Genomic DNA, 229,917 nt, shown 5'->3' with positions numbered 1-229,917 from the left:
CAGAACAGGAGCACCAGCGCCAGACCCACCGCACCGGCGATCAGCCCGGCCTCGAGCGAAGCCAGACCCAGAGTGGCGGAGACGGTCTCGGCTTCGGATGCCACGAACGACAGCGGCAACGACCCGTACTTGAGGGTGTTCGCCAGCTCTGCGGCCTGCGTATTCGTGAACTGGCCGGTGATCGAGGTGGCGCTGCCGGCGGGGGTGGCGCCCTGGATCACGGGCGCGCTGACGACCTTCGAGTCGAGCACGAAGGCGGCCTGCTGACCGATGTTCGCGGCGGTGAACTGCGCCCACGTATTGCTGCCCTCGCTGTCGAAGGTCAGGCTGACCTCGTAGCGCGACTGCTGCTGATTGAAACCGGAGGTCGCGTCCTCGATCTGCTGGCCGTCGATGATGCTCGGGCCCAGCAGGTAGATCGCGGTGCCGTCGGTCGAGCACGCGACGAGCGGAAGCGCCGGGTCGTCGTTGCCGGCGAGCGGGTCGGCCGCGGAGCAGTCGAGGGCGAGAGCCGCCGCCTGCTGCACGGCGGGGTCCTCGCTCTGACGGGTGGCCTTGGCCGTGGCGATGTCTGCAGCCGCCTGTTCCTGCGGCGTGAGCGAGCCGTCGTTCTCGGGAGCCTCGGGGGCTCCGGAGGGCTCGGCCGGAGCCTGGGGCGCCTCGACGGGGGCCTCGGGCGTCTCGGCCGGTGCCGGGGCATCGGTGGGCGCGGTGGGATCCTGCGCCGGGAACGGACGTCCCTGCGGTTCGGGTGCGTCGGCGGGCGGAGCCTGGTCGGCCGGCGCGGGTTCACCGGGTGCCGGTTCGGCAGGGGCCGGTTCTGCGGGCAGCCCTCCCTCGGGGGTACCGGCACCGGGCTGCTCGGCGAGATCCTCGGCGGTCATGTTCGCGTCGATCGGTCCCCCGATCACCGGCCTGATGTACAGCCGGGCGGTCTGGCCCAGCGTCCTGGCCTGGGCGCTGTCCTCACCCGGGACGGTGATCACGAGGTTGTCGCCCTCGACGATCACCTCCGAACCCGACACACCGAGCCCGTTGACGCGGGTCTCGATGATCTGCTGGGCCTGGCGGAGGCTGTCCGGACTCGGGCTGCTCCCGTCGGGGGTTCGCGCGGTGAGGGTGACGCGGGTGCCACCCTGCAGGTCGATGCCCAGCTTCGGGGTGGGCGACTTGTCCCCGGTGAAGAAGACCAGTGCATACAACGCGGCGAGAATCACCCCGAACAGGGCGAGAGCGCGCACGGGATGCACCGATCCGTTGGAAGGTGCCACGGTCTGTCAGTCTCCTCGATGCGAGTGAGTGGTGGTCGGGTGCAGTCGCGCGGCGCTCGGCACCGGCACCGGAGACTCCGGTGCCGAAACCGTGCGTCGCGAATCGGCTGTCAGTACTCGGTCGGACGTCCCTCCGGCGGGTTCGCATCGTCGTCCTTGCGGAGCAGATCCGGATCCTGCGGGGTCTCGGTCTCGACGCGCTCCCGGATGACCAGACGCGACCAGGTCGTGACGACACCCGGCGCGATCTCGAGATCGACGGTGTCGTCGGCGAGGGCGGCCACCGTGGCGTGCAGACCCGCGGTGGTCATCACGCGGTCGCCGATGCGCAGGGAGTCCTGCAGCGCCGTCACCTTCTGCATCTCCTTCTTCTGACGCCGCACGCCCAGGAAGGTCGGGACGAGCAGTGCCAGGATCAGGAGAGGGAAGAGCAGTTCCATCGTTGAAGTCAGTCCTCGGTCGTTGTCGGTGGGTGGTGACGCGAGCGACACCAGCGGGTCGTGGTGGCGCATGCGGCACCACGACGTCGGGATCGGCCTCCACGGACCGACGCAGTAGACCAGTGTGCCATTCCCCGGGCGAGGGCCCTACCTCCGTACGTCCGGATCGTCCGGGTCGGACGGATCGACACCGCCCTCGAGGGTCGTGTCCGGGTCGTCCTCGAACAGCTCGAGCTGTGGTTCGCGCGCACGCACCTCGATGCCCCCTGTGGCGGCCTCCGGCGGCGGGGTGAGGCCGAGCTGCAACCAAGCGGCCTGCGTGGCCACACGTCCGCGCGGAGTGCGCGCGACCATGCCGGCACGGACCAGGAACGGCTCGCACACCTCCTCGACGGTGGCGGGCTCCTCCCCCACGGCCACCGCGAGTGTCGACACGCCGACCGGGCCACCACCGAAACTGCGGACGAGTGCGCCGAGAACGGCGCGGTCGAGACGATCGAGACCGATCGGGTCGACGTCGTACACCTCGAGCGCGGCCTGGGCCACGGCCCGGGTCACGACACCGTCGGCGCGCACGTCGGCGTAGTCGCGGACGCGGCGCAGCAACCGGTTGGCGATACGCGGCGTGCCGCGGGAGCGACCGGCGATCTCCGCGGCGGCGTCGTCGCGGAGATCGATCCCGAGGATCGATGCGGAGCGGTCCAGGATGCGCTGCAGCTCGGGGGGCTCGTAGAAGTCCATGTGCGCAGTGAAACCGAACCGGTCGCGCAGCGGGCCGGTGAGGGCACCGGAACGGGTGGTCGCGCCGACGAGGGTGAAGGGTGCGACCTCGAGCGGGATGGACGTCGCGCCGGGCCCCTTGCCCACCACGACGTCGACGCGGAAGTCCTCCATCGCCAGATACAGCATCTCCTCCGCCGGTCGGGCGATGCGGTGGATCTCGTCGATGAACAGCACGTCGCCCTCCGCGAGGTTCGACAGCATCGCAGCGAGATCACCGGCGCGTTCGAGCGCGGGACCGGAGGTCAGTCTCAGTGACGTGCCGAGTTCGGCGGCGATGATCATCGCCATCGACGTCTTGCCGAGACCGGGCGGACCGGACAGGAGGATGTGATCGGGAGTGCCACCGCGCAGCTTCGCTCCTCGCAGAACGAGCTGCAGCTGTTCGCGGACCCGCGGTTGCCCGATGAAGTCGTCGAGACTGGTCGGGCGCAGACTGGTCTCGATGTCGCTGTCGGAGGGCAGATGCTCCGCCGTGACCGGCGACCGCTCGCGGTCGGCCGATGCAGCATCGAATTCGCGGGCCGCTCCTGCGGCCTCGAACTCACGGTACTCGTCGGTCACCGCGACCTACCCAGCAGCTTGAGCGCCGAGCGCAGTGCCGTCGAGACGTCGGCGCCCGGCTCCTCGGCAAGGACCTTGTCGGCGGCCGGTTCGGCCTGACGCGGCGTGAATCCGAGGCCGACCAGCGCCTCGACGATCTGGTCGCGCAGCGGCGAGGCACCGGCCGCGACAGGCGACGATCCCGTGGCGCCGAAGGCCGCGACCTTGTCGCGCAGTTCGACGATCATGCGTTCGGCGCCACGCTTGCCGATCCCGGGTACCCGCGTCAGCGCTGCGGTGTTGCCGTCGGCGAGAGCCGCACGCAGCGCATCGGGTTCGAGGACGGCGAGCGTGGCCATGGCGAGCCGGGGGCCGACGCCGCTGACCGTCTGCAGCAGGCCGAACAGTTCGCGCGCCTCGGCGTCCACGAAGCCGTACAGCGTCATGGAGTCCTCGCGCACGATCATCGCGGTGGCGAGTCTGGCCTGCTCGCCGCGCCGGAGACCGGCGAGGGTCGCAGGTGTGGTGTTGATCCGATAGCCGATCCCACCCGCCTCGATCACCACGTGGTCGAGGGCTATGTCGAGTACCTCGCCGTGTACCGAGGCGATCACCGGCTACCTGCCTTCCGTGCGGCCGACTGTTCGCGCAGCCGCTCCTCGTAGCGTTTCTTCTGCTGGGCGGCCGCAGCTTCGGCGGCCGCGAGTCTGGCGATCAGCGGGGCCCGCCAACAGTGTGCGACGGCCAGCGCGAGCGCGTCGGCGGCGTCGGCGGGCTTCGGCGCGGCGTCGAGCTTGAGGATGCGGGTGATCATCGTGGTCACCTGCTTCTTGTCGGCCGTGCCACTGCCGGTGACCGCGGCCTTCACCTCGCTCGGCGTGTGGAACATGACCGGGATCGAGCGACGCGCCGCAGCCAGGGCGACGACGCCGCCGGCCTGCGCGGTGCCCATCGCGGTGCGCACGTTGTGCTGGGAGAACACGCGCTCGATCGCGACGACGTCGGGCTTGTAGCGGTCCATCCACTCCTCGACCGAGTCGGAGACCTTGAGGAGCCGGTGCTCGAGGTCGAGTTCGGGCGAGGTGCGGATGACACCGACGGCGACGGGGATCACGTCGCGTCCGCGTCCCGTGTCGACCATCCCCAGACCACATCGGGTCAGACCGGGGTCGACACCCATCACGCGCACCCGACTCACCTCTCGACACCCGAATACGGCCGGGTTTCCGACGCCTTCGACGGACCCGACCTTGCTTCGCACGATTGCGAACGCCTGTTCGAGAGCATAGCGGCCGGGATCGGGTGCCGGGAGACCGACACGCGACCCCGGCCGCTGTGACAAGTACGACGAGCGTCGCTCGTGGACGACTACGACGAGAGCGTCGCTCAGGCGTCGAGTTCGGCGAGGACGTCGTCGGAGATGTCGACGTTCGTGTAGACGTTCTGCACGTCGTCGCAGTCTTCGAGCGCGTCGACCAGCTTCATGACCTTGCGTGCACCCTCGGCGTCGACCGGCACCTCGACGGACGCCCGGAAATCGGGGTCGGCCGAGTCGTAGTCGATGCCGGCGTCGACGAGAGCCGTACGCACGGCGATCAGGTCGGACGCCTCGGAGACGATCTCGAAGGAGTCGCCGAGATCGTTGATCTCCTCGGCACCCGCTTCGAGGACGACCTCGAGGATCTCGTCCTCGGAGCGGCCGTTCTTCTCGAGCACGACGACGCCCTTGCGGGTGAACAGGTAGGCGACCGAACCCGGATCGGCCATGTTGCCGCCGTTGCGGGTCATCGCCGTGCGGACCTCGCCCGCGGCGCGGTTGCGGTTGTCGGTCAGACACTCGATGAGCAGCGCGACACCGTTGGGGCCGTAGCCCTCGTAGGTGATGGTCTGCCAGTCGGCACCGCCGGCTTCCTCACCGCCGCCACGCTTGCGGGCACGCTCGATGTTGTCGTTCGGGACCGAGCTCTTCTTCGCCTTCTGGATGGCGTCGAACAGGGTCGGGTTACCCGCCGGGTCGCCACCACCGGTTCGAGCCGCCACCTCGATGTTCTTGATGAGCTTCGCGAACATCTTGCCGCGTTTGGCATCGATGACCGCCTTCTTGTGCTTGGTGGTGGCCCATTTGGAGTGGCCGCTCATTCGCTTCGAGCCCCTTCCGGAGAAGTGTGGTCGGCGTCAACCGACAGGTCGGAGAGTCGATTCTACTCGCTCCCGGTGTGGGCCACCGGCACGGTGGCCGTGTCGTCATGTCACCGAGGCCGTCGGGCGCACCCGAGGTCGGGTCGCCGAGCGCACGGTCTCCACGAACAGCCGATGCACGCGATGGTCACCGGTGATCTCGGGGTGGAAGGACGTCGCGATCACAGCGCCCTGCCGCACTGCGACCACCCGACCCGCCGCCGGCCCGTCCGGAACCGTGGCCAGGACCTCCACGTCGGGCCCGATCTCCTCCACCCACGGGGCTCGGATGAACACCGCGCGCACCGGCCCGTCGCCGAGACCCGTCATCGGCAGGTCGGTCTCGAACGAGTCGACCTGCCGGCCGAAGGCGTTGCGGCGCACCACGATGTCGAGGGCGTCGAGGTGTTCGGCGTCCTCGGTGGTGTCGAGCACCCGGGAGGCGAGCAGGATCATGCCGGCACACGAACCGTAGGCGGGCAGCCCGGCCTCCAACCGGGCCCGCAGCGGTTCGAGCAGGTCGAACACACGCAGCAGACGGCTGACCGTAGTGGATTCGCCTCCCGGAAGGACGATGCCGTCGACCTCGTCGAGTTCGCGTTCGCGACGCACCGCGATCGTCCGCGCGCCTGCCTCCTCGAGAGCGCTGCGATGTTCGCGGACGTCGCCCTGCAATGCCAGGACGCCGATCGTGGGAGAGGAAATGGTCACCGTTGCCTGCCTGTCCGTTCGGGGTCGCCGATGCGCAGGCACTTCGTAGGGACGTCTTCGTCGGGGACGCCCTCGTTCAGGACTCGCGCAGGTACCGCGTGAGTCCTTCCTGCACCACCGCCGCGACCATGTTGCCGTTGCGATCGAAGATCCGCCCCTGGGTCAGTGCGCGCCCCAGCCCGGCGGAGGGTGACGTCTGGTCGTAAAGCAGCCAGTCGTCGGCGCGGAACGGCCGCAGGAACCACATCGCGTGGTCCAGCGATGCACCCTGCGTCCGTTCGTCGTCGTGGCCGACACTCGCCGAGCCGAGCAACGTCATGTCGCTCATGTACGCGAGCGTGCACACGTGGAAGACCGGGTCGTCGGGGAGGATCTCGCGGGACTTGAACCACAGCTGCTGCTGTGCAGCCATCCTGCTCGACGAGTCCATCCGGTCGCGGGGAACGAACCGGAAGTCCCATTCGGCCCATTCCTTCTTCGCCCACAGCAGGGTCGCGTCGTCGACCACAGTCTCCGGATCGGGCAGTTCCTCCGGAGCCGGCACCCGCGGAATCGTGTCCTGGTGCTCGATCCCCTCGTCGCGTACGTGGAACGACGCCGACATCGTGAAGATCGCCTTGCCGTCCTGGACGGCCGTCACGCGCCGGGTGCAGAAGGAGCGGCCGTCGCGGATCCGGTCGACGAGGTAGACGATCTGCATCGTCGGGTTCCCCGGCCGGAGGAAGTAGCCGTGCAGCGAGTGGACCCCGAATGCGGGATCGACGGTGCGGACCGCCGACACGAGCGCCTGACCGGCCACCTGACCACCGAACGTCCGCGGCAGCAACGTCTCCGTCGTTATGCCCCGGAAGATGTCGTTCTCGATCTGTTCGAGCGCCAGGATCTGCTCGATCTTCGCCATGGGAACTCCTTCTGTGCACCGTACGCAAGAAGGCTAGCTGCACGGAGGTGTGCCGAACGCCGTGTCCCCGGAAGGTGGCGAGAGAACCGGGATCGCTATCGAGTAGCGAATATGACACCCTCGGTAGAACGGAGGGGGTGCAATGCGACAAGTCACCGATATGGTGCGCAGGAACAGCGTGACGATCACGGGCAACCGACAGGGCCCGGTGGTCGTCCTCGCGCACGGTTTCGGCTGCGACCAGCACCTGTGGCGCCTGATGATCCCGCTGCTCGAACCCGACTTCACCGTGGTGCGGTTCGACCACGTCGGCTCCGGGCGTTCCGATGCGACCGCCTGGGACTCCCAGCGCTACTCGCGGATGGAGACCTACGCCGAGGACGTCGTGGACCTGTGCCGGAGCCTGGATCTCGGGCAGGTGCTCTTCGTCGGCCACTCGGTGAGCGCATCGATCGGTGTCCTCGCGGCGGCCGCTGCCCCGGAGGTCTTCTCCGGTCTCGTGCTGCTCGCGCCGTCCCCGCGCTTCATCGACGATCCGGCCAGCGGATACCGAGGTGGGTTCAGCACCGACGACATCGACGAGCTGCTCGAATCCCTCGAGGCGAACTATCTGGGCTGGACCGAGTCGATGGCGCCGGTCATCATGGGCAATCCCGAGCGACCGGAGCTCGGCGACGAACTCGCCGAGATCTTCTGCCGCACGGATCCCGAGGTGGCGCGCGTCTTCGCCCGGGTGACCTTCCTGTCCGACAACCGCTCCGACCTGGCCGCGGTGTCGGTGCCCACGCTCGTCGCCCAGTGCGCCCACGATGCGATCGCTCCGCGCGAGGTCGGTGCCTTCGTTCACGAGCAGATCCCCGGGAGCGAACTCGTGACCCTGAACTCGACCGGCCACTGCCCGCAGCTCAGCGCACCCGAAGAGACAGCAGCCGCGATCGCGGCGTTCGCGCGCCGATCGGGGTGACGGCGACGACCGATCGAACCCTCGATCCCCGTATCCGACACGGCGATGCGCTGTACGACAACGCGCCGTGCGGATTCCTGACGACGCTCCTGGACGGCCGGATCACGGAGATCAACCGGACCTTGACGGACTGGCTCGGGTTCACGAGCGACGAACTGGTCGGCAAGCGGTACTTCTCGGACCTTCTCAGCGTGGGCGGCCGCATCTACCACGAGACCCACTACGCGCCGCTCCTCCTCATGCACGGACAGATCAACGGGATCGCCCTCGAACTCGTCCGTGCCGACCGGACCCGGCTGCCGGTCCTGGCCGCCTCGGTGGTCGAGCCGGACGCCGAGGGCAGGCCCACGCTGATCCGCACGATGCTGTTCGATGCCCGCGAGCGCCGCGCCTACGAGACGGAACTGCTCCGTGCCCGTCGCGAGGCCGAACTCGAGCGTGAGCGGCTCCGCACGATCAACGCCACACTCCAGGCGACCCTTCTTCCGCCGAGCCTGCCCGCGGTACCGGGACTCGAGGTCGACGCGTACTACCACATCGCGTCCCCCGACGAGGTCGGCGGCGACTTCTACGACCTGTTCCCCGCGCGCGCCGGCACGTGGGGGCTGTTCCTCGGCGATGTGTGTGGAAAGGGCGCTCGCGCAGCGGCGGTGACGTCGATCGTCCGCTACACGCTGCGCGCCGCGGCGGTCTACGAGACGGTCCCGTCCGCGGCGCTCAGGACGCTCAACACCACCCTGCTCGACGAACGCGACAGCGAAACGCGAGCTCCCTTCTGCACGCTCATCTTCGGCACGGTCGCGCCTGATCCGGACACCGGACGGGTCGACATCCGTCTCGCCTCGGGTGGGCATCCGCCGCCGCTCCTCGTGCGCGCGAACGGCAACGTCGACTATCTCCCCACGATCGGCGGACAGCTGATCGGAATGCTGCCCACGCCGCGGCTCGTCGAGCACACCTTCGCGCTGCGCCCCGGCGACACGCTGCTGCTGTACACCGACGGGGTGACCGAGGCTCTCGTCTCCGGTGAGACCCGTGAACGCTTCGGGGAGGACCGGCTCCTCGAGCACGTCCGCGCATCGAAACCGACGAGCGCGGCGGAAGCGGTCGGGGCCGTCCGCGAGGCGCTCGCGACGCTCGGGGCGGGCGTGCAGGACGACGTCGCCCTGCTCGCCCTGCACGCGCCCCGGTAGAACGATCACCAGCCGCGTTCGGCGAGCCGGTGGGGCTGCGGGATCTCGTCGACGTTGATACCGACCATCGCCTCGCCGAGGCCCCGCGAGACCTTCGCGAGCACGTCGGGATCGTCGTGGAAGGTGGTGGCCTTGACGATCGCGGCCGCACGCTGGGCGGGGTTGCCCGACTTGAAGATTCCGGATCCGACGAACACGCCCTCGGCCCCGAGCTGCATCATCATCGCGGCGTCGGCGGGGGTGGCGATGCCACCGGCGGTGAAGAGGGTGACGGGCAGCTTGCCGGCGCGGGCGACCTCGACGACGAGGTCGTAGGGGGCCTGCAATTCCTTGGCGGCGACGTAGAGCTCGTCCTCGGGAAGCGAGCTCAGGCGCCGGATCTCCTGGCGGATCCGGCGCATGTGGGTTGTGGCGTTCGAGACGTCGCCGGTGCCGGCCTCGCCCTTGGAGCGGATCATCGCCGCGCCCTCGTTGATACGGCGCAGTGCCTCACCGAGATTCGTTGCGCCGCACACGAACGGCACGGTGAACGCGAACTTGTCGATGTGGTTCTCGTAGTCGGCGGGGGTGAGCACCTCCGACTCGTCGATGTAGTCGACCCCGAGGGCCTGCAGGACCTGCGCTTCGACGAAGTGGCCGATGCGCGCCTTGGCCATGACGGGGATCGAGACGGCCTCGATGATGCCGTCGATCATGTCGGGATCGCTCATGCGCGACACGCCGCCCTGCGCGCGGATGTCGGCGGGCACGCGTTCGAGGGCCATGACCGCCACCGCGCCGGCGTCCTCGGCGATCTTCGCCTGTTCGGGGGTCACCACGTCCATGATCACCCCGCCCTTGAGCATCTCGGCCATGCCACGCTTGACGCGGGCGGTACCGGTGACGGGGGCGGTGTCGGGGCTGGTCACGATGGGAGTCCTCCTCGGTGGACGGATCGGCGAAAGCTGCCGGCGCACGGGCGACGGGCAGCGGAACCGAGCCTAGGGGCGCAGCCGAGCCGGTCCTATAGCCAGTTCGGAACAACTGGACTGCCGCACACCGGTCCACTCCTCGGACGGGCACTGAAGATCCTGCGCATTCCCGAAAGGAACCGTCCAGTTTCGCGAACTGGATCTCTACGTGAGAGGCTCTGCGGCCGGACCGAAAGGGTTCACAATTTCACCGGATCGCGCGGATCTCCGGCTCCAGCCGCCGCGTCGCGACCTGCCTCGCCTCATCGAGGAGCTCGGGCAGATCGTGCGGGTAGACCGGGTTCCCGGACCGCACCAGCGCCTGCAGTTCGTCGTCGTCGAACCAGCGATGGTCGAGGCGCATGCTCCGTTCGAGATCGGTGAAGCCGTCTGCAGCGGGTTCGAAGGACGGCACCCGCACCGAGAAGAACAGCTCCTCCGAGTGCAGGATCTCACCGTTGAACGGGAAGACGGCCACGCGCCGCCACATCGGCCCGCACAGGAGGTCGCGCTCGACCCGCAGACCGGTCTCCTCGGCGAGCTCCCGGAGCGCGGCCGTCGCCAGGTCCTCGCCGGGCTCGACGGCGCCACCGATCGTGAACCAGAAGTGCCGCTCGGGCACCGCGGGGTCGTGTCCGCGCAGCAGCAGGACCCGGCCGTCCTCGTCGAGCACGACGACGCGAGCCGACGTGCGTGCCCGATCCGGCACCGGGGTGGTCCGCGAAGCGGGAGCAGGGGCCGCTCCTGAGGAAGGGGACGTGCCGGGAACGGCCGGAGGCGCGGTGGCGACCGCCCCCGCCCGCTCGGCAATCTCGAAATAGGTGGGCAGCGGCGCGGTTCCCCCGAGGTGCAACCAGCGGACCGGCCGTCGGGTGCGCAACGCCAGGGTGTCGCGCACCGCGTCGTTGTGGAAACGACGGGCGATGAGCACCCGCGCCTCCGCGTCGGCGAGCTCGGCCACGAGTTGGGGGCGCAGCCGGCCGGTCTCGAGCCGTGCCAAGGAGGCCGACAACGCGTTCTCGGCCTCCTCGCGCCGGGCGCGGTCCGCACGTTCGGCAGTATCGGCGAGCAGGGCGAGTGTGCGTCCCTCCGGGACCGGGATCGACGCCACGATGCTCCGCACGACCGCCGCGCGACGCGCCAGGGCCGCATCGAGTGCCTGCCAGGACAGATCCGAGCGCACATGGAGGCGGTCGAGTCGGTTGGCGGTGGAATAGGCCCACACACCGATCGCCACGACCACGGCGGCGATCAGCGACAGGACGAGGATCGTCACCGCGCTGACGGTCACGACCGGACCTCCCGCACCGGGCCGGCACCGACGGTGACGGTCTCGTAGACCCGCAGGATCTGATCTGCGACCACCGGCCAGTCGTACGCTTCGACCACCGTGGATCCGAAGTCGACCAATGCCTGCCGGCGGTCGTCGTCGTCGAGGACCTCGAGGAGTCCACGCGCGAGCGCATCGGCATCGGCGACCGGGACGAGGACCCCGGCCTGCCCGTCGCGCAGTACCCGGCGGAAGGCGTCGAGCTGGGAGGCGACGACCGCCGTCCCCGCGGCCATGGCCTCGACGAGCACGATGCCGAAGCTCTCACCACCGAGGTTCGGCGCGCAGTACACGTCGGCGCTGCGCATCGCGGACGCCTTCTCGTCGTCGTCGACCTGCCCGAGCAGCCGCAAGTGCCGGAAGTAGCGTCCCGCTTCCTTCCGCAAGCGGTCCTCGTCACCGCGCCCGACCACGAGGATCTCGATGTCGGGATGTCGGGCGGCGAGCGCCGGCAACGCGCCGAGCAGGATCTCCATGCCCTTGCGGGGTTCGTCGTACCGGCCGAGGAAGAGCACCGTGCGGCCCGCTCGCGGGTAGCCCGGCAGCAGCGGGGCGTGCCGGAAGAACGGCACGTCCACACCGTTGGGGATCTCGACCGCATCGGCACCGAGAGAGGTGACCTGCCACCGCCGGGCCAGCTCGGACACCGCGATCCGGCCGCTGATCTTCTCGAGATAGGGCTGCAGGACACCCTGGAAGGTGCTGAGCACCAGCGATTTCGTCGTCGACGTGTGGAAGGTCGCGACGATCGGTCCTTCCGCCACCTTGAGCGCGAGCATCGACAGGCTCGGCGCGTTCGGTTCGTGGATGTGGAGGACGTCGAAATCGTTGTCGTTGATCCAGCGGCGGACCCGGGCATAGGAGACCGGACCGAAACTCAGGCGCGCGACGGACCCGTTGTACGGGATCGCGACGGCGCGACCGGCGGAGACGACGAAGTCGGGCAGGGGCGTCGTCTCCGACGCGGGTGCCAGCACACTCACCTCGTGCCCGCGGCCGATGAGGACCTCCGCGAGATCCACGACGTGTGCCTGTACTCCACCGGGAACGTCGAAGGAGTACGGGCAGACCATCCCGATCCTCACCTACGCCTCCATCCGGGCGCGGCGAGCCTCCGACAGGTCGTCGAGCCACAACGGCTGCAGCATGTGCCAGTCCTCGGGGTGGGCGGCGATGTTGGCGGCGAACCGGTCGGCGAGGGCCTGTGTGGCAGCGTCGATCCCGACACTCACGTCGAGCTCCGGATCCACGCGGAACCCCCAGCCGTCCTCGGTGAACCAGCAGTGCACCGGCAACAGTGCCGCACCGGTGTCGATGGCCAGTTTCGCCGGTCCGGCGGGCATGCGGGTGGGTTCGCCGAAGAAGGTGACCGGCACTCCCTTGCGGGCGAGGTCGCGTTCGCCGAGCAGGCACACGATCCGGTTGTCGCGCAACCGCGCGGCAAGCTCCCCGAACGGCGGCGTCTCCCCGCCGCTCGAGGGGAAGATCTCGAAACCGAGACCCTCGCGGTAGTCCACGAAACGGCGGTAGAGGGACTCCGGACGCAGGCGCTCGGCGACCGTGGTCAATCCGCCGAAGTAGCGGACGCACCACACGCCGGCGAGATCCCAGTTCCCACTGTGGGGCAGCGCCAGGATCGCGCCGTGACCGGCGGCGAGCGCCGCCTCGATGTGCTCACGGCCCTCGATGGACGAATCGATCGACTTCGCGGTCGCGTCGAGATCCATCGACGGCAGGCGGAACGCCTCGCGCCAGTAGCGCGCGTAGGACCGGACCGACCGGCGGATCAGATCGTCGGGCACCTCGTGCGGCTGCACCCCGAGCACCCGCGCGAGGTTGCGGCGCAGTTGCTGCGGTCCGCCGCCACGGCGCGCCGCATGGTCGGCGCCGGCGTCGAACAACCGTCGCGCGACGCCGTCGGGCAGTGCCCGGACCAGGCGCCAGCCACCCGCGTACGCGAGATCGGACGCCTTCTCGCCGACACTCACTGTGCTCCCCCGTCGTCCCGGGTCTCCGTCGTCCCCCCGGCCGGGGGCGTGATGGGAAGCAGTTCGCGCGCACCCGCGGAGTTGCGGACGGCGAGCACCCGCTGGAAGACGGTGATCACCGATCCGACGACGAGCAGCCACATGGCGATGTGGATCGCCCAGTCGAGTCCGAGGCCGGTGAGACCGGCGCCGACGAGCACGATCACGAGCCGGTCGGGTCGTTCGATCAGACCGCCGTCGGCGGACAGTCCACTCGCTTCGGCCCGCGCCTTCGCGTACGAGATGACCTGCGAGGTCACCAGACAGAGCAGGGTGGCGACGAACAGCGGACGGCTCTGCTCGTGGTAGACGGCCCACCACGCGAGACCGGCGAAGATCGCGCCGTCGGCGACCCGGTCGCAGGTCGCGTCGAGAACCGCGCCGAAGCGCGTTCCGCCACCGCGGGCCCGGGCCATGGCTCCGTCGAGCATGTCGAACATGACGAACAGCCAGATGACCATCGCACCCCAGAACAGGTGTCCCATGGGGAACAGGGTCACGGCGGCGGCGATCGTGGCGACGGTGCCGACGAGTGTGACGGCGTCCGGAGTCAGGCCGGTACGGATCAGCGCCTTGCCGAGCGGCGCGGTGACCGTCGACACCGACGCACGCCCGAAGAAGCTCAGCATCCCGCGACCCCTGTCTTCCTGTCCGACCGTTGTGTCCGGAATCCGATCCTGCCACGAGTAGGGCCGGAAATGCGCAGTCGGCCCGCAGCGGATCGACACGCGAACGGCACCACGGCCGTACGATGCGATCGCGACGACTCGGGGAGGGCTGTCACTCGTCCCATGCCGAGGCGAGCAGTGCACGGGTGTCGCGCAGCAACTGCACCATGACCTTCGACCCACCGAGGACGGTGATGAAGTTGGCGTCGCCGCCCCAGCGCGGCACGACGTGCAGGTGGAGATGCTCGGCCAGCGAGCCTCCCGCCGCGGCACCGAGGTTGAGGCCGACGTTGAAGCCGTGCGGACGCGAGACGCGCTTGATGACGCGGAGCGCCCGCTGCGCGAACTGCATGAGTTCGGCGCTCTCCTCGGGCGTCAGGTCCTCGAGGTTGGCCACCCGGCGATACGGTACGACCATCAGGTGCCCCGGGTTGTACGGGTACAGGTTGAGCACCGCGTACACCGTTTCGCCGCGAGCGACGACGAGACCTTCCTCGTCGGACATCTTCGGGATATCGGTAAAGGGTTCGTACGGCTCGTCGCGACCTCGCGGGGACTCGGTGATGTACGACATCCGGTGCGGCGACCACAGGCGCTGCAGGTGGTCGGACTCCCCCACACCGCGATCGACCATCGACGCGGGACTGTCGTCGGTCGCGGGGATGTCGGCCGGCCCCGGAGTGCGATCGCCCGTCACGACGGGCTGCCTTTCCCACCGGAACCGACGAGCTCGGCGGTGGGCGAGGCGTTCTCGCGGCGACGGACCCATTCGGTCACGATCCGCACGGCCTCGTCGACCGGCACGCCGTTGACCTGCGTGCCGTCGCGGAAACGGAAACTGACCGCGCCCGCCGCGACGTCGCGCTCACCGGCGAGCAGCATGAACGGCACCTTCTGCGTGGTGTGGGTGCGGATCTTCTTCTGCATACGGTCGTCGGAGACGTCGACCTCGGCCCGGATCCCCTGAGCCTTCAGCTTGCCCACGACGTCGAACAAGTGGTCCTCGAAGTCCGCGGCCACAGGAATGCCCACGACCTGGACGGGCGAGAGCCACGCCGGGAAGGCACCGGCGTAGTGCTCGGTGAGCACGCCGAAGAACCTCTCGATCGACCCGAAGAGCGCCCGGTGGATCATGACGGGCCGGTGTTTCGCCCCGTCGGTGCCGGTGTACTCGAGCTCGAATCGCTCCGGCAGATTGAAGTCGAGCTGGATCGTCGACATCTGCCAGCTGCGGCCCAGGGCGTCCTTGACCTGCACCGAGATTTTCGGACCGTAGAAGGCCGCACCGCCCGGATCCGGGACGAGGTGCAGACCCGAGGCCTCGGCGACCTCACGCAGGGTGTCGGTCGCGACGTCCCACAGCTCGTCGCTGCCGACGAACTTCTTGGGATTCTTCGTCGACAGTTCGAGGTAGTAGTCGTCGAGCCCGTAATCCTTCAGCAGGTCGAGGATGAACTTCAGGACGCTGGTGAGCTCGTCGCGCATCTGCTCCGGGGTGCAGAAGATGTGCGCGTCGTCCTGCGTCATGCCGCGCACACGGGTGAGCCCGTGGATCACACCGGACTTCTCGTAGCGGTAGACGGATCCGAACTCGAACATGCGAAGCGGCAGCTCGCGGTACGAGCGGCCTCGCGACCGGAAGATCAGGTCGTGCATCGGGCAGTTCATCGGCTTGAGGTAGTAGTCCTGACCCGGCTTGCGAACCGTGCCGTCCTCGTTGAGCTCCTCGTCGATGTGCATCGCCGGGAACATGCCGTCGCGGTACCAGTCGAGGTGACCGGAGACCTCGTAGAGGTGGCCCTTGGTGATGTGCGGCGAGTACACGAACTCGTAGCCGGCCTCGACGTGCCGCTGACGCGAGTAGTTCTCCATCTCCTGGCGGATGATGCCGCCCTTCGGATGGAAGACCGGCAGTCCCGAGCCGAGCTCGTCGGGAAACGAGAACAGGTCGAGTTCGGTGCCGAGCTTGCGGTGGTCGCGGCGCTCGGCCTCGGCGAGGAGTTCGAGGTGCGCGTCGAGCGCCTCGGTGGACTCCCAGGCCGTGCCGTAGATGCGCTGCAGGCCGGCGTTGTCCTGGTCGCCGCGCCAGTAGGCCGCGGAACTGCGCGTGAGCTTGAACGCCGGGATGAACTTGGTGGTGGGCACGTGCGGGCCGCGGCACAGATCCTTCCAGACGAGCTCACCCGTGCGGGGGTTGAGGTTGTCGTAGATGGTCAGTTCCTTGCCGCCGACCTCCATCACCTCGGGGTCCGGCTCGAAGTCACTGCTTCCTGCCTTGTCGTCGATGAGTTCGAGTTTGAACGGTTCGTCCTTCAATTCCTCGCGGGCGTCCTCGAGGCTGTCGACGACGCGACGCGAGAAGCGCTGGGCATCCTTGACGATCTTCTTCATCCGCTTCTCGAGCTTCGCGAGATCGTCGGGCGTGAAGGGACGCTCGACCTGGAAGTCGTAGTAGAAGCCGTCGCGGATGGGCGGGCCGATGCCGAGCTTCGCCTCCGGAAACTCCTGCTGCACGGCCTGTGCGAGCACGTGGGCGGCCGAGTGGCGGATGACGCTGCGACCGTCCTCGGTGTCGGCGCCGACGGCCTCGACCTCGACGTCCGATTCCGGCGTCCACGAAAGATCGTGCAGCGTGCCTTCCGAGTCGCGGACGACCACGATCGTCTCGGGCCCCTTGGTGGGCAGACCCGCGTCACGGACCGCCGCGCCCGCAGTGGTCCCCGCGGGCACCCGGACGATCGTGGCTGGTTTCGCGGATGCGGGCGTGGTCACTGTGACGGACTCCTCGGCTCGATGCCTGATACGTGGTCGTCGCCGGACGCGTGCTGCGGTCGACGATCGCGAGCACACGGCAACTTCATCATGCTATCGACATCCGCCCGGGCAGCGAACACAGGGAGCCGAGCGGAGAAACTCAGAGGTGGTTGAGACCCGTCAGCACCCGTTCGAGCAGTTCGACGTTCGGTCCCACCTTGTCGGCCGTGCGGTGCACGGTGATCTCGCCGGTCGCCGCGAGATCCCCGACGAGCACGCGCGCGACACCGAGCGGGATCTGCGCGAGGGCCGCGATCTCCATGATCGATCTCGGCTGGGCGCACAACGCCAGCACGAGGCGATGCTCGTCCATCGCCGGACCGGACTCACTGCCCATCGCGGAGGGGACGGCCGACACGAGCACTTCGAGAGGCAGCTCCACCTCGGCTCGGGTGCGTCCCCCGCTCCGCACGAACGGGCGCACGAACGACGACGTCTCTGGCTGGTTCATGTCCTCGATTCCCACACTGGTCCCGGTGCCCGCATTCCGGCCGGCCGGCTGCTCTGCACCGCCCGACAACGCTCTGTCGACCGGCTGCGCTGTGTCGACCGGCTGCGCTGTGTCGACCGGCTGCGCTGCGGGACGGTACATCTCGGCTGCCGTGACCTCGTCCACGACGGGGCCCGGCTCGCGGTGATTCCGTACCGGCACGGCGTGATCCGCCGGCCGCCGACGTCGACGGGACCGACCGGATCCGAATCTCGCTCCGGTCGCCCCCACGACCGGCCATTCGCTGTCCGCAACGCTCATCCGGACGTGCCCTCCTCGACGACCACGATCCTGCCATCACTACGCGCACTTCGGCCACAAGCACCACAGCTGTGCCCACACGACACGCGTGGTCGGGCCCGAGGGGGCCGTTGCGGTTCGAAGGAAACAAGCGCTCGCGGGCGACCACCCGACCGGGCGCCACGCACGCTCAACGATTTCATCAAGGTACGAAAAAAGGCACCCCTGCGGGGGTGCCTTTCGTCACTGCCGATCTCGGTGGTCCCGGCTGGGATCGAACCAGCGACCTCCCCGGTGTGAACGGGACGCTCTTCCACTGAGCCACGGGACCGGGCCGCTCCGCAGCGGCTCGAACGAGATGGAACACTAACACGCTCCCGCCATGAAGACGAATCGCCTGGTCCCAGCGTTTCGACGCGGATGTTCCGTGCAGCGCGTTCGGGTGGCGCCTCTCGCGCGCGTACGCGAGCGGGCAGGAAACCGTGCTCGTAGAGACGAGAAGGCGCACCCGGAGCCCCGGGACGTGGACGGCCCTCAACTCGGGAGGACCGGGGAACGCAAGTGTCGGCCGGAGCGACACGAGCGGGGGACGCGGGCTCGGCCTCCGAAGCCCTATTCGTCGCCTCCCGCAGGGGTCATCAGCCCGTCACCTTCGCGAAATCTGCCGGTTTTCTGCCGTTGACCTGCGGATTTGTGCGTTTCGTAGATGCTCGGCTACTGTTTTGAACCGCACCACGGAGAGCACGACGCCGAACGGTGCGAATGCGGATGTAGCGCAGCTGGTAGCGCATCACCTTGCCAAGGTGAGGGTCGCGGGTTCGAATCCCGTCATCCGCTCGAGAGGTTGGACTCGACCTTTTACGGTGGAGTGGCCGAGTGGTGAGGCAACGGCCTGCAAAGCCGTGCACACGGGTTCGATTCCCGTCTCCACCTCGCGCGATTAGCTCAGCGGGAGAGCGCTTCCCTGACACGGAAGAGGTCACTGGTTCAATCCCAGTATCGCGCACCAGGTTCGACCAGCACGTGGGCCGAGCCGGTTCACCGAAAGAACGTGCACATGCGGATGTAGCGCAGCTGGTAGCGCATCACCTTGCCAAGGTGAGGGTCGCGGGTTCGAATCCCGTCATCCGCTCCATTCCGGCGATCACCATGCCGGCGCGATTAGCTCAGCGGGAGAGCGCTTCCCTGACACGGAAGAGGTCACTGGTTCAATCCCAGTATCGCGCACAGAAGATGAAGGCTCCCTTCGAATTTCGAAGGGAGCCTTCATTCGTTCGTGGAGACGCATTCGTTCGTGGAGACCGCCGATCGTCCGGGCCACCCGGTGAGAATCCGGCAACGGGTGATCCGGTGCGGAGGTATTCCCCCGCACCGGACCGGCGCGTCACGCGCCGAGCGTGTTGATCCCCGCGATCATCGCCCGCAGCGACGACTCGTTGCCGGTCTCGCCCGTGCCCATCACCCAGGTCGTGCGCTCGCCGGAGCGGCACAGCAGGAAGGTCGCGGACATCTCACCGAGGTCGTGGCGGTGGAACGACAGGATCTCGATGTTCAGCCCGAGGTCGTACAGCATCGCGGTCATCGCGGCGATCGGTCCGCAGGTCGTGGCGGATGCCGTATGGATCGTGTCGCCGATCGCGATCGTCGCCTCGAAGGCGCTGCGTCCCGCACCCAGGGCCGTCGCGGTCCAGCCACCGAGGCGGACCGGGCCGTGCTGCGCACCGTAGGTGGATTCGAACTCCGTCCAACTCATGCCGGAGGCTTCCTCGCGCAATCCCCGAGGAAGGCCGCGTCCGTAGCGGGCGAAGAACGGATCGGCATCAGGGGTGCCAGAGGGGAACATCGGAGCGAAACCCGAGAAGGAGGTGAAGGCGTTCATCGTTCGTAGTGGTCTTCCACGAGAAGGAAGGACCGACGCGTAGCTCAACGACCCGCAGCGAGGGGTCGGTCCGAATCAGACCCCGCTACGGCGGTGAACTACGAGTACGCGCTTCATAGCCGCGACGGTACAACGCACCGACATTTCGTGCAAGTCGCATCCACGGGACCGTGTGACGCAACCGTGACCACGGTCGCTGGAACCTGAGGGATCCCTCATGTAGCGTGGATGTTGCCATCCCCCCGATGGTGTCGAACCCCAGCCATGACCCCCCATCCAAGGCTGGGGTTCAGCCATATCCGGACCCTTCTCCGTCTCGCGTCCGGGCTCGTGTCTCCGTCTCGCATCGACACGCGGGGCACCTGCCGTATCGTCCCGTCCGAGTGCTTCACTGGTGTGCATGTCCATGCCACCACTCGAAGAAGCAGTCTCCGTCGACGAGGCGGGCATCTGGGACGCCGAGGCAATCGCTCAGGTCGCCGCCGCGACCTTCCCGCTCGCCTGCCCTCAGGACGCCGCCGAGGACGACATCGCCGACTTCATCGAGCGCACCCTCAGCGCGGAGAAGTTCGCCGAGTACCTGTCCTCCCCCGAACGCATCGTTCTCGAGGCGCGCGCGGGTGAGGAGATCGTCGGTTATCTGATGGCAGTGGACGCCGCTCCCGAGGATCCGGCGATCGACGCGATGATCACGGCGCGGCCGGCGATCGAGATCAGCAAGCTGTACGTGATGCCGGGCCATCACGGTTCCGGAATCTCTGCGGCGCTCATGGATGCGATCGTCGCGCGGGCCCACACACTCGGGCGTGTGGGCCTGTGGCTCGGCGTCAACCAGGAGAACACCCGCGCCCGGCGCTTCTACGAGAAGCAGGGCTTCGAGGTGGTGGGCACGCGCACATTCGTCGTGGGGGCGCAGACGCACGACGATTTCGTCATGCAGCGCACCCTCCGAAGGGATGACGGCCGGTGAGCCGGTGATGGGGTGGAGGTCGACCCGGCGCGCATGAGCGCCGGGTATCCGATCAGCCCGCGGCAACCTCGAATCGGGACAGCGCCAGCAGACGGGACGTCGCGCGCAGGTACTTCTTGCGGTAGCCGCCCGCGAGCATCTCGGGCGTGAAGATCTCGTCGAGCTTGGCGCCGGAGACCGTCACGGGGATGCTCGCGTCGTACATGCGGTCGGCGAGGACCACCAGACGTAGGGCCACCGACTGGTCCTTCGCCGGGTGCACACCCTCGAGGAAGACGGCGGGGACACCCTCGACGAGCTTGCCGTAACGGGACGGGTGCAGCGTGCTCAGGTGCGCGCACAGCTCGTCGAAGTCGTCGAGCGTCGCACCCGGGATCGCGTCGGCGCGCTCGGTGAGCTCTGCCGAGTCGACCGGATCGGGTGCAGGCGGCAGGTCGCGGTGACGGTAGTCGGGGCCGTCGACGCGGATGGTCTCGAAGATCGACGCGAGCTTCTTGATCTCGCGCAGGAAGTCCTGTGCCGCGAACCGTCCCTCACCCAGCTGGCCGGGGAGCGTGTTGGAGGTCGCGACGATCGAGACGCCGCGGGCCGACAGTTCGGTCAGCAGGCGCGAGACGAGCATGGTGTCGCCCGGATCGTCGAGTTCGAACTCGTCGATGCACAGCACGCTGTGGTTCGACAGCTCCTCGACGGCCTTGTTGAACCCGAGGGCGCCGACGACGTGGGTGAGCTCGACGAACGTGCCGAAGGCCTTGGGCGCGGGTGCGCTGTGGAAGATCGAGGCGAGCAGGTGGGTCTTGCCCACGCCGAAGCCGCCGTCGAGGTAGAGGCCGGCCCCCTGCGGCTGGGAGCGGCGGCCGAACAGGCCGCGCTTGCCGCCGCGGATCTTCCCGATCTTGCCGACGAACTCCGCAGCGGTCGTCACCGCGGCCGCCTGGCTCGGCTCGTTCGGATCCGGAATGTACGACTCGAAGCTCACCTCGTCGAACATCGCGGGGGGCACCATCTGCGCCACCAACTGGTCTGCAGGCACCACCGGATTGCGGTCGACGAGACGTTCGTGCATCAGCCCAGGGTACGACCGCATCATGCTCGGATCCTCACTCGAATCCGGAATGCGACCTACTTCACACGGCGTTCACCTCGGCGTCATGCACCGGGAGGACACTTCGGATCGGCCGCTCGACCACCGGTTGCGCGCGGCCGCCGGTGAACCTGGCAGGCTGTGCGCATGCGCAGATCGGGAGTGATCGCCGCGATGTTGATCACGGTTGCCGCGGCGTCGACCGCGTGCGGAGCAGGACCGTCGATACGTCCCGACGTCGCCGTGGTGCGCGACGATCCCGGTGTTGCCGTCGACGGGACCCCGCAGGACGAGACCGAGGTACCCGAACTTCCGGTGCCGTCGGCCGAACCGGCGTGGCGGAACTGCACGGACGAGACGCTCTCCTCGTTCGACGCACCGCCGGGTGCCCAGGGCCTCGTTCTCGAGTGCGCGGAGGTCGTCGCCCCGATCGATGCGGCCGGCACCGTGACGGGCACCTTCCCGCTGGCAGTCATGCGCGCACGACTGCCCGACACCCCCACCGACGTGGCGCCGCTGGTTCTCACGACCGGCGCCGACGTCGCGTCGACGCGCGCACTGACCGCCATGGCGACCGGCGCGATGTCGGGTGCACTGGCGATGCGTCCGATCGTCGCGGTGGATCGGCGCGGGATCGGCAACTCGCTCGCGATCGACTGCATCTTTCCTGCTGATCGTCGCGGTCTCGGCGATCTCGGACAATTCGGCCGCACCGGCGATGCACCCGAACGCGTCGCCGATCTGGGTCGTCAGGCGACCGTCTCGTGCACCGACTACCTGCAGCCGCAGCAGCTGATGTTCGGCGCATCACACGCCGCCGACGACATCGAACGCCTCCGGCAGGCATGGGGCGTGGACCGGATCGGTCTTCTCGGGGTGGGGAACGGTGCGACGGTCGCGCTCGCCTACGCCGCCGCCTATCCGGGCGCGGTCGGCCGTCTCGTCCTCGACTCCCCCGCCGCGGCCACCGCCGACGCCGAACTCATGGCCGAGTCGCAGGCCCGCGGCGCGGAGGCCGCCGTCGATGCCTTCGCCCGGCAGTGCACCGCCCTCGACTGCGCCCTGGGCGACGATCCGCGCGCGGCGATCGAGGATCTGCACGAGCAGGCCACCGAGGGTGAACTCGCGCCGGTCTCGGCCAATTCCTTCCTCACGGCGCTGACGGGTGTCCTCGGCACGCCGCGCGCCGATCTGCAGGCCCGCGTCCGTGAGGTGGCGGACGTCCTCGCAGCCGCGCGGGACGGCGATGTCATGCCGCTCATCGAACTGGTCGGTGTGGCCGAGGAGAGGCTCTCGACGGACGGTCAGTTCGTCGCCCGGTGCAGCGACGGACAGCGCTGGCCGACCCCGACCCACGCGGGCGATCTCGCCCGGAGTTGGTCCACCCTCTATCCGCTGTACGGCGCGGATCTGGCGACGGGCCTGACGGCATGTGCGGCGTGGCCGAGCCTGCCTCCCCCGCCGCTGCCGGCGGCGCTCGACGTGCCCGTGCTCGTCTCCTCGGGGGCCGCGGACCCGGTCGTGGGCAATGCCGGCGTGGAGTCGGTGACCGGTGTGCTCACCGCAGGGGGTATCGCCTGGGCGTCACTGTCGTGGCAGGGTGCCGGTTACTCGGCGGTCCTGCACTCGGGATGCGTGCAGGCCCGGGTGGATGCCTATCTGTCCAGCGGGGAACTTCCACCCAACGGGAGCCTGTGCCCCGCGTGACGTTCCCCGGTCGGGGGCAGGGCGTGTGCACGGGTCCGCAGGCCCGCGGTGTACCGTGCCGTAGTGTTCCTCAGAAGTCTCGAACCCCGGACCGCACGCACGACCGCCGAGGTGGTCAAGGCTGTGGTGTGGCCCCTTGCCGTACTGACGGTTCTGCACCGGGTCGTGATCAAAGCGGTCAACGGGTTCCGGACGGACGACTTCACCCCGGTCTACAACGCCGCGCTGGCCTTCCTCAACCGCCGGCCGGTGTACACCGCCGAGTTCCAGTGGGTCGATCCCCACTACCTCTATCCGCCTTCCGGCACGTTGTTGATCGCCCCGATCGCGGTGATCGACCCCGAGCGGTCGCGGTGGTTGTTCATCCTCGCCAATGCGATCGCGATCCTCGTCGCGCTCTACCTGTTGCTGCGCATGTTCGGTCTGCGACTCGATTCGCCGATCGCGCCGGTGCTGGTCTTCGCCGCGTTCGCGTCCGAGACGGTGACGAACACGCTCGTCTTCACGAACATCAACGGTCTCGTCCTGCTCGGCGAGATCGCGTTCCTGACGCTGCTGCTCAAACGACGTGATCTGTGGGCGGGGGCTGCGCTCGGCCTGACCTTCGCCGTCAAACCGATCCTCGCTCCCCTGCTGTTGCTCCCGCTCGTGCGCAGACAGTGGAAGGTCTTCATCACCGCCGCGGGCGTCCCGATCGCGCTGACGATCATCGCGTGGCCCCTGTCGGTCGACGCGTGGCAGTTCGTCGAGCACACCGTGCCGTACCTGCTCGAGTCCCGCGACTACTTCAACAGCGCGATCGTCGGCAACGGCATGTACTACGGGCTCCCGGCCTGGCTGATCTTCGGTCTGCGGGCGGTGCTCGCGGTGATGGTCGCGGTGTCGGTGTGGTTGCTCTACCGCTACTGCCGCCACGACGAGGTGTTCTTCGTGTGCACCGCCGGCGGTGTGTTGCTCGCGGCTTCGTTCCTGCTCGGATCGCTCGGCCAGATGTACTACTCGATGATGCTGTTCCCTCTGCTGATGACGGTGCTGCTGCCGAACTCCGTGATGCGGAACTGGCCCGCCTGGCTCGCCGTCTACGGCTTCCTGAGCTACGACTCGTGGCTGTCGAACCGGTGGGTGGAGGCCGGGCGCGCGGCGGAGTACATGAAGACAACCTTCGGCTGGTCGCTGCTGCTCATCGTCGTCTTCGCCGTCCTGCTCGACCGTTACCTCGTCGCGAAGCGCGAAGGGCGCCTGGCAGACGGCATCGAGCCGTCGCACCTGCTCGAGGAGAAGCAGCCCGCACGGACGTGATCGTCCGTGCCGGTGCAGACGTGACGCGCGCGCCGAGCGCGGTTAGCGTGGAGATCATGACGTCTGCTCCTCGATCCGAACCCGCACCCAAGGTCGTCCACACCGACGAGGAATGGCGCGCGAAGCTCACTCCCGCCGAATTCGCCGTGTTGCGTCAGGCCGGCACCGAGCGTCCCTTCGTCGGCGAGTACACCGACACCGAGACCGAGGGCATCTACGAATGCCGCGCGTGCGGTGCCGAACTGTTCCGCAGCACCGAGAAGTTCCACTCCCACTGCGGGTGGCCGTCGTTCTTCGACCCCGCCGACTCCGACGCCGTGATCCTGCGCGAGGACAACTCGCTGGGCATGCGGCGCATCGAGGTGGTGTGCGCGACGTGCCACAGCCATCTCGGGCACGTCTTCGAGGGCGAGGGTTACCCGACGCCCACCGACAAGCGGTACTGCATCAACTCGATCTCCCTGCGCCTGGTTCGGTCGGAGTGATCCCGGCCGCGGCCAGCGCGGTCCACAGTGCGTCGTGCCGCTCGGTGGTCGGTGTCGGTTCGACGAGTTCGAACGCGCATCCGATCGACCGGGCGGCACCGTCCGCCTTCTCGCTGTCGCCGATCATCAGCGTCCGTCGCGGGTCGACACCGAGTCTGTCGACGGCGTGGCGGAAGATCTCCGGTTCGGGCTTGACGGCGCCCACCTCGAAGGACAGCGCGAACACCGACACGAGGTCGTCGATACCGAGCCGCGCGAAGGCCGGCCGCAGGTCGAAGGCGATGTTGCTCACCACGCCGACGGCGATCCCGTCTCCAGCGAGCGCCTCGATGACGGGGACGGTGTCGGGATAGACGGTCCAGCAGTCGGGGTCGGTCACCTTCTCGTAGAGCGCCTGTGCCTGTTCGGGATCGGCCACGCCCGATCTGCGCAGCACCGTCAGGTAGGCCTCGCGGTGCCAGCGCGGTTCGCGGTCACGGTTGGTCCACGCGTGGTGCTCGTCGGCGTCCATCTCGACGGGCTGCCCGACGGGTTGCGTCAGCCGCCGCATGAGTTCGGCCTGCCGGTGCACGTCGAAGGGTCTGCCCTCGTGGTCGGTGACGTCCGCGAGCCAGCTCTCGTCCTCCTCGAGCCGGAACAGGGTGCCGGAGAAGTCGAACAGGACGGCATCGAAGGGGGTCTCGGCCATGTCCCGAGGCTAACGGCTGAGCGACAGTGGCAGGTCGGCTCGGCTAGATCTCCTCGAGCAGTCGCATCGCCGCCATCGCGGCGGGCCGGCCGCTCGCAGGGAATGTCCCGATGCGGACCGAGTCATGTGCCGCGAGGCTACCGACCGAGGGGCCGGTTTGCCACAATGTCTCGCATGGCTGAGACGGGTACGAGAATCCGGCGACACACGAAGCTGTCCGTCGTCGGCGCCGGGAGCGTCGGTACCGCGGTGGCGTATGCATGTCTACTCAGGGGTTCGGCAGACGCGATCGCGCTGTTCGACACGAACTCCGCGAAGGTGCGCGCGGAGGTCCTGGACCTGAACCACGGCACGCAGTTCGCGCCGTCGTGCCGGATCGAGGGCAGTGACGACATCGCGGTCACCGCCGGTTCCGATCTGATCGTCGTGACCGCGGGGGCCAAGCAGCATCCCGGCCAGTCGCGTCTGGATCTCGCGGCGGCGAACGTCGCCCTGACACGGGACCTGACTCCCGGCCTGCTGTCCGTCTCCCCCGATGCAGTGATCGTCTTCGTCAGTAATCCGGTCGACATCGTCACCCGCGCCGCGATCGCGGCGACCGGCGTCTCGGACGGCCGGATCTTCGGGTCGGGCACGGTGCTCGATTCCGGCCGGCTGCGGTATCTGCTCGCCCACCGCGCCGACGTCGCGGTCGAGAACGTTCACGCGTTCGTCGTGGGGGAACACGGCGACTCGGAGGTCGCCCTGTGGTCGAGTGCGACGATCGGCGGCGTGCCGGTGGAGTCCTTCGCCGTCGACGGACGACCCGTCTTCGGACCGGACACCCGCGCCGAACTCTTCGAGGAGGTCGTGCGCAGCGCCTACGAGATCATCCGCGGCAAGGGCGCCACGAATCTCGCGATCGGACTGTCGAGTGCCCGCATCGTGGAGGCCGTGCTGCGGAACCAGCGCCGGGTGCTCGCGGTGTCGACGCTGCAAACCGGGCGGCACGGCCTGCAGGACGTCTGCCTCTCGCTTCCCACCGTCGTCGACGCGCGCGGCGCGCACACCGTGCTCGAGGTGCCGTTGTCGCCGGAGGAGGAAGCGGGTCTGGCCACCTCGGCGGCCACCCTGCGCGACGTCCAGTCGTCCCTCGGACTGTGACCGCTCAGCGCTGCCGGACGACCGGCGGATCGTAGGCCCGGATGGGCGGCAACTCGCCGTCGAACCGCTCGACATCGACGAGCACGTGCTGCCCCGTGCATCCGTGCGACAGCGACGACGTGCCGACGTCGGGGGTGAGCACGTTCGCGTTCCCGTGCACGCACATCGATCCGGGATCGGACGGATCCAGCGGGTCGTACCAGGCTCCCGTCGCGAGCTGGACGACGTTCGGCAGCAGACCGTCGTCGAGGACCACCCCGGCGAGGCACGAACCACGATCGTTGAAGACGCGGACGATGTCGCCGGCTTCCAGACCTCGCGCGGCAGCGTCGTCGGGACGCATCCGGATCGGTTCACGGCCACGGATCTTCGACGCCTGGCTCACCGAGCCGTGATCGAGCTGCCCGTGCAGGCGCGTGGCCGGCTGATTGGCGATCAGGTGCAGTGGGAACCGTTCGACCCGCGGGGAGCCGAGCCATTCGTCGGGTTCGTACCAGGTGGGGTGCCCGGCGCAGTCGTCGTAGCCGAACGAGTCGATATCGGCGGAGAAGATCTCGAGCAGCCCGCTGGGAGTCCGCAACGGGTTCGCCGCGGGATCGGACCGGAAGTCCTCGAAGAGGGTCAGATCGTCCTCGGTCCGCATCCGGACCGGTCCGCCGTACCAGAAGTCGTCGAAGGGCGGCGGGTCCTCGATGCGCCGGTCGTCGGCGAGGACGAAACCGCGCCACTGCTCGTAGAGGTGTTCGAGCCACTCCCGGGAGGTCCGGCCCTCGGTGAACTGCTCGCCGAAGCCGAGGCGGTGGGCGAGAGCAGTGCAGGTGTCGTAGTCGTCGCGGGCGTCGGCGAAGCGTGGGACGGCAGCCTGCATCGCGACGAGCAGCGGATCGTTGCGCGTGCACGTCAGGTCGTCGCGCTCGAGCGCCGTGGTCGACGGCACGACGATGTCGGCGTGCTTGGCCATCGGCGTCCAGTACGGGTCGTGGACGACGATCGTGTCGGGCCGTTGCAGGGCGCGGCGGAGCCGGCCGATGTCCTGGTGGTGGTGGAAGGGATTGCCACCCGCCCAGTACACGAGCCGGATGTCCGGGAAGGTCAGGCGACGGCCGTCGTAGTCGAACTGCTCCCCCGGGCGCAACAGCAGGTCGGAGATCGCGGCGACGGGGATGAAGTCCTCGACGTCGTTGTTGCCCTGGAACAGGGTGGGCAGCGGATACGGGACGGGCGCGAGACCGGGTTCGTTCATCGAACCGTAGCCGTGGCCGAAACCGCCCCCGGGAACGCCGAGTTGGCCGAGCATCGCGGCGAGGGTCACGCCCGCCCAGGGCGCCTGCTCGCCGTGCCGCACGCGTTGCAGCGACCATGTGACCGACACCAGGGTGCGGCCACGGGCCATGCGTCGCGCGAGGTCGACGAGGGTTCCGGCCGGGATGCCCGACAGTCCGGCGGCCCACTCGGGGGTCTTCGGGACGCCGTCGGTGCGGCCGAGCAGGTACTCCTCGAAGCGGTCGTAACCGGTGCAGTAGCGGTCGAGGAACTCACGGTCGGCCAGACCCTCGGTGGCCAGGACATGACCGAGGGCGAGCATGATCGCGACGTCGGTGCCCGGCCGGGGCGCGAGCCACTCGTGCTCACCGTGCACGTCGCTGCGGATCGGGCTGAACGAGACGATCCGTCCGCCGCGGGCCCGCATCCGGTCGAGGGCGTCGCGGGTGGGGTGATCGCTCGTGCCGCCGTCGTTGACGGCGGTGTTCTTGAGCGGGATCCCGCCGAAGCACACCATCAGATCGGTCTCGCGGGCGATGACCTCCCAGGAGGTCGAGCGCGCGAACAGTTTCCAGTGGGTGCCCACCACATGCGGCATGATCACGCCGGTCGCGCCGAGCGAGTAGGAGTGCACCGAGCGGGTGTAGCCGCCGAACATCTTCAGGAAGCGGTGCACCTGGCTCTGGGCGTGGTGGAACCGGCCGGGTGCGGACCAGCCGTAGGAGCCACCGAAGATCGCCCGGTTGCCGTGCCGGTCCTTTACGCGCTGCAGTTCGCCCGCGAGGATCTCGGTGAGTTCGTCCCACGAGACCGCGACGTACTCGTCGTCGCCGCGTCGTGTGCTCGGTCCCGGTCCGTTCTCGAGCCAGCCGCGACGGACGGCCGGACCGGCGATGCGAGCACGGTGCCGCACCGATCCGGGGATGTTCCCCAGGATCGGTGAGGGGTCGCGGTCCCCGGCGTAGGGCCGCACGGCGACGACCTCGCCGTCGCGTGCCTGCGCCGAGAACATCCCCCAGTGCGCCATCTGGGAGAACAGACGACCTTCTCCCTCGGGTGGCACCGCGCTCGTCGAGGTCACGTCAGGGCAGCGACGCGACGAGGGCTTCGACGTCGACCCGCGGACCGGTGAAGAAGGGGGTCTCCTCCCGGACGTGCAGGCGCGCGTCGGTGGCCCGCAGGTCGCGCATGAGATCGACGATGCGGTGCAGTTCCGGCGCCTCGAAGGCGAGGATCCACTCGTAGTCGCCGAGCGCGAAGGCCGGAACGGTGTTGGCGCGGACATCGGGGTAGCCGCGGGCCGCCATGCCGTGGTCGGCGAGCATCTTGCGACGCTGCTCGTCGGGCAGGAGGTACCACTCGTAGGACCGCACGAAGGGGTACACGCACACGTAGTTGCCCGGCTCCTCCCCCGCGATGAAGGCGGGCAGGTGGCTCTTGTTGAACTCCGCGGGTCGGTGCAGTGCGGTGTTCGACCAGACCGGGGTGCTCGCGCGGCCGAGGATCGTGGTGCGCCGGAAGTCGGCGTACAGCTTCTGCAGATCCTCGATGTGCTCGGCGTGCGTCCAGATCATGAAGTCGGCGTCGGCGCGGGTGCCGGCCACGTCGTAGATACCGCGCACGATCACGTCGGTGTCGTCGAAGCGGGCGAAGAACGCCTTCGCGTCCTCGATCGCCGCGGTGCGGTCGTCGCCGAGAACGCCGGGCCGGACCTGGAAGACCGACCACATCGCGTAACGGAGTGTGGAATTGAGCTTGTCGTAGTCGAGACGTGCCATGACGTTCATCCTTCCATTCGTGCAGCCAGGCGTGCGGCCGCGGCCGTGCCTGTTGCGACACATGCGGGTACGCCCACACCGTGCAGCATCGCGCCGGCGACCTCGAGTCCGTCGATCCCTGCGATCTCGGCCTCGAAGGCGGCGACGATCTCGCCGTGGTGTTCGCGGTACTGCGGCAGCCCGCCGTGCCACCGCTGCACGAAGGCGGCCACCGGTTCGGCGTCGACTCCGGTGACGGTCGCGAGATCCGCGCGGGCCAGCGCGATCAGATCGGCCTCGGACGCGTCGACGAGCGCGTCGTCGCCGAACCGTCCGAACGACGCGCGGGCGAGCGCGACGGGTCGTTCGGCGAGGTGGGGCCATTTGCGGCTCGACAGCGTGAAGGCCTTCGCCGACAGGTCCTCCCCCGTCGCGACGAGGATTCCGGAGTTCTGCGGCAGGCCGTCGTCGTGCGGCAACGCGAGCGCGACCACCACCGACGAGGCGAGCGGGATCTGCGCGGCGCACTGCGCGGCGGATCTCACGCTGTCGGCGAGCAGCCGGGCGGCGTCCGGGGCGGGCACGGCGAGCACCACACCGTCGACCTCACCGAGCGGGTCGACCGACCACCGGCCGGCGCTGCGCTTCAGTCCGGATGCCGCCGTGCCGTAGAGGAACTCGGCGTCGGCCTCGCGGACGAGGGCCTCGATCAGCACGCCGTAGCCCTCGCGCAGCGTCCCGAAGACCGGGGCGTCCGTTTTCGGGGGCAGGGCGCGGGCGACGGCCTCGCTCAGGCTCGTCGCGCCGGCGTCGAGCGCCGCCGCGAGCGTCGGGACGGTGGCGCGGACACCCGCGGTGTCGGACAGCCCCGAGTACACCCCGCCGAGCAGCGGGTCGACGCTGCGCCGCACCACCTGCTCACCGAAGCGTGATCGGACGAGATCCGCGACGGAGAGGTCGGAGTCCCGGTCCCAGTGGAACGGCACTGTGGGTTCGGCGGCAATGCGCGCCAGGGTCTCGTCGTCGACGAGACCCTCCACGGCCTGCGCGGAGGCGGGGATGCCCATGAGCGTGCCCGCCGGCAGCGGATGCAATCGCGCGTCGGCGTACAGGAGCGGACGGGCAGCCGAGGGGTGGACGATGTGGTCGCTCAGGCCGAGTTCCTCGACGAGCGCGAGCACCTCGGGCCGGCGTGCGATGAACGCCTCGGCGCCGACGTCGACCGGGTCGCCCGCGAGCGGGACCGTGCGGAGCTTGCCGCCGAGCCGCGACGATCGCTCGAGCACGACGATGCGGGCGGCGGCGCCGAGCGAACGACGCAGCCGGTACGCGGCGACGAGCCCGCTGATCCCACCGCCGACGACCGCGACCGTCGGCGGGGTCACAGCGAATGCACCAGCTCGACCACTCGGGTGATGACGTCGGGATCGGTGTCGGGCAGGACACCGTGACCGAGGTTGAAGATGTGTCCGACAGCGCCGGCCTCGAGAGCACGGTCGGCCTCGGCGACGATGCGGCGCACCTCGCGTTCGACGACCTCCCGGCCCGCGAACAGGATCGCGGGGTCGAGGTTGCCCTGCAGGGCCTTGCCCGGGCCGACGCGGGTCGCGGCGACGTCGAGCGGGATGCGCCAGTCGACGCCCACCACGTCGGCGCCCGCCTCACCCATGGCGCCGAGGAGCTCTCCGGTGCCGACACCGAAGTGGATGCGCGGCACCCCCGCACCGGCGATCTCGGCGAAGACACGCTCGGAGTGCGGCAGGACGTACTCGCGGTAGTCCGCGAGAGAGAGGGCACCGGCCCACGAGTCGAAGAGCTGGACGGCGTCGACACCGGCACCGATCTGCGCGCGCAGGAAGGCGATGGCAACGTCGGTGAGCTTGCCGAGTAGGGCGTGCCAGGTCTTCGGGTCGGCGTGCATGAGCGCCTTGGTGCGCTCGTGGTTGCGGCTCGGGCCGCCTTCGACGAGATAGGACGCCAACGTGAAGGGCGCACCCGCGAATCCGATGAGCGGGGTGTCGCCGAGTTCGCGGGTCAGCAGACCGACCGCGCGGGCGACGGCTCCGACCTCCTCGGCCTCGAGGGTCGGCAGCGCGGTGACGTCGGCGGCGGTGCGGACGGGGTTCGCGACGACCGGGCCCGTGCCGGCGACGATGTCGAGGTCGATCCCGGCGGCCTTGAGCGGCACGACGATGTCGGAGAACAGGATGGCGGCGTCGACCTTGTGGCGCCGCACCGGCTGCATCGTGATCTCGCAGACCAGTTCGGGGTCGAAGCACGATTCGAGCATGCCGATGCCGGCCCGGATCTCCCGGTACTCGGGCAGGGAGCGGCCGGCCTGGCGCATGAACCACACGGGCCGGTGGACGGGCCGCTCACCGCGCGCGGCCGCCAGCAGGGGCGCATGCGGCAGGATCCTTCGCGCGGGGTACTCCGCGGGCACCGCAGAGCCGACGTTCGTGTTCTCCAAGCCGGTCATCGATCCTCGTTCTTCGGGCACTGCGCGCCGTCGCGCAGGGCAGCGTCTGTCGGGTCCCGGACCGAGACGTGTGGCGCGGACCCGCTGCCCATGCTGCCACGACCGCGCCGCCCACCAGAATCGGCGCGCCTCCCGCGTGCGGTGCGTCACCGGCACTAACCTCCGCTCGGTGACCACCTCGCCCGCCGAGCCGGCCCGCTTCCGTTCCGCAGTCGATGCGATGAACGCGGCCACCGTGCGCCCGGAGATCGAGGTCGGGCCGATCCGGCCCCCGCAACGGCTCGCGCCCTACAGCTACGCGCTGGGCGCCGAGGTCCTGCACGACGAGACGGACCGGGTGCCCGAACAGTCCGAGGGCGACGCGTTCGGCCGCCTCATCCTTCTCTACGACCCCGACGGCGACGAGGCGTGGCACGGGACCACCCGGCTCGTCTCGTACATCCAGGCCGACGTCGACGAGAGCCTGGCAGCGGACTCGCTGCTGCCGGAGGTCGCGTGGAGTTGGCTCGTCGACGCCCTCGCCGCGCACGGTGAACCGCTCACGGCGCTGGGCGGCACGGTGACGGCGACGACCTCCGTGCGGTTCGGGGACATCGCGGGCCCGGGACGCGCCCACCAACTGGAACTGCGCGCGTCGTGGACTCCGCAGTCCGACATGCTGACCCTGCACGTGGAGGCGTTCTGTGACGTCCTCGCATATGCCGCGGGTCTGCCTCCGGCGGGGGTTGCGCGACTCCAGCGGTGAAAACCGCTGCAATCCGACCGGATTTCTAGAACCTGTTCTACTCTTGATTCCATGCAGCGTCTCAGCGGGCTCGATGCCGGTTTCCTCTACCTCGAGACCCCCAGTCAGCTCCTCCACATCTGCGGGCTGATCGTGCTGGATCCGTCCACCGTCCCGGGCGGCTACGACTACGTGAGACTGCGCAACGAACTCGAAGCGCGCCTCACCGCCGTACCCCAGTTCCGGATGAAGCTCGCCGACAGCAGGTTCAACCTCGACCATCCGGTCTGGGTCGACGACCACGACTTCGACCTCGACCGGCACGTCCACCACGTCGGCGTGCCCGCCCCGGGCGGCCGGACCGAGCTCGCGGAGCTGTGCGGACACATCGCCGCGCAACCCCTGGATCGCTCCCGGCCACTACGGGAGATGTGGTTCGTCGACGGTCTCGACGACGGCAGGATCGCGGTCATCGCGAAGATGCACCACGCCGGGGTGGACGGGGTCTCCGGCGCCGCACTCATCGCACAACTGTGCAGCCTCGATCCCGCCGATCCCCGGCCCGAACCGGTGCAGTGGGGCGCCGGCGACGCGAACGACCTCGCCATCGCGATTGCCGGAGCTCTCAACGTGGCCCGCCGGCCCCTGCATCTGCTGCGGATCCTGCCCGGCGCGGTCACATCGCTGGCCTCGTGGATCGCCCGCGCACGACGCGGCGACGCCATGCCCGCGCCGTTCACGGCGCCGCGCACCCCGTTCAACTCCACCATCACCGGACACCGCAACGTCGGCTTCGCCGAGTTGAACCTCGACGACGTGAAGCTGGTGAAGAACGTCTTCGGCGTCACCGTCAACGACGTGGTGATGGCGGTGTGCTCCGGCGCGCTGCGCCGATATCTGGAGCGGCGCGGCGAGCTGCCCGACTCGCCGCTCATCGGGATGATCCCGGTCTCGGTGCACGGAAGGTCGGATCGGCCGGGGCGCAATCAGGTCTCGGCGATGTTCGCCGACCTCCACACCCACATCGCCGACCCGGCCGAGCGGCTGCGGGCACTCTCGGAAGCGAACGCGGTGTCCAAGGAGCACAACGCCGACCTCGGCGCGAACCTGCTGCAGGACTGGTCGCAGTTCCTCGGCGCGGCGGTCTTCGCCCCCGCGATGCGCGCGTACGCCGGGCTCCGCCTCGCCGACCGGCATCCGGTGATCCACAACCTCGTGATCTCCAACGTGCCCGGGCCGCCCGTGCCGCTGTACTTCCTGGGTGCACGCATGACGGCGATGTACCCCTTCGGACCGATCTTCCACGGCGCGGCGCTCAACGTGACGGTGCTCTCCCTCGACGGCAGGCTCGACATCGGCCTGATCTCGTGTCCCGATCTCGTCCCCGACCTGTGGGAGCTCGTCGACGACTTCTCCCCCGCCCTCGAGGACCTCCTCCTCGCGGCCGGTGCGGACAGCGACGATGTCGTCTCGCAGGAGGGGTGACGCGGCGCCCCGGAGAGGTTCGCGTGGCATCGAGCGGGTCCGCGCGTGTCCACCGATCGGACGTTCCGGACAGGAACGGAATTGCGCACGGGGACGACACCGCTAGAGTCACGCCCATGCCGGCACAGAACGACGAGGACGAGCAGAAGAGCACGAGCGTGACCACGGCGCCGCTCCTCGAACCGCGCGACGGCGTCCCGGAGGTCGTCACCACGGCGCGCGGGGTCGCCGACGCGGCAGCGATGCTCGCGCGGGGACACGGCCCGCTCGCCGTCGACGCCGAACGCGCATCGGGTTACCGCTACTCGGCGCGCGCCTATCTCGTCCAGCTCCGCCGTGACGGCGCCGGCACGGTGCTGCTCGATCCCATTCCGACACGGGACGACCTCGCTCCCCTGGCCGAGGTGATCAACGACCTCGAATGGGTCCTGCATTCCGCCGACCAGGATCTCCCCGGTCTGGCCGAACTCGGGCTCCGCCCGGCGAAGTTGTACGACACCGAACTCGCCGGTCGCCTTGCCGGATTCCCCCGTGTCGGTCTCGCCGCGATCGTGGCCGAGACCCTCGGCCTCGAACTGCGCAAGGGCCACGGTGCGGCGGACTGGTCGACGCGACCGCTTCCCGACTCGTGGCTCAACTACGCCGCACTCGACGTCGAACCGCTCGTGGAACTCCGCGACGCGATGGCGAGCGAACTCGAGCGGCAGAACAAGACCGAGTGGGCCGCTCAGGAATTCGAGCACATCCGGCTCGCGGGGCCGCCCGCTCCGAAGCCCGATCGGTGGCGGCGCACGTCCAAGATCCACGCGATCAAGGACCGACGCCGCCTGGCGATCGTCCGGGAACTGTGGACCACCCGCGACGAGATCGCCGCCCGGCGTGACATCGCCCCGGGGCGCATCCTTCCCGACTCCGCGATCATCGCCGCCGCGGAGGCGAATCCCACGAGCGTCGAACAGTTGCAGGAGCTTCCGGTTTTCGGCGGTCCGCGGCAGCGGCGTTCCTCCCGTGCGTGGTTCAACGCGATCGAGCGGGCCCGTGCACTGCCGGAGGACCGGCTCCCACCTCTCACGCCGCCGCTGACCGGGCCTCCCCCGGCCGGTCGGTGGTCGCGTCACCACCCTGAGGAGGCCGCACGTCTCGCCCTCGCGCGAGGCGAACTCGCCGCTCTGAGCGAGGAAGTCGCCGTTCCCGTCGAGAACCTGGTGAGTCCCGAACTCGTTCGGCGCCTGTGCTGGGACTGGGACGTCTCCGACGGAGACGACGTCGAGGAGTACATCGACGGCCGCTTCGCCGAGGGCGGGGCACGGCCGTGGCAGCGCGCGCTGACCGTGCCGCGACTCGCGAAGGCCCTGACGGCGGAGAACTGATCTCCGCCGTCTGCTCTGCGTGCCATCTACTTCCGGCGGCTGCCGCGTCCTGGACATCACATCAAGGCCGAAGAACCGCTCGTACACGTCGCGGCCGCCGTGGAACATCACCGCGGCGATCCACAACTGGAGCCTCGGATCGAAGGCGTTGTATCCGTCGGAGCGGACCGGTGCGTGGGCGCGGTTGACGAAACGCACCGCCCTGCGGCGTTCCTCGTCGTCGCCGAACGCCACGAGGAAGAGGTACGCGCTCGTGTTCCGGAAACGTGTGACGGGATCGATGAGCGCCCTGCTGTGTTCCACCACACCGTGCTCTACCGGAGGCAGAGCGATCTCCATGGGAACCTCCAGGTCAAGTCAGCGGGAACGCCGCTTCACCCACCACACCCCGTACCGTCGCGTTCGGTCGTCGCCGAGTCATGGAACGGGACTGTATTTCCAGATCGCACGGTGTCAAGCGGAGGTCCTCACCGCTTGGGCAGGTCGCAGACAAAGCGACGGCGCGGAGAGAATATTTCTTAACTTCTTACCCACTCGGAGGCGTCGTCACACTCCATGCCGCGTTCGAAGTCCGCCTTGTGGGCGAGTTCTCGCCGGAAACGTCGAGTCGGCCGTTCACCCCGGCGTAATGTTCCCCTGAAGAAAACACACTGTGTCCAACCCTTTTCCCGCTCTCGCGGCCAGTCCGATCCAGGAGTTCCTCGGTGACCCAACCATCGACCGCACACGCCGCGAAAGTCATCGCCGTGACCGTCGCGGCGGCCGTGGGCGGTTTCCTGTTCGGCTTCGACAGCTCGGTCATCAACGGCGCCGTCGACTCCATCCAGGACAACTTCGCGCTCAGTTCGTTCGTGACCGGTTTCGCCGTCGCCATCGCCCTGCTCGGTTGTGCCGTCGGCGCGTGGTTCGCCGGACGCCTCGCCGACAGTTGGGGCCGCAAGCGGGTGATGCTCCTCGGCTCCGCCCTGTTCGTCATCTCGTCGATCGGGTCCGGTCTGGCCTTCAGCGTTCCCGATCTCATGCTGTGGCGTGTGCTCGGCGGCCTCGGCATCGGTATCGCGTCGGTCATCGCACCGACCTACATCTCCGAGATCGCACCCGCTCGCTACCGTGGCGCCCTCGCATCACTGCAGCAGCTCGCCATCACTCTCGGCATCTTCGCGGCCCTGCTGTCCGACGCGGTGCTGCAGAACGCCGCCGGTGGAGCGTCGAACGAGCTGTGGTGGAATCTCGAGGCCTGGCGGTGGATGTTCCTCGTCGGCGTCGCGCCTGCCGTCCTCTACGGTGTACTGGCGCTGACGATCCCGGAGTCCCCCCGTTATCTCGTCGGCAAGGACATGGACGAAGAGGCTGCGGCCGTCCTGGCCAACGTCACGGGCGAGCTCCGGCCCGACGAGCGTGTCCGCGAGATCCGGCTGACGCTGCGACGCGAGTCGAAGGCGTCCTTCGGCGACATCCGCGGCCCGGTCTTCGGTCTGCAGCCGCTGGTGTGGGTCGGCATCACGATGGCCGTCTTCCAGCAGTTCGTCGGTATCAACGCGATCTTCTACTACTCGACGACACTGTGGAAGTCGGTGGGCTTCACCGAGAACCAGTCGTTCACGACCTCGGTGATCACCGCCGTGATCAACGTGGTCATGACGTTCGTCGCGATCCTGTTCGTCGACAAGATCGGTCGCCGTCCGCTGTTGATGACCGGTTCGATCGGCATGTTCGTCAGCCTGCTGCTCGCCGCGATCGCCTTCTCGCAGGCGGTCGGCAGCGGTGAGGACGTCGAACTTCCGGCACCGTGGGGTGCGCTCGCCCTCGTCGGCGCGAACGCCTTCGTGATCTTCTTCGCCGCCACCTGGGGTCCGATCATGTGGGTGATGCTCGGCGAGATGTTCCCGAACCGCATGCGCGCGGTGGCCCTCGGTATCAGCACCGCCGCCAACTGGATCGCGAATTTCACGGTGACACTGGCGTTCCCACCACTCACCTCCGCGGTCGGTCTGTGGTTCCTGTACGGACTGTTCGCGTTCTTCGCCCTGCTGTCGTTCTTCTTCGTCAAGGCCAAGATCCCCGAGACCAAGGGCATGGAACTCGAGGAGATGCAGAGCTAGCCGATACAGACGCCAGGGGCGGTATCCGGATCACCGGATACCGCCCCTGGCGTTTGCTCACCTGCGTCGGTCGGACTCAGCCCGCTTCGCGGTCGGACTGCTCGACCGCCGACGGTCGCGATCGCTCCTCGGGTTCGCTGTCGAGGCCGGCGACCCAGCCGGTGACCTGACGCGCCACGTCCTGGGCAGTCAGACCGAGTTCGGCGTGGATCTCGTTGCGGGAGGCGTGATCGAGGAACTTCTGCGGCACCCCGAGATCGCGGGCGGGCACGTCGACGCCGTTGCGGCGCAACGCGGCGGAGACTGCCGAGCCGACACCACCGTGGAGGCCGCTGTCCTCGATTGTGACGACGATCCGGAAGCCGCGTGCGAGGTCGACCACCGCGTCGGGCACGGGGAACACCCATCGCGGGTCGACGACCGCGGCGTCGATGCCATGCCTGGAAAGACGATCGGCGACGTCGAGCGCGAGACCGGCGAAGGCGCCGACCGCGACGATCAGTGCGTCGCCGCACCGCGACGGCGGCATCCGCAGCACGTCGACCGTGCCGTCGAGACGCTCGATCGCCGGGATGTCTTCTCCCACCGAGCCTTTGGGGAACCGGAGGACGGTCGGGCCGTCGGAGACGTCGAGCGCCTCACCGAGCTCCTCTCGCAGCGTCGCCCCGTCGCGCGGAGCGGCGACCCGGATGCCGGGAACGATTCCCAGCAGGGACAGATCCCACATGCCGTTGTGACTGGCCCCGTCGGAACCCGTGACGCCCGCCCGGTCGAGCACCACGGTGACCGGCTGCCGAAGCAGTGCGACGTCCATGAGCAACTGGTCGAAGGCGCGGTTGAGGAAGGTCGAGTAGACGGCGACGACGGGATGCATTCCGCCGAGCGCGAGACCCGCCGCCGACGTCACCGCGTGCTGTTCGGCAATGCCGACGTCGAAGGTGCGCTCGGGGAACCGTTCGCCGAACTTGGCGAGGCCGGTCGGTCCGGGCATCGCGGCGGTGATCGCCACGACGTCCTCCCGCTTCTCCCCCAGCGCGATGAGTTCGTCGGAGAAGACCGACGTCCAGTCGGGAGCGGAGGCGGACTTCGCCCGGCCCGTGCGCGGATCCATCACGCCGGTGGCGTGCATCTGATCGGCGAGGTGGTTCTCGGCGGGCGCGTAGCCCGCTCCCTTGCGGGTGACGGCGTGGACGAGGACCGGACCGCCGTACGCCTTCGCGCGACGCAGCGCCGATTCCATCGCCTGCTCGTCGTGCCCGTCGACCGGGCCGAGATACTTGATGCCCAGATCGGTGAAGAGCACCTGCGGGCTGACCGCGTCCTTCACACCGGCCTTCATGCCGTGCAGCACCGAGTAGGCCGCCGAGCCGATCCAGGGGATCCGCTTGACGATGCGCCGACTGTTGTCGAGCACCTTCTCGTAGCCGGGCTTGAGGCGCAGCGCCGCGAGGTGCTCGGCGAGACCGCCGATCGTGGGCGCGTAGGAGCGGCCGTTGTCGTTGACGACGATCACCATCGAACGGTTCTGCCCGGCGGCGATGTTGTTGAGCGCCTCCCAGCACATACCGCCGGTCAGCGCGCCGTCGCCCACCACGGCCACCACGGTCCGATCGGACTGTCCGGACAGCGAATAGGCCTTGGCGAGTCCGTCGGCGTACGACAGGGCCGCCGAGGCGTGCGACGACTCGATCCAGTCGTGTTCGCTCTCCGCGCGGCACGGGTAGCCGGACAACCCGCCTTTCTGCCGGAGACCGTCGAACTCGTCGCGACGACCGGTGAGGATCTTGTGGACGTAGGCCTGGTGACCGGTGTCGAAGAGGATCGGATCGCGTGGCGAATCGAACACCCGGTGCAGAGCGATGGTCAGCTCGACGACGCCGAGATTGGGACCGAGATGACCGCCGGTCGCCGCGACCTTCTCGACCAGGAATTCCCGGATCTCCCCCGCGAGCTCGGTGAGCTCAACAGGAGAGAGTCGACGTAGATCGTCGGGCGACTGGATGCGGGACAGAACACCCAACTGGAACAGCTCCCTCCGGCTCGTGCCTCACGCTCGTCGCGCGAGTGATTTCCTCAGTCTACGGAGCGCGGGAACGGAGCGTCTCCCGCCACCGCCTCGCTTCCGCGTGATCTCCTGGTCACCGGCGGACGGATCGTCCGCCGGTGAGCGAGGTCACCCTCACGAGGAGATGTCGGCGCGATCGGCCGGCGACTTCTCCTCGACGAGGTCGATGGTGGTGCGCAACGCCTGGTTCGGGATCAGCACCACTGCCACCAGGGTAACGACCGCGAACGCCGCCGCCACGAGGAAGAGGGTCGCCGTCGCGTCGCCGTAGGCGGCACGGATGACTTCGGCCACCGGCTCGGGCAGCTGGGAGAAGTCGAGGCTTCCACCCGATCCGCCGCCGGAGGTGTCCACACCGAGCTTCGCGAGACCGTCGGCGGAGATCGTCGCGACACGGGACGCGAGGATCGAACCGAGCACCGACACACCGATCGCACCACCGAAGGTGCGGAAGAAGGCGACCGAGCTGCTTGCGGCGCCGATGTTGCGCACGCTCACGGTGTTCTGCACGGCGAGGACGAGGTTCTGCATCAGCATGCCGGTGCCCAGACCCACGATCGCGATGTACACGCTGATCAGCGTGAGCGAGGTGAGGTGGTCGACCGTGCCGAGCAGGCCGAAACCGACCATCTGCAGGATCGCGCCGCCGATCAGGAAGCCCTTCCACTTGCCGAAGCGCGTGATGAGCCCACCGGAGAGCATCGACGAGACGAGCGTGCCGGCGACCATCGGGATGGTGAGCAGACCGGCGACCGTCGGGCTGTAGGCCCGCGAGGTCTGGAAGTACTGGCCGAGGAAGGTGGTGGCGCCGAACAGACCGATACCGACAGCCACGGACGCGATGATCGCGAGACCGGTGGTGCGTTCGGTGACGATCTTCAGCGGGATGATCGGATCGGCGACCTTCGTCTCGACGATCAACGTCGCGACGAGCAGGACGATGCCGGCACCGACGTACAGGGCGGACTCGACCGAGATCCACTCGTAGTAGCCGGCCTTGCCGGCGAAGGACACCCAGACGAGCAGGACGCTCACCGCGGCGGTGATGAGCGTGGCGCCGAACCAGTCGATGCTCACGTTCTCCTTGCGGACGGTCGTGACATGCAGCGTGCGCTGCAGCAGGATCAGCGCGACAACGGCGATCGGAACGCAGACGTAGAAGCACCAGCGCCAGCCGAGGAGGTCGACGATGACACCACCGAGCACGGGTCCACCCGACATGGCGACGGCCATGACGGCGCCCATGTAGCCGGAGTACCGGCCACGCTGGCGGGGCGGGATGATGCTGCCGATGATCGCGACGACGAGAGCGGTCAGACCACCCATGCCGATGCCCTGGATCACGCGGGCGGCGAGCAGGACCGGCACGTTGTGCGCGATACCGGCCAGGACCGAGCCGATCACGAAGACCAGGATCCCGAGCTGGACGAGCAGCTTCTTGTTGAACAGGTCGGCGAACTTGCCCCAGATGGGCGTCGACGCGGCGTTCGCCAGCAGCGCCGTCGTGATGACCCAGGCGTACTGGGTCTGCGTGCCGTTCAGATCCGCGATGATCGTCGGCAGGGCGGTCGAGACGATGGTGCTGCTCAGCAGCGCCGTGAAGAGGGCGGCGAGGAGGCCCGACAGCACGACGAGGATCTCGCGGTGCGTCATCTGCTCCTCGGCTGCCGGAGCATCCGGCTGCGCTCCCTGTCCGGAGACTGTGGTCATGAATTGGTCCTTCGAGTATCGATGACGAGCGGAGCCAGGGAGGAGGTGAGACGTTCGAGCGTCGTGATGGCGCCTGCGATCTCGTCCTCGTGCCAGTCCGAGAGTTCTGCGGAGAGCCGTTCGGTCCGGCGCTTCTTCACGATGTCGAGGATCTCGATACCCGCGACCGAACAACTCACCCGATGAGCACGACGATCGTCGGGATCGGGATGTCGATCCACGAGGCCTCGCTCGACGAGTTCGGCGATCTGTCTGCTCAACGACGACTGGCTGACGCACATTTCGACGGCGAGCTCGCTGGGCCGGCACTCCCCCATCCGTGCGAGCACGAACAGCACCGCGACGAGCGCGGAAGGAAGCACATCGGTGTCGTGGTGCACGAGTGCACCGCGCAGCGTGCGACCGAACATGAAGATGGCGTCGGCGAGTTCGTGGGCCTGAGCCTTTTCCGGCACAGCGAACCTCCGTCGGAGTGAACTAATTGATTACGTCATGCAACTATACAGATTAGTTGCGTACTACAAGCAATCTCTTTTCACGTCACACCAACTATTGGATGCGGCCCTCGTCACACCTCGCCCCGAGCGGGTGCGACGGGAACCCGGTTCAACGGGTGAACAGTCCGATGCACTCCACGTGATGGGTGGAGGGGAACGCCGCGAAGGCCCGGACGTCCGCCAACTCGAATCCGTGGTCCCGGTACAGCCCCACGTCACGACCGAAGGACGCGGGATCGCAGCCCACGTGGACGATCCGGCGCGGTCCCGCTGCGGCCACGGCGACCACCACGTCCTTGCCCGCCCCCGCCCGCGGCGGGTCGAGGACGACCACCTCGGGAGCCGGCAGATCGGGAATCACCCGCTCCACGCGCCCGTGACGGAAGGACACCCGGCCGAGGTCGGCGAGCGCCTCGATCCCGTCGTCCACGGCGGTCTTCGACGACTCGACCGACACCACCCGACCGGACGGACCGACCTGCTCTGCGAGCACGGCCGCGAAGACCCCCACTCCGCCGTACAGATCCCATGCCGTCGCACCCTCCGAGGTCTGCGCCCAGTCGGCCACCGCAGCCGAATAGGTCGACGCGGCACCGCGGTGGGCCTGCCAGAAACCGGTCGGCGCCAACCGCCACTCGCGTCCGCCGACCCGCTCGACCACACGTCCCGAGCCTTCGATCACCTTCTCCGGACGGCGTGCGTTCACCGCCGCCCGCCGCGACGCCGCGCCGCGCCGGCCCTGCCGTCGCGCACCACCCGAGAGGACCGGAGGTGCGATCTCCACCACGTGCCGCCGGCCGTCCGCGTCGAGTACGACCTGCAGCTCCGCTCCCGGCTGCCACACACGATCGGTGAGGCCGACGTAGGCGTGCGGATCGATCTGCGGGCACGCCAGTTCCGGGACGACCTCGTTGCTGCGGTACCGGCGGTATCCCGGGTTCCCCACCACGTCCACCGCGAGCCGGACCCGGGTGCGCCACAGGGTGCCGTTGGACGCACCGCCCGGCACCTCCTCGACGGTCACCTCGCGGTCCACCCCACCGAGCCGGCGCAGCTGCTCGGCCACCACCGCGCCCGTGAAACGGCGTTGCGCCTCGACGGTCATGTGCGCGAGGTCGCAGCAACCCGCCCCTCCCGGACCGGAGATCGGGCAGACCCGATCGACGCGGTCCTCGGACGCCTCGAGCACGTCCTCCACGTCGGCGAAGCAGAACGACCCGCCCCGATCCTCGGTGACCCGAGCGAAGACACGCTCCCCCGGCAGTCCGTGCCGCACGAACACGACGCGCCCCTCGAACCGCGCGACACACGCACCACCGTGGGCGGGATTGCCGAGGATCACCTCGATCCTCCGGCCGGACCAATCCGTACGCGGGTGTGCCTGACGATTCACCGCGGTTCCTCCTCGTTGTCCAACTGTCGATCCTGCCCGTTGGGGGCGGCCCGCCCCACCGCACCGGCGTCCGCGGACGAGCGCAGTTGCCAGGGCACACTCGTCACCATCACCCCCGGCTGGAAGAGGAGCCGGCTCTTGAGCCGCAGGGCGCTCTGGTTGTGGAGCAGTTGCTCCCACCAGTGCCCCACCACGTACTCGGGGATGAAGACGGTCACGACGTCGCGGGGAGAATCGCGCCGCACCCGGCGGACGTAGTCGAGGACGGGCCGCGTGATCTCCCGGTAGGGCGACTCGACGACCTTCAACGGCACGGTGAGATCGCTCTTCTCCCATTCGAGTACGAGACGCCGGGTGCTCTCGTCGTCGACGTTCACGGTGATCGCCTCGAGGGTGTCGGGGCGGGTCGCCCGCGCGTAGGCGAGGGCGCGCATCGTGGGCAGGTGCAAGGTCGAGACGAGCACGATCGAATGGGTGCGGCTGGGCAGCACCCCGTCCCAGTCCGCCCTCTCGAGTTCGGCGGCGACCGTGTCGTAGTGGTGCCGGATCGCCTTCATGAGCCCGAACGCGACGACCATGGTCACCACTGCGATCCACGCCCCGGCGACGAACTTGCCCGTCAGCACGACCAGCAGCACCACCGACGTGGAGACGCACCCGACGCCGTTGATCAGCCGCGACCGCGCCATGCGGCCCAGCGCCGACGGATCCGTCTCGGTGCTCAGTTCCCGCGTCCAGTGCCGCACCATGCCGGCCTGCCCCAGGCTGAACGCGACGAACACACCCACGATGTACAGCTGGATGAGCCGGGTGACCTCGGCCTCGAAGACCCACACGAAGACGACGGCGATCCCGGCGAGGAAGAGGATGCCGTTGCTGAAGGCGAGCCGGTCGCCGCGGGTGTGGAACTGGCGCGGCAGGTAACGGTTCTGCGCGAGAACCGAACCGAGCACCGGGAATCCGTTGAAGGCCGTGTTGGCGGCGAGCACGAGGATCACGGCGGTGACGATCGTGATCAGGACGAACGCGGCCGGCACCCCCTCGAAGACGGTGTGCGCCAGCTGGGAGAGCAGCGTCTTCTGCTCGTAACCCTCGGGTGCACCGCGCAGCTGGGTGTCGGGATGCTCGGCCACCACCACACCGAGCCGCTCGGCGAGGAAGACCACCCCGAGGAACAGCGTGACGGCGATGCCACCGAGCACCAGCAGGGTCGTCGCGGCGTTGCGTGCCTTCGGCTTCTTGAAGGCCGGCACCCCCGTGCTGATCGCCTCGACACCCGTTAGCGCCGCGCAACCGGACGAGAAGGCGCGCGCGAGTAGGAGGACGAAGGCGAGCGCGGTCAGATCCGTCTGCTCGGCGACGAGTTCGAAGTCCGCCGACTCCGCACGCAGGTCGTCGCCGAGGACGAAGATCCGGAACATCCCGGCCCCGAGCATCACCAGCATGCAGCCCACGAAGGTGTAGGTGAGCACGGCGAACGCCCGGCCGGCGCGCCGGAGTCCGCGCAGATTCACCGCGGTGAGCAGCACGATCGCGACGACGACGAAGAGCACCTTGTGCCGGGCGACGAACGGGACGGCCGATCCGACCGTCGCCGCCGCGGACGACAGCGACACCGCGACCGTCAGGACGTAGTCGACGAGCAGCGCACTGCCGACGGTCAGCCCTGCCGTGGGCCCGAGATTCTTCGTGGCGACCTCGTAGTCGCCGCCGCCGGACGGGTAGGCGCGCACGGTCTGGCGGTAGCCGGCGACCACGATCACGAGCACGAAAGCGACAGCGAGTCCGATCCACGGCGAGAAGGCGTAGGCGGACAACCCCGCGACGGAGAGGACGAGGAAGATCTCCTCGGGTGCGTAGGCGACCGACGACAGCGCGTCGGAGGCGAAGACCGGCAGTGCGGTGCGCTTGGGCAGCAACTCGTGCCCGAGAGTGTCGCTGCGGAAGGGGCGACCCAGCACGAGCCGCTTCGCCGCGGTGGAAAGCTTGGACACGCGCAAAGCCTATGCGGTTCCGGCCCCGAAGTACCCCTCGGCCGGGTCACGACCTCTCGAAGATCGTCACGCGGTACCGTTCGGATCGGCGGTCCACAGCGGTCCGTCTCGGAAAGATCGACCGGAACGGAGTCCACTGGGGTGTACGTGGTGGTGATGGGGTGCGGTCGGGTCGGTTCGGCGGTGGCCACCGCACTCGTCCGGCTCGGCCACGAGGTCGCGGTCATCGACCGCGATGAGAGCGCGTTCGGACGACTCGGCCCGGACTTCCCCGGGCGCACCGTGCTCGGCATGGGCTTCGACCGCGACGTCCTGATCTCTGCCGGCATCGAACACGCCGACGCCTTCGCGGCGGTCTCGTCCGGCGACAACTCGAACATCATCTCGACGCGCGTGGCCCGCGAGACCTTCGGCGTCGAACGCGTCGTCGCGAGAATCTACGACGCCAAGCGGGCCGCCGCGTACGAGCGGCTCGGCATCCCCACCGTGGCGACCGTGCCGTGGACCACCGACCGTTTCCTGCATGCGCTCACGCACGACAGCGAGACCGCCCGCTGGCGCGATCCCACCGGATCCGTCGCCATCGCCGAGGTGAACGTGCACGAGGGGTGGGTCGGACGACGCGTCACCGACCTCGAGGATGCCACGGGTTCGCGCGTCGCGTTCCTGATCCGGTTCGGCACCGGGTTGCTGCCCGACCGCAGGACGGTGCTGCAGGCCGACGACTCCGTCTATATCGCGGCCGTGTCCGGTTCGGTCTCGGAGGCGATCACACACGCCGAGAACCCGCCGGTCGACGAGAACTGACCCGTCCACCCGAGAGGAAGCCCACATGAAGGTGGCGATCGCCGGCGCCGGAGCGGTGGGGCGCTCGATAGCGCGGGAACTGCTGCGCAACGCCCACGAGGTGATGCTCATCGAGCGCAAACTCGACCACGTAGAACCCGAGTCCGTGCCGGACGCGACGTGGGTACACGCCGATGCCTGCGAACTCAGCTCGCTCGAATCCACCGGACTCGAGCAGTACGACGTCGTGATCGCGGCGACGGGCGACGACAAGGCCAACCTGGTCCTCAGCCTGCTCGCGACCACCGAGTTCGGTGTTCCACGGGTCGTAGCCCGCGTCAACGATCCGCGCAACGAGTGGCTGTTCGACGAATCGTGGGGTGTGGACGTCGCGGTGTCCACACCGCGCATGCTCGCGGCGCTGGTCGAGGAAGCCGTCACCGTGGGCGATCTGGTGCGGCTGATGACGCTGCGCAAGGGCGCGAACCTGGTGGAGGTCACCCTGCGCGACACCACCGCCCTCGCCGGGAAACCGGTCCGGAAACTGGAACTGCCGCGCGATACGGCACTCGTGGCGATCCTGCGCGGCGGGCGGGTGATCGTCCCTCAGCCGGACGATCCGCTCGAGGGCGGGGACGAACTGCTGTTCGTCACGGCGGAGGACGTCGAGGACGATCTCCGGCAGGCGGTGAACCGCTGATATGAGTTGAGTCAGTCCTTCACAAACACCTCCGGAGGTGTCAGGAAGGGAATGTCGTAGTTCCCGTTCCGAAGGAGTCGAGCGTTCGGACGCTCCGCTCCTCGCTGACACACCCTCCGGAGGTGTTCGTCGTGCCTGTGCATGCCGCTCCAGTCACACCGTCCACGATCGTTGTTGCCGTCGACGTCGGCAAGACCACCGCATCGGTCTCGGCGACCGACACCGGCCGCCACCGCCTGTTCGGGCCGGTCGACATCGCCATGACCCGCTCCGACCTGAGGCTGCTCGTAGACCGACTCACCCAGAGTTTCCCACCGTCACCGCAGGTCAAGATCGGTATCGAAGCCGCCGGCCACTACCACCGACCGATGCTCGACTACCCTGGCTGGCCTGCGGGATGGGAGATCCTCGAACTCAATCCCGCCCGGGTCGGCGAACAACGCCGCATCCACGGCCGCCGTCGGATCAAGACCGATGCCATCGACCTCGACGCAATCACCGACCTGCTCCTGACCGGCCAAGGACAACCGGTCACCCACCCCGATCGGGTGCTCGGTGAGCTCACCGCTTGGGCGACCCACCGGATGCGGCGGGTCACCACCCGCACCGCGACGAAGAACCAGCTCCTCGGCCAACTCGACCGGGCCTTTCCCGGCCTGACCCGGGCACTGCCGGACGTACTGGGCACCAGAATCGGCCGTCTGGTCGCGGCCGAGTTCAGCGACCCGGCCCGCCTGGCCACCCTCGGATCGAGCCGGCTGATCCGCTTCGCCGCGCATCGGGGCCTGCGGGTGCAGCGCCCGCTGGCGGAGCGTCTGATCACCGCCGCCCGCGAGGCGTTGCCCACCAGCGACGCGGTGATCGCTCGCCGGATCCTGACCGCGGATCTGGCGTTGCTGACCGATCTCGACACCCAGATCACCGCGGCCGAGGCCGAACTGGCCGCCCTGCTACCACGGACTCCCTTCGCCACGTTGACCACCGCCCCCGGATGGGGTGTGGTCCGCGTCGCGAACTACGGTGCCGCACTCGGAGATCCACAGCGGTGGCCGGGGCCACGGCAGATCTACCGAGCGTCGGGATTGTCGCCGATGCAGTACGAATCTGCCGGTCATCGTCGCGACGGAGGGATCAGCCGCGAAGGCAGCGTCACGCTACGGCGGGCACTGATCGACCTCGGAGTGGGGTTGTGGCAGGCCGAACCCACCGCGAAGGCCTATGCCGCCGGCCTGAGGGCCCGGGGCAAGCACGGCGGGATCATCGCCTGCGCTCTGGCCCACCGCGCCAACCGCATCGCCTACGCAATGACACGTGACCACAACGACTACGACACCACCTGCTGGTCCTGACCATGAGACACCAGCCGACGTCGACCTGGAGAAAGGACCCGAGAGCGCTGCCCCTTCCCGAAGCCCGACCGGGGGTGTCACGCTGGAGGGGGTGAAGGGACCGGACTCGATGCCGATGCCGCTATGGCGGACCGCCCAGCGGTTACGCCGTGACTAGCTTGGCACCCGGCCCTTCGCCACTACAGCAGCCCGAACGACGCCAGATGACCCACCTCCGGCGAGGTCGCATACGTCAGCGTGGGCGCTTCGGCACCCCGATCCGGCGTCGATGCCTCCGGTCACACCGCGCTATCTCACCACGTCCGCCGCTCGGACGGCGCTACCGCACGTCACCACGAAGGATTGACAGGACCTATAGCCAGCTAGTCGCGGAGCCGGTGCCGACCGGGGAGCCGAGGCTGCCCGTCGTGCGTGCCGTGCTCGTCGCGGGGCTTGTTCGACAGCCCGTCGTCCGTCGCCGGATCGTCGGCCGGCGCGTCACCGACCGTCTCCGAGGGCGCGGGTTCGACGATGCGGTCGGCACGCCGGACCGCCCAGAGGGTCACGAGCAGGGCAAGAGCAGTAAGCGGCCAGCCCATGCCGATCCGGGCCACCGCGAGCCAGCCGGTGCGGTCCTCGTCGTAGAGGTGGTTCTGCACGAGATAGCGACCGAGGAAGACCAGGGTCCACGCGAGGGTCGCGACGTCGTAGGCGCGCACCGCGGTGGTATGCGAACGCCACCGCGATCCCTGGCCGTTGAGCATCCCCCAGATCACGCCCACGAGCGGTCTGCGGACGAGCACGGACAACAGGAATGCGCCCCCGTAGACCAGGCTCGCGTAGATCCCGAAGAGGAAGTATCCCTTCGCGTCGCCGGTGCGATGAGCGATGAAGGCACACAGGGCGACTCCGAAGAAGCCCGAGATCGCGGGCTGGATCGGGGTGCGCTGGATCAGGCGCCACACGAGCACCGCGAGGGCGACGCCCAGCGCGGACCAGATGGCGACGGTGAGGCCCCACAGGCTGTTGACGGGGACGAACACCAGCACCGGCAGCGTCGAATAGACCAACCCGCTGATCCCACCGAGTTGTTCGAGCATCGTCTGCTGGTTGGTGTCGCTCACTCCTACGAGCCTGCCACATCCGGCACAGGGGTACGACCCTGCGTGCACCAGGGGCACCACTTCGCGCGCACAGAGGTCAGGCGGGCTCGCGCAGCTCGTAGTAGGGGTTGTAGATCACCTTGCGTCCGTCGCGTTCGCCGACACGACCGCGGACCATCAACGTACGCCCGGGCTCGATCCCCGGAATGCGCCGACGACCGATCCACACGAGCTGGATCGAGTCGGTCCCGTCGAAGAACTCCGCCTCGACGACGGCGGCAGCGGCACGCGAACACGACTCGACACTGCGAAGACGTCCGTACATGGTCACTTCCTGACCGCGGGCGCATTCGACGACGGGTAGGGCGCCCGTGGAGTGCGAGGATTCGGCCATCTGCTCGGCATCGAGTTCTTCGATGTCCTCGGTGAGCCGCCGTGTGAGCCGACGCAGGTAGCCGGCCGGGGAAGCCATAACACGCTCCTGTACGGAAGGGGCACGGATCTCGCGCCACCGGACTCTTCTTCGCCCGCCACTGTAGACCCATTCTCGCCGGATACAAGTTGCACGGTGCACACGCGCGTGCAGCCGTCGGTCGTCCTGCTGTGCGGGCAGGTGAGCGCGGTCTCCGGAGTTCGATGGTGCAGGATCGTCCGCATGTCCCACAGCGAATCCCCGGTCCCCCCGACCGCCGGCACCGCGGTCGTGCTTCCCGGCACGGGTTCGGACGCATGCTTCGCCGAGAAGGCGTTCGGCGCCGAACTCCGACGGCGGAGCATCATCCCGATCGCCGTCGATCCGGATCCGCGCGGTGTGGTGGCGAGCTATCTCACCGCGCTCGACGAGGCGGCCGAGAACGGGCCGATCCTCGTCGGAGGGGTGTCGATCGGTGCAGCCGTCGCGTTGAGGTGGGCATACGACAATCCGGACCGGGTCGTCGGCGTCCTCGCTGCCCTACCTGCATGGACCGGCGATCCGCGGGAGGCGCCGGCCGCCGCGAGCGCGCGGTGGACGGCCTCCGAACTGCGCGCCCACGGGCTCGATACGGTCACCGCTGCGATGACGGCGTCGAGTCCGCCCTGGCTCGCCCGGGAATTGACGCGTTCGTGGAGCGCCCAGTGGCCCGATCTCCCGTCCGCGCTGGACGAGGCCGCACACTACCGGGCACTCGACGTCGACGAACTGCGTGCCGTGACCGTGCCGGTCGGTATCGCCGCCGCGGTGGACGACGCGGTTCATCCGCTCGCAGTGGGGCGGCAATGGTCGCGGGAGATCCCTCACGCGGAACTCGCGACGGTGACACTCGAACAGGTCGGGGACGACCCCTCCGTGCTCGGGAGGTTGTGCCTCGCCGCGCTCGACAGGATCGTCCCCGTCCCGAACCGATGATCGGTACCGGCCTCAGAAACCGAGTTGCTGCATCGCCGAACCGGATTCGCCGCGGCGCGGCGGCGTCTGCCGGGCGGGCGGGACCTGCTGCGTCTGCTGGGCGGGCTGTTCCGGCGGGGCCGTCCGCGGAGCGGGCTGCTGTTGCTGCTGCGCGGCGGCCTGCTGTTGCTGCTCCTGCGCCGCGACGAGCTGGCGGGTGAGTGCCTCGGGCAACACGATCGGCAGCGGTGTACGCACCGGATGGGGTTCGGATCCGCGACGGACGACGGTGCCGGAGATCACCGACCGTGCGATCCCGACGAGTTCGGAGTCGGCTCCGGTGTTCCCCGAGGGCGCCGCGACGACGCAGCGGATCATCCAGCGGAAGCCGTCGACACCGATGAACCGGAGATCCGCGTTCGCGGTCCTGCCGTGCAGTTCGCGACCCCACGGCCCCGATTCGATGCTGACCTCGGCCTTGTCGTTGCGCAGCGTCTCCGCGAGCTCGGCGGCGACCTCACGCCACTGTCCCGGCGACTTCGGTGCGGCGTACGCGGAGACCGTGATGCGCCCGAACTGGGTCACGAGATGGACGTTCTGCGGCGTCCCGTTCGGAGCCATCTCGACCTGGATCTGACCACCGGCCGGCAGCGGTACGAGCACGGATCCGAGGTCGAGACGGGAGGCGGTCACCGTCTCCTCGTCGACCTCGTCGATGTCGTACGGGCCGGAATCGGCCGCACTTCCGGTGGCGTACTCGTCGTACTCCTCGTCGGCGGGCTCGTCGTACGCGCCGAGGTCGCCGGCGGAAGCGGCGTCGGTCGCCTCGATGTTCGACCCGCGGTCCTTGCGGCGTCGTCCGAACATGTCAGGAACCCTCCTTCACGAGGCCGGCGTGCCCGCCGCTCGATCCGTATCCGCCGCTGCCCCGCGCCGTGTCGTCGAGCTCGTCCACTTCGACGAATTCGACGAGTTCGACACGCTGGACGAGCAGCTGCGCGATGCGGTCGCCTCGGCGGAGTTCGACGGCGCGCTCGGTGTCGTGGTTGATCAGACACACCTTGATCTCTCCACGGTAGCCCGCGTCGACCGTCCCGGGAGTGTTCACGACGGACAGACCGAACTTGGCGGCGAGGCCCGAACGCGGGTGGATCAGGCCGACCGTGCCCACGGGCAGCGCGACGGCGATGCCGGTGCCGACGAGCGCCCGCTCCCCCGGGCCGAGGGTCACGTCGACCGACGTGCACAGGTCCACACCGGCGTCACCGGGGTGGGCACGAGTGGGCACGGGGAGCTCCGGATCGAGCCGGCGCAGCGGTATGGGGGGAAGATCGGTCACGTCGTCCGAGACTACTCGCGTGCCGGGTCGCTCCGCCGAGGCGACTATCCTTACGGTGTGTCCCGTTCCTCGCGCACCTCACCGACTACACCTCCGACGGCCGACGCTCCGACCTTCTCGGAGCGGATGTGGGTGCCGTGGTGGTGGTGGCCGATCGGGCTCGGTGTGGCCGCCCTGCTCGCGGCCGAGCTGCACATGGGTGCCCCGGGGATGTACGCGTGGCTTCCCTACGTCCTTCTGCTCCCGGTCCCGATCTGGGTCCTGACCTGGCTCTCACGCAGCCGGGTCGAGGTGGTCGACGGCGAACTCGTCGTCGGTCGCGCACATCTGCCCGTCGACGTGATCTCGCGGGGTGTGGTGGTTCCGGCGTCGGCCAAGAGCGCCGCGATGGGCCGCCAGCTCGATCCGGCGGCGTTCGTCCAGCACCGTCCCTGGGTGCGGACCATGGCGCTCGTCGTGCTCGACGACCCGGAGGATCCGACACCCTACTGGCTGGTGAGCACGCGGCGGCCTGCCGAACTGCTCGCGGCGCTGGGTTGCGACGAGTCGGGCCGCAAGGACGATCCGACCCGCAAGTAGGGCTGTTCGAACGGGCACCGGGTCCCCGGATACGACACGGCCCCGGATGCCGGGAACAGCAGAGGCCGCCGCGGCGCCGGGGCACGCAGGAGGGAGACGCGGGTGACCACGGCGCATCGTCGTCACCCGGCCTCGTTTCGCACCTATGCCCTCACGCTGCCCTATGTCCTCACGCTGCGCAGTCCCGGCAGATCATGACACCGTTCTCCTCGCTCGCGAGTCTGCTCCGGTGATGCACCAGGAAACAGCTCGAGCAGGTGAATTCGTCGGCCTGCTTCGGGACGACACGCACCGACAGCTCTTCGCCGGACAGATCCGCCCCGGGCAGCTCGAAGGACTCGGCGGTGTCCGATTCGTCGACGTCCACCACAGCGGACTGGGCCTCGTTGCGCCGGGCCTTCAGTTCCTCGAGTGAATCCTCCGACACATCGTCGCTGTCGGTCCGCCGGGGTGCGTCGTAGTCAGTCGCCATTTCCTCTTACCTTCTAGTACTCGTACCGGTAGCCGGCCGGGACACGGACGGTGCTCCCGGCCAGGGCAACGCACGGCCGTCCGTTGGAGTTCCCGACGGGTGTGCCATTGCTGTGGCATACCCGAATTGACTCTGTTTTCGCGCCGCACCGCCCATTCTTGGACGGTTCGGCCGCCGAACAATAGCCGACCTCACGCACGAATATGCAATCGATGCGTGGAAACGCCGGGAATTGTCTGGCAATCGTCATCAACAACACAACGACTCGTGACATTTCCTCGGGTCGGCGGTTCCACCGACCACGTCCGCGACCTCTACAGTGAGTGCGACGAACACGGCATGACACGAGAGGCAGGGCCGCGTGGTTTCCCTGATCACCGAAGGAAGCGCAACCGATGACCGCGGCCGCCCGTTCCGTCGGCGCCGGGTGGTCCCGGCCGCCGTGGCGGGTGCCGTCCTCGCCGCAGGCACGATCGTCGTGTGGTCCTCCGTGTTCACCTCGTCCGAGCCCGTCACGACCACCGTGGCGTGCAACGCTCCCCCGACCGAGGCCACCGACCCCGAAGGCCCGCAACCGGCTCCGCTCGGCGAGGTCGTGGACCGGTCGACGCTGCTCGAGGTCGAACCCGCTCCCCTGACGGCCACCCGGGTGCGCGTCTACAACGCCAACGGCGAACGCGGCCAGGCCACGCACGTGGCCGCTCAGCTGAGCGATTACGGTTTCTCGAGCCCGCCCGACGTGCAGGCCGGCAACGATCCGGTCTACGTCGACCAGAACATGCAGTGCCAGGGGCAGATCCGCTTCGGCGAGGCCGGGCGCGCTGCTGCGTCCTCGGTGTGGTTGCTCGCCCCGTGCGCCGAGTTGGTGCAGGACACACGCGAGGACGACACCGTCGACCTCGCGCTGGGAACCTACTTCCGGGACATCTCCCCCGGGGCGGATGCCGAAGAGGTCCTGCGGGCACTACGCGAGGTCCCGGCGGGCGAGGAGACGGCTCCGCTCGACCTCGATCTACTCACGGCCGCACGCAATGCCCGGTGCTGAATCTCTTTTCACAGACCGTGCATCCTGTTTTTCGTCACTGTTGCGGTAAAAGGTGACGAACCACAATTCATGATGTGACGAAACGGTCAATTCGGAATTGCGTCGAGCGCTCCGATTTCGGCGAGCAGAGTTTCGAAATCGGCCGCGATCCCCGGCGCGGCCGCGACCGTGAGTTCCCCGTCGTCCCCGGTGCCGCTCGGGACACGCACCACCGCACCGGCTTCCGCAGCGACGAGCGCCCCCGCCGCCCAGTCCCAGGGACCGAGTCCGTGTTCGTAGTGGGCGTCGACCCTGCCGGCCGCGACCATGCACAGGTCCAGGGCGGCCGCTCCGACACGCCGGATGTCGCGCACCCTCGGTAGCAGCGCCGCCACCAGCTCACCCTGACGTGCGCGTCGTGCCGGCGAGTACGAGAAGCCGGTCGCCACGAGCGCCAGTCGCGGATCCGTCACGGGATTGCATCGCAACGGCACCCGCGTGCCGTCGACGTCCAGATGGGCACCGAGACCCTCTGCCGCCGAGAACGTCTCCCCCGAGGCGATGTCGACGACGGCACCGGCCACCGAGCGTCCGTCGACCCGCGCGGCCACCGAGACCGCCGAGGCGGGGAGTCCGTAGACGAAGTTGACGGTGCCGTCGATGGGATCGACCACCCAGACGACTCCGCTCGCGGCAGTCGCCGTCGCGCCGTCGGCCCCGGTCTCCTCGCCGAGGAAGGCGTCGCCCGGCCGCAGTTCCGTGAGCCGGCGCCGGATGAGTTCCTCACTCTCGGTGTCGGCGGCGGTGACGGGATCGGTCACCGTCGATTTCGTCCCCACACGGGCGGCCTCCCCCGAGCCCGGAGGACCGAACAGCTCGACCCGGCGTACACGGACGTAGGACGCGGCCTCACGGGCGACGGTCACCGCCATATCCCTCAGCGCGGACAACTCGGATTCGGGGAGTGTTCTCTGTGCGTGCACGAACCGATCCGAACACAGTGCCGACGGTTTCGCCACCGACCCCGCACCCGGTGACACCGGGCACTATCGTTTCCACGAGCGGAGCAGCCGGCCCCACCCAGCGAGAGGAAGTACGCAATGGCACAGGACGTCCCCACGGACCGAGCGACTCCCGTCAACCACGGATTCGGAGTCGACATCGGGGGAAGTGGCGTCAAGGGTGCCGTGGTGGATCTCGACACGGGGCGCTTGGTCGGCGACCGCATCAAGATCCTCACTCCGCAACCGTCCACTCCCGAGGCCGTGGCGAAGACGGTGGCGCAGATCGTCGAACAAGCCGGCTGGACGGGTCCCGTCGGCGTGACCCTGCCGAGCGTGGTCACCGGAGGTGTCGCCCGCACCGCCGCCAACATCGACAAGTCGTGGATCGGGACCGACGCCGGATCCCTCTTCTCGCGGGTGCTCGGCGGCCGGGACGTCTCGGTGCTCAACGACGCGGACGCCGCGGGAATCGCCGAGGACCGCTTCGGTGCCGCCAAGGACACCGACGGCGTGGTGATCCTCCTGACCTTCGGCACCGGGATCGGTTCGGCCGTGCTGCACAACGGTGTACTGCTGCCCAACACCGAGTTCGGGCACATGGAGGTCGACGGCAAGGAGGCCGAGCACCGCGCCGCCTCGTCGGTCAAGGAACGCAACGACCTGTCGTACAAGCAGTGGGCCAAGGAGGTCTCGCGCGTCCTCGCCCGCTTCGAGGATCTGCTCTGGCCCGACCTGTTCATCGCGGGCGGCGGCATCAGCCGCAAGCACGAGAAGTGGATCCCGCTCCTGACCAACCGCACCCCGGTGGTCCCCGCCGAACTGCGCAACGCGGCGGGAATCGTAGGGGCTGCTTATGCTGCGAAAACAGGTGTCACTCCCTGAGTCCGGCGCATCGGCCGCCCGGGGGATCGTTACAATGGTCCCCAGCAGGCCGGAACCGGCCCTCATCCCGACAGACCTCTCCGCCGGAATCACTCTGGCGCGACGCCGCACTACCTCGTCACGAAAGGGCGTACGTGGCAGCCACCGACATCCACACCGCTGATTCCGCCAACGAATCGGCACCCGTTGCGGACGCTTCGAGCGTCGCAGGCGCTGCGGACTCCGCGGAGGGCACCGCTCCCGGTGCCAAGCCGCCGGCGAAGAAGACCGCTGCGAAGAAGGCCCCCGCGAAGAAGGCGGCCGCCAGGAAGGCTCCTGCGAAGAAGGCAGCCGCCAAGAAGACCACCGCGAAGAAGGCAGCAAAGAAGGCCACGAAGGCTGCGGGTTCGGGCGACGAGGACTTCGACGCCACCGAGGAAGCGGACCTCGCAGACCTCGAGGTCTCGGAGGGTGATCTCGCCGGCGCCGAGGATGTGGTGGTCGAGGACGACGAGCCCAGCGAGAAGGACAAGGCCTCGGGCGACTTCGTCTGGGACGAGGAGGAGTCCGAGGCGCTGCGTCAGGCACGCAAGGACGCCGAGCTCACCGCCTCGGCCGACTCCGTGCGCGCCTACCTCAAGCAGATCGGCAAGGTCGCCCTCCTCAACGCCGAGGAGGAAGTCGAGCTCGCCAAGCGCATCGAGGCCGGTCTGTACGCGACCCACATGCTGCAGCAGCTGGCGGCGAAGGGCGAGAAGCTCCCCGTCGCGCAGCGCCGCGATCTGAACTGGATCTGCCGCGACGGCAACCGGGCCAAGAACCACCTGCTCGAGGCGAACCTCCGTCTCGTCGTCTCGCTCGCCAAGCGCTACACCGGCCGCGGCATGGCGTTCCTGGACCTGATCCAGGAAGGCAACCTCGGTCTGATCCGCGCGGTCGAGAAGTTCGACTACACCAAGGGTTACAAGTTCTCCACCTACGCGACCTGGTGGATCCGTCAGGCCATCACCCGTGCCATGGCCGACCAGGCCCGCACCATCCGTATCCCGGTGCACATGGTCGAGGTCATCAACAAGCTCGGTCGTATCCAGCGCGAGTTGCTCCAGGATCTGGGCCGCGAGCCCACGCCCGAGGAGCTCGCCAAGGAAATGGACATCACGCCGGAGAAGGTGCTGGAGATCCAGCAGTACGCGCGTGAGCCCATCTCCCTCGACCAGACGATCGGCGACGAGGGCGACAGCCAGCTCGGCGACTTCATCGAGGACTCCGAGGCCGTCGTGGCCGTCGACGCCGTCTCCTTCACCCTGCTGCAGGATCAGCTGCAGTCGGTGCTCGAGACCCTGTCCGAGCGTGAAGCGGGCGTCGTGCGTCTGCGCTTCGGCCTCACCGACGGCCAGCCGCGTACCCTCGACGAGATCGGTCAGGTCTACGGCGTGACACGCGAGCGCATCCGTCAGATCGAGTCGAAGACCATGTCGAAGCTGCGCCACCCGTCGCGGTCGCAGGTGCTGCGCGACTACCTCGACTGACATCCGTCACGAAGAACGAGGGCCATCCGATCGGGTGGCCCTCGTTCTTCGTTCCGGACCCCGAGGTCAGCAGAAGAAGGCCGCTGGAGAAGGGGCGGCTAGAGAAGCTCCGGTTCGTCTCCGGGAAGGCGCTGTCGCTCGTCACCTCCGGGGAGTCGTGTGGATGCGAACCGCATCACCGGTTCGACGACCCGCGCGGCCACCGGACCGAGCACGGCGGTGATCATCACGTATGCCGAAGCGATCGCCGCGAGGCGACTGTCGACGTGTCCGGAGGCGACGGCCAGCCCGGCGATCACGATGGAGAACTCTCCCCGGGCGATGAGTGCCGCCCCGGCGCGCGCCCGGCCCATCACGGCGATACCGTGACGGGCCGCCGCGATCCATCCGGTGACGAGCTTCGTCAGCGCGGTCAGCACGGCCAGCAGGATCGCCCAGCCGAGCACCGGCGGTATCGCCGTCGGATCGGTGTTCAGCCCGAAGAAGACGAAGAAGATGGCGGCGAACAGGTCGCGGAGCGGTTCGAGGACCCGGACCGCGTTGTGTGCCGTCGAACCGGAGATGGCGATGCCCAGCAGGAAGGCGCCCACGGCCGCGGACACCTGCAGGGCCGACGCGATCCCCGCCACCAGCAGCGCTGCGCCGAGCAGCTTGAGCAACAGCGTTTCCCGATCGGGGCTGTCGAGCACGACCGAGACGTAGCGCCCGTATCGCACCACCAGCACCAACACCACGGTGACGAGACCGAGTGAGATCGCGACGGCTTCGAGGCCGCCGAGCAGACTCACGCCCGCCAGGATCGCAGTGAGGATCGGGAGGTAGACGGCCATCGCGAGATCCTCGAAGACGAGGATCGACAGGACGACCGGTGTCTCGCGGTTGCCGAGGCGCCCCAGATCGGCGAGGACCTTCGCCACGATCCCGGACGACGAGATGTAGGTGACACCCGCAAGCACGAAGGCGCCGATGGGTCCGAGACCCAGGATCAGCGCGATGGCGGCTCCCGGCACCGCGTTCAGGGCGAGGTCGAGCAGGCCTGCCATCCGGGAGCGTCGCAGGCCGCTGATCAACTCGTTCGCGGTGTACTCGAGACCGAGCAGCAACAGCAGCAGGACCACGCCGATCTCGCTGGCGATGTGACTGAACGCCCCGATATCGCCGAGCTGGATGAAGCCACCATTGCCGAAGCACAGGCCGCCGATCAGATAGAACGGGATCGGCGACATGCCGATCCGCGCCGCGAGCCGTCCGAGGACGCCGAGTCCGAAGAACACCGCACCCAGTTCGATGAGTGCGAGTGTCGTCGTGTCCATTCTGCGGGATCAGCCGTTGCGCAGGATCCTGGCGGCCGCGTCGAGACCGTCGGCCGTTCCGACCGTCACCAGGATGTCCCCACCCGTGAGAACGAAGTCGGGTGTCGGGGACGGCATGACCTGACCGGCACGCATCACGGCCACGACGGACACACCGGTGCGGGTGCGCAACGCGGTGTCGCCCAGTACCGCTCCGTCGAACCGCGAATCCTCGTGGATGTGGAGCTGGCGGGTGAGGATTCCGGGCAGGTCGCGGTGGTCCTCACGCAACTGGGCGACGAGCTGTGGGGCACCGAGCAGATTGCTGAGCGTCGCCGCCTCCTCGACGGTGAGAGGCAGGGAGGCCGCACACGCGTCGGGGTCGCCCGCCTTCGAGATGATGAGGTCGCTGTGACCGTCCCGATGGGTGATCACCCCGATGCGGCGCCCGGAGGCCAGTTCGAAGTCCTTGCGTACACCGATCCCGGGAAGCGGCGTCACGTCGACGATCATGGTCGAAAGACTAGTCCTCCGGACCGACGGCGTCCGCTCGCTCCCGGTCGAGGGGCGGGAACCGACCGTCCGGTCCCGGCAGGTAGGGCCTCACCTCCACAACCGCGTCGACGGGCAGCGGCCCGTAGAGATGCGGAAAGCGCATCGACTCCGGGTCCTCCGGTACGCCGGGTTCGAAACGGAGCGGGTCGACGCGCAGCAGGAGGAGGTCCGTGCGGCCTGCGTACAACCGGTCGGCGGGCAGGTGCACCTGGTGCGGGGTCGACAGGTGGACGAAACCCTGGGTCCCGAGGGAGTCCGGCACGACCGCCCCGAGGGGTCGGAAGTGGTCCCAGTCGTCGCGGGAGATGATGTGCAGCAGGGTCTCGGTCATGGCGTCATTGTGCGTCGGACAGCCCGACCGGGGCGTTTCCGGCCCCCTCGGGCTCTGCGCTGTGAGCGAACACACCGTGCGGAAAACGGCCATGTCGAAGCATTTTCGCTGTTCGATGCGTGAAACACGCCACCATTGGGCATCCAGGGGAACAACACGTGAATACGAATCGTCTGTCAGAGTAGATCCACCGCGCCGGCCGGTGCGGCGGACCAGACCCCGGCACCCGATATGAGCGGTGGCCAGTTTGGAGGAGTCATGCCCGGTACGTTGACCAGCCCGAAATTGACCGCTGCAGATCGCTGCGATCGGTGCAATGCCGCCGCTCGTGTCCGCGCCGTCCTTCCGACCGGCGGAGAACTGTTGTTCTGCGGGCACCACGCGAACGAGCACACCGACCGCCTCCGTGAACTCGGAGCGACGATCGTGAGCGAGTCCGACGCCACCGTGTGATCCGCCGTCCGGAACCACGGTTCCGAGACCCGACCGAACGGGCGACCACCTCGAGGTGGTCGCCCGTTCTCGTCGTCACCAACTGCGCAGGATCGCGATCCGGTCGCGCAGTTGCTCGGCGGTCGCCATCGCCGTCGGCGGACCACCGCACTGGCGACGCAGTTCGCCGTGGATCACCCCGTGCGGCTTCCTGGTCCGGTGGTGCACGACCGCGACGAGCGAGTTGAGTTCGCGACGGAGCTGGGCGAGGGTGTCGGCGGTCTCGACACGCTCGGTCACCTGGGGCGGCGGCGTGGGTGCCGGTTCGGCCTTCGGCTTGTTCAGCTGCTGTTCCTGACGCTGACGCAGCAGCGCCCGCATCTGTTCCGCGTCGAGCAGACCCGGGAGCCCCAGATAATCGGCCTCCTCGTCGGAACCCGCGAATGTCGCGGTGCCGAACGAGGATCCGTCGTAGATGACCTGATCGAGCTCGGCGTCCGCCCCGAGCGAGTGGTAGGCCTTCTCGTCCTCGCCGGGCTCGTCCTTGCGCCGGTTCGCGTCGGCGAGCAGCTCGTCGTCGAAGCCCTCCTTGACCCGGTGCGGCTTGCCGAGGACGTGGTCGCGCTGGGCCTCGAGCTGGCTGGCGAGCTCGAGCAGCACCGGCACGGACGGCAGGAAGACACTGGCCGTCTCCCCCTTGCGGCGCGACCGCACGAAGCGGCCGATGGCCTGCGCGAAGAACAACGGGGTCGAGGCGCTGGTCGCGTACACACCCACCGCCAGTCGCGGGACGTCGACGCCCTCGGACACCATGCGCACGGCGACCATCCACCTCTGGTTGCCCTCGCTGAACTGCGAGATGCGGTCGGAGGCGGTGGGATCGTCCGAGAGCACCACGGTCGGCATCTCGCCGGTGATCGACTCGAGGATCTTCGCGTACGCACGCGCCGTGGTCTGGTCGGTGGCGATGACGAGCCCACCGGCGTCCGGCATGCCGCCGGCACGCAGCTGCTGCAGACGGGTGTTCGCCGCCCCCAGCACCGCAGGAATCCAGTCGCCTTGGGGATCGAGGGCCGTCCGCCACGCCCGGGCCGTCTGCTCGGCGCTGAGAGGCTCTCCCAGTCGCGCGGTGAACTCCTCCCCCGCACTCGTGCGCCAGCGCGCCTCGCCCGAGTACGCGAGGAATACGACGGGGCGCACGACGCCGTCGGCGAGTGCGTCGGCGTAGCCGTAGGCGTGGTCGGCCTTGGACTGCAGCAGACCGTCCTCGTTCGGTTCGTAGCTCACGAACGGGATCGCACTGTCGTCGCTGCGGAAGGGCGTACCGGTCAGCGCCAGACGGCGGGTCGCGTCCCCGAACGCCTCGAGAATGCCCTCACCCCAGCTCTTCGCGTCGCCACCGTGGTGGATCTCGTCGAGGATCACCAGGGTGCGACGCGCCTCCGTGCGCACACGGTGCTTGAACGGGTGCGAGGCGATCTGCGCGTAGGTGACCACGACGCCCTGGTAGTCGCTCGATGTCTGCCCGGTGGAGTTCGTGAAGTTCGAGTCGAGCGCGATGCCGATGCGGGCCGCGGCACCCGCCCACTGGTGCTTGAGGTGCTCCGTGGGGGCGACCACCGTGATCTGGTCGACCGTCCGGTCGCGCAGCAGCTCCGACGCCACCCGGAGGGCGAAGGTCGTCTTACCGGCGCCGGGGGTCGCGACGGCGAGGAAGTCGCGCGGCTTCGTCGCGAGGTACTTGGTGAGGGCGCGGCGCTGCCAGGCACGTAGCTGGGCCACAGGGGCGGAGGTCGTAGCTTGTCCGACGGTTTCGGTGCTCACCGGTTTCTCGTGCTCCTTGTCCGCTTCGCTCGGGTCGGTGCCACCGCACTCGTCCGGGCGCCGACCGTCATGCAGCCTATCGTCTCGGAGCCCGCGAACCCGCCGAAGCCGCGGCGTCGGCGGGTTCTCCGAGGACTGCGTGGCAGAATTCGAGAGGCCCTCACCTGCCTGTGCGCGCACGCGAGCGTGTCTTCAGGAATTCTGGAAGTAGATGAACGACACACCACGATCCCCCGCACAGGCACCCTCCGGCCGCGTTCGCCGCGCGGTCGGAAAGGGCTGGAAGGTCGTGACGCACACCCTGTCGTCGGCCTGGGACCACTCGATCTTCAGCAAGGCGGCGACCGCGGCCTTCTGGCAGACCCTCTCACTGCCGCCCCTGTTGCTCGGTCTGCTCGGCAGTCTCGGTTACGTCGGTGGCTGGTTCGGTCCCGACACGGTGGAGATCATCACGTCGAAGACCGTCACCTTCCTCCGCTCGGTCTTCAGCGACAGCGTGGTCGACCAGATCATCGAGCCCACGGTCGAGGACGTCCTCCGTCGGGGTCGCGCCGACGTGATGTCGTTGGGCTTCGTGTTGTCGCTGTGGGCAGGATCGTCGGCGATCTCGACGTTCGTGGATTCGATCGTCGAAGCGCACCACCAGCAGGACCATCGCCACCCGGTGTGGCAGCGGATCTTCGGGCTGCTCCTCTACGTGATCTTCCTGATCCTGGCGGTGTTCACGATGCCGCTCGTCGCGCTCGGACCCACTCTGATCGGCCGGTTGCTGCCCGACGCCTGGTTCGATGTCGGCTCACGGATCATCGACACCTTCTACTTCCCCGCGGTGGGTCTGCTCCTGCTGATCGGTCTGACGACCCTGTACAAGGTGGCGCTGCCGAAGTCACTGCCGTGGCACCGACTGCTCGGTGGCGCGGTGCTGGCCGGGGTGTTCTTCCTCGCGTCGAGCGTGATCCTGCGGTGGTACCTGACGTGGGTCGCGGCCACGGGCTACACCTACGGTGCGCTCGCCGCCCCGATCGCGTTCCTGTTGTTCACGTTCTTCCTGGGGTTCGCCGTGGTCCTCGGAGCGGAGTTCAACGCCACGGTGCAACAGTTCTGGCCGGCGCGCGCCACGCGTCTGGAGCAGTGGCGGATCTGGCTCGCGGAGCAGTCGGCCCGTGATCCGTCGCCCGACAGCGGACCGGTGACGAACCTCACCCGCCGGTTGACGAGCTCCACGACCATCCGGCTGTCGGACCTGATCCGGCCCGGGGATCGCCAACCCGAGTCGTGGCCGATCGACGGGAAACCCGTCGAGTCGGATGCGGCGCCGGACGATCGGCCTGCCCTCCACGACCACACTGCTCCCCACGACGACACTGCCTCGCACGACGACAAGGCCGGGGGATCCGAAGTTCCCCCGGCCCAGACCGAACTGTTGACGGTGGAGGCAGTATCACCGTCTTCGCCGGCAGCAAGACCGTCGCCGGAATCACCCGACGCCGCGACGGACGACGAGGTATTCCACCAGGTGTCTCAGTCGCCCTTGCGCAAACCGTCGTAGACTTTCTTGCATTCGGGGCACACCGGCGAGCCGGGCTTCGGCGACCGGGTCACCGGAAAGACCTCACCGCACAGCGCGACCACATGGGTACCCATGACCGCACTCTCGGCGATCTTGTTCTTCTTCACGTAGTGGAAGAACTTCGGGGTGTCGTCGTCGGTCGTTTCGTCGGTGGTGGTATCCGGCCGTTCCTTGATATCCGTGCTCACGTGTCCATGATGCCGCACGGAAGGGCCGGATGTGTATGTGCGTGCGACGGCCCGGCGTGGGAAGGTGGAAGACATGGCGAGAACTCACGGTTTCGGCGGATCCCCCGAGAACGGATCGCCCGACAACCCGGTTCTGATCACCGCGGCGGAGGCGTCGCTCGAGGATCAGCACCGAGCACGGGTTCGCAAGTACCTCACCATCATGTCGGTCCGCATCCCCGCCCTGCTGCTGGCGGCGATCGCGTACGGCGTATGGGCCAATCCCTGGATCTCGATGGCGATCATCGGGGTGTCGATCCCGCTGCCGTGGATCGCCGTCCTCATCGCCAACGACCGGCCGCCGCGCCGCAAGGACGAACCGAGCCGCTGGGACGGCCGCTTCGACGATGCCCCGGCGATCGAGTCGTCCCGCCACCATGTGATCGACGGCTGACAGGGACCCCGGACGGGACGCTTGCGAGAATGTCGTGGTGGACCGCGACCTTCTCCTGTCTCTCTGCCCGGCTCTGCGCACCGCACTGATCCGGTGCCGCTACGACCTCGACACCGTCCGGGAAATGCTCGGCCCCGAGGCGCACGCCGCCCTCGGGCGTAGCGAACCCGTCCCTGCCCGGCGCATCGCGCGCGGTGCGGGCGATCTCGGCGTGCTCGTGCGGCTGTTCCTCCTCCAGGACACCTGCCCCGAGGACGAGGTCGCGCAGGCTCTCGCTCCGGTGACGACGGAGCAGGCCGTGCAGGCGGGACTCGTCGAACGCGACGGCGACGGCGTGCGGGCCGCTCTCGACCTGCGGCCCCTCGACGCCGGGACCGGCAGCCGCTGGGTGCTGTCCGATCTCGACGGCTCGATCCGGCCCGTCCCGACCCGCCCCGATCACGTCCTCGGCGTCGGTCAGGCCTCCCTGTCGCTGCTGCAGGCCACCCCGACCGATCGGGTCGGTTCGGTGCTCGATCTCGGCACCGGTTGCGGGGTGCAGGCGATCCGCGCCGCGGACCACGCGGACGAGGTCACCGCGACCGACATCAACCCCCGCTGCCTGACCCTGGCCGCCGCGAGCGCCGCGCTGAACGAGATCGACATCGATCTTCTCGAGGGGTCGTGGTTCGAGCCGGTCGCCGGCCGGACCTTCGACCGCATCGTCGCGAACCCACCGTTCGTGGTGAGCGCCGGACGTGTCGAGCACAGCTACCGCGATTCCGGTCTCGACCTCGACGGCGCCAGCCGGCTCATGATCTCGCAGGCCGCCGAACACCTGAATCCCGGCGGCACCGCCGCGATGCTCGCGTCCTGGGTGCACGTCGAGGGCGAGGACTGGCGGACCCGCGTCGCATCGTGGCTGCCGTCACACGGCGTCGACGCCTGGATCGTGCAGCGCGATATCGCCGATCCGGCCCTCTACGTCGGGACGTGGCTGCGAGACGGTGACGCCGATCAACGCGAGCCGGAGGTCGCGGTGCGCGCCGAGCAGTGGCTCGACCACTTCGAGGAGCAGGGCGTCGAGGGCGTCGGGTTCGGGTTCGTCTACCTGCGCCGCACCGACCTGCCGTCCGATGTGATGGCCGAGGATCTGCGGCACGCGTTCACCGACGCGCTGGGCGACGAGGCGGTCGACTACTTCCGGCGCCTCGACTGGCTGCGTACGCACGAGGTGCTCGACGCCCGTTTCGCGGTGCGGCCCGACACGGCCCTCGAGCGGGTGCACCTGCCCGGCGAGGACGGGTGGGACCAGGTGGTCGTGCGGGTGCATCGCGGTGGCGGTCCGGCCTGGCAGCACGAGGTGGACGACCTCGCGGCCGCCCTGCTCGGCGGCATGCGCGCCGACGGTCTTCCGCTCGGGGATCTCGTGTCGCTGCTCGCGGCCGCGCACGGCGAGGACGAGGACGACCTCCTCACGCAATCGATCGGCCTCGTGCACGGCTTGGTTCGGCACGGGTTGATCGAGCCCGTCTGACCCCCTCCGGGGCGTTCCTGAGGTTCCACGATTCGGTTCTCTCAGCAACTTCTCAGGAGCTCATCGGGTTAGTGCAGGTCAGCGCGGTGGTACTCCGAGACCGACGGGAACTCCACCGCTTCGCCGGTCGTTGAACCCTGTGAGACACCACCGATGAGGAGGCACGTCATGGCACGCCCCGAAACCACCGCTCGCTTCGATTCCGACCTGGACGGTCAGAGCCCCGCAGCCGATCTCGTTCGCGTCTACCTGAACGGCATCGGACGGACCGCTCTGCTCACCGCAGCCGACGAGGTGGAATTGGCCAAGCGGATCGAGGCCGGCCTGTATGCCAAGCACCTGCTCGAGACGAAGAAGCGTCTGTCGGCGGCGAAGAAGCGCGACCTCGCGATCATCGTCCGCGAAGGACAGGCCGCTCGCAGCCACCTGCTCGAGGCGAATCTGCGCCTCGTCGTCTCGCTGGCGAAGCGTTACACCGGACGCGGTATGCCCCTGCTGGACCTCATCCAGGAGGGCAACCTCGGCCTGATCCGCGCGATGGAGAAGTTCGACTACGCGAAGGGCTTCAAGTTCTCGACCTACGCGACATGGTGGATCCGTCAGGCCATCACCCGCGGAATGGCCGACCAGAGCCGCACGATCCGGCTCCCCGTCCACCTCGTCGAACAGGTCAACAAGCTAGCCCGCATCAAGCGTGAGCTGCACCAGCAGCTCGGCCGCGAGGCGACCGACGAGGAACTCGCCAACGAGTCGGGTATCCCCGTCGAGAAGATCGCCGACCTGCTCGACCACAGCCGCGACCCGGTGAGCCTCGACATGCCCGTCGGCAACGACGAGGAGGCCCCGCTGGGCGACTTCATCGAGGACGCCGAGGCGACGTCCGCCGAGACCGCCGTCATCGCCGGACTCCTGCACAGCGACGTCCGCAGCGTCCTCGCGACGCTCGACGAGCGCGAACAGCAGGTCATCCGGCTGCGCTACGGCCTCGACGACGGCCAGCCCCGCACCCTCGATCAGATCGGCAAGCTCTTCGGGCTGTCCCGTGAGCGTGTCCGGCAGATCGAACGCGAAGTGATGGCCAAGCTCCGCGAAGGAGACCGCGCCGAGCGCCTTCGCGCCTACGCCAGCTGACCGGGCGCGTCAGCGGTATCCGATCCCCGAGAACCGGGCTGGGTTCTCGGGGATCGTTGCCGTCGGGGGGCCTTCTCCGGCAGGTGTTCGGCCGCCGGACTGCCGTCAGCGCAGACGGCGCGGTCCGAGGTCGAGCGGGTGCGGTTCGGGCCCGATCCGCACGTGCGCGTCGGTGAGTTCGGCTCCCACCACCGAGGCCAGGACCGGTTCGCACACCAGTTCGCGCACCTCGGGCAGGTCGTCGGCGAGCGCCGAGATCCTCTGGACGAAGTCGACGAGTGCCGGCTTGTTCACCGGTGCGGCATTGCGATAGCCCGAGAGCAACGGCGCCGCCTTCGGCGCGTCGATCAACTCGACCGCCTCGTCCTCCGTGAGCGGAAGAACCCGGTAGGCGCGGTCGCCGAGCAGGTCGGAGATCACACCGGCGAGACCGAACGAGATGAGCGAACCGAACGACGGGTCGTCCTGCACACGGATCGCGCAACCGATGCCCTTGTGGGCCATCCGCTGCACGTGCATCAACGGCTCCCCCGACACCGCGGCCAGGTCGCAATAGGCGATCCGTACCGAATCGGCGTCGACGAGATCGAGCCGGACCCCGGTCAGATCGGGCCGGTGCCGCCACTGCGCACCGGTGGCCTTGACCGCCACGGGGAAGCCGATCTCGTCCGCCGCCGCGACCGCCTCCTCCTCGGTGGTGACGGCGCGGAAGTCCGCGACCTCGACTCCGTAGCAGGACAGCAGCAGGGCCGCCTCGGTATCCGACAGGTAGCGACCCTCGGGAGTCGTCTCGAGCCAGCCGTCCACGAGCGCACGGGCGCGCTCGGGATCGATGCCCGCCGGTCGCACGACCTGCGAGGGCGGACGACTGCGCCATTTCGCGTACCGCCACGCCCGCCCCAGGGCGAGCGCCGCTCGTTCCGGACCGGGATAGGACGGCACGGATCCGCGGGTCGGGTTGCCGTCCGGTCCGCGCACGGCCAGGACGTCGGGGATACCCTCGGTCGCCAGGAAGGTCGTGACCACCGGCTTCTCCGACCCGGCGACGGCGTCGCGCAGGGCCTGCGCGTAGGGCTGGACGTCGACGGCGACCGGCGGGACGAAGACCGCGATCACCGAGTCGACATCGGGTGAGTCGAGCGCCCGGGCGACGGCTTCGGCGAATTCCTCGGGCGACGCCTGCGCGCCGAGATCTACCGCGTCCGGTGCCTGCAGACCCTGGCCGCGGGCGGCGTCGACGGCGAGCAGACCCAGGGCGGTGGAGTTGCCGACCACGGCGACGCGGGGACCCGCGGGCAGCGGCTGGTAACCGAACAGCAGGGCCGAGTCGAAGAGTTGGCCGATGGACTCGACCTGGACGACACCGGCCTGCTCGAACAGGTACCGCACGATGGTGTCGTCCATCTCCCCCGTCCGGGCGGCGAGCGCCGGCGGCACCGCGTGGCGGCCGCTCTTGACGGCGACGATCGGTTTGCTGCGCGCCACCCGCCGCGCGATGCGCGAGAACTTGCGCGGGTTGCCGAAACTCTCCAGATACAGCAGCACCACTTCGGTGGCAGGATCGGTGTCCCAGTACTGCAGCAGGTCGTTGCCGGACAGGTCGGCGCGGTTGCCGGCCGAGACGAAGGACGACAGTCCGACACCCGTCTTGGCGGCCTCGTCGAGGATCGCGATGCCGAGGGCGCCGGACTGGCAGAAGAAACCGACGTTGCCGGACGCCGGGAGCACGGGCGCGAGGGTCGCGTTGAGTCGGATGGCGGGATCGTTGTTGGCGACACCGAGAGCATTCGGCCCGATGAGTCGCATACCGTGCGACCGCGCGGCCAGCGTGAGCCGCCGCTCGGCGTCGCGACCCTCCGGTCCGGTCTCGCCGAAACCGGACGAGACGACGAGCAGGGCCTTGACACCCTTCGCGAGACAGTCGTCGAGCACCGAGTCGATCGATTCGGCGGGGACGGCGGCGACCGCGAGATCGATCTCATCGGGGATGTCGCGGACGGTCGGGTAGGCGCGGACACCTCGGACGGACCGGTGTTCGGCGTTGACCGGGTAGACCGGCCCGGTGAACCCGCTGCGCAGCATGTTCACCAGCACGGCGTTGCCCACCTTGCGGCTGTCGGTGGAGGCACCGATGACGGCGACACTGCCGGGACCGAGGATGTTGCGCACGCTGCGCGCCTCGGCGGCGCGTTCGCGGGCGTTGCGGACCGAGACGAGGGCTTCGGTGGGGTCGATCGCGAACTCGAGCCGGACGACTCCCCCTTCGAAGCTGCGGCTGACCTGGTAGCCGGCTTCCCGGAAGACCGTGATCATGTGCCGGTTCTCGGCGAGGACCTCGGCGACGAAGGTGTGCAGTCCGTTCTCGGCGGCCGCGCCGGCGAGATGTTCGAGCAAGATCGGACCGAGACCGCGTCCCTGGTGAGCGTCGGCGACGGTGAAGGCCACCTCGGCGGAGAGACCGTCGCCCTCGTGCGAGAGTCCCTCGTACCGCCCGACGGCGATGATCTCGTCGCCGAGCACCGCGACGAACGCCACCCGGGACTTGTGGTCGACGACCGTGGAGTTGAACAGGTCCTTCTTCGAGATCGTCGGGTACGGACCGAAGTACCGCAGATAGCGGGTGCGTTCGGACAGTTTGCTGTGAAAGGCGACGATCGCGTCAGCGTCCTCGGGGACGATCGGCCGCAGGTGTACGACACCGCCGTCCGAGGCCAGCACGTCGGCGACCCAGTGCCGCGGATAGTCGCGGGCGCGCGCCAGCGCCGCCTCGCGCGCGGGGTCGGTCTCCCCTGTCGTCCCGGCACCCTGCGCGGGGGCCGCGCCCGTCGCAGACGCGGAGTCCGGTGCCGCCGAGGGATTCTGCCGGTCAGTCACGGGGGTCCTCCGGGTCCAGGCCGAGCAGCGGGAAGGCCGCCCGCCTCGTGGCGATGATCGCCGAATCGATGCGGGTCAGTGCGCGGTCCAGGGACGCGATCCCCGTTTCCGGTGTGCCACCGGGACCGTCCCACGGCAGGTACGAGACGTCGGAGCCCTCCCCCATGACCGTGGGCAGTTCGACGCTCGGAGCGAGAGCGCCGACGCGCTCGCTCCAGTCCGCCGGAACCGGGGTGCTCAGGTCGATCTCGCGGTCCAGCGCCGCGGCGATCAGGTGGGTCCACGCGCGCGGCACCACCCGCACGAGGCCGTAACCGCCGCCGCCCACGGCGAGCCAGCGACCCTCGCAGTAGCGGTCGGCGAGATCGCGCATCGCGAGATACGACGCGCGCTGGCCGTCGACGGTCAGGGAGAGATCGGCCAGAGGGTCCTCGCGGTGGCTGTCGGCACCGCACTGACTGATGAGTATCTGGGGGCGGAACGCCGCGACCGCGCCCGGCACGACGGCATGGAAGGCGCGCAACCACAACGCGTCCACGGTGCCCGGCAGTACCGGCAGATTGATCGCGGTGCCCTCGGCCGGACCCGAACCGACCTCGCTGGACCACCCGGTGTTGGGCCACAGTGTCGCGGGATGCTGGTGCAGGGAGATGGTCAGGACGCGGGGATCGCCGAGGAATGCGTGCTGCACACCGTCGCCGTGGTGGGCGTCGACGTCGATGTAGGCGATGCGGTCGTAGCCGTGGTCGAGCAGCCACGAGATCGCGATGGCGGCGTCGTTGTAGACGCAGAACCCGGCGGCCCAGTCGGCCATCGCGTGGTGCATGCCGCCCCCGATGCTCACCGCACGGCGGGCCCGGCCGCTCGCGATCTCGCGTGCGGCCGCGAGGGTTCCCCCGGCGAGCGTCGCGCTGGCCTCGTGCATACGGGGGAAGATCGGGTTGTCCTCGGTGCCGAGACCGTGGGGTGCGTCGGCCGGGGGTGCCGCTCCCTCCGGAGCGGAGCCCGCGCGCTTGACCGCGTCGACGTAGGACGAGGTGTGGATGCGCAGCAGATCGGTGTCGTCCGCAGGGGACGGGCGGACCGTCTCGACGCCTTCGAGGAGACCGAGACTGCGGGACAGCGCCATCGTGAGATCGAGACGCGTGGGGTTCATCGGATGTGTCGGACCCCATCGGTAGTCGAGGTAGTCGGGGCTCCACACCACTATCCGATCGCCGCTCAGCTGTGTCGTACCGCCCGCCGCGGTGGAGCTCGTGGTCATGGACACAGACGCTACTGGTCCACCCACGGACATGCGAGCCTCGGAGGGCGCCCCCACCGTCCTGTTCGCACGGTTAGAATCGGCCCAGACGAAGGGGTGTGAGAGTGAAGGACCTGGTCGATACAACGGAGATGTATCTCCGGACCATCTACGACTTGGAAGAGGAAGGCGTGGTGCCGCTGCGCGCGCGTATTGCCGAGCGCCTCGAACAGAGCGGACCGACGGTCAGCCAGACCGTGGCCCGCATGGAACGCGACGGCCTGCTCCGGGTCGCCGGCGACCGCCACCTGCAGCTCACCGAGAAGGGCCGCGATCTCGCGGTCTCGGTCATGCGCAAGCACCGGCTCGCGGAACGGCTTCTCGTGGACGTGATCGGTCTCGACTGGGAGAACGTGCACGCCGAGGCATGCCGCTGGGAACACGTGATGAGCGAGGAGGTCGAGCGCCGTCTCGTGGAGGTGCTCAACAACCCGACCACCTCCCCCTACGGCAACCCCATTCCAGGACTGGCCCAGCTCGGCCTCGACCGCACGGCGGTCCTCGACGAGAAGCTGGTGCGGTTGACGGACATCCCGCACGGCAAGCCGACCGCGGTCGTGGTACGCCGGCTCGCGGAGTACGTCCAGTCCGACCCCGAGGTCATCGCGCGACTGCGTGAGGCCGGTGTGGTCCCGGACGCGCGGGTTACAGTCGAGACGCGACCGGGCTCGGTGTCCATCACCGTGGCCGGTCACGACAGCTTCGAGCTTTCCGACGAGATGGCCCACGCCGTGCAGGTGAAGCAGGTCTGACCCAGGCCCCTTTTCGCATGTCCGGTACGGGCGTGCGAAAAGGGGATGTCCAGCGTGAGACTTCTGGTGACCGGCGGCGCCGGCTATGTGGGCAGCGTGTGCACGACCGTGTTGCTCGAGCAGGGCCACGACGTCGTGGTCGTCGACGACCTGTCCACCGGGAACGCCGAAGCGGTGCCCACCGGTGCCGAGTTCGTCGAGGGCGACATCGCGGCCGTCGCCGACGAACTGCTCTCCGGATCCCGTTTCGACGGCGTCCTCCACTTCGGTGCACAGTCCCTCGTCGGCGAGTCGGTGGAGTTCCCCGAGAAGTACTGGCAAGGCAACGTGGTGACCACCCTGGCCCTGCTCGAGGCCGTCCGCCGCTCGGGTACCCCACGGTTGGTGTTCTCCTCCACCGCCGCGACCTACGGCGAACCCGACAGCGTGCCGATCACCGAGGACGCGCCCACCCGGCCGACCAACCCGTACGGTGCGTCGAAGCTCGCCATCGATCATGCGATCTCCTCGTACGCGCACGCTCACGGTCTCGCGGCGACGAGTCTGCGGTACTTCAACGTCGCCGGCGCCTACGGCGGTGCCGGGGAGAACCGGGTCGTCGAGACGCATCTGATCCCACTCGTGCTGCAGGTCGCTCTCGGTGTGCGCGATCACATCTCGGTCTTCGGCACCGACTGGCCGACCAAGGACGGCACCGCGGTGCGCGACTACATCCACGTCAAGGATCTCGCCGACGCCCACGTACTGGCACTGACGAAGTCCGAACCCGGCCGCCACGGCATCTACAACCTCGGCAGCGGAGAGGGCTTCACCGTCCGCGAGGTCATCTCGGCGTGCGAGCGAGTCACGGGCCTGCCGATCGCAGCGGTCGACGCGCCGCGCCGTGCCGGTGATCCGGCCGTGCTCATCGCCTCGAGCAGCCGCGCGATCTCCGAGCTCGGGTGGAACCCCCAGCACACCGATCTCGACGAGATCGTCTCCGATGCGTGGGAGTTCACCCGGTCTCTCGGCGACCGGCTGCACGCTGCTCGACGCTGATCGAGGACACGGCTCCGGTTCAGGACGGTTCGTCGCCGCGCGGCAGTTCGAGTCCCAGCCGCGCCGCGATCTCGTGTCCGGTCTCCGCGAGGCCACGGATCGACTCGGGACGCAGTCCCGCCTGCAGGGCCTGGTCGAGCAGATCCGAAAGCCGGTGGCGGGGATCGGATTCGAGGGCCGCTGCGAGCGCGACCCCGGCGAGCGGACCGTCGCCGCGCACGTAAGCGCCGAAGCCGACAAGCGCGGCGGCATCGGCCCGCTCGGGATCGGGCAGGGCCCGGGCGAGCTCGGTCCACAGACGCTCCGCCGGCCGTGCGAGCGGTCCGGTCGCAAGTCCCATGGCGGCGTCGCGCACCGTGCGGTTGGCGAGCAGGACGGCCAGCTCGGCGATGTCGGACGCGCTGGGATCCGTTCCGCCGGCGTACGTCTCGATGTGTGCGAGCACGGTTTCGAGTTCGAGACGGTCGGCGCGTTCGCCGCCGCCCTCGCGGGCACAGCGTTCGTACTCGCGGTCGCGGGTCTCGACGACCTCGTCGATACACCGCGCGACCTCCTGCCTCACCGCCGGCGGATACGGCGCGAGCAGTGCGGCGAGCTCGGTGCGGGAGCCGCGGATCGGGCTGCCCTCGAACACCCGGGCCACCGCGACCACCGAGGACCCGGGATCGGCCACGCTGCCGGTGATGTTCTGGCCGGGCACGAACCAGGTCGCTCCACCGGTGATCTCCGGTAGCGCGTACACCCCCGCCAGGTCGATGCCGACGGCGTCGAGATGGTCGGCGAAGTCGTCGACGAGCCTGCACACGTCGGCGATCACCGGATCGTGCCGGTCGATGAGATCGTCGTCCACGAGAACGGCCACCACAGATTCCGCGCCCTCGCGGGCACAGACGGCGCAGAAGCGCCGGAACGCCGCGCGCATGGGTTCCGGGACCGACTCTCCGGGCCGGGGCAGGACGAGGTCGTGCCGCATCACGGCGCCGATACTCGCCACCTTCCCGTTCGGGCGGGTCGGAGCGTCACCCGTCGGGGTCAGGCACATCACGACGATCGAACGCATCGGCGGGAAGCCCATGAGGGCGGGCAGGGCGGCGATCACGTCACCGACATCGGTGAGACGGAGGGGATGCGACGACGAAGGCGTGGAAGTTGTCATGCTCGAACCGTGGCCCATCGGCCCGAGCGGAAAGCGACTCCCGGGGTCGTTCCGCGGCCTTCTGGGGATGAACCGGCCGGCTGTGGACAACTCCGCGACCGGCATCGTCGACCCGTGCCGAACGGACGATCCCGTCGGTGAACGCTGTTAGGGTGCGCGCCCGGCCCCGTCAGGGGCGGGCGGCGAAGTCGACGGCCTCCCGGAACACGAGGTCGAGATTGTCGGCGTCGGGCGGCGCCGCGTCGAAGGACAGGTACGTGACCGTCACACGCACGTCCCCGATCTGCGCGATCCGCGCGGCCATCGACTGCGTCATGCCACCCGATCCCCTGCCGGAGTCGACCGTGCGGGTCAGGGCCAGCGTCTCGGCCCCGTCGACGGCTATGGCGGGATCGTCGCCGAGGACGGTCGAGACGGTCGAGGTGATCCCCCGCACGGTGGCGTCCACCTGCGAGCACTCGGTGAGATAGGTGCGGTACTCGCCGACGTCCGGAGCGGAACGGGTGACCTCGACACTGATCGTCGCGCGACTGGCGTTGTCGGTACCGACCACCATGGCGGTGCTCTCGGGGCCGTAATTCTGCGCGGGCGGCAGACATCCGCCCGGATCGACCTTCGAGCCGGGCTGGATCCCGGTCAGGTCGGGCGCTGCCTGCGCCACGGCCTCCGGTGGGAGGACCACCGCGACGTACGGTTCGGGAAAACGTTCGGGAGGAAGCACCAGCTCGCCCGGTGCCCGGACAATCGCGGGTGCAGGTGCAGGCGCGGTTCCCGTCAGGGCTGCCGGTTCGGGCCGGGGGTCGCCGGAGACGGTCTGGGAGCAGGCGGATGCGAGCATCAGGCACGCTGTCGCCACCGCGCTTCGGGCGGCCGATGCGCGGCGCCTCGGACGAGTGTCGCGTCGGGTCACCCGAACCTCCCTCGGTCGTCGACGTCGGGCAGGATGTGCGCCCCGGAATCGGTCGTCGTAGCGTCGATTAGACTCGAACACCACCATGCCACGTCGGGTGACCCCGGCGGAGATGCCGAGACGAAGTGTGATCGGAGTGGTTCGCAGATGGACGAACAGTCCCGCATGTACGAGCTGGAATTCCCGGCTCCGCAGCTCACCTCCCCGGAAGGTGAGGGGCCGGTCCTCGTGCACGGTCTCGAAGGTTTCGCCGACGCGGGACACGCGGTGCGCCTGGCGACCACGCACCTGCGCGAGAGTCTGGAGACCGAGCTCGTCGCGTCGTTCGCCGTCGACGAACTGATCGACTACCGGTCGCGTCGGCCGCTCATGACGTTCGAGGCCGACCACTTCTCGGACTACGCCGAGCCCGAACTGAACCTGTACGCGCTCATCGATGAGGCCGGCACCCCGTTCCTACTGCTCGCGGGTGCCGAGCCGGATCTGAAGTGGGAGCGTTTCATCACCGCGGTGCGGTTGCTCGCCGAGCAGTTCGGGGTGCGGCGGACCATCGGACTCAACGCGATCCCCATGGCGATCCCGCACACCCGGCCGTTGGCGGTCACCGCGCACTCGACGAACAAGGACCTCATCGCGGGGCACCACCGTTGGTCGGGCGAGCTCCAGGTGCCCGCGGGAGTGTCGTCGCTGCTCGAATACCGCATGGGCCAGCACGGGCACGAGTCCGTAGGCTTCTCCGTGCACGTGCCGCACTATCTCGCCCAGACCGACTATCCGGCGGCCGCCGAGACGCTGCTGACGAACGTCGCAGAGGTCGGCGGCCTCGAGCTGTCTCTGCAGGCGCTCGGTGAGGCCGCGGCGCGGGTGCGGGAGCAGATCGACGAGCACATCGAGGACAATGCCGAGGTCCTCGGCGTGGTGCACGCGCTCGAGCGGCAATACGACAGCTACGTCGCCGCCCAGGAACAGCAGACCTCTCCCCTGCCGACCGACGAGAGTCTGCCGACGGGTGAGGAGATCGGGGCGGAGTTCGAGCGGTTCCTCGCCGAATACGACCGGCGCGGCGCCGGTCCCGGCGGCGATCTCCCCGGTCCGGACGACGGAGGAACCGGCGACGGCGGATTCGGCGAGTTCGACCCGGACGACGGGGACGATTCCGCTCCGCGTTGACACCACGGCGGGTTCGCCGGATGTTTCATGATCGTCACAATCGTCGTTGTCGACGTCACATACAGACATGTACGCTTCGGCGACATGCCACAGTGGTAGGTGTGTCCGGTTCTCGGCCACGGGTCGGGCAGCCTGACTACCACCACGCGATCACCGACGTCGCAGGAGACGCTCATGGTTCCACCGCGCGCCCGGACGCTCCGCCCGGTTCCGGACAACGAACCCCGCATCGTGTTCCGCACGATCCACGGTTACCGACGCGCGTTCCGCCTGGCCGGAAGCGGTCCCGCACTGCTGCTCGTACACGGAATCGGTGACGACTCGTCGACCTGGCAGGACGTGATCCCGCACCTGGCGGAGAAGTACACCGTGATCGCCCCCGACCTGCTCGGGCACGGTCGATCCGACAAGCCGCGGGCCGACTACTCGGTGGCCGCCTACGCGAACGGTATGCGCGACCTGCTGTCGGTCCTCGGGATCGAATCGGTCACGGTGATCGGCCATTCGCTCGGCGGCGGGGTGGCGATGCAGTTCGCCTACCAGTTCCCGCACATGGTCGAGCGTCTGGTGCTCGTCGCGTCCGGCGGGGTCACCAAGGACGTCCATTTTGCCCTGCGGCTGATCTCGGTGCCGATCGTCAGCGAAGCGCTGCGGGTCCTGCGACTGCCCGGGGCGATGCCCGTCCTGCGCGCTGCCGGCGCGATGCTGAACCGGGTCAACGGATCGCCACTGAGGCCCGGTGCCCTGCTGCACGACACCTCGGATCTGGTGCGCGTACTGGGGAACCTCCCCGACCCCACGGCCTACGAAGCGTATTTGCGCACGCTGCGCGCGGTGGTCGACTGGCGCGGTCAGGTGGTGACCATGCTCGACCGCTGTTATCTGACGGAAAACCTTCCCGTCCAGCTCATCTGGGGCGATCACGACAGCGTCATCCCCATCGCCCACGCCTATCTCGCGCATTCGGCCATGCCCGGTTCACGTCTCGAGATCTTCCGGGGCTCCGGCCACTTCCCGTTCCGCGACGACCCGCTGCGCTTCCTGCGGGTGGTCGAGAACTTCCTGCAGACCACCGCTCCCCTGGAGTTCGACCTCGACCGCTGGCGCCGGCTCCTCGTGTCGGGTGTGAGCGAGTCGCAGATCAGCGGTGGCCCGGAGACCCGCATGGCGGTGCTCGGCGCGATGGGTTCGGACGAGCGCAGCGCCACCTGACCTGCACTACACGCCGGGCCACGCGACCCGCGGCGGTGGGTCGGGTCCTTCCGACTAGCCTGGAGAAGTGCTGCTTCCCGATCTGATACCCGACCCCGTCGACGACGACGCGCTGTTCGACGCGTTCACCACCTGGACGACGGATCGTAGCATCTCGCTGTATCCGGCGCAGGAGGAAGCACTCATGGAGCTCGTCGCCGGCTCCAACGTCATCCTCGCCACGCCCACCGGCTCGGGAAAGTCGATGGTAGCGCTCGGCGCGCACTTCTTCGCGCTCGCTGCCGGGAAGCGAACCTTCTACACCGCCCCTATCAAGGCGCTCGTGAGCGAGAAGTTCTTCGCCCTGTGTGACGTCTTCGGTGCCGACAAGGTCGGCATGATGACCGGCGACGCATCGGTCAACGCCGGAGCGCCGATCATCTGCGCGACCGCCGAGATCGTCGCGAATCTCGCGTTGCGCGAAGGACCGGACTCCGACATCGGCCAGGTCGTGATGGACGAGTTCCACTTCTACTCCGAACCCGACCGCGGGTGGGCGTGGCAGGTTCCGCTCATCGAGTTGCCGCACGCGCAGTTCCTGCTCATGTCCGCGACGCTCGGCGACGTGACCTTCCTACAGAAGGATCTGACCCGCCGCACCGGACGGCCGACGGTGGAGGTCTCGGGCTCCGAACGACCCGTCCCGTTGACCTTCTCGTACTCGCAGGCACCCATCGGTGAAGCGATCGAAGAACTCGTCACCACGCATCAGGCACCCGTCTACGTCGTGCACTTCACCCAGGCCGCGGCCCTCGAGCGCGCCCAGGCCCTGACCAGCGTGAACATGTGCACGAAGGCCGAGAAGGAGGCGATCGCCACCGCGCTGGGCGACTTCCGGTTCTCCACCGGCTTCGGCAAGACCCTCTCGCGTCTCGTCCGGCACGGTATCGGTGTGCACCATGCGGGCATGCTGCCGAAGTACCGGCGCCTGATCGAGAAGCTCGCGCAGGACGGGCTCCTGAAGGTCATCTGCGGAACCGACACGCTCGGCGTCGGCATCAACGTGCCGATCCGCACCGTGTTGCTCACGGGCCTGACGAAGTTCGACGGCACCCGCACCCGGCAGCTCAAGGCGCGCGAGTTCCACCAGATCGCCGGTCGCGCAGGCCGCGCGGGATACGACACGATGGGCACCGTCGTCGTACAGGCCCCCGAGCACGAGATCGAGAACGTCCGGGCCCTCGCCAAGGCCGGGGACGACCCGAAGAAGCGCCGGAAGGTGCAGCGTAAGAAGGCACCCGAAGGGTTCGTCTCGTGGGGTGAGGGCACCTTCGACAAGCTGATCGCGGCGTCGCCCGAACCGCTGCAGTCGCGGTTCTCGGTGAGCAACTCGATGCTGCTCAACGTCATTGCGCGACCGGGCAACTGCTTCGACGCGATGCGGCATCTGCTCGAGGACAACCACGAACCCCGTCCGGCGCAGCGCAAGCACATCCTCAAGGCGATCTCGCTGTACCGGGGCCTGCTCCAAGCGGGTGTGGTGCAGCAACTCGACGAGCCCGACGAGTTCGGGCGCCGGGCCCGCCTCACCGTCGACCTGCAACGCGACTTCGCGCTCAACCAGCCGCTGTCGCCGTTCGCCCTCGCAGCGATCGAACTGCTCGACGTCGACTCCCCCACCTACGCGCTCGATGTGGTGTCGGTCATCGAATCGACCCTCGACGATCCCCGTCAGGTGCTCATGGCGCAGCAGCATGCCGCACGCGGTGAGGCCGTCGCACAGATGAAGGCCGACGGCATCGAGTACGACGAGCGGATGGAACTGCTCGAGGAGATCACCTGGCCCAAGCCGCTGGTGGAGCTGCTCGAGCCGGCCTTCGAGACGTACCGGGGTGGGCATCCCTGGGTGTCGGAGTTCCCCCTGTCCCCGAAGTCGGTGGTGCGCGACATGATCGAGCGCAGCATGACCTTCTCCGAGATGGTCTCGCACTACGGCCTGGCCCGCTCCGAGGGGCTGGTCCTGCGCTATCTCGCCGACGCCTACCGTGCGCTGCGGCAGACGGTGCCGGACGCCGCGCGCACGGAGGAACTCGAGGACATCATCGAGTGGCTCGGCGAGCTGATCCGGCAGGTCGACTCATCGTTGCTCGACGAGTGGGAGTCCCTCACCCATCCCGGGGTGGAATCCGACGACCAGCAGATCGCGTTCGGCGTCGACTCCCCTCGCCCGTTGTCCGCGAACGTCCGCGCGTTCAAGGTCATGGTCCGCAACGCGATGTTCAAGCGGGTCGAACTGGCCTCGCGTCGACGCTGGGACGAACTCGCGGCCCTCGGCGACGGTCTCGACGCCGAGGACTGGGAGGACCTGCTCGAGCTGTACTTCGACGAGTACGACGAGATCGGTACCGGCCCCGACGCGCGTGGACCGCTGCTGTTCACCGTCGAGATGGGTCCCGAGTTGTGGCGGGTGCGTCAGACCCTGCACGATCCGCAGGGCGATCACGGCTGGGCGTTGATCGGCGAGGTGAACCTCCGCGAGTCCGATGCGGCCGGTGAAGTGGTGTTCGACGAGTTCGAGATCGTCGAGGGCTGATCGTCGCAGGCGGCGGACCTCGGGAGCGGTAGCCTGACTCGGTGAGCGAACCGACCGTGCAACCCTTCCGCTTGGCCTACGTCCCGGGTGTCACCCCCGCGAAGTGGGTGCGGGTGTGGAACGAGCGGATGCCGGACGTCCCGATCGAACTGGTCCCCGTCGAACCCACGGCCGGTGCGGATCCGTTACGCGAGGACGTCGCCGACATCGCGCTGCTGCGCCTGCCGCTGCAGCGGGACGGCCTGTCGGTCATCCCGCTCTACACCGAGGTCTCCGTCGTAGTGGTGCCCAAGGAGCACGTGTTCGCGGCGGTCAACGAGGTGTCGGTGTCCGACCTCGCCGACGAGACGGTGCTGCATCCGCTCGACGACGTGCTCGACTGGGTCGCCCTACCCGGTGAGGAGGCGTTCGAGCGGCCCGCGACCACCGAGGACGCGATCTCGCACGTCGCCTCGGAGGTGGGTGTGCTCGTCACGCCGCAGTCGCTCGCCCGCCTGCACCACCGCCGCGACCTGACCTACCGTCCCGTCGTCGACGCGCCCGCGTCCCAGGTGGGTCTCGTGTGGGTCACCGACCGGACGACCGATCACGTCGACGAGTTCGTGGGCATCGTCCGGGGACGGACGGCCAACAGTTCCCGTGGCCGCAGCGATTCCGAGCCGGACGCCGAGTCGGGCGGCACCTCGCGTCGCGGCGAACGCAAGGGCTCGACCCCGAAGCGCCGCGCGCCCGAGCCCAAGACGTCCCGCCGGGCGGGGACGTCCGCGCGGAAGCGCCCCGGGAAGCCCCGGCGTGGTCGGCGCTGAGGGGGTCTTCGTCAGGAGACGGGGCGGCAGGTCGGCGGGACGCAGCCGCGGATGGTCTCGGCGAGGATGCGGTAGTCGCCTCCGCGTGGGGACGACGAGCGGAACACCAGCCCGATCCGGCGGCCGGGTGCCGGGTCCGCGAAGTGCGCGACCTCGAGGTCTCCCCGGGCAGTTTCGACGGCGACCGCGGAGGCCGGGACGAGGGTGATGCCCAATCGTCCTGCGACGCAGCGCACCACGGTGGACAGGGAGGTCGCGCGGGTGTCGCCGAGTGCCGGTCGCGCGTCGATGGACCGGCACAGGTCGAGTGTCTGGTCGCGCAGGCAGTGGCCTTCGTCGAGCAGCAGCAGTTGTGCGTCGTCGAGCGCGGAGACCGAGAGGTCGGTGCGCCCGGCGAGTTCGTGTCCGGTCGGCAGGACGAGGACGAAATCCTCGTCGTACAGCGGCACTTCGATGACACCCGAGACGTCTGCGGGCAGGGCGAGGACGGCGACGTCGAGGGTTCCGGCGCGCAGGGCGTCGAGGAGACGCGCGGTCTGGTCCTCGACGACCTGCAGCGACAGCGCCGGCATCGCCCGGTCGAGTGCGGGCAGGATCTCGGGCAGGACGTAGGGCGCGACGGTGGGGATCAGGCCCACCCGCAGCGGGCCCGAGAGTCCGTCGGACACTCCTGCAGCCGCGTCGACGAAGCCGTCGGCGGCGTCGAGCACCACCTCCGCGTAGGGAAGCAGGCGCGCTCCCACCGGTGTCACGAGCACGCGGCGGGTGCTCCGCTCGATGAGCTGGACGCCGAGGCCGTTCTCGAGAGCCGCCAGCCCCTGGGACAGGGTGGGCTGGCTGACCTCGAGTCGCGCTGCTGCCGTGCCGAAGTGGCGGTAGGTGGCCACCGCGACGAAGGCACGCAGCTGCGAGAGGGTGGGCTGGTAGCTCTGATCGGTCACGCCTATCAGTGTAGTGCGACCTATCGCTTCTACCTTTCGCAGCTATCGGACGGTCGTGCGTCGACCACGAGACGGGCGCTCGCTGCGCCGACGGCCAGGTCCTACGACGCCGAGCCCGCCGCTCTTCCGGCAGCGAGGTCGTCCTCGTCGAGCACGACCTCGATCTCGCCACCGAACTCCACACCGGGAGCGAGCGGCAGCCGGTCGCCGCTCCAGAACCGGCCGGGGTCGTACCAGTTGCTCCCCCGGTGCCGTTGCCGCAGCAACCCCATCTCCTCCAGCGTCAGCCCCACCACTTCGGCGCAGTACGCGCTCTCGAGCCCACCGGACGGTACGGCCGCCCGGCGACGACGTGGGAGCCGGCCCGCGAACCATCGCCCCGTGAGTTTCGTCGTCGACGGGAACGGTGTGCCGTCGAGCCTCGCGATCGTACGCAGCAGCTGATCCTCCTGGTCCGGGGTGACCGCCACCGAGATCTGCCGCAACCAACCGCGCTGCCCGTAACGCGCGGCCCACACCTGCACCGCACTGCGCAGGTCGTGCAACTGCACGCCGCGCTGGTGCCGCCCGGTCCACATGTCCGGGAGACTGCGTCCGAGCTCGGCGTGCCACATCAGCGGCGGCAGGTCCTCGAGCGCGACCGTCATCCCCACGTGGTTCACCGGTGCGTTGGTCAGCGTCTGGATTGCTCGGTCGGCCGGGGTGGCGCCGCGGAAGATCCACAGGTCCCCCGTGCGGGTCGTCGCCACGGCCTCGTCGAGGGTGAGACGCGAACGCGCACCGGCGGACCGCTCTGCCGACGAAGTGTCCATGCCGTCAGCCTGCCATGCCCGACGGCCGCTGGGGTCGTCCCCATGACCCCGACGGACCGCTAGGGTCGTCCGCATGGCACTGCGCGGTGGCAAGTGGTGGAAACTCGTCGGACTCGCCGGGATCGTGGGAGTCGCGGCGACCGGTGCCGTCGCCGCCCGCAACGAGCGGCAACGACGGAACTACAGCCCAGACGAGGTGCGGTCGGTGCTGCACGAACGCTATGCCCGTTCGCTCGCCGCACGCGACGGCAGCGCCGAACTCCCCCTCGCCGAGGTACCGATCGGGCCGAAGGAAAAGATCAGCCGAGTGCTGCGGCGATTCCGTCGGCGAGATCGGTGATCTGCTCGTCGGTCATCACGAACGACGGGGAGATCTGCATCGCGCCCTGACCGGCCGCGCGTCCCGAGATCCCATGCTGCCGCAGGGTCTTGACGAAACCGAGCGCCTCGGACGGATCGGCGAGCTGCACGGCCGCCACCGCACCGAGGCCGCTGCGCACCTCCGCCACCCGCGGGTGGTCCGCCAGCGGAGCGAGCTTCTCGTGCAGCGTCCGCTCGATCCGCGCCGCCTCGGCGAGCAGATTCTCACGCTCGATGATGTCGAGGTTGGCGAGGGCGGCCGCTGCGGCTGCAGCATGCCCGCCGTAGGTGTATCCGTGGCGCCACCACACGCCTCCGGCGAAGAACGGTTCGGCGACCCGCGGAGCGACGAACAGGGCGCCCATCGGCAGGTAGCCGGAGGTGAGTCCCTTGGCAGTGGTGACCATGTCGGGCTCCAGGTCGAATCGCGACGACGCGAACCACGAACCACCGATACGACCGAAGCCGGTGACCACCTCGTCGACGACGAACAGGATGTCGTGGTCGCGGCAGATGTCGCGGATCTCGGCGAGATAGCCGTCCGGCGGCAGGTACACCCCGCCCGCACCGATGACGGGTTCGCAGAAGAAGGCCGCGATGGAGTCGGCACCGACCGAATCGATGAGTTCGAGCAGCGCCTTGGCGTCGTCCCACGCAACCCGCGCGGTGTCCTCCCACAGGCGACCGTAGCCCTCACCGTTGACGGGGATACCGGCGAGCGAGGTGCCGCCGACATGCATGCCGTGGTACGCCTTCTCGCGCGAGACCAGCAGCCGCTTGCCGGGCTTCCCGACCTCCTGCCAGTACCGTCGCGCGAGCTTGGCCGCCGAGTCGACGGAGTCGGATCCGCCCGAGGTGAAGAAGATCTTGCTGCCCGGAACCGGGGCGACCCCCGCGAGACGCTCGGCGAGTTCGACGGCGGGCTCGGAGGTCAGGTCGCCGAAGTTCGAGTAGTGGGCGAGTTTGGCGACCTGCGCTGCGATCGCCTCGCCGATCTCGGTGCGGCCGTGACCGACATTGGTGAACCACAGTCCGGCGGTGGCGTCGAGGTAGCGTTTGCCGGCGTCGTCCCAGATGTATGCGCCTTCCCCGCGCGACACGACGAATGCGCCGTCCCGTTCGATCGCGCCCATATCGGCGAATCCGTGCCACAACGCACCCACGACCAACTCCCGTCCACGACGATCACGACACCCGTCATCGTATGCGGAGGAAACGACTCTGGCGCCGGAGACCCGTACCCGCCACCCGGGTGCCATGACCGAGTTCCGCTTCTCCGTCAACATCTTCGAGGTCGGGTCTCCCGATGCGTTCGTTCGCTGGTGCCGCGCCGTCGAGGACGCGGGTTTCGACGCGGTGTACGCGGCCGACCATCTCGGTGTCCCCACGTCGTTCCCCGTCCTGGTCGCCGCCGCCGGTGCCACCGAGCGTCTGCGGGTCGGCACGATGGTGCTCGATGCCGGTTCCTGGAATCGGGCACTGCTCGCTCGCGAGATCGCGACCACCGATGTGCTCACCGGCGGCCGGCTCGAGATCGGCCTCGGAGCAGGGGACACATGAGATGGGAGTTCGAGGCGGCCGGGATCGAGTGGGAACGCTTCGACGAGCGCGCCGAGCGTCTCGAATCCACCGTGCAGGAACTGCAGCGATCGTTCACCGGGCCCGGTTTCGACGAGCAGGCGGCGTTGCGCGAAGCATTCGACCTGCCCGTGCTCCGTCCGGTGCAGCGGCGCGGATTCGGCGGCTACGGCCCGCCCCTGATCGTCGGAGGCACCGCGACCGGATCTTTTCCGTCGTCGCCGCCCACGCCGACATCGTGAGTGTCGCGGGTGCCGTCCTGCTGCCGGGGAGGCCACCGGGGACGTTCCGCATCGCCACCGCGGCCGAGGCCGACGACCTGCTCGACTCGCCGTTCGTGCTGATCGGGACGGTCGACGAGATGGCCGGGCAGATCCTGCACAGCCGGGAGCGCTACGGGTTCACCCACTTCACGGTCCACGCCCGTACCGGGAGATCTTCGGTGAAGTGATCGGCCGGGTGCGTGCTCTGGCGGGCTGACCACCTGGCCTGCCTGCCCTCCCCGACCGGCCCAGACCGGGTCGTTTCGCTAGGCTGTGTGATCAGCATGTCCATCTCCCCCGCCCCGAATCGTCGCGAACTGCGCGCTGCCCTGTCCGAGGTCTCCCTCCGCGACGAGAAGCGCCTCCGTCGCAGGCTCGACCGGGCGCGGGGCGGCGAGGCGCTGACCGAGGTCGCCGCCGAGATCGAGACCGCCCGCGCCCGGCTCGCGTCCCGTGCGTCGTCGGTCCCGGAGATCCGTTATCCCGAGGACCTACCGGTCTCGCAGCGCAAGGACGACATCGCCGCCGCGATCCGCGACCACCAGGTCGTGGTGGTCGCCGGTGAGACCGGTTCGGGCAAGACGACGCAGATCCCGAAGATCTGCCTCGAACTCGGGCGCGGGGTTCGCGGCCTGATCGGCCACACGCAGCCGCGCCGTATCGCCGCGCGCGCCGTCGCCGAGCGACTCGCGGAGGAACTGGACACCGAGCTCGGCGACGCCGTCGGATACACGGTGCGCTTCAACGATCAGGTCACCGAGTCGACACTCGTCAAGCTGATGACCGACGGCATCCTCCTCGCCGAGATCCAGCGCGACCGCCTGCTGCGGCGGTACGACACGCTCATCATCGACGAGGCGCACGAGCGCAGCCTCAACATCGACTTCCTGCTCGGCTACCTCGCGCAGCTGCTTCCGCGTCGCCCCGACCTGAAGGTGATCATCACCTCGGCGACGATCGACCCCGAACGTTTCGCGCGCCACTTCGCCGACGCGAACGGCACGCCTGCCCCCATCGTGGAGGTCTCCGGCCGCACCTATCCCGTCGAGGTGCGTTACCGGCCGCTGACCGTCGAGGTGGGCGACACGCTGGTCGACCGCGACCCCGTCGACGCGGTGTGCGAGGCCGTCGAGGAACTCCAGTGTGAGGGCGACGGCGACATCCTGGTCTTCCTCTCCGGCGAGCGCGAGATCCGCGATACCGCCGACGCCCTGCGCGACCGCAAGCTCCGCAACACCGAGATCCTCCCGCTCTACGGACGCCTGTCGGCGGCCGAACAGCACCGGGTCTTCGCACCGCACACGGGCCGGCGGGTCGTGTTGTCCACCAACGTCGCCGAGACGTCCCTGACGGTTCCCGGCATCCGCTACGTCGTCGACCCCGGCACCGCACGTATCTCGCGGTACTCGGTGCGGACGAAGGTGCAGCGACTGCCGATCGAGCCGATCTCGCAGGCCTCGGCGCGGCAGCGCGCCGGACGGTGCGGTCGTGTCGCCGACGGCATCTGCATCCGTCTGTACTCGGAGGACGACTTCGACGGCCGGCCGGAGTTCACCGAGCCCGAGATCCTGCGCACCAACCTCGCGTCGGTAGTGTTGCAGATGACGGCGCTCGGGCTCGGCGACATCGAGGCGTTCCCGTTCGTGGAGGCCCCGGATCCCCGCGCGATCCGCGACGGCATCGCTCTGCTCGAGGAGCTCGGCGCGCTCGAACCCGCCAAGAAGGGCGAGACGCCGCGCCTGACCGCGACGGGCCGCGAGATCGCCCGCCTGCCCGTCGATCCGCGCATGGCCCGCATGATCGTCGAGGGCCACCGGAACGGATGTCTGCGCGAGGTGCTCATCATCGTCGCGGCCCTGTCGATCCAGGACGTGCGCGAACGCCCGACCGAGTTCCAGCAGGCCGCCGACGAGAAGCACGCCCGGTTCGCGGTCGAGGGCTCGGACTTCCTGGCCTTCCTGCGATTGTGGGACTACCTGAAGGAGCAACGGCGGGAACTGTCGTCGAGCAGGTTCCGCAGGTTGTGCCGCGACGAGTTCCTGCACTGGTTGCGGATCCGTGAGTGGCAGGACCTGCAGGGGCAGCTCCGTCAGATCACTGTCGACATGGGCTGGCAGACGCACCACCGCGACGTGAATCCCGACGACGTCCACAAGTCCCTGCTTGCAGGTCTGCTGTCGCACATCGGTCTTCGCGAGGGCGACAAGCGCGACTTCCTCGGTGCCCGCGGCGCACGGTTCGCCGTCTTCCCGGGATCGTCGTTGTTCAAGAAGCCTCCGCGCTGGGTCATGGCCGCCGAACTCGTGGAGACCTCACGACTGTGGGCGCGGACGGCCGCGCGCATCGAACCCGAATGGGTCGAGAAGCTCGCTCCGCACCTGGTCAAGCGCACCTACTCGGAGCCGCACTGGTCGACGCGCCGCGAGTCGGCGATGGCCTACGAACGCGTCACGCTCTACGGCATCCCCCTGGTCGCCCAGCGTCCCGTGCCGTACGGACGGATCGATCCGGAGGTCTCGCGCGAACTGTTCATCCGCCACGCCCTCGTGCAAGGCGAATGGCGCACGCAGCACAAGTTCTTCCACGACAACCGGGCGCTGCTCGAGGACGTCGAGGAACTCGAACACCGTGCGCGCCGGCGCGACATCGTCGTCGACGACGAGACCCTGTTCGACTTCTACGACCAGCGGGTCGGCCCGGAGGCGATCTCGGCCCGGCACTTCGACACGTGGTGGAAGAAGACCCGCAGGCAGCAACCCGACCTGCTGACGTTCACGCCGGACACCGTGGTGAACCAGGACGCCGCCTCGGTGCTCGAGGGCGACTATCCGGACGCGTGGCGCCAGGGCGAGATCCAGTTCCCCCTCACCTACCAGTTCGAGCCGGGCACGGAGGAGGACGGTGTCACCGCCCGCGTCCCCGTCGCGCTGCTCGCGAACCTCAAGTCCGTCGGTTTCGACTGGCTGGTACCCGGGATGCGGACCGAGCTGGTCACGGCCCTCATCAAGACCCTGCCGAAACACCTCCGGAGGCAGGTCGTACCGGCTCCCGATTTCGCAGCGGCCGCCCTCGCCTCGGTGACGCCGCGCTCCGAACCGCTCGTCAATGCGATGGCCCGCGAGCTGTCCCGGCTCGGCCGGTGCACGATCGAGCCCTCGGACTTCGATACCGGTGCGTTGCCCGACCATCTGCGGATGACCTTCGCCGCGGTCGACGAGCGCGGCACCGTGCTCGGCCGCAGCAAGAGCCTGGCGGCCCTGCGGAAGAAGTTGGCTCCGCGGGTCGAAGCGGAGGTCTCGCGCGCCGCTGCGGGCACCGAACGTCCCGCGGCGGTGGTGTGGACGGCCGAGACCCTCGGGAACCTGCCGGAGACCGTCACCCGCGAGGTCGGCGGCCGGAAGGTCACCGGTTACCCTGCCCTGGTCGCGGAGAAGGACGGCGTCGCGGTGCGCGTGCTCAGCACACCGCAGGCCCAGCAGAACGCGACGCGTCAGGGGTTGCGTGCCCTGCTTCTGTCGTCGGCACCGACGAAGGCGAGGGCCGTGACCTCGGGGCTGACCAACATGGAGCGGCTCGCGCTCGGGCGGAACCCCGACGGATCGTTCGAAGCGCTGATCGAGGACTGCCGTGCCTGCGCGGTGGACGAACTCATCGCCGCGCACGGAACTCGCGTGCGCACACCCGAGGAGTTCGAGGCGCTCGCGGCCACGGTGCGGTCACACCTGCCGGGGCGCGTGGCCCGCCTGTTGAAAGCGGTTGTGCCCGTGCTGTCCCGCGCCCACGAGGTGGGTGTGCTCCTCGATCGGTCGAACGGCGAGGCTGCCGACGACGTACGCGAACAGCTGCAGTCGTTGCTGTTCCCCGGCTTCGTCACCGATCTGGGGTCGCGGCGGATCGCCGACCTGCCGCGCTATCTCACCGCGGCCGCGCAACGCCTGGAGGCGTTGCCGGCGAGTGCGCATCGCGATGCCGCGGGAATGGATGTGCTCGATCGCGTCTACGGCGCCTACGACAAGCTACTCGCACGACTGCCGGAGGAACGGCGCGCCGCGCCCGAGGTGGTCGAGATCTACTGGATGATCGAGGAACTGCGCGTGAGCCTGTTCGCGCAGGGTCTCGGAACGCGGATCCCGGTGTCGGAGAAGCGCGTCCTGAAGGCGATCGACGGGATCCGGTAGCGACCGGACCGGCCGGCGTGCGGTCGGCTTCGACCGGGCCGCTCAGTCGGCCTCGACCGAGCAGGACTTCTTGTGCTCGCGCAGTTCCTGGATCTCGCGTTCGAAATCCTCTGCGGAGCTGAAGGAACGGTAGACCGAGGCGAATCGAAGATAGGCAACCTCGTCGAGATCGCGTAGGGGTCCGAGGATCGCCAGTCCGACCTCGTGGCTCGGGACCTCGGGTGAGCCCTTCGCCCGCACCGCGTCCTCGACCTGCTGCGCGAGCTTGTTGAGTGCGTCGTTGTCGACATCGCGCCCCTGGCAGGCGCGGGCCACGCCGCGCACGACCTTCTCGCGGCTGAACGGCTCGGTCACGCCGCTGCGCTTGACGACGGACAGCACGGCCGTCTCGACTGTGGTGAAGCGGCGTCCGCATTCGGGACACGCTCGCCGACGACGGATCGCGGCACCCTCGTCTGCCTCGCGCGAATCGACCACCCGGGAATCGGGATGGCGGCAATACGGGCAGTACATGTCGGTTCCTTCGTCGTGCCCGTGCGGGTCGCGACGTCGGCGCCGAAGCGATGTCTCCCGACCGGAACCGTCTCCACCCGCGAGTGGGCCGACACCGCCGCAACCACACGGAGTGGTGTGACTGACAGTGTTAGACAATACCCGCCTGTCCGGCTCGGGAGCGGATCGCGGGTCGGGCGGGGCCACGACGCCCTCATTCCCGGCTGGAATCCGGCAAGAGGAGGCGGCTTCCGGCCTGCACGGCCGTACCGTCGAGCGAGTTGAGGTCGGCGATCCTCGCGACCGTGACGTCGACCGGGACGTCGGGCCACATGCGAGCGGCCAAGGCCTCCAGGCCCTCCCCCTCTCGCACGACCGTGGTGCCGGCGCTCTGCGAGATCACCTCATCGGTGCGCACGTGGGCGAGCACGAGGAGCATCGTGGTCGCGAGCGCGGTGAGGAGCACCGTCGTGGCCATCTGCCGCCAACTCGTCCCCTTCGCAGGCCGGCGACTGCGCGGTGCGATCTCCGAACGGCGGTGCAGGGGTTCCCGCGAGGGCGCGGCGACGCGCGGTCTCGTCCGCGCCGGGACACGGGTGCGATGGTGCAGCGTCGACGTCGCGATCGGCCGGATGCGATATGCCGCCGCCCCGGGCGCACCTGCTCCCGGCGGGCCCACGACGGTCCGCTCTGCCGTGCTCGTCCGGACTGAGGCACCGGTTCGGACCACCGCGCCCTGTCGCGCCGTACCCACCGGAACCGCCGTGTCGATCCGAACCGCTCTGCTCATCGGAAATCCTCCGTGTCGCTGTGCGTGGTCTTCCGACCCCGTCCGTGTCGCTGTGCGTGGCCTTCCGACCCCGTCCGACCACTCGATCATGTGTTCGAACGAAAGTCTGTTCGAATGTTCTATCACGAGTCACAGCCTGACGGCAGCTCCTCGGAGGGTGAATCTCGAACATCTGTTTGATATACGCGCGGGATCTCGATAGATTCGAAAGGCAACTTGCAACCCATCCGACACTCGCCGCACGGAGGTCACGATGAAGGCGGACGGAACATCCACAGCCCGCCGGGGCGGACCCGCGACGGACGATCCCACCGCGAGCCTCACCGAGCGTCAGCGTCGTGTGCTCGAGGTCATCCGCGATTCCGTCAGCGAACGGGGATACCCGCCGAGCATCCGTGAGATCGGCGACGCCGTCGGCCTCAACTCCACATCCTCCGTCGCACACCAGCTGCGCACGCTCGAACGGAAGGGCTTCCTGCGCCGGGATCCGAACCGTCCGCGTGCCGTGGACGTCCGCGGTCTCGAGCCCACCCCCGCACCCGAGTCCTCGCCCGAGGTGGTCGCCGGCTCGTCGACCGACGACATCCCTTCGGCGGCAATGGTTCCCGTCGTCGGCCGGATCGCTGCCGGTGGTCCGATCCTGGCCGAGGAATCGGTCGAGGATGTCTTCCCGCTGCCGCGCGAACTCGTCGGTCAGGGCTCGCTGTTCCTGCTCAAGGTCGTCGGCCAGTCGATGATCGACGCAGCCATCTGCGACGGCGACTGGGTGGTCGTCCGGCAGCAGAACGTCGCCGACAACGGCGATATCGTCGCCGCGATGCTCGACGGCGAGGCCACCGTCAAGACGTTCAAGCGGGTCGACGGCGACGTCTGGCTCATGCCGCACAACCCGATGTTCGAACCCATCCCGGGCAACGACGCAGTCGTCCTCGGCAAGGTCGTCACGGTCGTCCGCAAGATCTGATCCCCGGGCCACCGGAGACGAACGAGACCGGGGTGGCTCCGCACAGCGGAGCCACCCCGACCTTCTCGTACGTGCCTCAGACGTTGAGGCCGCGCCCGATGACTTCCTTCATGATCTCGTTCGTGCCGCCGTAGATCTTCTGCACGCGGGCATCGAGGTACGCCTTGGCGACCGGGTACTCGCGCATGTAGCCGTAGCCACCGTGCAGCTGCAGGCAGCGGTCGATCAGCTCGACCTGCTTGTCGGTGGTCCAGTACTTGGCCATCGCGGCCTCCTGGACGGTGAGCTTCTTCTCGTTCAGCAGCTCGATGCACCGGTCCACGAACACCCGGGCCAGCTGGGTCTCGGTGGCGAGCTCGGCGAGCTCGAAGCGGGTGTTCTGGAACTTGCCGATCGGCTTGCCGAACGCCTTGCGGTCGCGGCAGTACTGGATCGTGTCGTCGAGCACGCGCTCCATCGCAGCAGCGGCGACGACGGCGATCGCGAGACGTTCCTGCGGCAGGTTCTGCATCAGGTAGATGAAGCCCATGCCCTCCTGGCCGAGGAGGTTGGCCGCCGGGACGCGAACGTCGTTGAAGCTGAGCTCCGCTGTGTCCTGCGCGTCGAGGCCGATCTTGTCGAGGTTGCGTCCCCGCTCGAAGCCCGGCATGCCGCGCTCGACGACGAGCAGCGAGAAGCCCTGGGCGCCCTTCTCCGGGTCGGTGCATGCGACGACGATCACCAGATCGGAGTGGATGCCGTTGGTGATGAACGTCTTGGCGCCGTTGAGGACCCAGTCGTCACCGTCGCGCACCGCGCGGGTCTTGATGCCCTGCAGGTCGCTGCCGGTGCCCGGCTCGGTCATCGCGATGGCCGTGATCAGCTCACCCGAACAGAAGCCCGGGAGCCAACGCTTCTTCTGCTCCTCGTTGGCGAGCTCGAGCAGGTAGGGAGCGACGACATCGTTGTGCAGCATGAAGCCCAGACCGCTGAAGCCCAGCTTGGTGGTCTCCTCGGCCATGATGGCGTTGTAGCGGAAGTCGTCCATGCCACCGCCGCCGTACTCCTCCGGCACCGCCATGCCGAGGAAGCCCTGCGCGCCGGCCTTCTTCCACACCTCACGGTCGACGATCTTGTCCTTCTCCCACTGCTCGTGGAAGGGGGCCACCTCCTGTTCGAGGAACTTCCGGTACGACTCCCGGAAGAGGTCGTGCTCGGGCTCGAAAAGGGTGCGTTGCATCTGCGCTCCTGTGTGAGACGTCGTTCGACATACTCACGGTATGCAGACGAGGGCGCGGTGACGCTGACACAACCGAGCGCATTTTGTGACCCGGACGACCCCGGCGGGTACGCGTCGGTATCGAACGACCCGCGGGCACGGGTCGGTGTCGGCCGATGCGCCGGGTTCCGGTCAGCGGCGCAGATCCGCGAGTCTGCGCAGCAGCGGGTACGCGACGAGGATGCCGATCGAACCCCAGGCGATACCGCCGAGTTCGACCGAGCCGATCGACAAGGTCAGGTCGCCGATGCCGGCGACGAGCGCCGCGGCCGCGACCGTGAGGTTGACCGGATCCGTGAAGTCGACCTTCGCCTCCGTCCAGATGCGGACACCGAGGATGCCGATCAGGCCGTAGAGCACGAGGGTCGCGCCGCCGAGGACGCCCTCGGGCACGGTGAACACCAGCGCACCGAACTTCGGCGAGAAGGCCAGCACGACGGCGGTGACCGCCGCAACGGCGTATGCAGCGGTCGAGTACACGCGCGTGGCCGCCATGACGCCGATGTTCTCGGCATAGGTGGTCGTGCCCGAGCCGCCGCCCGCACCCGCGAGGGTGGTCGCAAGGCCGTCGGCGATGAGCGCATTGCCGGCCATGTCGTCGAGGTTTCGACCGGTCATCGCGGCGACCGCCTTGACATGGCCTACGTTCTCCGCGACCAGCACGACGACGACGGGCAGCGCCAACAGCACGACCGACAGTTCGAAAGTGGGGCCGTGCAGATCGGGCAGACCGAACCACGCCGCGTCGCGCATGGCGTCGATGCGCTCGGACGCGATCGCCCCGGTGAACGCCGCGAAGATCCATCCGACGATCACACCGACGAGGATGCCGAGGCGGCCGAGCATGCCCGGGCCGACCACCGTCACGAGCAGTGTGACCACGAGCGTGATCGTGGCGACGAGCGGTTGGGCTTCGAACGATCCGGTGGCCGTCGGCGCGAGGTTGAGGCCGATGAGGGCGACGATCGCCCCGGTGACCACCGGCGGCATGACCGCGTCGATGATGCGCGAACCCGCCGCCTTGACCACGAGGCCGACAAGCACCAGCACGATGCCGACGGCGACGATCCCGCCGAGCTGCGCTGCCGGACCGGAACCGGCCGAGGCGCTGAGCGGCGCGATGAACGCGAAAGACGAACCGAGATAGCTGGGCACCCGGCCGCGCGTGATGATCAGGAACAGCGCGGTGCCGATACCGGAGAACAGCAGCGTGGTCGTGACGGGGAAGCCCGTGATCGTCGGCACGAGCAGGGTGGCGCCGAACATCGCGATGACGTGCTGCATCCCGATGCCGATGGTGCGCGGCCACGACAGTCGCTCGTGCGGTGCGACCACCGCACCGGGGTTGATGCGACGTCCGTCGCCGTGCAGGGTCCAGCCGCGGCGTGTGGTCGTGCGTCCGGTCGTGTTCGCTCGTTCGGTCACGACAGGTCATCGTAGAACCGGCAGCCTCATCGGCGTAGAACAGGCCGTCCCGGCCGCGTAGAACAGGCCGTCCCGGCCGCGTAGAACAGGTCGTCCCGGCCGCGCCGCTCAGTCCAGCAGTTTCGCTGCCGCGGCACGTGCCGCGACGGGGTCGTCGCTCGCGAGGACCGCCTCGGCCGCCTCACGGCAACGGTCCATCGGGACCGAGGAGAGCCGGGCGCCGACACCCGTCACCGCCGACGCGGCGCACGACAGGGACGTCACGCCCATTCCGGTCAGGACGCAGGCGAGGAGCGGGTCGGCCGCCGCCTCGCCGCACACCCCCACCGGCTTGCTCGCGGCCGCCCCGGCCTGCGCCGCGCGGGCCACGAGTGCGAGCACCGCGGGCTGCCACGGGTCGGTGAGTGCGGCCAGCTGCGGCGACATCCGATCGGCCGCCATCGTGTACTGGGCGAGGTCGTTGGTGCCGATCGACAGGAAGTCCAGGTGTTCGAGCAACCGATCGGCGAGCAGCGCCGCGGACGGAACCTCGATCATGACGCCGGGTGACAGCCCGCGCTCGCGCACCCGCGCGGCGAAATCGGCCGCCTCCGAGACGGTCGCCACCATCGGTGCCATGACCCACGGCGTGGCGCCGGTGCGCGAGGCCGCGGCGGCCACCGCGTCGAGCTGACGGTCGAGGACTTCCGGCGCCGTGGTCGTGATGCGGATACCGCGGACGCCGAGGGCGGGATTGTGTTCGTCGGGGTGGTTGGCGAACCGGAGGGGCTTGTCGGAGCCGGCGTCGAGGGTCCGCAGGACGACCTTCCGTCCCTCGAACGCCTCGAAGACCTCCGCATAGATGTCGGCCTGCTCGTCCACCGTCGGTTCGGTGTCGCGGTCGAGGAAACACAACTCGGTGCGGAACAGTCCGACGCCCTGCGCCGGCGTCCGGCGCGCCGCGCGGGCACCCGATCCGTCCTGCACGTTGGCGAGGATCTCGACCGGGTGACCGTCGGCGGTGGCGCCGGGACCGGACCAGCCCGCCACCCGCTCGCGCTCGACGCGGTCGCGTTCGACCTCGGCTGCGGCCTCGGCGCTGTCCGGGGAGATCACGATCCGGCCCGTCGCGCCGTCGACCAGCACCTCGGTGCCGGCAGGGACGTCGTCGAGACCTGCCACTGCGACGACACACGGGATGCCGAGCTGGCGCGCGATGATCGCGGTGTGGCTCGTGGGTCCTCCGAGGGAGGTGGCCAGCGCGACGACGACGGACGGGTCGAGTCCGGCGGTGTCGGCGGGTGCGAGATCGGCCGCGAGGAGCACGGACGGCGAATCGGGCATCTCGAGACCGGGTTCGGGGGCGCCCTGCAGTTCGGCGATCACGCGGTCGCGGATGTCGAGCAGGTCGGTGACCCGCTCGGACTGCAGCCCGCCCATCTTCTCGAACAGGGCCGCGAACTGGTCGGTGGCGGCGACGGTGGCACCGACCGCGTCGGATCCGGACCGGATCTTCGTCGCGGTCGCCCCGCGCCAGGCGCGGTCCTCGACCAGCACAGCGGTGGCTTGGAGCACTTCTGCCGCGGCACCCGATGCACGCGAGGCGCGGGCGCGCAGCCGCTCGGCCACGACCTTCGCGGCGTCCTCGAACCGGCCCACCTCGGCCTCGCGCGCCGTGTCGGGGATCGAGGCGCCCTGCGCCGGGACCACAGGACGCGCGACGGGACGGATGACCGGCCCGTATCCGATACCGGGGACGACGGGGGTGCCGTACAGGACGGACGCCGACTGCTCCATGGAGATCTCCTCACCGCAGTAGTTCGTTGTGACTCAGATTACTCGGAAGCCTTGACATGTCAACACAGACGGGCGTAAAACAACATAAACCAACATTGTTTTCCCCACAGATCGGGTACCCCCAGGAGTGTCGGTGTACGCAGAGGAACGGCAGCAGGCGATCGCAGCACTGGTGGCGGCACGTGGCCGCGTGTCGGTCGCAGTGCTCGCCGACCGGTACGGCGTCACCACCGAGACCGTGCGCCGCGACCTCGCACACCTCGAACGCCTGGGCCTCGTGCGGCGGGTTCACGGCGGCGCGATCCCGGCCGCCTCGCTCTCGGTGGCCGAGCCTGCCCTCTCCGAGCGCGAACACACCCGCGCCGAACACAAGGACCGCATCGCCGCCGCCGCGACGTCCTTCCTCCCGCCGTCCGGCGGAAGCGTGCTCTTCGACGCCGGCACCACGACCGGCAGGATCGTCGGAGCGCTGCCGCCCGAGGTCGACCTCACCGTCGTCACCAACTCGGTGCCGATCGCCGCGCGCCTCGCCGCAATGAGCACCGTGCAGCTGCACCTGCTCGGCGGTCGCGTCCGCGGTGTCACGCAGGCCGCGGTGGGTGCCGAGGCCCTCGCCACCTTGTCGACGGTGCACGTCGACGTGGCCTTCATCGGCACCAACGCGCTGAGCATCGACCACGGCCTGTCCACCCCCGACGCCGACGAGGCCGCGGTCAAGCGCGCGATGGTGCGCACCGCCGACCGGGTCGTCGTGGTCGCCGATTCGTCGAAGGTCGGTCGGCGCAATCTGCTGAGCTTCGCGTCGCTCGAACCGATCGACGTTCTGGTCACCGACACCGATCTCGACGACACCGACCGTCGGCAACTCATCGAACACGGAATCGAGGTGGTGACGACATGATCGTCACGCTCACGGCCAACCCCAGTCTCGATCGCACGGTCGGGCTGACGGGCCCGCTCGAGCGCGGGAAGGTGCATCGCACCGAGCGATCCACCGTCGATCCGGGCGGCAAGGGGATCAACGTCGCGCGTGTGCTGCACGCCGCGACGACCGAGGTCGTCGCCGTTCTCCCGGCCAACGCCGGCGATCCTCTGCTCGCCGCGCTGGACGAGCAGGGCATCGCCCATCGGGCCGTGCCCACCTCCGGGCCGACGCGCAACAACATCACCGTCGCCGAACCCGACGGCACCACGACCAAACTCAACGAACCCGGAACCCCCTGCACCGGACGCACACTCGGCGAGTTGCACGCAGTCCTGCTGGAATGCGCGCAGGGAGCCGCGTGGACCGTCCTGTCCGGTTCTCTTCCTCCCGGTGTGCCCGAGTCGTGGTATGCCGATCTCGTGGGTGCCCTGCGCGGTCTCGGATGCCGCATCGCGGTCGACACCTCCGAGCGGCCACTGCTCGCCCTCGCCGAGCGGTTCCCCGCGGCGGCCCCGGACGTGATCAAGCCGAACGCCGACGAACTGGCCCAGCTCACCGGCGCGGACGCCCACGAACTCGAATCCGGCGCCGCCGCAGGAGACGTCGGCGCCGTGGTCGACGCGGGACGGGTGCTGGTGGAACGCGGGGTCGGCGCGGTACTCGCGACCCTCGGCGGTGCGGGCGCGGTGCTGGTCACCGCCACCGGCGCGTGGCGGGCCACCGCCGACGACGTCACGGTCCGCAGCACGGTCGGCGCGGGCGACTCGTCGCTCGCCGGATATCTGCTCGCCGAGCAGGCCGGTCACACCCCCGACGAGTGCCTGCGCCTCGCCGTGGCGTACGGAACCGCAGCCGTCACGCTCCCCGGAACAGCCCTGCCCACACCCGATTCCGTCGATCCATCCCGAGTGCACGTCACCGACGTCCACCGCCGACCCCGACCGCTCCCCTCCCACTCCTAAGGAACGTCATGTCCGACACCACCTCCGGCTCCGCAGGCGGTTCCTCGATCATCGGCACGGAACTCGTCTCGCTCGATGTAGACCTGGGATCCGACAAGAACTCCGTCATCGCCGCGCTCGCCGAGCGTCTCGCAGCGAACGGTCGCGCATCCGACGCCGACGCACTCACCGCGGCCGTTCTCGAACGGGAGGCCAAGTCCGCCACCGGCCTTCCCGGCGGGATCGCGATCCCGCACGCACGCAGCGAAGCGGTGACCACGCCGTCGCTCGGTTTCGCCCGGCTGTCCCCGAAGGCCGACTTCGGTGCGCCCGACGGACCCGCCGACCTCGTCTTCCTCATTGCCGCGCCCGAAGGTGCGGGCGGCGACCACATGAAGCTGCTCACCGCTCTCGCTCGTGCACTCGTGCGCCCGGACTTCGTCGCGTCGCTGCGCGCGGCCGCGTCCGCGGACGAGGTCATCGCGCTGGTCGAGGACGTCCTCCCGCCCCGACCGGAGTCGTCGGGCAGCGCTCCTGCCGGCTCGACCGCAGCGCCGGAACAGCCGTCACCGACAGCCGCTGCGAAGCCGGCGGTCGCGCCTCCGCAGAGCGCGGAACAGCCCGGAGGCCGCACGATCGTCGCGGTCACCGCGTGCCCGACCGGTATCGCGCACACCTACATGGCCGCCGATGCGCTGGCCGCCGCCGGTGAACGCGCGGGCGTGACGGTCCGGGTGGAGACGCAGGGATCGAGCGGCAGCACTCCCCTGCCCCCCGACGTGATCGCCGGCGCCGACGCCGTCATCTTCGCCACCGACGTGGGGGTCAAGGGCCGCGAACGGTTCGCCGGGAAGCCCGTGATCGCATCGGGCGTCAAGCGCGCGATCAACGAACCGGACACCATGGTCGACGAGGCCCTGCGGGCCGCCACCGATCCGTCCGCACGCACCGTCGAGGGCACCGCGGGCGCCCCGGCGGGTGAGTCGGAGAGCGGCAGCGACCTCGGTTGGGGTACCCGGCTGCGGCAGATCCTGCTCACCGGTGTGAGTTACATGATCCCGTTCGTCGCGGCCGGTGGTCTGCTCATCGCTCTGGGCTTCCTGCTCGCCGGTCCCGACATCACCGACTCGGCCGCCGACATCGTCCTCGACAACACGCTCACCAACCTTCCCGAGGGTGGGCTCGGCACTTATCTCGGTGCGGTGCTGTACCAGATCGGCTCGTTGGCGTTCTCGTTCCTCGTCCCGGCACTGGCCGGGTACATCGCCTTCGCGATCGCGGACCGTCCGGGTCTGGCTCCGGGCTTCACCGCCGGTGCGGTGGCCGTCTTCGTCGGCGCCGGTTTCATCGGCGGTCTGGTCGGCGGCATCATCGCCGGCTTCGCGGCCCTGTGGGTCGGCCGTATCCCGCTGCCCACTTGGGCTCGTGGCCTGATGCCTGTGGTGATCATCCCGCTGCTCGCGAGCCTGATCGTCGGTGGGCTCATGTTCCTGCTGCTCGGTCGCCCGCTCGCCGCGATCACGACCGGTCTCACCGACTGGCTCAACGGTCTGTCCGGTGGTTCCGCGGTGCTGCTCGGTGCGATCCTCGGCCTGATGATGTGCTTCGACCTCGGCGGACCGGTCAACAAGGCCGCCTACGCCTTCGCGGTCGCGGGTCTCGACGTCGCCAACACCGGTTCGCTCGAGATCATGGCGGCGGTCATGGCCGCCGGTATGGTTCCGCCGCTCGCCATGGCACTGTCGTCGCTGGTGCGTCCGCGTCTCTACAGCACGGCCGAACGCGAGAACGGCAAGGCCGCCTGGCTGCTCGGTGCATCGTTCATCTCGGAGGGCGCCATCCCGTTCGCGGCGGCCGACCCGTTCCGGGTCATCCCGTCGATGATGCTCGGCGGCGCCGTGACCGGCGGCATCGTCATGGCGACGGGTGTCACGCTCACCGCTCCCCACGGCGGATTGTTCGTGCTGTTCGCGATGGACCGCGTCGTGTGGTTCCTGATCGCACTGGCAGCCGGTACGGTGGTCGCCGCACTCGCGGTCAGTATCGCCAAGTCGATCACGCGTCCCGCCCGGGTTGCCGCCGACGAGGCGAACCCCCAGCCCGTAGCGGCACGCTCCTGATCACAGCGGCACGCTCCTGATCACAGCGGCACGCTCCTGATCACAGCGGCACGCGCCTGATCTACCCGACTTCCTGCACTTCCCCACCACGAAGGAGATTCCCATGCCCAGCACCACCGTTGCCGTCGGTTCGTCCATCGGCCTGCACGCCCGTCCTGCAGGGATCATCGCCGAGGCCGTGGTCGCGGCCGGTGTCCCCGTGACCCTCGCGGTCGACGGCGGCGAGCCCGTCGACGCCGGTTCGGCCCTGATGATCATGACCCTCGGCGCGGAAAAAGGCACGCAGGTCACGATCTCGTGCGACGACGACGCGGTCCTCGCGCAGGTCGCGGAGCTGGTCGCCGCAGACCTCGACGCCTGACCTCGGCCGAGGGGTGTAGCGCTCGATCCCGACCGCGGGGCGCGGCGCTCGATCTCAGCGGCGGCTGCGACGCCGGACGACGAGTCCGAGGACCCCGAGGGCGATGACCCCGGCGGCCACGCCCGCACCGACGACCGGCAGTGCCGCGGACGACATCTCGTCCGCGGCATCGTCGTCCGCGGGTGCGAAGAGTTCCGTCGCACCGCGACGGATCCGGATCGGTGGATTCTCCGTGCCTGCCGCGCCGCGCTCGGACGCGGTGAGCAGGTCCCCGTCGGCGGTGAAGGCGACGGCTTCGCCCTGTGGTTCGTCCGGCACCGGGATGCGGAAGCGCGGACCGGCGACCAGGGCGGCCGCGAGATCGCCGTCGGGGACGTGGAACAGGTAGACGTCGGTGTAGGTGCGGACCGCCGCGACCGTCCCGTCGGCGTTGACCGCACCGCCGGTGATCATCGAGGAGGACGCCCCGGGGATGGGACCGCCGGGGGTGTCCGACGGTCCGAGTGCCAGCGACCCGACCTTCTCGAGGGCGGCCGGTCCCGGGACGGGCAGGCCGTCGATCGTGAGTCCGCGTGCGGGCCGGTAGACATTGCTCGACCCGAACAGCGCCTTCGTCACGATCACCGGTTCGCCTGTCGCGGAGACGAGCACGGTCTCGGCGTCGCGGGGACCGTCGGGATAGGTCAGCCGATGCAGATCTCCCTGCCCGGTGTCGGGGTCGAGGGAGATGAGCGCGATCGTCTCGCGGACGCGGGTGTTGTCGCCGAGATCCCCGAGCCACAACCGGCCGTCGGGCCCCGCGGCGAGATCCTCGACGTCGTAGGGATCGACGGGCGACGGAACGCGTTGCAGCACCGAGCAATCGTCGTCGAGTTCGACGATGCGTTCGTCCTCCCCGGCATCGGGCGTCGCGAACAGCCGGTCGCCGATCGTCGCCAGGCCGGACAGTTCGGCGAGCACGGGATCGTCGGGGATGCACAGCATCTCGGTCGGCAGATCCGCGACCGGAATCCCGGCGTCCTGCGCGTCGGCGTGCGAGACCGGCACGAACGCCGCGACGGCAGCGAGCAGCGCCGCCCGGCGCACGACCCGCATCAGGCCGCGAAGTCGACCAATGCCGACGCCAGCGCTGCCGGCACCTTCGCGTGCACCCGCGTGCCGTCCACCTCGTGCTCGGACGACAGGATCTGACCGTCCGAATGGATGCGCGCGAGCAGATCACCGCGGGTGTACGGCAGGAGCAGCTTCACCTCGACGTCGGGATCCTCGAGCAGACCCGCGAGCTGGGTCTGCAACTCCTCGACGCCCACGCCGGTGTGCGCGGAGACGAACACCGCGCCGGGGATCGCGCTGCGCAACTGCGTCAGGGTGACCGGGTCGGCGGCATCGATCTTGTTGACGACGATCAGTTCCGGCGGCGGCGGTGCGTCCGATTCGCGGAGCACCTCGGTGACGACTTCGCGCACCGCCTTGATCTGCTCGGTGGGCATGGGGTCGGAGCCGTCGACGACGTGGAGCAGCACATCGGCGTCGGCGACCTCCTCGAGAGTCGACCGGAACGCCTCGACCAGCTGGGTCGGGAGGTGCCGGACGAAACCGACGGTGTCGGTGAGCACGTACTCGCGGCCGTCGGGCAGCGCCGACCGGCGGGTCGTCGGGTCGAGGGTCGCGAACAGTGCGTTCTGCACCAGGACACCGGAGCCGGTGAGCTTGTTGAGCAGGCTCGACTTACCGGCGTTGGTGTATCCCACGATCGCGACGGACGGGATCTTGTTGCGCAGACGCCGGGTGCGCTTGGTGTCGCGCGCAGCCTTCATCGCCTTGATCTCGCGACGGAGCTTGGCCATCCGCTCACGGATCCGGCGACGGTCGGTCTCGATCTTCGTCTCACCGGGACCGCGCAGGCCCACACCGCCGTTGCTGCCGGCACGGCCACCGGCCTGCCGCGACATCGATTCGCCCCAGCCACGCAGACGCGGGAGCATGTACTCCATCTGTGCGAGGGAGACCTGTGCCTTGCCCTCTCGCGAGGTGGCGTGCTGGGCGAAGATGTCGAGGATCAGCGCGGTCCGGTCGATGACCTTGACCTTGACGACCTTCTCCAGCGCGGTGAGCTGGGCGGGGGTGAGTTCGCCGTCGCAGATCACGGTGTCTGCGCCGGTGGACAGGACGATCTCCCGGAGTTCGTCGGCTTTGCCGGAGCCGATGTAGGTGGAGGCATCGGGCCGGTCACGACGTTGGACCAGGCCTTCGAGGACCTCGGAGCCCGCAGTCTCGGCGAGCGCGGCCAGCTCGGCCAGGCTCGCTTCCGCCTGGGCGGCCGTTCCGCCCGTCCAGACACCGACGAGCACGACACGCTCGAGTCGGAGCTGGCGGTATTCGACCTCGGTGATGTCCTCGAGTTCGGTGGACAGACCGGCCACACGCCGCAACGCGCTACGGTCTTCGAGTTGCATCTCGCCGACGGACGGATCCTCGGCGGTCCAGCCTCCGGATGCGTCGTACGCGGTCGGAGTGCTGTCATCTGTGGTTGCGCGATGCATGCGCTGTGTGTTCGTCATACACCTCCATGGTGTCACGAAGCCCGAATCGGTGCATTCGAGTTTTTCTGCCGCATCCGCGCGGGGGGTACCCAAGTGCGCGCCGGCCGGGCCGAGCGGCGCCGATCAGATCGGCGCCGACCACCAGGTGTCGTCGAGGTCACCCGTCGCGACCAGCACAGACGGCCCGCGCAACCAGGCGCGACCGTTCTCGATGCGCACCTCGACCGAGCCACCGGGGATCCGCACCTGCACCGCGCCGTCGGATGCGCCGTCGAAGCGCAGGGCTGCAGCAGCCGCGGCCACCGTGCCGGTTCCGCACGAGCGGGTCTCCCCCACGCCGCGTTCGTGGACGCGCATGTGGACCGTCCCGGCCGCGATCGGGGTCAGGAACTCGATGTTGACCCCGTGCGGGAAGAAGCTCGGGTCGAAGCCGGGCGAGGTGAGGTCGAGACCGGCAAGGCTCGTGTCGTTCAGGTGCGGGTCCACGCACGCGAGGTGCGGGTTGCCGACGTCGATGCCGATGCCCGGATAGACCCGCCCGTCGATGGTCGCCGCCGACTCGCCGAGGGTGCGCACCGTCCCCATGTCCACGGTCACCTCGCCGAGGACCGGTCCTGTCTCGTGCACGGTGACGGGCTTGCCTCCCGCCCGGCTGCCGACGACGAACTCGCGGCGGTCCTCGAACCCGTGCGCGGTCAGATAGTGCGCGAACACCCGCACACCGTTGCCGCACATCTCGGCGATGGATCCGTCGCCGTTGCGGTAGTCCATGAACCAGTCGTCGGCGTCGGTGCCCTCGGGCAGTTCTCCGAGCGCGCCGGCCGACACCAGTGCCCCGGCCCGGGCCACGCGGAGCACACCGTCGGCGCCGAGCCCGCGACGCCGGTCGCACAGGGCCGCGATCCGGCCTGCGTCGAGGTCCAGGCGGGCGTCGGGATCCGGAAGGATCACGAAGTCGTTCTCGGTTCCGTGCCCTTTGCTGAACTCCATGCGCGCTACCTTATCGGGCTGGTGAGGCCGGTGATGTGCGTGCGTCCCGGACGGCCCGCAACGCGACGTCGAGCAGGTGGGGGTCGGCGCCGTCGAGCCAGTGGATGCGCGGGTCGCGTCGGAACCACGAGCGTTGCCGTCGCACGTAGCGCCGGGTCCCGATGAACGTCCGCTCGCGTGCGTGGTCGAGGTCGTACTCCCCGGCGATGTACGCGAGCACCTGTGCGTAGCCGATCGCGCGACGTGCGGTGACGCCCTCGCGCAGCCCGACTTCGAGGAGTCCGTGCACCTCGTCGACGAGGCCGCGTTCGAACATCAGGTCGGTGCGCCGCGCGATGCGGTCGTCGAGTTCGGCGGTGTCGCGGTCGACGCCCAGGATCACGGTGCCCCAGCGGGGCTCACCGATCGTCGGCTGCGACGCCGCGAACGGTTGCCCGGTCAGCTCGACGACCTCGAGCGCGCGGACCATGCGGCGGCCGTCGGTGGGCAGGATCGTCGCCGCGGCGGCGGGATCGGCGCTCTGCAGCGCCCGGTGGACCGCGGCGGGCCCCTCGGTCTCGAGCACCGCCTCCCACTTGGCACGGACCTGCGGATCCGTCGCCGGGAACTGCCATTCGTCGAGCAGTGCCTGCACGTACATCATCGATCCGCCGACGACGATCGGGAGGCGGCCGCGGCCGAGGATCGCCTCGACGTCGGCGATCGCGGCCTGCTGGTAGCGGGCGACCGTCGCGGTCTCGGTGACGTCGAGGACGTCGAGTTGATGGTGCGGGATCCCGCGACGCTCGTCCGGTGCCAGCTTGGCCGTCCCGATGTCCATCCCGCGGTACTGCTGCATCGCGTCGATGTTGACGATCTCGCCGCCGAGCGCTTCGGCGAGGTCCAGTCCGAGATCGGACTTGCCCGTGGCGGTGGGGCCCACCACCGCGATCGGTACGAGCGTGTCGGCGGGACCGGTGCTTTCTGCGCTCACGGTGTCCAGATCCCCACGTGGTAGCCCACGCCGTAGGGCGCGGCGGAGTAGGTGACGGACGCCGAGCGCGGGCGCGCTCCGAGGGTGGCCGCCAGGACGTGCCAGGCAGCGCGGCCGGTCAGCTTGATGTCCGAACACAGGTCGGGGTCGAGCGCCGTGAGCACCTCCGTGTCGCCGGCGCCGAGCGCTGCGGCCAGGGCCGCCTCGACCTCCTCCGAGCGCGGATCGTAGGCGCCGGGCGCCTTGGCGGTGAGGGTCGTCGCTCCGTCCGCGACGACGAGCAGTGCTCGCGGCAGATCGTCGCGGTCGAGCTGCGCACGCAGGTCGCGGCCGAGATCGGCGCAGTGGGCGGCGTCGGCGTCGGCGGCCACCACGTGGGTCGTCACGTGGGTACCGGGTGCCGTGCGGTCGCGGATCCAGCCGGCCACCAGCGCGGTCAACGCGAGCGCGGGATCGGGTTCACCGGCGGCCTCAGGACCGAGCTGCACCGTGACGTCGACACCGAACCCGAGGAAGGTTCCGCGCGCGGTGGAAGGAACGGTCTGTTCGGCCGTCTCGGCTCCCACGACCACCCATTCCGCGGCACCGGACAGGCTGCGACCGACCTCGAGAACCGCCTCGCGCAGATCGTCGGTCTCGGAGACGGCGAGACCGGTGAGCTCGGGGACGAGCAGCGGTGGGGACGGCACGAACGCCGCGGCGGTCAACACATCGGCAACCGTAGTCCACCGGACCCGGCGCCCTGCATGGACACGACCTGTTTCAATAGTGAGCGGACACGATCGCGGAGCCCCGGGATCGACCGGCGGTAGACCCATGCGACCAGGCAGCCGTGCCGCGCGGCAGAGATGAGGTATCGATGAGCGACCCGAACGCACAGGACCGAACCGGCGAGTCGACGCAGGAGCGGACCCCGCGTCCCGGTCCCGCCACACCCCGAGCCCATGCTGCGACGCCCGGCCCCGCGGGCCGAGAGAACGGCAGTTCCACCGCAGCACCCCCGAAGCCGCATCCCGTCGCGGCCCAGACGCACCCCCACGTCCCGGCGGTGCCCGCGAGCGATCCGAGTCGGTTCGGACGCGTCGACGAGGACGGCACCGCATGGGTCCGCACGAGCGAGGGCGAGCGGTGCATCGGATCGTGGCAGGCAGGCGACGCCGCCGAGGGCCTCGCGCACTTCGGACGCCGTTACGACGATCTCGTCACCGAGGTGGCGATCCTCGAGACCCGGTTGACCTCCGGCACCGCCGACGTGAAGAAGACGCGCGCGGCCGCCGAGGCACTGGCCGAGTCGCTGCCGACCGCCGCCGTCATCGGTGATCTCGATGCGCTCGCCGCCCGGCTCACCGCGATCATCGAGCACTCCGAGGAGGCTGCGGCTCTCGCCAAGCAGGAAAAGGAGCGTCGGCGCGCCGAGAGCACGGCCCGCAAGGAGGCCCTCGCGGCCGAGTCCGAGACGATCGCCGCCGAATCCACCCAATGGAAGGCCGCGGGCGACCGGCTGCGCGAGATCCTCGAGGAGTGGAAGACCATCCGCGGGGTCGACCGGAAGGTCGACGACGTGTTGTGGCGTCGCTATTCGAAGGCACGCGAGGCGTTCAACCGGCGTCGCGGAGCCCACTTCGCCGAACTCGACCGCGAGCGCGCCGCGGCGAAGAGCCGCAAGGAAGAACTCGTCGCCCGGGCGGAGGAGCTGCAGAACTCCACCGACTGGGGTGCCACCGCCGCGGCCTTCCGCGACCTGCTCGCCGAGTGGAAGGCGGCCGGACGGGCACCGAAGGACGCCGACGACCAGCTGTGGAAGCGGTTCAAGGGCGCCCAGGACGTCTTCTTCGCCGCACGCAACGCCGCGAACGCCGAGCGCGACGCCGAGTTCGAGGAGAATGCCCGCGCGAAGGAGGCCCTGCTCGAGGTGGCCTCCTCGATCGACCCGTCGGCCGATCTCGAAGGTGCCCGGGCGCGCCTGCGCGAGCTGCAGGGCCAGTGGGAGGCGATCGGCAAGGTGCCGCGCGAGCGCATGCACGATCTCGAAGGCCGTCTGCGGGCCATCGAGAAGAAGGTGCGCGAGGCCGCGGATTCCGAGTGGCGCCGCACCGATCCCGAGGCCCTCGCGCGTGCGGCCCAGTTCCGTGAGCGGGTGCGTCAGTTCGAGGAGCAGGCCGCCAAGGCGACCGCCGCCGGCCGGGCGAAGGAGGCCGAGAAGGCTCTCGCCCAGGCCGCGCAGTGGCGCGAGTGGGCCGACGCGGCCGAAGGTGCCGTCGGCGAGCGCTGACCCCGCGACATCCGAGACGGACGATCCCCCTCTCCCGGTCCGGGAGAGGGGGATCGTCGTGTTCGTGCCGGAGGCGTCAGGCCTCGGGGTCGTCGCGCATCAGGCGGGGCCGCTCGTGCTGTGCTGCGACCTTCCGCAACTCGGCCTCGGCCTCGAGCTGGGCCGAGGTCCGCGCCCACACCACGCGGGCCCAGTGGAAGACGATCACCATGACGGCGAACCAGCCGATCACGAGACCGAATCCCGGTCCCGCGGCGGACGACTCGACGGGCAGGGTCTGGCGCGACCAGATCGCGAGCATGCCGAAGACGATGGTCACCGCCGAGCCGGCCAGGGACACCCACGCCAACGCCCACTTGCGGGTGACGAGCGCGAGAATCGAGCCCAGCCCGGCGAAGACCACTGCGAAGCCGACGAACAGCCGCGACGGCAGACCGATCTCCTCGGTGGTCGCGTCCGGGGCGAAGGACAGCACCTCCCACCCGTTGGCGGATCCGGCGTGGGGCAGGCTGAAGGTCGCCAGCAGGATCAGGACGGCGATCGCGACGAACATCGCCCGGGCGCCCGGGTCGATGTCGCTCGCCACCTTCCGTTCGGCGGCTTCGAGTTCGGCGCGTACGTCACCCGTCGCGTGGTGATCGTGCGGCTTGTCGGTGGTCATGCGTTGCATCCCATCTGAGGCGGCAGCGGGTCGGGGACGCCGATGCTCGGCAGTCCGAGTCCGACACCGATCGGCGGTGTCTTGGGCAACCGGCCCTGTTCGAAGTGGTCGCCCGCACGTGTACGGCGGTGCGTGAGGATCGGGGTGTCCGCGACGAGGTGGTGCGGCGCGGCGTCGCTGACGACGATCGTGATGACGTCGCCGGGACGCACCGCGGTGTCGATCGCGCCCTCGGGACGGAAGTGGACGAGGCGGCCGTCGCGGGCACGCCCGCTCATCCGGGCGGTCTCGGCGTTCTTGCGACCCTCCCCCGCCGCGACGAGCAGTTCGACCTCCGTGCCGACGAGCTTGCGGTTCTCCTCGAGGGTGATGCGTTCCTGCAGCGCGATCAGACGGTTGTAGCGCTCCTGCACTACGGCCTTGGGGACCTGACCCTCGATGTCTGCTGCGGGCGTGCCGGGACGCTTCGAGTACTGGAAGGTGAACGCGCTGGTGAAACGCGCCTTCTCGACGACCTCGAGGGTCTGCTGGAAGTCCTCCTCGGTCTCACCGGGGAAACCGACGATGATGTCGGTGGTGATCGCGGCGTGCGGCATCGCGGCCCGAACCCGCTCGATGATGCCAAGGAAGCGTTCCTTGCGGTACGAGCGGCGCATGGCGCGCAGGATCCGGTCGCTGCCGGACTGCAGCGGCATGTGCAGTTGCGGGCACACGTTGGGGGTCTGCGCCATCGCGTCGATGACGTCGTCGGTGAATTCCGCCGGATGCGGGGACGTGAAGCGCACCCGCTCGAGGCCCTCGATGTCGCCGCACGCGCGCAGCAGCGACGCGAAGGCGCCCCGGTCGCGGGGCTGCTCCGGATCGGCGAAGGACCGGCCGTAGGAGTTGACGTTCTGGCCGAGCAGTGTCACCTCGAGCACGCCCTCGTCGACGAGCGCCTGCACCTCGGCGAGGATGTCACCCGGGCGCCGGTCGACCTCCTTGCCGCGCAGCGACGGCACGATGCAGAAGGTGCACGTGTTGTTGCAGCCGACGGAGATCGACACCCATCCGGCGTACGACGACTCGCGCTTGGCGGGCAGCGTCGAGGGGAACGCCTCGAGGGCGTCGAGGATCTCGACCTCGGCACGGCGATTGTGCCGCGCGCGTTCGAGCAGTGCGGGGAGATTGCCGATGTTGTGCGTGCCGAAGACCACGTCGACCCAGGGCGCCTTCTTCACGACCGTGTCGCGGTCCTTCTGGGCGAGGCAGCCTCCGACGGCGATCTGCATGTCGGGGTTGTCGTCCTTGACCGGACGCAGATGACTCAGATTGCCGTACAGCTTGTTGTCGGCGTTCTCCCGCACCGCGCAGGTGTTGAAGACCACCAGATCTGGTGACGCGCCGGGCGCGGCCTTGGTGAAGCCGGCGTCCTCCAACAACCCCGACAGACGCTCGGAGTCGTGTACGTTCATCTGACAGCCGTAGGTGCGGACCTCGTAGGTCCGGGCACCGGTACGGGGGGCTTCTTCGTCGATCAGTGACACGTCTCAGGGTATCTCACCTCGGCGGGTCCCCTTTCCTCGCGCCGGCGGCGCGGGCCCCGTCGAGGTATCCGATACTGCTCGTGCAGTAAAAATCCCGTGACGCGCGTGTCGAAGGTGTCCCGAAATGCGAAGTCTCGGGCGTCGGACGGCATAGGGTCTGCAGATATGACATCAGCGGCCGCCGGAACGGATCGTCCGTCCGAGAAGTCGGACACCAGCTCGTCCATGATCTCCATGAACGGGGTGAACAAGCATTTCGGATCCCTGCACGTACTGCAGGACATCAACCTCGAGATTCCGCGAGGACAGGTCGTCATCGTCGTCGGCCCGTCGGGTTCGGGCAAATCGACCCTCTGCCGCACCATCAACCGGCTCGAACCGATCGATTCGGGAGAGATCCATGTCGACGGCACCCTGCTGCCGGAGGAGGGCAAGGCACTCGCCCGCCTTCGTTCGGACGTCGGCATGGTGTTCCAATCGTTCAACCTCTTCGCCCACAAGACGATCCTCGAGAACGTCATGCTCGGCCCCCTCAAGGTGCGCAGGATCAAGAAGGACAAGGTCCGCGAGTCGGCGATGCAGCTGCTCGACCGGGTCGGGATCGCCAATCAGGCCGACAAATACCCGGCGCAGCTGTCGGGCGGCCAGCAGCAGCGCGTGGCGATCGCACGCGCGCTCGCGATGAATCCCAAGGTCATGCTGTTCGACGAGCCCACCTCCGCCCTCGACCCCGAGATGGTCCAGGAGGTCCTCGACGTGATGACCTCCCTCGCGAAAGAGGGCATGACGATGGTCGTGGTCACCCACGAGATGGGATTCGCCCGCAAGGCCGGCGACCGCGTTCTGTTCATGGCCGACGGTCGCATCGTCGAGGACACCGATCCCGAGACCTTCTTCACCGCACCGAAATCCGATCGCGCCAAGGACTTCCTCGGCAAGATCCTCAGTCACTGACCTGATTCCCGCACCGACGGGCCACCCGGTCCGTCGGACGTAGTTCCGAACCGCACCGGAGGTATTCGATGAAATTGTCCCGCTCCATCCGCCTGGGCATCGGCGCCGTCGCCGTGGCAGTGGTCGCCACGGCGTGCGGTGGCGACGAGACGCGCAGTGTCTCGCAGTCCGCGGAGAACGGCACCCTGACGGTCGGTATCAAGTTCGACCAGCCGGGCCTGGGCCTGCGCAACCCGGACGGTTCGTTCAGCGGGTTCGACGTCGAGGTCGCCAAGTATGTCGCCGGTCAGCTCGGTGTGTCCGAGGAGAACATCGAATTCAAGGAAGCTCCGTCCGCCCAGCGCGAGACCCTCATCCAGAACGGTGAGGTCGACTACATCGTCGCGACCTACTCGATCACCGATTCCCGCAAGGAGAAGGTGGACTTCGCCGGCCCGTACTTCATCGCGGGCCAGTCGCTCCTCGTGCGCGCGGACGACACCGAGATCACCGGACCCGACTCGCTCAACGGCGGCAAGCGCCTGTGCTCGGTGGCGGGTTCGACCCCGGCCCAGAACGTGAAGGACAACTACGCGCAGGACGTCCAGCTCCAGGAGTTCGACACCTACTCGCTGTGTGTCGAGGCGCTGCGCAACGGCGCGGTCGACGCGGTGACCACCGACGACATCATCCTCGCCGGCTACGCCGCGCAGAGCCCGGGCGACTTCAAGGTCGTCGGTGAGCCGTTCACCACCGAGCGCTACGGCATCGGTCTCGCCAAGGGCGACGACGAGTCGCGCAATGCGATCAACGACGCGATCGAGGAGATGATCGCCAGCGGTGCGTGGGAGGCCGCATTCCAGGAGACGGTCGGCGCCTCGGGCTACGAGCTCCCGGAGCAGCCGAGCGTCGATCGCTACTGAGTGTCGATCGTCACCGAGTACGGGTACCACCCGTCACGTCCGGCGGTGCGGCCGGTCCGTAATCCCACGGACCGGCCGGACCGTTCCGGACTCCCACCCGTCCCCTCGATCCCGGAGTGACCTGTGGATCTGTTGAGCAAGTACAGCAGCCAGCTACTCGACGCGTTCTGGACCACGATCCAGTTGACCGTCATCTCGGCGATCGGTGCACTGATCCTCGGAACGATCCTCGCCGCGATGCGCGTGTCCCCCATCCCGGTGGCGCGTGCCGTCGGCGCCGCCTACGTGACGATCTTCCGGAACACCCCGCTGACCCTCATCATCATCTTTTGCCTGTTCGGTCTGTCCCAGACGCTCGGCATCAAGCTGGCCTCCGAGTCGTCGCCGACCTTCCTGGTGGACAACAACTTCCGACTCGCTGTGCTCGGCCTGAGCGTCTACACGGCGGCCTTCGTGTGCGAGTCGCTCCGCTCGGGCATCAACACGGTCTCGCTCGGACAGTCGGAGGCCGGCCGCTCGCTGGGTCTGACCTTCAGCCAGAATCTGCGCCTGATCGTCCTCCCCCAGGCTTTCCGCGCGGTCATCGCCCCGCTCGGTTCGGTGCTCATCGCGTTGACCAAGAACTCGACGATCGCCTCCGTCATCGGCGTGTCCGAGGCCTCGCTGCTGATGAAGACGATGATCGAGAACGAAGCGGCCATCTTCGTCGTCGGTGGCATCTTCGCGCTCGGATTCGTCATCCTCACCCTTCCCACCGGCCTGCTCTTCGGCCGGCTCAGCAAGCGATACGAGGTCGCCCGATGAGTGCACACGGAACCGTTCTCTACGACGCACCCGGGCCCCGCGCCAAGGCGCTCTACCGGATCCTGTCGGTGGTCGTGGTCGCGCTCCTCGTCTTGGTCGGCTGGATCGTCTACCGCGCGCTCGACGCCAACGGACAGCTGACGGCCGCCAAGTGGGAGCCGTTCGTCGAATCGTCCAGCTGGACCACCTATCTGCTGCCCGGTATCCGCGGCACGATCATCGCGGCCGTCGCGTCGATCGTGCTAGCACTCGTGCTCGGCACGGTCCTGGGTATCGCGCGTCTGTCCGACCACCGGTGGGTCCGCTGGATCGCCGGCACGATCGTCGAGTTGTTCCGCGCCGTCCCGGTGCTGATCCTGATGATCTTCGCTTACCAGGTGTTCGCCGAGTACCGCGTCTTCAAGTCCGGATATCTCGCGCTCGCGGCGGTCATCACCGGCCTGACCCTGTACAACGGCTCGGTCATCGCCGAGATCGTGCGCGCGGGCATCCGATCGCTTCCGCGTGGTCAGAGCGAGGCCGCCTACGCGATCGGTATGCGGAAGAACCAGCTCATGCGACTGATCCTGCTGCCGCAGGCCGTGACGGTCATGCTCCCGGCGATCGTGTCGCAGATGGTGATCGCGCTCAAGGACTCCGCGCTCGGCTACCTCATCGGCTATGTCGAAGTGGTGCGTTCCGGCCAGCAGCTCGGCGCGTTCTTCCAGAACTACCTGCCGTCGCTGCTGGTGGTCGCGGCGATCATGATCATCCTCAACAGTGCGCTGACACAGTTCGCGATCTGGCTCGAGAAGCGTCTGCGATCCGGGAAGCGGAAGAAGGGTGCTATGGCGGCCGAAGAGCCGCAGACGATGCCCACGATGTCGGTGCCAGGCCTGGACCTGAGCGGCGAGGGCCGCAAGTAACAGCAGCACTGCGGTTGCGAAGTTCGCAGTCGAGCCCAGGCGTTTCGCAGTCGGGCTCAGTCGTGTGGGAGGTCGCTCGCGTCGGCACCGAACGTCGCGAGTTCTTCCCGCACGACATCGAACGCCATCCCCTGCGCGTAGCCGCGCCGGGCCAGCATCCCGACCAGCCGCCGCACCAACTTGTCGCGTTCGGCCGCGATCTCGCGCCGATCCCCTTCGGTGGGCAGCGGCGGCTGGGTGCGGAGCTTCTTGCGGACCAGTTCGACCGCCCGTTCCCGTTCGTCGGCGGTGTCGATCTGTTCGAGGGCAGCCGCCGCGTCGTCGGCGTCGATTCCCTTGCGGCGCAGTTCGAGTGCGATCGCGCGCTTACCCTTCCCCGCGTGCAGATGCCGTGAACGTGCCCACTGGTTGGCGAAATCCGCGTCGTCGATCAACCCGACCTCGGTGAGACGGTCGAGGGCACGTTCGGCGACGTCGGACGCGAACCCCTTCTGCTCGAGCTTCGTCGCGAGCTCGGATCGGCTGCGTGCCCGATCGGTCAGCAGACGGAGACAGACGTCCTTGGCCTGCGCTTCGGTGCCGCCGCCGGGCAGTTCCTGCTCGGTGCGAGCCGAGCGCCGCCGTCCGCGTCGTTCGCGCCGAGCGTCGGGGCGTCGTTCCTCGGAGTCGTCCATGACGCGCACAGTAGCCGGACGCACCGACAGCGCGGCCGGGTGCGGATACGCCACGGGGGCACGGACGACGTGCGTCCGTGCCCCCGTGGGGCCGTGGGGCCGTGGGCGGTGACTAGAAGTCGACCGGCTCCTCGACATCACTCGGATCGGTGAGAACGGCACCGATGCCGAGCTTCTCCTTGATCTTCTTCTCGATCTCGTCGCGCACATCGGTGTTCTCGAGCAGGAACTTGCGGGCGTTCTCCTTGCCCTGCCCCAGCTGGTCGCCCTCGTAGGTGTACCAGGAGCCGGACTTGCGGATGAAGCCCTGCTCGACACCCATGTCGATGAGCGAGCCCTCCTTCGAGATGCCCTGGCCGTACAGGATGTCGAACTCGGCCTGCTTGAACGGAGGCGAGACCTTGTTCTTGACGACCTTTACGCGGGTGCGGTTGCCCACCGCGTCGCCGCCGTCCTTGAGCGTCTCGATCCGGCGCACGTCCAGACGCACGGAGGCGTAGAACTTCAGCGCCTTACCGCCCGTGGTGGTCTCGGGCGAGCCGAACATCACGCCGATCTTCTCGCGCAGCTGGTTGATGAAGATCGCGGTGGTGCCGGAGTTGTTGAGCGCACCGGTCATCTTGCGCAGTGCCTGGCTCATCAGGCGGGCCTGGAGACCGACGTGGCTGTCGCCCATCTCGCCCTCGATCTCGGCGCGGGGCACGAGCGCCGCGACCGAGTCGATGACGATGATGTCGAGCGCACCCGAGCGGATGAGCATGTCGGCGATCTCGAGGGCCTGCTCACCGGTGTCGGGTTGGGACACGAGCAGGGCGTCGGTGTCGACACCGAGCTTGCGCGCGTAGTCCGGATCGAGGGCGTGCTCGGCGTCGATGAACGCCGCGATGCCGCCGGCGGCCTGCGCGTTGGCGACCGCGTGGAGGGCCACCGTCGTCTTACCCGAGGATTCCGGGCCGTAGATCTCGATGACGCGCCCGCGCGGCAGGCCGCCGATACCGAGAGCCACGTCGAGTGCGATCGACCCGGTGGGAATGACTGCGATGGGCGGACGGACGTCCTCGCCCAGGCGCATCACCGAGCCCTTACCGAAGCTCTTGTCGATCTGCGCGAGGGCGAGCTCGAGCGCCTTCTCGCGGTCGTGAGCCTGTGCTGCCATCTTGGTCCCCTTAATAGAATCTCGTCCTTGTTGTCGACGACGTTAGAACCCGGCACCGACAAGTTCGCTGTCGCGACCGCGGAAACGCCGTATCTGTGGATGGAATCACCACCTGTGGACAACCCACCCGGCGTTCCCAGCATAGCCGAACACGTGTTCGAAATCCGGTCGCTTCGTGTACGCCAGGAATGGTCTCATCCCGGTCGGACAGAAAATCGATTCCGGCATCTACTCCTGCACCGATTCCGGTCGGGAGCAGCCCCGACCGGCTCCGCGGCTACCGCCGCACGGGTGGGACGTCGAACTCGTCGCAGAGAGCGCGCCATACCTCCCGGGGCTCCTGTCCCGCCTCGATCGCCTCGGCCGCCGTCCGTCCACCGAGCGAAAGCAGCACGTGATCGCGCAGCAGGGCATCGCCGTGCATCTGTCCGAACTCGTCCCGGACCACCTCGTAGAACTCCGTCAACCGCACCCCGACCACGGTAGTCGCGCGCGGTGTGGCGCGACAGTCAGTCCGCTGCGGCCTCGCACACCGCGACCGGATCCTCCACGTCGCCGGCACCGTCCGCGGCCGCACGAGCCGCGGCGGCGAAGTCCGGCGACGACAGCACGGTGTCGATCGCGGAGCGGACCGCATCCGCGTCGAGCGGACGCACCACCACCGCACTCCCCTGCCGTGCGGCGCGGTTCGCCAGCTCCCACTGGTCGCCGCCCCCGGGAACGATCACCGCCGGAACCCCCGCACTCAGCGTCTTGGCGAGCATCCCGTGCCCACCCCCGCACACGACGACATCGGCCTGCCGGAGCAGGACGTCCTGCCTGCCGCGACCCGAGACGGCCCAGCTGGGGAGCGACTGCGGCGGAGGGTCGAGCATCGTCGCGGCGACCCGCATCCCGGCCCCGTCGAGTGCGTCGCAGACCGTCTCGACCATCCCGGTCACGCCGGTGACCGCGGTCGACGGCGCGACCATCACGAGAGGTCCGTCCCCTGGCGGCGGATCGAGGATCTCCACGGTGGGTTCCCACAGCAGCGGACCGACGACGTGCGCGTGCCCGGGCCAGTCGGGACGTGGCACCTCGAGTGCCGGCAGGGTGGCGATCAGCCGGGCCCGGGGCCCGGGATCGCGCGCCGGCAGACCGATCCCGACGCGTGCGTCAGAACGCTCGCGCTCCCCCTGCCGCAGCGATCTCGCGGTCATCGCTCGCAACGCGGCGTCCCTCAACCGGCCCCGCACGCCCCTGCCCACATCGAGACCGCTGCCGATCGGCGGGAGCCCGCGCGACGGCAGGTACAACGGGTGCGGCGAGAGCTCGACCCACGGGATCCCCAGGCGCTCGGCGGCCATCCCTCCGCCGGCGGTGAGCACGTCCGCCACGACGAGGTCCGGTAGCAGGGCTCCGAGATCCGGGAGCATCTCGCTCGCGATATGGGCGGCGCGGGCGTGGATCTTCGCCCCCGCGTCGCCGTCGTCGTCCCCGAGCCGGGGCGCCAGCCCCTTCAACTCAGCGAACGTCACACCGGGCAGCTCGAGGCCGAGCCATCGTTCGCCCGTGAGGACGACCGCGTCGTGCCCGGCATCCGCGAGCCGCAGCGACAACGCGATCGCCGGAATCGCATGACCCGCATCGGGCCCGGCCACCACCGCCACTCGCACGCGCACAGCCTGCCACAGGCCACCGACGGCGGGACGCTTCCTATCCCGCGAAGGTGTACAACTCGAACCCGGAGGCGCGCTCGGCAGCGAATCCCGGCAGCGGCGCCGATGCGCGCTCCACCTGTTCGCGCGCTTGTGCCTCCACCGGCCTGTCGTCGAGAGCCTGCAGGTACAGACGGTGCGCCGCGAGGGACTCGACTGCCAGTTCGACCGTATCGGTCACGTCCACCGCGTGGGTCGGAGGCGAACCCGGACACACGGCAGCCCATCGCACGCCGTGCCACGGTTCCAGACCGCGTTCGGTGAGTTCCGGGAAGATCCATTCGTTCGCGGCATCGGAGACGGCGTCGAGGACGCTGATCCCGAGCGCCCGATGGTCGGCACTGTTGACCCAGCCGGGCCGGGGCGACAGCCCGAACGCGAGCGTGACCACCATCTCAGGACGATGACGTCGGATGGCGGAAGCGATGTCGCGACGGAGATCGAGACTCGGGACGAGTCGACCATCCGGGTGCCCGAGGAACTCGACGGTATCCACTCCGACGATCCGCGCGGACTCGCGCTGCTCCGATTCCCGCACCGGCCCGCTCTTCTCGGGCGGCAGACCGGCGATGCCCGCCTCGCCACTGGTGGCCAGAACGTAGGAAATCTCCTTGCCCTGTCGGGTCCACCGCGCGATCGCCGCCGCCGCGCCGTATTCGATGTCGTCCGGGTGGGCGACGACGACGAGTCCGCGTTGCCAGTTCTCCGGTACCGCCTCCACAGCTGCCCCCTTCGTCTACAGACGTGTCAGGTCGTGCTTGTCACCTCCCGATACTGCCTTGTACAGCAGGTATCCGCCGAAGATCACGGCGCCGAGTACGAGAAAGCCGAACAGGTTGTCGAGCAGGGCGCCGAGGACGGCGAGACCGACCCACACCACCGCGACGATTCCTACGATCTTCCAGAACATTGGGTACTCCCACCCTCGATGCCGACCTCTTCCGAGTCGGACTCCATTTGCTCGGTACGCTTCGATCCTGACAGCTCGAGCAATGAAAAACAGCAGGTCAGCGCAGATATCAGGGAAAGATCAGGGGACACCCGGAGGCGCACCCCGGTGTGGCCCACGGGCACCCGGAGACGGGTCGGTGACCCGCGGCACGCCGGTACGGCTTAGGCTCTACGGGTTCGCCGTCCATACCAGAAGGCTGAGTAACCGTGTCCTCGTCCCCCCGTATCCCCGCGCGCGACCTCGCGCAGATCGCCGTCTTCGCCGCCCTGATCATCGCCCTGGGACTGCCCGGTCAGATCAGTATCGGATCGTCCGGCGTGCCCATCACGCTGCAGACCTTGGGCGTGATGCTCGCGGGTGCACTGCTCGGCGCACGCAAAGGTGTCCTGTCGGTGCTCACCGTGATCGTGCTGGGGCTGGCGCTGCCCGTACTCGCCGGCGGGCGCACGACCCTCACCTCGCTGGCAGGTCCCACGGTGGGCTTCCTCATCGGCTGGATCCCTGCCGTCGCCGTGATCGGCTGGCTGAGCATGAAGATGCTGCCGCGATACCGCACGTTGCCCGGTGTGGCCGTCAACGTCCTCGGTGGCATCGTCGTCCTCTACGCCTTCGGTATCGCAGGCATGGTCCTGCGCACGGATCTCACGGTGTGGGCCGCCGCCGCGGCCAACGTCACCTTCCTGCCGGGCGATCTGGCCAAGGCGGTCGTCGCCGCAGCGGTCGCCGCCCAGGTGCATCGCGCCTATCCCGCACTGGCGGCACCGCGCATCGCGCACCGCCCCGCTGCGGATCCCGCGCACTGACGCCGTCCGACCGTCGATGAGCGAGATCCGATTCCGGGAGGTGCGGCACGCCTACGGCGACCGCACCGTCCTCGACGGGGTCGACGTGGTCCTCACCGAACGACGCGTCGGCATCGTCGGAGCGAACGGCAGCGGCAAGTCGACGATGGCGCGCATGATCAACGGCCTGCTCGTCCCGTCGTCCGGCTCGGTGACCGTCGACGGCCTCGACACGGCGCGCAAGGGCCGGGAGGTCCGCAAGAAGGTCGGATTCGTCTTCACCGACCCGGACCATCAGATCGTCATGCCGACGGTCGCCGAGGACGTCGCCTTCTCGCTGAGACGCAGCGGACTCGGCAAAGAGGAGCGCGAAGCCCGGGTACGGCAGGTCCTCGCCGACTTCGGGCTCGCGGGGCATCACGACCACCCCAGCCACCTGCTCTCGGGCGGCCAGAAGCAGTTGCTCGCGCTCGCCGCGATCATGGTGACCGACCCGGCGGTGCTCGTCGCGGACGAACCGACGACCCTGCTCGACCTGCGCAATACGAAGCTCATCGCGCGCACCTTCGCGAGCCTTCCGCAGCAGGTGATCGCGGTGACCCACAATCTCGAACTCCTCGTGGACTTCGATCGTGTGCTGGTGGTCGACTCGGGGCGGGTCGTCGCCGACGACGAACCGGCGTCCGCGCTCGCGTTCTACCGGAATCTGATCGGGTGAACACCTTCGGCCTCTACCATCCCGGACGCTCCGTCCTGCACCGGCTTCCGGCGGGAGCGAAGCTGCTCGCGGTCGCAGCACTGATCCTTGCGCTGACCATGTGGATCCGGCAACCCTGGCAGGTGCTTCCCGCCCTGGCCTTGGCCGTGCTCGCGTATGCGGCCGCGCGCATACCTCCGCGTCTGGCGGTTGTGCAGCTGCGGCCGCTGGTGTGGATGCTGGCGATCATTGCAGCGTTCCAGGTGCTCGTGGCGGGGTGGGAACGGGCGGTGGTGATCTGCGGGTCGCTGCTCGTGGCGGTCGCCCTGGCCGCCCTGGTGACCCTCACGACGCGGACCACCGACATGCTCGACGCGATCGTGCGGGCGGCCCGTCCCCTCGCGCGCGTCGGGGTCGATCCCGACCGGGTGGGACTCGTGCTGGTGATGACCGTCCGCGCGATCCCGCTGATCGGCACCGTGGTCACCCGCGTGACCGAGGCACGCAAGGCGCGCGGTCTCGGATTCTCGTTGCGGGCGCTGGTGGTTCCGGTGGTGGTGGGAGCCCTCCGCACCGCGGAGGCGATGGGCGAGGCCCTCGCCGCTCGCGGTGTCGACGACTGAGAGGTGTCGACGACCGACGTGTTCGGCTCGCGGTGTCGATGATGGGGGTGTTCCACCCCTCAGGGGTGGTAACGCTGCTCGATCTGCCCCAACTCGCGCCAGGACTGCGCCCAGCTCTCGAGTTTGTCGGACGTGGCGATCAGTTCGGCGCGTCGCTGGTCGAGCATCGCCAGCGACCGGTTACCCTCGGCGGTCGCGGCGAGGCGTGCTGCGGCGGCGACGAGTTCCTCGAACTGGTCGACACCCGTCCCGAGACGCTCGCCCGCGTCGACGATGGCCGCGGACAGATGGGTCTTGGCGGCCGCACTGCCCTGCGCGGCGGATTCGAGGGCAACGACGTCCTCGACGACGGCATCGAGTGCGGATGCGGCTGCGCGGGCCGCGTCGTCGATCTCGGTGAGGTCGTCGGGGGCCACGGAGTTCGACCGCACGAGCACACCGAGCAGGCGCCGCAGGCTCTCCTCGTTCGCCGCGAGGCGTTCCATCGGGGCGCGGGCGACCGAACCGGCCGGTGGCAGCGACCGGCGGCGCGGCGGCGGTGGGGGCAGCGGCACCGCATCGAGGCGACGGAAGGTACGGACGGCGAGGACGGCAGGCACTGCGAGAGCCGCCGTCGCTCCCCCGGCCGCGACGAGCGTCCATTCGGGAGCCGACGCGACGGCCAGGGTCGCGGTGCCGATCGCCGTGGTGCCCGAGCCGGCACCGAAGAAACTGGCACGCCGACGCGCGCGACGCTTCTTACGCCGCAAGCGGGCGGCGGGATCGCGCCAGCGGCGCGCGGCCTCCATCGCGTTGCCGGTGGCATCGCGGAACGCAGAGACGACCGAACCGGGGATGTTCCCGGTCCGGTCGTCTCCGGAGACGTTCACGGCGGATCAGTTCCGAGGCGTGCGGATCAGCGGCCGGTGGTACCGGCAGCGTTCGGGGGCTCTTTGCGCGTGTCGACGGCAGGGTTGGCGGGGGTGCCCGGAAGCGCCTCGCCCTTCATCGACGCCCGGATCTGCTCGAGTCGGCTGTGACCGGCCATCTGGACGGTGGCCTGCTGAACCTCGAGCATGCGGCCCTGCACCGAGTTCTGGGCGAGCTCGGCCGAACCGAGAGCGTTGGCGTAGCGACGCTCGATCTTCTCGCGGACGGCATCGAGGCTCGGAGTGGTGCCCGGAGCTGCGAGGGTCGAATCCATCGAACGCAGCGACTCGCTCACGCGCTCCTGCATCTTGGCCTGCTCGAGCTGGCTGAGCAGCTTCGTGCGCTCTGCGACCTTCTGCTGCAGCGCCATGGCGTTCTGCTCGACGGCCTTCTTGGCCTGCGCGGCGGCCTGGAGCGACTGGTCGTGCAGCACCTTGAGGTCCTCGACGGACTGCTCGGCGGTGACGAGCTGTGCCGCGAAGGCCTCGGCCGCGTTCGTGTACTGGATCGCCTTCTCGGTGTCGCCCGCCGCCGTGGCCTGGTCGGCCATCATGACGGCCTGGCGGGCACTCGCGTTGAGCTTCTCCACCTCGTCCAGCTGACGGTTGAGCTTCATCTCGAGCTGACGCTGGTTACCGATAACGGAGGCCGCCTGCTGCGAGAGTGCCTGATGCTGACGCTGCGCGTCCTCGATCGCCTGCTGAATCTGGACCTTCGGATCGGCCTTCTCATCGATCTTCGAGTTGAAAAGCGCCATCAGGTACTTCCAGCCCTTGACGAAAGGATTAGCCATGGGTGTGATCCTGCCTCCATCTGGTACGCCGCGCCGAACGCGACCCGGTACGCGGCCCTCGCGCCCCGGTTCGAAGATCGCCGGTCCGCTGCTACCCCCGACGACCCACCTGCCCCGGCCGGGTCCGTGCACGCACCACGCCCCGGCTCGATGTCGCTTACGACCGTATCCGGCGAGACCGGCACGGTTCGTGATCCATGTTAGGCGGCTGCCAGCGCCTGTGCGGCGGGTGCAGGGATCACCATGCGCGGCTCCTGCGCGAGCAACCCGGGCTCGGCGGTGGCGCCGTCGTCGGACCGCTCGGCCGGTGCCGTGTCGGCTGCGGTGGTCTCCATGTCCGTGCGACGGTCGAGGCCGTCCGCCAGCAGACCGCTCACATCGAACAGCACGTCGGACAGCGGGACCTCCAGTGCATCGCAGATGGCCGCGAGCAGTTCGCTCGAGGCCTCCTTCCTGCCGCGCTCGATCTCCGAGAGATAGCCGAGGCTGACCCGGGCGCTGCTGGAGACTTCGCGCAGGGTGCGGCTCTGCGAAACACGGGTGCGCCGAAGGCTGTCACCGAGTGCCTCACGCAACAACAGCGCCATCCCATCCTCCTTCGTCCGTCGTGCCGACACCTCGTCAACGCACGACGACGCTGCGAGGTTCCCGCAGATCGATCGGACCTCGATACCGCGGTGTCCAGACATTACAACGCCGACGGCGGTTGCAGACGCCCGAGTAGTCCCGACACAGCGTAGTCCCGACACAGCGGTGTCGACCGCACCGAGCCGGATCCCGCATGTCCCGCCCCGTGGTTACCGGGCGTCCTCGCCCACCGTGCGGCCGTCGCCCGGCGTGTCCTGGGCAGCGGCGCCCTCCCCCGCGACGTCCACCCCCGCGACGTCCACCCCCGCGACGTCCACCCCCAGGACGTCCACCCTCGGGACGTCCTCCGCACGGGCGGTCTCGCTCTCGCTCCGGCGCACCCCGGTACGCAGCCGGATCGCCTGGACCACGTAGTCGAGTCCCGTCACCACCGTCAGGGCGACCGCCAGGATCATCAGGCCGATCGCCACCGGCGCCACCGATTCGGGCAGCGGCAGCAGGTAGACACCGATGGCGAGCGTCTGCACCAGCGTCTTGAGCTTGCCACCGCGACTCGCCGGGATCACGGCGTGCCGGAGTACGGCGAACCGCAGGGCGGTGATCCCCAGCTCCCGAGCAGCGATGATCCCGGTGACCCACCACGACAGGTCACCGAGCATCGACAGCCCGACCAGCGCGGCACCGATGAGGGCCTTGTCGGCGATAGGATCGGCGAGTTTGCCGAAATCGGTGACGAGACCGTGCTTTCGCGCGAGTTGACCGTCGATCCGGTCGGTGATGGCGGCGATCGCGAAGACTCCGGTCGCCGCGAGCCTCCACCCGATGTCGTGCCCGTCGCCGACGAAGAGCAGCACCAGGAAGACCGGTACCAACGCGATCCGACCCACCGTCAAGATGTTGGCGATGTTCCACAACGGCACCGGATCGTGCGGGCTCCCGGCGTGCGGTCCCGGTGCGGCGCCGCTCCCGCCCGACGCGGTGACATGCTGGCGGGGCGTGCTCATGTGCCCCACAATATCGGTAGCCGCACGCGCTACTGTTCACCGCATGACGACACCGCCGACGAACCACGACTCGAACGATCGAATGGTCGTACGGCGCGCCCGAACCTCCGACGTGCCCGAGATCAAGCGGCTCATCGACATCTATGCGGGCAGGATTTTGCTCGAGAAGAATCTGGTGACCCTGTACGAGGCCGTCCAGGAGTTCTGGGTGGCCGAACTCGGGGGTCGGGTCGTCGGGTGCGGGGCCCTGCACGTGCTGTGGTCGGATCTCGGCGAGGTGCGCACCGTGGCCGTCGACCCGTCCGTGAAGGGCCACGGCGCAGGTCACCTGATCGTCGAGCGCCTCATCGAGGTCGCCCGCGAGCTCGAGCTGGAACGACTGTTCGTGCTCACCTTCGAGGTGGAGTTCTTTGCGCGGCACGGTTTCACGGAGATCCAGGGGACTCCGGTGACGGCCGAGGTCTATGCGGAGATGTGCCGGTCGTACGATACGGGCGTCGCGGAGTTCCTGGACCTGAGCTACGTGAAACCGAACACGCTCGGGAACACCCGGATGCTCCTCACCCTCTGATCGAGACCCACGAAAGCGAGGCCCGCATGGCCCTGTTCGCCGTCGAGTACACCTATTCGGATGCGACCGCCTCGGCGCGCGACGAGCACCGCCCGAAGCACCGAGCATGGCTCGGCGATCTCGTCGAACAGGGCATCGTGCGGGCGACCGGCCCGTGGACCGACGGTTCGGGTGCGCTCATCCTCGTCGACGTGGCCGACGAGGCCGCGGCGCGCGAACTGATGGCCCAGGACCCGTTCGCGCAGCGCGACCTCGTCGATGCCGTGCGCATCACCGGGTGGAACCCGGTGATGGGCGTGTTCAACTCCTGACGGATTCCTTCTCACCGCGCGTCTTGAGCAGGCTGGCCACCGTCGTCACGGCCAGCACTCCGACGATCACGATCAGGGACACGCCGGTGGAGATCTCCGGGACGGCGACGTGCTCGCCGCCGTTGATCCAGCCGAGCGTGTTCTCATGCAGGGCGTGGAGCACCAGCTTCACGCCGATGAACGCGAGGATGATCGACAGTCCGTAGGACAGGTAGACCAACCGCTCGAGCAGACCGCCGATGAGGAAGAACAGCTGGCGCAGGCCCATCAGCGCGAAGGCGTTCGCAGTGAACACCAGGTACGGCTCGTTGGTCAGACCGTAGATCGCGGGGATCGAGTCGAGCGCGAAGAGGATGTCGGTGAAGCCGATCGCGACGAGCGCGAGCAGCATCGGCGTGACGAACTTCTTGCCGTCGATGCGGGTGACGAGGCGGTCGCCGTCGTACTCGTCGTGCACCGGCAGGAACTTCCGGGCCAGCTTGACCATCCGGTTCTCCGAGATGGCCTGCGGGTCCTCACCGTGGTCGCGGATGAGCTTGACCGCCGTGTAGATGAGGAAGAAGCCGAACAGGTAGAACACCCAACTGTAGGCGTTGATCGCCGCGGCACCGACCGCGATGAAGGCTCCGCGCATGACCAGCGCCAGCACGATGCCGATGGTGAGGACCTTCTGCTGGTACTCACGGGGCACCGCGAAGGTGGCCATGATGATGACGAACACGAAGAGGTTGTCGACCGACAGCGCCTTCTCGGTGATGTAGCCGGCGAAGTACTCACCGCCGTAGGTCGGTCCCCAGACCGCGAAGACGATCACGCCGAAGAGGATCGCGATGGCGACGAAGACGGCCGACCAGAAACCGGATTCGCGCAGTGTGGGCGCGTGCGGCTTGCGGACGTGGGCGAAGAAGTCGAAGATGAACAACCCGATGATGACGGCGATCGTGATCAACCAGGTAGTCAGGTTTACGTGCATGGGCACATAGGCCTTCCGGTAGGTATGCGTACCTGCCGGAGGTCTCTCCCGCCCGGACTATCGCCGGACCGACGGCCCCGGGACGGCATCGGTGCCGAACGTGTTGACGAGACCGCCGCGGATCTGGGGATACTCCCCTCCACAGCTCCCACGATTGTGCCACACATCGTCACTTCCCGCCGGAAGGCAACAGGGACGGCCGGTCGAACGGGCATGTCTCACTGCTCTGCGGCAGGCACTTCCACCGGATCCCCGCCGCCACGGATCGAGTACAGCAGGCCGTCGAGTTCCTCGGGTTTGACCAGCACCTCGCGGGCCTTGCTGCCCTCGCTCGGCCCGACCACGCCTCGGGTCTCCATCAGGTCCATCAGGCGACCGGCCTTGGCGAAGCCGACGCGGAGCTTGCGCTGCAGCATCGACGTCGAACCGAACTGGCTCGTGACGACGAGTTCGACGGCCTGCAGGAAGACGTCGAGGTCGTCGCCGATGTCGGGGTCGACGTCCTTCTTGTCGCCGGCCTTCGGGGCGGTGACGCCCTCGTTGTACTCGGGTTCGGCCTGGTTCTTGGCGAAGTCGACGACCCCTGCAATCTCCTCGTCGGTGATGAACGCACCCTGCAGGCGGATCGGCTTGCCCGCACCCATCGGCAGGAACAGTCCGTCGCCCATACCGATGAGCTTCTCGGCACCGGGCTGGTCGAGGATGACACGCGAGTCGGTGAGCGAACTCGTCGCGAACGCGAGTCGCGAGGGCACGTTCGTCTTGATGAGACCCGTGACGACGTCCACCGAGGGTCGCTGGGTGGCGAGCACGAGGTGGATGCCGGCGGCGCGGGCCTTCTGGGTGATGCGGACGATCGCGTCCTCGACGTCGCGTGGGGCCGTCATCATCAGGTCGGCGAGCTCGTCGACGATGGCGAGGATGTACGGATACGGCCGGTACACGCGCTCGCTACCGAGCGGTGCGGTGATCTCCCCCGACTTCACCTTCGTGTTGAAGTCGTCGATGTGGCGCACGCGGTTGGCCTGCATGTCCTGGTAGCGCTGCTCCATCTCCTCGACGAGCCAGGCCAGTGCCGCCGCGGCCTTCTTCGGCTGCGTGATGATCGGCGTGATCAGGTGCGGGATGCCCTCGTAGGGCGTCAGCTCGACCATCTTGGGGTCGATGAGGATCATCCGCACCTCGTCGGGCGTCGCGCGGATGAGCAGCGACACGAGCATCGAGTTGACGAAGCTCGACTTACCGGAACCGGTCGAACCGGCGACCAGCAGGTGCGGCATCTTCGCGAGGTTGGCGGAGACGAAGTCGCCCTCGATGTCCTTGCCGAGACCGATGACGAGGGGGTGATGGTCGCGGCGGGTCGACGGTGCTGCGAGCACGTCCGACAGCCGCACGAGTTCGCGGTCGGTGTTGGGGACTTCGATGCCGACGGCGGACTTGCCCGGGATCGGTGCGAGCAACCGGACGTTGTCGGTCGCAACCGCATACGCGATGTTGCGGGCGAGCGCGGTGATCTTCTCGACCTTGACGCCGGGGCCGAGTTCGACCTCGTAACGGGTGACGGTCGGGCCACGGGTGAAGCCGGTGACCGCGGCGTCGATCTTGAACTGTTCGAGGACCTCGGTGATCGCCTCGATCATCTGGTCGTTCGCGGCCGACCGCGTCTTGGGCGGGTCGCCCTTGGTGAGCAGCTCCAGTGAGGGCAGCGTGTAGTCGCCGTCGACCTCGCGGTCGCGCACGAACGTCTCGGCCGGTTCCGGCTCGGAGGTCTGGTCGACGACCTCGGGTACCGGGGCGGCCTTCGGCTTCTTGCGGGCGGGAGCCGGGGCCGGCGCTGCGGCCGGGGTCTCGGCGACCGAGGGCACCTCCAGTGTGGCCGGCGGTGAGGCGGGCGCCTCGGGATCGGATGCGCGGTCGTCCCACAGCGGGAGCACCTCGGTCTTCGCATCGCCGTCGAACTCGTCAGGCGGGTAGTTCTCCACCGGGGTACGCCGGCGGCGGGACCGCTTGGGGGCGGGCGGCTCGTCGATCGGGTAGCCGTCGGCGTCGAACATCGGCGGCTCGTCGTAGCCGTAATCGTCGTCGTAGTCGCCGTACTCGTCGTCGGCGCGGTAGCCGAGGCCGAAGTAGTCGCGGAACAGTTCGGGCAGCTCCCGCACCGTGGTGCCGGTGAGCAGCAGGATCCCGAAGCCCGCCGCGAGGAGCATCAGCGGCACAGACAGCCAGACGGTGAGCCCGGAAGTGAGCGGGCCGCCCACGGCGGCACCGACGAAACCGGCCCCTTCCGAGCGGCCCTCCGCGTCGGTGGGTGAACCGGAGGCGACGTGCCACAGGCCCAGTGCGGGGAGACCGACGAGCAGTCCGCCGACGACGAGCCGGGGACGGATCTCGGGATGCGGTTCGGTGCGCATGAGCGTCACCGCGATGCCGACCGCGACGAGCGGAAGGACCGCGCTCGCACCACCGGTTATGGCGCGGACGGCCGTCTCGACCCACTCCCCCACCGGGCCGCCGACGCCGAACCACACCGTGCCGGCGATGATCACACCGATGGAGATCAATCCGAGCGCGATGCCGTCGCGACGGTGTCCGGACTCGATCTCGGTGGCGCGACCCATCGTGCGGGTCGTGGCTCCGACAGCGCGGGCCGTCATCATCCAGCCGGCGCCGACGGTGCGGCCCACGGCGGTGAGGATCCCCCCGGAACTGCGCCGGGGACGGGCGGGCGCGGGGCGTCGACTCGCGGCCGGAGCGCGACGTGCGGTGCCGCCGCTGCGACGGTTCGCGGTCGAGGCCGCGGCGCGCGGCTTGCGCGCAGGGGTGGACCGGGTCGATCCGGACGCCTTCGTCTTCGCGGTCGATCTGGTCTTCGAGGTGGAGGCACCCGCGCTGCGAGCACGGGAGGTGCTGCCGCCCGAGCCCCGCGCCCCCGTCCGCGACCGAGAGGTCGTAGACGACGTTCCGCGGCTGCCCGACGACTTTCCTGCCATATCCGCCAGGGTAGCCGCACGGACCTCTCATGAACCATCAGCAACACGGGTACCGGTCGGCGGCACTGGTCACACGCCGTCCGGGCGAGCGCTCACAGGCCGCGTTTCGATCCCGCCAGTTCGGAGACCGCCGACTCGTCGCCCTCGATCTCGAGCCGCACCTGGTCGCGGCCGAAGGCGTGCAGCACGAGTTCGGACGGTTCGCCGCGCAGCACGACGGTGCGCGGACCGCGCTTGCGCAGGGCGACCCGCTCGCCGGAACCGGACCTCTCGAAGATCACCGTGACGTCGCATCCGCCGTAGCTGTTGCGTCCGATCATCCGCGCGATGCGCCAAAGCTGGTCCTGATCGTCCGCCGACAGCGTCCGCGGCTCCCATCCGGGCTGCGCGCGGCGCACGTCCTCATGGTGCACGAACATCTCCGCCGCGTTGGCGACGGCGTCGAACAGGAACATCGGCGACCACTTCGGCGGGCCGGAATCGACGTCGGCGAGCACGTGTGCCCACTGTCGGTCGGTGGCGGAGCGTCGCACCCTCTCCATGTGATCGGCCAGGGCCGGGACGACGATGCCGGGCATCGCGTCCACGCGGCGCTCGCGGACGAGCAGGTGCGCGGCGAGATCCCGGACCGTCCAGTCGCCGCAGAGCGTCGGCGCGTCGGGTCCGACCTCGGACATGGTGCGGACGAGGGCATGTCGTTCGCTTCGGGCGAGGCTCATTCCGCCACTCTAGCGATCACTCCTGCCCTCGCCCATCGCGCGAGCCCGCGTGTTCGGCGGGCCCGCGCGGACCGCAATCAGGAGACCGGGATCACCGTGGGCACGATCATCGGGCGACGACGATAGGTCTCGGCGACCCAGCGGCCGACGACCCGGCGGATGCCCTGGGCGATGCGATGGGTCTCCGTGACCCCTTCGGCAGCGAGTTCGTTGAGCGCCTTGTCGACGAGCTGCGCCGCCTCGTCGAGTGCGTCCGGGTCGTCGGAGAAACCGCGACCGGAGACCTCCGGGGTGCTCACCGCACGGCCGGTCGCGGCGTCGACCGCGACTGAGATGGAGATGAAACCACCCTCGCCGAGGACGAGACGATCGGACAGCGTGGACTCGCCCACGTCGCCTACCGACAGGCCGTCGACGTAGACGTGACCGACCGGGACGCGCCCGACGATGTCCGCGAGTCCGTCGACCATGTCGACGACCACACCGTCCTCCGCGAGCACGATCCGCTCGCGGGGAACACCCGTGGCCTCGGCCAGTGCGGCGTTCGCCCGCAGGTGGCGCCACTCGCCATGGACGGGCATCGCGTTGGTGGGTCGCACCGCGTTGTAGAGATACAGCAGCTCGCCGGCCGACGCGTGACCGGAGACGTGCACCTTCGCGTTCTGCTGGGTGACGACCTTCGCGCCGCGCTTGGCCAGGCCGTTGACGACCGCGAACACGGAGTTCTCGTTGCCAGGGATCAGCGACGACGCGAGGACGACGAGGTCGTCGGCCCGGATGTTGATCTGCCGGTGCTCGCCGCGCGCCATCCGGGACAGCGCCGAGAGCGGTTCGCCCTGCGAACCGGTGGAGACCAGCACGACCCGGTCGTCGGGCAGGCTCGCGGCGGTGTCGATGTCGACCTCGAGGCCGTCGGGCACGTTCAGGTAGCCCAGATCCTGCGCGATCTGCATGTTGCGGACCATCGACCGGCCGACGAACGCCACACGCCGGTTGTAGCGCTCGGCGACGTCGACGATCTGCTGGATGCGGTGCACGTGGCTCGCGAAGGACGCGACGATCACCCGGTTGGCGGCCTTGCCGATGACGGTGTCGAGCACTCCGCCGATCTCGCGCTCCGGTGTGACGAAGCCGGGGACCTCGGCGTTCGTCGAGTCGACGAGGAACAGGTCGACACCCTCGTCGCCGAGGCGGGAGAAGCCCGCGAGGTCGGTGAGACGGTTGTCGAGCGGCAGCTGGTCGAGCTTGATGTCGCCGGTGTGCAGCACGATGCCCGCAGCGGTGCGGATCGCGACGGCGATCGCGTCCGGGATGGAGTGGTTGACCGCGAAGTACTCGCACTCGAACGGACCGTGCGAGGTGGTCTGCCCCTCGACGACCTCGACGAGGTTGGGACGCTGGCGGTGTTCGCGGCACTTCGCCGCGACGAGCGCCAGGGTGAACTTGGACCCGACGACCGGGATGTCGGGGCGCAGGCGCAGCAGGAACGGCACGGCACCGATGTGGTCCTCGTGGCCGTGGGTGAGGACGATCGCCTCGACGTCGTCCATCCGGTCCTCGATGTACCGGAAGTCGGGCAGGATCAGGTCGACGCCCGGCTGCTGGTCCTCGGGAAAGAGCACCCCGCAGTCGACGACGAGCAGCCGGCCCTGGTGCTCGAAGACCGTCATGTTGCGGCCGATCTCGCCGATACCGCCGAGCGCGACGACCCGCAGACCGTCGCGAGGAGCCTTCGGCGGCAGACCCAATCGCTCGGTGGGATCGACGATGCGGGCGTCCGGACGCTGGGGGTTCGCCGAGTTCTGCGCGACACGCCGCGGAACGCGGGCGGGCGGACCGGCGTTGCGGGTGGCGCGGCCCCGGCCGCGTGCGGGGCGGCTCATCACAGCACCCCCGCAGCCTGGAGATCCGCCGCGAGAGCGTCGATCTGCGCGGTCACCGGGGCGACCTGCGGCAGACGAGGCTCTCCGACGTCGATGCCGAGCAGCCGCAGGCCGGCCTTCGAGGCGCTCACGCCGCCCAGCCGAGCGACGGCGCGATAGATGGGCACCATCGACAGATTGATGCGGCGGGCGAGCTCGAGATCGCCGGCTTCGAAAGCGGTGTGCAGTTCGCGCAGGCGACCGGGCACGAGATGGCCGATGACGCTGACGAATCCGACGGCGCCGACGGACAGCCACGGCAGGTTCAGGGGGTCGTCGCCCGAGTAGAACTTCAGGTCGGTGGTACCGATCAGCTCGGCGCCCGCGTTCAGATCGCCCTTGGCGTCCTTCACCGCGACGATCCGCGGGTGCTCGGCGAGCAGACGCAGTGTGTCGGTCTCGATCGGCACGACGGATCGAGGTGGGATGTCGTAGAGCATGACCGGCAGATCGGTCGCGTCGGCCACCGCGACGAAGTGGGCGTAGAGGCCGGCCTGCGGGGGCCGCGAGTAGTACGGGGTCACCACGAGCAGGCCGTGCGCACCGGCTCGCGCGGCGTCGCGGGCGAGCTCGACGCTGTGGGCGGTGTCGTTGCTGCCGGCCCCGGCGATGATCTTGGCGCGGTCGCCGACGGATGCGAGCACGGCCCGCATCAGCTCCATCTTCTCGTTCTCGGTCGTCGTGGGCGATTCGCCGGTCGTACCGGCGAGAACCAGTGCGTCACAGCCACCGTCGACGAGGTAGTTCGCCAGACTCACGCCCGCATCCACGTCGAGCTTGCCATCGGCAGTGAACGGGGTCACCATCGCTGTGGCGACGGTGCCGAACGGAAGCTCGACAGCAGTTGCGGAATCACCGTTGGTCATGGTCAGAAGGCTACCGCGTGGCAAGGCCGGCTCGACACACGCCCGCCCCCCGAAGACGGATCACAGATCGGTGTAGCGGTCGATCAGAGGTCGGTCGCAAGCGTGGGAGCTGCGATCTCGCTGCCGTCGGCCAGCTTCGTGATCGCGAAGTCCGAGAACGCGTTCGGTGCGGCATCCGCGAGCTGACGCACACATTCGACGGCAAGACGCCGGATCTCGACGTCGGCATGTTCGGTCGCGCGCATGGCGACGAAGTGACGCCACGATCGGTAGTTTCCGGTGACGACGATGCGGGTCTCCGTGGCGTTGGGGAGCACCGCCCGGGCGGCCTCCCGGACCTGCTTGGCGCGCAACGGACCGGCGGGAAGATGCGAGAGCTTCTCGTCGAGCGCCGCCAACAGCGCCACATACGCCTCGCGGCTGCGCTCCGCGGCCGCGAAGAACAACTCCTCGAGTTCGGCATCGCCCGCAATCGCGGGCGGAACCACCACGGGCACCTCACCGTCGGCGACGAAACGCTGCGACAGCTGCGAGAACGAGAAGTGCCGGTGCCGGATCAGCTCGTGCGTGCACGAACGGGAGATGCCGGTGATGTAGAAGGTCGCCGTCGCGTGTTCGAGAACGGACAGGTGCCCCACGGTGAGCAGGTGACGGAGATATCCGCCGTTCGTCGCGGTGCGGGGGTTGGGCTTGGACCAGCTCTGGTAGCAGGCGCGACCGGCGAACTCGACGAGCGCTTCGCCGCCCTCGGCGTCGGTGTCCCAGTCGACGTCGTCGGGGACGTGGAACTCCGTCGTGGCGATGAGCCGGACCTTCGGAACGGCGGGTTCGGGCGCCATCGTCTCCTCCTCGCCTCGGTCGTCGGGCATCCTCCGGACGCGCCGTCTCTTCCATCCGCACACTAACGCGCCTCGACCTGCGACGATCGATGACATCACGATGACACCTTGCGTGACATCATCGGTGACGTCACACTGGCGTCATGGACATCGACAAGTACACGTCCGCCATCACGGACTCCGTGATCTCCGCAGCCGAACTCGGCGACGAGCAGACCCGCCGCACCGCCGCAGCCCTCGCGACCGCCATCGCCGCACCCGTCCGCCTCGCGGTCCTGGCAGCACTGTCCGACATGGCCAACGAGATCAGCGACGAACTCGGCGACCGCACCGTCACGGTGCGCCTCGACGGCACCGATGCCGTCCTCGCCGTCCACAGCGAACCCGCTCCCCCGCACGAGGATCCGACGCCGTCCTTCGAGGAGATGACGGGCGACATCAGCCGGGTCACCCTGCGCCTCGTCGAACAGATCAAGACCAAGGCCGAGGAAGCGGCGCAGCAGAGCGGAGTGTCACTCAACTCCTGGATGGCGCAGGCGGTACAGGGCGCCCTACGGGAGCAGATGCGCTATCAGCGCCGCGCCGACGAATGGCGCCGTCAGGGTGGCTGGGCGAAGCCCACCCCGCCCGCACCCACCGAGCCGCAGCCGTCCGACCCGAGCGACACCGCGGGCCCGGACGACGCCGCCGGCCGCAACGACACTGCGGGCCCCGACGACACGAACCCGCGCAGCGACGCGTAAGGCACCTCACCGCACGATAGAGTGCCGACGCACACAATCGGGCGACGCGGAGGGCGCATGGCAGTCAGCAGCACCAGGAGTTTCGACATCGACGCAACCCCGGAGCAGGTGATGGCCGCGCTCGCCGCGGTCGAACGCCTGCCCGAGTGGTCGTCGACCCACAAGTCCGTCACCGTCGAGTCCACCCACCCCGACGGACGACCCCACCGCGTACGGATGACCGTCTCGATCGTCGGCATCACCGACGAGCAGGTCGTCGAGTACTCCTGGAACGGCGACGGGTCGATGTCGTGGACCCTGGTGGAGAGCAGCCAGCAGCGCCAGCAGGACGGCGCCTACACCCTCACCGCCAAGGGATCCGGCACGACGGCCGAGTTCTCACTGACCATCGATCCGAAGGTCCCCATCCCCGGATTCCTCGTGCGGCGCGCCGAGAAGATGGCCCTCGAAACCGCCGGAAAGGGCCTCAAGTCGTTCACGGAGAAGAACTTCCGCTGACGTCAGATGTCACCGGCCGCGGTCGCCGCGACGATGGCGCCGAGCTCGTAGCACTGCTCGCGTACCTTCGCGTCGACCGGTCCGGTGATCTCGAGATCGGCAGCAGCCTGCACGAGACCCAACCCGGTGGTCAAGCGCCGAACCGACGCCACAGCGCCGGCTGTGTCGTTGTTCCCGTGCACCCACAGACCGTAGGGACGGCCGGCCACGGCATCGAGACACGGGTAGTAGACCGTGTCGAAGAAGTGCTTGAGCGCACCCGACATGTAACCGAAATTGGCTGTCGTGCCGAACAGGAAGCCGTCGGCGGCCAGCACATCGGGCACCGTGGCGCCCAGCGCGGGGACCACCCGGACTGTGACACCCGTGATCTCCGGGTCCCGCGCTCCCTCCAGGACGGCTTCGAGGATCTCGCGAGTCGGCGGCGAGGGGGTGTGATGCACCACCAGCACTGTGCGGGATCCGTCCTCGCGCCCTGCCTCGCCCGCCCCTGCCCGGTCTTCCACAGCCTCGTCCGTCACATCAGCAGGCTGCTGCACCATCTCGAGGTTGTCAAAGCCGCTCGCCGGTTCAGGAACCGGCGTGGCCGTCCCGTTCGAGCTTCTCGAGCGCAACGGCTCGGCGCATCGTCTCCCGCGCACGACTGCGGTCGCCCGCATAGTCGTAGGCGCGTGCGAGCCGGTAGGAGTTGCGCCAGTTGTCGGGGTCGGCTTCCCATTCCTGCTTCACGGTCGCGAACAGTTCGTCGGCGGCGTCCCGCTCGATCCGGCCCGACGGCATGCGAGGCAGATCGTCGATGTCGAGTTCGAGGCCTTCGTCGTGGATCCGCCGCGCGAGGTGCTGATGCTGCAGCCCTGCGCGGAGGGTCGCGTAGACGATCCAGGCTCCCACGATCGGGAGAATGAGGATGCCGATCCCGAGACCGATCGCCGCGACCTCACCGGACCGGACCAGTTCCAGGCCGGTGGAGCCGAGCAGAACGAAGTAGAACCCCAGCGCCACCACGATGAACGCAATGGGGACGAGGACCTTGAGCGAGCCGGTTCTCACAGGTCGAGGAGGGGATCGATTCCGACGGTCAGACCCGGTCGCTTACCGATCTCCCGCACACCGAGCAGCACGCCGGGAGCGAAGGAGGAACGGTCGATCGAGTCGTGCCGAATGGTAAGGGTCTCGCCCTGGGTGCCGAGCAGCACCTCCTGGTGAGCGACGAGGCCGGCGAGACGCACGGAGTGCACGCGGACACCGTCGACGTCACCGCCGCGCGCACCGTCGAGTTCGGTGGTGGTGGCGTCCGGGCTCGGAGCCACACCGGCCTCGGCGCGGGCCTGCGCGATCAGACGGGCGGTGCGGTAGGCGGTGCCGGACGGGGCGTCGGCCTTGTTCGGGTGGTGCAGCTCGATCACCTCGACGGAATCGAAGAACCGGGCGGCGGTCTGAGCGAAGCGCATCGACAGCACGGCACCGATCGCGAAGTTCGGCGCGATGAGCACGCCCACCTCGGGGCGGTCGGCGAGCCAGCTCCGCACGCGATCCAGCCGCTCGTCGTCGAAGCCGGTGGTTCCGACCACGGCGTGGATGCCGTTCTCGACGAGGAAGTGCAGGTTGTCCATGACGACGTCGGGGTGGGTGAAGTCGACGACCACCTGGGTCTGCGAGTTCACGAAGGCGTCGAGGCTGTCGCCCTTGTCGACGGTGGCGACGAGCTCGAGATCGGACGCGGCGTCGACGGCGGCGCAGATCGCCTGGCCGACCTTGCCGGCAGCACCGAGTACACCCACCCGAACCTGTGTTGCATCCACTTGCGTCGTCACGCCCTTTCGTTGCCGTCTCCCCCGGAAATCCTACGCAACCACCCGTAGACGTCCCGAGCGGGTCGAACGCCACCTACTGCTGCGCGCAGAGCGCGTCGAGCCACAGAGCGACCGCCGAACGGATCTCGTCGACGCACGCCGTGTCCGAATCCGAGGATGTATGGGCACGAGCGCCGTGGGTGCGGTCGAACAGAACTCCTTCGAGCAGGGTCACCAGATCGCGCCCCGCGGTCTCGGGGTCCGGCGCACCGAGCTCCCGCACGAGATCGGTGGCCGCGGAGATCGAGAACATGCAGGCCGCGAGCGCCTCGGCAGCCTCCGGTTCGAGGCGCGCGTCGGGCGCGAGCGCGTAGCGAGCCAGCACATCGGTGCGACGCACAGTGAGCAGGCGTTCGAGATAGCGCGCGATCAGGTCGGCAGGAGGGCTCGGGTCGCCGGTCGTGTCGTCGAACAGCGCGGCGAAATCCGCGCGCGACCGTTCGGCGAGGCGGGTGATCGCAGCCGAGACGAGCGCGTGGCGGGTGCGGAAGTAGTAGGAGGTCGATCCCTTCGGCAGGCCGAGGTGCACGTCGACGCCCGTGTGCGTCACCGCGTGGTTGCCACCGCGGGCGGCGAGTTCGAGGGCGGCATCGCTGATGGCCGTGCGCCGGGAGGGACGTTCGGGTGAAGTCGTCACTCTACGATGATAGAGTAACGGCCGTGAGGTTGCGCCGACGCAGAAACCGCATGTCGCCGAACACCGCCTCGTCGAACCCCGTCCCCCGCACGGTCTTCGAGGACGCCTCGCGCAGCCGGGGGTTCGTGCTCGATCCCGCGCAACACGACGCTGTCGAACAGCTGTGTCATCCCGAGCGCCCGAACGTCTACCTGTGGGGCCCACCCGGACGCGGCAAGAGCTGGCTCGCCGACGTGTACTTCTCGGCCTATCCCGGACGGAACAAGCTGCGCGTCCACTTCCACGAGTTCTTCCGCGACCTGCACGTCGAGCTGCGACGGCACCGCTTCGATCTCGACGCCGCACTCGATCACCTGATCGGCCGCGCCGAACTCGTGTGCTTCGACGAATTCCACGTCCACGATCCGGCGGACGGCACGTTCGTCGCCCGGCTGTTCCCCGCACTGCTCGCTCGCCGCACGCGTCTCGTCCTGACCTCAAACTATCCTCCACGCGACCTGCTCCCCAACCCGCTCTTCCACGACGGCTTCGTCCCGACGATCGAGCTCGTCGAGCGGAGCGCGACCATCGTCGCTCTGGACGGTCCGCGCGACCACCGGCTCGGCTCCGACCATGCGAAGGGATTCGCATCGGGGATCTGGGCCGTCTCCCCGTCCGATCCGCAGCTACGACGGCTCGGTCTCGAGCGGCCGGCACCGGTCGAACATCGGGTTCTGCGCCCGGCGGGGCGTCCGCTCCGCGCCCTACGGGCCGAGAAGGACTGTCTCTGGTTCGATTTCCGCGATCTCTGCGGGCATCCCACGGCTCCGGCCGACTATCTGGCGCTCGCGGCGGACCACTTGTTCTGGGTCGTCGACAAGATCCCGGATCTGACGACCGTGGGTCGCGAACCCGCGCAGCGGTTCGCCAATCTCGTGGATGTGCTCCACGACCGCGACGTGCGGGTCGTGTTCGTCTCGGAGGTCGCGGCGTCGGAACTCGCTGCCGCGGTGGGACCCGTCGCGCACGACATCGGACGCCTCCGGAGCCGACTGGCTCAGCTGAGGACGATTCAGGACACGAGCGCGCGCACCGACGCCGGAAGATCACGCGTGCGCCGGTAGGGGCCGGCGACGGCGACCGCGAACGGCCGGTGCAGCAGGTCGGCTGCCACGCTGCGCACCTCCTCGGTGGACACCGACGAGATGCGTTCGAGGGTCTCAGTGATGCCCCAGTGCTGCCCGTAGCTCAGTTCGCTGCGGCCGATCCGGTGCATGCGCGCCCCGGTGTCCTCGAGTCCGAGCACGAGACCGCCGCGCAGCGACCCCTTTGCGCGAGCGCATTCCGCGTCGGTGATGCCGTGTTCGGCCACGTCGGTGAGCACCTCACGGACCACCGCGGCGACCTCACCGAGATTGTCGGGCTGGCAGCCCGCGTACACGGAGAAGGCGCCGGTGTCGGCGAAGGTGTCGGTGCCGGAGTACACCGAGTAGGCCAGGCCCCGCTTCTCGCGCACCTCCTGGAACAGGCGCGAACTCAGCCCACCGCCGACGGCTGCGTTGAGCACCGACAGCGCCCAGCGACGCCCGTCGTGCCGGCCGAAGGACCGCACGCCGAGCGTCAGGTGCGCCTGCTCGTTGTCGCGCTCGACGATGCTCATCATCGGCGCAGTGCGCAGTTCGAGCCGTCCGTCGCGGCAGGGCGCAGGGGTGGCCGCGTAGTCCAGGTGACCGGCGAAGGCGCGGCGGGCCAGTTCGACGGTGTGCGCGTGGTCGACGTTGCCGGCGACCGCGACGACCATCCGCGGCGGGGTGTAGCGGCGCACATGGAACGAGTGCAGCTGGGTCCGGGTCATGGACTCGATCGACTCGACGGATCCGATGATCGGCCGGCCGATGGGGTGATCGCCGTACAGCGCGGTGAGCAGCGAGTCGCCGAGCAGATCCTCCGGATCGTCGTCGCGCATCGCGATCTCCTCGAGCACCACCTGACGCTCGACGTCGACGTCCGCGCTCAGGCACCGGCCGCGCAGGACGACGTCGGCGACGACGTCGACGGCGATCGGCAGGTCGTCGTCGAGGACGTGCGCGTAGAAGCAGGTGTGTTCCTTGCTGGTGAACGCGTTGAGCTCTCCCCCGATCCCGTCCATCGTCTCGGCGATGTCGAGAGCGGTACGCGTCGGGGTCGCCTTGAACAGCAGGTGCTCGAGGAAGTGGGCGGCGCCTGCGACCGACGGTTGTTCGTCGCGGGATCCGACACCGACCCACACGCCGACCGCCGCCGAGCGCACTCCCGGGACGTGCTCGGTGACGACCCGCACTCCCCCGGGGAGGACCGAGCGGCGGACGCCGGTGGCCGCGACGGGTGCGGGGGTCGAAGCGTCGTTCTTCACGTGGGAACTGGAAGCCATGGGGATCTTCGGTGGTCCTGACAAGGTCGGAGGGCGCGGAACATTTCACAGTACACCGGGACTGTCCCCCACCATCGGTCGCGCTCACCACCCCCGTCGTTGCGGTTGCGAACCCACGAGCCGGCCGGGACGTGCCTCCTCGCGGCTGCGGTAGACGATGTACGGCCGGAACAGGTATCCGACGGGGGCACTGAAGGCGTGGACCAGGCGGGTGAACGGCCATATCGCGAAGAGCACGAGGCCGATCAGCGCGTGCAGCTGGAAGCTGAACGGCGCCTCCACCATCAGGTCGCCGCGGGGTTGCAGGACCCAGATCGACCGGAACCACGGCGAGACGGTCTCCCGGTAGTTGTGTTCCTCGCCCACGACACCCGACCCCATCAGCGTGGTGGCGAGACCCGCCACGATCGCGGCGACGAGCACGACATACATGACCTTGTCGTTGAGAGTGGTGGCGCTGAAGACGGGACCGCGGGTGCGACGGCGATACACGAGCAGGGAGATGCCGACGAGCGTCGAGACACCCGCGATCGTGCCGAGCGTGATGGCCTGCACGTGATAGGCGTGCTGACTCAATCCCACGGCGTCGGTCCACGACTGCGGGATCACCAGGCCGATGACGTGGCCGACGATCACGACCAGGATCCCGAAGTGGAACATGGGGCTCGCGATGCGCAGCAACCGCGCCTCGTACAGCTGGGACGAACGGGTGGTCCATCCGAACTTGTCGTATCGGTACCGCCACCAGGTCCCCACCGCGACGATCGCGAGCGTCACGTACGGCACCACGTCCCAGAAGATCTCTCCTGCACTCATGATTCCGGAACTCCTCGCCGGGGCGGCACCGTCAGGGTGAAGGGCTGCAGACCGATCGACTCGCGGGGCGGTCCCGCCTGCGCGAGGCGCCGGGCCCGTTCCTCGTCCCGGTCGGTGACCGGCGGGAGCGTCGCGCACACGGCTGCGACGACCTGCGCGTACGGCGAGCCGGCCTCGTGCAGGGAGGTGTGCAGCACGTCGAGGGCCACCCGATACCGGGTGAGGAGTTCCTCGCCCGCGGCGGGATCCACGGTGGCCGCGAATTCGAGGACGACCGGCAGATGGTCGGGTGATTCGTGGGCGGGCGGCTCGACGCCCGCGGCGCGGTAGGCACTCGCGAAGGCGTGCATCTCGGCGCCGCGATTCCGGGTGTCGCCCGCGGTCCAGTAGGTCAGGTACATCGTCGAGCGTCGCCGCAGGTCGAAGGTCTCGACGTACCGCTGGGCCAGGACGAGCAGATCCGGTTCGTCCAGTGCGCGGATCGCCGTCCCCAGCATGTCCTGCTCGGGACCGGTGATGTGGTCGACAAGCTGCCCGGCGACGTCCAGTCGTCCGGCGTGTCCGGCGTCGGGATAGGCGAGCAGCAGCGACGCGGCCTGACGGACGAGGCGACGGTGCAGGGCGCGATCGACGCCGGCGCGCCGTGGACGCAGCAGTCTCATGGCTTCTCCCCCCTCGTGTCGTGACCGCCCGGGAACATGCCCGTCGGTACGCCCTTGCCGTCCCAGTTCAGGAGGTTCACCCGCGACGGGTTCGACGCGTTCGCCGCCATCCCCTCACTGGTCTGCCGCTGTGCGAGGGCGTGGAAGGTCTCGACCGCCACCGGGACCGGGACGCCGCTGGCCTCCCCGAACGGACCCGACTCGTACATGCCGGGGCCACCTTCGTAGGACAGCGCGCAGTCCGTCGCCGACTCCTCGAGCCGATGCCCTTCGGCCGCGTAGGCGGTCGGGATGACGTACCGCTCGTCGTACTTGGCGAGCGCGAGGAGCCGGTACATCTCGTAGATCCGTTCCTCGGTCATGCCGACGGCCTCGGGGATCTCGGGGCGGGTCTCGCGGCCGAGATTGATGTCGCGCATGTAGGAGCGCATCGCGGCGAGTCGTCGCAACACCGCCTCGACCGTCGCGGTGTCCCCGGCGGTGAACAGTTCCGCGAGGTACGCGATGGGGATGCGCAGGGCGTCGAGGGCGCCGAACAGGTTACCGATGTCCTCGCCGTCGTGTCCCTCCCGGCTGACGGCGTCGACGACCGGTGACAGCGGTGGCACGTACCAGACCATCGGCATCGTCCGGTATTCCGGATGCAGCGGCAACGCGACCCGGTAAGTGCTGATCAGGTCGTAGACCGGGGACCGTTGCGCGGCCTCGATCCACTCGTCGGAGATGCCCTCGGCGCGGGCGCCGGCGATCACCTCGGGGTCACGGGGGTCGAGCAGCAGGCCGCGTTGCGCCTCGTACAGGTCGGTGTCGTTCTCCACCGATGCCGCCTCCAGGACCCGATCGACGTCGTAGAGGACCAGACCGATGTACCGGAGCCTGCCCACGCACGTCTCCGAACACACGGTCGGCAGCCCCACCTCGACCCGCGGGTAGCAGAAGGTGCACTTCTCGGCCTTCCCGGTCTTGTGGTTGAAGTACACCTTCTTGTACGGGCATCCGGACACGCACATCCGCCAGCCGCGGCACCGGTCCTGGTCGACGAGGACGATGCCGTCCTCCGACCGCTTGTACATCGCGCCGGACGGACACGACGCCACACACGACGGGTTGAGGCAGTGCTCGCAGATCCGCGGCAGGTAGAACATGAAGGTCTGCTCGAACTCGAGCTTGACCCGGTCGCCGACCTTCTTCAGGATCGGGTCGTCGGGCACGATCGCCGGTGAGCCACCGAGGTTGTCGTCCCAGTTCGCCGACCATTCCACCTTCATCGGTTCACCGGAGATGAGGCTGCGCGGCGAGGCCACCGGGACGTGGTCGCCGAGCGGGGCGTTCGTCAGGTTGTCGTAGTCGTAGGTCCACGGTTCGTAGTAGTCGTGGATCGACGGCATCTTCGGGTTCGAGAAGATGCGGGCGAGTTTCGCGAGGCGTCCACCGTCGCGGAGACGCAGCCGTCCCTTGGTATCCCGGACCCAGCCACCGCGCCAGCGTTCCTGGTCCTCGTAGGTGCGCGGATAGCCCTGGCCCGGGCGGGTTTCGACGTTGTTGAACCACACGTACTCGGTGCCCGACCGGTTGGTCCACGCCTGTTTGCAGGTCACCGAGCAGGTGTGGCATCCAATGCACTTGTCGAGGTTCATCACCATCGCGAGTTGTGCCATGACCTTCACGATCGCCTCGCTTCCTGCTCACGCATCAGTAGACGACCTCCTGGGATCGGCGACGCACGATCGTCACCTCGTCGCGCTGGTTGCCCGTCGGGCCGAGATAGTTGAACGCGTAGGCCGTCTGCGCGTATCCACCGGCCAGGTGGCTCGGCTTGATGAGGATGCGGGTCAGCGAATTGTGGATGCCGCCGCGGCGTCCGGTGGTCTCGCTGCGCGGGACATCGATGACGCGGTCCTGGGCATGGTAGACGAACACCACCCCTTCGGGCATCCGGTGCGAGACGATCGCCCGGCACACCACGACACCGTTGCGGTTGACGGCCTCGACCCAGTCGTTGTCGCTCACCGAGATCTTTGCGGCGTCGGCCGGCGACATCCACATCGTCGGCCCACCCCGGGACAGCGACAGCATGAACAGGTTGTCCTGATATTCCGAGTGGATCGACCACTTCGAGTGCGGGGTCAGGTATCTCACCGTCAGACCGACACCGTCGCCGGAGCCGACCGCCTGTTCGCCGAACAACCGCGACATGTCGAGTGGGGGCCGGTAGACCGGGAGCTGCTCCCCGAGCTCTTCGAGCCAGTCGTGGTCGACGTAGAAGTGCATCCGGCCCGTCAACGTGTGGAACGGTTTCAGCTCCTCGATGTTCATCGTGAACGGCGCGTACCGGCGACCTCCCGTTTCGCTCCCCGACCATTCCGGGCTCGTGATGACCGGTACGGGACGGGCCTGGGTGTCGGCGTAGGTGATCCGCCGTTCCTCGCTGCCCTCCGCGAGGTGCACGAGTCGCCGTCCGGTGCGTTTCTCCAGTTCACGGAAACCCTCGACGGCGAGCCTGCCGTTGGACGTGCCCGACAGCGCGAGGATCGTGTCGGCCATGCGTTCGGCGGTGGTGATCGCCGGACGTCCCTGTCCGGCACCGGAATCCATCACGCCGAATCTCTGTGCCAGTTCGGCGACCTCACGGTCCGGCCGGGTCACGACGCCCTTGGTGTTCAACCCGAGGGACTCGACGAGCGGACCGAGCGTCGCCCACTTCTCCGCGATCGCACCGTAGTCCCGTTCGACGACGGTGAGCGGACCCATCGTCCTCCCCGGAACCGGCACCTCGCCGGTCGAGCGCCAGTCCCGCTCGGTGCCGGACGGATACGCCATCGCTGCGGGCGTGTCGTGCTGCAGTGTCCCCATCACGATGTCGGTGCGGGTTCCCAGGTGGGTCCCGGCGAGCGTGCTGAAGGTCTGCGCGATGGCGCCGAAAGCGTCGTAGTCCGAACGGGTTTCCCAGGGCGGATCGACCGCTGCGGTGAAGGCGTGGATGTAGGGGTGCATGTCGGTGCTCGACAGGTCGCCCTTCTCGTACCAGGTCGCGGCGGGCAGGACGATGTCGGAGAACAATGTTGTCGAGGTCATGCGGAAGTCGATCGACATGAGCAGGTCGAGTTTTCCTTCGGGCAGGTCGTCGGGCCACGCCACCTCACCGGGCCGCAGGCCGGGGGCGGTCGGCTCGGCCTGCACGTTGGAATCGGTGCCGAGCAGGTGCCGCAGGAAATACTCGTTGCCCTTGCTGGACGAGCCGAGCAGGTTCGACCGCCACACGCTGAGCACGCGCGGCCAGTTCCGCGGGTCGTCGGGGTCGGTCACCGACAGTTTCAGTTCACCCGAGGCGAGTTGCTGCGCGACGTGCTGCGGGATCTCCCGTCCCGCCGCCCGTGCCTGTTCGGCAATCTCGTGGGTGTTGCGGTCGAACTGGGGATAGAAGGGTGTCCAGCCCATGGCGACCGCGGACGCCATGACGTCCATCGTGTGCTTGTCGCGGAAACGACCTCGTCCCAGCGGACTGGCCAGCGCGTCGGCACGGTAACCGTCGTAGCGCCACTGGTCGGTGTGCACGTACCAGTAGGAGGTGCCGGCCATCTGGCGAGGTGGGCGAGACCAGTCCGTCCCCATCGCCATGGCCGCCCATCCCGTGACGGGACGGCACTTCTCCTGGCCGACGTAGTGCGCCCACCCGCCTCCGTTGCGTCCCATGCAGCCGGTGAGCATGAGCAGCGCAAGTACGGCGCGATAGGTCGCGTCGCCGTGGAACCACTGGCAGATGCCGGCCCCCATGATGATCATCGAACGCCCGCCCGACTCCTCGGCGTTGCGGGCGAACTCCGTCGCGATCCGGATCGCCTGGGCCGCGGGCACTCCGGTGAGGGCCTCCTGCCAGGCCGGGGTGTACGGCGAGCCCGGGTCGTCGTACCCGCTCGGCCACCGCCCGGGCAGGTCGAGCTCCGGACGGTTCACCCCGTACTGCGCGAGCATCAGGTCGAAGACGGTGCACACGAGGTGGTCCCCGATCCGACGGACCGGCACGCCCCGTTCGATGCTTTCACCGTGCCCGTCGACGGTGTCGAAGCTCGGCAGGTACACCGCCGCGGTCTCGCCCGCTCCCCCGCCGCCGGGCGCGACCGTCAATGTCGGGACGAGGTCGCCGAGTTCGAGATTCCACTTTCCGATGCCGTCGTCGCCGTAGCGGAAGCCGAGGGAGCCCGGGGGTACGACGACGGTGTCGGTCGCACCGTCGACGAAGACCGGTTTGAAGGCCGCGTTCTCGACGCTGTGCCCGAGATCGGCGGCGGTGAGGTTCTTGCCCGGCACGAGTCTTCCGTCGCGTTCCTCGACCCGCACGAGGAAGGGCAGGTCGGTGTACCGGCGCACGTAGTCGACGAAGAACGGCACGCGCTGCCGCACATAGAACTCGGTGAGGAGCACGTGGCCCATCGCCATCGCCAGGGCACCGTCGGTACCGGCCGCGCACGCCATCCACTCGTCGGCGAACTTGGTGTTGTCGGCGTAGTCCGGACTCACCGAGACGACCTTGGTGCCGCGGTAGCGGACCTCCGTCATCCAGTGCGCGTCCGGGGTGCGGGTGACGGGCACGTTCGAACCCCACATCATCAGGTAGGAGGCGTCCCACCAGTCCCCGGACTCGGGTACGTCGGTCTGATCGCCGAAGACCTGCGGCGACGCCACCGGTAGGTCGGCGTACCAGTCGTAGAACGACGTCATCACGCCGCCGAGCAGTTCGACGAACCGCGATCCGGCGGCGAAGGAGACCATCGACATGGCGGGGATCGGCGAGAAGCCGGCCACCCGGTCGGGTCCGTACTCCTTGATGGTGTGGACGTGCGCGGCGGCGATCATCTCGGTGGCCTCGGCCCACGTGACGCGCACCAGTCCGCCCTTGCCGCGGGCACGCTGGTAGCGGCGGCGCCGTTCGGGATCGTTCTGGACGTCGGCCCAGGCGAGCACCGGATCGCCGAGTCGCTGCCGCGCCTCCCGGTACATCTCGACGAGCAGCCCGCGCGCGTACGGATAGCGCACGCGCGTCGGCGAGTAGGTGTACCAGGAGAAGGCCGCGCCGCGCGGGCATCCGCGCGGTTCGTACTCAGGACGGTCGGGACCGACTGTCGGATAGTCGGTTTCCTGGGTCTCCCAGGTGATGATGCCGTCCTTGACGTAGATCTTCCACGAGCACGAGCCGGTGCAGTTCACCCCGTGGGTCGAGCGGACGACCTTGTCGTGGCTCCAGCGGTCCCGGTAGAAGATGTCGCCCTCGCGGCCACCGCGCCGCGTGACCGTGCGTGTGTCGTCGGACTGCTCGCCGGAGGTGAAGAACCGTCCGCTGCGCACGAGCAGTTCCTCGATCCGGTTCCCGACTCCGGCGGTGTCCGTCACGGCTTCTCCTCACGTACGTCGCGGGTTCCGGATCGTGCGACAGGGGGCGGTTCATGGGCGTGCAGCCGAAATGCGGTGTAGAACAGGCACACCAGTGCCGTCGCCGCGAGCAGGAGCAGACCGACGGTGTAGTCGTTGCCTTCGGCGTCGTAGGTCGCGCCCATCACCAGTGGCGGGAAGTAGCCGCCGAGCCCACCGGCAGCGGCGACGATGCCGGTGACACTGCCCACCGCGTGCGCCGGGGCGCGGCGCGCCACCCACGCGAACACACCGCCGGTGCCGATGCCGAGGAAGATCGCCATTGTGATGAATGTCAGCGCCGACCACAGGTCGGGCGGGGGCTGGAAGGTCGCGATCACCGCCATCACGGCGGTGCCGGTGAACGAGACCAGGACCACGTATTTCGGCGGCACCCGGTCCGACAGCGCTCCGCCCACGGGCCGGGCGAGGACCGCGGCGAGCGCGAAACCCGCCGTGCGCGTACCGGCGTCGACGGCGGAGAAGCCGTAGATCGTCTTGATGTAGGTGGGCAGATAGTTGCTGAACGCCACGAATCCGCCGAACACGACCGCGTACAGGAACGACATCTCCCAGGTCACACCGAGTTTCGCCGCGGCTGTCAGTTTGGGCAGCACCGGGTCGGTGTTGGGACGGAAATCGGGAGCATTGCGCATCACCAGGATGCACACCACGGCGGTCACGGCGAGGGCGGCCGCCACGACGATGTGGGTGGGCACCAGCCCGAACCAGTTCACGAAACGCGGGGTGAAGAAGGCCGACAGGGCCGTGCCCACCATGCCCGCCCCGAACACGCCGGTCGCGAAGCCGCGGCGGGCGGGTTCGTACCAGTTGTTGGCGAACGGAATCCCGACCGCGAAGATCGTGCCGGCGATGCCGAGGAAGAACCCGCAGACCAGGAGCAGCGGATAGGAGCCGGCCTCGGCGGCGAATCCGACCGCGACGACGGGAACGATCGACGACAGCGAGACGGCGATGAACATCGCCCGTCCGCCGTACCGGTCCGTCATCGCCCCGACCGCGATGCGGCCGAGGGAGCCCACGAGGATCGGCGTGGCCACCAGCATCGACGCTTCCGTGCTGCTGAGCGACATGTCGGTGGCGTAGGTCGTCGACAGCGGCCCGATCATGTTCCAGGCCCAGAAGTTGATGGCGGACACCCAGGTTGCCAGAGCCAGATTCGCTCCGCGCAACCTCCCGAGATCCGTCTGCGTGGCCGTTCTCACATACTCAGGGAACCATTCCCGGGCGCGGTCCGGACCCGGTTCGGCGGAACCTCACCCGGATGACGTCCGGCCGTTGCACCCCGGTAACCATGGTCTGCCGGAAACGACGCACCCGTGGTGCCCGACCGGATGTCGGGCGCCACGGGTGCGGGGTTCACGCGCCCACCGGGAACCGGCAGGCGGGTGGGGTGATCAGGACTCGGCGTTCTCGCCGGTCGCAGCGGCCTCGGCCGACTCGTCCTCGACGGGGACGAGGCTGATCTTGCCGCGGTTGTCGATGTCGGCGATCTCGACGCGGATCTTCGAACCGACGTTCACGACGTCCTCGACCTTGGCGATGCGCTTGCCGTTGCCGAGCTTGCTGATGTGCACCAGGCCGTCGCGGCCGGGGAGCAGGGAGACGAACGCTCCGAACGCCGTGGTCTTGACCACGGTGCCGAGGAAGCGCTCGCCGACCTTCGGCAGCTGCGGGTTGGCGATGGCGTTGATCTTGTCGATCGCGGCCTGCGCGGACGGGCCGTCCGCTGCACCGACGTAGACGGTGCCGTCATCTTCGATGGAGATGTTGGCGCCGGTCTCCTCGGTGATCGAGTTGATCATCTTGCCCTTGGGGCCGATGACCTCACCGATCTTGTCCACCGGGACCTTGATGGTGGTGATTCGCGGAGCGAATTCGCTCATCTCGTCGGGCGTGTCGATGGCCTCGGCCATGACCTCGAGGATCGTGGCGCGGGCATCGTGGGCCTGCGAGAGCGCACCGGCGAGGACCTGCGACGGGATACCGTCGAGTTTGGTGTCGAGCTGCAGGGCGGTCACGAAGTCCTTCGTGCCGGCGACCTTGAAGTCCATGTCGCCGAACGCGTCCTCCGCACCGAGGATGTCGGTGAGGGCGACGTAGCGGGTCTCGCGGGTGCCGTCCTCGAGCTCGACCTCGTCGGAGACCAGGCCCATGGCGATACCGGCGACCGGGGCCTTGAGCGGCACACCGGCGTTGAGCATCGACAGCGTCGAGGCGCAGACCGAACCCATGGACGTCGAGCCGTTCGAGCCGAGGGCCTCGGAGACCTGACGGATGGCGTAGGGGAACTCCTCCTGGCTCGGCAGAACCGGGATGAGCGCGCGCTCTGCGAGGGCACCGTGGCCGATCTCGCGACGCTTCGGCGAGCCGACGCGACCGGTCTCACCGGTGGAGTACGGAGGGAAGTTGTAGTGGTGCATGTAGCGCTTGCTGGTCTCGGGACCGAGCGAGTCGACCTGCTGCGCCATCTTCACCATGTCGAGCGTGGTGACACCCATGATCTGGGTCTCGCCGCGCTCGAACAGCGCCGAACCGTGGGCGCGGGGAACGATCGCGACCTCGGCGGAGAGGGCACGGATGTCGGTGACACCGCGGCCGTCGATGCGGAACTGGTCGCGCAGGATGCGCTGGCGCACGAGCTTCTTGGTCAATGAGCGGAAGGCAGCGCCGATCTCCTTCTCGCGACCCTCGAAGTTCGGAGCGACCTGCTCGAGCACCTCGACCTTGATCTCGTCGGTGCGGTCGTCGCGCTCCTGCTTGCCGGCGATGGTGAGCGCCTCGGCGAGCTTCTCCGACGCGGCGGACTCGACCGCGGTGTAGACGTCGTCCTGGTAGGGCGGGAACAGCGGGAACTCACCGGTGGGCTTCGCGGAGGCGGCGGCGAGCTGCTGCTGCGCGATGCACAGGCGGGCGATGAACGGCTTCGCCGCCTCGAGGCCCTCGGCCACGACGGACTCGGTGGGCGCCTGGGCGCCACCGTCGACGAGCGCGATGACGTTCTCGGTCGCCTCGGCCTCGACCATCATGATCGCGACGTCCGCGGTGTCGGGGTTGTCTCCCCCACCGACGATGCGACCGGCGACGACCATGTCGAAGACGGCGTTCTCGAGCTGCTCGACGGTCGGGAACGCGACCCACTGGCCCGACTTGTTGTCGTCGGAGACGATGAGCGCGACACGCACGCCACCGACCGGGCCGGAGAACGGCAGGCCGGCGAGCTGGGTGGAGGCCGACGCGGCGTTGATCGCGACGACGTCGTAGAGGTCGTTCGGGTTCAGGCTCAGAACCGTGACGACGACCTGGATCTCGTTGCGCAGACCGTCGACGAAGGACGGGCGCAGCGGCCGGTCGATCAGACGGCAGGTCAGGATCGCGTCGGTGGAGGGGCGTCCCTCCCGACGGAAGAACGAGCCGGGGATGCGACCCGCGGCGTACATGCGCTCCTCGACGTCCACCGTCAACGGGAAGAAGTCGAACTGGTCCTTGGGCTGCTTCGAGGCGCTGGTGGCCGAGAGCAGCATGGTCTCGTCGTCGAGATAGGCGACGACCGAACCGGCGGCCTGGCGTGCGAGGCGGCCGGTCTCGAAACGGATGGTGCGGGTGCCGTAGGCACCGTTGTCGAGCGTTGCGGTGGTCTCGTAGACCCCTTCGTCGATCTCGACTGCGGTAGTGCTTGTCATCTGTATGTCTTCTCTTCCCTCTTCGTCTTCGCCGTACCCGCGCGGGCGCCGCGACCCCCGTGGCCACGGCTGCGCACCGACTCACGGAGGCGGTCGTCGATCGAAACCCTCCGGCGGATTCGGGATACGACACCCGACGGGACCGGAAGGTCACTACCGAGGACCGACACCGTCGGTGCATACGGATCATCACCATTGGAGGCGATGGAAGTCGCCGGCCGAACCGGCACAAACACCGACAGCCAACGAGGCCCAGTGTAGTGGGTACCCCGTCGGCTGCCGGAAAAGATCAGCGAATGCAGATCAGGTCGTGTCCTGTCCGCGTCAGCGACGCAGACCCAGACGCTGGATGAGCGAGCGGTAACGCTCGACGTCGACCTTCTCGACGTACTTCAGCAGGCGGCGACGACGACCGACCAGCAGCAGCAGGCCGCGGCGGGAGTGGTGGTCGTGCTTGTGCTGCTTGAGGTGCTCGGTGAGGTCCACGATGCGCTTGGTGAGCAGTGCCACCTGCGCCTCGGGGGAGCCGGTGTCGGTCTCGTGGAGGCCGTACTCGCCGAGGATCTGCTTCTTCTGTTCGGTGGTCAGAGCCACTGGGTCACTCCTGTACAACTGACGTCCGCGTGACGGTAGACGAACCGGAGTCCGCCCGGTACGGCCACCGCGAACCGCAGCGCGCACCGACGGTCCAGCCTATCAGAGCCGACTTCTGCCGCCGAACCGCGATCGGGTTCAGCGCCGGCCGGCACCCGCGCGGCCCACCGCGGCCGACACCTCGGCGAAAACCTGGTCGAGCAACTCGACGTACCGGTCGATGTCGCGGTCGGGACGGAGGTCGTCCCGTGCCGGGGCCAGGACGGTGACCGCCGAGCGCCACGGGTACCGCCGCGTACTCCGAGGGCAGATCCTCCCCGCGCTCGCGGTAGTAGCGCTCGATCGCGAGCGACACCGTCGTCGACGGCGAGGTCGGCCTTCACCCAGTAGGGATAGTCCAGTGAGCCCGGCGCGTCGGCGATCCGACGTGCCAGAGCACTGACCAGGTGCATGCGGGAGGCGAAGAACGACAGAATCGACTCGCGGTCCGGGGTGCGCCCCCGGTCCTCGGAGAAGACGGCGGACAAGACCTTTTTCGTACCGAACTCGCAGTTGCGTTCGTTCGGACGACACCGGACGGTCGACGGACACCCACGTCACTCGAGAGTCGGTGTCACTCGAAGTCGGTGTCACTCGAAGTCGGTGTCACTCGAAGTCGGTGTCACTCGAAGTCGGTGTCACTGGGGAGTCTTCGTGAGAACCTCTCGCGCCCGTTCGGCGTCGCGGTGCATCGCGGAGATCAACGCTTCCACGGAATCGAACTTCTCCATGCCCCGCAGCCGCTCGACGAAGTCGACCGCCACGTGCTGGCCGTAGAGATCGGCCTTCTCGTCGAGGACGAACGCCTCCACCGTGCGCTTGCGTCCGGAGAAGGTCGGATTGGTGCCCACCGACACGGCTGCGAGGTAGCGCTGACCAGCCGTGAGTCCCTCGACGGGAGAACCGGAGTCGAGCACTGTGAACCAGGCCGCGTACACGCCGTCGGCGGGGATCGCCGCGTAGATCGGCGGTGCGACGTTGGCGGTCGGGAATCCGAGTCCGCGACCGCGACCGTCGCCGTGCACGACCACGCCTTCGACCCGGTGCGGGCGACCGAGTGCGTCCGCGGCCGCAACGACGTCCCCGGCGTCGACGCACGAACGAATGTAGGTCGACGAGAACGTCACGGCGTGCTCGGCGACCAGCGTGAGCCCCTGCACCGCGAACCCGAAACGCTCACCGATCGAGCGCAGCATGTCGACGGTGCCGGCCGCCTTCTTTCCGAAGGTGAAGTTCTCCCCCACGACCACCTCGGCCACGTGCAGTCGCTCGACGAGGATCTCGTGGGCGTACCGCTCCGGCGAGAGCTTCATGAATTCCGGGGTGAACGGCATGACGCAGAAAACGTCGATACCGAGTTCCTCGGCGAGCTCGGCGCGTCGCGCGAGGGTGGTCAGCTGCGCCGGGTGGCTGCCCGGGCGGACCACTTCCATGGGGTGGGGATCGAAGGTCATGAGCACGGCGGCCACTCCGCGTGCCCGCGCGGCCTCGACGGCACGCGCTATGAGCTGCTGATGGCCGCGGTGTACGCCGTCGAACACGCCGATCGTGAGTACACACCGACCCCAGTCCGCAGGAATTTCGTCCAGACCTCGCCATCTCTGCACATCGGCAGCCTACGGCCCGTGAGCGGGTCGGGCACGCCCGGATGGCTCCCGGAGCGCCCCACATGACGGTGACGGCTCGGCGAATGCATAATTTCGGTGTGCCGAACTTTTCGTCGAGAGCCCGCAGAACACGGTCCGTATCCTCCCGTGCCGGTCGCATGATCGCCGCCTTCGCGGCCACGGCCTGCGCTGCCGCCCTCGCGGCATGTTCGACCACCGGTTCCGCCGACGATCGGCCCCTGGTCCTGACCACCTTCACCGTCCTCGCCGACATGGCGCGCAACGTCGGCGGCGACCACGTGCGGGTCGAGTCCATCACCAAGCCCGGCGCCGAGGTCCACGGCTACGAGCCCACGCCGGGCGACCTGCGGTTCGCGACCGAGGCCGACCTCGTCCTCGACAACGGACTCGGTCTCGAGCGGTGGTTCGAACAGTTCGTCGCCGATGTCGACGCCGAGCACGTGGTCGTGAGCGAGGGTGTGGACCCACTGCCGATCGGTGAGGGCGCGACGACGGGTCCCTACAACCCCCACGCCTGGATGTCCCCGCTCGCCGCCCGCGTCTACGTCGACAACATCGCCGCGGCACTGGCCGACCTCGCCCCCGAGCACGCGGACGACTTCGCGGCCCGCGCCGAGGCGTACAAGGCCGAACTCGACGGTCTCCACACCGAACTCGTCACCGCCCTCGACAGCGTGCCCGCCGACCGGCGCGCACTCGTCACCTGTGAGGGCGCGTTCAGCTATCTCGCGCGCGACGCCGGGCTGCAGGAGGCCTATCTGTGGCCGGTGAACTCCGACCAGCAGGGCACCCCGCAGCAGATCGCCCGGACCGTCGATTTCGTGCGCACCAACGAGGTTCCGGCGGTGTTCTGCGAATCGACCGTCTCGGACAAGGCGCAACGGCAGGTCGCGGCCGATACCGGAACGGAATTCGGCGGAATCCTCTACGTCGATTCGCTCTCCGAGGCGGACGGTCCCGTCCCCACCTACCTCGATCTGCTCCGACACGACATCGACGTCATCACGACGGGACTGAGGCCATGACTTCGACACTCGACACACCGGCACTGTTCGTCGACGACGTGACGGTGCGCTACGACACCGTCCTGGCCCTGCAGAACGTCACCCTGAAACTCGCACCCGGCCGCGTCTGCGGACTCGTGGGAACCAACGGCTCGGGTAAGTCGACGCTGTTCAAGACGATCATGGGTCTCGTGCGACCCACCTCGGGTCGCGTCACCATCGGCGGGACGACCACCGCCGTGGCGCGTCGCCGCACGCAGGTCGCCTACGTGCCGCAGTCCGAGGCCGTCGACTGGAACTTCCCGATCGGCGTGCGCGACGTCGTCATGACGGGCCGCTACGGCCACCAGGGCTTCCTGCGCCGCCCGCGCCCCGCCGACCACGAGGCCGTCGACGCCGCGCTCGAACGCGTGGGCATGACCGCGTTGTCCGGCCGGCAGATCGGGCAGCTTTCGGGCGGCCAGCGCAAGCGTGTCTTCGTGGCACGGGCGATCGCGCAGGGCTCGCCGCTGCTGCTGCTCGACGAGCCGTTCGCGGGGGTCGACACCACCACCGAGCACGCGCTGACCGGCGTCATCCGCGAACTGGCGGCGAGCGGCCACGCGATCCTCGTCGCCACCCACGATCTTGCAGGTCTGGCGCAACTGTGCGACGAGGCGGTACTGCTGCAGCGGCGCGTGCTCGTGCACGGCTCTCCCGAGGAGGTCCTCCTCCCGGAGAACCTCGCCCGCGCCTTCGGGGCTCCCCCACCTGCGAACGGTGGACGAGCCGAGGACGTCGCACGGGAGACATACGCACAGGAGGCCGGACGATGATCGACGTGCTGATCGAACCCCTGCAGTACGGCTTCATGCAGCGCGCGCTGCTCGTCGCGGTCGCCGCGACGATCGTGTGCGCGCTGCTCAGCTGCTGGCTCGTGCTCATCGGCTGGTCGCTGATGGGCGACGCGGTCTCGCACGCCGTGCTGCCCGGTGTCGTCCTCGCCTATCTGGTGGGGGTGCCGTTCGCGCTCGGAGCCCTCGTCTTCGCCGGCATCGCCGTCGCGTTGATCTGGCTCGTCCGCGGCACGAGCCGCGTCAAGGAGGACGCCACCATCGGCATCGTCTTCACGACACTGTTCGCCCTGGGCGTGGTGCTGATCTCGAAGAACCCGAGCCAGATCGACCTGCACCACGTGCTGTTCGGAAACCTGCTCGGGCTCGCGACGGGCGACGTCTGGCAGGTGTCGATCCTGGCGGCCGTCGTGCTGGCCGTCCTCGTCGCGAAGCGCCGCGATCTGACGCTGTTCGCCTTCGACCGCGTCCAGGCGCACACCCTCGGCCTGTCCCCCGCCGCGCTGTCGGCGTTGCTGTTGTCGCTGCTCGCGGTGACGATCGTCAGCGCGCTGCAGGCGGTCGGCGTGATCCTCGTCGTCGCGATGCTCATCATCCCCGGCGCGACCGCCTATCTGCTCACCGACCGGATGGCCCGGATGCTGGTGATCGCACCGGTACTCGCAGTGATCGCCTCGGTGGTCGGTGTGTACACGAGCTACTACACCGACGCCGCGACCGGCGGCGTGGTGGTGCTCGCCCAGGCCGTGGTCTTCACCCTCGCGTACCTGTTCGCTCCGCGTCAGGGTGTCGTCACCCGGCTCGTGATGCGTCGCCGCGCGCCGGAGGGCGAAAGGACCAGCGAGCCGACGGAGAGCGTGATTCCCGGGTGACGGTTACCTAAGCTGGACGCGTGCCTGAGAGTAACGAGACCACCGCGACCGAGCTGCTGTCCTCGGTCGCACAGGACTATCTCAAGATCATGTGGACGGTCCAGGAGTGGTCCGGGGAGAAGATCTCCACCAAGCTGCTCGCCGAGAAGCTGGGCGTGTCGGCGTCCACGGTGTCCGAAGCGGTACGCCGCCTCGCGGACCAGGGACTCGTCGACCACGAGCGCTACGGCGCGATCTCCCTCACCGACGAGGGCCGGCAGGCCGCCGTGGCGATGGTCCGGCGCCACCGCCTCATCGAGACCTTCCTGGTCCGCGAGCTCGGCTACGGGTGGGACGAAGTGCACGACGAGGCCGAGATCCTCGAGCACGCCGTCTCCGAACGGATGGTCGCAGCGATCGACACCAAACTCGGTCATCCCGAACGCGACCCGCACGGCGACCCGATCCCGGCACCCGACGGCACGATCCCGTCACCACCCGCCCGCGCCCTGAGCGAGTTCAACGACGGCGACCACGGCCGCGTGGCCCGCATCTCCGACTCCGACCCCGCGATGCTGCGCTACTTCGACGAGGTCGGGATCGCCCTCGACACCGACATCACCGTGCTCGAACGTCGCGACTTCGCCGGAACCATCTCGGTCCGGTTGGGCCGGACCGAGGGCCGCACGATCGATCTCGGTCACCCGGCGGCGGAAGCGATCTGGCTCGTCTGAGCCGGCTGCGATCCGGCCCGTCCGAGCCCGCTCACATGTTGGAGGGGCGCACCACGAACACCGCCGCAGCCCGCTTGCCCTTCTCCTGCAGCAGCGCCGCGGCCCGACCCTGCGCATCCACGGCGCCGTAGACGCCGTGGATCCCGACGGGCTCGAGCCAGCGGCCGTTCGCGAGCAGCCCCACCTCCTCGTCACTGATGGTGCGGCACTCGAAGGCCGTGCGCACGGCCGCGTCGATGTCGAGGCTCGGCGTCGGGTCGTCGGCGAGCTGTTCGAGCGTGCGGGCATGTTCGAGGCCGAACGGGCCGACCTTCGTGCGACGCAGCGCCGTGAGATGACCGCCCACTCCGAGGGCCGCGCCGAGATCGCGTGCGAGCGCCCGAATGTAGGTGCCGGACGAGCAGTCCACGTCGACGTCGACGTCCACGAAGCCGCTCCCGGGCACATCGCGGCGGGCGAGGACGTCGAACCGCGAGACCGTGACCGGCCGGGCCTTCAACTCGACCGCCTCCCCCTCGCGCATGCGGGCGTAGGCGCGCTTGCCGTCGATCTTGATGGCGCTGACGCTGGCGGGCACCTGCTGGATGTCGCCTGTCAGCGCGGCCACGCCCTCGCCGATCTGCTCGTCGGTCACGTGCGTCGCATCGGTGGTCGCGACGGTCTCGCCTTCCGCGTCGTCCGTGACGGTGCTCTGCCCGAGACGGATCGTCGCGGTGTACGACTTGGTCGTCAGTGCGAGCAGCCCGAGCAGCTTGGTGGCGCGCTCGACGCCGAGAACGAGCACGCCCGTCGCCATGGGGTCGAGAGTGCCCGCGTGCCCGACCTTGCGGGTGCCGAGCAGTCGGCGGCAGCGCGCCACCACGTCGTGGCTCGTCATGCCGGCGGGCTTGTCGACGACGAGCAGGCCTGCGCGGGCGAGTGCCGGATGTTCCTGCGGGGGTGCGGCGTCGTTCATCAGCGCACCGTGATCGCGGTGAGGACGAGACCGTCGGCGATGAGCCACCGTCCGTCGAAGCCCGTCAGCGGCTGCCCGTCGAGGGTGTCGCCGGGGACGAGCAGTCGCGAGTGGAAGGTGCCGGTGACCACGTCCGAGCTGGTGTCACGCTCGAAGGTGATGTGGGCGTCCTCGAAGCCCAGCCACCTCTTCGTCAGCGGGAACCACGCCTTGTAGGTGGCCTCCTTGGCGCAGAACAGCAGACGGTCCCAGTGCAGGTCGTCGCCGGCCGAGGCGAGCCACTCGCGTTCGGGTTCGAGGCTCACCGCGGGCAGCACCCCGTCGGGGAGCACGTCGTGCGGTTCGGCGTCGATGCCGAGCGATCGGATCTGCAGCGAATAGCCCAGCACGGCACCGCGATAGCCGTCGCAGTGGGTGAGGCTGCCGACGACGCCGCGCGGCCAGACGGGATCGCCCATCTCTCCGCGCAGTACCGGCGCGGGGTCGACGCCGAGGGTGCGCATGGCCTGGCGGGCGCAATGACGGGCACCGGCGAACTCGCGGCGCCGCTTCTCCACGGCCCGCGCCACGAGCGGCTCCTCCTGGGGATGCGGCCGCAGTCCCGGTGGGTCCTCGAACAACTCGGCTGCAGCGATGCCGTCCGGCACGATGCGCCCGATCAGCGCGCCGCGCGTGTCCGTCTTCTGCCCGGTGTCCGGTTCGGTCACCGCAACTCCTTCTCTCGTTGAGCCCGCATCTTCTCGGCCTCGGCTTCCATCTCGGGGGTCACGGTGAAATGACCGCCCCACTTGTTCAGGCTGCCCGGCGGATACTCCGGGACGGGGAGGATCTGCCGCAGGGGCTGCTCCGGCATGCCGCGTCGCTGCCATTCGCGCGGGTAGCCGACCGAGACCTCCTCGAAGCGCACCCCGTCGTAGTAGGTGGTCCGCGGGATATGCAGGTGGCCGTACACGCTGCACAGCGCCCGGTAGCGCAGGTGCCAGTCGGCCGTCTCGGTGGTACCGCACCACAGGGCGAACTCGGGGTAGAACAGCATCCGCGTGGGTTCGCGCACCAGCGGGAAGTGGTTGATCAGCACGGTGGGCAGGGCGGGGTCGAGCGCGTCGAGACGGGCGCGGGTCTGATCCACGCGTACCCGGCACCAGGTGTCGCGCGTGATGTACGGATCCGGCTTCAGCAGGAACTCGTCGGTCGCGACGACGTTGCGTTCGCGCGCCAGCGCGAGCCCGTCCGCCTTCGTCGTGGTGCCCTCCGGCAGGAACGAGTAGTCGTAGAGCAGGAACATCGGCACGAGCACCACCGGCCCGTCCTCGCCCTCCCAGATCGGATACGGATCCTCAGGGGTGAGCACGTCGAGTTCGCGGCACATCGTGACGAGATAGTCGTAGCGCGCGACCCCGAACATCTGCACCGGGTCCTTGGCGGTCGTCCACAGTTCGTGGTTGCCGGGCACCCAGATCACCTTCGCGAACCGGCTGCGGAGCAGCGACAGCGCCCACCGGATGTCGTCGGTCTTCTCCGACACGTCGCCCGCGACGATCAACCAGTCGTCGGGCGACTCCGGATACAGGTCCTCGGTGACCGGCCGGTTGCCCCGATGGCCCACATGGATGTCGCTGATCGCCCACAGCTTCGCTGCCACGCACTAACCTCCCGACTCGTCCTGGATGCACACCTGCCGGTCCGCACCCGTCACCGCCCATCGTCCCGAGAGCGTGCGCCACACGACGGCGATCATCCGGAACACGATGAACACCGTAAGCCCCGTCCAGATACCCGCCAGACCCCAGTCGTACGCGAGCGACAACCAGATCAACGGCAGGAAGCCGAACAGCGCCGAGGCCAGCGTCGCGGTGCGCAGGAAGGCGGCGTCCCCCGCACCGAGGAGAACACCGTCGAGTGCGAAGACGATTCCCGCGAGCGGCATGATCGCGACGAAGAACCACCACGCGACGCCGATCTGGTCGAGCACCTCGGTATCGGTGGTGAACAGATCAGGAATCACATCCTTCCCCGCCACGAAGACCACCGCGAGGACGACGGCGAAGACCACCGACCACGCCGACAACCGCCACGCCAGGCGAGTCGCGCCCCGGCGGTCGGCCGCACCGAGCGCGGCGCCGACGAGGGCCTGCGCGGCGATCGCCAGCGAGTCCAGGGTGAGGGTCACGAAGGTCCACAGTTGCAGCACGACCTGATGACCGGCCACCGCGGCCGCACCGAAGCGCGACGCCACCGCCGCCGCGGACAGGAAGCAGGCCTGGAATGCGAGGCTGCGCGCGATCAGGTCACGTCCGAGCCGCAACTGTGCCCCGATCACGGCGGGTCGCGGTCGCAGCGGAACCCCGGACCGCAGCAGCGCCACGACGAACAGGACGGCCGTCACGGACTGCCCGATCACGTTGGCGATGGCGGAACCGACGAGTTCCCACCGGGGAGCGCCCAGCAGTCCGTGGACCAGTACCGGGCACAGCACCGCCGACAGGGCGAGGCCGGCGATGACGAATCGCAGCGGCCGCATCGTGTCCTGGACGCCGCGCATCCAACCGTTCCCGGCCAGGCCGACGAGGATCGGGGGAGCCCCGAACAGCGCGACGCGCAGCCACGAGACGGCGGCGTCGGCGATCTCGGCATCGCCGGCGAGCAGCCGCGCGACGGGACCGGCCAGCGCCTGGCCGACGAGCAGGATCGCAAGTCCGACGATCATCGCGAGCCAGGTCGCCTGCACGCCCTCGCCGACAGCGTCGTCGTGCCGGTCCGCACCGTGGAAACGCGCCGCGCGCGCGGTGGTGCCGTACGACAGGAAGGTGAGCTGGGTGCTCACCTGCGCGAGGATCAACCCGCCGATCGCGAGACCGGCCAGGGGCAGCGCCCCCAGCCGGCCGACGACGGCGATGTCGAACAGCAGGTAGAGCGGTTCGGCCGCGAGCACCCCGAGGGCGGGAAGGACGAGCCCGAGGATCCGCCGTCCGGTGACATCGGAAGCGCGTGAGCCGCCGGGCGTCTCAGAGGCGAGTGAGCCGCCGGGCGTCTCAGAGGCGCGTGAGCCGCCGGGCGTCTCAGAGGCGGGCGACCCGCCGGACGCAGTCAACCGAGCACGCCGCGCAGGGCGGCGACGATCCGATCGGTGTCGCCGTGGGCGGTGTACCCCGCCGCCAGGCGGTGTCCTCCGCCGCCGAGTGCGGTGGCGACGGCGGACACGTCCACCGAGGTCTTCGCGCGCAGCGAGACGGTCCACTCCTCGGGAGCGACCTCCTTGAACACCGCGGCGACCTCGGCCTCGGCGGTGGTGCGCACGATGTCGATGACGCTCTCGACCTCCTCCGGACCGAGATGCGCGGAGTCGGCGCGCCGGACGAAGGCGTAGACCAGTCCCCTGCCCTGAGCAGCGTCGCGTTCGAGTGTGGCGGTGGCCAGCACCGACGACAGCATCGGCAACCACCCGAAGGGATGGGTGTCGAGCAGGGCCCGCGTGATCGATGTGCCGTCGATACCGGTGGCGAGCAGGCGCTCGGCAAGTCCGTGGGCCTGCGGGCGACCCCAGCGGAACGATCCGGTGTCGGTCACCAGTCCCGCGTACAGGCAGTGCGCGAGTGCGGCGTCGATCTCGACACCCCACACGTCGAAGAGGTCGGCGAGCACCATCGCGGTGGCCTCGGACTCCGGGTCGACGAGGTTGTGGGTGCCGAACCGCGTGTTGGACAGGTGGTGGTCGATCACCAGGACGTTCGGGGCGGTCTTCAGACGGTCGCGCAGGACACCGAGACGGCCCGCGGTACCGCAGTCGACGGTCACCACGAGATCGGCCTCACGGCGTACCCCCGCGACCGGCGTGACCAGGTGTGCGCCCGGCAGCGACCGCATCGAGTCCGGCATGTTCGCGGGCGAACCGAACGCGACCTGCACGGCGACACCGCGTCGCTCGAGCGCCAGCCCGAGGGCCAGCCCGCTGCCGAGGGTGTCGGCGTCGGGGTTGATGTGGCACAGCACCGTCACGGTGGCCGCCGCGTCGAGCAGTGCGGCGGCACCGTGCAGGTCGACGGATCCTGCCGGGCCGGACGGGACGCCGGCATCGTCCCGGCGCGACGGGACCACCGGAGGAGTCGGGTCGGGCACCGGTGCGTTATTCGTCGTCGTCACCGGCGTCGCGCTCACGGGATTCCTTGTAGGGATCGGCATCGCCGGCCGGAACGGCGCCCTCACGGGCGCGTGCGACCTCGTCGTCGGCCGCGCGAGCGCGCGCGAGGAGTTCCTCCATGTGCCGTGCCGTGTCGGGCACGGTGTCGGTGACGAACGTCAGCGTCGGGGTGAACCGCACACCGGTGCCGGCGCCGACCTTCGAACGGAGCACGCCCTTGGCCTTCTCGAGGCCGGCAGCAGCGGCCTCGTGATCGGGTTCGGTGTTCAGATCCGCGCCCCGGACCGTGTAGTAGACGGTGGCGTCGTGCAGATCCGCGGTGACCTTCGCGTCGGTGATCGTCACGAACTCGAGGCGCGGATCCTTGATCTCGAGGTCGATGGCGGTGGCCACGATGGTGGCAATGCGCTTCGCGAGTCGGCGAGCCCGTGCTGGATCGGCCATGTCGTTCGTTCCCTTCTGTAGCCGCCGGCAGGCGGCCTGTCGTGCGGCCGGGATCAGTCCTCGGGCCCGTACAGCCTGCGTCTGACCGACAGCAGGTCGAGTTCGGGCCGCTGGGCGACCAGCCGCTCACACTTGTCCAGTATCTCTCCGACGTGCGCGAGGTCGGGGGCGACGACCGCCACACCCACCTGCGCCCGGCGGTACAGATCGTGTTCCCCGGTTTCGGCGGCGGACACCCCGAGCCGGCGCAGTTCTGCGACCACCGGACGGATCGCCGATCTCTTCTGCTTGAGCGAATGCACGTCGCCGAGCAGCAGGTCGAGTTCGAGCGCTCCCAGATACATTCGCTTCTCTCCTCGAGGACACTCCGGTCGGCCGTCCGGTCGGCTCCGTGCCGGCCGGGTCGGGCGTCCCGACACACCCGTGGCGGCGAACGACGAATCGTTCACCGCCACGGGTGCGGGTGGATCAGTCGCGCGGCTTCTCGCGCAACTCGTACGCCTCGATCACGTCGCCGACCTTGATGTCGGAGTAGGTGATCGTCAAACCGCACTCGAAGCCCTCGCGGACCTCGGTGACGTCGTCCTTCTCGCGGCGCAGCGACGAGATGGTGACCGTCTCGGCCACGACGTTGCTGTCGCGGATGAGGCGGGCCTTCGCGTTGCGCTTGACGATGCCGGACTGCACGAGGCAACCCGCGATGTTGCCGACCTTCGACGACTTGAAGATCGCGCGGATCTCGGCGCGGCCGAGCTCGACCTCCTCGTAGATCGGCTTGAGCATGCCCTTGAGGGCCTTCTCCACCTCGTCGATCGCCTGGTAGATGACCGAGTAGTAGCGGATGTCGACACCCTCGCGGTTCGCGAGCTCGGTGGCCTTGCCCTCGGCGCGGACGTTGAAGCCGATGATCACGGCGTTCGACGCGGCAGCGAGGTTGACGTTGGTCTCGGTGACGCCACCGACACCGCGGTCGATGACCCGCAGGCGCACCTCGTCGTCGATCTCGATACCCATGAGCGCCTCTTCGAGGGCCTCGACGGTACCCGAGTTGTCGCCCTTGAGGATGAGGTTGAGCTCGTTGTGCTCCTTGAGAGCGGCATCGAGATCCTCGAGGCTGATGCGCTTACGGCTACGTGCTGCGAGCGCGTTGCGCTTGCGGGCATTACGCCGGTCGGCGATCTGACGCGCGATGCGGTCCTCTTCGACGACGACGAGGTTGTCCCCGGCGCCGGGCACCGACGTGAAGCCGACGACCTGGACCGGACGCGAAGGCAGTGCCTCGAGCACGTCCTCGCCGTGCTCGTCGACCATGCGGCGCACGCGGCCGTAGGCGTCGCCGGCGACGATCGAGTCGCCGACCCGCAGAGTGCCGCGCTGGATGAGCACCGTGGCCACCGGACCGCGACCGCGGTCGAGGTGCGCCTCGATGGCGACGCCCTGCGCCTCCATGTCCGGGTTGGCCCGCAGATCGAGCGCTGCGTCGGCGGTGAGCAGCACCGCTTCGAGCAGCTGGTCGATGTTGAGGTTCTGCTTCGCGGAGATGTCGACGAACATGGTGTCGCCGCCGTACTCCTCCGCCACCAGCCCGTACTCGGTGAGCTGCTGACGGATCTTCTGAGGGTTCGCACCCTCCTTGTCGATCTTGTTCACCGCGACCACGATCGGGACATCGGCGGCCTGTGCGTGGTTGATCGCCTCCACCGTCTGCGGCATGACGCCGTCGTCGGCTGCGACCACGAGGATCGCGATGTCCGTCGCCTTCGCGCCGCGGGCACGCATCGCGGTGAACGCCTCGTGACCCGGGGTGTCGATGAAGGTGATCAGGCGATCTTCACCGTTGAGGTGCGTCATCACCTGGTAGGCACCGATGTGCTGGGTGATGCCACCGGCCTCACCCTCGCCGACGTTCTCCTTCCGGATCGTGTCGAGCAGGCGGGTCTTGCCGTGGTCGACGTGACCCATGACGGTGACCACCGGCGGACGCTGCTGGAGGTCTTCCTCGCCGCCCTCGTCCTCGCCGTACTGGATGTCGAACGACTCGAGCAGCTCGCGGTCCTCATCCTCGGGCGAGACGACCTGCACGACGTAGTTCATCTCCGAGCCGAGCAGCTCGAGGATGTCGTCGTTCACCGACTGAGTGGCCGTGACCATCTCACCGAGGTTGAACAGCGCCTGCACCAGGGCCGACGGGTTCGCGTCGATCTTCTCGGCGAAGTCGGACAGCGATGCGCCGCGAGCGAGACGGATGGTCTCGCCGTTGCCACGCGGCAACCGCACGCCGCCGACCGACGGCGCCTGCATCGAATCGTATTCCTGCCGCTTCTGCCGCTTCGACTTACGACCACGACGCGGAGCGCCACCGGGACGACCGAACGCGCCGGCTGCACCGCCGCGACCGCGTCCACCGCCACCGCCACCGGGGCGACCGCGGAAACCACCGGGAGCACCTGCACCTGCAGGTGCGCCGCCACCGGCGCCGCCACCGCGGTAGCCGCCGCCACCGCCACCGGGACGTCCACCGGGAGCTCCGCCCGGACGACCCGGACGACCGGATGCGGCCGGACGCGCAGCACGCTGCGGCATCGCACCCGGGTTGGGACGCGGGGGCATCGAACCCGGGGACGGACGGGGACCGCCCTGTCCGGGCGCGGGGCGGGGACCGCCCTGTCCGGGAGCCGGACGCGGACCGGCCTGGCCGGGTCCGGGACGCGGGCCACCGGGGCCTGCTGCGGGACGTCCCTGTCCGGGCGTGGGGCGGGGGCCGCCCTGTCCGGGGGTAGGACGCGGTCCGCCCGGGCCGGGGCGCGGGGCACCCGGACGCGGAGCGGGACGCTCGGCCGGAGCCGAGGAGTACGGGTTGTTACCGACGCGCGGGGTCTTCGGACCCGGACGCGGACCGGCCGGCTTGGGGCCGGGCTTGGCCGCGGGAGCCTGCGGCGTCGCGCTGGGAGCCTGAGCAGCCGGGGACTGCGGTGCCGCCTGGGCAGCGGGGGCCTGCGGCGCGGGAGCCGCGGGCTCCTCCGGTGCCGGAGCGGGCTTGGGAGCAGCCGGCTTCGGTGCGCCGGGCTTCGGACGCGCGGTCTCGGCCGCGGGGGCCGGGCTCGCAGGGGTGGGCCGGGGACCCGGCCGGGGGGCACCGGGCTTCGGTGCGGGGTTGGGTGCAGCCTTCGCGGCTGCATCGCCTTCGGTCTTACCGAACGATTCGCGCAGTCGACGCGCGACCGGCGGTTCGACGGTCGACGACGCGGACTTGACGAACTCGCCCTGTTCCTTCAGGCGTGCGAGTAGTTCCTTGCTGGTGACACCGAGTTCTTTCGCCAACTCGTGCACGCGGGCCTTGCCTGCCACTGCTCTCCTCACTGATGAGGTCGAGCGGCCGACTGCCCGCACGACCTCGGGTTATCTCCGATGGACGTTCATCGCTGGTGCTTCACGGTGTGCTCATGAGTGTTCGTGCCTGTTCTTCTCAGAGTGCGATGTCACTGTTGGTGTTCCTCGTCGTCGTTCCCACGATCGTCGTACCCGGCCGAGGCCGACTCGATACGTCCGTGATCACTGTGCCGTGGACCCGACCAGCTGATCCAGCGCTGTGGTGTCCGGATACCCGGTCACGCGCAGTGCCCTGCCGAATGCTCGACGCCGAACCGCCAGGCCCAGACATTCCGGGTTGGGATGCAACCAAGCACCTCGCCCGGGAAGCCTGCGTCGGGGATCGGGAATCACGGCGAAACCTGACGGTTCCTTCTCGCGCGCCACCACCCGGAGCAGTTCGGCAGCCAGCGTTCGCTGCCGACATCCGACACAGGTCCGCACCGTAGTGGCGCGTTCCCCGCCGGTCGAGGACAGGTCATGCTGAACCATCGACCACTGTACCGCTGATTTGCCCGGAATCCCGCATCCCACTCCTACGCGCCTGTCGAGCCGCCGCGCGAATCGTCGTTCCCGGCCGGTGCCGCGTCGCTGCGGATGTCGATCCGCCAGCCGGTCAGCCGGGCCGCGAGCCGGGCGTTCTGCCCTTCCTTGCCGATCGCGAGGGACAACTGGAAGTCGGGAACGACCACCCGGGCGGCGCGCGCGTCGGGGTCGACGACCGTGACCGACACCACCTTCGACGGCGACAGTGCGTTGCCCACGAACTTCGCGGGGTCCTCGTCGTAGTCGATGATGTCGATCTTCTCCTCGCCGAGTTCGCGCATCACGTTGCGCACCCGCTGCCCCATCGGGCCGATGCACGCACCCTTGGCGTTGAGGCCGGGGACGGTCGAGTGCACGGCGATCTTCGAGCGGTGCCCGGCCTCGCGGGCGACGGCGACGATCTCCACCGACTCGTCGGCGATCTCCGGGACCTCGAGGGCGAACAACTTGCGCACCAGATTGGGATGTGTCCGCGACAGGGTGATCTGCGGGCCGCGCTGTCCGCGGGAGACGCCCACGACGTAGCACTTGATGCGGTCGCCGTGCTCGTAGGACTCCCCCGGCACCTGCTCGGCCGGCGGGATCAGTCCCTCGGCGTTGTTCGTCTCGCCGCCGATCTTCACGACGACCATGCCGCGGGCGTTGGCACGCGAGTCGCGCTGCACGACGCCGCTGACGATCTCACCCTCGTGGGTCGCGAACTCACCGAAGCGCTGTTCGTGCTCGGCGTCGCGGATGCGCTGCATGATGACCTGACGCGCGGTGGTCGCCGCGATCCGGCCGAAGTCCTCGGGAGTGTCGTCCCACTCGGCGATCAGGTTGCCGTCGGCGTCGCGCTCCTCGGCGAGGACCTGGATGGCGCCGGTCTTCGTGTCGACCACGACCCGCGCGTGCGGCTGGTGTCCGTCGACGTGCCTGTACGCCGTGAGCAGGGCCGTCTCGAGCGTCGCGATCAGCTCGTCGAACGGGATGTTCTTCTCCGCCTCGAGCATGCGCAGGGCGGCGATCTCGATATTCACTTGTCCACCTTCGTTTCGTTCGTCTCGTCGTGGTCGTCGCTGCCCGTCTCGTCCTCGGGCCCTTCGGCCAGCTCCCCGGCCGCGACCCGGCCGTCCGGAACCCCGCCCGCGAGCTCGAGTTCCCTCGGTGGCGGCGGGGAGAACTCCACCTCCACCACCGCTCTGCGCACCGCCGAGAGCGGGACCGAACGCACGACCGGCCCGGACCGATCGGGCAGGACGAGCCTGATCTCGTCGCCGACGAGCTCGCCGATGCGTGCGACGAGGGTCTCGTCGGCCAGTTCCACCTTCGTCTTGCGACCCTGAGCGCGCCGCCAGTGGCGGGGCTCGGTCAGGGGCCGGCCGATCCCGGGGCTGGTGACCTCCAGGACGTAGGGCGACTCGCCGAAGTCCGAGACTCCGTCGAAGGCCTCGGAGACGATCCTGCTCAGGCGGGCCGCCTCGTCGAGACCGAGACCTGCGTCGCTGTCGACGAGGAGGCGCACCGTACTGTGCTTTCCGGCGGCCGTGACCACCACGTCCTCGAGGTCGTATCCCTCTCTGGCGAGCAGATCGGAGACGAGCTCGACGATCCTCTCCGGGGGCGGCACAGGCATGGCGGGCGGGCTCCTCGTTCAGTTGTGGTCGCAGCGGACAGCGGGCCGGAACGGATGCGTACCGGCAGACATCAAGCCTAACCCGCGTCTCCTGCTGCTGTGACCAGGGCGGCGTCCTTCGTCGGACGACGCGACTGGCAGGATGGTCCGGTGCCGATGCCACTCGACCGTCCCACCGTCTCCCGACGAACCCTCCTGCGATGGTCGTCGGTCGCCGTCGGTGGATTCGGAATCACGACGATCACCGCGTGCGGCGCCTCCGACGAGGATGCCGCCGAACCGGATCCGCTGGCGGGTCAGGCGACCCGCGCCCGCACCGACGCAGCGATCGCGACCGCGCTGGTCGCGCGGGCGCCGGAGCTGTCCGCGCCGCTCACCACGATCGCGGCCGAGCGGACCTCCCACGCCGACGCGCTCGAGGCCGAGATCGCCCGGATGGAGGGCGCCACCACGAGTTTCACTCCCCCGTCGACCACCGTGACCACTCCCACCGGTGAGCTGCCGACCGTCGAGGCGCTCCGTGAGCGGTTGAACCGGTCGCAGCGCGAAGCCGCCGACCTCGCACGCACGCTCTCGGGTTACCGCGCGGGTCTGCTCGCCTCGATCAGCGCGTCCTGCGCCGTGCAGACGGCGGTGATGTTGCCGTGAGCTCACCCGAACTCGGTTCCGAACAGCAGGCCCTCGTCGACGCCCTCGAGGCCGAACACGCGGCGGTCTTCGGATACGGCGTGGTCGCGGCCTTCGCGGATCCCGCCCGCGCGAACGCCGTGGCGGAGGACACCGCAGCGCACCGCGCACGCCGTGATGCAACGATCGAGGCGTTGCGCGCCGCGAGCGTCGAGCCGCCGGTCGCGGCACCCGGTTACACCGTGCCGTTCCCGGTGATCGACGCCGCGTCCGCCGCGCAGCTCGCCGAACAGATAGAGAGCGACACCGCGGTCGCGTGGCGGTCCGTCGTCGAACGGGCACGCAGCGAGGCCACCCGGGCCACGGCCGTGGACGCACTCACCGAGGCGGCCCTGCGGGCGGCGCGGTGGCGGCAGAGCCGCGGAGTCGTGCCGTCGGTGGCCTTCCCCGGTCAACCCTGATCCGGTCGGCCTCGATCCGGTCGACTCCGAAGCACGGGTCACCCGGTCACGACCGCCAGCGCGAAGCCGTCCCAGCCCTTCGATCCGACGGTCTGCAACGCCGTCGCGTCGAGGCGCGGTTCGCGGGCGAGCAGTTCGAGCACGTCCCGCGACGCGCGGACCCGTTCGTCGTCGCTGCCCTGATCGACGATGGCCCCTGCCCGCACCACGTTGTCGACGACGATGACGGTGCCGGGTCGCGACAGCCCGAGCGCCGCGCGCACGTAGTTGCTGTTGTTCTCCTTGTCGGCGTCGATGAACACCAGGTCGAAGGGATCCTCGTCGACCAGGCCCGGCAGCGAGTCCAGGGCGGGGCCGACTCGGATGTCCACACGGTCACCGACGCCGGCGCGGTCGAGATTGGCGCGGGCCACCTCGGCGTGCTTGCGCTCGTATTCGAGGGTGACCACCCGGCCGGACTCCCCGACGGCCCGGGCAAGCCAGATGGTCGAGTATCCGCCGAGGGTGCCGATCTCCAGGACCCGGCGGGCACCCCGGATCCGTGCGAGCAGGTGCAGGAACTTGCCCTGCGGCGCGGACACGTCGATGGGCGGCAGTTCCGCTGCGGCGTTCGCCTCGAGCGCTGAGCTCAGCGCAGGATCGTCGCCGATCAGCACGTCGGTGAGGTAGTTGTCGGTCGCACTCCAGTTGTCGGCCATGTACCTCATTGTGGTTCGGCGCGCAGCGCACCACGGCGACTTCTGCCACATACGCCGGTGCCCCCGCGACGGCAGGTCGCAGGGACACCGGGTTCCGCCTGTATCGGCGAATAAGAGCGTCAGCGGTTGACGATGCGCTGGACGACCTCACCGATCGGCAGTTCGTCGGCCTCGCCGGAGAAACGGTCGCGGACCTCGACCTTGCCGTCGGCGAAGCCGCGGCCGACCACGACGACGAGCGGCATGCCGAGCAGCTCCGAGTCCTTGAACTTCACGCCGGGCGACGCCTTGCGGTCGTCGAGGAGCACCTCGAGGCCGGCGTTCGAGAGTTCCTCGGCGAGGTTCTCGGCGCCTTCGCGGGCCTGCTCGTCCTTGTTGGCGATGACCAGGTGCACATCGAACGGTGCGATCTCCGACGGCCAGCGCAGGCCCTTCTCGTCGTGCTGCTGTTCGGCGACCACCGCGACGAGGCGTGACACGCCGACGCCGTAGGAGCCCATCGTGGGGCGGACGGGCTTGCCGTTCTCGCCGAGGACGTCCACCGCGAAGGCATCGGTGTACTTGCGGCCGAGCTGGAAGACGTGGCCGATCTCGATGCCGCGGGCGGAGAGGAGTGGGCCGGCTCCGTCGGGCGACGGATCGCCGTCGCGCACCTCGGCGGCCTCGATCGTGCCGTCCGGGGTGAAGTCGCGACCTGCGACCAGCCCGAAGACGTGCTTGCCCTGCTCGTCGGCGCCGGTGATCCAGCTGGTGCCGTCGACCACGCGGGGGTCGACGAGGTAGCGGACACCGTTGGCGAGCAGCGCCTTCGGGCCGATGTAGCCCTTGACGAGGAAGGGATTGGCCTCGAAGTCGGCGTCGGTGAGCAACTCGACCTCGGCGGGTTCGAGCGAGGCCTCGAGGCGCTTGTCGTCGACCTCGCGGTCGCCGGGGATGCCGATGCCGAGCAGCTCCCACTCGCCACCGGGCTGCCGGACCTTGACCATGACGTTCTTGAGCGTCTCGGCCGCGGTGACCTCCCGGCCGAGGACCTCCGACGCCGCGGCGACGAGCGAGGCGATCGTCGGGGTGCCGGGGGTATCGTGCACGACCGCCTCGGGCTGTCCGTCGATCGGCAGCGGTTCCGGCGCGAGCGTCTTCACCGCTTCGACGTTCGCCGCGTAGCCGGATTGGAGGCACCGCACGTAGGTGTCCTCACCCGCAGGCGAGTCGGCCAGGAACTCCTCGGAGGCGCTGCCACCCATCGCACCGGAGGTGGCCGAGACGATCACGTACTTCACGCCGAGACGCGCGAAGATGCGCTCGTAGGCGTCGCGGTGAGCCTTGTACGAGTCGGCCAGGCCCTCGTCGGTGAGGTCGAAGCTGTAGGAGTCCTTCATGACGAACTCGCGACCGCGGAGGATGCCGGCGCGGGGGCGCTCCTCGTCGCGGTACTTCGTCTGGATCTGGTAGAGCGTGACCGGGAAGTCCTTGTAGGAGTTGTACTCGCCCTTGACGGTGAGCGCGAAGAGCTCCTCGTGGGTGGGTCCGAGGAGGTAGTCGCCGCCCTTGCGGTCCTTCAGCCGGAACAGGCTGTCGCCGTATTCCGTCCACCGGTTGGTGGCCTCGTAGGGTTCGCGCGGCAGCAGCGCGGGCAGAGCGATCTCCTGCGCTCCGATGGAGTTCATCTCCTCGCGCACCACCCGCTCGATCTGCCGCAGCACCCGCAGCCCCAGAGGCAGCCACGAGTACACACCTGGCGCGATTCGTCGCACGTATCCGGCTCGGACCAGCAGCTTGTGGCTCGCGACCTCGGCGTCGGCCGGGTCGTCTCGGAGGGTGCGGAGGAACAGGTGCGACATGCGGGTGATCACGACCGTGCAGCCTACCGTGGCCACCTTCCGCGACGTCGGTACGGTTACCGGTTGTGCTGGTGCTTCTCCCCCCTTCCGAAACCAAGTCCGACGGCGGCGACGGCGGACCGCTCGATCTCGCCGACCTGTCGATGCCGCAGTTGACGGAGACGCGGGAGATGCTCGTGCAGGCCCTCGTCGACCTCTCCGCCGACCCCGAGGAGTCGAGCCGCGCACTCGGGCTGGGCACGAAGGGCGCCGACGAGATCGAACGCAACGCGCAGTTGTGGGTCTCTCCCACCCGCCCGGCGCTGGAGCGGTACACCGGCGTGCTGTACGACGCGCTCGACGCGGGAGCCTTCACGAAGGCGCAGCGCGACAAGGCCTATCGACGCCTGGGCATCGGGTCGGCGCTGTTCGGCGCGGTCCGGGCTGCGGATCCGATCCCCGCCTACCGCCTCTCCGGAGGGTCGAAACTGCCCGGCTTCGGCACCGTGAAGTCCGTGTGGCGGAACGAGCTCACCGACGCGCTCGTGGCCGAGGCCGGCGGCGACCTCGTGGTCGATCTCCGCTCCGGGGTCTACCAGCAGCTCGGTCCCGTGCCAGGTGCGGTGACCGCAACCGTGCTCACCGAGCAGCCCGACGGCACCCGCAAGGTCGTCAGCCACTTCAACAAGCACCACAAGGGCCTGCTGGCCCGCGCGCTGGTCCTCACCCGCGCGGAGCCGAGCGATATCGGAGCGCTCGCCCGCGTCGCGACGAAGGCGGGACTGAGGGTCGAGGTGGAGTCGCCGACCGAGCTGGTCGTGCTCACCTGACCTCGAGTCCCATCGCCGCGACGATCCGGCGAGCCGTGTGCAGGACGGCGCCGAGTCGCGCGGTCAGGACCAGGTCGTCCGATTCGGTGGCGAACCGTTCGAGTTCGGTGAGATTGCTGCGGCACGTCCCGTCGGGGTCGACCTCCCGGCCCGCCCCCACGGCATCGACCATCTCGGCGAGGGCGTCGAGCATCGCTGCGATCCCCGTCCGCAGGCGGCGACAGTCGGCTTCGGCGACGTCGTCGCCGAGTACGGGGTCCAGAGCGTGCGCGAGTTCCTCGACAGCGCTGGACACCGACGAGAGGTCGTCGAGGGTCCGGTCCCAGCGACGTGCCCATTCCCCGGCCCGTGCAGCGGCGGGGCGTGGGTTCATCCGGGCACTCTCGTGCGCCCACCGTGATTCCTCGAAGGCGCGCTGCACGAGGCTGTCGATGCCCCGCGCGCGCTGCACCCAGTCCCGCACCCCCGACGATCCCTCACGGCATCCGGACGCCATGTCCCGCAGCAGGTCGCGCAGCTCACCGGTGAGTTCGCGGGCCTCCTTGCCCGCCGAGTACACCGGCGGGAAGACCAGCGCCGTCACGGCCACGCCGATCGCCGCGCCGATCGCCGTCTCCGCGAGTCGTTCACCGAGCAGGATCGGGCTGTCCGAGGCGCCCGTCGCGATCACCAGCAGCGCGGTGATCGCCACCCAGATGCCACTGGCCCCGAACCGTCGCCAGCGACCCGCGAAGTAGCCGATCGCCACGGCGATGCCGATCGCAGCGGTCGTCGACTCCACGAGCCGCGTCACCACGACCGCGACCAGCAGACCCGCAACCACCGCCCCGACCTGCACCACCGCCTGCTGGAGCGAGCGCACGAGTGTCGCCTCGACGAGGAAGACCGCGACATAGGGCGCGAGGAAGGCCTGCTGGAAGTGGAAGACCTCGGTCACGACGAGCCACGCGACGACCGCGGCGAGCGTGGACCGGAACGCCTGGAGGGCAACGTACCGCTCGTGTCCGGCCTCGCGCACCGCGCGGACCATCCACGATCCGACGAATCTGCCCCGTTCGAGAACACCGACCTGCATGAGTGTCGGGTACCCGGGGGTCGTGCGTGGCAGGCGTGAGCAAACTCATCCGCCGCGCCGACGGTCCCGGGATCAGGACGTCTGCGCGGCCTTCTCGGCTTCCTGCGCCTGGGCGACCTCTTCGGGGGTGAAGCGGATGAACAGAGCCGCGATACCGGCGATCACCGCGCAGACGGCGCAGCCGACCAGCGCGAACATGTAACCCTCGCCCTGCGCGACGAGCTGGGCGTCGGTCATGCCGGCGACGGCCCCCGAGACACCGCCGAGCGACATCGTCCGCGAGGTGGCCATCGCACCGATCACACCGAGGCCGATCGGACCTCCGAGGGTCGTTGCGACCTGCGCGATCGCCGAGAGCGGTCCGATCTCGTGCGGACCCACCCCGGAGATCGCGCACAGCGGCAGCGGGACGACGGCCAGTCCGACGCCGAAACCGACGACGAGCACCAGCACGAACAGGGTCGGGAAGTAGCGGACGCTGCCGTCCATCGTCGATCCGTAGAGCAGGCTCACCGTCATGATCACCGAGCCGGTGACCACCAGCCAGCGGGGTTCGATCCGCGCGACCATCTTCGACGACACCGCGGCGGCGCCTCCGAGACCGAAGGCGAACGGCACGAACGCCAGGCCCGCGGAGAGTGGGCTGTAGCCGAGAATGTCCTGTACGAACAGGGCGACGAAGGCCGCGAGGCTGAACATCACCGCACCCGCGAAGAAGATCGCCACGAAGGTCGCGACGCGGTCCTTGTTCCGGAACAGCACGAACGGCAGCAGCGGGTTCTCGGCGCGCCGCTCGGCGAGCAGGAACAGTCCCAGCAGCACGAAGCCCGCGGCGACAGCACCGATCACCGGAAGGCTCGACCAGCCGAGTTCGGGGCCCTCGGTGAGACCGAAGACCAGACCGGTGCAGCCGAGCGTCGCGAGGATCGCGCCGGGAACGTCGAGCGCGAGGCGTTCGGACGCGGTCTCACGCAGCGCGATCGCGGCGAGCACGACGATGAGCACACCGATGGGGACGTTGATGAGGAAGATCCAGCGCCACGACACCTGTGTGAGGGCCCCACCGAGGATGAGTCCCGCGATGGACCCGACGCCGGTCATGGCGGCGAAGACCGCGATGGCGCGGTTGCGTGCCGGGCCTGCGGCGAAGGTCGTCGCAACGAGCGCGAGAGCGGTCGGGGACGCGACCGCGGCCCCGACACCCTGCAGGGCGCGGGCGCCGATGAGCGTCGCTTCGCCGGTCGCCAGCCCGCACAGAAGGGACGCCAGGGTGAACAGGCCGACCCCGCCCATGAACATGCGTTTGCGCCCGTAGCTGTCGCCCAGGCGGCCGCCGAGGAGCATCAGTCCGCCGAACGCGAGGGCGTACGAGGTGAGGACCCAGTTGCGACCCGAATCCGACAGTCCCAGATCGCTCTGCAGCGGAGCGAGCGCGAGATTCGCGACCGTTCCGTCGAGAACGACCATCAACTGGAGACCGCTGAGGACCAGCATGGCCAGAGCGACCGCGCGGGTGGCCGACGGATGCGAAGTGGCTGACACGTGATCCAACGTTACCCACCGTCCGAGTCGGAGCCGGTCCGCGGATCGAGTCCGAATCCGGCCACCGGCCCGATCACGACGATCGCGGGCGGGCGCACGGCCTCGTCCCGGACACGCTGAGCGACGGTCGACAGATCGGCACGCACCACACGTTGGCTGCTCAGCGTGCCCTCCTGCACGACGACCACGGGGGTGTCGGTGGGACGTCCGCCGGCGATCAGGGCGTCGGCGAACTGCTCGATGCGTTCGACGGCCATGAGCAGGACCAGGGTGCCGCGCAGCTTGGCGAGCGCGTCCCAGTCGGTGAGCGAGTCGGGATGTCCGGGCGCGACGTGGCCGCTGGCCACGACGAATTCGTGGGTGACCCCACGGTGGGTGACGGGGATCCCGGCCGCAGACGGCACGGAGATCGCGCTGGTGATGCCGGGGACGACGGTCACCGGGATGCCGGCCGCGGTGCAGGCCTCGAGCTCCTCGTAACCGCGACCGAAGACGTACGGGTCGCCGCCCTTGAGTCGGACGACGAACTTGCCGGCCTTTGCGCGGTCGATGAGGGTCTCGTTGATGACCTGCTGGGCCATGGCCCGTCCGTACGGGAGCTTCGCCGCGTCGATCACCTCGACGTGCGAGTCGAGTTCCGCGAGCAGTTCCTGCGGGGCGAGATGGTCGGCGACGACCACGTCGGCGCGGGTGAGGAGGCGTCGACCGCGCACGGTGATCAGGTCGGGATCGCCCGGTCCTCCGCCCACTAGGGCGACGCCGACCGGCTTCGGCGCGGTCTCGGCGAACTCGGCGACGGCCGCTCCGGCGAGGGCGTCACGGATCGAGGTGCGCACGGCGGCGGACCGGCGGTGGTCGCCACCGGCGAGGACGCCGACGGTCAGACCCTCGTAGCGGGCCGTGGCGGGGGTGACGGCGCTGCCGTGACGGGCGTTGTCCGCGCGGACGCAGAAGATCCTGTTGCGTTCGGCTTCGGCGACGACCGCTGCGTTGGTCTCGGGTTCGTCGGTGCAGGCCATGGCGTACCACGCGCCGTCGAGGTCGCCGTCGCGGTAGTCGCGCAGGTCGAGGGAGATGCGGCCCTTCGTCGCCATGCTCTCGACCACGGGGGTCGCGGCCCGGGCGACCACGTGGACGTCGGCACCGGACGCGACGAGCAGACCGAGACGCCGCTGCGCGACGCTGCCTCCTCCGACGATCACGACGCGGCGTCCACGGAGATCGAGTCCGACCAGGTAACTGGTCTCGTCCTCAGCGGCAGCGGACACGGGCATCTCCCCATCTCTCGTGTCGGGGCGAATCCGATCGGACCCACCTTCGGGACACCTGTGGCCCGGGCATCGCCCCGGGCCACAGGTGCAATGATCGGATCAGACCGCGGCGGCCTCTGCGGGTGCCTCGGCCACGGTGTCGGAGACGACGTCGAGCTGCAGCGACTTCGTGCTGTGGTCCCATACCTGGCGGAACAGGTCGGGGTTGTCGGACAGCTTCAGACCGAGCGACGGGACCATTTCGCGGAGCTTGGACTGCCAGCCCGCCCACTGCTGCGGGAAGCAGCGCTCGAGGACGTCGAGCATGGCCGGAACGGCCGTCGAGGCACCCGGCGACGCACCGAGCAGACCGGCGATCGAACCGTCACCCGCGTTGACCACGGCGGTACCGAACTCGAGGACACCGCCCGCACCCTTGCGGCGGATGACCTGCACACGCTGGCCGGCGACGATGAGCTCCCAGTCCTCGAGGCGCGCCTCGGGCACGAACTCGGCGAGGGTGCCGATGCGGTCGGCGGGCGACTGCATGAGCTCACCGACGAGGTACTTGACCAGGCCGAGCTCGGTGACGCCGACGCCGAGCATCGACATCAGGTTGCCGGGCTTGACGGACTTGGGCAGGTCCATGATGCCGCCCTGCTTGAGGAACTTGGGCGACCAGCCGGCGTAGGGACCGAAGAGCAGACCCTGCTTGCCGCCGATGACGCGGGTGTCGAGGTGCGGCACCGACATCGGAGGGGCACCGACCGCGGCCTTGCCGTAGACCTTGGCGCTGTGCTGCGCGATGACCTCGGGATTGGTGCAGCGCAGGAAGGCACCGGAGACGGGGAAGCCACCGAAGCCCTTGATCTCCTTGATGCCCGACTTCTGCAGCAGGTGCAGCGCGCCGCCGCCGGCGCCGACGAAGACGAACTTCGCCTGGACCTTGCGCGACTCGCCGGTGCGACGGTTGCGGACCTTCACGATCCAGCTGCCATCGGACTGCTTGGACACGTCGGTGACGTCGTGGCCGAAGAAGACGGTGCCGCCGGAGGCCGCGACGTGGTTGATGAGCTGCTTGGTGAGGGCACCGAAGTCGATGTCGGTGCCGGTCTGCGTCCAATTCAGGGCAACCGGGTCGGAGAAGTCGCGGCCCTTGCCCATGAGCGGCAGACGCTCGGTGAAGACCTCGGGGCTCTCGGTGTACTCCATGCCCTCGAAGAGGGGATGGCCGGCAAGGGCGTCGTAGCGGGCACGCAGGTACTTCACGTTCTCGGCGCCGTGTACGAAGCTGACGTGCGGAACCGGATTGATGAAGTTCTTGGGGTCGGACAGAATGCCGTTGTCGACGGCGTACGCCCAGAACTGGCGCGAGACCTGGAACTGCTCGTTGACGTTGACGGCCTTCGCGATGTCGACCGAACCGTCCGGCTTCTCAGGAGTGTAGTTGAGCTCACACAGCGCGGAGTGGCCCGTACCGGCGTTGTTCCAGGGGTCGCTGCTCTCGGCGGCCGCGGCGTCGAGGCGCTCGAACGCGGTGATCGACCAGTCGGGCTGCACCTGACGCAACAACGCACCGAGGGTTGCGCTCATGATGCCCGCGCCCACGAGCACTACATCGGTTTTCGCTACTACGTTCTCTGACACTGGGAAATCGACTTCCTTGTCTGGTTCGCACGCGCCGCCGAAGTACGGAGGTACCGTCTCGCGTGGGTGTCCCGTCAACGCGGCGCGCGAATGCGACCGACAGGTTACCCGCGCGTGGTCCGGCGTTTCATTTCACCTCATTGTGTACCCATGAGCGGTGGTCGGCGAACACACCTAGGGTGTGATAGTGACTACTTGGCGTCCTGACGTCCTCGGAGACGGCTACGAACAGCTCGAACTGCCGCTGGGCACCGACCCCGACGGCGAAGGCGAGATCTCGGCGACCCTGGTGCGCTACCAGCCTCCGTCTACCGATCTCCCCGACCGGGCGGTGCTCTACGTCCACGGCTTCACCGATTACTTCTTCCAGCAGCACCTCGCCGAGCACTTCGCGGCGCGCGGTTACCGCTTCTTCGCGCTGGACCTGCGCAAGTGCGGTCGTTCGCGGGCACCCGGGCACACCCCTCACTTCGTCACCGATCTCTCCCACTACGACGCCGAACTCGACGAGGCGCTGCGCGTGGTGCGCGAGGAGGTCGGTGGCGGTGTGCTGCTGGCGGCCCACTCGACGGGCGGGCTCGTCCTGCCGTTGTGGCTCGACCGTCTCCGTCGCCGGCCCGGCGGGGTTGCCGCGGCGGGCATCGTGGGTCTCGTCCTGAACAGTCCGTGGTTCGACCTGCAGGGACCGTCCTACCTGCGCAATGTCGGCACGGCGGCCGTCGACATCGTCGGCCGCCTCCGCCCGCGCGCGCTCATACCGCTGCCGAAGACCGAGGCCTACGGCCGCAGCCTGCAGTGCGACGGCTGGCGCTACGACCTCGACTGGAAGCCGTTGACCGGGTTCCCCGTCCGCTTCGGCTGGTTACGTGCCGTGCGGCGGGGCCAGGCCGTCCTGCACCGCGGGCTCGACATCGGGGTGCCGTCGCTGATCCTGCGGTCCGGTGCCTCGCGCTTCGCTCCGCGGTACGACGCGAGCGTCGACACCGTCGACGCGGTCCTCGACGTCCGCCAGATAGCCCGATGGGCGGGATGCCTCGGCAACCGCACGACGATCGTGCCGATCGACGGTGCCCGTCACGACGTGTTCCTGTCCACACCCGGTCCCCTGGCGGAGGCCTTCCGGGAATTGGACTTGTGGCTGGAATGGTTGGACGGAGCGGACGAGGCGGACACCTCCGGTTCCCGAACCGAGGCCGACGACTCCGACGACTCCGCCACCGTTTCCGTACTGCACCGACTCACGGGAGAGCACGCGTGACCCACTACGACCTCGCGATCATCGGCACAGGATCGGGGAATTCGATCCTCGACGAGCGGTACGACGGGAAGCGCGTCGCTCTCCTCGAAGAAGGCACCTTCGGGGGCACCTGCCTCAACGTGGGCTGCATCCCCACGAAGATGTACGTCTACGCCGCGGAGGTCGCCCACACGGTCCGCACCGCGGCGAAGTACGGCGTCGACGCGTCGATCGACGGAGTGCGGTGGAACGACATCGTCGACCGGGTCTTCGGTCGCATCGATCCCATCGCTGCAGGCGGCGAGCGCTACCGCCGCGAGGACTGCGCGAACGTCACCGTCTACGACGGTCACGCGCGGTTCGTCGGCGAGCGCCGCATCGACACCGGAACCGGTGAGGTGATCACCGCGGACCAGGTGGTCGTCGCGGCCGGTTCGCGGCCCGCGATCCCGCAGGAGGTACTCGATTCCGGTGTGAGATATCACACGAGCGACGGCATCATGCGGTTGCCTAAACTGCCCGAGTCCCTCGTAATCCTCGGGACGGGTTTCATCGCGATGGAGTTCGCCCACGTCTTCTCGGCGCTCGGCACGCGGGTGTCGGTGATCGCGCGGACCGACCGTCTACTGCGGCACCTCGACGCCGACGTCTCCGAGCGGTTCACGGCGCTCGCCGCGGCCAAGTGGGACGTCCACCTCGCCAATCCGGCCCGGGCGTTCCGTCCGGTCGGCGACGGCGTGGAGGTCGAACTCGCCGACGGCACCGTCGTGAGCGGCGACGCCCTGCTCGTCGCGACAGGTCGGCAGCCCAACGGTGACCTGCTCGACGCCGCGGCGGCCGGCATCGAACTCGATGCGAAGGGCCGGATCGTGGTCGACGAGTTCCAGCGCACGTCCGCGGCGGGTGTGTTCGCCCTCGGCGACGTGTCGTCGCCCTACCAGCTCAAGCACGTGGCCAACCACGAGGCGCGGGTCGTCCAGCACAACCTGTTGCACGACGCGTGGAGCGGCGACACCACGGGTCTGCAGCGGACGGACCACCGCTACGTCCCCTCCGCGGTGTTCACCGATCCGCAGATCGCGTCGGTCGGTCTCACCGAGGCCGAGGCCCGGGAGGTGGGATTCGACATCTCCGTCAAGATCCAGGACTACGGCAACGTCGCCTACGGCTGGGCCATGGAGGACACCGAAGGTTTCTGCAAGCTGATCGCCGATCGGTCGACGGGTCTGCTGCTCGGCGCCCACATCATCGGGGCCCAGGCGTCGACGGTCATCCAGCCGCTCATCCAGGCCATGTCGTTCGGTCTGCCCGCGCGGGAGATGGCGACCGGGCAGTACTGGATCCACCCCGCGCTGCCCGAACTCGTCGAGAACGCCCTGCTGGGTCTCTGAACTTCGGGGTCTCCGAGCACCTTCACCAGCGCCGTGTGGCTTGCTGCCCTCTCCGGGCCGCAGGCCACACGCGTCTCACCAGCTTCCGGTGCGCAGCGCGATCGCGGACGCGAAGTCGGTGGGCGCCTCGGCGGGCACGTTGGCGACCCCGGCGAGTTCGACCACCCGGAACTCTCCCGTCACGTAGCGCATCGATGCGTCCGCTTCGGGTCGACGCGAGGCATCGCCCACGACGATCGTGGTGGGCACCTCCGCGGGCGGCGCCGACGCGTCGCGCACCGTGCCGTCACGATCCGCGACCGCGGGATGGCCGCGGTCGGCGACCACCAGGCTCGCGAAGCGTCCGAAGCGTCCTGCGGCGACGGCCCAGGCCAGTTCGGCTCCCGCGCCGCTGCCCGCCAGATGAACCCAGGGCAGGGCGAGGGCGTCCAGTAGGGCGAACACGTCGGCGGGCGCGAGTCCGTCGATCTTCTCGACCACGATCGTCCGCAGGTCGGACGTGTGCAGCCGCTCGCACACGACGTCGTACACACCTGCGTCCTCCCCCGCGTCGGGGAAGAGCAGCACCGTGTAACGACTTTCGGGGCCGCCGATCCGAACCTGCACGTCCCCACCGGGCGTGGTCACCGTCCTCGATTCCATGGGCAAACGCTACATGGCCGCAGTCCGTGCTCCGCCTCGTGCCGTATCGACGACGGGCTGGGGAGTGGACATGCGGATGTTCGGGATCCTGCGTTTCGTCACCGACAGTTCCGTGGTGCAGTTCCTGGGCTTCTTCGCCACCATGCTCCTGATCGTTGCGCTGTCGATGCTCGTCGGGGCAATCCAGCACCGTTGGTGCGCAACGGGTCTGCCGCCTTCCGGAACAGGTTCGGCCCCGACCCTTTCCGGGTCGGGGCCGAACTCCGTGCTCGCTCAGCGAGCGGAGGTCACGGCAGGGTGAGGATCTCGGCGCCGGTGTCGGTGACGACGATGGTGTGCTCGAACTGCGCGGTCCACTTGCGGTCCTTGGTGACGACCGTCCAGCCGTCGTCCCAGATCTCGTAGTCGGGCGTACCGAGGTTGATCATCGGTTCGATGGTGAACACCATGCCGGGCTCGATGATCGTGTCGATGTCGGGCCGGTCGTAGTGCAGGATCACCAGGCCGTTGTGGAAGGTCTCGCCGATACCATGGCCGGTGAAGTCGCGGACGACGCCGTAGCCGAAGCGGTTGGCGTAGGACTCGATGACCCGGCCGATGACGTTGAGGGCCCGGCCCGGCTTGACCGCCTTGATGCCGCGCATCGTGGCCTCGCGGGTGCGATCGACGAGCAGGCGGACGTCCTCGGAGACGTCGCCGGCGAGGAAGGTGGCGTTGGTGTCGCCGTGGACGCCGTCGATGTAGGCGGTGACGTCGATGTTGACGATGTCGCCGTCCTCGACGACGGTCGAGTCGGGGATGCCATGGCAGATGACCTCGTTGAGCGAGGTGCAGCACGACTTGGTGAAGCCGCGGTAGCCGAGGGTCGACGGGTAGGCGCCGTGGTCGCACATGTACTCGTGCGCGACGCGGTCGATCTCGTCGGTGGTCACGCCCGGCGCGACAGCCTTACCGGCCTCGACGAGGGCCTGTGCGGCGATCTTCGACGCGAGTCGCATCTTCTCGATCGTCTCGGGTGTCTGCACCCACGGCTCGTTGCCTTCCTTCGCCGTGGGCTTCCACACGTACTCCGGCCGTTCGATCGATGCGGGCACCTCCCGGACGGGAGTCGGAGTGCCGGGGACGAGCGGAGCGCGGGTAGCCATGACTTCCAGATTAGCCGCCGCGCCCCGCTCCCCCGTCATCCACCGATCGGGCCGTCGTGCGCCGATCAGCCCACAGCGCCCGCCTGGCGCAGCTTGAAGCGCTGGACCTTGCCGCTCGGCGTCTTGGGCAGGTGCGGCACGAAGTGCACCGCGCGCGGGTAGGCGTGGGCGGCGTACTTCTGCTTCACGAGCTTCTGCAGCTCCGCCTCGACCGCGTCGTCGCCCTCGACACCCTCCCGCAGCACCACGAACGCCTCGAGGACCTCCCCCCGCAGTTCGTCCGGCAGACCCACGACGGCGGCCTCGATCACGTCGGGGTGCATCACGAGCACCGACTCGACGTCGAACGGGCCGATGCGGTAACCGGCCATGATGATCACGTCGTCGTCGCGGGACGAGAAGAAGAAGAAGCCGTTCTCGTCGACCTTGCCGGCGTCGCCGGTCAGGTACCAGCGGCCGTCCTCGCTGAACCGGTCGGCGGTCTTCTCGGGTGCGTCGACGTAGCCGGTGAACCACACGAGCGGGCTCGCGTGCACGTCGATCGCGACGCGTCCGACCTCACCGGGCTCGGCGATCTCGTCGCTGTCCTCGCGCAGCACCGCGCAGCTCCAGCCCGGCAGCGGCTTGCCCATCGAACGCGCCGGGGTGTCCTCGCGCAGCTCGTCCGCCCACGCGTCGACGACGAACATGCCGTGTTCGGTCTGTCCGTACTGGTCGCGCACCACGACACCGAGGGTCTCCTTCGACCACTCGAGGACGTCCGGGGTCAGCGGCTCACCGGCCGAGGAGGCACGACGCAGCCGCACCGGCGGGTGCTCGGCGGTGTCGGCCTTGAGGCTGCGGTAGACCGTCGGGGCCGCCGCGAAGTTGGTCACCCCGAAGGTGTCGAGGATCTGCCAGGTGAGCGCGGGCGAGAAACCGGCGTGCAGCAGGAGGCTGCGCCGACCGGCCGCGAGCGGCCCTAGTAGCGCGTAGTAGAGCCCGTACGCCCATCCCGGATCGGCCGCGTTCCAGAAGACGTCGTCCTTGCGCACGTCGAGGCCGAACTCCAGGTAGGCGTGGAAGGACGCCAGCGCCTTCACCGGGACGGGAACACCCTTGGGAGTGCCGGTCGTGCCGGAGGTGAACAGCTGGACCAGGCGCCCCTCGGCGCCGACGGCGACGGCCTCGCCACGCGGGTCGTCGGCCGACTGCGCGGCGACCAGCTCGCCGAAGTCGCGGGCCCCACGCCCGGACGCGTCGGCGTCTCCCTCACCGGCCACGACGACCTGCCACGGCACCTCGGCGGGAAGATCCGATCCGGCGGCGAGCTTGCCGGCCTGATCACGATCGGCCACGACCACCTTGGTGCCGCTCGCGTCGAGCCGGAAGGCGATCGCCGGCGGGGCGAAGGCGGTGAAGAGCGGCACGTGCACGGCGCCGCGACGCCAGATACCGAGAACCGCGACCACCAGGTCTGCCGACTTGCCCATGAGCGTCGCGACGTGGTCGCCGGTTTCGACACCGAGATCCGCCAGCGCCGCGGCGAAGCGGATCGACCGTTCGCGGAGCTCGCCGTAGGTGAGATCGGTGGAGCTCAGGTCCGCGTCGACGACGGTGAACGCCACCGCGTCGGCGGGATGGTCGTCGCACAGCAGTCGGGCTGCGCAGGCGTCTGCCGTGTCGTACCGCTCGAGCAGTGTCCGCACGCGGCTCGCTGTGTCGCCCATTGTGGTCCTTTCGTCCGTACCGGCCAGGGTGTTCCTGATCTGTGGAGCACACCCGTTCGACGTCTATGATTCGAGTCACACCATGTTCCCCGATACCCCCGGAAAGGGGTGGCGTTCGTGTCGTCCTCCTCGTCGGCGCTGCTGCGTCCCCGTGACGGTGATGCCCTGCGCGGTGAACTCCGCCGCACCGCGGCGCAGGCACAGTTGCCGGTGGTCTTCGCCGGCGAGGTCCAGCAGGGATCGCTGCAGCTCAGCGAATTCTTCGGCACCCGCACCAACAGCCTGGCGGGGGTCGTGGTGCCTCCGCGGGCCGGTCTCGGCGGTCGCGTCCTCGCGGAGTCGCGGGTGGTGACGGTGTCGGACTACGGTCGCTCTGCGTCGATCACGCACCACTTCGACCGTCCCGTTCTGTACGAGGGATTGCGGTCCATCCTCGCCGTGCCGGTACTCGTCGAGGGCAAGGCCCGCGCGGTGTTGTACGGCGCCGCGCGCGAGTGCGCGCCGGTCGGTGATCGGGCGGTGACGGCGTTCGCGCAGGCGGCCGCACGTCTCGCGCACGAGATCGAGGTGCGCGACGAGGTCGATCGGCGACTTGCGATGCTCGAGCGGTCGTCCGGCGACCGCGATCCCGTCGCGACCGCGCAGGTCCGCGAGGTCCACGCCGAGCTGCGGGTGCTCGCGCAGGGCACGACCGATCCGGCGCTGCAGGAGAAGCTCCGCTCGTTGTCCGACCGTCTCGCCGGGGTGCTCGACGGAACGGAACCGGAACCGACGGACGTCGTGCTGTCCCCGCGCGAGACCGACGTGCTGTCCCATGTGGCGCTGGGGTGCAGCAACGCCGAGATCGCCCAGCGCCTGTCGGTCGGTGCCGAGACGGTCAAGAGCTACCTGCGCAGCGCCATGAGCAAGCTCGACGTCCATTCCCGCCACGAGGCCGTCGTCGCCGCGCGAAAATCGGGTCTGCTGCCCTGATATCCGGCCGGTCCCCCATCGGCGGACAGGGTGCGGAAGGGGGCCTGCGGTGGCCGAGACGACCGACTCACCCCAGCTCGTCCGCGTCCTCGGACCGGGTCTGCTCCTGCTGTTCGTCATCGGCGACATCCTGGGCACCGGCATCTACGCTCTCACCGGGGAGGTCGCGAACGAGGTCGGCGGCGTGGTGTGGCTGCCGTTCCTCGTCGCGTTCGCCGTCGCGACGGTGACCGCGTTCAGCTATCTGGAGCTGGTCACGAAGTATCCGCGGGCGGCCGGAGCGGCGCTCTACACGCACAAGGCGTTCGGCGTGCATTTCCTGACCTTCCTGGTGGCCTTCGCCGTGATGTCCTCGGGCATCACCTCTGCCGCCACTGCTGCGCGGGCGTTCGCCGCGAACTTCGCCGAGGCCTTCGGACTCGACCTGGCCGGCACGGCCGGGATCACCGTGATCGCGCTGGTCTTCGTCCTCGTCCTGGCGGTGATCAACTTCCGCGGGGTCGGCGAGAGCGTGAAGACCAACGTGGTGCTCACGATGGTCGAGTTGGGCGGCCTGCTCATCATCGTCGCGATCGGCATGTGGGCGTTGGGTTTCGGCGGCGGGGACTTCTCGCGTGTGGTCGAGATCGATCCCGGCGACCGGTCCGTCTTCTCCGCGGTGGTCGCAGGGACGGCCCTGGCCTTCTTCGCGATGGTGGGGTTCGAGGATTCGGTGAACATGGCCGAGGAGTGCAAGGAGCCCACCCGGATCTTCCCCCGGATGCTGCTGCTCGGCCTGGGTCTCGCCGCGTTGGTGTACGTGCTCGTTTCGATCACCGCGATCGCGCTCGTCGCGCCCGAGGAGCTCGGGGCGGGCGAGACGCCCTTGCTGCGGGTGGTCGAGGTCGGCGCGCCGGCGTTCCCGGTCGGGATCTTCGCCTTCGTCACGATGTTCGCGGTGGCCAACACCGCGCTGATCAACATGCTGATGGCGAGCCGGTTGGTCTACGGCATCGCCCGCGAGGACGTCCTGCCCGCCGTCCTGGGGCGGGTGCACCCCACGCGCCGCACGCCCTATGTCGCGATCGCGTTCACGACGCTGCTCGCGGTCGGTCTCGTCGTCTTCGTCGGCGGGGTGCCCGAACTCGGGGGGACGACGGCGCTGCTCCTGCTGGGGGTGTTCGCGATCGTCAACGTCGCCGCACTGGTCCTGCGCCGGGACCACGTGGAGCACCGGCACTTCCGCGCGCCGACGATCCTCCCGGTGCTCGGGGCGGCCAGTTGCCTGTTCCTCGTCCTGCCGTGGGTCGACCGGCCCGTGACCCAGTACCGGACGGCCGGGGTGCTGCTCGGGATCGGTGTGGTGCTGTGGCTGGTGACGCGACTCGCGGGCCGGCGCGACGGTCGGCCCGCGAGTACGACCTGAGCTCAGGCTCCCTCGTCGTATTCCGGCGGCAGGGCGGCGAACATGTCGCGGGTGACCGCGACCGCGTTGTCGGAGCTGCCGCCGCGCACGACGAGCGTCGCGAACGCCAGATCACCGCGGTAACCGACGAACCACGAGTGCGACCCGCCCTCGACCTCGGCCTCGCCGGTCTTGCCGTAGACGTCGCCCTGGTCCCGGATGCGGTCGGCGGTACCGCTCGTGATCACCAGGCGCATCATCTCGCGCAGACCCTCCACCATCTCCGGCGTCACCGGCGGCGGCGAACCGCTCACAACGGTCTCGCGACCCGCGATGAGATAGGGCACCGGGGTACGGCCGGCGGCGACCGTCGCCGCGGTGAGCGCCATCCCGAACGGGCTCACGACCACCTTGCCCTGACCGAAGCCGTCCTCGGTCCGTTCGACGAGATCCTCCGCGGGCGGAACCGATCCGGTGAAGGTCGGCATCCCGACCACCTCGTAGTCCACACCGATACCGAACTGCGAAGCGGCGACGGTCAGCGCGTCCGGGGCCATCTCGGAGGCGAGCTTGGCGAAGGAGGTGTTGCAGGATCGGGCGAAAGCGGTAGCGAGAGAGACCGTCCCGAGCTCGAACTCGTTGTAGTTCGGCACGCTGCGCTCACCGATCGTGATGCGGCCCGGGCACGGCACCATCGTGTTCGGGGTCGCGCTCCCCTCGGCGATCGCCGCACCCGAGGTGACGATCTTGAACGTCGAGCCCGGCGGGTACTGGCCGGCCAGCGCGACCGGGCCGTCCCGGTCGGCGGCCTTGTTCTGGGCCACCGCCAGCACCGCACCCGTGGACGCCTCGATCACGACCGTCATCGCCTGCTCGGTGCGGGCATCGACGGCCGCCTGGGCCGCGAGCTGGAGGGGACGGTCGAGACTGACCGAGAACGACGGCACCGGTTGCGGCGGCGTCTCGGTGAGCACCCCGGTGTCCACGCCGTACTGGTTCACCACGACGACGCTCCACCCGGCCGTGCCGTCGACCTCGTCGATGACGGTCTTCTTGATCTGACCCACGAGATCCGGCGCGAAGTTGCGATCGGTCGCGACGAGGTCGGCCTGCTCGGTCACCACGACACCGTCGATCCCGGCGAGACGTGGGGCGACGCGCTCGTAGTCGTCCTCGCGCAGTCGCATCACCGAGCGCGGCCCGGAGGAGGCCGTCACCGATTCCGCGATCGCCTGCGCCGTGAGCGAGGAATCGAACTCCGACAACGTCGACGCGAGCTGTCGTGCGGCGCCGGCGACGTCGGAGGTCTGCGCGGCGTCGAAGGCGATGCCGTAGACCGTGCCGGGGACGAGGATGTCGCTGCCTGCGTGCTCGTTGACCCGGGCACGCGGCGCCGGGCTGCTGCGGAGCTGCATGGTCTGCCGTTCGCCGAGCTGCGGGTGCAGCGCGGACTTCGCCCACCGCACGATCCAGTCGTTCCCGCTGCGCCCCATGTTGAGCTCACCGGTGTACTGCCATACCCGTTCCTTCGGCAGGTGCCACTCGTAGTTGTAGCCCACGGTCGCGGAGTCGCCGCTGATCCGGGTGGATGTCGTTGTGGCGATGAGGGATTCGGCTTGAAGCCCGTCCAGGACCTCCTGCATCGCGACGGCCGCGTCGTCGGGGCGGTCGGTGCGATCCGCCGCCGACGCGACGTCCTGCGCGGCGAACGAGTCGAGAAACGCCTGGGCGGCGGCCTCCGGCCCGGCCGGCCGCGGCGTGCACGCGACGGCCAGGCCGAGGAGCACGACGGCCGCCGACCACACAGCGCCGATCCGGAGTGCGCGTGCGTACGGGGATGCCGGGGTGGAACTTCGAGGTCTCATCGCCCGTCATCGTAGGCAGAGCCGACGGGAAATCAGTCGAGCAGCACCGTGGAGAACGTCGCGACCTGACGGAAACCCGCGCGGGCGTAGGCTCCACGAGCCGGGGCGTTGAAGCTGTTGACGTAGAGGCTGGGCAGGCGACCACTGCGAGCGACCGCGCAGGCCACGGCGGCCGTGCCGATCGTGCCGAGGCCCGAGCCACGATGCGCGGGATCGACCCAGACGCCCTGGATCTGGCCCACCGCGGACGACTGCGAACCCACCTCCGCCTTGAACACGACCTGTCCGTCCTCGAACCGCGCCCAGGCGCGTCCCGCCGCGATCAGGCTCGCGACGCGGCGCCGGTAACCCGCACCGCCGTCGCCGGTGCGCGGGTCGATGCCGACCTCCTCGATGAACATCGAGATCGCGGCGGGCAGATACACATCCAGTTCGTCGGTCCGCACGGGCCGGACCAGCGGGTCGGGGTCCACGAGCGGTTCGCGGTCGAGGACGAGGAGGGGTTGTTCGGCGCGCACCTCGCGGGGAGCGCCCCACGTGGATTCGAGCCGCTCCCACATGGGCAGCGCGTACTCGGCGCGACCGACGATGGACGAACACAACCGCGGCCCGCGACTCGCGCGCTCGGCGAACGCCTGGATGTCGTCCGGACTGCCCAGCAGCGGAATGAGGTTCGCGCCGGAGAAGCACAGCGAGGTCTCGGGGCCTCCGCGGCTCCACATCTCGCCGCCGACGGCACGCCCGTCGAGTCCGTACTCCTCGACGCGGCCGGCCACCATGCACGCGGCCACGGGGTCGCGGGAGAGCACCCGGAGCACCGCGGCGGTGTCACGTCCGCCCAACGACCGGACGCCCAGAAGCTTGAGCACTCGCTCACCACCCGTCGAGAAGCCGATACGAGATCAGAGTGCCATGCCGGACGGCGGCGTGGAAACCTGAGTCCTCGAAAGTGAGAGAACGCCGTCCCGTGCGCCCCACCCGTATCAGCCGACCGACACCACGGGGCCGCCGCCCGAGTCGTTGCCGTCCATCTCGTCGGCGATGCGCATCGCTTCCTCGATGAGGGTCTCGACGATCTGCGCCTCGGGCACGGTCTTGATGACCTTGCCCTTGACGAAGATCTGGCCCTTGCCGTTTCCGGAGGCCACACCGAGGTCCGCCTCACGAGCCTCACCGGGTCCGTTGACGACGCAACCCATCACCGCAACCCGCAGCGGCACCTCCATGCCCTCGAGTCCGGCGGTGACCTCGTTGGCGAGGGAGTAGACGTCCACCTGGGCACGCCCGCAGGACGGGCACGAGACGATCTCGAGTTTGCGGGGACGCAGGTTCAGCGACTGCAGGATCTGCGTGCCGACCTTGATCTCCTCGGCGGGCGGCGCCGACAGGGACACGCGGATGGTGTCGCCGATGCCCTCGCTCAGCAGCGCACCGAAGGCGACGGCCGACTTGATGGTGCCCTGGAAGGCGGGGCCGGCCTCGGTCACACCGAGGTGCAGCGGGTAGTCGCACTGCGCGGCGAGCTGCCGGTAGGCCTCGACCATCACGACGGGGTCGTTGTGCTTGACGGAGATCTTGATGTCGCCGAAGCCGTGTTCCTCGAACAGGCTCGCCTCCCACAGGGCGGACTCGACGAGAGCCTCCGGGGTGGCCTTGCCGTACTTGGCGAGGAGCCGGGGGTCGAGGGAGCCGGCGTTGACGCCGATCCGGATGGGGATCCCGGCGTCTCCGGCCGCCTTGGCGACCTCCTTGACGCGACCGTCGAACTCCTTGATGTTGCCGGGATTGACGCGCACGGCCGCGCAGCCGGCGTCGATCGCGGCGAAGATGTACCGCGGCTGGAAGTGGATGTCGGCGATTACCGGGATCTTGCTCTTCTTCGCGATGATCGGGAGTGCGTCGGCGTCCTCCTGACGCGGGCACGCGACACGCACGATGTCGCAGCCGGACGCCGTGAGTTCCGCGATCTGCTGGAGGGTGGCGTTCACGTCGTGCGTCTTCGTGGTGGTCATCGACTGCACGGACACCGGATGATCGCTGCCGACGCCGACATTTCCGACCATGAGCTGGCGGGTCTTGCGTCGGGGTGCGAGGACCGCAGGAATTTCGGGCATGCCCAATCCGACGGGGCTGGTCACAGTTCGCCTTCTTTCGTCGCTACTCGGCAAGTCTACCGGCGCAGATCAGAACAGCTTGATGGGGTTGACGATGTCTGCTGTAAGGGTGAGCACCATGTAGGCGCCACCGATGACCACCGCCACATAGGTCAGCGGCAGCAGTTTCATGTAGTCCACGGGAGGGCCGACCGGCAGTCCACGCAGGCCGCGCAGCCAGTTGCGGGCCTTCTCGTAGATCGCGACGGCCATGTGCCCACCGTCGAGCGGCAGCAGCGGGAGGAGGTTGAACGCACCGAGGAAGAAGTTCAGCTGAGCGAGCAACAACACGAACGACTCCCAGATGCCGCGCTCGGCGAACTGGCCGCCGATGACACTGGCGCCCACGACACTGACCGGGGTGTCGACCGCGCGCTCTCCCCCGGTGACGGCCGTCCACAGGTCGGCGACCTTACTCGGCAGGCTCACGAGGGCCTCGGCCGTGCGGACCGCCAGGTAACCGGTGAAGTCGAAGGTCGCGGGGATCGCCGAGAGCGGCGTGTACTCGATGATGCCCGGCTCTCCCCCGACCCCGATCGCACCGACGGTGCGGGAGACGGGTTCGGCGTCGAGCGACTCGCTCTCGTAGACCCAGCGCTGGACCTGCTGGACCGTGACGGGCACGGTGAGGGTCTCGTCACCACGCTCGACGGTGAACGGTACGGTGCCCGACAGGGGCTGCGTGGCCCGGACGAGGTCGCCGAAGGTCTCGACGGACTGCCCGTCCACGGCGACGATCACGTCGCCCGGTTCGATGCCGGCCTGCTCGGCCGGGCCGGGACCCGAGCAGTCGGCCGGGGTGTAGTCGGGCGGCCCGTCCTGGGTCGGCGCGGCACAGCCGACGGTGCCGACCACCGCGCGGTTGTCGGTGTTGGGCAGTCCCGCGCTGGCAGCGAGGCCGTAGATGAGCACGATGCCGAGCAGGAAGTTCATCGCGATGCCACCCGACATCACGACGAGACGCTTCCACGTCTTCTGCTTGTACATCGCGCGCTCGACCTCGTCGGGCGCGAGTTCGTCCAGGGCCGTCATGCCGGCGATGTCGCAGAACCCGCCGGCCGGAACCGCTTTGAGACCGTATTCGGTCTCCCCGCGGCGGAAGGCGAACACACGGGGACCGAACCCGATGTAATAGCGCCGGACCTTCATGCCCAGCTTCTGCGCCGTCCACATGTGGCCGGCCTCGTGCAGGGCGATGGAGACGGCGATGCCGAGGGCGAACACCACCACGCCCAATACGAACATCATGAGTGGCCGATCCTCCTATACGAGTGTGCGCGCCCGGTCGCGGGCCCAGCCGTCGGCGGCGAGCACGTCGTCCACGGTACTGGGTTCGGCGGACCACTCGTGTGCGTCGTTCAGCACGGCCTCGACGGTCTGCACGATCCGCGGGAACGACAGCGTCCCCGCGAGGAAGGCCTCGGCGGCGACCTCGTTGGCCGCGTTGTAGACGGCGGTGAGGCATCCGCCGCCCACGCCCGCTTGGCGCGCGAGCCGCACGGCGGGGAAGACGTCGTCGTCGAGGGGTTCGAACTCCCAGGTGGACGCGGTCGAGAAGTCGAGTGCCGGGGCGGCGTGCGGGACGCGGTGCGGCCAGCCGAGGGCCAGCGCGATCGGCAGCTTCATCGACGGCGGCGATGCCTGGGCAAGGGTCGATCCGTCGACGAAGGTGACCATCGAGTGCACGATCGACTGCGGGTGCACCGTCACGTCGATCCGGTCGTAGTCCACACCGAAGAGCAGGTGGGTCTCGATGAGTTCGAGTCCCTTGTTGACGAGGGTCGCCGAGTTGAGGGTGTTCATCGGCCCCATCGACCAGGTGGGGTGGGCGCCGGCCTGTTCGGGCGTCACCGATTCGAGGCGATCGGCGGTCCAGCCGCGGAACGGACCGCCCGAGGCGGTGAGCACGAGACGCGCCACCTCGTCGCCGCTGCCGCCACGCAGGCACTGCGCGAGCGCGGAGTGCTCCGAGTCGACGGGCACGATCTGGCCCGGCCCCGCCGCCTTCGTGACGAGCGACCCGCCCGCGACCAGCGATTCCTTGTTCGCCAACGCGAGTCGTGCACCGGTGTCGAGCGCCGCGAGGGTTGGTTCGAGACCGAGGGAACCGACCAGGGCGTTGAGCACGACGTCGGCCTCGACTTCGCGTACGAGTTCGGTGACGGCGGTCGGGCCGCTCCGGACCGGCAGGTCGAGACGTGCGGCAGCGTCAGGGTCGGCCACGGCGACCTCGCGGACGCCGGTCGCGCGGATCTGTTCGGCGAGCATGTCCGTCTTGCCTCCGCCCGCGGCGAGACCGACGACTTCGAAGTCGTCGGGATTGGCGGCGATCACGTCGAGTGCCTGGGTACCGATGGAACCGGTACTGCCCAGCAGGAGCACCCGGGTGCGGAAAGAAGATCGAGTCTCGGCCACGCGAGCATTGTTCCCCACGCACCTGAACGGTTCCTGAACCGCCCGGCTTCCACCCGTCGGAACGCACCGCACGCATGCCCCGCTTCGTACGACGCGGGGTCGTATGTCACGATAAGCAGCAACAGCAGCATCTGGTGAGCAGGAGGAAACCGTGGCCGGTACCGAGTTGCAGTCCACTCGTGGTGATGTGGCGGCGGAAGTGCCGTCCGCCGAGTGGGGTTGGAGCGGGGAAGCCCCCAGGTTCTTCCGCGTCATGGCCCTGATCGTGGCGGTGTTCCTGCTGCTGATGCTGATCGGCAACCACGAAGGCCACGTGGAGAGCCTGTACCTGATCGGCTCGGCGGCCCTGCTCGTGTTCATCGTCGCGCGCGACGCGGTGCGCCGGCGCCGTCTGCGCTAGTTCCACGAACGTTCGGGGCCCGTCCGGAATTCTCCGGACGGGCCCTGTCGTGTCTTCGGTGCCGCCTCAGCCTTCGGCGGCGAGCTGCCCGCATGCTGCCGCGATCTCCTGGCCACGCGTGTCGCGCACGGTGCACGACACGCCCTGGGCCTGCACGCGCCGCACGAACTCGCGTTCGACGTCCTTCGGACTGGCGTCCCACTCACTACCCGGGGTGGGGTTGAGCGGGATGAGGTTCACGTGCACGAGCGACCCGAGAGCCTTGTGGAGCTTCTTGCCGAGCATGTCGGCGCGCCACGGCTGGTCGTTGACGTCGCGGATGAGGGCGTACTCGATCGAGACGCGCCGGCCGGTCTTGTCGGCGTAGTACCGCGCCGCCTCGAGGACCTCGGCGACCGACCACCGGTTGTTGACCGGGACGAGGGTGTCGCGCAGTTCGTCGTCCGGGGTGTGCAGCGACACCGCGAGGGTGACGCTGAGTCCTTCGTCGGCGAGGCGCCGGATGGCCGGTGCCAGTCCCACGGTGGAGACGGTGACCGAGCGCTGCGACAGGCCGAGCCCTTCGGGGGCAGGTGAGGTGATGCGGCGCACCGCCGCGACCACGCGCTTGTAGTTCGCGAGCGGCTCGCCCATGCCCATGAACACGACGTTCGACAGCCGTCCCGGTCCGCCGGCGACGTCACCGTCGCGCAGGGCAGCGGCAGCCGCGCGCACCTGGTCGACGATCTCGGCCGTCGACAGGTTGCGGTCGAGACCGCCCTGGCCGGTCGCACAGAACGGGCATGCCATGCCGCATCCGGCCTGGCTGGAGATGCACAGCGTGGCGCGGTCGGGATAGCGCATGAGGACGCTCTCGAGCAGGGTGCCGTCGTGGGCGCGCCACAGGGTCTTGCGAGTCTCGCCTCCGTCGCACGCGATGTGCCGGACCGCGCTGAGCAGGGGCGGGAACAACGCCTCCCCCACCTTGTCGCGGACGGCGGCGGGCAGATCGGTCATCTTCACCGGATCCGCCTCGAGCCGCCCGTAGTACTGGCGGGCGAGCTGGTCGGCGCGAAAGGCCGGAAGCCCCAGTTCGCGCACCGCATCACGACGCTGATCTGCGTCGAGGTCGGCGAGATGGCGTGGCGGAAGACCACGCTTGGGTGCATCGAAGACCAGGGGCAGGGAAGAAGCCATAATCACCTATTGTCCCATGATCCGGGACGGATGGGTCCGGGCGTCGCTGTGATACTCGCCCCCATTCCTGTGCCGGTGGCACCGCTCGGTCTCCCTCACGCCGAGTCACCCGGGCGCGGAGGGGGAATACGGGAGCATGGACATCATGACCGGTCTCGTCGCTCCCGAAGTCGCACGCTCGTGGTTGCTCGTTCCGGGCCGCTCCCCCGATCTCTTCGACGCCGCCGCCGGCTCGCCCGCCGATGCGGTGGTGCTCGACCTCGAGGATGCCGTGCCCGCCGCGGCCAAACCCGCCGCTCGCGACGGCATCGTGGCGTGGCTGCGCGAGGGTGGGAAGGCCTGGGTGCGGGTCAACGACGCCACCACGTCGTTCTGGGCCGACGATCTCGCCGCGCTCGCCGGCCTATCGGGCCTGCAGGGCGTCATGCTCGCGAAGGCGGAGAGCGGTCACCAGGTCGAGGCCACCGCCGACCTGCTGCCGGAGGGCACGCGCATCCTCGTGTTGATCGAGTCGGCGATGGGTCTCGAGGCGGCTCCCGAGATCGCCCGCTCGGAGGGCACCTTCCGCCTGGTCTTCGGCAGCGGCGACTTCCGGCGCGACACCGGCATGAGCGACAGCCCGATGGCGATGGCGTACGCGCGATCGCGGTTGGTCATCACGAGCCGCGCCGCGCGCCTGCCGGGACCCATCGACGGACCCACACTCAGCGACGATCCCGAGGTCCTCGAACGTGAGGCCGAGCTGACGCGCTCGATGGGGATGACCGGCAAGTTGTGCATGACCGGCGAACGCGCGTCGTACGCGAACGTGGCTCTGAGCCCGAACAGCACGGACGTGGACTGGGCGGAAGGCATCATCGACAAGCTCGGTGAGGACGGGCGCAACGTCCGCGACGGCAGCGACCTGCCGAACCTCGCGAAGGCGAAGAAGATCACCGAGCTGGCGCGGATGTTCGGTATCGGCCGGTAGCGCTGACCGGTCTCAGCTCAGTTCCAGGCCACCGATGGGTCTGCGGCGCACGTGCAGCCGGTAGCGGACGGTGAGCGTCGTGCCGGGTGTCTCCCGGATCGCCCGGGTCGCGACGCGGGGTGCGAACTCGATGCCGAGCACCCGCTCGAGGGTCGCGCGGTCCGGGAACTCCCACAGCGTGTCGATGCGGCGCAGATCGAATCCCTGCGCCTCGAAGAACGCCTCGACCGCGGCCGGGTCGTAGTGCGGGAGGTCGTCGCGCATCCAGTCGCCGTAGGGATGGGCGGTGGCGTCGAGGTCGACGACGGCGAGCGCCCCGCCGGGACGCAGCACCCGCATGGCCTCGAGGATTCCGGCGCCGCACCCGGGGCCGAAGAAGTAGGCGGTGCGGGCGTGGACGAGATCGACCGAGGCGTCAGGCAGCGGCATGTCCGCGGCGGAGCCTTCCGTCACGGTGACCGACGGAAGACCTTTCACGCGGGTGCGGGCCGCGGCGACCAGCGGCGGGTGCGGCTCGATTCCGGTCACCGTGCGTGCGTCGGCCGCGAACATCGGAAGGTGGAAACCCGAACCGCACCCGATGTCGACGACGTGGCGGCCGGTCCAGTCCGCGGCCTCCCGCAGCGCCGCGTACACGGCGCAGCGGGGGTCCTGCGCGCGGTTCTCCTCCTCGTACACCTCGGGCCAGTGCCAGATGTTGGGGCTGGCGATCACACCATTTCCCGACTTCGGCGCACGAAGCTTCGACGAACGCACCATCGGGCGACTACACGAAGGCCGTGAGGATCAGCCAGGTGACGAAGGCCGATGGCAGGATCGAGTCGAGCCGGTCCATGATGCCGCCGTGGCCGGGCAGCAGGGTGCCCATGTCCTTGATGCCGAGATCCCGCTTGACCTGCGACTCGATGAGATCGCCGGCCGTCGCCGTCACCACGAGCACGGCGCCGAGCAGCAGACCGGCCCACCACGGGCCGTCGAGCAGGAAGACGACGGTGAGGACACCGACCGCGATGCAGGCCACCAACGACCCGGCGAAACCTTCCCACGACTTCTTCGGGCTGATCGCCGGGACCATCGGGTGCTTGCCGAACAGGACACCCGAGGCGTAGCCGCCGATGTCCGACGCGACACACACGAGCATCAGGCAGAACACGCGCTGGGCGCCTTGATCCTCGAGGACCATGAGGGTCGCGAACGACGCCAGCAACGGCAACCAGGCCGCGACGAAGACCGCGACCGCGGTGTCGCGCAGGTAGTTGCGCGGTTGCGCGACGAGACCGTGGTCGAACAGGCGCCACAACATCGTCACGACGACCGTGCCTGCGAACGCACCGAGCACACCCGTCGTGCCGTACGGCCACCCGAGCCAGATCATCGCCTGACCACCGGCCAGCAACGGCAGTCTGGGGACGAGCACGTCCGCCTCGCGCAGACGCTTGGTGACCTCCCAGGTCGCGATGCCGATGGCGATCGCGACGACGGCGAGCCACGCCTTCGGGGCGAACAGCAGGATCCCGATGACGAGCGCGCCCAGACCACCGCCGACCGCGAAAGCGGCCGGCAGGTCGCGTCCCGCCCGTGAGGGTTTCTTCACCGGCTCCGACGCGGGGTCGGGGGCCGGTGCCGGGTCTGCAGGGGTGGCACCGGAGTCGGCTCCGGCACCGAGTGGAAGCTGCGGGTCGGAGGACCCGTCGGCTCGACCCACTGTCAGACCTCCATCAGTTCGGCTTCCTTGTGCTTGATCAACTCGTCGATCTGACCGACGTACTTGGCGGTCGTCTTGTCGAGTTCCTTCTCGGCGCGGTTCACGTCGTCCTCGCCGGCCTCGCCGTCCTTCTGGATACGTCCGAGTTCCTCCATCGCCTTGCGGCGGACGTTGCGCACGGCGACCTTGGCGTCCTCACCCTTGGCCTTGGCCTGCTTGACGAGTTCGCGGCGACGTTCCTCGGTGAGCTGCGGGACCGAGATGCGGATGATGTTGCCGTCATTGGTGGGGTTGACACCGAGATCGGAGTTGCGGATCGCGGTCTCGATCGCGTTCAGCTGCGAGGCCTCGTACGGCTTGACGATGACCATGCGCGCCTCGGGAACATTGATGCTGGCGATCTGCGTGATCGGCGTGGGAGCCCCGTAGTAGTCGACGACGATGCGGTTGAACATGCCCGGGTTCGCGCGACCGGTCCGGATGCCACCCAGATCGTCCCGGGCCACCGTGACGGCCTTCTCCATCTTCTCTTCTGCTTCGAAGAGGGCTTCATCGATCACGGCAGTTCCTCCATGTTCCGTTGTCCGTTCATGACCGTACGAGTGTTCCGATCTTCTCACCGGCGATGGCTCGGGCGATATTGCCCTTGGTCAGCAGATTGAAGACCATGATCGGCATGGCGTTGTCCATGCACAGGCTGAAGGCGGTCGCGTCGGCGACCTTGAGGCCCTGCTCGATGACCTCGCGATGGGTGATCTCCTCGAACAGCACCGCATCCGGGTTCGTGCGGGGGTCGTCGGAGTAGACGCCGTCCACGGCCTTCGCCATGAGGACGACCTCGGCGCCGATCTCGAGGGCGCGCTGCGCGGCGGTGGTGTCGGTGGAGAAGTACGGCATGCCCATGCCGGCACCGAAGATGACCACACGCCCCTTCTCGAGGTGGCGGCGCGCACGCAGCGGCAGGTAGGGCTCGGCGACCTGCCCCATCGTGATGGCGGTCTGCACGCGGGTGTCGATGCCTTCCTTCTCCAGGAAGTCCTGCAGCGCAAGGGAGTTCATGACCGTGCCGAGCATGCCCATGTAATCGGACCGCGCGCGTTCGAGACCGCGCTGCTGGAGTTCGGCGCCGCGGAAGAAGTTGCCGCCACCGATCACGACGGCGACCTCGGCGCCACCGCGCACGACCTCCGCGATCTGCTGGGCCACCGTCGTCACCACGTCCGGGTCGAGTCCGACCTTGCCGCCGCCGAACATCTCGCCGCCGAGCTTGAGCAGTACCCGGCGGAATCCGGGCCGATCGTGGGCGTGGTCGGACATGACTCTCCTCTGGTTGCGCATGAATCGGCCCTTATCATCCTGCCTCATCCGCTCGAGGGAACCGAGATCGGGCGGATAGACACGCCACACCTGTCACCGCGCAGCACGCGCGAGCGCCTCCGTGCCCCGAGGCGGCGTGGCCCGACACACCTCGACCCCGCCGGTAGCAGCACCGACGGGGTCGTGGAGTGGAAGAACTAGCTGGCGCCGACCTCGAAACGCACGAAGCGGACGACGTTCGCGCCGGCCTCGTCGAGGATCGCCTTGACGGTCTTCTTCGAGTCCGTCACGGACGCCTGCTCGAGCAGGACGACGTCCTTGAAGTAGCCGTTGACGCGGCCTTCGACGATCTTCGGCAGAGCCTGCTCCGGCTTGCCCTCGGCCTTGGCGGTCTCCTCGGCGATACGACGCTCGTTGGCGACGATGTCCTCGGGAACCTCGTCACGGGTGACGTACTTGGCCTTCAGAGCGGCGATCTGCATCGCGGCAGCGCGAGCGGCCTCGGCAGCAGCATCGCCCTCACCGGTGTACTCGACGAGCACGCCGACGGACGGCGGTAGGTCGGAAGCACGCTTGTGCAGGTAGACGGCGGTCTGACCGTCGAATGCGGCAACGCGACGCAGCTCGAGCTTCTCGCCGATCTTCGCGGACAGCTCCTGGACGAGGGCGTCGACGGTCTTGCCGTCGGCCTCGACGGCCTTGAGCGCCTCGACGTCGTTCGCGCGGGCCTGTGCGGCAGCGGTGACGACCTTGTCGGCGAGAGCCTGGAACTCGTCGTTCTTGGCGACGAAGTCGGTCTCGGAGTTCAGCTCGACGAGAACGCCGTCCTTGGCGACGACGAGGCCCTCGGCCGTGGAGCGCTCGGCGCGCTTGCCCACGTCCTTGGCACCCTTGATGCGCAGCTGCTCGACGGCCTTGTCGAAGTCGCCGTCGTTGTCGGCGAGAGCGTTCTTGCAGTCCAGCATTCCGGAGCCGGTGAGCTCACGGAGACGCTTGACGTCGGCGGCGGTGTAGTTCGCCATGGAAGCGAGCCTCCTGTGTCTGTGGTGGAAAAGTCTCTGGGGGCGGCCCTATCGCGCGGATGAGCTCGGGCCGCGATGCGACGGCCCCGACCAGGATCTCTCGATCGGAAGGTCGGGGCCGGGCAACGAATCAGGCCTCGGGGGCCGCGTCTGCTGCGGGGGCTGCGTCCGCTGCGGGCGCCTCGGCGTCGGCGGCGGGGGTGGCCTGCGCGAGCAGCTCCTGCTCCCACTCGGCGAGAGGCTCGGCGCCGGCCTCGGGCTTGGCCTCGGCGTCGCTGCTCTTGCCGGCGCGGGCCTGCAGGCCCTCGGCGACGGCGGAAGCGACGACCTTGGTCAGCAGCGCCGCGGAACGGATCGCGTCGTCGTTACCCGGGATCGGGTAGTCGACGAGGTCCGGATCGCAGTTGGTGTCGAGGATCGCGATGACCGGGATGTTCAGCTTGCGGGCCTCACCGACGGCGATGTGCTCCTTGTTGGTGTCGACGACCCAGATCGCCGACGGAACCTTCGCCATGTCGCGGATGCCGCCGAGGGTGCGCTCCAGCTTGTTCTTCTCACGCGTGAGCATGAGGATTTCCTTCTTGGTGCGTCCCTCGAAGCCACCGGTCTGCTCCATCGACTCGAGCTCCTTCAGGCGCTGCAGGCGCTTGTGGACGGTCGAGAAGTTGGTGAGCATGCCGCCGAGCCAGCGCTGGTTCACGTAGGGCATGCCCACGCGGGTGGCCTCTTCGGCGATGGATTCCTGCGCCTGCTTCTTGGTGCCGACGAACAGCACGGTTCCACCGTGAGCGACGGTCTCCTTGACGAACTCGTACGCCTTGTCGATGTACGTCAGGGTCTGCTGCAGGTCGATGATGTAGATGCCGTTGCGGTCGGTGAAGATGAACCGCTTCATCTTCGGGTTCCAGCGACGGGTCTGGTGTCCGAAGTGGGCGCCGCTGTCGAGCAGCTGCCGCATAGTCACAACAGGCATGCCTGTTTCTCTCTTTCGTGTCGGTTTCCGCGGTGGATCTTCCGATCCCCGCCCTGGCGTCCACATGCCCGTCGAACCCTTGCGGGACCGGCCGACGGCCATTTCCGATGCGGCCCGGAGAAACGGGTCGGCATCGATGCGCGGACGCGCGAAGTCGATCTGCGTATACAGACCGCCCGACAAGTGTACGCGGAGCAGGCGCGGATCCCTAACCGGGAGTCACCGGACCTGTGGACGGATCCGGGGCTGTCCACAGATCGCGTCGCCCCCTGGTGCGCAGGGACTCCGATTCACGAGGCTGAAGAGCATGGTCCTCGCCGCGCCCCTCCGGACGTTCGCCGTCGTGATCGCCGCGCTCGTCGTGCTCGCCGCCGTCCCGGGAACCGGATCGGCGGACGCCGGACGGTTCGTGTGGCCGCTCGATCCCCGGCCGTCCGTGAGCCGGCAGTTCGACCCGCCCGAGCAGAACTGGCTCCCCGGTCACCGCGGTGTCGACCTCGACGCGCGTGTGGGGCAGACCGTCGTGGCTGCCGGTGACGGCGTCGTTGCGTTCGCCGGTGTCGTGGCCGGAAAACCCGTGGTCTCCATCGATCACGAGGGCGGGCTGCGCACCACCTACGAGCCGGTCGAGGCATCGGTCGCCGCGGGTCGCCGGGTGACGAGGGGCGATCCGATCGGCACCGTCGTCGCCGGTCACGAGGGCTGCGTCTCCCCCGCGTGCCTGCACTGGGGACTGCGTCGCGGCCGCGACGACTATCTCGACCCGCTGCCCCTCGTCGAGCGCCCGGTGATCCGCCTGTTGCCGGTATGACGCCCGGCTAACGCCCCGCGTGTCGACCCGACAGTGCGGGGAAGTCGTCGGCGACCATCGCGGCGAGTTCGACGAACGCCGTGCGGGTCGCGGGGCGGAGTCGTTCGAGATCGATCTCGGCTCCCTCGGCGAGATGCTCGTCGAAGGGCAGCACCTTCACCGCCCGGCACCGCGCGAGGAAATGTGCGGTCAGCGCGTCCATGTCGATGCTCGCCGCACCCGGCCGCGGCGAACTGATCACCACGACCGTGCGTTCGACCAGGTCGGAGTAACCGTGCGCCTGCAGCCAGTCGAGCGTCGCAGCCGCACTCCGCGCCGCATCGACAGCAGGCGAGGCGACGAGAACGAGGGTGTTCGCCAGGTCCAGCACGCCGCGCATGACCGAGTGCATGATCCCGGTCCCGCAGTCGGTGAGGATCACGTTGTAGTAGACCTGCAGGATGTCGACGACGCGCCGGTAGTCCTCCTCGCTGAACGCTTCCGAGGCAGCGGGATCGCGTTCGCTCGCGAGCACTTCGAGCCGGCTCGGCGCCTGCGATGTGTGGGCCCGCACGTCCGAGTACCGGCGGATGTTCGACGCGTTCGCGAGCAGGTCCCGCACCGTCGAGGTGGTCTGCTGCGGAATCCGCTGCCCGAGGGTGCCGAAGTCCGGATTCGCGTCGACGGCGATGACGCAGTCGCCGCGCAGCGACGCGAACGTCGACCCGAGCCCGACGGTCGTGGTGGTCTTCCCCACCCCACCCTTCAGGGACAGCACCGCGATCCGGTAGTCGCCCGGGATCGGCTGGCGGATCCGGGCGACGAGCTCCTCGCGGCGCTCACTGCCTCCTCCGTCGAGCCTGCCGCCGGTCAGCCGGTCGACCCGCTCCCGCCACCGCCGCGTGGAACGCCGTGACCTGCGGACGAGCACGCCCGAGGCGAGGTCGACGTTCGACGGCTGATGGTCGAACCGATGGGCCTCGTGTCGCAGGGCGTCGACCGTAGCGTCTGCTCTTGCCGGTAGCGGGGCGGGGACCGATGCGTGCCCGGGGTCGAGCGGACCGGATACGACCTCCGTCGCCTCCGGGCTCGCCACCTCCGACTCCGGCGCAGGTGCAGGTGCAGGTGCAGGTGCAGGTGCAGGTGCAGGTGCCCCAGTCTCGGGCTGTGTCTCCACGACTTCGGGTGCCGGCTCTGAGAAGACAGGCTCGGGCTCGGGTTCGGTCACGGCCTCCGGAACCGCCGCATCAGGCTCCGCCGAAACCGCCGCCTCGGGCTCCGACGGTGGGAGCACCGGATTCTCGGGTCGCGCCGGTTCGTGCGCGACGAGCGGTCCGGACGACTCCGGCTCCGGGTCGTCTGCGCTGATCCGGGGCCGCAACGCCATACCGAGAGGCACCGAAGCCGTCATCTCGAGCGGAGCGGAGGGAGTGGGCGGAGTCGCACCGTCGCCGGACGGAGTGGAGGGACCGGGCGTCTCGGCGCCTCTGGCCGCGCGGCGGAGGCCGCGTCGCGCATGGTCGCTTCCGGATTCCGGTGGGTCCTGCAGCCAGGCGGGCACGGCAGGACCCGGTTCGTTGCGTCTCATCTGTTCCCCCGATTCGATGGTGCCGGCGCACGCTACCAAACCGGGACGGCTTCTCGGGCAGGCCGATCAGGCGCGGGGATGGGCCTGATCGTGCGCGGCGCGCAGGCGCGCCACCGACACGTGTGTGTAGAGCTGCGTGGTGGCCAGACTCGAATGGCCCAGCACCTCCTGGACCACGCGCAGGTCCGCTCCCCCTTCGAGCAGGTGCGTCGCAGCGCTGTGCCGCAGGCCGTGCGGCGCGAGGTCGGGTGCGCCCGGCACCGACGAGACGGCGTCGTGCACCACCGACCGCACCTGCCGCTGATCGATCCGGCCGCCGCGCTTGCCCAGCAGCAGCGCCGCACCCGACGACGGTCGTGCGAGATGCGGGCGTCCGTGACGCAGCCACGCGTCGAGCGCCTCGGCCGCGGGACCGCCGTAAGGGACGATCCGTTCCTTGTCGCCCTTGCCGAGAACCCGGACGACCCGCCGCTCGGCGTCGACGTCGTCGATATCGACGGCGCACAGCTCACCGACCCTGATTCCGGTGGCATAGAGCAACTCGACGATCGCCCGGTCACGCAGTGCGACGGGATCGCGTTCACGCGCACCGGATTTCGCGGCCTCCATGATCTCCAGTGCCTGGTCGTCGCGGAGCACGGCGGGCAGTGACCGATGCGGACGTGGCGAGACGAGACGCGTCGCCGGGTCGGCGTCGAGCCGCCGGGTGCGCACGAGCCATGCCGTGAAGACGCGTGCCGACGAGGTGCGCCGCGCGAGCGTGGTGCGGGCCGCTCCCGCCGCCACCATCCCGGCGAGCCAGGACCGCATCAGATCGAGATCGAGGTCGGTGATGCGCGCGTCGGGATCCCGGTCCGCAAGATGCTGCAACAGCGAGCGGATGTCGGTGCGATAGGCGCGGATCGTGTGTTCCGAACGGTTGCCTTCGAGGCGGAGGTGGTCGACGAAGTCCCCGAGGTGCACGTCCAGCGTCGCCGGGAGCATGTCGGATTCGTTGCCTCGCATGGGTCTACCGTGCGGCACGACCGGCTCGGGTGCAACGACCCGCGCCGACTAAGGTGCTTTCGTGAACAAAACGATCCCGGTACCGATGTTGTGCGCCCTGGCGTTGCTGTCGGCGATCGCGCCGCTCGCCACGGACATGTACCTCCCGGGACTTCCCGTCATGGCGGAGAGCCTGGGCAGTTCGACCGTGGGCGTCCAGCTCACACTCACGACGTTCATGGCGGGTCTCGGGCTCGGCCAGCTGCTCGTGGGTCCCCTCTCGGACGGCTGGGGCCGGCGACGACTGATCCTCGCCGGCACGATCGTCCTGGCGGTGAGCAGCGCGATCTGCGCGATGGCACCCACCGTCGAGATCCTGATCGCGGCGCGTCTGGTCCAGGGATTCAGCGGCGGAACAGGCATCGTCCTCGCGCGTGCGGTCATCGCCGACCGGGCGCGAGGCAATCAGGCCGCCAAGCTGTTCAGCCTGATGATGATCATCGGCGGCATCGCGCCCGTCGCCGCTCCCCTACTCGGTGGCGTGCTGCTGGGGCCGATCGGGTGGCGCGGCATCTTCTGGGTGCTCACCGGCCTGGCCGTTCTGATGGCCGTCGGCGCCTTCGCGTTCGTCCCGGAGACCCTGCCGCCGGAGAAGCGGCACGGCGGCGGTCTGAAGACGATGGCCGGCAACTTCGGGTACGTCCTCCGGCAGCGACGCTTCGTCGGTTACGCCGCCGCCATGGCCCTGGGATTCGGCGCGATGTTCTCGTACATCTCTGCCTCGCCGTTCGTCACCCAGAACATCCTCGGTCTGAGCCCGGGCCAGTTCTCGATGGTGTTCGCCGTGAACTCGGCCGGTCTCGTGCTGGCCAACGCCGTCAACACCCGCCTCATCGGCCGGTTCGAGGTGCGGACGCTGCTGCTCTTCGGTGTGACCACCATGTTCACGGCAGGGGCGCTGCTGTTGCTGACGATGGTCGTCGTCGGCTACGTCGCAGTGCTGATCCTGCCGCTGCTGTTCGTCGCGATCAGCATGATGGGCCTGACGCTGGGCAACGCCACCGCGCTGGCCCAGTCACAGGTCCCGAAGGCGGCCGGTACGGGCTCCGCCGTGATCGGTGCCTCTCAGTTCGGTCTCGCTGCCGTGGTCTCCCCGCTCGTCGGGCTCGGCGGCGAAGGCACCGGTATCCCGATGGCCGTCGCCATCGTGGTCTGCTCGGGACTCGCGCTCACCTCCGCGGCGGTGCTGGCGCGCGACTCGGCCTCGGTGCCGGCGCGCGAGTCCGCGAGCTGACCCGAACCGCCGGCCGTCAGTTGCTCTCGACGGCCGCCAGTTCGCTCTTCCACACGCGGAAACCCTCCTCGGTGCGTCCGCGACGCCAGTAACCCGAGATCGACGCGCGTGCCGGCGGTACGGCCCGTTCCTTCCGCAGGTACGGACGGATGTGCTTCATGACGGCCTCGGCCTCACCGTGCACGAAGACCTGCACGTCGCCGCCCGGCCAGGGCAGGGCCTTCACCGCTGCGACGAGCGGCGAGTTGCCGTCGATCAGGTCGGCACCGGCGTCACCGGCCGCGACACCGCGATGGAGCCACGTGATGTCCACACCCGCCGGCGCGTCGAGTTTCAGTTCGTCGCCTGGACCGATGACCTCCAGGAAGACCGCGCCCCGCGCGTCGGCGGGCAGGTCCTCGAGCGCACTCGCGATCGCAGGGATCGCGGTCTCGTCGCCGGCGAGCAGATGGAAGTCGGCGGAGCGATCGGGCCGGTATCCCGCGCCGGGTCCCCGCACCACGACCTGCGTGCCCGGTTGCACCGAGCGAGCCCACGGCCCCGCGACACCCTCGTCGCCGTGCACGACGAAGTCGATCCAGATCTCCCCGGCGTCCGGGTCCACGCGCCGGACGGTGTAGGTGCGGACGACCGTCTCGTCCCCCGCGGGCAGCTCGATCTTCACGTAGCTGTCGGTCTCCGCACGGGCCTGGAACTCGCCGAAGCCGTCTCCGCCGAGCACCACGCGGACGAAGTGCTCGCCGATCGCCTCGGTCCGCAGAACCGTGAGTGTCGTCCCCATGGGCGCTTTCCGTGCCACCGAACCTCCTATTAGGGTTACCTATCTCGCGTCACCGTACTCTGTCGCGGGGTGCGGCGGGGAGGTCACGATCGGCGAGGCTCTAGGCTCGAGAACATGAGCACCACCGCGGCCGACATCGCCACATGGATGACCGACATCATCACCACCGAACGCAGGGTCACCCAGACCGACATGGTCGACGCGATCGAGGCCAAGTTCGGCTCCGAGTGGATCTACGTGAACGACAACGGCCACCCCTCGATCGACCGCGCCGTCCTCAAGGAGTTCCGCAAGGCCCACCGCGGTGCCGTGAAATGGGACCGCGAGGACCGCGCTTGGTACGTCGAGGACGAGCCGACCGCCGACACCTCGGCCGAGTAGGCGGTCCTCCTCCGAATTCACCCTCGCGCGTCCCCGCGAAACGTCTCGGAGTCTGTGAACATACGGTCACGACTCCTTCGCGCGACCGTCTCCGGCACCGCCGGGCGGATCGGCGCGTCGGCGGCAAGTCGGAGGGCGCCGGGTGGACATCGAGAACGTGCGGGAACCTACCGTTCCCGCTCGCGAACTGGCGACGATCTGTGTGCTGGCGATCGTGGCCGGCGCCGTCATCGGCGTCGTCGGCGGGGCCTTCCGCTGGTGCCTGGAACGGCTCGAGCGATGGCGGATCCACACCGCGGAGTGGGCGCACGAACTTCCCGGTCCGGGATGGCTCGTGCCGGTGGGAATCACGATCCTTGGCGCTCTGCTCGCAGCGCTGATCGTCCGGATGGTCCCCCTCGCCTCGGGTAGCGGAATCCAGCACGTCGAAGCCGTCGACCGCGGGCAGGCCGAGCCCCCACCTCTGTCGGTGCTGCCCTCCAGATTCGTCGGGGCGCTCCTGTCGATCGGGTCGGGTCTCGTCCTGGGACGGGAGGGCCCGATCGTGCACATGGGTGCCGCGGTGGGCGCCGAGACCGCACGCTGCGCCCGGCGTCCCGAGCACGAACGTCTGCTGCAGACCTCGGTGTCCGGTGCCGGACTCGCGGTCGCGTTCAATGCCCCGATCGGCGGTGCGCTGTTCGTCTTCGAGGAGGTCACCGGCAGCTTCCGTTTCCGCACGGTCGTACCCGTCGTCCTGTCGGTGGCCGCCGCGGTGGTGTGCTCGCGGACGATCGTCCGCGACACCCCCGACTTCGCCGTGGACCCCATCGCTCCCCCGTCGATCGTCCTGCTGCCCGTGTTCGTGGTGTTCGGTCTGCTCACCGGACTGCTCGGCGCGGCCTACAACCGGATGGTCCTGGGCTCGCTGAGCGTGGTGGAGTCGGTCCGGTCGCTCTCCCCGGTGATGAAGGCTGCAATCATCGGCGGACTCGTCGGGTTGTTGTCCGTGGTCGCACCGTGGGCCGGCGGTGGCGGCGACTCCCTCGTCCAGCACGTGGTGAGCGGTGGTGCGCTCGCACTGCCGGTGGTCGCCTGGTACGTCCTGCTGCGGTTCGTCGCCGGCCCGCTGTCGTACGCGGCCGGGACACCGGGCGGACTGTTCGCGCCGCTCCTCGCACTGGGCGCTCTCTGGGGTCTGTTGTGCGCCGGGATCTGTACCGCGATCGTCCCCGGGATCGGGTCGTCCCTGGCCGTGCCGATGGCCATCGCGGGGATGGCCGCTCTCTTCGGCGCGTCGGTGCGGGCCCCGATCACCGGAGTCGTCCTCGTCGTGGAGATGACCGCGGCGACGGGAGTGACGGTCCCGATGCTCGCCGCGACGATCTGCGCCGTCGTCGTGGCGTATTCCACGCGGGTCCCGCCCATCTACGACAGCCTGCGCGACCGCATGTTCGGCACCCCTCCCGACCGGGGGTAGACCGCCCCGGGCGTCGATCCGCCGTCACGCCCGCCGCCACCCTCCGTCCGTCACCACCACCAGACCGTCGAGTTCGAGCAGGGGCAGCGCCGCCCGCACCCGCTCGATCGGCAGCCCCGCGGACTCGGCCACCATCGCCGGATCACAGACATCCGACGCCGGAAGCGCCTCGTAGACCAGGGCCATGTCGCCCGACAATCCGTCCAGGTCGCGGCGGAACAGGCCGTCGAGGTCGTCGTCCCCGCCCGCCAGCAGCGGACCGCACTCCTCGACGACGTCGCGCGCCGCGCCCACCAGACGCGCCTCGCCCTCCCTGATCATGCGGTGACAGCCCTGCGAGGCCGCCGAGGTCACCGGTCCGGGCACCGCCATGACAGGCCGCCCGAGTCGTCGCGCCCACGCCGCGGTGTTGCGCGCCCCGCTGCGCCAGCCCGCCTCGACGACGACCGTGCCGGCGGACAACGCCGCGATCAGCCGGTTGCGGGCGAGGAACCGGTACCGCGCCGGAGTCGTGCCCGGGGGATACTCGCTCACCACCAGACCCGATTCGGAGATCCGCCGCAACATCGTCGCGTGTGCCGCCGGATACGCCCGGTCGACACCGCAGGCCAGGATCGCGACGGTGGTGCCACCCACCCCGAGCGCCGCGCGGTGTGCGGCCGCGTCGACGCCGAAGGCCGCGCCGGACACGACCGTCCATCCGTCGGCGGCGAGATCCCCGGCGATCTCGGCGGTGACGTGCTCCCCGTAACCGCTCGCGGCGCGGGTCCCGACGATGCCGATCGCGCGTTCGGCGAGGTCGTCGATCCGCCGGCTCCCCCACACCCACAGCGCGAGGGGTGGCCCTTCGGCGTCGGTCGCGGTGTCGAGAGTGCCGAAGCCGAGCATCTGCCAGACAGGCCATTCGTCGTCGTCGGGCGTGACCAGTCGCCCGCCGGCCCGTCCCAAACGATCGAGATCCCGTGCCGCGGTATCGAGGTGTGCCCGCACCGAGTACCGCGACGAGAGTTCGTCGAGGCCCGCACCCGACCGGATGGCGGCTGCCACCTCGAGTACACCCTCGGCTTCCACTGCCGCCGACAACGAACGTGACGCACCCTGTGCGACGGTCGACAGATAGGCCCAGGCCAGGCGCCGTTCGTCGCCGTGCCCGCTCATGCGACACCCCGATCCCGGAAGTCGAGTGCGGCAGCGACGTGCGTCGCCGTCGGCGAATCAGAACCGTCGAGGTCGCTCAGCGTCCACGCGACCCGCAGTGCCCGATCCGCTCCTCGCGCCGTGATGGCGCCCTTGCGCAGCGCCCATTCGACGGGTTCGAGCGCAGCACGTGGAAGACGGAACTTCTGCCGGAGAGCCGGCCCGGGCACCTCGGCGTTGGTGGCCCAGCCGTGCTCGGCCCACCGCTCGCGTGCCGCGGCTCTCGCCCGGGCGACGCGCGCCCGTACGTCGTCGGTGCTCTCGCCGGTCTCCCCCATCAACGCGCTGGTCGCGACGGCTTGCATCCGGACCCGCAGGTCGACGCGGTCGAGGAGCGGGCCCGACAGACGCCCCAGATAGCGGCGACGTGCGGTCGGCGCACACACGCAGTCGGCGTCGCGTGGTGGTGCGCACGGGCACGGGTTGGCGGCGAGGATCAGCTGGAAGCGGGCCGGATATCGCGCGACACCGTCCCGGCGGGCGATGCGCACCTCCCCGTCCTCGAGCGGCGTCCGCAGCGCTTCGAGTGTCTTCGTCCCCATCTCGGCGACCTCGTCGAGGAACAGCACGCCACGGTGTGCCCGGCTCACCGCGCCGGGTTTCGCCATGCCGGTACCGCCTCCGATCAGCGAACTCACCGACGCCGTGTGATGGGGCGCGATGAAGGGCGGTTCCGTCACGAGCGGCCGGTCGCTGGTGAGGGTGCCCGCCACCGAATGGATGGCCGTCACCTCGAGGGCGTGACTTTCGTCCAGGTCCGGCAGGATCCCCGGAAGTCGCTGCGCGAGCATTGTTTTCCCGATTCCCGGCGGGCCGGTCAACATCAGGTGGTGCGCGCCGGCCGCAGCGACCTCGATCGCGCGACGCGCTTCGTGCTGGCCGACCACTTCGCTGAGATCGCCGCGCACCGCCCGCGGTGGCAGCGCGCGCGGATCGGGCCGTTCGAGCGGACCGTCGCCCTGGAGCCAGAGCACCATTTCGCGCAGTGTCTCGGCGCCGTAGACGTCGATGCCGTCGACGAGCGCCGCTTCGGTCATCGTCGCGGTCGGCACCACCACGCGCGACCAGCCGTGTTTCTTCGCCGTGAGCACGGCGGGCAGCACACCGCGCACCGGCCTGACGCGCCCGTCGAGCGCGAGTTCGCCGAGCAGCACCGTCCGGGAGACGGCCTCGGTCGGCACGACATCCGCTGCGTCGAGCACCGCGCACGCCAGTCCGAGATCGTAGACACTGCCGACCTTCGGCAGCGTGGCCGGCGACAGTGCGAGCACGACCTTCGAATCCGGCCACTTGGCACCGGAATTCGACACGGCGGCGCGCACCCGGTCGCGCGACTCCTGGAGCGCGGTGTCGGGCAGCCCGACCATCGTCACGCCCGGCAGACCTCGCCCGATGTCGGCTTCGATCTCGACGACCTGCCCGTCGATCCCGGAGACGGCGACCGACCAGGCACGGCCGAGCGCCATCAGAGGACCTGCTTGCGATGGGTGATCTCCGGGGCGTGTCCCCGCGCGAGCAGGACGGTGACCACATCGACGCGGATGTGCGACCAGCGGCGCGTCTGCTCGGACAACCACTGTCCGGCGAGGCGACGGATCCGTTCGGCCTTCGCGGGCGTCACCGCCTCGGCGGGGGTGCCGTATCCGGTGCCGGTGCGGGTCTTGACCTCGACGAAGACGACGGACGCGCCGTCCTGTGCGATGAGATCGAGTTCGCCGTATCGGCTGCGCCAGTTCCGTTCGAGCACGACCATGCCGGTCGACTCGAGGTATTCGGCGGCAAGATCCTCGCCTCGCGCGCCCAGATCCCGGTTGTGTGATGTCCGATTGGTCCCCTGCATGCCCCCACTGTGGAGGACCGGGGCACGCGGAATCGGGATCCGAGCACGAAGATCGGGGAAACTGTGGATGAGTGCGGTGCCTGTGCACAACGGCGGGCGACGAGCCACGGAGAACGGCTCGGTGTCGGCGCCCCGGCTAGGATGCGGCCGCTGTGCGCAGGGTCATCCCCGAGGGCGTCAGCCCAGCTTGTCGGGCAGTCTCAGTTCGGGCTTGTCGAGCTCTTCGATGTTGACGTCCTTGAAGGTGATGACACGGACGTGCTTGACGAAGCGGGCGGGACGGTACATGTCCCACACCCAGGCGTCGGACATGCGCACCTCGAAGTACACTTCGCCGTTGGCGTTGTGCGGCAGCAATTCCACCGCGTTCGCCAGGTAGAACCGGCGTTCGGTCTCCACGACGTACGCGAACTGACCGACGATGTCCCGGTACTCCCTGTACAGCGAGAGTTCCATCTCGGTTTCGTACTTCTCGAGATCCTCGGCACTCATCGGTCTCGGTGTCCTCCCAGTCTGGTGTGTCCTGCAATCATCCCGCATCCGCCTCGTCGGTGAACAATCGACGCCCCAGGTCGTCTGCATACGATCGACGAACCAGGTCGTCGGCGAACAGCCGACGTCGCACTGCGGGCACTCCGCACACCGAGCGCACATTGGCCCACGACCGCCGGTGCTGCGGCGACGGGCCGTGCTCGGCCAACGCCGCCATGTGCGTCGGAGTGCTGTAGCCCTTGTGTACTGCGAAACCGTACCCCGGTAGCTCGCCGTCGAGGTCGACCATCATGCGATCGCGTGTAACCTTCGCGAGCACGCTGGCCGCCGCGATGCACGCGGCCGCCGCGTCGCCGCCGATCACGGGCAGCGACGGCGCGGGCAGTCCGGGCACCCGGAAGCCGTCGGTCAGCACGTAACCGGGCGGAGTCGACAGACCTGCCACCGCGCGTCGCATGCCTTCGATGTTGGCGACGTGGATGCCGATCGCGTCGACCTCCTCCGCGGGGATCACCACCACGCTCCACGCCCGGGCGCGTCGCACGATCACCGAGTACAACTCCTCGCGGATGCGTTCGGTGAGCTTCTTCGAATCGTCGAGCCGGTCGAGCGACGCATGCGGCCGGTCGCCGAGCACGCACGCGGCGACGACGAGCGGCCCGGCGCAGGCACCGCGGCCGGCTTCGTCGACCCCCGCTACCGGACCGAGACCGCACCGCGCGAGCGCGGACTCCATGGTGCGCAGTCCGGAGGAGCGACGGATCACGGGTCGAGGTGGCCAAGCAGTCACGAGGGAAGGATCTCCGGTGAGTCGATGAGGCCCCATCGGCCGGGAGGCAGCACGATGAAGCGGGCTTTTCCGATGACATTGTCCAGCGGGATCGAGCCCTGGTGCTCGTCCCCGACGTGGTAGCGCGAGTCGGCCGAGTTACTGCGGTTGTCGCCCATCACCCAGACGTGGCCCTCGGGCACGGTGACGGGCCCGAAGCAACGCCCGGAGGGGACTTCGGTCTCGCAGGTGACGACACCCGGGGTGAACGGGAAGTCCATGGTCACGTACGGCTCGTCGAGTGGAACACCGTCGACGAGGACACGGCCCTGGTCGTCGCAGCATTCCACCGTCTGCCCGCCGGTCGCGATCACGCGCTTGACGAGGTCGTTCTCGTCCGGCGGCACGACGCCGACGAGCGAACCGATCTCCTGCAGTCCCCGCACGACGACGTTGTCGGAACGGGTCGAGGTGTAGCCGGCCGACCACGAGTCGGGGCCTTCGAAGACGATGACGTCGCCGGGACGGGGGTCGGTGAAGCGGTATCCCACCTTCTCGACGACGATGCGGTCGCCGGTGCAGCCCGGGCAGCCGTGCAGTGTCGGCTCCATCGACTCCGAGGGGATGAGATAGACCCGCGCCACGAAGGTCTGCAGCAGGAAGCTCAGGGCCAGTGCGACGACGACCAGGATCGGCAGTTCACGCCAGAACGACTTCTGCTTCTTCGCCTTCGGGGCGGTGTCCTTCGCTGCGGGGTCCTCGCGCCGGTGGTGTGCACCGTCGGCTCGATCGCTCCGAGCCGAACCTCGAACATCGTTGCGGTTCACATCCGGTCGAGCCGGATCGTGCGGGGAATCTGCCACCTCGACAGACTAGCGTCTGCGGCACGGCGGCCCGCCGAGGACGACCGTCGACCGGAAGGGAGAGCGACAGACCGCTGCCCACAACGACGACGACCCGGCCGGGACGGAAGTCCGGGCCGGGTCGTCGGATGCTGTATCGGGTGGCTCGGGAGCCGTGCCGAGCAGCCCGAGGGGCTGGTCAGCGGCCGAAGATCAGCGCTTCTCCTTGATCTTGGCAGCCTTGCCGCGCAGCTCACGCAGGTAGTAGAGCTTCGCGCGACGGACGTCGCCACGGGTCAGCACGTCGATCTTGGCGAGGTTGGGGCTGTGGACCGGGAAGGTGCGCTCCACGCCGACGCCGAAGGAAACCTTGCGGACGGTGAAGGTCTCGCGGATGCCGCCGCCCTGACGCCGGATCACGACGCCCTTGAAGACCTGCACACGCTCCTTGCTGCCCTCGATGACCTTGACGTGCACGTCGAGAGTGTCGCCGGGACGGAAGTCCGGGATGTCGTCGCGCAGCGACTTGGCGTCCAGAAAGTCCAGGGTGTTCATCGGTTTTTCATCCTCTTGTTCGCTCGAGCAGAGGAACCTGGCGGCGACCGCCGTGTGGCGGGCTCGACCGGTTCGTGCCCAGGTCAGGTAGGCGTGCCCGAACGGGGCAACCCGTCCATTGTGCCAGACGGAACATCGATCGATGAAATCGGCGGTGGCGCCGGCTTGACGCGACGGTCCAGTTCGGCCTCGGTCGCGGTGCGCGAGTGCTCGACACTGCCCCGCACGGTTTCGAGCGTCGGTGCGCCCGCGACGAGATCCTGCACGAAGATCTTGGCGCGGATCACCGGGCGCCGCAGTCGACGTTCGCGTTCGAGCGCGCGCGCCATGCGACGGGGCCGCTTGCCGTACCGCCAGCGAGCCCAGGGCGCGCCGGGCCGGGAGAGCCGGATCGCGCCGACCCACAGCAGCGGAACGACGAACAGCCCCACCAGGCCCGTCCAGATCTTTCCTTTCGCCAGGACGATCGCGGCGAGCAGGAGGTTCACGAGCACAGCCACCACCAGCGCGGCCCGTCCGGCCCAGTCACCGCTGTCCTCGAAGTTCGTGGTGTCCCCGAGTTCGAACGGTCGCAGACCGAGCAACCACATCCCGGTCACGGCGATCGCCACGAAGACGGCGTCGACGGACACCCGTCCCTGTTCTTCCCAGTACACGTCGTTCAGATAGAAGATCAACGCGAACTCGTCGAGTGTCAGTGCGGCACCGACTCCGAAGAGCGCCGCGAGGATGCACGCGGCGACGCGGTTCGCGTCCTCCGAGATCGCGATCAGTCCCCCACCGGCGATCACCATCGTGACGACACCGAACACCACGTGGTGCACGTGCTGACCGCCCGGGGTGATGTTGCCGGGCCACCAGCGCACCTGCGCGCGGATCAACCGCACGCTGATCCGGATGAAGACGAACGCGGCCACGAAACCGAGCAAGAAGAACAGCAGCGGCAGGCGCCCCTGATCGACGATCTCGCGCCGCATCCAGTCGAGCATCACCGGATCACCCCGGCCACCGTGGATCTCATGTCCACAGCATTGCAGGAGTGACCCGGTGATTCGCGTCAGTTGTTGCCGAAACCGGCGCGTCGCAGGGCGTCGGCCAAGGATCCGGAGGCGGCCGGCGTCGAACGGCGGTCGCCGCCACGGCCCTGCTGCCCACGATTGCCCTGACCGCTGCGTCCACGACCGCCGCCCTGGTTGCCGCTGCCCTGACCTCCGGGACGACGGCCACCTCCGCGCGGCTGGCCGCCCGACTTCTCGGCGCCCGGGGTGGGGACCTCGTCGTCGAGGCGCAGCGTCAGACCGATGCGCTGGCGCGCGACGTCGACCTCGAGAACCTTCACCTCGACGACCTCACCGGACCGGACGACGTCGTGCGGATCCTTCACGAAGCTGCGCGACATCGCGGAGACGTGCACGAGGCCGTCCTGGTGCACACCGACGTCGACGAACGCACCGAAGGCCGCGACGTTGGTGACCACTCCTTCGAGGACCATGCCGGGCTTCAGGTCGGCGACCTTCTCGACACCGGCGGCGAACGTCGCGGTCTTGAACTCCGGACGCGGGTCGCGGCCGGGCTTCTCGAGCTCGGAGATGATGTCGGTGACGGTCGGGACACCGAAGCGGTCGTCGGCGAACTCGTCGGCGCGCAGCTTCCGCAGGGTCGCGATGTTGCCGAGCAGTTCGCGGACGCTGCTGCCGGTCCGGTCGACGATCCGCCGCACCACCGGATACGCCTCGGGGTGCACCGCGGACGCGTCGAGCGGGTCATCGCCGTTGGGGATGCGCAGGAAGCCCGCGCACTGTTCGAAGGCCTTCGGGCCGAGTCGCGGAACGTCCTCGAGCGCTCGCCGTGCACGGAACGGACCGTTCTGGTCGCGGTGGGCGACGATGCTCTCCGCGAGCGAGCCGGTGATCCCCGAGACCCGCGACAGCAGCGGGACAGATGCCGTGTTGACGTCGACGCCAACGGCGTTCACCGCGTCCTCGACGACCGCGCCCAGCGACCGCGCGAGCATCGTCTCGGACACGTCGTGCTGGTACTGGCCGACCCCGATCGACTTCGGGTCGATCTTGACCAGTTCGGCGAGTGGATCCTGCAAGCGGCGCGCGATGGAGACCGCACCACGGATGGACACGTCGAGATCCGGGAGTTCCTTGGTGGCGTACTCGGAGGCCGAGTAGACGGACGCGCCCGCCTCGGAGACCACGATCTTCGTCAGCCCGGGCACCTTCGCCAGCGACACGAGTTCGGCTGCGAGAGCGTCTGTCTCACGCGACGCCGTGCCGTTGCCGATGGCGATCAGTTCGACACCGTGCCGCGCGACCAGCGCGGCGAGCACCGCGAGGGCCTCGTCACGCTTGTTGTGCGGCTGATGCGGATAGATGGTGGCGTGGTCGACGACCTTGCCGGTCGCGTCGACGACGGCGACCTTCGTGCCGGTGCGGTAGCCGGGGTCGAGGCCCATCGTCGGTCGCGTTCCGGCCGGTGCGGCGAGCAGCAGGTCCTTGAGGTTGGCGGCGAAGACGTCGACCGCGTCCTTCTCGGCGGACTGCCGCAGCCGCATCCTGATGTCCAGCGACAGCGACATCTGCAGCTTGGTGCGCCACGCCCACCGCACAGTGTCGAGCAGCCACTTGTCGGCGGCGCGTCCCTTGTCGGCGATGCCGAAGCGCGTCGCGATCCGGCCCTCGTAGTAGGTGCGCTCACCGGGCACCGGCTCGTCGATCTCGGGATCGAACGACAGCGACAGCACCTCCTCCTTCTCGCCGCGCAGGAGGGCGAGAATGCGGTGCGAGGGCAGCTGGGTGAACGGTTCCGAGAACTCGAAGTAGTCGGAGAACTTCGCGCCGTCGTTCTCCTTGCCGGACCGCACGGTGGAGCTCACCTTGCCGCGCGTCCACATCGCCTCGCGGAGCTCGCCGACGAGGTCCGCGTCCTCGGCGAAGCGTTCGACGAGGATGGCGCGCGCACCGTCGAGCTGCTCGGAGGTGTATCCGGCGGGGTCGGTGGTGGGGTCGCCGATGAGCGCGTCGGCGACGGGTTCGTGACCGGCCTCGCGCGCGATCTGCGCCTTGGTGCGCCGCTTCGGCTTGAACGGCAGGTAGATGTCCTCGAGCCGCGCCTTGGTGTCGGCGAGCATGATCTGTCCGCGCAGCGTGTCGTCGAGCTTGCCCTGCGCCTCGATCGATTCGAGGATCGCGACACGGCGCTCGTCGAGTTCACGCAGATAGCGGAGGCGTTCCTCGAGGGTGCGCAGCTGGGCGTCGTCGAGCCCGCCGGTCGCCTCCTTACGGTAGCGCGCGACGAACGGCACGGTCGCGCCGCCGTCGAGCAGTCCCACGGCCGCAGCGACCTGGTCTTCGCGGACGTCGAGTTCCTGGGCGATCCGCTGGTTCACGGTGTCGAGTTCGGTCGTCACGTCGAACGACCCTACAGTTGCCGTCCCCCGCCCGCGCCTGTGCCCGTGGGGCGCCCGCGCGCGTAACGGCACTCGCGCTCGCGAGCGGGGTCCGTGCAGGCTGCCGGGTGGACCGGCGCTATCGTCCACAGCACAATGGAATGCAGGAACCGGACATGAAGCACGGGCGCGGACGCGCACGATCGGGCGCGATGATGCTGTGCGTGGCCACCGCACTGGCCGTATCCGGCTGCGAATCGATGGACTCCCATCCGCTCCCGCACGAGGCGCTCGGTCTCGCCTCGGTGACGGACACCGATTCCGACGAATCGACCGTGACGCTGTCGACGGTCGAACTGCCCCGACAGATCGACGCGGCCGTCGCGCTCGCCGACAGCCGCGGAGCGCGCCTGACTGTCGCCGTGCTCGACCGTGAATCCGGGACCCGTGTGCTCGGCGGTTCGGACGAACCCTTCGAGACCGCCTCGACGGTGAAGCTGTTCATCGCCGAGGAGGTCCTGTACCGCGAGGTGACGGGCGAGGCGACGCTCGCCGACGAGGACCACGAGTTGATCCGGTCGATGCTGCGGTCGTCGGACGACAACGCGGCGACGCTGTTGTGGGAGACCTACGGTGGTCCCGAGATCGTCGAGCACGTCGTGGAGCGGCACAACCTGACCGGCACAACTCCCCCGGATCCGGGGTCCTGGTGGTGGAACACGACCACGACGGCGTCGGACCTGCTGACCTGGTACGACGATCTGCTCGGCGACAGTGCCTCCGGTGATGAGAGCGCGGCCCGGATCGTCGGCCATCTGGTGGAGTTCACCGACGAGGGCATCGACGGATACGACCAGCGTTTCGGGCTTCCCGAGGGTCTCGGCGACTCCACGGACCTGGGTGTGAAGCAGGGGTGGATGTGCTGCCTGGCCGGTGAATGGCTGCACCTGTCCACCGGGTTCTTCGGCGACGACCACCGGTACGCGGTCGTGGTCGCGGCGCGGGAGACCGTCACCTACGAAGAGTCGGATCCCTTCTACGACACCGGTTTCCTGCCCGACACGGCGATGTACGACGCGACGGACGACGGGAGCGCGCAACACGCGCGCGAGACCGTCACGCTGGCGGTCGAGACGACGCTCGGAAGCGCGCACCGGCCCTGAGGACCGTCGGGCCCGGCGTCAGTCGTCGGACGGGAGCAGATCGGGTCGTCGTTCGCGGGTGCGTTCGAGCGACTGCTCGTGGCGCCAGCGAGCGACCTTGCCGTGGTCGCCGGACAGCAGCACCGGTGGCACCTCGAGGTCGCGCCACACCGCCGGCCGAGTGTAACTCGGCCCTTCGAGCAGTCCGTCGGAAAACGAATCCTCTTGATGCGACGCCTGATTGCCGAGTACACCGGGCAGCAGACGGACGACGGCCTCGACCATGACGAGGACGGCGACTTCCCCACCGATGAGGACGTAGTCGCCGATGCTCACTTCTTCGACGCGCACGCGCCGCGCGGCATCGTCGAAGACGCGCTGGTCGATTCCTTCGTAGCGGCCGCAGGCGAAGACGATCCGCTTCTCCTTCGACCACCGTTGTGCGGTGGCCTGATCGAAGCGGCGACCGGCGGGCGTCGGGACGACGAGCAGTACGTCGGGATCGGTTTCACCGTCGGGCCCGGCGAGCACGTCGTCGAGCGCCGGTCCCCACACGGTGGGTTTCATGACCATGCCCGGTCCGCCGCCGTAGGGCGCGTCGTCGACGGCCTTGTGCACGTCGTGCGTCCAGTCGCGCAGGTTGTGCACACCGACGGAGATGAGCCCCTTGTCGATCGCCTTGCCGAGCAGGGCGACGCGCAGGGGTTCGAGATATTCGGGGAAGATGGTGACGACGTCGAGCCGCACGGACTACTGCTTCCCCTCGGTCGACTTCTTCTTGGACGGCGGTTCCCCGAAGTCGGGGTCGAGGAGTCCTTCGGGCGGATCGATCTCGATCACGCCGTCCCGGACCGACACCGTCGGGACGATCTCGGTGACGAACGGGACGAGTAACTCTCCGCGCTCCTGGCCGGCTGGCCGGATCGACAGCAGTTCGCCGGCGGCCGTGTGCAGGACCTCGCGGACGGTGCCGACCTCGGTTCCGCCGTCGGGGCGACCGGCGACGATCCGCACCGTCAGCCCTTCGAGTTCGTGGTCGTAGAACTCGTCCGGGTCGTCGGACGGCGGAAGGTCGGCGCTGTCGACGACGAACAGCACCCCGCGCAGTGCGTCGGCGGCGTCGCGACCGTCGATGCCCTGCAGGCGCAGCAGAAGCCGCCCGGAGTGCTCCCGGGCGGCTTCCACTGTGTACTCGTGCAGGTGCCTGTCGCGAGGCTTACGGCCACGCAGGACCGCGCCGACGGCGAAGCGCTCTTCGGGTTCGTCGGTGCGAACCTCGACGACGACTTCGCCTCTGATGCCGTGCGACTTGGCCACACGGCCCACGACGAGCTCCATCGACGCTCGCCTAGCGGTCGGTGTCGACGACGTCCACACGGATACCCCGGCCACCGATTCCGGTGACGAGGGTCCGCAACGCGGTCGCGGTGCGACCGCCGCGGCCGATGACCTTGCCGAGGTCGTCGGGATTGACGTGCACCTCGACGGTGCGGCCCCGACGGCCCGCGATCAGGTCGACGCGGACGTCGTCGGGATGGGCGACGATTCCACGAACGAGATGCTCGACGGCATCGGCGACCACGGCGCTCATTACTCGGCGGCCTCGGTGGACTCGGCCTCGGTGGACGCCTCGGCGGCCTCTTCCTTGGCAGCCTTCTTCTTCTTGGGCGTGACGGCCTCGGCAGCCGGCTCGTTCTCGGCCTGCGCGAGAGCGGCCTGGAACAGCTCGAGCTTGGACGGCTTCGGCTCCGCCTTCCTCAAGGTGCCCTCGGCGCCCGGCAGGCCCTTGAACTTCTGCCAGTCACCCGTGACCTTGAGGAGGTTGAGGACCGGCTCGGTCGGCTGCGCGCCGACGGCCAGCCAGTACTGCGCACGCTCCGAGTCGATCTCGATCAGCGAGGGCTCTTCCTTGGGGTGGTACTTGCCGATGGTCTCGATGGCCCGGCCGTTGCGACGGGTGCGCGAGTCCGCAATGACGACGCGGTACTGCGGGTTGCGGATCTTGCCGAGACGGGTGAGCTTGATCTTGACAGCCACTGCTGTGTTCTCCTTCGGGGTGCGCCGAGGCGCGTGTCACGTGCAATTCGGACGACGCGCCCTTCTGGCACGCCCGGTTTTGCCTCTAGCCTGTGACCGCCGCGCGGTACGTAACCGGATGCGACGACAGCGAACCATTCTGCCAGACGCGCGAGCCAGGACGAAACCGGCACCCGGTGACTCCGCGCACCCTCTCTACAGCCGCGCGGGGCGCCCCGAGACCACCCGGCCGCGGAGCACCACAAGATCGGGACGCGCGGCCGCGGGGTCGCTGCGCGGATCCTCCCGGCACACGACGAAATCCGCCGACGTCCCCGATTCGAGACTCGGGTGCCCGAGCCATGCGCGGGCCTTCCAACTCGCCGCGGCGTACGCCTCGGTCGGGTCGAGACCCACGCGCACGAGCGATGCGATCTCGTCGGCGATGCGCCCGTGCTGCACCTGGTGCCCGCGTAGATCGGGATGCCGGCCTCGTGGGCAGCAGCGCCGATGGTCCCGTCGACGCGCGCGTACCGTGCAGAGTGCGCATGTGCGCCGCATACACCGGGAATCGCGTCGCCGATGAGTTTGACCCATCCGTCACCGGCCCGGGCCTGACGGGCTACTTCGTCGGGCAGCTACGACTCGTCCTCGAGGTCGACGGGTGTAGGGATGCAGCGAAGACTGGCCGGACACGCTGCTGCACATCGACAGATCCCGGGTGTGTCAACAGTACTCGTGCAAATGCGCGACTCGGTCGACCGCAGCGCCGATCGTGCGCGGCGGCAGCGTGTCGGGCACGCTGGCAGAGTGACAGAGCCTGACCAGGTGTGGTGTCCGCAGACTCGGCTGCCGGTGTTGGTGACCACCGTGTCGATCGAAGACGGGGAGACACCGCCCCCGGAAGTCGGTGCCATTGCGGTTTTTCCGTTGTTGTTCGAGGAGATGCCCGCCGATCCGGCGGATCCGTCGATCGTCACGCTTGGTGCTGTGGCCGAGCCCCTGCATTCGGGGAAGCCCGCGTTGCAGCGGCCCGGGGATGGGCGGCAGTGGTGGGACTGGACCGTGTTGCTGCGCGGTGTGGGGTGGACGGCGACCTGGTACACCCGTCGTCCGGTGCTCGGTGAGGTCGAGGTCACCGGCCGGCTGATCGGTGATCTGTCGTATGCCACTACCGGGCGGATCCGCGGCCGGGTCAGGGGCATTCACGTCGCATCCGATCGATACCGGCGCGAGGTCGATCAGCCGCACTCGCCGTTCAGGCCGGTGTCCGGCACCCGTCGCTATCGGCAGGTCACCACGTCCCCGCGATCGTTCGTCCATGTTGCCCGGCCCGCCGGACCCGACCCGCTGGTCGAGCGCATTCACGAGGTAGGCGTGCTAGTGGATCTCGACTTGACGGATGTGCCGCCACCGCCGCTGCGGCCGAGCGTGATCCCTGCCGCGATATCCGCGCACGACTCGGACCTGTGGATCGCCGACCGTGAACTGCCCCTGGTCGTGCATCTCGACGCCGGCCGGCGCGTGCGCGAGTACATCGTGCCCGGGCAGATCTTCGATGCTCCGCCGGCCGATCGCACCCGCTCGGTGTGGGCACACGCCGACGGCTGCTGGGTGGGCGGCTGGGACGGAATTTTCCACTGCACCCGGGGTGGCACCGTCGAGGCGGTTACTGACACACCGATTCGAGATGGCGCAGCCCATGGCCAGACCCTGCTCGCCGTGGCGGTGCCGGATCGCGGCGCCGCCGAGCTGATCCTCGCTCGCCCGGGACAGGACCTGGTGAGGCATCCTGCCGAGCAGTGGGGCGATCTCGAATCGATGACGACCTGCGAGGACGGGTTTGTCCTGCTGTTTCGCCGGCGTGACTCGAGCACCGGCGTGCTCGGAGCGGCGCGCCTGGTCCGGGTCGATCTGCACGCCACCGTGACCGTCGGTGCGCCGCTGGAGACCGCGGGGATGTCCTATCGGCCGTTTCTGACCGGCCTTCCACCGACGATCGTCGACGGTGCCTCCGCATACCGGGTACTCGACGATCTCACCCTCGCTCAGCCGAACTCGCTGCCCGATCATGTCCTCGGCGGCGGACAGATCGATGACCTGCTCTGGATCGTCGGCCATCCCCCGGACGGTTCCGGCTGTGGGCGGTGGTGGCCACTGCCGGGGCCGGCCGTGTATCCGGCCGATCACCATCAATACTGGCTGTTCACCCGCCTCGATCCGGTCACCTGGGAGCCGATCGCCAGCATCCCGATCCGCAGTCCCCGCCCGGACGTCACCATCGACGGAGCCGGCACCGTGTGGGTCACCGCTGCGGGGGTGCATGCCTTGCCGCACCAGCACATGAACCCGACGGAACTGCTCGATGTCGCCGAACTCCTCGACCGCTCCCGCCTCCGGTAGCCGAGCACTCACGAGGCGCAGGTCCGTGTACGCACGCAGCCCGATCACCGGTCCGGCCGCGTCCGTCCACCTCCATTCTCCGCGCTGCGCAAGGCAGTACAGTGGTTCGAGGGGGCTACGCTTCTACATAGACCGTGGCATGTTCACAGCACGCGGGAAAACGCAGGTCGGGCGCAGGAACACCGCGGCGGCCACGGGGCGAGCCGATGATTCAGTCGTCCTCCCAGACCAGTTTGTGCAGACGCATCGCTTCGATCAGATCGGGGTCGTGCTCCTCGACAGGGCCGTAATCCAGCACCGTGACGTTCTTGCTGACCGGTCCGTCACCGGGACGCTCGTACAGCGCCCAGAGCACCAACCCGTCACCGTGCCGGGACTCGAACTCGATGCCGGCCACCGGCTCACCGCCGGGATCGGAGAGAGTGTTGATCCACTGGGAGATCGCCCGGGTCAGGGCACGCGGGCGGGCATTGCGGATCGCCGCGGTGTCGAGGTCGAGCAGACCGTGTCGGATCGCATGGGGCCGGACAGGGTGCGCAGGGTGGCCACCGATTCGGGGTCGCCGGGCGCGACGAACCATCCGCTGATCGTGCCGCTGCCGGTGAAGCGCCCGTCGGTGGCGAACTCCCACGGTGCCCACGAGGTCGGCGAGTAGCCGACCCGGTAGGCGGCCACACCGTCGACGTGGACGCAGCGGACATCCCCGCGCGAGGTGGAGATCAGCGTGCGGTCCGGTGCGCTCATCCGACCGTCGCGAACTGCCGGGCAGCGGCGAGGACCTTCGGGCCGACGTCGGACAGCTCGCCTTCGCGCAGCAGCAGCGCCGGCGGGCGGTCGTCGAGGATCGGGTTCAGGCCCTGGAACCACGTCTGCGCTACGGCGGGGGTGTCGCGTTCGGCGATCAGCCGGGCGGCGCGGTAGGCGATGCGCAGGCGTTCGACGTCGGTGTCGTTGTTGATAGTGCGGGTGCCCTCGGCCCACTGGCGGACCGCGCGGGTTTCCTTGACCTTCCCCAGGTAGGCGACGAGCTTGGCGCCGAGCAGGTCGCGCAGTGCGGTGACCAGCTGCGATTGGGTCATGCGGGCGGCGTCGTTGTAGGCGGCGAGGTCAGGGCGTGGGTGTGCGGCTGTCATAACAATCCACCTCCTGATCACAGGGTAAATCACAGTCTTGATGCCGTCGAAGTTCCCACCTCGAGTGACTGTTCAGGGTTGATTCTTCGAGTGTCGGTCCGTGCGAGCTTCGCCGAGTACGGCGCGGGCAACGACTCTGAACATGCAATGTGTCACCGCGCTGAGCGCCTACGGATTCCAGGCCGTGCCTCACCAGCGTGGACGCGGCTCTGCGGTGACTCCAACCGCAGATCGTCGTCTGTGTGGCTGTGAGTCAGTCGCTGGGGGTGGACGCGGTGGGGTGTGTGGTCAGGGCGAGCAGGACCGTGGCCATGATCGAGGCGGCGAACTCGGTCATCGGCCGCTGGGGATGGTCGGGTCCGTAGAACTGTTCGAGGAACGCCCGCAGGTAGCAGGCACCGGCGATCGATGCGGCGACTCCGTCGATGGGGGCGTCGGCGGCCACGGTGCCGGCGCGCTGTTCGCGCTCGAGGAATCGGGCCACGGCGGCGGGCAGCAGAGCCGGGCCGGCGCCGTGCGCCTCCTTGACCGACAACGGCTGGCTGCACCTCGATCCGGTCGCCCCGGGCACCACCGCCATGTGGATCACCGATGCGGGCCGCGAGCTGCTCGAGCAGATGAGCCGCACGCACGCGCGCACCGCGCAGACCCTGACCGACGGCGTCTCCACCGAGGACTACGAGACCGTCCTGCGGACGCTGGCCACGATGCTCGACAACCTCGACGCGGCGACACCACGATCCGAGACGAACCCGACCGGATGATCGCCCGGAAGTGCTTGTCCACCACGATCGGCGGATGCTCCACGCGGGTCTGCGTGCCAACACGGCTGGGTGGGTCTTGGCTATGGTGCCGAGATGACCACTACCGATGCTGCGCACCCCTCGTCCTCCACCATCGACCTCGAGGGCAGAGTGTTCACCGGTGTCAGCAACTCGCCCACCGGACAGGTCAGTAGCGCCACACGTTTTCGGTACCACCAGGACAACGCTGTCATCTGGGCCGACTACGACGGCGGAGAGATAGTGCGGGGTTTCCTCGTCGGGACACGTGACGGTGAACGGCTGCACTTTCGCTACACCCACCTCAGTGTCGACGGCACTACCGCGAGTGGAGTCTGCGACAGTCGGATCGAAGTGCTCACCGACGGTCGCCTACGCGTAGAAGAGAACTGGGCCTGGGAATCCCGCCCCGGAAAGGGTACGAGCGTGATCGAAGAAATCCGCTGACCCGTCGGACCCGCTGCATCGACGGACGCCTACAGCACGAACGCGAACCAGTACGGGATGCGCTGCGCTCTGCGTAGATGACACGTCCCCCGCACCCCCGGGTGGAGAGCGCGCCGGCGGACACAGAAACGAGCCCAACCTCGGCGGTGGTCACGGCGTCGAGGGCCGTCCCGCGGCCGCGCGGGACGATCCGGCGTCGGTCGCGGCGGGATCGAGGACCACTGCGCGGGGAAGCGGCCGTCGGCGGAGACCCGGATCGACATTGCGATCGCCGGCGCGACCGTCGGACATCGCCTGGCTGGGATGGAGCGAACCGTAAGAGACCGCAGGAGTTGTCGTGGACGGACCTGATCCCGGTATGGACGACGTCATCGAGTCCGTGATTCGTTGTGGCGGCAGCGCCGGCTATCAGATGGGACTCGACGATGCCGGCCAACTACAACTGACCGCAACGGACGATACGCCCGTCGATCCACCGGTGAAATTCGTCTTCAGTGAGCAGGAACTATGGGACTACTACGTCAGCTGCACCGCGCCCTCCTCGATCAGCCGGGACACCGTGGGAAACATGGCTCATGTCGATCCCGACTCGTCTCGACGAACCTGCCTGGAAGGCAACGACTCTGAACATGAAATGTGTCATCGCGATCAGCCCCTACGGATTCCACGCCGTGCCTCGATCGACGTGGGCGTGACACTCGTGATTGGTCGAATGTGCGCTGGACTGCCCCGACGGCATGGGCCCCTCCGACGCGGTCGAAGCGGTGTCGTTGCTCAGTTGCATCCGCGATCGCGCAACCATTCCAGTGCGGCCACCTCCGCGCCGTCGCTGGAGGTGCGGTGATCGGCAGCGACGGGTTCCTCAGCGAGATTGACGCCGTCGCGGTCGACATACGTACTCTCGGTGAGAACCAACAGTGCTCCGTCGTAGAGCGGGTGCACCGAATTCGCTGACGTGTATCCCGCGCTGTCCGCCCCGAACGACCGGGCGTTGTCGAGACCACGGAACGCCGTGAGCACCGCCTCACCACTTGAGACCGTGTCACCGTCCTGGAGCACCACAACAGGCTGATCGGCGATCTTCGCGACAGCACCGACCGAGATGACGGTCCCGCCCATCCCGGCACCGTCGTCGAAGATGGTCACGAGCATGTCCTCGCCCGCGCGGGTGCGAAAGGTCATCGCGGTGAACCGTCCTGGACGAGGTGGAGGCTCCTGATCCAACAAGGAGAATGCTGGTATGCCTGCACCGAGGAAGTACGACGCGGAGACTCAGGAGCGTGCGGTCCGGATGTATCGGGACCGGATCGCCGAACACGGTCGGGTCGGTCTTGCGGGGCCGCAGAATGCGGCGAATCTCGTAGATGGCGTGCTCGTGGCTCTCGAGGATTGCCTCGACGGCATCCAGGACGTTGTCGAGCTGGTGCTCGCGGAGCATCTCGATCAGGCGGCGGCCGCCGACGAGGCCCTGCGCTGGATTGAGCGCGAGTGCGAGGTGTTCCATCAACAGGGTTCTCGCGCCGACTTCGGGTGCTTCGGCATAACGAGCGAAGCTCTCGGCGCGACTGCTCTTGTTGGCGAAGCTGAACGAACAGAATGTGCACGCGCTCTTGCCGACGCGGGTGCCGAGGATCGAGCGGGTGTAGTCGATCGCGTCGGCGCGTGACCACCCCCAGTAGATCAGCGGGTACTCGCCGGTGCGTCGGTCGGTGTTGAACAGTGCGTCCTTGTCCTCGCGGCGCTGCTCGCCTGCCTCGAATCCCATGACGTGCCGATAGGGACGGCCGCGGGTGATCCGAGTGATCACCGGGTCGAGGACATCGCCTTTCGCGACGCCGACACTGGAATGTGTCGCTGCCGCACCGACGACCGCGGCCGCCGCACCGACACCAGCGATCTCGGATCCGGGGCACCCATCGAGCGCCATTCCCACAGCACCGGTGCTTCATCACCAGCGAGGCGAAACCACCATTGTGAAGTCACGAAAGGCCCCAGTTGCCGAGTGCGGGACATGACCGCCCATCCGCAGAACACGTATGCGGACCCATACACGGGCCTCCCCCGGTCAGGGATGTACTTCCGTCCTTCCCATCATCGAGGGATCGGCTACTTTAGCGGGCTACATCAGCGAGCGCTGGGCAGGGCGATGTGCCGGCCGGCCCGGATGATCCGGGACAGGTCCGCCCGCTGATCGAGGGCCCGGGTGTCGACAGGCGACCCGGCGTCGCGGAGCAGCAGGACACCCGCGTCGCGTTCGGTGACGGCCTGCGCGAGCAGACCCTCCTCGTCCTCGGCTCCCCCACCGAACCGGAGGCCGACATGGCAGTGCGCGTCGACGAGGCCCGGCAGGATCCAGCCGTCGGCGCAGAGCACCTCGGCGTCGCGGCCGGGCTCGGCCGTGAACGCTCCGTCGGCCCCGACGAACAGTTCGACGGGTTCGCCGTCGGCCAACGACCGGCCTCACACGACGAAGGAACGCGCATCACCCTCGGTCACGGTCATCCCCCGGCCCGGCTCAGTTCTTGGGGAACTTCAGCTTCGACAGGTCGAAGTTCTCGAGTCCCGGAGGAAGCTCGTCGAGGCCCTTCGGCATCTTCGACAGGTCGGGCATCCCGGCGGGCATGCCACCCGGGAGACCGGGGAAGCCGCCGGGCATACCGCCCCGCACCTTCGGCGGCGTCGGTCCGCGACCGCCCTTCTTCCCCTTCTTGCCCTTCTTGCGCTGATTCTTGCGTGCGCCCGGCATGCCCATCTGGCCGGCCATGGCCGTCATCATCTTCCGGGCCTCGAAGAACCGGTCGACGAGCTGGTTGACGTCGGAGACCTTCACACCGGAGCCGTTGGCGATGCGCAATCGCCGCGAGCCGTTGATGATCTTCGGGTTGGCGCGCTCCTCCGGCGTCATGCCGCGGATAATCGCCTGGATGCGGTCGAGCTGCTTCTCGTCGACGTTGGCGAGGGCGTCCTTCATCTGCCCGGCTCCGGGCAGCATGCCCAGGAGATTGGCGATGGGGCCCATCTTCCGCACGGCCATCATCTGCTCGAGGAAGTCCTCGAGGGTGAGCTCGCCGGAACCGATCTTGTTGGCGGTGGCCTCGGCCTGCTCGGCGTCGAAGACCTGCTCGGCCTGCTCGATCAGGGTGAGCACGTCGCCCATGCCGAGGATGCGGCTGGCCATGCGCTCGGGGTGGAAGACGTCGAAGTCCTCGAGCTTCTCACCGGTGGAGGCGAACATGATCGGCTGGCCGGTGAGCTCGCGGACGCTGAGCGCGGCACCTCCGCGAGCGTCGCCGTCGAGCTTGGTGAGCACCACGCCGGTGAAGCCGACGCCCTCGCGGAACGCCTCGGCTGTGCTCACGGCGTCCTGACCGATCATCGCGTCGAGGACGAACAACACCTCGTCGGGCTGCACGGCGTCGCGGATGCCCGCGGCCTGCGCCATGAGTTCCTGGTCGATACCGAGGCGACCGGCGGTGTCGACGATGACCACGTCGTACTGCTTGTTGCGCGCCTCGGCGATGCCCTGCTCGGCCACGGCGATCGGGTCGGCGGCGGTGACTCCGAGTTCGTTCTCGCCTCCGCCGATGGAGGTGCCGGGATGGGGCGCGAAGACCGACACGCCGGCACGCTCACCGACCACCTGCAGCTGGGTCACAGCGCCGGGGCGCTGGAGGTCGCAGGCGACCAGCATCGGGGTGTGCCCCTGCGCCTTGAGCCACTTCGCGAGCTTACCCGCGAGCGTGGTCTTACCGGCACCCTGCAGACCGGCGAGCATGATGACCGTCGGCGGGTTCTTCGCGAACTGCAGACGACGGGTCTCGCCGCCGAGGATCCCGACGAGTTCCTCGTTGACGATCTTGACGACCTGCTGGGCCGGGTTGAGCGCGCCATGCACCTCGGCGCCCTTGGCGCGCACCTTGATCTTCTTGATGAACTCGCGCACGACGGGCAGCGCGACGTCGGCCTCGAGCAGGGCGAGGCGGATCTCACGGCAGGTCGCGTCGATGTCCGCGTCGGACAGCCGCCCCTTGCCGCGCAGGTCCTTCAGGACCCCTGTCAACCTGTCGGAAAGGGATTCGAACACCGAATGCGCTCCTGAGCTCTGACGAAGATGCGGACATTGCTGCGAACCAGGGTAACCGCTCCCGATCCGTCGCGATCGCGGGTGGCCACACCACAGCGCGGGCCACCCGCGCGGTCACGATCCGTCGGTCACGCTCTGTCGACGGGTGCGGGCGGCTCGGGAGCAGGCAGGACCGACAACAGTTCCTTCTCGAGATGTTCCCGGGAGACACGGGTGTGGGCACCGGCGAGATCGACGCAGAACGAGTCGATCACCGTCGAACCCAGCGTGCTCACCCGCGCCCACCGCACGTCGGCTCCGACACGCTCGAAGACGTCCGCGAGACGGCACAGCAGACCGATCCGGTCCTCCGACCGGATCTCGAGCACGACCTGGTCCGATTCGGATCCTTCGAACCAGATGATCCGCGGCGGCGCGAGAGCGGCGCTGACCGGAACCGCCCGGGCCGTTCGCTCGGGAAGCCGGCTCTCCCGTTCGGCGCGGTCCTTGGCCTCGAGGGCACCGAGGAGGTCGAGATCGCCGGAGCGCGCCCGCACGAGTTCCTGCCGGAGCAGGGCCGCTTCAGGCGGTGAACCGAATCTCGGAGCCACGACGAAGCTGTTGACCGTGCTGCCGGCGTGACTGCCGATCGAGGCCGACAGCACCCGCAGACCGTGCAGGGAGAGCACACCGGCCTCGTCGGAGAGCACGCCCCGCTCGTCGGGCGCGACGAAGGTCGCGGAGAAGCTGCGGCCGTCCTCGCGTGGTTCGAGCGCGACGTGCAGGGCGCCGTCCTCGGCGAGGTTCGCGAGGGCGGGATCGATCGGATCCGGTGCCGGCAGCTCGTCCCCCGCCATCATCATGCGGCAGCGGCGCACGAGTTCCCGGATCAGCGACGCCTTCCAGTCCCCCCACACCCCCGGGCCGGTGGCCTGCGAATCTGCCTCGGCCAAGGCGTGGAGCAGGTCGAGCAGCACCGGATCCCCGTCGAGGGCGCCGACGACCGCGGCCACGGTCTCCGGATCGTCGAGGTCGCGGCGGGTCGCGGTGTGCGGCAGGAGCAGATGGTGCCGCACCATCGAGGTGAGCAGCGCCAGATCCGAAGGCCACAGGCCCATCCGCCGCCCGATCTGCAGGGCCAGTTCGGCACCGACCACGCTGTGGTCGCCGCCGCGTCCCTTCCCGATGTCGTGCAGCAACGCGCCGAGAACGAGCAGGTCCGGACGGGAGACCCGCGTCGTCAGTTCGCTCGCGTACACGGCGGTCTCGACGAGGTGCCTGTCGACGGTCCACGTGTGGACGGCGTCGCGGGGCGGCAGGTCGCGCACCGCACCCCATTCGGGGAGCAACCTCCCCCACAGTCCGGTGCGGTCCAGCGACTCGATGACGTCGACCGCGCGACGTCCCGAGCCGAGCAGCACCAGGAAGTCGTCGAGGGCTTCCCGGGGCCAGGGTTCGCGCAGCTCCGGTGCGTGATCGGCGAGTCGGGTGAGCGTGGCCGCAGAGACGGGCAGTCCGGCCTGCGCAGCGGCCGCCGCGACCCGCGTGATCAGGCCCGGATCGCGACGCGGATGCGCGTCGCGTGCGAGGGCGACCTCTCCCCCGTGCTCGACGACCCCTTCGTCGAGCGGACGCCGCACCGGTCCGCGGCGCAGACGCGACAGACCCTTGCGCGGCAGCGAATTGGCCGCGGTGCGCAGACCGACGTCGACGGAATAGCTGATCGTGCGGGCCGATTCGGTGAGCACCCGCGCAAGATCGAAACGGTCGCCGATCCGCAGCGCCGCGGCGATCTCGTCGGCGTCCTGCGCGCGCAGCTGGTCGCGGGAGCGGCCGGCGACGCGGTGCAGCTCGGTGCGTACATCGAGCAGTCGCCGGTGGGCGGCCGCGAGCCCGCCGCCCGGGACGTCGGGTCCGAGTCCTGGCATGCCGTCGGTGAGCTGCGCAACGGACAGGGCATTGAGCAACTGCACGTCCCGCAACCCGCCGCGACCGCTCTTGAGGTCGGGTTCGGCCCGGTGGGCGATCTGCCCGCTGCGCTGCCATCGCACCTCAATCGTCTCGATGAGTTCGTCGAAGCGGGACCGGATGCCGGTGCGCCACTGCCGTCGCACACCACCGATGAGCAGATTGCTCAGCTGGGCGTCGCCCGCGATGTGCCGCGCCTCGAGCATTCCCAACGCGGCCGTCAGATCGGACGAGAACACCTGGAGGGCCTGGGGCACCGTCCGGACACTGTGGTCGAGCTTGATGTGCGCGTCCCACAGCGGGTACCAGAGCTCGTCGGCGACCTTCGACACGACGGACGGCGCCATGTCGTCGTGGAGGAGGATGAGATCGAGATCGGAGTACGGGAGCATCTCGCGGCGTCCGAGACCCCCGACGGCGACGATGGCGAAGCCTCCCTCGCGCTTGATGCCGAGTTCGGAGCCCTTCGTCGTCAACCAGAATTCGTGCAGGTCCACGAGGGCGTGGCGCAGGGCCACGGTGTCGAGGCGGCGGCTGCGGGGGCCGCCGGAGAGCAGGGTGTCGCGGGCGGCCGCCAGATCGGCGGCGCCCGCCGGTGCGGTTGTGCGGGCCGAGGACACCGAAGGCCCCGATCCCGCTGCCGAAGCAGCGCGATCAGGGCCTCGAGTGCCGGACCCCTGGGGGTCAGAGCGCATCCGAACCTCGTTCTCCGGTGCGGACCCGGACAACGGCTTCCACGGGCGTGACCCACACCTTGCCGTCGCCGATCTTGCCGGTACGGGAGGCCTCGACGATGGTCTCGACGACCTTGTCGACAGCGGAGTCGTCGATGACGACCTCGACACGGACCTTCGGCACGAAGTCGACGGAGTACTCGGCTCCGCGGTAGACCTCGGTGTGGCCCTTCTGGCGGCCGTACCCCTGCACCTCGCTGACTGTCATTCCCAGCACACCGGCCTGCTCCAGGCCTGCCTTGACGTCCTCGAGCGTGAACGGCTTGATGATCGCCGTGATCAGCTTCATATCCTCATCCTTCCCAGAGCCCGCTGGCCGCTGTCATCCCTGCTCACTGTCGTGGTCTTCTTATCACTTGAGAGCCGGCGCGAAGTCGTATGCGGATTCCGCATGTTCGGCTTCGTCGATACCGCGGGCCTCTTCCTCGTCGCTCACACGCCAGCCCATGGGCTTGAGTGCGAAGGCGATCACTGCGGTGACGACGGCGGTGAACACCAGGGCGACGACTGCGATGACGATCTGGATGACGAGCTGCTTGTAATCGCCACCGTAGAACAATCCGGTCTCGGTGCCGAGGAAGCCGATGGCGACCGTGCCCCACAGGCCGGACACGAGGTGGACACCCACGACGTCGAGCGAGTCGTCGTAACCGAACTTGTACTTCAGACCCACCGCGAGGGCGGACAGGACACCGGCGATGACGCCGAGGGCGATCGATCCGACCGGGCTCAGCGAGCCGGCAGCGGGGGTGATGGCGACCAGGCCGGCGACGGTACCGGACGCGGCACCGAGACTGGTGGCCTTGCCGTCACGGATGCGCTCGGTGAGGAGCCAGCCGAGGATGGCGGCGGCGGTGGCGGTGGTGGTGTTGACCCAGGCCAGGCCGGCAGTACCGTCGGCGGCGAAGGCCGAACCGGCGTTGAAGCCGAACCATCCGAACCACAGCAGCGCGGCACCGAGCATGACGAACGGCAGGTTGTGCGGACGGAAGGCGGTGCGACCGAAGCCGGCACGCTTGCCGATGACGACGGCCAGGACGAGAGCGGCGATACCGGCGTTGATGTGCACGACCGTGCCACCGGCGAAGTCGATCGGCTCCACCGCGGCGCTGACCTCTCCGCCGTCCTCGACGGTGCCGAACATGGCCGCTGCGATGCTGTCCTCGGAGCCCGAGAGCAGGCCACCACCCCACACCATGTGGGCGAGCGGGAAGTAGGCGCAGGTGACCCAGATGGCCGCGAACGCCATCCACGTACCGAACTTCACGCGCTCGGCCAGTGCACCGCTGATCAGGGCGGTGGTGATGATCGCGAAGGTCACCTGGAAACCGATGTCGATGATCTGCGGGTAGTTGCCCGAACCACTTGCAAGGAACTCACCATCCTCGCCGTACATGGCTCCCTGCAGACCGAACTGCTCGAAGGGGTTCGCGAAGATCCCGAGTA

Annotated in this window: 217 protein-coding genes, 6 tRNA genes and 4 pseudogenes (2 of these 227 cut by a window edge); 79 read left to right on the top strand and 148 right to left on the bottom strand. The window is 69.0% G+C overall.

Annotated elements, in window-relative coordinates:
• The 8 genes from secD to BO226_RS06745 all read right to left on the bottom strand — a co-directional run.
• Window positions 1–1,271 carry the 5' portion of a protein translocase subunit SecD gene (gene secD / locus BO226_RS06780; RefSeq protein ID WP_071934858.1) on the bottom strand. The gene continues 526 nt to the left of window position 1, outside the view, so 1,271 of the gene's 1,797 nt are visible here — the first part of the coding sequence; it begins with the start codon at window positions 1,269–1,271; its stop codon lies beyond the left edge, outside the window.
• A 110-nt stretch (window positions 1,272–1,381) separates the two neighbouring features.
• Complete coding sequence (gene yajC / locus BO226_RS06775) at window positions 1,382–1,711, bottom strand: preprotein translocase subunit YajC (RefSeq protein ID WP_006551392.1); 330 nt, start codon at window positions 1,709–1,711, stop codon at window positions 1,382–1,384.
• 147 nt (window positions 1,712–1,858) lie between these two features.
• The gene (ruvB, locus tag BO226_RS06770) at window positions 1,859–2,956 is read right to left on the bottom strand and encodes a Holliday junction branch migration DNA helicase RuvB (RefSeq protein ID WP_228045124.1); all 1,098 of its coding nucleotides are present in this window, start codon (window positions 2,954–2,956) and stop codon (window positions 1,859–1,861) included.
• A gap of 95 nt (window positions 2,957–3,051) precedes the next feature.
• A complete protein-coding gene (gene ruvA, locus BO226_RS06765; RefSeq protein ID WP_006551390.1) occupies window positions 3,052–3,648 on the bottom strand; it encodes a Holliday junction branch migration protein RuvA in 597 nt (198 codons plus the stop codon).
• Window positions 3,645–4,223, bottom strand: a complete 579-nt coding sequence (gene ruvC / locus BO226_RS06760) for a crossover junction endodeoxyribonuclease RuvC (protein ID WP_033096573.1) — start codon at window positions 4,221–4,223, stop codon at window positions 3,645–3,647. The genes ruvA and ruvC overlap by 4 nt, the downstream gene beginning before the upstream one ends.
• 197 nt (window positions 4,224–4,420) lie before the next feature.
• On the bottom strand, window positions 4,421–5,173 hold the full coding sequence (locus BO226_RS06755; protein ID WP_006551388.1) for a YebC/PmpR family DNA-binding transcriptional regulator: 753 nt from the start codon (window positions 5,171–5,173) through the stop codon (window positions 4,421–4,423).
• A gap of 105 nt (window positions 5,174–5,278) precedes the next feature.
• Window positions 5,279–5,917: a pyridoxal 5'-phosphate synthase glutaminase subunit PdxT gene (gene pdxT / locus BO226_RS06750; RefSeq protein ID WP_071936375.1), complete on the bottom strand. Its 639-nt coding sequence runs from the start codon at window positions 5,915–5,917 to the stop codon at window positions 5,279–5,281.
• Between the two features lie 82 nt (window positions 5,918–5,999).
• Window positions 6,000–6,824, bottom strand: a complete 825-nt coding sequence (locus BO226_RS06745) for an acyl-CoA thioesterase (protein ID WP_071934857.1) — start codon at window positions 6,822–6,824, stop codon at window positions 6,000–6,002.
• Between the two features lie 142 nt (window positions 6,825–6,966).
• On the opposite strand from BO226_RS06745, the gene BO226_RS06740 reads away from it, so the two are divergent.
• Complete coding sequence (locus BO226_RS06740; protein ID WP_071934856.1) at window positions 6,967–7,788, top strand: alpha/beta fold hydrolase; 822 nt, start codon at window positions 6,967–6,969, stop codon at window positions 7,786–7,788.
• Window positions 7,785–8,981, top strand: coding sequence for a SpoIIE family protein phosphatase (locus tag BO226_RS06735; protein ID WP_071934855.1), 1,197 nt, complete (start codon window positions 7,785–7,787; stop codon window positions 8,979–8,981). The genes BO226_RS06740 and BO226_RS06735 overlap by 4 nt, the downstream gene beginning before the upstream one ends.
• A gap of 5 nt (window positions 8,982–8,986) precedes the next feature.
• Here the strand turns inward: BO226_RS06735 and pdxS are convergent, their stop codons facing one another.
• The 9 genes from pdxS to BO226_RS06690 form a co-directional block, all read right to left on the bottom strand.
• The gene (pdxS, locus tag BO226_RS06730) at window positions 8,987–9,889 is read right to left on the bottom strand and encodes a pyridoxal 5'-phosphate synthase lyase subunit PdxS (protein ID WP_006551383.1); all 903 of its coding nucleotides are present in this window, start codon (window positions 9,887–9,889) and stop codon (window positions 8,987–8,989) included.
• Between the two features lie 250 nt (window positions 9,890–10,139).
• Window positions 10,140–11,222, bottom strand: a complete 1,083-nt coding sequence (locus BO226_RS06725; RefSeq protein ID WP_071934854.1) for an NUDIX hydrolase — start codon at window positions 11,220–11,222, stop codon at window positions 10,140–10,142.
• Complete coding sequence (locus BO226_RS06720) at window positions 11,219–12,346, bottom strand: glycosyltransferase family 4 protein (protein ID WP_071934853.1); 1,128 nt, start codon at window positions 12,344–12,346, stop codon at window positions 11,219–11,221. Before BO226_RS06720 ends, BO226_RS06725 begins: the two co-directional genes overlap by 4 nt.
• A complete protein-coding gene (locus BO226_RS06715; protein ID WP_071934852.1) occupies window positions 12,347–13,249 on the bottom strand; it encodes a phosphatidylinositol mannoside acyltransferase in 903 nt (300 codons plus the stop codon). It lies immediately after the preceding gene.
• Window positions 13,246–13,917: a phosphatidylinositol phosphate synthase gene (gene pgsA / locus BO226_RS06710; protein WP_071934851.1), complete on the bottom strand. Its 672-nt coding sequence runs from the start codon at window positions 13,915–13,917 to the stop codon at window positions 13,246–13,248. Before pgsA (BO226_RS06710) ends, BO226_RS06715 begins: the two co-directional genes overlap by 4 nt.
• Window positions 13,918–14,068: 151 nt before the next feature.
• Window positions 14,069–14,590, bottom strand: a complete 522-nt coding sequence (locus tag BO226_RS06705) for an HIT family protein (protein WP_051121556.1) — start codon at window positions 14,588–14,590, stop codon at window positions 14,069–14,071.
• Between the two features lie 59 nt (window positions 14,591–14,649).
• Window positions 14,650–16,728, bottom strand: a complete 2,079-nt coding sequence (gene thrS, locus BO226_RS06700; protein ID WP_071934850.1) for a threonine--tRNA ligase — start codon at window positions 16,726–16,728, stop codon at window positions 14,650–14,652.
• Between the two features lie 142 nt (window positions 16,729–16,870).
• A complete protein-coding gene (locus BO226_RS06695) occupies window positions 16,871–17,521 on the bottom strand; it encodes a DUF742 domain-containing protein (protein WP_071934849.1) in 651 nt (216 codons plus the stop codon).
• Between the two features lie 238 nt (window positions 17,522–17,759).
• Window positions 17,760–17,831: transfer RNA gene (locus BO226_RS06690), tRNA-Val, on the bottom strand.
• A 433-nt stretch (window positions 17,832–18,264) separates the two neighbouring features.
• On the opposite strand from BO226_RS06690, the gene BO226_RS06685 reads away from it, so the two are divergent.
• The 5 genes from BO226_RS06685 (at window position 18,265) to BO226_RS06665 (ending at window position 18,727) form a co-directional block, all read left to right on the top strand.
• Window positions 18,265–18,337, top strand: a tRNA-Gly gene (locus BO226_RS06685).
• Between the two features lie 25 nt (window positions 18,338–18,362).
• A tRNA-Cys gene (locus tag BO226_RS06680) sits at window positions 18,363–18,433 on the top strand.
• Between the two features lies 1 nt (window position 18,434).
• A tRNA-Val gene (locus BO226_RS06675) sits at window positions 18,435–18,509 on the top strand.
• Window positions 18,510–18,559: 50 nt separating this feature from the next.
• Window positions 18,560–18,635: transfer RNA gene (locus tag BO226_RS06670), tRNA-Gly, on the top strand.
• Between the two features lie 20 nt (window positions 18,636–18,655).
• Window positions 18,656–18,727, top strand: a tRNA-Val gene (locus tag BO226_RS06665).
• 157 nt (window positions 18,728–18,884) lie between these two features.
• Here the strand turns inward: BO226_RS06665 and BO226_RS06660 are convergent.
• A complete protein-coding gene (locus tag BO226_RS06660; RefSeq protein ID WP_006551375.1) occupies window positions 18,885–19,379 on the bottom strand; it encodes a 2-isopropylmalate synthase in 495 nt (164 codons plus the stop codon).
• A gap of 400 nt (window positions 19,380–19,779) precedes the next feature.
• Here BO226_RS06660 and BO226_RS06655 point away from each other — a divergent pair, with 400 nt between their 5' ends.
• Window positions 19,780–20,349 carry a GNAT family N-acetyltransferase gene (locus BO226_RS06655; RefSeq protein WP_071934848.1) on the top strand — a complete coding sequence of 190 codons (570 nt, stop codon included), beginning with the start codon at window positions 19,780–19,782 and terminating at the stop codon, window positions 20,347–20,349.
• A gap of 52 nt (window positions 20,350–20,401) precedes the next feature.
• Here BO226_RS06655 and zapE (BO226_RS06650) read toward each other — a convergent pair whose 3' ends face one another.
• On the bottom strand, window positions 20,402–21,415 hold the full coding sequence (gene zapE, locus BO226_RS06650) for a cell division protein ZapE (RefSeq protein ID WP_006551373.1): 1,014 nt from the start codon (window positions 21,413–21,415) through the stop codon (window positions 20,402–20,404).
• A 165-nt stretch (window positions 21,416–21,580) separates the two neighbouring features.
• Between zapE (BO226_RS06650) and BO226_RS06645 the strand changes: the two genes are divergently transcribed.
• The 3 genes from BO226_RS06645 to msrB all read left to right on the top strand — a co-directional run bounded on the left by BO226_RS06645 (window position 21,581) and on the right by msrB (window position 24,924).
• Complete coding sequence (locus tag BO226_RS06645; protein ID WP_064852125.1) at window positions 21,581–23,140, top strand: alpha/beta fold hydrolase; 1,560 nt, start codon at window positions 21,581–21,583, stop codon at window positions 23,138–23,140.
• Window positions 23,141–23,203: 63 nt separating this feature from the next.
• Entirely contained in the window at window positions 23,204–24,439 is a 1,236-nt protein-coding gene (locus tag BO226_RS06640; protein WP_232238066.1) for a glycosyltransferase family 87 protein, read from the top strand.
• Between the two features lie 56 nt (window positions 24,440–24,495).
• Window positions 24,496–24,924, top strand: coding sequence for a peptide-methionine (R)-S-oxide reductase MsrB (msrB, locus tag BO226_RS06635; protein ID WP_033096717.1), 429 nt, complete (start codon window positions 24,496–24,498; stop codon window positions 24,922–24,924).
• On the opposite strand, the gene BO226_RS06630 is transcribed toward msrB, so the two are convergent.
• The gene (locus BO226_RS06630; protein ID WP_019289229.1) at window positions 24,887–25,612 is read right to left on the bottom strand and encodes an HAD family hydrolase; all 726 of its coding nucleotides are present in this window, start codon (window positions 25,610–25,612) and stop codon (window positions 24,887–24,889) included. The genes msrB and BO226_RS06630 overlap by 38 nt on opposite strands.
• Before the next feature lie 174 nt (window positions 25,613–25,786).
• Here BO226_RS06630 and BO226_RS06625 point away from each other — a divergent pair, with 174 nt between their 5' ends.
• Window positions 25,787–26,755 (top strand): L-lactate dehydrogenase, encoded by a 969-nt coding sequence (locus tag BO226_RS06625; protein ID WP_041803314.1) that lies wholly within the window; start codon window positions 25,787–25,789, stop codon window positions 26,753–26,755.
• Between the two features lie 4 nt (window positions 26,756–26,759).
• Here the strand turns inward: BO226_RS06625 and BO226_RS06620 are convergent, their stop codons facing one another.
• From BO226_RS06620 to hemE, 4 genes are read right to left on the bottom strand one after another with little or no spacing between them, the layout of a single operon-like run.
• Window positions 26,760–29,045 carry a molybdopterin-dependent oxidoreductase gene (locus tag BO226_RS06620; RefSeq protein WP_071936374.1) on the bottom strand — a complete coding sequence of 762 codons (2,286 nt, stop codon included), beginning with the start codon at window positions 29,043–29,045 and terminating at the stop codon, window positions 26,760–26,762.
• A 55-nt stretch (window positions 29,046–29,100) separates the two neighbouring features.
• Window positions 29,101–29,796, bottom strand: coding sequence for a hydrogen peroxide-dependent heme synthase (gene hemQ / locus BO226_RS06615; RefSeq protein ID WP_006551366.1), 696 nt, complete (start codon window positions 29,794–29,796; stop codon window positions 29,101–29,103).
• Window positions 29,797–29,801: 5 nt separating this feature from the next.
• Entirely contained in the window at window positions 29,802–31,160 is a 1,359-nt protein-coding gene (locus BO226_RS06610; RefSeq protein ID WP_071934846.1) for a protoporphyrinogen oxidase, read from the bottom strand.
• Complete coding sequence (hemE, locus tag BO226_RS06605; protein ID WP_071936373.1) at window positions 31,157–32,254, bottom strand: uroporphyrinogen decarboxylase; 1,098 nt, start codon at window positions 32,252–32,254, stop codon at window positions 31,157–31,159. Before hemE ends, BO226_RS06610 begins: the two co-directional genes overlap by 4 nt.
• A 169-nt stretch (window positions 32,255–32,423) precedes the next feature.
• Between hemE and BO226_RS06600 the strand changes: the two genes are divergently transcribed.
• The 3 genes from BO226_RS06600 to BO226_RS06590 all read left to right on the top strand — a co-directional run bounded on the left by BO226_RS06600 (window position 32,424) and on the right by BO226_RS06590 (window position 35,833).
• Complete coding sequence (locus BO226_RS06600) at window positions 32,424–32,999, top strand: DUF3000 domain-containing protein (RefSeq protein WP_033096715.1); 576 nt, start codon at window positions 32,424–32,426, stop codon at window positions 32,997–32,999.
• Between the two features lie 51 nt (window positions 33,000–33,050).
• Window positions 33,051–34,463: a WS/DGAT/MGAT family O-acyltransferase gene (locus BO226_RS06595; RefSeq protein ID WP_071934845.1), complete on the top strand. Its 1,413-nt coding sequence runs from the start codon at window positions 33,051–33,053 to the stop codon at window positions 34,461–34,463.
• A gap of 116 nt (window positions 34,464–34,579) precedes the next feature.
• On the top strand, window positions 34,580–35,833 hold the full coding sequence (locus tag BO226_RS06590; protein ID WP_071934844.1) for an HRDC domain-containing protein: 1,254 nt from the start codon (window positions 34,580–34,582) through the stop codon (window positions 35,831–35,833).
• A 123-nt stretch (window positions 35,834–35,956) separates the two neighbouring features.
• Here the strand turns inward: BO226_RS06590 and BO226_RS27955 are convergent.
• Window positions 35,957–36,172 (bottom strand): annotated as a pseudogene (locus BO226_RS27955) (oxygenase MpaB family protein); the annotation flags it as partial.
• Between the two features lie 365 nt (window positions 36,173–36,537).
• Between BO226_RS27955 and BO226_RS06580 the strand changes: the two are divergent.
• Window positions 36,538–37,935: a sugar porter family MFS transporter gene (locus tag BO226_RS06580; protein WP_024100730.1), complete on the top strand. Its 1,398-nt coding sequence runs from the start codon at window positions 36,538–36,540 to the stop codon at window positions 37,933–37,935.
• A gap of 76 nt (window positions 37,936–38,011) precedes the next feature.
• Here the strand turns inward: BO226_RS06580 and dxs are convergent, their stop codons facing one another.
• The 5 genes from dxs to BO226_RS06555 form a co-directional block, all read right to left on the bottom strand.
• Window positions 38,012–39,955: a 1-deoxy-D-xylulose-5-phosphate synthase gene (gene dxs / locus BO226_RS06575; protein ID WP_071934843.1), complete on the bottom strand. Its 1,944-nt coding sequence runs from the start codon at window positions 39,953–39,955 to the stop codon at window positions 38,012–38,014.
• A gap of 159 nt (window positions 39,956–40,114) precedes the next feature.
• Entirely contained in the window at window positions 40,115–41,710 is a 1,596-nt protein-coding gene (locus tag BO226_RS06570) for an MDR family MFS transporter (protein ID WP_006551358.1), read from the bottom strand.
• Window positions 41,707–42,165 carry a MarR family winged helix-turn-helix transcriptional regulator gene (locus BO226_RS06565; protein WP_006551357.1) on the bottom strand — a complete coding sequence of 153 codons (459 nt, stop codon included), beginning with the start codon at window positions 42,163–42,165 and terminating at the stop codon, window positions 41,707–41,709. Before BO226_RS06565 ends, BO226_RS06570 begins: the two co-directional genes overlap by 4 nt.
• Window positions 42,166–42,316: 151 nt before the next feature.
• Window positions 42,317–43,600, bottom strand: coding sequence for a class I SAM-dependent RNA methyltransferase (locus BO226_RS06560; protein ID WP_071934842.1), 1,284 nt, complete (start codon window positions 43,598–43,600; stop codon window positions 42,317–42,319).
• Window positions 43,597–45,594 carry an APC family permease gene (locus BO226_RS06555; RefSeq protein WP_071934841.1) on the bottom strand — a complete coding sequence of 666 codons (1,998 nt, stop codon included), beginning with the start codon at window positions 45,592–45,594 and terminating at the stop codon, window positions 43,597–43,599. Before BO226_RS06555 ends, BO226_RS06560 begins: the two co-directional genes overlap by 4 nt.
• A gap of 141 nt (window positions 45,595–45,735) precedes the next feature.
• Here BO226_RS06555 and BO226_RS06550 point away from each other — a divergent pair, with 141 nt between their 5' ends.
• From BO226_RS06550 to BO226_RS06540, 3 genes are all read left to right on the top strand, one after another.
• Window positions 45,736–46,401, top strand: a complete 666-nt coding sequence (locus BO226_RS06550; RefSeq protein WP_006551354.1) for a potassium channel family protein — start codon at window positions 45,736–45,738, stop codon at window positions 46,399–46,401.
• A gap of 25 nt (window positions 46,402–46,426) precedes the next feature.
• Complete coding sequence (locus BO226_RS06545; protein WP_016694461.1) at window positions 46,427–47,080, top strand: potassium channel family protein; 654 nt, start codon at window positions 46,427–46,429, stop codon at window positions 47,078–47,080.
• A 131-nt stretch (window positions 47,081–47,211) separates the two neighbouring features.
• Window positions 47,212–48,429 carry an IS110 family transposase gene (locus BO226_RS06540; protein WP_071936372.1) on the top strand — a complete coding sequence of 406 codons (1,218 nt, stop codon included), beginning with the start codon at window positions 47,212–47,214 and terminating at the stop codon, window positions 48,427–48,429.
• Between the two features lie 362 nt (window positions 48,430–48,791).
• Here BO226_RS06540 and BO226_RS06535 read toward each other — a convergent pair whose 3' ends face one another.
• Window positions 48,792–49,532, bottom strand: coding sequence for a DUF3159 domain-containing protein (locus BO226_RS06535; protein WP_006551352.1), 741 nt, complete (start codon window positions 49,530–49,532; stop codon window positions 48,792–48,794).
• A 76-nt stretch (window positions 49,533–49,608) separates the two neighbouring features.
• Window positions 49,609–49,983: an OB-fold nucleic acid binding domain-containing protein gene (locus BO226_RS06530; protein ID WP_006551351.1), complete on the bottom strand. Its 375-nt coding sequence runs from the start codon at window positions 49,981–49,983 to the stop codon at window positions 49,609–49,611.
• 183 nt (window positions 49,984–50,166) lie between these two features.
• On the opposite strand from BO226_RS06530, the gene BO226_RS06525 reads away from it, so the two are divergent.
• Window positions 50,167–50,898, top strand: coding sequence for an alpha/beta fold hydrolase (locus tag BO226_RS06525; protein ID WP_063714178.1), 732 nt, complete (start codon window positions 50,167–50,169; stop codon window positions 50,896–50,898).
• A gap of 12 nt (window positions 50,899–50,910) precedes the next feature.
• Here BO226_RS06525 and BO226_RS06520 read toward each other — a convergent pair whose 3' ends face one another.
• Together BO226_RS06520 and dut are read right to left on the bottom strand one after the other, a co-directional pair.
• Window positions 50,911–51,744, bottom strand: a complete 834-nt coding sequence (locus BO226_RS06520; RefSeq protein WP_071934840.1) for a DUF3710 domain-containing protein — start codon at window positions 51,742–51,744, stop codon at window positions 50,911–50,913.
• Between the two features lies 1 nt (window position 51,745).
• Window positions 51,746–52,216 (bottom strand): dUTP diphosphatase, encoded by a 471-nt coding sequence (gene dut, locus BO226_RS06515; RefSeq protein ID WP_006551348.1) that lies wholly within the window; start codon window positions 52,214–52,216, stop codon window positions 51,746–51,748.
• A gap of 126 nt (window positions 52,217–52,342) precedes the next feature.
• On the opposite strand from dut, the gene BO226_RS06510 reads away from it, so the two are divergent.
• On the top strand, window positions 52,343–52,795 hold the full coding sequence (locus BO226_RS06510) for a DUF3093 domain-containing protein (protein WP_006551347.1): 453 nt from the start codon (window positions 52,343–52,345) through the stop codon (window positions 52,793–52,795).
• Between the two features lie 169 nt (window positions 52,796–52,964).
• On the opposite strand, the gene BO226_RS06505 is transcribed toward BO226_RS06510, so the two are convergent.
• Complete coding sequence (locus tag BO226_RS06505) at window positions 52,965–53,267, bottom strand: DUF4193 domain-containing protein (RefSeq protein WP_006551346.1); 303 nt, start codon at window positions 53,265–53,267, stop codon at window positions 52,965–52,967.
• Window positions 53,268–53,628: 361 nt separating this feature from the next.
• On the opposite strand from BO226_RS06505, the gene cei reads away from it, so the two are divergent.
• The gene (gene cei / locus BO226_RS06500; protein WP_006551345.1) at window positions 53,629–54,312 is read left to right on the top strand and encodes an envelope integrity protein Cei; all 684 of its coding nucleotides are present in this window, start codon (window positions 53,629–53,631) and stop codon (window positions 54,310–54,312) included.
• Window positions 54,313–54,398: 86 nt separating this feature from the next.
• Here the strand turns inward: cei and BO226_RS06495 are convergent, their stop codons facing one another.
• Window positions 54,399–55,223 carry an inositol monophosphatase family protein gene (locus BO226_RS06495; protein ID WP_198040649.1) on the bottom strand — a complete coding sequence of 275 codons (825 nt, stop codon included), beginning with the start codon at window positions 55,221–55,223 and terminating at the stop codon, window positions 54,399–54,401.
• 168 nt (window positions 55,224–55,391) lie between these two features.
• On the opposite strand from BO226_RS06495, the gene ppgK reads away from it, so the two are divergent.
• Window positions 55,392–56,177: a polyphosphate--glucose phosphotransferase gene (ppgK, locus tag BO226_RS06490; protein ID WP_024100721.1), complete on the top strand. Its 786-nt coding sequence runs from the start codon at window positions 55,392–55,394 to the stop codon at window positions 56,175–56,177.
• Between the two features lie 134 nt (window positions 56,178–56,311).
• The gene (locus BO226_RS06485) at window positions 56,312–57,685 is read left to right on the top strand and encodes an RNA polymerase sigma factor (protein WP_019289209.1); all 1,374 of its coding nucleotides are present in this window, start codon (window positions 56,312–56,314) and stop codon (window positions 57,683–57,685) included.
• Between the two features lie 98 nt (window positions 57,686–57,783).
• Here the strand turns inward: BO226_RS06485 and BO226_RS06480 are convergent, their stop codons facing one another.
• From BO226_RS06480 to BO226_RS06470, 3 genes are read right to left on the bottom strand one after another with little or no spacing between them, the layout of a single operon-like run.
• Window positions 57,784–58,998, bottom strand: coding sequence for a cation:proton antiporter (locus BO226_RS06480; RefSeq protein ID WP_019289208.1), 1,215 nt, complete (start codon window positions 58,996–58,998; stop codon window positions 57,784–57,786).
• A gap of 9 nt (window positions 58,999–59,007) precedes the next feature.
• Window positions 59,008–59,490 carry a cation:proton antiporter regulatory subunit gene (locus BO226_RS06475; RefSeq protein ID WP_006551340.1) on the bottom strand — a complete coding sequence of 161 codons (483 nt, stop codon included), beginning with the start codon at window positions 59,488–59,490 and terminating at the stop codon, window positions 59,008–59,010.
• Between the two features lie 10 nt (window positions 59,491–59,500).
• The gene (locus BO226_RS06470; RefSeq protein ID WP_071934839.1) at window positions 59,501–59,863 is read right to left on the bottom strand and encodes a DUF952 domain-containing protein; all 363 of its coding nucleotides are present in this window, start codon (window positions 59,861–59,863) and stop codon (window positions 59,501–59,503) included.
• Window positions 59,864–60,121: 258 nt separating this feature from the next.
• Between BO226_RS06470 and BO226_RS06465 the strand changes: the two genes are divergently transcribed.
• Complete coding sequence (locus BO226_RS06465) at window positions 60,122–60,316, top strand: DUF7455 domain-containing protein (protein ID WP_006551338.1); 195 nt, start codon at window positions 60,122–60,124, stop codon at window positions 60,314–60,316.
• Window positions 60,317–60,391: 75 nt separating this feature from the next.
• Here BO226_RS06465 and BO226_RS06460 read toward each other — a convergent pair whose 3' ends face one another.
• Window positions 60,392–62,119, bottom strand: a complete 1,728-nt coding sequence (locus BO226_RS06460) for a DEAD/DEAH box helicase (RefSeq protein WP_024100707.1) — start codon at window positions 62,117–62,119, stop codon at window positions 60,392–60,394.
• 211 nt (window positions 62,120–62,330) lie between these two features.
• On the opposite strand from BO226_RS06460, the gene BO226_RS06455 reads away from it, so the two are divergent.
• Window positions 62,331–63,668 carry a YihY/virulence factor BrkB family protein gene (locus BO226_RS06455; RefSeq protein WP_071934838.1) on the top strand — a complete coding sequence of 446 codons (1,338 nt, stop codon included), beginning with the start codon at window positions 62,331–62,333 and terminating at the stop codon, window positions 63,666–63,668.
• On the opposite strand, the gene BO226_RS06450 is transcribed toward BO226_RS06455, so the two are convergent.
• The gene (locus BO226_RS06450) at window positions 63,641–63,877 is read right to left on the bottom strand and encodes a DUF3039 domain-containing protein (RefSeq protein WP_006551335.1); all 237 of its coding nucleotides are present in this window, start codon (window positions 63,875–63,877) and stop codon (window positions 63,641–63,643) included. The two genes, BO226_RS06455 and BO226_RS06450, sit on opposite strands and share 28 nt — an antisense overlap.
• A gap of 73 nt (window positions 63,878–63,950) precedes the next feature.
• On the opposite strand from BO226_RS06450, the gene BO226_RS06445 reads away from it, so the two are divergent.
• The 3 genes from BO226_RS06445 (at window position 63,951) to BO226_RS06435 (ending at window position 66,957) form a co-directional block, all read left to right on the top strand.
• Window positions 63,951–64,310, top strand: coding sequence for a DUF3099 domain-containing protein (locus BO226_RS06445; RefSeq protein WP_006551334.1), 360 nt, complete (start codon window positions 63,951–63,953; stop codon window positions 64,308–64,310).
• 37 nt (window positions 64,311–64,347) lie between these two features.
• Entirely contained in the window at window positions 64,348–65,826 is a 1,479-nt protein-coding gene (locus BO226_RS06440) for a DUF7782 domain-containing protein (RefSeq protein ID WP_071934837.1), read from the top strand.
• 168 nt (window positions 65,827–65,994) lie between these two features.
• The gene (locus BO226_RS06435; protein ID WP_016692730.1) at window positions 65,995–66,957 is read left to right on the top strand and encodes a sigma-70 family RNA polymerase sigma factor; all 963 of its coding nucleotides are present in this window, start codon (window positions 65,995–65,997) and stop codon (window positions 66,955–66,957) included.
• Window positions 66,958–67,062: 105 nt separating this feature from the next.
• Here BO226_RS06435 and BO226_RS06430 read toward each other — a convergent pair whose 3' ends face one another.
• Together BO226_RS06430 and BO226_RS06425 are read right to left on the bottom strand one after the other, a co-directional pair.
• Window positions 67,063–69,717, bottom strand: coding sequence for a bifunctional acetate--CoA ligase family protein/GNAT family N-acetyltransferase (locus BO226_RS06430; protein WP_071936370.1), 2,655 nt, complete (start codon window positions 69,715–69,717; stop codon window positions 67,063–67,065).
• 106 nt (window positions 69,718–69,823) lie between these two features.
• Window positions 69,824–71,095 (bottom strand): acetoin utilization protein AcuC, encoded by a 1,272-nt coding sequence (locus BO226_RS06425; protein ID WP_006551331.1) that lies wholly within the window; start codon window positions 71,093–71,095, stop codon window positions 69,824–69,826.
• A 104-nt stretch (window positions 71,096–71,199) separates the two neighbouring features.
• Between BO226_RS06425 and BO226_RS06420 the strand changes: the two genes are divergently transcribed.
• Together BO226_RS06420 and galE are read left to right on the top strand one after the other, a co-directional pair.
• Complete coding sequence (locus BO226_RS06420) at window positions 71,200–71,886, top strand: metal-dependent transcriptional regulator (protein WP_006551330.1); 687 nt, start codon at window positions 71,200–71,202, stop codon at window positions 71,884–71,886.
• Between the two features lie 45 nt (window positions 71,887–71,931).
• On the top strand, window positions 71,932–72,924 hold the full coding sequence (gene galE, locus BO226_RS06415; protein ID WP_175427942.1) for a UDP-glucose 4-epimerase GalE: 993 nt from the start codon (window positions 71,932–71,934) through the stop codon (window positions 72,922–72,924).
• Between the two features lie 19 nt (window positions 72,925–72,943).
• Here galE and BO226_RS06410 read toward each other — a convergent pair whose 3' ends face one another.
• Window positions 72,944–74,080, bottom strand: coding sequence for a DUF4192 domain-containing protein (locus BO226_RS06410; RefSeq protein WP_024100702.1), 1,137 nt, complete (start codon window positions 74,078–74,080; stop codon window positions 72,944–72,946).
• A 169-nt stretch (window positions 74,081–74,249) separates the two neighbouring features.
• Entirely contained in the window at window positions 74,250–74,918 is a 669-nt protein-coding gene (locus tag BO226_RS06405) for a DUF5642 family protein (RefSeq protein WP_019289199.1), read from the bottom strand.
• A gap of 219 nt (window positions 74,919–75,137) precedes the next feature.
• Here BO226_RS06405 and BO226_RS06400 point away from each other — a divergent pair, with 219 nt between their 5' ends.
• The 4 genes from BO226_RS06400 to BO226_RS06385 all read left to right on the top strand — a co-directional run bounded on the left by BO226_RS06400 (window position 75,138) and on the right by BO226_RS06385 (window position 80,750).
• The gene (locus BO226_RS06400) at window positions 75,138–76,160 is read left to right on the top strand and encodes a proteasome assembly chaperone family protein (RefSeq protein ID WP_006551326.1); all 1,023 of its coding nucleotides are present in this window, start codon (window positions 75,138–75,140) and stop codon (window positions 76,158–76,160) included.
• Between the two features lie 174 nt (window positions 76,161–76,334).
• Window positions 76,335–77,372, top strand: coding sequence for an alpha/beta fold hydrolase (locus BO226_RS06395; RefSeq protein WP_071934836.1), 1,038 nt, complete (start codon window positions 76,335–76,337; stop codon window positions 77,370–77,372).
• Between the two features lie 67 nt (window positions 77,373–77,439).
• Complete coding sequence (locus tag BO226_RS06390) at window positions 77,440–79,944, top strand: DEAD/DEAH box helicase (protein WP_071934835.1); 2,505 nt, start codon at window positions 77,440–77,442, stop codon at window positions 79,942–79,944.
• 41 nt (window positions 79,945–79,985) lie between these two features.
• Window positions 79,986–80,750 (top strand): LysR substrate-binding domain-containing protein, encoded by a 765-nt coding sequence (locus tag BO226_RS06385; RefSeq protein WP_071934834.1) that lies wholly within the window; start codon window positions 79,986–79,988, stop codon window positions 80,748–80,750.
• An 11-nt stretch (window positions 80,751–80,761) separates the two neighbouring features.
• Here the strand turns inward: BO226_RS06385 and BO226_RS06380 are convergent, their stop codons facing one another.
• Both BO226_RS06380 and BO226_RS06375 read right to left on the bottom strand, forming a co-directional pair.
• Window positions 80,762–81,691 carry a hydrogen peroxide-inducible genes activator gene (locus BO226_RS06380; protein WP_071934833.1) on the bottom strand — a complete coding sequence of 310 codons (930 nt, stop codon included), beginning with the start codon at window positions 81,689–81,691 and terminating at the stop codon, window positions 80,762–80,764.
• Between the two features lie 101 nt (window positions 81,692–81,792).
• The gene (locus tag BO226_RS06375; protein WP_071934832.1) at window positions 81,793–82,503 is read right to left on the bottom strand and encodes a hypothetical protein; all 711 of its coding nucleotides are present in this window, start codon (window positions 82,501–82,503) and stop codon (window positions 81,793–81,795) included.
• 73 nt (window positions 82,504–82,576) lie between these two features.
• Here BO226_RS06375 and BO226_RS06370 point away from each other — a divergent pair, with 73 nt between their 5' ends.
• Window positions 82,577–82,843, top strand: a complete 267-nt coding sequence (locus BO226_RS06370) for a hypothetical protein (protein WP_033096548.1) — start codon at window positions 82,577–82,579, stop codon at window positions 82,841–82,843.
• Here the strand turns inward: BO226_RS06370 and BO226_RS06365 are convergent.
• Window positions 82,803–83,996 (bottom strand): aminotransferase family protein, encoded by a 1,194-nt coding sequence (locus tag BO226_RS06365; RefSeq protein WP_071936369.1) that lies wholly within the window; start codon window positions 83,994–83,996, stop codon window positions 82,803–82,805. The genes BO226_RS06370 and BO226_RS06365 overlap by 41 nt on opposite strands.
• A gap of 124 nt (window positions 83,997–84,120) precedes the next feature.
• Here BO226_RS06365 and BO226_RS06360 point away from each other — a divergent pair.
• Window positions 84,121–84,921 (top strand): annotated as a pseudogene (locus BO226_RS06360) (LLM class flavin-dependent oxidoreductase).
• A 67-nt stretch (window positions 84,922–84,988) separates the two neighbouring features.
• Window positions 84,989–88,882 carry an ATP-dependent RNA helicase HrpA gene (gene hrpA, locus BO226_RS06355; RefSeq protein ID WP_071936368.1) on the top strand — a complete coding sequence of 1,298 codons (3,894 nt, stop codon included), beginning with the start codon at window positions 84,989–84,991 and terminating at the stop codon, window positions 88,880–88,882.
• A gap of 42 nt (window positions 88,883–88,924) precedes the next feature.
• Here hrpA and nrdR read toward each other — a convergent pair whose 3' ends face one another.
• Both nrdR and BO226_RS27950 read right to left on the bottom strand, forming a co-directional pair.
• The gene (gene nrdR, locus BO226_RS06350) at window positions 88,925–89,395 is read right to left on the bottom strand and encodes a transcriptional regulator NrdR (RefSeq protein ID WP_071934831.1); all 471 of its coding nucleotides are present in this window, start codon (window positions 89,393–89,395) and stop codon (window positions 88,925–88,927) included.
• A 193-nt stretch (window positions 89,396–89,588) separates the two neighbouring features.
• On the bottom strand, window positions 89,589–90,164 hold the full coding sequence (locus BO226_RS27950) for a LysM peptidoglycan-binding domain-containing protein (RefSeq protein WP_232238065.1): 576 nt from the start codon (window positions 90,162–90,164) through the stop codon (window positions 89,589–89,591).
• A gap of 253 nt (window positions 90,165–90,417) precedes the next feature.
• Here BO226_RS27950 and lexA point away from each other — a divergent pair, with 253 nt between their 5' ends.
• Entirely contained in the window at window positions 90,418–91,128 is a 711-nt protein-coding gene (gene lexA, locus BO226_RS06340) for a transcriptional repressor LexA (protein ID WP_006551315.1), read from the top strand.
• 76 nt (window positions 91,129–91,204) lie between these two features.
• Here lexA and BO226_RS06335 read toward each other — a convergent pair whose 3' ends face one another.
• From BO226_RS06335 to ptsP, 3 genes are all read right to left on the bottom strand, one after another.
• A complete protein-coding gene (locus BO226_RS06335; protein ID WP_006551314.1) occupies window positions 91,205–92,347 on the bottom strand; it encodes an acyl-CoA dehydrogenase family protein in 1,143 nt (380 codons plus the stop codon).
• Between the two features lie 171 nt (window positions 92,348–92,518).
• A complete protein-coding gene (locus BO226_RS06330) occupies window positions 92,519–93,811 on the bottom strand; it encodes a solute carrier family 23 protein (protein WP_052039972.1) in 1,293 nt (430 codons plus the stop codon).
• 108 nt (window positions 93,812–93,919) lie between these two features.
• Window positions 93,920–95,587 carry a phosphoenolpyruvate--protein phosphotransferase gene (gene ptsP / locus BO226_RS06325; RefSeq protein WP_071934829.1) on the bottom strand — a complete coding sequence of 556 codons (1,668 nt, stop codon included), beginning with the start codon at window positions 95,585–95,587 and terminating at the stop codon, window positions 93,920–93,922.
• Window positions 95,588–95,720: 133 nt separating this feature from the next.
• Here ptsP and BO226_RS06320 point away from each other — a divergent pair, with 133 nt between their 5' ends.
• The 4 genes from BO226_RS06320 (at window position 95,721) to BO226_RS06305 (ending at window position 99,934) form a co-directional block, all read left to right on the top strand.
• On the top strand, window positions 95,721–96,488 hold the full coding sequence (locus tag BO226_RS06320) for a DeoR/GlpR family DNA-binding transcription regulator (protein ID WP_019289185.1): 768 nt from the start codon (window positions 95,721–95,723) through the stop codon (window positions 96,486–96,488).
• Window positions 96,485–97,474, top strand: coding sequence for a 1-phosphofructokinase (gene pfkB / locus BO226_RS06315; RefSeq protein ID WP_024100688.1), 990 nt, complete (start codon window positions 96,485–96,487; stop codon window positions 97,472–97,474). Before BO226_RS06320 ends, pfkB begins: the two co-directional genes overlap by 4 nt.
• Window positions 97,475–97,482: 8 nt before the next feature.
• The gene (locus BO226_RS06310; RefSeq protein WP_006551309.1) at window positions 97,483–99,573 is read left to right on the top strand and encodes a PTS fructose transporter subunit IIABC; all 2,091 of its coding nucleotides are present in this window, start codon (window positions 97,483–97,485) and stop codon (window positions 99,571–99,573) included.
• A gap of 103 nt (window positions 99,574–99,676) precedes the next feature.
• Window positions 99,677–99,934 (top strand): HPr family phosphocarrier protein, encoded by a 258-nt coding sequence (locus BO226_RS06305; RefSeq protein WP_006551308.1) that lies wholly within the window; start codon window positions 99,677–99,679, stop codon window positions 99,932–99,934.
• A gap of 54 nt (window positions 99,935–99,988) precedes the next feature.
• On the opposite strand, the gene BO226_RS06300 is transcribed toward BO226_RS06305, so the two are convergent.
• From BO226_RS06300 to BO226_RS06280, 5 genes are all read right to left on the bottom strand, one after another.
• Window positions 99,989–101,029, bottom strand: a complete 1,041-nt coding sequence (locus tag BO226_RS06300) for a hypothetical protein (RefSeq protein ID WP_071934828.1) — start codon at window positions 101,027–101,029, stop codon at window positions 99,989–99,991.
• Entirely contained in the window at window positions 101,029–102,495 is a 1,467-nt protein-coding gene (gene hflX, locus BO226_RS06295; protein WP_006551306.1) for a GTPase HflX, read from the bottom strand. The genes BO226_RS06300 and hflX overlap by 1 nt, the downstream gene beginning before the upstream one ends.
• A gap of 105 nt (window positions 102,496–102,600) precedes the next feature.
• The gene (dapF, locus tag BO226_RS06290; RefSeq protein ID WP_071934827.1) at window positions 102,601–103,467 is read right to left on the bottom strand and encodes a diaminopimelate epimerase; all 867 of its coding nucleotides are present in this window, start codon (window positions 103,465–103,467) and stop codon (window positions 102,601–102,603) included.
• Window positions 103,468–103,477: 10 nt separating this feature from the next.
• A complete protein-coding gene (miaA, locus tag BO226_RS06285; RefSeq protein ID WP_071934826.1) occupies window positions 103,478–104,440 on the bottom strand; it encodes a tRNA (adenosine(37)-N6)-dimethylallyltransferase MiaA in 963 nt (320 codons plus the stop codon).
• Window positions 104,437–105,150 carry a hypothetical protein gene (locus BO226_RS06280; RefSeq protein WP_071934825.1) on the bottom strand — a complete coding sequence of 238 codons (714 nt, stop codon included), beginning with the start codon at window positions 105,148–105,150 and terminating at the stop codon, window positions 104,437–104,439. The genes miaA and BO226_RS06280 overlap by 4 nt, the downstream gene beginning before the upstream one ends.
• Before the next feature lie 149 nt (window positions 105,151–105,299).
• Here BO226_RS06280 and BO226_RS06275 point away from each other — a divergent pair, with 149 nt between their 5' ends.
• Window positions 105,300–106,712 carry a DUF349 domain-containing protein gene (locus BO226_RS06275; protein WP_071934824.1) on the top strand — a complete coding sequence of 471 codons (1,413 nt, stop codon included), beginning with the start codon at window positions 105,300–105,302 and terminating at the stop codon, window positions 106,710–106,712.
• Between the two features lie 76 nt (window positions 106,713–106,788).
• On the opposite strand, the gene BO226_RS06270 is transcribed toward BO226_RS06275, so the two are convergent.
• Entirely contained in the window at window positions 106,789–107,382 is a 594-nt protein-coding gene (locus tag BO226_RS06270; protein WP_016692697.1) for an Rv2732c family membrane protein, read from the bottom strand.
• Entirely contained in the window at window positions 107,370–108,827 is a 1,458-nt protein-coding gene (gene miaB, locus BO226_RS06265; RefSeq protein ID WP_232238064.1) for a tRNA (N6-isopentenyl adenosine(37)-C2)-methylthiotransferase MiaB, read from the bottom strand. The genes BO226_RS06270 and miaB overlap by 13 nt, the downstream gene beginning before the upstream one ends.
• Window positions 108,828–109,124: 297 nt before the next feature.
• On the opposite strand from miaB, the gene BO226_RS06260 reads away from it, so the two are divergent.
• The 4 genes from BO226_RS06260 (at window position 109,125) to BO226_RS06245 (ending at window position 112,464) form a co-directional block, all read left to right on the top strand.
• Entirely contained in the window at window positions 109,125–109,853 is a 729-nt protein-coding gene (locus BO226_RS06260) for an amino acid ABC transporter ATP-binding protein (protein ID WP_006551298.1), read from the top strand.
• A 68-nt stretch (window positions 109,854–109,921) separates the two neighbouring features.
• Window positions 109,922–110,755, top strand: a complete 834-nt coding sequence (locus tag BO226_RS06255) for a glutamate ABC transporter substrate-binding protein (RefSeq protein ID WP_006551297.1) — start codon at window positions 109,922–109,924, stop codon at window positions 110,753–110,755.
• A 123-nt stretch (window positions 110,756–110,878) separates the two neighbouring features.
• Complete coding sequence (locus tag BO226_RS06250; RefSeq protein ID WP_006551296.1) at window positions 110,879–111,559, top strand: amino acid ABC transporter permease; 681 nt, start codon at window positions 110,879–110,881, stop codon at window positions 111,557–111,559.
• The gene (locus tag BO226_RS06245) at window positions 111,556–112,464 is read left to right on the top strand and encodes an amino acid ABC transporter permease (RefSeq protein WP_071934822.1); all 909 of its coding nucleotides are present in this window, start codon (window positions 111,556–111,558) and stop codon (window positions 112,462–112,464) included. The genes BO226_RS06250 and BO226_RS06245 overlap by 4 nt, the downstream gene beginning before the upstream one ends.
• Before the next feature lie 56 nt (window positions 112,465–112,520).
• Here the strand turns inward: BO226_RS06245 and recX are convergent, their stop codons facing one another.
• From recX to BO226_RS27615, 6 genes are all read right to left on the bottom strand, one after another.
• Entirely contained in the window at window positions 112,521–113,138 is a 618-nt protein-coding gene (gene recX / locus BO226_RS06240; RefSeq protein ID WP_033096537.1) for a recombination regulator RecX, read from the bottom strand.
• A gap of 112 nt (window positions 113,139–113,250) precedes the next feature.
• Window positions 113,251–114,294 (bottom strand): recombinase RecA, encoded by a 1,044-nt coding sequence (gene recA / locus BO226_RS06235; RefSeq protein WP_006551292.1) that lies wholly within the window; start codon window positions 114,292–114,294, stop codon window positions 113,251–113,253.
• 277 nt (window positions 114,295–114,571) lie between these two features.
• Window positions 114,572–114,766 (bottom strand): DUF3046 domain-containing protein, encoded by a 195-nt coding sequence (locus tag BO226_RS06230; RefSeq protein WP_006551291.1) that lies wholly within the window; start codon window positions 114,764–114,766, stop codon window positions 114,572–114,574.
• A 37-nt stretch (window positions 114,767–114,803) separates the two neighbouring features.
• On the bottom strand, window positions 114,804–115,949 hold the full coding sequence (locus tag BO226_RS06225; RefSeq protein WP_198040613.1) for a glycosyltransferase: 1,146 nt from the start codon (window positions 115,947–115,949) through the stop codon (window positions 114,804–114,806).
• Between the two features lie 40 nt (window positions 115,950–115,989).
• Window positions 115,990–116,712, bottom strand: a complete 723-nt coding sequence (locus BO226_RS06220; protein WP_006551288.1) for a PIG-L deacetylase family protein — start codon at window positions 116,710–116,712, stop codon at window positions 115,990–115,992.
• A 15-nt stretch (window positions 116,713–116,727) separates the two neighbouring features.
• Window positions 116,728–116,901 (bottom strand): hypothetical protein, encoded by a 174-nt coding sequence (locus BO226_RS27615; RefSeq protein ID WP_006551287.1) that lies wholly within the window; start codon window positions 116,899–116,901, stop codon window positions 116,728–116,730.
• A 248-nt stretch (window positions 116,902–117,149) separates the two neighbouring features.
• On the opposite strand from BO226_RS27615, the gene BO226_RS06215 reads away from it, so the two are divergent.
• From BO226_RS06215 to BO226_RS06205, 3 genes are read left to right on the top strand one after another with little or no spacing between them, the layout of a single operon-like run.
• Window positions 117,150–117,746, top strand: a complete 597-nt coding sequence (locus BO226_RS06215; protein ID WP_006551286.1) for a biotin transporter BioY — start codon at window positions 117,150–117,152, stop codon at window positions 117,744–117,746.
• A gap of 16 nt (window positions 117,747–117,762) precedes the next feature.
• Entirely contained in the window at window positions 117,763–118,443 is a 681-nt protein-coding gene (locus BO226_RS06210; protein WP_064256239.1) for an energy-coupling factor ABC transporter ATP-binding protein, read from the top strand.
• Window positions 118,440–119,045, top strand: a complete 606-nt coding sequence (locus BO226_RS06205; RefSeq protein WP_071934820.1) for a CbiQ family ECF transporter T component — start codon at window positions 118,440–118,442, stop codon at window positions 119,043–119,045. The genes BO226_RS06210 and BO226_RS06205 overlap by 4 nt, the downstream gene beginning before the upstream one ends.
• A 59-nt stretch (window positions 119,046–119,104) precedes the next feature.
• On the opposite strand, the gene pspM is transcribed toward BO226_RS06205, so the two are convergent.
• The 4 genes and pseudogenes from pspM to pgsA (BO226_RS06185) form a co-directional block, all read right to left on the bottom strand.
• Window positions 119,105–119,914 (bottom strand): phage shock envelope stress response protein PspM, encoded by an 810-nt coding sequence (gene pspM, locus BO226_RS06200; protein WP_006551284.1) that lies wholly within the window; start codon window positions 119,912–119,914, stop codon window positions 119,105–119,107.
• 26 nt (window positions 119,915–119,940) lie between these two features.
• On the bottom strand, window positions 119,941–120,747 hold the full coding sequence (gene pspA / locus BO226_RS06195; RefSeq protein WP_006551283.1) for a phage shock protein PspA: 807 nt from the start codon (window positions 120,745–120,747) through the stop codon (window positions 119,941–119,943).
• Between the two features lie 200 nt (window positions 120,748–120,947).
• Window positions 120,948–121,334 (bottom strand): helix-turn-helix domain-containing protein, encoded by a 387-nt coding sequence (locus tag BO226_RS06190; RefSeq protein ID WP_006551282.1) that lies wholly within the window; start codon window positions 121,332–121,334, stop codon window positions 120,948–120,950.
• Between the two features lie 354 nt (window positions 121,335–121,688).
• A pseudogene (gene pgsA / locus BO226_RS06185) lies at window positions 121,689–122,339 on the bottom strand (CDP-diacylglycerol--glycerol-3-phosphate 3-phosphatidyltransferase); the annotation flags it as partial.
• A 43-nt stretch (window positions 122,340–122,382) separates the two neighbouring features.
• On the opposite strand from pgsA (BO226_RS06185), the gene BO226_RS06180 reads away from it, so the two are divergent.
• Entirely contained in the window at window positions 122,383–122,910 is a 528-nt protein-coding gene (locus BO226_RS06180; RefSeq protein ID WP_228045020.1) for an amino-acid N-acetyltransferase, read from the top strand.
• A 26-nt stretch (window positions 122,911–122,936) separates the two neighbouring features.
• On the top strand, window positions 122,937–123,221 hold the full coding sequence (locus BO226_RS06175) for a YciI family protein (RefSeq protein ID WP_033096530.1): 285 nt from the start codon (window positions 122,937–122,939) through the stop codon (window positions 123,219–123,221).
• On the opposite strand, the gene BO226_RS06170 is transcribed toward BO226_RS06175, so the two are convergent.
• The 6 genes from BO226_RS06170 to thyX all read right to left on the bottom strand — a co-directional run bounded on the left by BO226_RS06170 (window position 123,211) and on the right by thyX (window position 131,530).
• Window positions 123,211–124,194: a TerC family protein gene (locus BO226_RS06170; RefSeq protein WP_006551278.1), complete on the bottom strand. Its 984-nt coding sequence runs from the start codon at window positions 124,192–124,194 to the stop codon at window positions 123,211–123,213. The two genes, BO226_RS06175 and BO226_RS06170, sit on opposite strands and share 11 nt — an antisense overlap.
• Before the next feature lie 218 nt (window positions 124,195–124,412).
• Window positions 124,413–127,184, bottom strand: coding sequence for a DNA translocase FtsK (locus BO226_RS06165; protein ID WP_198040612.1), 2,772 nt, complete (start codon window positions 127,182–127,184; stop codon window positions 124,413–124,415).
• A 92-nt stretch (window positions 127,185–127,276) separates the two neighbouring features.
• A complete protein-coding gene (locus tag BO226_RS06160) occupies window positions 127,277–127,903 on the bottom strand; it encodes a TIGR03085 family metal-binding protein (protein WP_071934818.1) in 627 nt (208 codons plus the stop codon).
• A gap of 77 nt (window positions 127,904–127,980) precedes the next feature.
• Window positions 127,981–129,786 (bottom strand): ribonuclease J, encoded by a 1,806-nt coding sequence (locus BO226_RS06155; RefSeq protein WP_071934817.1) that lies wholly within the window; start codon window positions 129,784–129,786, stop codon window positions 127,981–127,983.
• Complete coding sequence (gene dapA / locus BO226_RS06150) at window positions 129,786–130,691, bottom strand: 4-hydroxy-tetrahydrodipicolinate synthase (protein ID WP_006551247.1); 906 nt, start codon at window positions 130,689–130,691, stop codon at window positions 129,786–129,788. The genes BO226_RS06155 and dapA overlap by 1 nt, the downstream gene beginning before the upstream one ends.
• 83 nt (window positions 130,692–130,774) lie before the next feature.
• Window positions 130,775–131,530: an FAD-dependent thymidylate synthase gene (thyX, locus tag BO226_RS06145; RefSeq protein ID WP_024100675.1), complete on the bottom strand. Its 756-nt coding sequence runs from the start codon at window positions 131,528–131,530 to the stop codon at window positions 130,775–130,777.
• A 143-nt stretch (window positions 131,531–131,673) separates the two neighbouring features.
• Here thyX and BO226_RS06140 point away from each other — a divergent pair, with 143 nt between their 5' ends.
• Both BO226_RS06140 and BO226_RS06135 read left to right on the top strand, forming a co-directional pair.
• On the top strand, window positions 131,674–132,273 hold the full coding sequence (locus BO226_RS06140; protein WP_006551249.1) for a hypothetical protein: 600 nt from the start codon (window positions 131,674–131,676) through the stop codon (window positions 132,271–132,273).
• Window positions 132,274–132,330: 57 nt separating this feature from the next.
• Window positions 132,331–132,771 carry an SRPBCC family protein gene (locus BO226_RS06135; protein ID WP_006551250.1) on the top strand — a complete coding sequence of 147 codons (441 nt, stop codon included), beginning with the start codon at window positions 132,331–132,333 and terminating at the stop codon, window positions 132,769–132,771.
• 2 nt (window positions 132,772–132,773) lie between these two features.
• On the opposite strand, the gene BO226_RS06130 is transcribed toward BO226_RS06135, so the two are convergent.
• From BO226_RS06130 to BO226_RS06115, 4 genes are all read right to left on the bottom strand, one after another.
• Window positions 132,774–133,277 (bottom strand): flavodoxin family protein, encoded by a 504-nt coding sequence (locus tag BO226_RS06130; protein WP_051424906.1) that lies wholly within the window; start codon window positions 133,275–133,277, stop codon window positions 132,774–132,776.
• Window positions 133,278–133,341: 64 nt separating this feature from the next.
• Window positions 133,342–133,821: a hypothetical protein gene (locus BO226_RS06125; protein ID WP_071934816.1), complete on the bottom strand. Its 480-nt coding sequence runs from the start codon at window positions 133,819–133,821 to the stop codon at window positions 133,342–133,344.
• Window positions 133,818–134,573 carry a 4-hydroxy-tetrahydrodipicolinate reductase gene (gene dapB / locus BO226_RS06120; RefSeq protein ID WP_198040647.1) on the bottom strand — a complete coding sequence of 252 codons (756 nt, stop codon included), beginning with the start codon at window positions 134,571–134,573 and terminating at the stop codon, window positions 133,818–133,820. Before dapB ends, BO226_RS06125 begins: the two co-directional genes overlap by 4 nt.
• An 85-nt stretch (window positions 134,574–134,658) precedes the next feature.
• Window positions 134,659–135,261, bottom strand: coding sequence for a TetR/AcrR family transcriptional regulator (locus BO226_RS06115; protein ID WP_064060421.1), 603 nt, complete (start codon window positions 135,259–135,261; stop codon window positions 134,659–134,661).
• A gap of 50 nt (window positions 135,262–135,311) precedes the next feature.
• On the opposite strand from BO226_RS06115, the gene zapE (BO226_RS06110) reads away from it, so the two are divergent.
• Window positions 135,312–136,364, top strand: coding sequence for a cell division protein ZapE (zapE, locus tag BO226_RS06110; RefSeq protein ID WP_006551255.1), 1,053 nt, complete (start codon window positions 135,312–135,314; stop codon window positions 136,362–136,364).
• Here zapE (BO226_RS06110) and BO226_RS06105 read toward each other — a convergent pair.
• The 9 genes from BO226_RS06105 to BO226_RS06065 form a co-directional block, all read right to left on the bottom strand.
• Window positions 136,313–137,650: a M16 family metallopeptidase gene (locus BO226_RS06105; protein WP_071934815.1), complete on the bottom strand. Its 1,338-nt coding sequence runs from the start codon at window positions 137,648–137,650 to the stop codon at window positions 136,313–136,315. The genes zapE (BO226_RS06110) and BO226_RS06105 overlap by 52 nt on opposite strands.
• An 84-nt stretch (window positions 137,651–137,734) precedes the next feature.
• Window positions 137,735–138,466 (bottom strand): respiratory nitrate reductase subunit gamma, encoded by a 732-nt coding sequence (narI, locus tag BO226_RS06100; protein ID WP_006551257.1) that lies wholly within the window; start codon window positions 138,464–138,466, stop codon window positions 137,735–137,737.
• Window positions 138,463–139,128, bottom strand: a complete 666-nt coding sequence (gene narJ / locus BO226_RS06095; RefSeq protein ID WP_006551258.1) for a nitrate reductase molybdenum cofactor assembly chaperone — start codon at window positions 139,126–139,128, stop codon at window positions 138,463–138,465. Before narJ ends, narI begins: the two co-directional genes overlap by 4 nt.
• Complete coding sequence (narH, locus tag BO226_RS06090; protein WP_071934814.1) at window positions 139,125–140,795, bottom strand: nitrate reductase subunit beta; 1,671 nt, start codon at window positions 140,793–140,795, stop codon at window positions 139,125–139,127. Before narH ends, narJ begins: the two co-directional genes overlap by 4 nt.
• A gap of 25 nt (window positions 140,796–140,820) precedes the next feature.
• Window positions 140,821–144,516 carry a nitrate reductase subunit alpha gene (locus tag BO226_RS06085; protein WP_071934813.1) on the bottom strand — a complete coding sequence of 1,232 codons (3,696 nt, stop codon included), beginning with the start codon at window positions 144,514–144,516 and terminating at the stop codon, window positions 140,821–140,823.
• A complete protein-coding gene (locus BO226_RS06080; RefSeq protein WP_071934812.1) occupies window positions 144,513–145,760 on the bottom strand; it encodes a nitrate/nitrite transporter in 1,248 nt (415 codons plus the stop codon). Before BO226_RS06080 ends, BO226_RS06085 begins: the two co-directional genes overlap by 4 nt.
• A gap of 192 nt (window positions 145,761–145,952) precedes the next feature.
• Window positions 145,953–148,238, bottom strand: coding sequence for a polyribonucleotide nucleotidyltransferase (locus BO226_RS06075; RefSeq protein WP_071934811.1), 2,286 nt, complete (start codon window positions 148,236–148,238; stop codon window positions 145,953–145,955).
• 324 nt (window positions 148,239–148,562) lie between these two features.
• Complete coding sequence (gene rpsO / locus BO226_RS06070) at window positions 148,563–148,832, bottom strand: 30S ribosomal protein S15 (protein WP_006551263.1); 270 nt, start codon at window positions 148,830–148,832, stop codon at window positions 148,563–148,565.
• A gap of 677 nt (window positions 148,833–149,509) precedes the next feature.
• On the bottom strand, window positions 149,510–150,478 hold the full coding sequence (locus tag BO226_RS06065; protein ID WP_006551264.1) for a bifunctional riboflavin kinase/FAD synthetase: 969 nt from the start codon (window positions 150,476–150,478) through the stop codon (window positions 149,510–149,512).
• 158 nt (window positions 150,479–150,636) lie between these two features.
• Here BO226_RS06065 and BO226_RS06060 point away from each other — a divergent pair, with 158 nt between their 5' ends.
• The 4 genes from BO226_RS06060 to BO226_RS06045 are packed head-to-tail and all read left to right on the top strand — an operon-like array spanning window position 150,637 to window position 153,921.
• Window positions 150,637–151,524, top strand: a complete 888-nt coding sequence (locus tag BO226_RS06060; RefSeq protein ID WP_064061595.1) for a metal ABC transporter substrate-binding protein — start codon at window positions 150,637–150,639, stop codon at window positions 151,522–151,524.
• A complete protein-coding gene (locus BO226_RS06055) occupies window positions 151,521–152,318 on the top strand; it encodes a metal ABC transporter ATP-binding protein (RefSeq protein ID WP_006551266.1) in 798 nt (265 codons plus the stop codon). Before BO226_RS06060 ends, BO226_RS06055 begins: the two co-directional genes overlap by 4 nt.
• Window positions 152,315–153,208 (top strand): metal ABC transporter permease, encoded by an 894-nt coding sequence (locus BO226_RS06050; protein ID WP_006551267.1) that lies wholly within the window; start codon window positions 152,315–152,317, stop codon window positions 153,206–153,208. The genes BO226_RS06055 and BO226_RS06050 overlap by 4 nt, the downstream gene beginning before the upstream one ends.
• A 20-nt stretch (window positions 153,209–153,228) precedes the next feature.
• Entirely contained in the window at window positions 153,229–153,921 is a 693-nt protein-coding gene (locus BO226_RS06045; protein ID WP_006551268.1) for a metal-dependent transcriptional regulator, read from the top strand.
• Between the two features lie 31 nt (window positions 153,922–153,952).
• On the opposite strand, the gene truB is transcribed toward BO226_RS06045, so the two are convergent.
• From truB to rimP, 11 genes are all read right to left on the bottom strand, one after another.
• Window positions 153,953–154,876: a tRNA pseudouridine(55) synthase TruB gene (gene truB, locus BO226_RS06040; RefSeq protein ID WP_019289147.1), complete on the bottom strand. Its 924-nt coding sequence runs from the start codon at window positions 154,874–154,876 to the stop codon at window positions 153,953–153,955.
• Window positions 154,876–155,538 carry a 4'-phosphopantetheinyl transferase Npt gene (gene npt / locus BO226_RS06035; protein WP_071936366.1) on the bottom strand — a complete coding sequence of 221 codons (663 nt, stop codon included), beginning with the start codon at window positions 155,536–155,538 and terminating at the stop codon, window positions 154,876–154,878. The genes truB and npt overlap by 1 nt, the downstream gene beginning before the upstream one ends.
• Before the next feature lie 41 nt (window positions 155,539–155,579).
• Window positions 155,580–156,518 (bottom strand): metallophosphoesterase family protein, encoded by a 939-nt coding sequence (locus BO226_RS06030; protein ID WP_006551271.1) that lies wholly within the window; start codon window positions 156,516–156,518, stop codon window positions 155,580–155,582.
• A 3-nt stretch (window positions 156,519–156,521) separates the two neighbouring features.
• The gene (locus BO226_RS06025) at window positions 156,522–157,838 is read right to left on the bottom strand and encodes an MATE family efflux transporter (protein ID WP_051121545.1); all 1,317 of its coding nucleotides are present in this window, start codon (window positions 157,836–157,838) and stop codon (window positions 156,522–156,524) included.
• 125 nt (window positions 157,839–157,963) lie between these two features.
• Entirely contained in the window at window positions 157,964–158,971 is a 1,008-nt protein-coding gene (locus BO226_RS06020; protein ID WP_071934810.1) for a DHH family phosphoesterase, read from the bottom strand.
• Between the two features lie 28 nt (window positions 158,972–158,999).
• Window positions 159,000–159,458: a 30S ribosome-binding factor RbfA gene (gene rbfA, locus BO226_RS06015; protein WP_006551274.1), complete on the bottom strand. Its 459-nt coding sequence runs from the start codon at window positions 159,456–159,458 to the stop codon at window positions 159,000–159,002.
• 53 nt (window positions 159,459–159,511) lie between these two features.
• A complete protein-coding gene (locus BO226_RS06010; RefSeq protein ID WP_006551275.1) occupies window positions 159,512–159,802 on the bottom strand; it encodes a DUF503 domain-containing protein in 291 nt (96 codons plus the stop codon).
• 124 nt (window positions 159,803–159,926) lie between these two features.
• Window positions 159,927–162,818, bottom strand: a complete 2,892-nt coding sequence (gene infB / locus BO226_RS06005) for a translation initiation factor IF-2 (RefSeq protein ID WP_442977188.1) — start codon at window positions 162,816–162,818, stop codon at window positions 159,927–159,929.
• Window positions 162,819–163,010: 192 nt separating this feature from the next.
• Window positions 163,011–163,319: a YlxR family protein gene (locus BO226_RS06000; RefSeq protein ID WP_006554227.1), complete on the bottom strand. Its 309-nt coding sequence runs from the start codon at window positions 163,317–163,319 to the stop codon at window positions 163,011–163,013.
• Between the two features lie 44 nt (window positions 163,320–163,363).
• Entirely contained in the window at window positions 163,364–164,392 is a 1,029-nt protein-coding gene (gene nusA, locus BO226_RS05995) for a transcription termination factor NusA (RefSeq protein ID WP_006554228.1), read from the bottom strand.
• A complete protein-coding gene (gene rimP, locus BO226_RS05990) occupies window positions 164,389–164,988 on the bottom strand; it encodes a ribosome maturation factor RimP (RefSeq protein WP_033096519.1) in 600 nt (199 codons plus the stop codon). The genes nusA and rimP overlap by 4 nt, the downstream gene beginning before the upstream one ends.
• A gap of 150 nt (window positions 164,989–165,138) precedes the next feature.
• On the opposite strand from rimP, the gene BO226_RS05985 reads away from it, so the two are divergent.
• Complete coding sequence (locus BO226_RS05985) at window positions 165,139–165,636, top strand: hypothetical protein (protein WP_006554230.1); 498 nt, start codon at window positions 165,139–165,141, stop codon at window positions 165,634–165,636.
• Window positions 165,633–166,076 (top strand): ferritin-like domain-containing protein, encoded by a 444-nt coding sequence (locus BO226_RS05980; protein ID WP_006554231.1) that lies wholly within the window; start codon window positions 165,633–165,635, stop codon window positions 166,074–166,076. Before BO226_RS05985 ends, BO226_RS05980 begins: the two co-directional genes overlap by 4 nt.
• A 38-nt stretch (window positions 166,077–166,114) precedes the next feature.
• On the opposite strand, the gene BO226_RS05975 is transcribed toward BO226_RS05980, so the two are convergent.
• Both BO226_RS05975 and BO226_RS05970 read right to left on the bottom strand, forming a co-directional pair.
• Window positions 166,115–166,774, bottom strand: a complete 660-nt coding sequence (locus BO226_RS05975; RefSeq protein ID WP_033096518.1) for an O-methyltransferase — start codon at window positions 166,772–166,774, stop codon at window positions 166,115–166,117.
• A 119-nt stretch (window positions 166,775–166,893) separates the two neighbouring features.
• Window positions 166,894–168,627 carry a proline--tRNA ligase gene (locus tag BO226_RS05970; protein WP_024100656.1) on the bottom strand — a complete coding sequence of 578 codons (1,734 nt, stop codon included), beginning with the start codon at window positions 168,625–168,627 and terminating at the stop codon, window positions 166,894–166,896.
• A 53-nt stretch (window positions 168,628–168,680) separates the two neighbouring features.
• Between BO226_RS05970 and yaaA the strand changes: the two genes are divergently transcribed.
• Complete coding sequence (yaaA, locus tag BO226_RS05965) at window positions 168,681–169,424, top strand: peroxide stress protein YaaA (RefSeq protein WP_071934809.1); 744 nt, start codon at window positions 168,681–168,683, stop codon at window positions 169,422–169,424.
• Here yaaA and BO226_RS05960 read toward each other — a convergent pair.
• From BO226_RS05960 to mqo, 4 genes are all read right to left on the bottom strand, one after another.
• On the bottom strand, window positions 169,417–170,499 hold the full coding sequence (locus BO226_RS05960) for an FUSC family protein (protein WP_071934808.1): 1,083 nt from the start codon (window positions 170,497–170,499) through the stop codon (window positions 169,417–169,419). The two genes, yaaA and BO226_RS05960, sit on opposite strands and share 8 nt — an antisense overlap.
• 72 nt (window positions 170,500–170,571) lie before the next feature.
• Entirely contained in the window at window positions 170,572–171,993 is a 1,422-nt protein-coding gene (locus BO226_RS05955) for an MFS transporter (RefSeq protein ID WP_232238113.1), read from the bottom strand.
• A 59-nt stretch (window positions 171,994–172,052) separates the two neighbouring features.
• On the bottom strand, window positions 172,053–173,315 hold the full coding sequence (gene cobA, locus BO226_RS05950; protein WP_006554239.1) for a uroporphyrinogen-III C-methyltransferase: 1,263 nt from the start codon (window positions 173,313–173,315) through the stop codon (window positions 172,053–172,055).
• Window positions 173,316–173,411: 96 nt separating this feature from the next.
• Window positions 173,412–174,884, bottom strand: coding sequence for a malate dehydrogenase (quinone) (mqo, locus tag BO226_RS05945; RefSeq protein ID WP_230809625.1), 1,473 nt, complete (start codon window positions 174,882–174,884; stop codon window positions 173,412–173,414).
• Between the two features lie 241 nt (window positions 174,885–175,125).
• On the opposite strand from mqo, the gene BO226_RS05940 reads away from it, so the two are divergent.
• Together BO226_RS05940 and mtr are read left to right on the top strand one after the other, a co-directional pair.
• Window positions 175,126–176,196, top strand: a complete 1,071-nt coding sequence (locus BO226_RS05940) for an alpha/beta hydrolase (RefSeq protein ID WP_064061050.1) — start codon at window positions 175,126–175,128, stop codon at window positions 176,194–176,196.
• Window positions 176,193–177,566 carry a mycothione reductase gene (gene mtr, locus BO226_RS05935; RefSeq protein WP_006554243.1) on the top strand — a complete coding sequence of 458 codons (1,374 nt, stop codon included), beginning with the start codon at window positions 176,193–176,195 and terminating at the stop codon, window positions 177,564–177,566. Before BO226_RS05940 ends, mtr begins: the two co-directional genes overlap by 4 nt.
• Window positions 177,567–177,641: 75 nt before the next feature.
• On the opposite strand, the gene BO226_RS05930 is transcribed toward mtr, so the two are convergent.
• A complete protein-coding gene (locus BO226_RS05930; protein WP_024100650.1) occupies window positions 177,642–178,208 on the bottom strand; it encodes an alpha/beta fold hydrolase in 567 nt (188 codons plus the stop codon).
• On the opposite strand from BO226_RS05930, the gene BO226_RS05925 reads away from it, so the two are divergent.
• Complete coding sequence (locus tag BO226_RS05925) at window positions 178,207–178,509, top strand: hypothetical protein (protein ID WP_156895124.1); 303 nt, start codon at window positions 178,207–178,209, stop codon at window positions 178,507–178,509. The two genes, BO226_RS05930 and BO226_RS05925, sit on opposite strands and share 2 nt — an antisense overlap.
• Here BO226_RS05925 and map read toward each other — a convergent pair.
• Both map and BO226_RS05915 read right to left on the bottom strand, forming a co-directional pair.
• Window positions 178,496–179,353: a type I methionyl aminopeptidase gene (gene map, locus BO226_RS05920; protein ID WP_019289132.1), complete on the bottom strand. Its 858-nt coding sequence runs from the start codon at window positions 179,351–179,353 to the stop codon at window positions 178,496–178,498. The two genes, BO226_RS05925 and map, sit on opposite strands and share 14 nt — an antisense overlap.
• Window positions 179,354–179,418: 65 nt before the next feature.
• The gene (locus BO226_RS05915) at window positions 179,419–181,062 is read right to left on the bottom strand and encodes an AMP-binding protein (RefSeq protein WP_071934806.1); all 1,644 of its coding nucleotides are present in this window, start codon (window positions 181,060–181,062) and stop codon (window positions 179,419–179,421) included.
• Between the two features lie 108 nt (window positions 181,063–181,170).
• Between BO226_RS05915 and BO226_RS05910 the strand changes: the two genes are divergently transcribed.
• Together BO226_RS05910 and BO226_RS05905 are read left to right on the top strand one after the other, a co-directional pair.
• Window positions 181,171–182,034 carry a LuxR C-terminal-related transcriptional regulator gene (locus BO226_RS05910; protein WP_006554249.1) on the top strand — a complete coding sequence of 288 codons (864 nt, stop codon included), beginning with the start codon at window positions 181,171–181,173 and terminating at the stop codon, window positions 182,032–182,034.
• Window positions 182,035–182,083: 49 nt separating this feature from the next.
• Window positions 182,084–183,439 carry an APC family permease gene (locus BO226_RS05905; protein WP_019289129.1) on the top strand — a complete coding sequence of 452 codons (1,356 nt, stop codon included), beginning with the start codon at window positions 182,084–182,086 and terminating at the stop codon, window positions 183,437–183,439.
• A 2-nt stretch (window positions 183,440–183,441) separates the two neighbouring features.
• On the opposite strand, the gene BO226_RS05900 is transcribed toward BO226_RS05905, so the two are convergent.
• The 5 genes from BO226_RS05900 to dxr all read right to left on the bottom strand — a co-directional run bounded on the left by BO226_RS05900 (window position 183,442) and on the right by dxr (window position 189,851).
• Window positions 183,442–185,283 (bottom strand): penicillin-binding transpeptidase domain-containing protein, encoded by a 1,842-nt coding sequence (locus BO226_RS05900; RefSeq protein WP_198040611.1) that lies wholly within the window; start codon window positions 185,281–185,283, stop codon window positions 183,442–183,444.
• A 32-nt stretch (window positions 185,284–185,315) separates the two neighbouring features.
• Complete coding sequence (locus BO226_RS05895) at window positions 185,316–186,152, bottom strand: GNAT family N-acetyltransferase (protein WP_071934804.1); 837 nt, start codon at window positions 186,150–186,152, stop codon at window positions 185,316–185,318.
• Window positions 186,153–186,266: 114 nt separating this feature from the next.
• The gene (gene ispG, locus BO226_RS05890) at window positions 186,267–187,421 is read right to left on the bottom strand and encodes a flavodoxin-dependent (E)-4-hydroxy-3-methylbut-2-enyl-diphosphate synthase (protein ID WP_024100645.1); all 1,155 of its coding nucleotides are present in this window, start codon (window positions 187,419–187,421) and stop codon (window positions 186,267–186,269) included.
• 45 nt (window positions 187,422–187,466) lie between these two features.
• Window positions 187,467–188,684: a M50 family metallopeptidase gene (locus BO226_RS05885; protein WP_024100644.1), complete on the bottom strand. Its 1,218-nt coding sequence runs from the start codon at window positions 188,682–188,684 to the stop codon at window positions 187,467–187,469.
• A gap of 15 nt (window positions 188,685–188,699) precedes the next feature.
• A complete protein-coding gene (gene dxr, locus BO226_RS05880) occupies window positions 188,700–189,851 on the bottom strand; it encodes a 1-deoxy-D-xylulose-5-phosphate reductoisomerase (RefSeq protein ID WP_071934803.1) in 1,152 nt (383 codons plus the stop codon).
• 151 nt (window positions 189,852–190,002) lie between these two features.
• Here dxr and BO226_RS05875 point away from each other — a divergent pair, with 151 nt between their 5' ends.
• The gene (locus BO226_RS05875) at window positions 190,003–190,251 is read left to right on the top strand and encodes a DUF2631 domain-containing protein (RefSeq protein ID WP_024100642.1); all 249 of its coding nucleotides are present in this window, start codon (window positions 190,003–190,005) and stop codon (window positions 190,249–190,251) included.
• Window positions 190,252–190,317: 66 nt separating this feature from the next.
• Here BO226_RS05875 and rlmN read toward each other — a convergent pair whose 3' ends face one another.
• On the bottom strand, window positions 190,318–191,427 hold the full coding sequence (gene rlmN, locus BO226_RS05870) for a 23S rRNA (adenine(2503)-C(2))-methyltransferase RlmN (RefSeq protein ID WP_024100641.1): 1,110 nt from the start codon (window positions 191,425–191,427) through the stop codon (window positions 190,318–190,320).
• A 136-nt stretch (window positions 191,428–191,563) separates the two neighbouring features.
• Here rlmN and BO226_RS05865 point away from each other — a divergent pair, with 136 nt between their 5' ends.
• Window positions 191,564–192,397 (top strand): HpcH/HpaI aldolase/citrate lyase family protein, encoded by an 834-nt coding sequence (locus BO226_RS05865; protein ID WP_071934802.1) that lies wholly within the window; start codon window positions 191,564–191,566, stop codon window positions 192,395–192,397.
• 12 nt (window positions 192,398–192,409) lie between these two features.
• Here the strand turns inward: BO226_RS05865 and BO226_RS05860 are convergent, their stop codons facing one another.
• From BO226_RS05860 to rpsB, 6 genes are all read right to left on the bottom strand, one after another.
• Window positions 192,410–193,156, bottom strand: a complete 747-nt coding sequence (locus BO226_RS05860) for a class I SAM-dependent methyltransferase (protein WP_071934801.1) — start codon at window positions 193,154–193,156, stop codon at window positions 192,410–192,412.
• A 7-nt stretch (window positions 193,157–193,163) separates the two neighbouring features.
• Entirely contained in the window at window positions 193,164–194,102 is a 939-nt protein-coding gene (locus BO226_RS05855) for a phosphatidate cytidylyltransferase (RefSeq protein WP_071934800.1), read from the bottom strand.
• Between the two features lie 2 nt (window positions 194,103–194,104).
• Complete coding sequence (frr, locus tag BO226_RS05850; protein WP_024100638.1) at window positions 194,105–194,662, bottom strand: ribosome recycling factor; 558 nt, start codon at window positions 194,660–194,662, stop codon at window positions 194,105–194,107.
• Between the two features lie 28 nt (window positions 194,663–194,690).
• A complete protein-coding gene (gene pyrH / locus BO226_RS05845) occupies window positions 194,691–195,419 on the bottom strand; it encodes a UMP kinase (RefSeq protein WP_006550976.1) in 729 nt (242 codons plus the stop codon).
• Between the two features lie 197 nt (window positions 195,420–195,616).
• On the bottom strand, window positions 195,617–196,441 hold the full coding sequence (tsf, locus tag BO226_RS05840; protein WP_006550975.1) for a translation elongation factor Ts: 825 nt from the start codon (window positions 196,439–196,441) through the stop codon (window positions 195,617–195,619).
• Between the two features lie 130 nt (window positions 196,442–196,571).
• A complete protein-coding gene (gene rpsB / locus BO226_RS05835) occupies window positions 196,572–197,414 on the bottom strand; it encodes a 30S ribosomal protein S2 (protein WP_060650992.1) in 843 nt (280 codons plus the stop codon).
• A 307-nt stretch (window positions 197,415–197,721) separates the two neighbouring features.
• On the opposite strand from rpsB, the gene BO226_RS05830 reads away from it, so the two are divergent.
• Entirely contained in the window at window positions 197,722–198,225 is a 504-nt protein-coding gene (locus BO226_RS05830) for a M23 family metallopeptidase (protein ID WP_071934799.1), read from the top strand.
• A gap of 7 nt (window positions 198,226–198,232) precedes the next feature.
• On the opposite strand, the gene BO226_RS05825 is transcribed toward BO226_RS05830, so the two are convergent.
• Entirely contained in the window at window positions 198,233–199,792 is a 1,560-nt protein-coding gene (locus BO226_RS05825) for a MinD/ParA family ATP-binding protein (RefSeq protein WP_071934798.1), read from the bottom strand.
• Window positions 199,793–199,858: 66 nt separating this feature from the next.
• Window positions 199,859–200,797, bottom strand: a complete 939-nt coding sequence (locus BO226_RS05820) for a tyrosine recombinase XerC (protein WP_071934797.1) — start codon at window positions 200,795–200,797, stop codon at window positions 199,859–199,861.
• A gap of 85 nt (window positions 200,798–200,882) precedes the next feature.
• On the opposite strand from BO226_RS05820, the gene BO226_RS05815 reads away from it, so the two are divergent.
• The gene (locus BO226_RS05815; RefSeq protein ID WP_071934796.1) at window positions 200,883–202,070 is read left to right on the top strand and encodes a multidrug effflux MFS transporter; all 1,188 of its coding nucleotides are present in this window, start codon (window positions 200,883–200,885) and stop codon (window positions 202,068–202,070) included.
• Window positions 202,071–202,086: 16 nt separating this feature from the next.
• Here the strand turns inward: BO226_RS05815 and BO226_RS05810 are convergent, their stop codons facing one another.
• On the bottom strand, window positions 202,087–202,851 hold the full coding sequence (locus BO226_RS05810) for a siderophore-interacting protein (RefSeq protein ID WP_071934795.1): 765 nt from the start codon (window positions 202,849–202,851) through the stop codon (window positions 202,087–202,089).
• Window positions 202,852–202,965: 114 nt separating this feature from the next.
• Here BO226_RS05810 and BO226_RS05805 point away from each other — a divergent pair, with 114 nt between their 5' ends.
• Both BO226_RS05805 and BO226_RS05800 read left to right on the top strand, forming a co-directional pair.
• A complete protein-coding gene (locus BO226_RS05805; RefSeq protein ID WP_006550968.1) occupies window positions 202,966–203,232 on the top strand; it encodes a DUF6953 family protein in 267 nt (88 codons plus the stop codon).
• A 142-nt stretch (window positions 203,233–203,374) separates the two neighbouring features.
• Window positions 203,375–204,691, top strand: a complete 1,317-nt coding sequence (locus BO226_RS05800) for a ClC family H(+)/Cl(-) exchange transporter (protein ID WP_071934794.1) — start codon at window positions 203,375–203,377, stop codon at window positions 204,689–204,691.
• 24 nt (window positions 204,692–204,715) lie between these two features.
• On the opposite strand, the gene dprA is transcribed toward BO226_RS05800, so the two are convergent.
• From dprA to BO226_RS05755, 9 genes are all read right to left on the bottom strand, one after another.
• The gene (gene dprA / locus BO226_RS05795; RefSeq protein WP_071934793.1) at window positions 204,716–205,849 is read right to left on the bottom strand and encodes a DNA-processing protein DprA; all 1,134 of its coding nucleotides are present in this window, start codon (window positions 205,847–205,849) and stop codon (window positions 204,716–204,718) included.
• Window positions 205,846–207,354 carry a YifB family Mg chelatase-like AAA ATPase gene (locus tag BO226_RS05790; protein WP_071934792.1) on the bottom strand — a complete coding sequence of 503 codons (1,509 nt, stop codon included), beginning with the start codon at window positions 207,352–207,354 and terminating at the stop codon, window positions 205,846–205,848. Before BO226_RS05790 ends, dprA begins: the two co-directional genes overlap by 4 nt.
• Complete coding sequence (locus BO226_RS05785) at window positions 207,354–207,728, bottom strand: YraN family protein (RefSeq protein ID WP_019289117.1); 375 nt, start codon at window positions 207,726–207,728, stop codon at window positions 207,354–207,356. The genes BO226_RS05790 and BO226_RS05785 overlap by 1 nt, the downstream gene beginning before the upstream one ends.
• Window positions 207,729–207,905: 177 nt before the next feature.
• Entirely contained in the window at window positions 207,906–208,220 is a 315-nt protein-coding gene (locus BO226_RS05780) for a DUF2469 domain-containing protein (protein WP_006550963.1), read from the bottom strand.
• Window positions 208,221–208,257: 37 nt separating this feature from the next.
• Window positions 208,258–209,010 (bottom strand): ribonuclease HII, encoded by a 753-nt coding sequence (locus tag BO226_RS05775; protein ID WP_071934791.1) that lies wholly within the window; start codon window positions 209,008–209,010, stop codon window positions 208,258–208,260.
• Window positions 209,007–209,816, bottom strand: a complete 810-nt coding sequence (gene lepB / locus BO226_RS05770) for a signal peptidase I (RefSeq protein ID WP_006550961.1) — start codon at window positions 209,814–209,816, stop codon at window positions 209,007–209,009. The genes BO226_RS05775 and lepB overlap by 4 nt, the downstream gene beginning before the upstream one ends.
• 228 nt (window positions 209,817–210,044) lie before the next feature.
• The gene (gene rplS, locus BO226_RS05765; protein WP_006550960.1) at window positions 210,045–210,386 is read right to left on the bottom strand and encodes a 50S ribosomal protein L19; all 342 of its coding nucleotides are present in this window, start codon (window positions 210,384–210,386) and stop codon (window positions 210,045–210,047) included.
• 83 nt (window positions 210,387–210,469) lie between these two features.
• Window positions 210,470–211,375, bottom strand: coding sequence for a hypothetical protein (locus BO226_RS05760; RefSeq protein ID WP_024100629.1), 906 nt, complete (start codon window positions 211,373–211,375; stop codon window positions 210,470–210,472).
• Between the two features lie 68 nt (window positions 211,376–211,443).
• On the bottom strand, window positions 211,444–213,804 hold the full coding sequence (locus BO226_RS05755; protein WP_071934790.1) for a Tex family protein: 2,361 nt from the start codon (window positions 213,802–213,804) through the stop codon (window positions 211,444–211,446).
• Between the two features lie 155 nt (window positions 213,805–213,959).
• Here BO226_RS05755 and BO226_RS05750 point away from each other — a divergent pair, with 155 nt between their 5' ends.
• Window positions 213,960–214,946, top strand: coding sequence for a hypothetical protein (locus tag BO226_RS05750; protein ID WP_232238063.1), 987 nt, complete (start codon window positions 213,960–213,962; stop codon window positions 214,944–214,946).
• An 18-nt stretch (window positions 214,947–214,964) separates the two neighbouring features.
• Here BO226_RS05750 and trmD read toward each other — a convergent pair whose 3' ends face one another.
• From trmD to BO226_RS28640, 5 genes are all read right to left on the bottom strand, one after another.
• Entirely contained in the window at window positions 214,965–215,672 is a 708-nt protein-coding gene (gene trmD, locus BO226_RS05745; RefSeq protein ID WP_006550956.1) for a tRNA (guanosine(37)-N1)-methyltransferase TrmD, read from the bottom strand.
• Window positions 215,673–215,675: 3 nt separating this feature from the next.
• Entirely contained in the window at window positions 215,676–216,263 is a 588-nt protein-coding gene (gene rimM, locus BO226_RS05740; RefSeq protein ID WP_071934788.1) for a ribosome maturation factor RimM, read from the bottom strand.
• A 10-nt stretch (window positions 216,264–216,273) separates the two neighbouring features.
• Entirely contained in the window at window positions 216,274–216,516 is a 243-nt protein-coding gene (locus BO226_RS05735) for an RNA-binding protein (protein WP_006550954.1), read from the bottom strand.
• Complete coding sequence (gene rpsP / locus BO226_RS05730) at window positions 216,516–216,962, bottom strand: 30S ribosomal protein S16 (protein ID WP_024100625.1); 447 nt, start codon at window positions 216,960–216,962, stop codon at window positions 216,516–216,518. The genes BO226_RS05735 and rpsP overlap by 1 nt, the downstream gene beginning before the upstream one ends.
• A gap of 195 nt (window positions 216,963–217,157) precedes the next feature.
• On the bottom strand, window positions 217,158–217,403 hold the full coding sequence (locus tag BO226_RS28640) for a hypothetical protein (protein WP_071934787.1): 246 nt from the start codon (window positions 217,401–217,403) through the stop codon (window positions 217,158–217,160).
• A 348-nt stretch (window positions 217,404–217,751) separates the two neighbouring features.
• Here BO226_RS28640 and BO226_RS05720 point away from each other — a divergent pair, with 348 nt between their 5' ends.
• The gene (locus BO226_RS05720) at window positions 217,752–219,344 is read left to right on the top strand and encodes a hypothetical protein (RefSeq protein ID WP_071936364.1); all 1,593 of its coding nucleotides are present in this window, start codon (window positions 217,752–217,754) and stop codon (window positions 219,342–219,344) included.
• A gap of 211 nt (window positions 219,345–219,555) precedes the next feature.
• Here the strand turns inward: BO226_RS05720 and BO226_RS27945 are convergent, their stop codons facing one another.
• The 4 genes from BO226_RS27945 to BO226_RS05705 form a co-directional block, all read right to left on the bottom strand.
• Window positions 219,556–219,741 carry a hypothetical protein gene (locus BO226_RS27945; RefSeq protein WP_228045013.1) on the bottom strand — a complete coding sequence of 62 codons (186 nt, stop codon included), beginning with the start codon at window positions 219,739–219,741 and terminating at the stop codon, window positions 219,556–219,558.
• Between the two features lie 53 nt (window positions 219,742–219,794).
• Entirely contained in the window at window positions 219,795–220,088 is a 294-nt protein-coding gene (locus BO226_RS27940) for a hypothetical protein (protein WP_232238062.1), read from the bottom strand.
• The gene (locus BO226_RS05710; RefSeq protein WP_071934786.1) at window positions 220,085–220,477 is read right to left on the bottom strand and encodes a hypothetical protein; all 393 of its coding nucleotides are present in this window, start codon (window positions 220,475–220,477) and stop codon (window positions 220,085–220,087) included. Before BO226_RS05710 ends, BO226_RS27940 begins: the two co-directional genes overlap by 4 nt.
• Before the next feature lie 253 nt (window positions 220,478–220,730).
• The gene (locus BO226_RS05705) at window positions 220,731–221,012 is read right to left on the bottom strand and encodes a hypothetical protein (RefSeq protein ID WP_071934785.1); all 282 of its coding nucleotides are present in this window, start codon (window positions 221,010–221,012) and stop codon (window positions 220,731–220,733) included.
• Here BO226_RS05705 and BO226_RS05700 point away from each other — a divergent pair.
• Window positions 221,002–221,241, top strand: coding sequence for a hypothetical protein (locus tag BO226_RS05700; RefSeq protein WP_071934784.1), 240 nt, complete (start codon window positions 221,002–221,004; stop codon window positions 221,239–221,241). The two genes, BO226_RS05705 and BO226_RS05700, sit on opposite strands and share 11 nt — an antisense overlap.
• Before the next feature lie 93 nt (window positions 221,242–221,334).
• Window positions 221,335–221,706, top strand: a complete 372-nt coding sequence (locus BO226_RS05695) for a hypothetical protein (protein ID WP_052227382.1) — start codon at window positions 221,335–221,337, stop codon at window positions 221,704–221,706.
• A 774-nt stretch (window positions 221,707–222,480) separates the two neighbouring features.
• On the opposite strand, the gene BO226_RS05690 is transcribed toward BO226_RS05695, so the two are convergent.
• Window positions 222,481–222,888, bottom strand: a complete 408-nt coding sequence (locus tag BO226_RS05690; protein WP_071934783.1) for a S41 family peptidase — start codon at window positions 222,886–222,888, stop codon at window positions 222,481–222,483.
• A gap of 109 nt (window positions 222,889–222,997) precedes the next feature.
• On the opposite strand from BO226_RS05690, the gene BO226_RS26920 reads away from it, so the two are divergent.
• Window positions 222,998–223,372, top strand: a complete 375-nt coding sequence (locus BO226_RS26920; protein WP_198040681.1) for a hypothetical protein — start codon at window positions 222,998–223,000, stop codon at window positions 223,370–223,372.
• Between the two features lie 470 nt (window positions 223,373–223,842).
• On the opposite strand, the pseudogene BO226_RS05680 reads toward BO226_RS26920, so the two are convergent.
• From BO226_RS05680 to BO226_RS05660, 5 genes and pseudogenes are all read right to left on the bottom strand, one after another.
• Window positions 223,843–224,157: pseudogene (locus BO226_RS05680) on the bottom strand (amidohydrolase family protein); the annotation flags it as partial.
• Between the two features lie 64 nt (window positions 224,158–224,221).
• Window positions 224,222–225,790 (bottom strand): signal recognition particle protein, encoded by a 1,569-nt coding sequence (gene ffh, locus BO226_RS05675; protein WP_024100624.1) that lies wholly within the window; start codon window positions 225,788–225,790, stop codon window positions 224,222–224,224.
• A gap of 128 nt (window positions 225,791–225,918) precedes the next feature.
• Window positions 225,919–228,432 carry a [protein-PII] uridylyltransferase gene (locus tag BO226_RS05670; RefSeq protein ID WP_071934781.1) on the bottom strand — a complete coding sequence of 838 codons (2,514 nt, stop codon included), beginning with the start codon at window positions 228,430–228,432 and terminating at the stop codon, window positions 225,919–225,921.
• Window positions 228,422–228,760, bottom strand: a complete 339-nt coding sequence (locus BO226_RS05665; RefSeq protein ID WP_006551220.1) for a P-II family nitrogen regulator — start codon at window positions 228,758–228,760, stop codon at window positions 228,422–228,424. Before BO226_RS05665 ends, BO226_RS05670 begins: the two co-directional genes overlap by 11 nt.
• A gap of 63 nt (window positions 228,761–228,823) precedes the next feature.
• On the bottom strand, window positions 228,824–229,917 hold the 3' portion of the coding sequence (locus tag BO226_RS05660; protein ID WP_006551219.1) for an ammonium transporter. It continues 214 nt past the right edge of the window; only the last 1,094 of its 1,308 coding nucleotides appear in the window; its start codon lies beyond the right edge, outside the window — the gene reads right to left on this strand; it ends in the stop codon at window positions 228,824–228,826.

It is taken from the genome of Rhodococcus sp. 2G, assembly GCF_001886355.1.
GTDB classification, from domain to species: Bacteria; Actinomycetota; Actinomycetes; order Mycobacteriales; family Mycobacteriaceae; genus Rhodococcus; species Rhodococcus pyridinivorans.
This window is presented reverse-complemented; position numbering and strand designations above follow the sequence as displayed.

Bases quoted from the DNA above. Each gene is read 5' to 3' on its own strand.
- yajC (WP_006551392.1), bottom strand. From the start codon at position 1,711: ATGGAACTGCTCTTCCCTCTCCTGATCCTGGCACTGCTCGTCCCGACC.
- BO226_RS06755 (WP_006551388.1), bottom strand. From the start codon at position 5,173: ATGAGCGGCCACTCCAAATGGGCCACCACCAAGCACAAGAAGGCGGTC.
- BO226_RS06745 (WP_071934857.1), bottom strand. From the start codon at position 6,824: ATGGCGAAGATCGAGCAGATCCTGGCGCTCGAACAGATCGAGAACGAC.
- BO226_RS06740 (WP_071934856.1), top strand. From the start codon at position 6,967: ATGCGACAAGTCACCGATATGGTGCGCAGGAACAGCGTGACGATCACG.
- pgsA (WP_071934851.1), bottom strand. From the start codon at position 13,917: ATGCTGAGCTTCTTCGGGCGTGCGTCGGTGTCGACGGTCACCGCGCCG.
- BO226_RS06705 (WP_051121556.1), bottom strand. From the start codon at position 14,590: ATGGTCGATCGCGGTGTGGGGGAGTCCGACCACCTGCAGCGCCTGTGG.
- BO226_RS06695 (WP_071934849.1), bottom strand. From the start codon at position 17,521: ATGAGCGTTGCGGACAGCGAATGGCCGGTCGTGGGGGCGACCGGAGCG.
- BO226_RS06660 (WP_006551375.1), bottom strand. From the start codon at position 19,379: ATGAACGCCTTCACCTCCTTCTCGGGTTTCGCTCCGATGTTCCCCTCT.
- BO226_RS06655 (WP_071934848.1), top strand. From the start codon at position 19,780: ATGTCCATGCCACCACTCGAAGAAGCAGTCTCCGTCGACGAGGCGGGC.
- zapE (WP_006551373.1), bottom strand. From the start codon at position 21,415: ATGCACGAACGTCTCGTCGACCGCAATCCGGTGGTGCCTGCAGACCAG.
- BO226_RS06645 (WP_064852125.1), top strand. From the start codon at position 21,581: ATGCGCAGATCGGGAGTGATCGCCGCGATGTTGATCACGGTTGCCGCG.
- msrB (WP_033096717.1), top strand. From the start codon at position 24,496: ATGACGTCTGCTCCTCGATCCGAACCCGCACCCAAGGTCGTCCACACC.
- BO226_RS06630 (WP_019289229.1), bottom strand. From the start codon at position 25,612: ATGGCCGAGACCCCCTTCGATGCCGTCCTGTTCGACTTCTCCGGCACC.
- BO226_RS06625 (WP_041803314.1), top strand. From the start codon at position 25,787: ATGGCTGAGACGGGTACGAGAATCCGGCGACACACGAAGCTGTCCGTC.
- BO226_RS06620 (WP_071936374.1), bottom strand. From the start codon at position 29,045: ATGGCGCACTGGGGGATGTTCTCGGCGCAGGCACGCGACGGCGAGGTC.
- hemQ (WP_006551366.1), bottom strand. From the start codon at position 29,796: ATGGCACGTCTCGACTACGACAAGCTCAATTCCACACTCCGTTACGCG.
- hemE (WP_071936373.1), bottom strand. From the start codon at position 32,254: ATGACCGGCTTGGAGAACACGAACGTCGGCTCTGCGGTGCCCGCGGAG.
- BO226_RS06595 (WP_071934845.1), top strand. From the start codon at position 33,051: ATGCAGCGTCTCAGCGGGCTCGATGCCGGTTTCCTCTACCTCGAGACC.
- BO226_RS06590 (WP_071934844.1), top strand. From the start codon at position 34,580: ATGCCGGCACAGAACGACGAGGACGAGCAGAAGAGCACGAGCGTGACC.
- BO226_RS06570 (WP_006551358.1), bottom strand. From the start codon at position 41,710: ATGACCACAGTCTCCGGACAGGGAGCGCAGCCGGATGCTCCGGCAGCC.
- BO226_RS06545 (WP_016694461.1), top strand. From the start codon at position 46,427: ATGAAGGTGGCGATCGCCGGCGCCGGAGCGGTGGGGCGCTCGATAGCG.
- BO226_RS06530 (WP_006551351.1), bottom strand. From the start codon at position 49,983: ATGGCTTCCCCGGCCGGCTACCTGCGTCGGCTCACACGGCGGCTCACC.
- BO226_RS06525 (WP_063714178.1), top strand. From the start codon at position 50,167: ATGTCCCACAGCGAATCCCCGGTCCCCCCGACCGCCGGCACCGCGGTC.
- BO226_RS06520 (WP_071934840.1), bottom strand. From the start codon at position 51,744: ATGTTCGGACGACGCCGCAAGGACCGCGGGTCGAACATCGAGGCGACC.
- BO226_RS06510 (WP_006551347.1), top strand. From the start codon at position 52,343: ATGTGGGTGCCGTGGTGGTGGTGGCCGATCGGGCTCGGTGTGGCCGCC.
- BO226_RS06505 (WP_006551346.1), bottom strand. From the start codon at position 53,267: ATGGCGACTGACTACGACGCACCCCGGCGGACCGACAGCGACGATGTG.
- BO226_RS06495 (WP_198040649.1), bottom strand. From the start codon at position 55,223: ATGGCGGTGACCGTCGCCCGTGAGGCCGCGTCCTACGTCCGTGTACGC.
- ppgK (WP_024100721.1), top strand. From the start codon at position 55,392: ATGGCACAGGACGTCCCCACGGACCGAGCGACTCCCGTCAACCACGGA.
- BO226_RS06480 (WP_019289208.1), bottom strand. From the start codon at position 58,998: ATGGACACGACGACACTCGCACTCATCGAACTGGGTGCGGTGTTCTTC.
- BO226_RS06475 (WP_006551340.1), bottom strand. From the start codon at position 59,490: ATGATCGTCGACGTGACGCCGCTTCCCGGGATCGGTGTACGCAAGGAC.
- BO226_RS06470 (WP_071934839.1), bottom strand. From the start codon at position 59,863: ATGACCGAGACCCTGCTGCACATCATCTCCCGCGACGACTGGGACCAC.
- BO226_RS06465 (WP_006551338.1), top strand. From the start codon at position 60,122: ATGCCCGGTACGTTGACCAGCCCGAAATTGACCGCTGCAGATCGCTGC.
- BO226_RS06455 (WP_071934838.1), top strand. From the start codon at position 62,331: ATGAACGACACACCACGATCCCCCGCACAGGCACCCTCCGGCCGCGTT.
- BO226_RS06445 (WP_006551334.1), top strand. From the start codon at position 63,951: ATGGCGAGAACTCACGGTTTCGGCGGATCCCCCGAGAACGGATCGCCC.
- BO226_RS06435 (WP_016692730.1), top strand. From the start codon at position 65,995: ATGGCACGCCCCGAAACCACCGCTCGCTTCGATTCCGACCTGGACGGT.
- BO226_RS06425 (WP_006551331.1), bottom strand. From the start codon at position 71,095: ATGACCACGAGCTCCACCGCGGCGGGCGGTACGACACAGCTGAGCGGC.
- galE (WP_175427942.1), top strand. From the start codon at position 71,932: ATGTCCAGCGTGAGACTTCTGGTGACCGGCGGCGCCGGCTATGTGGGC.
- BO226_RS06410 (WP_024100702.1), bottom strand. From the start codon at position 74,080: ATGACAACTTCCACGCCTTCGTCGTCGCATCCCCTCCGTCTCACCGAT.
- BO226_RS06405 (WP_019289199.1), bottom strand. From the start codon at position 74,918: ATGCTCGCATCCGCCTGCTCCCAGACCGTCTCCGGCGACCCCCGGCCC.
- BO226_RS06400 (WP_006551326.1), top strand. From the start codon at position 75,138: ATGGACGAACAGTCCCGCATGTACGAGCTGGAATTCCCGGCTCCGCAG.
- BO226_RS06395 (WP_071934836.1), top strand. From the start codon at position 76,335: ATGGTTCCACCGCGCGCCCGGACGCTCCGCCCGGTTCCGGACAACGAA.
- BO226_RS06375 (WP_071934832.1), bottom strand. From the start codon at position 82,503: ATGGACACTTCGTCGGCAGAGCGGTCCGCCGGTGCGCGTTCGCGTCTC.
- BO226_RS06370 (WP_033096548.1), top strand. From the start codon at position 82,577: ATGGCACTGCGCGGTGGCAAGTGGTGGAAACTCGTCGGACTCGCCGGG.
- BO226_RS06365 (WP_071936369.1), bottom strand. From the start codon at position 83,996: ATGGGCGCGATCGAACGGGACGGCGCATTCGTCGTGTCGCGCGGGGAA.
- hrpA (WP_071936368.1), top strand. From the start codon at position 84,989: ATGTCCATCTCCCCCGCCCCGAATCGTCGCGAACTGCGCGCTGCCCTG.
- nrdR (WP_071934831.1), bottom strand. From the start codon at position 89,395: ATGTACTGCCCGTATTGCCGCCATCCCGATTCCCGGGTGGTCGATTCG.
- BO226_RS27950 (WP_232238065.1), bottom strand. From the start codon at position 90,164: ATGAGCAGAGCGGTTCGGATCGACACGGCGGTTCCGGTGGGTACGGCG.
- lexA (WP_006551315.1), top strand. From the start codon at position 90,418: ATGAAGGCGGACGGAACATCCACAGCCCGCCGGGGCGGACCCGCGACG.
- BO226_RS06335 (WP_006551314.1), bottom strand. From the start codon at position 92,347: ATGCAACGCACCCTTTTCGAGCCCGAGCACGACCTCTTCCGGGAGTCG.
- ptsP (WP_071934829.1), bottom strand. From the start codon at position 95,587: ATGGAGCAGTCGGCGTCCGTCCTGTACGGCACCCCCGTCGTCCCCGGT.
- pfkB (WP_024100688.1), top strand. From the start codon at position 96,485: ATGATCGTCACGCTCACGGCCAACCCCAGTCTCGATCGCACGGTCGGG.
- BO226_RS06310 (WP_006551309.1), top strand. From the start codon at position 97,483: ATGTCCGACACCACCTCCGGCTCCGCAGGCGGTTCCTCGATCATCGGC.
- BO226_RS06305 (WP_006551308.1), top strand. From the start codon at position 99,677: ATGCCCAGCACCACCGTTGCCGTCGGTTCGTCCATCGGCCTGCACGCC.
- BO226_RS06300 (WP_071934828.1), bottom strand. From the start codon at position 101,029: ATGCGGGTCGTGCGCCGGGCGGCGCTGCTCGCTGCCGTCGCGGCGTTC.
- hflX (WP_006551306.1), bottom strand. From the start codon at position 102,495: ATGACGAACACACAGCGCATGCATCGCGCAACCACAGATGACAGCACT.
- dapF (WP_071934827.1), bottom strand. From the start codon at position 103,467: ATGGAGTTCAGCAAAGGGCACGGAACCGAGAACGACTTCGTGATCCTT.
- BO226_RS06275 (WP_071934824.1), top strand. From the start codon at position 105,300: ATGAGCGACCCGAACGCACAGGACCGAACCGGCGAGTCGACGCAGGAG.
- BO226_RS06270 (WP_016692697.1), bottom strand. From the start codon at position 107,382: ATGCAACGCATGACCACCGACAAGCCGCACGATCACCACGCGACGGGT.
- miaB (WP_232238064.1), bottom strand. From the start codon at position 108,827: ATGAACGTACACGACTCCGAGCGTCTGTCGGGGTTGTTGGAGGACGCC.
- BO226_RS06260 (WP_006551298.1), top strand. From the start codon at position 109,125: ATGATCTCCATGAACGGGGTGAACAAGCATTTCGGATCCCTGCACGTA.
- BO226_RS06255 (WP_006551297.1), top strand. From the start codon at position 109,922: ATGAAATTGTCCCGCTCCATCCGCCTGGGCATCGGCGCCGTCGCCGTG.
- BO226_RS06245 (WP_071934822.1), top strand. From the start codon at position 111,556: ATGAGTGCACACGGAACCGTTCTCTACGACGCACCCGGGCCCCGCGCC.
- recX (WP_033096537.1), bottom strand. From the start codon at position 113,138: ATGGACGACTCCGAGGAACGACGCCCCGACGCTCGGCGCGAACGACGC.
- recA (WP_006551292.1), bottom strand. From the start codon at position 114,294: ATGGCAGCACAGGCTCACGACCGCGAGAAGGCGCTCGAGCTCGCCCTC.
- BO226_RS27615 (WP_006551287.1), bottom strand. From the start codon at position 116,901: ATGTTCTGGAAGATCGTAGGAATCGTCGCGGTGGTGTGGGTCGGTCTC.
- BO226_RS06210 (WP_064256239.1), top strand. From the start codon at position 117,763: ATGAGCGAGATCCGATTCCGGGAGGTGCGGCACGCCTACGGCGACCGC.
- pspA (WP_006551283.1), bottom strand. From the start codon at position 120,747: ATGGCTAATCCTTTCGTCAAGGGCTGGAAGTACCTGATGGCGCTTTTC.
- BO226_RS06190 (WP_006551282.1), bottom strand. From the start codon at position 121,334: ATGGCGCTGTTGTTGCGTGAGGCACTCGGTGACAGCCTTCGGCGCACC.
- BO226_RS06180 (WP_228045020.1), top strand. From the start codon at position 122,383: ATGACGACACCGCCGACGAACCACGACTCGAACGATCGAATGGTCGTA.
- BO226_RS06175 (WP_033096530.1), top strand. From the start codon at position 122,937: ATGGCCCTGTTCGCCGTCGAGTACACCTATTCGGATGCGACCGCCTCG.
- BO226_RS06170 (WP_006551278.1), bottom strand. From the start codon at position 124,194: ATGCACGTAAACCTGACTACCTGGTTGATCACGATCGCCGTCATCATC.
- BO226_RS06165 (WP_198040612.1), bottom strand. From the start codon at position 127,184: ATGGCAGGAAAGTCGTCGGGCAGCCGCGGAACGTCGTCTACGACCTCT.
- BO226_RS06160 (WP_071934818.1), bottom strand. From the start codon at position 127,903: ATGAGCCTCGCCCGAAGCGAACGACATGCCCTCGTCCGCACCATGTCC.
- BO226_RS06155 (WP_071934817.1), bottom strand. From the start codon at position 129,786: ATGAGCCGCCCCGCACGCGGCCGGGGCCGCGCCACCCGCAACGCCGGT.
- dapA (WP_006551247.1), bottom strand. From the start codon at position 130,691: ATGACCAACGGTGATTCCGCAACTGCTGTCGAGCTTCCGTTCGGCACC.
- thyX (WP_024100675.1), bottom strand. From the start codon at position 131,530: ATGGCGCCCGAACCCGCCGTTCCGAAGGTCCGGCTCATCGCCACGACG.
- BO226_RS06140 (WP_006551249.1), top strand. From the start codon at position 131,674: ATGGACATCGACAAGTACACGTCCGCCATCACGGACTCCGTGATCTCC.
- BO226_RS06135 (WP_006551250.1), top strand. From the start codon at position 132,331: ATGGCAGTCAGCAGCACCAGGAGTTTCGACATCGACGCAACCCCGGAG.
- zapE (WP_006551255.1), top strand. From the start codon at position 135,312: ATGTCGCCGAACACCGCCTCGTCGAACCCCGTCCCCCGCACGGTCTTC.
- BO226_RS06105 (WP_071934815.1), bottom strand. From the start codon at position 137,650: ATGGCTTCCAGTTCCCACGTGAAGAACGACGCTTCGACCCCCGCACCC.
- narI (WP_006551257.1), bottom strand. From the start codon at position 138,466: ATGAGTGCAGGAGAGATCTTCTGGGACGTGGTGCCGTACGTGACGCTC.
- narJ (WP_006551258.1), bottom strand. From the start codon at position 139,128: ATGAGACTGCTGCGTCCACGGCGCGCCGGCGTCGATCGCGCCCTGCAC.
- BO226_RS06075 (WP_071934811.1), bottom strand. From the start codon at position 148,238: ATGACAAGCACTACCGCAGTCGAGATCGACGAAGGGGTCTACGAGACC.
- BO226_RS06060 (WP_064061595.1), top strand. From the start codon at position 150,637: ATGATCGCCGCCTTCGCGGCCACGGCCTGCGCTGCCGCCCTCGCGGCA.
- BO226_RS06055 (WP_006551266.1), top strand. From the start codon at position 151,521: ATGACTTCGACACTCGACACACCGGCACTGTTCGTCGACGACGTGACG.
- BO226_RS06050 (WP_006551267.1), top strand. From the start codon at position 152,315: ATGATCGACGTGCTGATCGAACCCCTGCAGTACGGCTTCATGCAGCGC.
- truB (WP_019289147.1), bottom strand. From the start codon at position 154,876: ATGAACGACGCCGCACCCCCGCAGGAACATCCGGCACTCGCCCGCGCA.
- rbfA (WP_006551274.1), bottom strand. From the start codon at position 159,458: ATGGCCGATCCAGCACGGGCTCGCCGACTCGCGAAGCGCATTGCCACC.
- BO226_RS06010 (WP_006551275.1), bottom strand. From the start codon at position 159,802: ATGTATCTGGGAGCGCTCGAACTCGACCTGCTGCTCGGCGACGTGCAT.
- BO226_RS06000 (WP_006554227.1), bottom strand. From the start codon at position 163,319: ATGGTTCAGCATGACCTGTCCTCGACCGGCGGGGAACGCGCCACTACG.
- rimP (WP_033096519.1), bottom strand. From the start codon at position 164,988: ATGCCTGTGCCGCCCCCGGAGAGGATCGTCGAGCTCGTCTCCGATCTG.
- BO226_RS05975 (WP_033096518.1), bottom strand. From the start codon at position 166,774: ATGGCCGACAACTGGAGTGCGACCGACAACTACCTCACCGACGTGCTG.
- BO226_RS05960 (WP_071934808.1), bottom strand. From the start codon at position 170,499: ATGCAGGTCGGTGTTCTCGAACGGGGCAGATTCGTCGGATCGTGGATG.
- BO226_RS05955 (WP_232238113.1), bottom strand. From the start codon at position 171,993: ATGCTGGTCCTCAGCGGTCTCCAGTTGATGGTCGTTCTCGACGGAACG.
- cobA (WP_006554239.1), bottom strand. From the start codon at position 173,315: ATGCCCGTGTCCGCTGCCGCTGAGGACGAGACCAGTTACCTGGTCGGA.
- mqo (WP_230809625.1), bottom strand. From the start codon at position 174,884: ATGAGCGCAACCCTCGGTGCGTTGTTGCGTCAGGTGCAGCCCGACTGG.
- BO226_RS05925 (WP_156895124.1), top strand. From the start codon at position 178,207: ATGGGCAAACGCTACATGGCCGCAGTCCGTGCTCCGCCTCGTGCCGTA.
- BO226_RS05930 (WP_024100650.1), bottom strand. From the start codon at position 178,208: ATGGAATCGAGGACGGTGACCACGCCCGGTGGGGACGTGCAGGTTCGG.
- map (WP_019289132.1), bottom strand. From the start codon at position 179,353: ATGGCTACCCGCGCTCCGCTCGTCCCCGGCACTCCGACTCCCGTCCGG.
- BO226_RS05915 (WP_071934806.1), bottom strand. From the start codon at position 181,062: ATGGGCGACACAGCGAGCCGCGTGCGGACACTGCTCGAGCGGTACGAC.
- BO226_RS05900 (WP_198040611.1), bottom strand. From the start codon at position 185,283: ATGAGACCTCGAAGTTCCACCCCGGCATCCCCGTACGCACGCGCACTC.
- BO226_RS05885 (WP_024100644.1), bottom strand. From the start codon at position 188,684: ATGATGTTCGTATTGGGCGTGGTGGTGTTCGCCCTCGGCATCGCCGTC.
- rlmN (WP_024100641.1), bottom strand. From the start codon at position 191,427: ATGGCTTCTTCCCTGCCCCTGGTCTTCGATGCACCCAAGCGTGGTCTT.
- BO226_RS05865 (WP_071934802.1), top strand. From the start codon at position 191,564: ATGGACATCATGACCGGTCTCGTCGCTCCCGAAGTCGCACGCTCGTGG.
- BO226_RS05860 (WP_071934801.1), bottom strand. From the start codon at position 193,156: ATGGTGCGTTCGTCGAAGCTTCGTGCGCCGAAGTCGGGAAATGGTGTG.
- pyrH (WP_006550976.1), bottom strand. From the start codon at position 195,419: ATGTCCGACCACGCCCACGATCGGCCCGGATTCCGCCGGGTACTGCTC.
- tsf (WP_006550975.1), bottom strand. From the start codon at position 196,441: ATGGCGAACTACACCGCCGCCGACGTCAAGCGTCTCCGTGAGCTCACC.
- rpsB (WP_060650992.1), bottom strand. From the start codon at position 197,414: ATGCCTGTTGTGACTATGCGGCAGCTGCTCGACAGCGGCGCCCACTTC.
- BO226_RS05830 (WP_071934799.1), top strand. From the start codon at position 197,722: ATGGTCCTCGCCGCGCCCCTCCGGACGTTCGCCGTCGTGATCGCCGCG.
- BO226_RS05825 (WP_071934798.1), bottom strand. From the start codon at position 199,792: ATGAGACGCAACGAACCGGGTCCTGCCGTGCCCGCCTGGCTGCAGGAC.
- BO226_RS05820 (WP_071934797.1), bottom strand. From the start codon at position 200,797: ATGCGAGGCAACGAATCCGACATGCTCCCGGCGACGCTGGACGTGCAC.
- BO226_RS05815 (WP_071934796.1), top strand. From the start codon at position 200,883: ATGTTGTGCGCCCTGGCGTTGCTGTCGGCGATCGCGCCGCTCGCCACG.
- BO226_RS05810 (WP_071934795.1), bottom strand. From the start codon at position 202,851: ATGGGGACGACACTCACGGTTCTGCGGACCGAGGCGATCGGCGAGCAC.
- BO226_RS05805 (WP_006550968.1), top strand. From the start codon at position 202,966: ATGAGCACCACCGCGGCCGACATCGCCACATGGATGACCGACATCATC.
- dprA (WP_071934793.1), bottom strand. From the start codon at position 205,849: ATGAGCGGGCACGGCGACGAACGGCGCCTGGCCTGGGCCTATCTGTCG.
- BO226_RS05790 (WP_071934792.1), bottom strand. From the start codon at position 207,354: ATGGCGCTCGGCCGTGCCTGGTCGGTCGCCGTCTCCGGGATCGACGGG.
- BO226_RS05785 (WP_019289117.1), bottom strand. From the start codon at position 207,728: ATGCAGGGGACCAATCGGACATCACACAACCGGGATCTGGGCGCGCGA.
- BO226_RS05780 (WP_006550963.1), bottom strand. From the start codon at position 208,220: ATGAGTGCCGAGGATCTCGAGAAGTACGAAACCGAGATGGAACTCTCG.
- rplS (WP_006550960.1), bottom strand. From the start codon at position 210,386: ATGAACACCCTGGACTTTCTGGACGCCAAGTCGCTGCGCGACGACATC.
- BO226_RS05760 (WP_024100629.1), bottom strand. From the start codon at position 211,375: ATGCTCGACTGGATGCGGCGCGAGATCGTCGATCAGGGGCGCCTGCCG.
- BO226_RS05750 (WP_232238063.1), top strand. From the start codon at position 213,960: ATGAAGCACGGGCGCGGACGCGCACGATCGGGCGCGATGATGCTGTGC.
- rimM (WP_071934788.1), bottom strand. From the start codon at position 216,263: ATGGAGCTCGTCGTGGGCCGTGTGGCCAAGTCGCACGGCATCAGAGGC.
- BO226_RS05735 (WP_006550954.1), bottom strand. From the start codon at position 216,516: ATGAGCGCCGTGGTCGCCGATGCCGTCGAGCATCTCGTTCGTGGAATC.
- BO226_RS27940 (WP_232238062.1), bottom strand. From the start codon at position 220,088: ATGAGCGCACCGGACCGCACGCTGATCTCCACCTCGCGCGGGGATGTC.
- BO226_RS05710 (WP_071934786.1), bottom strand. From the start codon at position 220,477: ATGACAGCCGCACACCCACGCCCTGACCTCGCCGCCTACAACGACGCC.
- BO226_RS05695 (WP_052227382.1), top strand. From the start codon at position 221,335: ATGACCACTACCGATGCTGCGCACCCCTCGTCCTCCACCATCGACCTC.
- BO226_RS05690 (WP_071934783.1), bottom strand. From the start codon at position 222,888: ATGACCTTTCGCACCCGCGCGGGCGAGGACATGCTCGTGACCATCTTC.
- BO226_RS26920 (WP_198040681.1), top strand. From the start codon at position 222,998: ATGTATCGGGACCGGATCGCCGAACACGGTCGGGTCGGTCTTGCGGGG.
- BO226_RS05670 (WP_071934781.1), bottom strand. From the start codon at position 228,432: ATGCGCTCTGACCCCCAGGGGTCCGGCACTCGAGGCCCTGATCGCGCT.
- BO226_RS05665 (WP_006551220.1), bottom strand. From the start codon at position 228,760: ATGAAGCTGATCACGGCGATCATCAAGCCGTTCACGCTCGAGGACGTC.